Here is a 230686-nt window from a genome sequence, read left to right as displayed (position 1 = left end):
GGACGACGCCGGCCGCAGGGTACAAATGGTATGATCCGACGACGTACAAAGCCGGTTCCTATGGAGCCGGCGGTACGCCGCCGGTCGTTACCATACCCGATTTGACGACCATCGCGGAAGCGCGTAAAGCGGCGGACAACGATAACGTTACGGTGCAGGGCGTCGTCACGTCGGAGCCCGGGATTTTCGGCGGCTCGGGATTTTACATGCAGGACGGCACCGGCGGTGTCTATGTGTATCCGAGCAAAGCGACAGGCTACCATGTGGGGGATAAGGTCAAGCTGACCGCCCAAAAGCTGACCTATAACACCGAGGTCGAGCTGGCCAACGAGGTCCAGGTGGCCAAGCTTGACGCCCAGGCCGATATTCCGGCTCCGGTTCCGCAGGCTGCGGCCGCGGTCAATGACAGCAATCAGGGGCAGCTGATCACGATTAAAAACGCGGCGGTGCAAAACTACGCCACCGTCACGGGCTCCCTGGAATTCGATCTCGTCAGCGGCGGCACGACGAACCATGTCCGTGTCGACAGCCGGACGGGCATCAGCGCAGATGCGCTGAAGCAGGCCTATCCGGCAGGAACGGCCGTCGATATTACCGGGATCTCTTCGATCTTTAAAGGCGCTTACCAGTTGAAGCTTCTGAAAGAAAGCGACATCCGTCCGGCTGGGGCTGCCGGAGGCAATCACGCTCCGGCGTTTGCCGACGTGCCTGCCCAGACCGTGAAAGCCGGGCAGCAAGTGACGTTCTCGGTGTACGCCAACGATGAGGACGGAGACGCGTTAAGTTATGAGGCGGTGTCCCTGCCGGAGGGAGCGGCATTTGATGCGACTTCCGGCAAGTTCACATGGACGCCGGCAGCGGAAGGCAGCTACACGGCTTCCTTCCAAGTTCAGGACGGAAATGGTGGCAGCGATACGCTCCAGGTCAGCATTACGGTGGAAGCGGCAGGGACGCAGGCGCCGAACTCCGCCGTGCTGACCGGTCCGGCAGCGGCTTCTGCGGGAGCGCAGGTTGATTTGGGCGTAGGCATCACCAAGCCGGCGTTTGCCTTTACGGCACTGGACCTGATCGTCAAATACGATCCGGCCAAGCTGGAATTTGCGACCGTGGCGAATACGGAAGGTACGCTGGCCCTGGCCGAAGGCGCGGTGAGCTCTTCGCGCACCGGCTTTGGCGTGCTGGCCACCGGGGTGAAGCCGGAATCAGGCGAGATCCGCATCATTATGGCCAGCACCGGCCAGGAGAACGCCGTCTCGGAAGATGGGGAGCTGCTGAAGCTCCGCGGCACGCTGAAAGCCGGCGTCTCCGGAAGCGCAGCCGTGTCGGTGTCCGCCTTTAACATTTCGGCGGACGGCAATTCGAGCCCGGTGAACACGGACTCCGCTGCGCTGCAGATCCAGATCGCCACGGCTGACCGGGCGGCGCTGCTTGCCGCCATCGGCGATGCGCAGAAGCTGGCGGATCAGGCCGTCACGGGCACGGAGCCGGGGCAGTACCCGGCATCGGCGAAGACCGCGCTGCTGTCAGCGATCAGCGACGCGAAACGCGTGGCGGACGATGCCGCTGCAACGCAGAAGGCGATCGACGATGCGCTGACCGCTCTGAAAGCGGCGGTCAGCACGTTCAAGAACGCCGTCATCCCGGTTCCTTCGGTTCCGGTGGACAAGTCGGCGCTCACTTCGGCGATTGTCTCCGCGCAGAGCATCTACGACCGGGCCGTCACAGGGGATAAGGTCGGCCAATATCCGGCATTGGCCAAAGTCCAGCTGAAGGCGGCCATTACAACCGCGAATGTGGTCTACTTGGACACTGCCGCGACGCAAAACCAGGTGGATTCGGCTGCGGCTGCACTCGGCAGCGCCGTAACCACCTTCCAGAAAAAGCTGATCACGCTAGTACCGGGTGCGGTGCAGATTACGGTGCAGGATTTGTCCATCCTCGCGAAGTACTACGGCATCCAGTCGACGGACCCGAACTGGAGCCGCGTAGCTCCGGCGGACCTGTTCAGCGAAGGCGAAATTTCGATCCGTTCGCTGGCTGCGGTAGCGCAGATGATCATCGGCAGCTGGTACGCGAAGTAATGGGATAGAGAACCGGATGGTCCTCAAGCCCGGCTCATACGCAGTACCATGTCCCGCATGATTCATGCGGGGATTGTGGCCGTATCGGGATGGATATCATCCAATGGATATGGTCGTATGGAACATTAGAAATTGACTGCTTAGAAAAGGATATAATCGCAGGAGCGGTGCAGGCTGCTCCTGCGATTTTCAATTCATGGAAAGAGGGCTGGACGTATGCCACGAAAACAATCTACCCGCTATGCCGCATGGGCCGTAGCCATTTGTGTCGGACTCATCGGATCAGGAACCCCCGCAAACGCTGCGGTTTCAGAAGTACGAGCCTCTGGCAGCTCCCCGGTTATCACCGTCTCCTCGGCTGCTGCGGGAACCACCGCCGCTGCGGAAGCACCTTCCTTGTCACTGGGGGTAACCTCCAATGGCTCCAAGGTGACAGTCACGGTGACCGGCGAGCAGCTGAAGGACTTGTATGCGTATGAGCTGACGCTCAGCTTTGACCCGGCGAAGCTGGCTTACCGCACCGCTTCCTCGGGGACATCCGGCTTTTCGGTCGAACCGATTGTCCAAAACAACGAAATCCGCCTGGCTCACACCAAAGTAGGAAAAACAGCCGGAGACAGCGGCAAGCTTCAGCTCGCCGTCATTGAGTTTACGGCGCTGCAGGCGGCATCGTCTCGGGTGGCCGTGGAAAGTGCCAAATTGGTGGATTCCGCTCTCCGCTCATCCGAGATGTCCGTCAAGCCGGAAATCACGGTGCAGCCGGGCAAAGCGGAAGGAACGCCGGGCTCTTTCCGAGATATCCGCGGCCACTGGGCGGAGCAGCCAATTTTGAATGCGGTCCAGCAGGGTTGGGTCAGCGGATATCCCGACGGCACGTTTCAGCCGGGCAAGGAAGTGACCCGGGCGGAGTTCGCCAGCATGATGATGCGTGCGGTCTCCATGGGGCAGGCGGCCGGCTCGCAGGCGCTGACTTTTTCCGATGCGAAGAAGATTCCAGCCTGGGCGCTGTCTTCGGTCCAGGATGCGGTGTCGCACGGCATCATGAACGGTTATGCCGACGGAACGTTTGGGCCGAGCCGGCTCATTACCCGGGCCGAAATGGCGGCGATGACCGTCAGGGCGCTCGGTACCGGAACACCGGGCGGTGCGGGAAGTTTGAAATTTGCCGACCGCGGTCAAATTCCGGCCTGGGCCAAGCCGTATATTGCATCAGCGATAGATAAAGGAATCATGCATGGAAGAGCGGGCAGCCTGTTCGCCCCGAACGCGCATGCAACGCGGGCTGAAGCGGTGGCCGTGATCCTGTCGGTGCTTGAGCAGCGATAAGTGCTGCCGCGAGTCCGTTCAGTGCTTGCTCAGGCTCATCAATGCCAAATGTCTGTCATTTTAAATGGCTGCGGATATCCCGAAAATTGTCCATCTCCAGCCCCATATCCAAATTTTTAATCCATGGAAATAAAAAGCTATTAAAAAACTGAAACACTTTTGGATACATTTATGCTATAATGATGAAAACAATGTAAGTTGCATGAAAAAAATAAAAATAAATGAATATGGATCTTCGGGGTAAGGTGAAATTCCTGACCGGCGGTGAGCGTCCTCTTCTTATAATGAAGACGGCGTCAAGCCCGCGACTCGCAGCTTTAGCAATAAGGCGGCGACTGACCTGGTGGAAATCCAGGGCCGACGGTAAAGTCCGGATGGGAGAAGATCAAAGAATAGGCGTGTGCGAAATTTTGACATTTCCGCAAGCTTATTTGATCAACCCCCGATGTGTCGATTGATGTCGATCTCGGGGGTTTTCCAATGTTGACTCCGTATTCAGGGATAGGGGAACTGGAGTATGGAAAATGTAAGCAGCAATATCAAGGTCCGGCCCGCGGCAAGCGGGAAGGCCGAACGCAGCAAATCCGGCTTTTGGCTGGTCGTGCTGGGCGCAGCATTGTGGGGAGCGGATCCGCTGTTCCGGATCATTTTGCTCAAAGAACATATGACGGCAACGCAGATCGTGCTCATCGAGCATATTTTGCTGGTGCTGTTCGTCGCACCAATGCTGTGGAAACATCGGGGCGAGTTGAAAGGCCTGAAACTGCGCCATATCGGCGCGCTGCTCTTCCTGTCGTGGGGCGGCTCGGCGATTGCAACCATACTGTTTACGCAGGGTCTGTCTTCCGGGAACTTGAACGCGGTCGTTCTGCTGCAGAAGCTGCAGCCGATCTTCGCCATTCTTATGGCCAAACTGCTGCTGCGTGAGAAGCTTCCGAAGCATTTCACCTGGCTGTTCATCGTGGCGCTGGCCGGAACGTATTTGCTGACCTTCGGCTTCACGTTTCCGTTCGGGCATGTAAATGATTTCGTCAAGGTCGGCAGCTTGTTCTCGCTGGGTGCCGCAGCACTGTGGGGCGGTTCCACAGTCATGGGTCGTCTGATGGTCGGAAAAATGGAGTATGAGACGGTGACTTCGCTGCGTTTCATCCTGGCGCTGCCTTTGCTGATCGGGATTACCATCAATCAGGGAGATCCTTGGCAGGTGCATACCGACGGGGGAACGCTGGCTGCGGTGTCGATCAACATGTTGGGGCAGGCGCTTCTGCCGGGGCTGTTCAGCTTGATGGTGTACTATAAAGGGCTGACGACGACGAAAGCATCGGTGGCGACACTGGCGGAACTGAGCTTCCCGATGGTGAGCGTGCTGATCAACTGGATCGTATTTCATCAGGCTGTGACGCTGACGCAGGCACTTGGATTTATCCTGATCTGGGCGGCGCTGTTCGCGATTTCCCGCAAGAGCGCGGCTTAAAGCTTACAAGCAGCCAGTCCAGGATTTGAAGACGCAATTTGATATAGGTTTGAAAAGCGGTTCCTGCTGATGGCAGGGACCGTTTTTTATTTGGAAGGGAAGGGCAAACGTGCGAAGGATTTCAGTAACTTTTTTTTAGCACATTTAAAAAATAAATCAGTCATCATTTCCAAGCGATCCCTCATACATTTTACGGAAAGCGCTTGCAGAACACGTTTTAGCCGCATGCGTCCGTCAGCCCCTCCGTACTTTTTCGTGAAGGGGTATGCGGTTTCCTCGGAATGAAGAGGTTTGGTTTCTTCGGATCCATGGGGCACGAACCTTCCGATCTGAAGACGTGAAATCTGCATCACGCTTGCATGTATATAAAATGAGCTAAAGGCGAACTGCTGTCCCTGTCTTTAGTTCAATTTATGTAGATGTGAATTGGAGGAAATGGGGGAGTTTACATGAAGCTGAAATTAGCTTCCAAGCCGCTCATGGCCCTTTTCGTGGCGGCGACCGTGATGATCGCGGGCTGCCAGACCGTGCAGCCGCCTTCCGCAACGGGAACGACAACGCCGCCGGCGCAAGGGGAAAACAAGCCGGCCGATCAGGGAGAAAAAGCAACGGAGCCCGCGACGACCGAGCCCGCGGCGAACCAGCCGGCAACGAGCGGAGACGCCAAAGAAACGCCGAGAAATGAAACCCTCTACATTAACGGAATTCAATGGGGGCCGCCATCCAACTTCAACCTGCTAAGCGGCAATCCGGCCTTCCCGATCAACTATGGTAACTCGAGAGAGCTGGTCTACGAGACACTGTTTATGATCAATCAGCTGGACGGCAAGCTGGAGCCGCTGCTCGGCACCAAATACGAGTGGACCGACGACATGACATTGCATATCGAGCTGAATAAGGACGCCAAATGGAGCGACGGCAAGCCGTTTACGTCCGATGACGTCGTGTACACCTACCAGCTCGGCAAAAAATATGACATCAACTGGAGCAACTACTGGGCGTACATTGCGGATGTCACAGCGGACGGTCCGAATGCGGTCAAGATCACGCTGAACAAAGACAATCCGAACCGTCTGACGGTGCTTGACAGCATCGAGCTGATCCCGATGATGCCCAAGCATATCTGGGAAGAAATCGAGAAGAAATCGAACAACGACCTGGCGACGATCCGCAAGGAAGTCAACGCCAATCCGGTAGCCACCGGCCCTTACAAAATCTACTTCTACAACGACCAGAAAATCACGATCGTGCGCGACGACAATTACTGGGGCAAGTCGCTCTTCGGCAAGCTGCCTGCTCCGAAATATATTACGCACGTCATCTACAAGGATAACGCCGCCGGCGATTTGGCCTTCAAGAGCGGACAGGTGGACGTCTCCCAGCAGTTCATCCCGCAGGTATGGAACATGTGGAAGAACGGCGCTCCGATCAAGACCTATCTGAAAGACGCGCCTTATTATGTGCCGGGCTCTATGCCGTCGATCTTCTTTAATTTCTCGAAAAAAGGGCTGGATAACCCGGACGTCCGCCGCGCGATCGCGATGAGCATCGATTACAAGAAAATTTCCGACCTCGCGATGAGCGGCTACTCCGCCGCGATGCAGCCGTCCCTGACGCTGAACACAGACGCGGAGTCCAAATACGTCGATCAGGCAGCGATCAAATCGCTGCAGTGGACGACCGACGTCAAGGCGGCCAACGAGCTGCTCGACAGCATCGGCGCCAAAAAAGGCAAGGATGGCATTCGCGTGCTGAACGGTACCCGCCTCGGACCATTTGAAGTGGAATGCCCGTACGGCTGGTCCGACTGGAATGCGGCGCTGGAGATCGTGGCCCAGAGCGCCAAAGCGATCGGCATCGAAATCCGCACGAAGTTCCCGGAAGCGCCGGTATGGACTAACGACCTGCAAACCGGCAAGTTCGACATCATCATGAACACGCCTGCGGGCGGCGTCAATCCGAGCCAGCCGTGGAGCAGAGCGCATGACATCATGTATTCCAAGGAAGTGGCTCCGCTCGGCGAAATGGCGTTCTGGAACTGGGGCCGTTACAAAAACGATAAAGCCGACCAAATTATCGACAAAATTCCGAGCGTCACCGATCAGGCCGAACTCAAAACCTTGTACACGGATTTGACGAAAATCTGGCTGACCGACATTCCGTCCATTCCGCTCATGTACCGTCCGTGGGTGTTCCATACGGTCAATGAATCGGTATGGAAAGGCTTCCCCGTCGACGGAGACGGAAGCAACATTCCTCCGCAAATCGCCATGGACGGGGCGGGCATCCGGGCGCTGTACCAGATCCACAACTAAGCCCAAGGAAGCGGCCTGCATGGGAGGCTCCCGGCACTGCCGGAGCGCCATGCGGGCCCTCTTTTCCAAGACGCATCCACCGCCGATCCAAAGATCAAGGGAGGGACCTTCTTGAATGCCTATGCCAAATATTTCGTAAAAAAGTTGTTCTGGTACCTGGTGACGCTCGTCATTGCCGTTTCCCTGAATTTTTTTCTTCCGCGCATGATCGAGGGGAACCCCGTCGCCATGATCGTCTCACAGATGACCAAAGGGATGACGGACAGCGATACGATCAAACGGGTCTATGAGACGTTCATACAGGAGTTTGGTGTTGACAAGCCGCTCTGGCAGCAGTTTCTGATCTATGTCCAAAACCTGTTTACCGGCAATCTTGGCACCTCGTTCGGCCTGTATCCGAAAAAGGTGACGGACATCCTCGCTTCGGCGGTGCCGTGGACGATCGGCCTGCAGCTGCCGGCGATTCTGGTAGGCTGGATTCTGGGCAACGTGCTCGGAGCCGTGGCCGCTTATAAAAAAGGTGTGTTCGACAAGGTGATCTTTCCGGTAGCCCTGTTCGTGAACTCGATCCCCTTTTTTACGCTGGCCATCATCATGCTGTACGTATTCGCCCTGACGCTGGGATGGTTCCCGCTGTCCGGAGGGTATGACTTTCAAATGATTCCGCAGCTCAGCTTCGAGTTTATCGGCTCGGTCATCCGCCACCATACGCTGCCGTTCCTCTCGATCGTGCTTGTCACTATCGGCGGCCAGGCGATCGGAATGCGGGAGATGTCCATTTACGAGCTGAATGCCGACTATATGCTGTACAGCAAGCTGCTCGGGATCCGCGATTCGCGCATCTCCAGATACGTGTTCCGGAATGCCATGCTTCCCCAAATCACCGGACTGGCCTTGTCCATTGGCACGATGGTGGGCGGTTCGCTCATCTGCGAAATTGTGTTCAGCTACCCGGGCATCGGCACCTGGCTGTTTACGGCCATCCGTCAGCTCGATTACCCGCTTATTTCCGGCTGTACGCTGCTGATCGCGCTCTCTGTTCTGCTGGCTAACTTTACGATTGATATTATTTACGGTTTTATCGATCCGCGGATCAAAGCCTCGCAAATGGAGGACCAGTAATATGAAAAACTCCTTCAACATTCTCATCAAGTCCCCCAAATTCATGCTGGGGGCGGGAATATTCATCGTTATGCTGGCGCTGGTGCTCATCTTCCCGATGATCAACAAAAAGGATCCGCTGGAGATGATCGCCCTGGCGTTTCAGCCGCCGAGTTCGCAGCTGTGGCTCGGTTCGGACAATTTCGGACGGGATCTGTTCCTTGAGCTGATGTACGGCATTCAGACCTCGATCCGGGTCGGTCTCATCGCAGGCGTGTTCGCGACGGCCATCGGACTCATTATCGGCCTTGCGTCCGGCTACATCGGCGGTATCGTGGATAACTTGCTGACGTCGATCACGAACATTTTTATCGTCATTCCGTCGTTTATTATCCTGATCCTCATCTCGGTCAGCATCAATTCGCGCAGCTCGCTCGTGACGGCGATCATTATCGGCATCACCAGCTGGCCGTGGACGGCCCGGGCCGTCCGGGCGCAGACCAGCTCGCTCCGCAACCGGGACCATGTCCATATCGCCAAAATTTCCGGACACAGCACGCCCCGGATCATCGTCTTTGAAATTTTGCCCTACATCGCGTCTTATGTCGTCATGGCGTTCGTGCTGCAGACCGCGTCCGGCATCCTGTCGGAGGCCTCCATCTCGATGCTGGGGCTCGGGCCGTACAACACGATCTCCCTCGGCATCATCATGAACTGGGCGCTCGTCTTCGAGGCGCCGGTGGCGGGTGCATGGTGGGCGTTTATCCCCGCGGCGCTGTCCATCGCGCTGATCACGTTCTCGCTGTATATGATGAACACGGGCATGGACGAAATTTTTAATCCGAAAATAAGGAGCTAGGCCGATGACCACAAACATTCTGGAAGTTAGCGGACTGAAAACCTATTATAAAACCCGGCTTAAGGAAAAAGTGTTTGCCGTCGACGGCGTCGATTTCGTGCTGGAAGAAGGGAAGACGCTCGGCATCGCCGGCGAATCCGGCTGCGGCAAGTCAACGCTGGCGCTGAGCCTGATGGGATTTTATTTTCCGCCGCTCCATTACGGCAGCGGTTCGATTCAAATCCACGGCCGCGACATTATGAAGCTGAGCAAGGAGCAGCTGCGCACGCAAATTTCCGGGCGGGAAATCGCGTATATTCCCCAGGCGGCCATGAATGCCCTCAATCCGACGCTGCGGATCATCCGCTTTATTGAGGATATCATGAAGGAGCACCGGCCAGAGCTGACCAAGAAACAGGTGTGGGACATGGCTGTCGAGCGGTTTGAAACGCTGAATCTTTCGCCGAAGGTGCTGCGCTCGTATCCGAATGAGCTCTCCGGGGGCATGAAACAACGGACGGTCATTGCGATTTCCACCATTCTGAATCCGAAGGTGCTGATCGCCGACGAACCGACATCCGCGCTGGACGTGACGTCGCAGAAGGCCGTCATCAAGCTGATGAAGGACCTGCTCGACAAGCAGTTCATCCGCTCGCTGGTATTCATCACGCATGAGCTGCCGCTCTTGTACCACGTCACCGACGACATTATGGTCATGTACGCGGGAGAAATCGTGGAGCGCGGCACGGCCGAGCAGATGATCTTTGATCCGCTTCATCCATATACGAAGAAGCTGATGGGCTCCATCATCGTTCCGGAGGAGGGAATGAAGGGGCACAAGCTGGCGGCCATTCCGGGCACACCGCCGAATTTGAAGCATGTGCCGGCCGGCTGCCGGTTTGCCGAGCGGTGCTCTTACGCCCAGGATATTTGCAGGCAAAACAATGTGGCGGTGCAGGAAGTGGAGGGCCGCCAGTACCGGTGCCATTTTGACACAGGAACGCTGAAGGAGTGGTATGCGAATGAGCAGTCGTGACCTGTTGATCCGCGGCAGAGGCATTACGAAAGTATTCGGGTACGGGGCGGCCAAAACGATCGCGGTCGATACGGTGGACTTCGATTTTCATAAAGGCGAAATCATTTCCATCGTGGGCGAGAGCGGCAGCGGCAAAACCACCCTTGCCAAAATCATCATGGGCCTTTTAAAGGAGTCGGGGGGCAGCATCGATTACAAAGGACAACCGAGAGTGCTGCGCCGCCATGCTGACCGGAAAAAGTACTGGAAAGACATACAGGCGATTTTTCAGGACCCGTTCTCGTCCTTTAATCTGTTCCAGCGGGTGGAGAAGCTGCTGCTCAGCTGCATCCGGCTGCAGGGGCTGAAGCTTACCAAAGATGAGCAGTTCAATAAAATGAAAGAGGCCTGCTCTTTCGTCAACCTGAAGTTCGAGGAGCTGTACAACAAGTATCCGTTTGAGCTGTCCGGCGGGCAGATGCAGCGGCTCATGATCGCCCGGATCTTTATGCTTCACCCAAAGGTGCTGATCGCGGATGAGCCCACCTCGATGGTCGACGCCTGCTCCCGGTCCACCATTCTCGACATGCTGCTGAAGCTGAGGGATGAGAACGAGATGACGATTATTTTCATCACGCACGACGTTGGGCTCGCCTATTACGTGAGCGACACGATCTACATCATGGAGAAGGGCCAAATCGTCGAGAGGGGACCGGCCGAAGACATTATTCTGAACCCGCAGCATGCCTACACGAGGCAGCTCATCAGCGACGTGCCGAAAATCCATACGGCCTGGGACTTGGGCTAGGTTACATCGGCGCCGTGTAGCGGCCGCCTTCCTGCACGACGCGAAATGCGCCGCCGTCCTGCTGCAGCACCGCCAGGTTCGATCCTTCCGCGCCCCACCATTCATAACCAAGCGTATAGCCAGGCCCGGAACGGGTGACAAATAAGACGTGGAACAGCTGCGGCTCCATCTGCCCGCCGTCGTCGACGCGCCAGGTGGAGCCCGGGTCATCCGTTCCTTCAAAATCGCGAAACAGCAGCTTATCCGGGGTGATCAGCACGAGGCTGGCCAGCGGCTTGCCGCCGTCCTTGTCGTACTGGACGATACCCAGCTGCACGTCAGGGGCAATTTGTCCGATAAGCCCCTGGCTGTGGATGTTCCGGCCTTTGGCTTGCTTGATCCGGGCCGCCGCCTCCTTGGGCAGGCTTCCATCCGCATGCTCCACCTGCAGAAATTCATGCCCGGCAAAAGCGTCTTTTTGCGCAAGGACGACGCCTGCGTCCGGATCCGCTGGAACTACCGGGGAAGAGAGGCGGAACAAATCGCCTTCATCATGGTCGAAATTATACCGGCTCTGCCTGCCGCTATCCTGATCCGACCGGGCCTGATGCTTCGTGAAGCGGATGTCGGCCAGCTCGCCCGGCGCGATGATCGCTTGTGTAAACTGCTCCCGCGGTGTTTGCTGCTTGCCTTCCGGGTCGGCTGCAAGAATCCGGCTGCCGGCGGCGTCCAAATAGCCGAACATCAGCTGGGAAGACTGCAGCCGCCCTGGAGTTTCTGTTTCGGCTTCGCCGTCGTGGCTGCTGGAAGGCTGCGGGCTCCCGGCATCAGGGGTGGAAGCAGGGGGATCCGCTGCCGTGGCGGGAGGTTTTTCGTTGATTCCTTCCGTGGAATTCACGGTTCCGGAAGGCATTGGGTCAGCCGGTGGTGTGTTATCCGCCGAAGGCTTGTGGCTTTCGCAGCCCGTGGCGATACAGATGGACAGCAGCAGGATGCCGGCGATTTTTTTCAAATTCAATCACTCCCTTTCCGAAGCTTGGTGTGCTGGATGTTTCATCCACGCGGTTTACAGATCGCACGGATTGTTTTAAAATAAAGACGATTACAAGTTGTATACAAGTATACTTGGAGGCAGAGGCAGGTTAGAGCAAAGCACAATCAAACTGGAAGCGTTTCTTTTTCGAAGACCATAGGTCTTCGTGGTAAAAGACGCATTCCGGTTCTTCGTTGTTGCATGGTTCTTTTGAAAAAAGGAAAAAAGCGGATTGCGGCACACGGCTGCCTGTCAAACGGTTGAGCGTTGAGGTCTGCGGCTGAGGCAGGCTTCCGGAGAGCAGGTCCCTCACCATGGATGCGGCGGTCGGTTGTATGATAAAATCGGTAGCGTACGTCATTGTACATACATTGATTTAGGAGAGTTGTCTCATGCTGCGTTATCCTTCATCCTGGCTGCAGGGTGTTTCCTTGGGAGAGTCGATTGCGTCCGAGCTGAGGCTGCAGATTATCAGCGGCCGGATCAAGCCGGGTGAAATTATTTCAGAGAACCGGGTGGCCGCCGATTTCGGGACAAGCCGTTCCCCCGTCAGAGAAGCCTTGAAATCGCTCTCGAGCGAAGGGCTGATCCGGCTCGAACGGATGGGTGCCGTCGTCGTCGGACTGAGCCTGACCGATATTGTTGAATTGTACGATGTCCGCTTCCTGATCGAGAGCTTCGTTCAGCAGCGGCTGGCCAAGATGGACCGGGATCAGCTGCTGGTTACGCTGCGCCGGATCGTTGACCGGATGGAGCTTGCGGTAAAGCATCAGGACGCCGTCGAATTTTCGTATCAGGACTTGTCCTTTCACGAGGCGATTATTGCGGCAGCGGACCATAAGCGCATTTTGCATTTATGGAACAGCATCCGGCCGATCGTGATGACCGTCATGCTGATTACGACGGAAGAGATTTTTTCCAAAGGGGAAGCGAAGCTCGGGTCCGTGATCGGCAAGCATCAGAAAATTATGGACGGTCTGGCCTCCGGCGACGAGGACGAAATCCAGAAGCTTGTACAGGAGTATTTCGCCGATTCGCGCCAGACGCTGCACCGCAGCCTGACGGATTTTTAACGCGCTTCGTCCGGCCTTTCATTCCGTTGTATGAACCAAAAGGGGCTGCTTGCGGGCAGCTTCCGCCTCATGTTGTCGACAAGTATGCAAGTATTTAAAATCAAAGCTTGGAATAATGGGTATCATATGTGAAAAACATCATGTACGAACAAAAGGAGGACAACCCATGTCCAGTATATTCGGTATGAGCCATAATTGGACGCTCATTGTGTGGACACTGATCGCCATTGCATTTCTTATTGTGTTTATTGCCAAATTCAAGTGGAATCCGTTTGTGACCTTGCTGTTGTCCGCCCTGCTGCTCGGATTCCTGACCGGCATGAAATCGATGGATATTATCGATTCCGTGACCAAGGGGCTTGGCGGCACGCTCGGAACGATCGCGATCGTCATCGGTCTCGGCACGATGCTGGGCAAAATGATGGCCGAATCCGGCGGCGCCGAGCAGATCGCCACAACCCTCGTGAACCGGTTCGGGGAGAAACGCGTTCACTGGGCGATGATGATCGTCGGCTTTATCGTAGGGATTCCGGTATTTTTTGAGGTCGGCGTCATTCTGCTGATCCCGATTATTTTTACTGTCGCCCGTAAAACGAAAATGTCACTGCTGCAAATCGGTATTCCGATTCTGGCCGGTCTGTCCACCGTACACGGACTTGTGCCGCCTCACCCGGCCCCGATGATCGCGATTGATGCCTATCAGGCGAATTTGGGGAAAACGATTTTATACTCCCTGATTGTCGGCATTCCGACAGCGATCGTGGCCGGACCGCTCTTTGGCAAATGGATCGGCAGACGCATCCAGGTCGAGCCGCCTGCTGAGCTTGCGGAGCAGTTTTCCAGCAGCAGCACGCGCAAACTTCCGGGCTTCGGCATTACGCTGCTGACGATTCTGATGCCGGTTATCCTGATGCTGATCGGTTCGATCGCTTCGATCGTTGACCCGGATGCTTCGAGCGGCTTTACGCTGTTCTGCGAATTTATCGGTAACGAAATTATTGCGCTTCTGATTTCGGTCGTGTTTTCTTTCTTCTCCCTTGGCTTCGCCAGAGGATTTACGAAAGAACAAATATCAAAGTTTACGAGCGAATGTCTGGCACCGACAGCCACGATCATTCTGATCATCGGCGGCGGCGGGGCGTTCAAGCAGGTGCTCATTAACAGCGGCGTAGGTGACGCCATTGCCCAAATCGCAACTTCGGCCCACATCAACATTATTTTGTTTGCATGGTTCGTTGCCGCACTCATCCGTGTTGCAACCGGTTCCGCCACCGTGGCCATGACCACGACTGCGGGGATCGTTGCACCGGTGCTTGCCTTGAGCCCGGCAGCCAATGTCGAGCTCGTCGTGCTGGCGACCGGAGCAGGCTCGCTCGTCCTGTCGCATGTTAACGACGCCGGCTTCTGGATGGTCAAGGAATTCTTTAACATGTCCGTCCCGCAGACGCTGAAATCCTGGACCGTCATGGAAACGCTGTTGTCGGTCGTAGCATTGATTATCATCCTGGTGCTCAGTCTGGTAGTATAAGGATATGTCTAGTGAAGAAGAAAGAAGGTTGAAACATGAGCAGTAATATGATGATCGGAATCGATATTGGAACGACGAGCACCAAGGCCGTTCTGTTCGAAGAAAACGGAAAGGTTGTGGCCAAGGGAAGTGAAGGCTATCCGCTGCTGACACCGACATCGTCCATCGCCGAGCAGGATCCGGATCTGATATTTACGGCCGTGATCCATTCGGTCAAGCAGGTGATGGATACAAGCGGAATCCGCCCGGAGCAGGTGATGTTCGTCTCGTTCAGCTCGGCCATGCACAGCGTCATTCCGGTCGGCCAGGACGGGAAGCCGCTGATGAACTGCATTACGTGGGCGGATAACCGAAGCGCGAAATGGTCCGAAGTGTTGAAGAACGACATGAATGGGCATGAAATTTATCTGCGCACAGGTACGCCGATCCATCCGATGTCCCCGCTGACCAAATTGATGTGGCTGCGTCATGACAATCCGGACATTTTCGAAAAGACGTCCAAGTTTATCTCGATTAAGGAGTACGTATTCGCCAAGCTGTTCAACCGGTACGTCGTCGATCATTCGATAGCCTCCTGTACGGGCCTTATGAACCTGAACAAGCTGGATTGGGATGAGGAGGCGCTGCAGGTTGCCGGCATTACGCCAAGCCAGCTGTCCGAGCTTGTTCCGACCACCTACCGTATGGATGGGCTGGATAAGACGTTTGCCGCCGAGATGGGGCTCGATCCTTCCACGCCGTTTATCGTAGGAGCGAGCGACGGCGTGCTGTCCAATCTGGGCGTGAATGCGATCGAGCCTGGTGTCGTTGCCGCCACCATCGGTACCAGCGGAGCGATCCGCACCGTGGTCGATCATCCGGCGACCGATCCGAAGGGCCGCATTTTCTGCTACGCCCTGACGGAGAAGCTGTGGGTGATCGGCGGTCCCGTCAACAATGGCGGCATGCTGTTCCAATGGGTACACGACGAGCTTGCCGCATCCGAGATCGAGACTGCCAAGCGTCTCGGTATCGATTCGTACGACCTGCTGACACGGATTGCGGAACAGGTGAATCCGGGATCCGACGGTCTGCTGTTCCACCCTTATTTGACCGGGGAGCGCGCCCCGCTCTGGAATCCCGACGCCCGCGGATCGTTCTTCGGACTGACGATGCACCACCGGAAGGAGCATATGATCCGCGCCGTCCTTGAAGGCGTCATTTTCAACTTATATACCGTACTGCTGGCGATGGAGGAACGCATCGGGCGTCCGGCCAAAATCCACGCGACCGGCGGATTTTCCCGTTCCCCACTGTGGCGCCAAATGATGGCCGACATCTTCGATCAGGAAGTTGTCGTGCCGGAGAGCTTCGAGAGCTCCTGCCTGGGCGCCGTCGTGCTCGGCCTGTATGCCATGGGCAAAGCCGATTCGCTGAGTGTCGTCTCCGGCATGGTCGGATCAACGCATCAGCATACGCCGGTGAAGGAGAACGCACAAATTTACCATCAGCTGCTGCCGATCTTTATTAAAATTTCACGCAATCTGGAAGAGGAATATAAGGCGATCGCCGATTTTCAGCGCAGCCTGTTCTAATCCAAAAGAATGCCTGTACAGCGTTTGAAACTGCTGTGCAGGCTTTTTTTTCGTTAAAAATGGATTACACTCGAACACCTCATGCATACTGGCGAAGGATCTCCCGCGCCTGCTCACGAATCCCGTCTACAAGCTCGCGCGGCTCAATGACTTTAACGGCAGTACCCAATTGAAAAAAGTAGCCGGTCACGAATTCCAGCTCGCGCTGATCGATGACACTTTCGATGTAACCTTCATCCGGGCTAACCTCCACGATATAAGGCTCCAGCCATGGCTGGCTGCGGCACTGTCTCAGGCCTTCACGGGTCAGCTCTGCATATAAACGGACGGGCGACTCCAGCGTCAGTGCCGTGCTGCGGTTGAGCCAGTCCGACAGTTCCATCTGTGGCACAAACGCTTGCTCCGTTTGCTCCATGGACACGATCCGGTCTGTACGAAACAGCCGGATTTCGCCATGAGCTTGATCGAACGCGGGCATGTACCAGAAGCCCTCGCTGGCGTAAATACCGATCGGAGCCACTTCCCTCACTGTATTTTCCAGCTTCGACACATATTCGATTTTAAGCAGCCGGTGCGCGGCGGCCGCCTCGATGATTTCCTTTAGAAATGGAGATGGGACGGTCCTTTTTTGATTCCAAAAGGTGATAACCGAATCCAAGCCGTCTATTTTTCTTTTCGTATCGTCAGGCAGGCTTGTGTACAGCTTGCGGGAGACGGAATCGATATGAATATCAAAAGGAAGCGATTGATAGTACTTCAATGCCTGAAAAGCAAAAAAGATAGCAAACGCTTCTTCCTCATTAAACATGATCGGCGGCAGTGTCCGGTTGGGGAGTACCCGGTAACCACCGCTTCTTCCTGGTTCCGTATAAAGCGGGACGCCCATATCGGCAATATCCGTAAGATAGCGGTGCGACGTTCGGACAGAAATGCCAAATTCATTCGCGACATCCTGTGCGGTAAAACTGCGTTTGGCATTGACATACAGGATTAAATCAAACAGTAATTTGGCTTTGCTCACAAAAGCTCCTCCTCTTCACTTAACCATGACAGTTTATGGCATGGTTTTAGCATATACTATTTTATACAAATCGCAAGAGGAGGAATCCACATGATCAAAGAAGATGACATTCGCGTCGTCGGCGGAAGAGAAAAAAATCTGAAGGGAGTTCATGTGACGATCCCCAAAAAGCAGATTACGGTATTTGTAGGCGTATCCGGCTCCGGCAAATCGGCGCTTGTTTTTGATACGATCGCAGCGGAGTCGCAGCGGCAATTCAACGAATCGTACTCCAGCTTCATCCGCAACCGGCTCCCTCATTATGGGCAACCGGAGGTGGATGCCATTGAGCATTTGCCGGCGGTGATCGTCATGAATCAAAAAAGGATCGGCGGGAATGCGAGATCTACCGTCGGCACGGTCACGGATATTTATGCGCTGCTGAGGCTGTTGTTTTCCCGGATCGGTACTCCTTTTGTTGGATATTCCGACGTGTTTTCCTTTAACAACCCTCAGGGCATGTGCCCGGACTGCGAAGGCTTGGGGAAAGTGAAAGACATCAACGTCGACCGGTTGATCGATAGGGAAAAATCGCTTAACGAGGGGGCTATTCTTTTCCCGACCTTCATGCCCGGCGACGTCAGGTGGAAAAGGTACGTGTGCACCGGCCTGTTCGATAACGACAAAAAGCTGAAGGATTATACGGATGAGGAGATGGATACGCTGCTCCATAAAAGCGGGTTCAAGCCGCCAAATCCAACGGAGGGGTGGCCGCCGACGTCTCTCTATGAAGGGGTCATCCCGCGCATTAAACGTACTTATCTATATAAGGATTCGAGAGATGCTAAAAGATATCAGGAGGCGATTGACCGCATCGTGAGCGAGAAGCTGTGCGCTACATGCCGCGGCGGCCGCCTGAACCCACGCGTGTTGTCCTGTAAAATTAACGGAAAAAGCATTGCCGATTGTGCGGGTATGCAGGTTAGCGAGCTTATCAGGTTTATACGTTCCATCCGCGAGCCTGACGTACAGACGGTGACGGACGAAATCGTCAAGCGCCTTGGCAATTTACTGGCGGTAGGCCTTGGCTATTTAAGCATGAATCGCGAAACGCCCAGCCTGTCGGGCGGTGAATCGCAGCGGATCAAGATGGTGCGTCAGCTCGGCAGCAGCTTATCCGATTTGCTGTATATTTTTGACGAGCCCAGCATTGGACTCCATCCGCATGATGTCAACACCATCAACCGATTGCTTAAGCAGCTGCGGGATAAAGGCAACACCGTTCTGATTGTCGAGCATGATCCGGATGTGATCCAGATTGCCGATTATATTGTTGAAATGGGGCCGCGCGCCGGAACCTACGGTGGAGAGGTCGTATTTCAGGGGAGCTTTCATGAGCTGTTGTCATCCCCGACATTAACTGCCGGGTACTTAAACCGTAACCTCGACTTCAAAAGGGAGGTCAGAAAGCCTGGCGGTTGGCTCGCCATTGAGCATGCGACTATGAATAATCTCAAAGATATTAGCGTTCGAATTCCGACCGGCGTGATGACCGCTGTTACCGGAGTAGCGGGATCCGGAAAAAGCACGCTGATCCGTCAGGTTCTTCCGAGGTACTACCCCGAGGCGATTTTCATTGACCAAGGCGCGATCCACGCCTCCAACCGGTCCAATCTGGCTACCTATACGGACATCTTCGACACGATCAGAACTTTGTTCGCCAAGGAAAACCACGTCAGCGCTTCGCTGTTCAGCTTCAACTCCGAAGGGGCTTGCCCCCACTGTAAGGGCTTGGGGATCATATCTACCGATCTCGCCTTTATGGATACGGTCTCCAGCATCTGCGAAGCATGCGAAGGAAAGCGTTATACAGAACAGGTCCTGTCCTATCGGTTCCGCGGGAAAAGCATCAGCGACGTTCTGGCCATGACCGTGGAGGATGCGCTCAACGTGTTTCATGAAAAAGAAATTGAGACGCCGCTCAGACGACTAAAGGAAGTAGGCCTCGGTTATTTGACGTTAGGACAACCTCTGAGTACGTTATCAGGGGGCGAACTGCAGCGGGCCAAGCTGGCCGCGGAGCTGGAGGGAGAAGGGATCCTGTATGTCCTGGACGAGCCGACCACCGGACTGCATATGTCTGATGTCGAGCTCCTGATTGGTCTCATGAACCGCCTCGTGGAGCGGGGAAGCACCTTAATCGTGATCGAGCACAATTTGCAGGTGATCCGTCAGGCTGACTGGATGATCGATCTGGGCCCTGGGGCCGGAGAAGAAGGCGGCCAGGTGATGTTTGAAGGCATACCGAAAGATAGTATCGATTGCAGCGCCTCGATTACTGGAAGGTATTTAGGGCTTTAGCGAGGATGCTTGGTTCAAAGGACGTTTGTTTCAAATGTACCGGAGAAAATTTACGGTGTAAGGGGATCCCGACGATTCTACGAATTGTCGGGATTTTTTTGGTTTAAGAAAGTGTCAGCTTCAGAAGATACGGGCTTCCTCCTGACGTAAAAGAATTTTCGATAAAACGGTATCGGGCTTCTTCTCTAAGTACGTCGGTGGTCTTTTTTTCTCTGGGTCTGTTTCTCCTGCAACAGCTGCACCCGGAGGAAAAGGGGATTGAGGCGTAAAGTTTACGTGCCGCCTTTGAATTCGTGTTGTGACCACCCAATAAAATCCCAAACAACACGAATTCAACAGCGGCTGAAGCCCAATGCCCGTTCCTCCCACGCGCTAAAAGTTGAAGTCACGGCCTGTTCCACGCGCCAAAAGTCGAAGTCCAGGCATCTCCACATCTCAGGTCAACCCGAACCGAATTCAACAGCGGCTGAAGCCCAATGCCCGTTCCTCCCAAGCGCTAAAAGTTGAAGTCACATCCTGTTCCACGCGCCAAAAGTCGAAGTCATGGCCCGTTCCCACGCATCAAGAGTCGAAGTCCGGGTATATTCATCCCCGCATCGTCCATCCTAAGCCCATGCGTTCCCCCTCAAAATTGGGTATATACATTCCAAGAGATTATTCATCCGTTGAACATAAAGGAGGTGCTCCTTATCCTGGCCGCTCACCGCCGCCCAAGGCGCAGGGTAAGGAAATGCTGTGGAAATTGTGAAAATCATATTCGTTGTTCTGCTCATCGCGCTAACCGCGTTCTTCGTCGCCTCCGAATATTCGGTGATCCGGGTCAGAGTGTCCCGCATTAACCAATTGGTGACCGAAGGCAATAAAAATGCCCGCGCGGTCAAACATATCATTTCCCGCCTGGACGAGTTTCTGTCCGCCTGCCAGCTCGGAACGACGCTGACCTCGATGGCTCTCGGCTGGCTGGGGGAATCCACCGTGGAGCGAATGATCCATCCGCTGTTTGAGCTCATGCATACACCCGAGTCGGTGGAGAGCATCGTGTCGTTCATTATCGCCTTTTTGATCCTGACCTACTTTGAAGTCGTGATCGGGGAACTCGTGCCGAAAAGCTTTGCGATCCAGATCGCTGAACCGATGGCATTGTTTTTCGCCCGTCCGCTGATTATTTTTTACAAAATCACGTATCCCTTCAACTGGATTCTGAGCCGGTCATCGCGGGTCATTACCGGGATCTTCGGGGTTAAGCCCATATCGGAGGAAGACGCTGCGTTAAGCGAAGCAGAGCTACGTTTTGCGCTCACTGAAGGGTACCGCAGCGGCGAAATTACGCCGACCGAGTACCGCTACCTCAACAACGTCTTTGATTTCGACGAACGGGACGCGCGGGAAATCATGGTGCCGCGGACTTCCATCCGTTACGTCTCCCACGATGCGACGGTCCGGGATGTCTTGGATGTCATCGAGAGCAAAACGTTCAATTACCTGCCGGTTGCGGTAGATGGCGATAAGGACCGCGTAACCGGGATTATCCACGTCAAGGAAATGCTGCATCAAGTCGTCCGGCGCGTTACCGGCGAAGACGAGAAGATCACGCCTTTTATCCGTCCGGTTCTGCAGGTGATAGAAACCGTTCAGGCGAGAGATTTGCTGGCTCAGATGCAGAAGGCGGGCATCAATATGGCGGTGCTGATGGACGAGTACGGGGGAACGTCGGGTCTGGTCACGATGGAGGATATTCTGGAGGAGATTGTGGGAGATATTCCTTCGGGTTCCGGCGGCCCGCAGCCAGCGGGATCTCTGCTGATCACGAAGCTGGAGGACAACCGCTACCGCTTTCAGCCGCAAGCGCTCATCCATGATGTGAACAAAAAGCTGGGAACCAATATCCCGGCGGGGGATGAAGTGTACACGATCGGCGGCTGGCTGCTGTCGCAAAAGTTCGATCTTGCCGAAGGGGACGTCATCCGGCAGGACGACTGCGAATTTGCCATTCGGCGGATGGAAGGACCGATGATCCGGGAGATCGAGGTCGTTAAGCACGAACCGGAGCCAGAGCTGCCGGAAGCAGGGGAGGACTAACTTTTCCTTTTACTGCATGGTAAACTGTCCCGCACCTCAATCTGGGTGTTGGGACAGTTTACTATGCCCCCCTTCCGCCATCCCCTCGGCTTGCAATCCTCTTTTTTTGCCTATACAATAAAATTGTATTGTTGTTGGAGAAATTAACCTCCATTATTTATGATTTGGGAATTTATCTCCTAAAATGAATGCAGGTTAATAACCGCGAACCGGCTTAAAAGAGGAAGGGGAAGATACAAGTGTCCATGGTGCAGGAAATGGGAAAGACCCTGCTGAGCATCCGCAGCCATCTGAACGGACTGACGAAAACCGAGCAGAAGGTGGCCCAGTACATTTTGGAGCATGCCCAGGATATTATCTACGAATCGGTGACAGAGCTCGCCGAGAAGGCGGATGTCGGGGAAACGACGGTGCTCCGCTTCTGCCGCAAGCTGAAGTTTCAAGGCTTTCAGGACTTCAAGCTGTCTTTGGCGCAGGATCTAGTGAAGCCGACGGACCATATTCATAAAGAGATTTCCGAGGATGACGACGCGGTCACGCTCAGCCAGAAAATTATCGGTACGCACATCCAGACCCTCGACCAGACGCGCGAGCTGATCAATGGAGAGCAGCTGAGCAAGGCGATTGAGTGCCTGCTAAGCGCATCGTCCATCCACTTTTTTGGAGTGGGGTCTTCGGGGCTGACGGCGATGCAGGGGGCTCACAGCTTTGCCCGGATCGGCAAGCGGAGTACGGCGGTCGCGGATACCCATTTTCAGGCGATGGGCGCTTCGCTTATGACGAGCAGCGACGTAGCCGTAGGCTTGTCCATCTCGGGCAGCACCAAGGATACGATCGACAATCTGAATTTGGCGAAAAAGGCGGGTGCCCGCATTATTGCGATTACGAGCAACGCCCGTTCCCCGATTACGAAGGTGGCGGACATCGTGCTGATTATGGTAGGCCGGGAGAATCCGCTTCAGGGAAGCTCTTTGTCGGCGAAAATGTCCCAGCTGGCCGTCATCGACATGCTGAATGTCGCCGTATCTTTGCGGATGAAGGATGAAGCGCTGAAGTACCGGGAGATCACGGCCAAAGCGACATCGGATAAATTGTACTAACCGGAAATAAAGGAGGGGATGAGGATGCCCGAGGTACCAGATCATCTCGATGATGGCTTGTCCATCCTGTTTATCGGCTTTAATCCCAGCCTGCAGTCCGGAGAAACCGGGCACCATTATGCTAACCCGCGGAACAATTTTTACCGTATTTTGCACCGCTCGGGGCTGACGCCGAGACTGTACGATGCTTCGGAGGACCAGGACCTTCTGAAGCTCGGCTACGGGTTCACGAATATTGTGGCAAGACCGACCCGGGGCGTAGACGATATCGAACGGCAGGAGTACGCGGAGGGAAGGGAGATTCTCCGGAGAAAACTGCGGCAGTACCTGCCGCGGATCGCCTGTTTTGTCGGCAAAGGCGTATACACGGAATACAGCCGGCGCTCCAAAGTGGATTGGGGATTTCAGCCGGACCCCGTCATCCCGGAAATCCATGAGTTCGTGGCCCCCAGCTCAAGCGGGCTCGTGCGGATGCCGATGGAGGAGATCGTCGGAATCTACCGCCGGCTGGCGGAGTTTATAGAGAAGCAGGGATCCTGACTTGCACCGGCCCATCGAAGCAGGCGAAGCTCATTGGAAGCCCTGCTTTTTTGCGTTCAAAACCTGCGGGTAACGAGAAAAATGATCATGAGAGGACACGGATAGTTCCCATTGTCCTTTCATCTACATATAAGTAGAATAAGGTGCTGAGCGTGAAGACCGCCGGCACAGCCTTTACAGCGTGACACCTCAGATAATGGAGGATTTCCAATATGTCCAAAAGGAACCTCACCACAAGGAGACACACCAAAAGAAATGACGCCAAAAGAAATGACGCCAAAAGAAAGCTTCGTCCGAAAAAGAGGCGCCGGCAGTCCGCAGAAGATCAAAAACTGAACCAACTCGCGTATACCTCGTCATTTCTTGTCGTCATTGCTTTAATTATAAAATTGATCAATATCGCGTTCTACAGTTAAAGGTCGTTTGTCCTCCGTACTTAAATTCACTAATTTACTAAACGAATTGAATCGATGCCGAATTAATGATACTCTCGAAATGGGTAATTGTGGAGCAGCTCTGTGATGAAGCTTTTTTGCGGGGCTGCTTGCGGTATTGTCGTACATGATCTGACTCCAGCACATAATCGCATCATTAGAAGACGGCATGTTCGAAATGGCCTGAAAGGAGAACGCATAGACCTTGAAGATTATTCTTGTTGATGACGAATATCTCGCTCTGAAGAAAATGGAACGGCTCCTGCAGTCGCTGGAAGGCGTAAATCTGGAGCCGCTGACTGTCCGAGCCTTCCAAAGCCCTCTTCAAGCGCTGGATGCAGCGGCGGAGGACGCCCCGGACCTTGCCTTCCTGGATATCGACATGCCGGAAATGACGGGTTTTGAGCTGGCTGACCGCTTGCTCGCCATGTATCCGGGTCTGGAGGTTGTGTTTGTAACGGCCTATCAGGAGTTTGCTATAAAAGCTTTTGAGATTAACGCACTGGACTATTTACTCAAACCGATTCATCCCGATAGACTGGCTGTCACGATGAAACGGGTGGCTTCCTCACCGCCGGCGGGTGCCCCTACGGAAGAGGGCCGATCCGCAAACCATATGATGCTTTGCTGCCTGAAAAACCTGCACTTTCGATCCGCGGACGGCAAGCCCCATTCTTTTTCCTGGAGAACCCTGAAAGCACCGGAGCTGTTTGCGTACCTGATCTATTACCGGAATAAAACCGTAAGCAAGCAAACCCTGATCGACCTGTTATGGCCGGATTTCAACCTGAAGAGAGCGACAACCCAGCTTCACACGGCCATCTATCAAATTAGGAAAACGATTAAGACGAGCGGCATGGATCTACATATCAAGTTTCAGGATGAAGGGTACCGGCTTGAATTCGGAAATGTGACACTGGATATCGAGGAATGGGAAAAAGATCTGCGCAGCGCCCCGCCAGTGGCGCCTGAAAGCCTTCCGGAGCATATCGCCATCATGGATAAGTACCCTGGGGATTTTTTGGATGAACACGGGTACGGGTGGGCAGAGCCCGAACAGGAGCGGACCCGGCTGCTTTGGTTTGACCATGCGAAGAGAATCGCCGAATGCTGTGCTGGTCTCGAACAGCATGCGGAAGCTATCGGATTGTATCAGGAAATGATCCGAAAAATGCCTTACAGGGAAGAGGGATATGAAGGATTAATGAAGCTGTATGCCTCCCTCAATCAACGGGTCGGAGTCCGCCGGCTGTACCAGCAGATGACATCGGTTTTCTTGGAAGACTACGATATGGCTCCCAGTAAAGAGATCTCGGCCTGGTTCGAGGCGTGGGAGAAGGAACGCGTGCATGAGAAGGAAGAAGCAGACGTCCAATAAAGAGCGTTTAAGCGTGAACTTCCGCTGTTAAGGGAAATGCTTTGCAGGCTCTTGTTTTTTGGAAGCTATGTCTACGGTCTTGTATAATACTTGTTCTTTTATGAGAATCTCCTTGATTTCTGCGTCGGACATTGTACTATATTTGAGCAACGTTTCCTTGAGAATGCGCGTAACTTCCATGGATCCTCCTCAAAGATCTTTATCTCTGACATATCGGTCCCAAATCTCGGGTTCCACGATATGAAGTATATGTTTGTATTATACAAAGTAGAAATGAACTTTATCTGAATATAGCATGGGAATGAAGAAGAAAACGGGTGCTGGAATAAGCATCCGTTTGTTTTTTTAGAAAAGCCTAAGTGTGTTAAAGGTCAGTTTTTTGTCCATATTCAGAATTTATCCAGTCCGTTATGGTTTAATCGGGGTATGTTGGGTATCAGTATATTAATGCCTGATCCGCCGTCTCTGCGGCGAGAAGACAAATAAAAGGTTATGTGGTGATCATATGAAACTATCCGACAAACAAATGGAAGCCCTAAGCATGGCGCAACAACATGGCGGGCGGCTGCAACGCTGGAAGCATGGCGGGTATTGGACTTATGAGAGGGAGCCGGATGACTCCCGGAACCTATCGAAGCCGGGTTGGTATTGTACGACCAATACCGTTTTTGCGCTCGTTCGGCGGGGGCTTGTGAAGATGGACCACTGGGAGAGCTGCACGCTTACACCGGAACCGAAACGCGTCTTATTTGCAGGGATGGTCTGGGAAGAGAAATCCGGGAAGAAAAGCGGGTGATCACCGATTAAGATCAAACTATGGGCAGGCATCATGATTGCACGGGGCGAAGCCCTGTTCGGGTTCAAGAAGAAACAAGCAGCCCCAAAGCAGTTGTAGAATGAGTGAGTAGGGCAAAGCAAGTAAGATAAAAGCTGGGTAAATCAAGTAGTATAAAGCAAGCAGCCTGCCGCATAAACGGCAGGCTGCTTTTTTCATCCTAGACTCCAGCGGAGCGGACGGATCGATTCCGGAGAAACGGAGTGGTCGCCTTTGTCAGCCCATGTTAACCTCAGAGTGGTCTATATCATCCAAAACATGGGCTGGCAACAGCGATCGGAGGAATGAGCCGTTTGCGCAGCGGGCTTACCGAGGTTGCAGTTCTTTAGTGAACTTGAGTTCGACATTGGACTTGATCTTATCGATACTGATCTTCACGACCTTCCTGCTCTTTCTGGGCCAACAGGCTGCGCAGCTTCATTCCCAAGCTCACATCGTTCCGCTCTGAGACGCGCCGCGTTTGTTCCGGGCCTTCCATTTGGATTCCCCGACAAGATAGACGCCGAGCGGCGTATGCATGAGGAGCCAAGTGATCAGCCAGGAAGCGGCCAGCGCAGCAGCCCCGCCTGCCCAGGTGAGCAGGTGATAGGCGATCGGGCCGCTCGTCATGACAAAATGCCGCCACAAGATCAAAAAGTAGGGATGAATAAAGTAAATGCCGAAGGCGCAGGATCCGAGGGAAAACAGTACTTTTTGAAGTCGTGGTTTCCCTTCGAGAATTCGAACGAACAGCACCAAAAATACACACGCAATGCTGCAGTAGGCGTAATCCGTTATAAAGTTGATGTTGGATAGAAAAGGCTGGCGAATCCAATGGGGGTTAGCCAGCTGCAGCCATTTTTGCACGATAAAGAGGATTGCGGATCCCAGAAACAGAGCCGTCCACCGGTAGTTCCATTTCGGGGTTTCATCAGAAGACACCCCCTTTAACCGTTCGGCCATATAAGCACCCAAAAAGAAATAAACGACGTAGGTCATCACGAAGGTCCCGGTTTTATGCATATGAAGCACGTAATAATTCAGCAGATAGAAGGCGATTTGCAGCAGGGCCCCCACGAGTATGGGATGCCGCCGGACCTTCCCTATCTTCTGAAACAACAGCGATAGGAGAGGAAACAGCACATAAAACTGGGCGATGATGATCATGAAATACAAATGGTCATAGCTGCCGCCAAGCGGCAAGCCTTTAAGAAACTTGCGGAGACCGTCTGAGAATGAAATATGCTGGATATACGACAGATAAGTGGAGTAATACACGGACCAGAACAAGTAAGGCAGCAGAATCCGCTTTAAGCGTTTCCAATAAAAAAGAAGCCAGTTGCCCTGAACGCCGCCGTCATAACGGTAGAACAGGACGAGCGAGCTCAAAAACAGAAACGCCGGTACGGCAAATTGTGAAGCCGCATTCAGGATAAAATAGAGCGGATACACGGTGGAATCCATGGACAGAAAGGCTACCGGATAGGATGTCACATGGATGGTGACTACAGCCAAAATAGCAATGCCGCGCAAGAGATCCAAATAGGTGATCCTCTGTTTTTGGGCCAATACTTTGTTCGCCTCCATTGGAACGTTATCGTATGGCAACATTGACGAGCCAATGGTTAGATTCGATTTTGCATAAAAACATTCCTTTTTTACCAGAAAAATAATCCAACAAAAAAAGGCTTTCCTGACCCTTAGGATCAGAAAAGCCTTTGATATATCTGAGTCAAGCTGAGCTTCTTACCATCCCCACAGCATCGTGAAGAGCGTACCGAAGATCGTAACCAGTCCGACGAACAACGCATAAGCAATGTTGAAGTACAGCGACTTTTTGTTGTCGGTCTCGCCGATGTGCATGAACAGTACGAGCTGCAGCGACGCCTGGATGAGCGCACATACGATCAGGATCCATAGTCCGGCGGTCGGGTTCAAATCCCAGAACACCACGCCCAGTCCAACCACTGAAAGGATCAGCGAGAAGATGTATCCGATCACGTGCCGTATTGGAAATAAACGTGCCATATTACATCAGTCCTTTCATGTAGACAAAGCTGAAGATGAAGATCCAGACAACGTCAAGGAAGTGCCAGTACAGCGAGAAGATGAACGATTTGTTCGCCGTCTCATCCGTAAAGCCTTGACGGCCGACCTGAATCAGAATGCCGGCGCCCCAGAGAATACCCATCGTCACGTGAAGACCGTGGGTACCGAGCAAGACGAACAAGCTGGACAGGAACGCGCTCGTTTGCAGCGTAGCCCCTTCGTGAACGTAGTTGACGAACTCGGTGATCTCAATGCCCAGGAAGCCGAGGCCCATGAGCAGTGTAATGACGAAGAAGACGATCATCGGCTTCTTCAGGTTGAGGCGCATGGCGTGAATGCCAAGACCACAGGTGAAACTACTGGTCAGGAGCAGGAACGTCTCCCAAATGACGCCGTTCAGTTCGAACAGCTCTTTCCCCGTCGGGCCGCTCCCCGTCCGGTTCCACAGCGTGAAATAGACGGCGAACAGCGTGGAGAAGAGGGCGATCTCTGCCCCGAGGAAGAGCCAGAACCCGAAGATCTTGTTGCTGTTCTCTTCCGTTCTATACTCAAGTGGCAGTGAATCATTTATTTTCATACGGAATCACCCCGCAATTTCTGTTCAGTAGCGGCAATTTCCTCCGGTGAGATGTGGTAGCCGTGGTCGCGTTCGAAGGAACGGAGGGCCAGCATGACCACGACAGCAATACCTGCGATAATCGCCGGAATGAACCAGCTGAATACCAGGAAAAAGCCAAGGAAAAACATAATGAGACCGAGAATAAACGGTTGACCGCTGTTGTTAGGCATATGAATCGGTTCGTAAGGGCCTTCCTCGTAGAGAGGTACCCCGTTGACTTTGGCCTCCCACAGTGCATCCATGGATTTGACGTTAGGTACCTTGGCGAAGTTGTACACCGGCACAGGGCTTGGCGTACTCCATTCCAGCGTACGTGCATCCCATGGATCTCCGTTTTCGTCGCGAGGGCTGTAACGGAAGCTCCAGTAGAAGTTGTAGCACAGAACTACAAAGCCGATGGCCAGGATAAAGGCACCGATCGTAGCCACCATGTTCAGCGGGCCAAAGCCGGTGTCGGCCGAATACGTGTACATCCGGCGCGTCATGCCGCTCAGTCCAAGGAAGAACAGTGGCAGGAAGGCCGTATTGAAGCCGACGACGATGAGCCAGAAGGCGGTCTTGCCGAGCTTCTCGTTCAGACGGAAACCGAAAATTTTCGGGAACCAGAAGTACATGCCTGCCAGAACCCCGAAGACGGTACCCGGAATCAATACATAGTGGAAGTGGGCAACCAGGAACATCGTGTTATGGTACTGGTAATCCGCGCTGGCCATCGCCAGCATGACGCCGGTTACGCCGCCGATCGTAAAGATCGGAATAAAGGCCATCGCGTACAGCATCGGTGTCGTGAACGAGATTTTACCTTTCTGCAAGGTAAAGAGCCAGTTGAATATTTTGACGCCGGTCGGTACGGCAATCGCCATCGTCGTGATGGAGAAGAAGCCGTTGACCATAACGCCTGCGCCCATCGTATAGAAGTGGTGAGCCCATACGATAAAGGACAGGAGCGAGATGACTACCATACTGGCAACCATCGATTTATAACCGTACAAGTTCTTTTTCGAGAACGTGGAAATAATATCACTGAATATACCGAAGGCCGGCAAAATAACGATATATACTTCAGGGTGTCCCCATACCCAGAACAGGTTGGCCCAGAGCATATCCATACCGCCGTTCGCCATCGTAAAGAACTGGCTGCCGAAGATGCGGTCGAACATCATCAGGGCAAGGGCAACGGTCAGAACCGGGAATGCGAACAGGATGATAACGTTCGTAATCAGGACGGACCAGGTAAACATCGGCATGCGCATCAGTTTCATGCCTGGCGCACGCATTTTCAGAATCGTTACGATAAAGTTGACGCCGGTCATCAGCGTACCGATACCGGAAATCTGAAGGGCCAGAGAGTAGAAGTTGTTACCTACGGTCGGGCTGAACTCCAGGCTCGCCAGCGGGAAGTATGCGGTCCAGCCGGCATCCGGCGATCCCCCGATGACGAAGGAAATGTTGAACAGCATCGCTCCGAAGAAGAACATCCAGAAGCTGACGGCGTTCAGTCTAGGGAAAGCTACGTCGCGCGCCCCGATTTGCAGCGGAACGACAACGTTCATAAGTCCGATAACGAACGGCATCGCCATGAACAGGATCATGATAACGCCGTGCGTTGTAAAGATTTCGTTATAGTGCTGCGCATCCAGAAACTTCATTTCCGGAGCCGCGAGCTGCGTACGCATCAGCAGGGCGTCGACCCCGCCGCGGAACAGCATGATGAGTGCGGACAGGATGTACATGACCCCGATCCGCTTATGGTCAACCGTTGTGAGCCATTCGCGCCACAGATAGCCCCACTTTTTAAAATAGGTCAGGCCGATCAGGATGGCGAGGGAAACGACGACGATACTGACCATGGCAGCATAGATCATCGGCTCACCGGTAACAAAAAATTCGTCCCATTTCATGCAGGTAGGTCTCCTTTCCAGTAGATGTTAGTTTCCATGTTCCATGGACCCCATATCTTCCATATTGCTCATATCCGAATGATCCATCGTTTCCGAGCCGGAATCTTTGTCACTGCTGCCGCTGCCGTGATGTCCTTCGGACATATCCATTTCAGGCGGCGGGTTGAACCCGAGGTGCGTGGAAGAGAAGGATTCCCGTCCAACGTAGGAGGTTTTCAGCAGCGCGTTAAATTTGGCCTCAGTCAATTTAGGTGCAGTTTTCTTCACGTCGTCGACCCATTTGCTGAAGTCTCCGGCGCTCATGGACTGTACCTCAAACTCCATCTGCGCATAGCCTTTACCGGAGAAGTTGGAGTTACGTCCCATGAAGGAACCCGGTGTGTCGGCCAGCAGGTGAAGCGTGTTGACCATGTCGCTCATGGCGTACTTCTGTCCGCCAAGCTGCGGCACCCAGAAGCTCGTAATCGGTCCGTAAGAATACAGGCGGAACTCGATCGGCCGGTTTGTAGGAATATTCACATAGTTCACCGTTTCAACGCCTTCTTCAGGATAACTGAAGTGCCATTTCCAGTTGGACGATGCGGCATAGATAACAAGCGGCTTCTGATTCTCGTAACCGGCAGGAACACTTTCCACCGCACTGGTCGTTTTGACCGTGACAACCGATAGAATGGCCACAATGATAACCGGAATCGCAATCCAGGTGAACTCGAGCCATTTGTTACCTTCTATATGAGGCGGGATATAATCGTCACTGGTTTTGCTTGCCCGGTATTTGGTCAGCATGATGATGTACAAGATGTAAACCACAATCAGGACGAAAGCCATCATCAGGATGGAGAAAATAATCGTGCTGGATTGAGTTTTTGCCTGCGGACCTTTCGGATCTAGCACGATGAGTGACGACGAGTCGCATCCGCTAAGCAGCAACATGATGGATACAAATAAACCAAAAAATAACCATCTTTTTTTCTTCACAGTGAGCTCCTTTCTAGCGTTACATGTAGCTGAATTTGTCTTTAAATAATGAACCTTATAGCCATAGCTTAGTAATCCGGGGAAGTGAAAACAAATGCAACAAAAGTAATAAATGTAAATCATTTACAATAATTCTGTGAACATCTTCACATGATTTTTAAAAAAACCTCAAATTGTGCGAAAAATCACTGTAATCGCTGAAAATCGGGGATTTTCATTTTTGTTCAAAATTGCACAAGGCTTTGTCAATGTTGCCAGTTTCGTCACAATTGAAAGGGCTTATCATAAGCCGATAGCCGGATTTTTTCCTGCTGAAACAGCGGCTGAGGCGTCCCAAAAGCCCGCTGTATGGTACAATATGAGGGCTAATGCGGGCAGCAGCCGGCATGTGATCGCGGACAGGCAGATGGGGGAGAACAAGAAAATGGATGAACAAAGAGCGGTATTTTTTGACGTGGACGATACGCTGTATGACCATCTGGAACCGCTGCGGCAGGCGCTCGATCGCTTGATATCGCCGCCGGACGGCTTTCCTTATGAACAAGTATACCACCGGTTCCGGCATTACAGCGACTTGCTGTCGGCCCGGCATGGACATGTGAATGATCCGGCGAATGCGGATGATCTGGAGGACATGCGCGAGCAGCGGATTCAGCTGGCCCTTGCGGAGTTCGGCATCGATGTGGACCGGGAGCAGGCGGCTGCGATTCAGGCAGCTTATTTGGAGGGGCAGTTCGACATTCGCCTGTTTCCGGGGGCGCAGGAGCTGATCCGGGAACTCCAGGAGCGAGGCGATGTGGTCGGCGTGATCACCAATGGCCCAAAGGAACACCAAATGAACAAAGTCCGTGCGCTTGGGCTGGACAAGCTGGTGGGCTTGGAGCGGGTATTCGTGTCCGGAGCGGTGGGCATGGACAAGCCGGATCCCCGGCTGTTCAGGCATGTGAACGAGGTGACGGAAACGGAGCCTAGGGCAAGCTGGTACATCGGCGACTCCTGGAACAACGACGTCATCGGCGCGCTGGAGGCGGGGTGGACATCAGTTTGGTTTAACCATCGGAAGGTCGAGCCGTTTGCGACCGGACATCAGCCCCATCATATTCTGGGGGGCTACGGGGAGCTGAGATCCGTTCTGATGGGTGGCTAGCGGGTGGTTGGCTGTTTTCATGAAAAAAAGGGTGCCTGCATCCATCGGGGATGTGCAGGCACCCTTTTTTTTGGAAATCGATAAGCATGGCTCCCGTGCCATCGCTTTTTGAGTCAAGTAGACGCGGTCATTTCGTATTTATTCCGGCGGGAGCGACGGAGGGCCCGGCGGAGGTCCCGAAGGTGCTTCGGGATCGGCCCCTTTGCGTTTGTACAAAATTCGGGAAACAGCGATGCCGGCGACGCCCAGACCGATGAACAGGATCGCCCTCACGGCCAGCGACACGCCCGGCAGGTCGAAGAAGATGACCTTGAGCAGCGTGATCAGCAGGACGATCAGTCCGGCCAGGCGGACCATCGATTTACCCACCATGACGCCGTAAATAATAACGATGATCGCATAGAGCGCGTATTCGGCCGACAGGATCAAATGCTGCAGGTCGAACGACAGATTCCGCGTCAGGACCGAGGTCACTTCCGTCAGGAAGACGATAGACAGCAGCGCGGCGGACCACATCAGAATATCCGGTACTTTACGCTGCCATTCTTCGGCCATATGTCTGCGGAGGACCGCCGACAAGCCTGCCAGGCTGGCCAGGAGCGCGATCCAGGACAGCGTTTCGATCGACAGGATCTCGTGAATGATCAGCTGCAGAATGCTCAGTCCCCCAAACAAATACAGGATGGCGGACGTGATCTGCTGCATCCGGCTTCTCAGCAGGATGCCGAGGCCTAGCCCCAGGGACGCCTCGATCAGAACAGACAGCGGCAGTGCCTCCCGGCTGACGATTTCAACCAGCCAAACGAGCCAGGCGCAGGTCGCGATCGCCATGTATTCGTGGGGAACGCGGCCGCTCATCACCCGCCAGAGGGCGATCAGGCTGTAAATGACGGCCCAGATGATCATCATCATCGATTCGGGACCGGGGCCGCCCGCCTGATTGTACAAAGCGTAAATCCACAGCACGACCAGCCCGAAGCCGGTCATGAGCGATACCGTCTCGTCTACGCGGTGGCGGTACGGACGGACCAGCGAGAGGACGAGCAGCAGGGCGTGCTGCAGGAATACCGCGCCGAGGAAGACATGCCGGCTGCCTTCGAAATCGCCTGCCATGTATAGAATCATCAGCGGCAGATGCAGCACGCCGATGGACACGAAGTAAGCGGCGCGGTAAGCATAGCGGATCGACAGCGCCGTCATCGCCAGGGAAAAGACGAGCTCGAAACCTGCGGCGATCCAGGCGTTCGGCTCCGTGGATTTCACCAGGAACGGAATGAGATAACCGCCGACGGTCATAATGATCACGAGCGTCTGGGAGCGGCGTCTTACGGCGGTCCACACCCCCAGAACGATGGACAAGATATATAATAGGAAAGCTAACCAGGACGGAATCAATTCATATAGATGATGCGCCGCAAAAAAGGTCAGCATGAGCACAGCGACGGAGCCGCCGAGCAGCACCTGCGCCAGTCCTTCCCGCTGCGCCCGGACCTGCCGCTCCCCGAAGAAGTACATGGCGCCGGCGGCAACGAGGCCGAGAAGGCAGCGTACCGGCTGCGTCAGATACCCCGCCGACACGGCAGCGATAAAGCCCCACAGGACGCCGAGCAGCAGCACGACGATAAACACGCGCGGCAGCCACACCCGAGCGATGGCATGCTCCCAGTCCACGGGCGGCTTCGACGGCTTGGGCGGCCGCTGGGCCTGCGGCCCGGCGGGACGGGGCTGGCCATAATACCGCCCTTGGCCCGGCTGGCCTTGGTGCGGGCCTGCCTGCGCCGGGTAACCTGCGGTTCCCGGCTGGCCCGGATACGGCCCCACGCCGGGACCTCCAGGGTACCCCGGCACGCCCGGCCGCCCAGGCATCGGCTGCGGGCCTGGATGCCCCTGGTAAGGCTGTGCCCCAGGCGGGTTCGGGTATGCAGCGCCCGGTGCCTGCGGCGACGCATAGGGAGCCTGAGGCGGAACCTGCGGCTGCACCGGCCGCTGGGCCTGGGCTCCCGGATTCGCCGGCTGCTGACGAGGATCGCCCATCCCCGGCCTCTCCCGTCTAAGTTCGTTCAGCTCCAGCTCCATCGCTTTCATTTTCGCTTCGAGCTGCTCAATCCTTCTTTCCAAATCCAATAGCTGTTCACCCCTAAAAATTCCATAATTATGTATTTAACCGAGATGGTACTAATATAACACATCTCGGCTGGAACAAGAGCCATAATATGGGTGGACATGGGTAAACAGAACGGCATTCCACCAGCTTAAGGCTTGGTGGCTTGGATGACAGCCGAAACAATGTAATCCTCAATATTTGATCCTTGAACCCAATCCTTAATAAAAGCTTTGGACTCATCCTTAGGTTCAACGCTAATGTTTGTAAACCCGCTTTGTCTAAGCATCGCTTCAATTTCGCTGACGGAAGAAGCCCCTGAAATGCAGCCTGAATACAATGCATCCAGGTCGTTTTTGATCTCAGGAGGTAAATCTGCTGTAGTAACGATATCCGAAATGGCCAGCCGGCCTCCGCTTTTTAGCACCCGAAAAGAATCGTGAAACACCTGCTGCTTATCTGGAGATAAATTAACCACGCAGTTCGAAATAATAGCATCAACCGTGTGATCGGCTACGGGAAGATGCTCAATTTCTCCCAGACGGAAATCGGTGTTCTTGAAATGGCCTTTCACTGCATTGCTGCGAGCACGGCTGACCATTTCGGGGGTCATGTCAACGCCGATGACTTTACCCGTATCTCCCACCTGGCGCGATGCCAGAAAACAGTCAAATCCGCCGCCACTTCCCAAATCCAGCACGACTTCACCAGGCTTTAAAGAAGCAATCGCCTGCGGGTTACCGCATCCCAATCCAAGATTTGCGCCTTCAGGCGCCGCGTTTAATTCGTCGTCAGAGTAACCTAATCGGCTCGAGATCGAATTAAAATCGGAAGGCGTGCTGCAGCAGCTGGCTTGGCTGTTGTCCGGTTGGCAGCAAGATCCGGCATTCATCTCGGCAACGGCAATCTGCTTATATCGGCTGCGCACGTTTTGGCGGATTTCATCATTCGTTAACTTTGACATGGATAACACTCCTTAGAATAGGTTTGGATTCGATTCAATGGTCAGCAGCACTTTAGCAGCAAGCCTGAATGGGTGGAGAGCAGCAAGGAACTGTCTTCGCTTTACGGACAGAGTCCAGGAACTTATACCGGCCCATTTTTGGTTTTTCCGCGGACCATTTCCATGCCTGCCGAGCCGTTTTTTGCACTTGCTGTTCGTTCATTTTCATCAGGTACTCGGCGGTGTAAAAGTGATCGTACATCGAAGGACCTCCTTAAAGGGTTGTGTATGTTGAATGACCCGCTGCTGGAAGCAGCAAAGCCATTTGACATCAGATCAAAGGATTGCACACGATGAAAATTAATTGCAAATTGCAAGTATTGAAAGGTAAAAAAAATTACCCTAGCATCGGTTTGCAGCAATAATCGGATTTGGCCATCGCTTCATTCATCAATTTAATGGACCGGAGAACGGTCTCTTTCTCAAACTCGGTCATAAAAGAAAATACATCATCCAAATAAGCGTTCATTTGATGGTCGATGGTGGCGGCGACGTATTTCCCTTCAACCGTTAGAGCGAGCGTCGAAACCCGGCGATCTGTAGGATCAGGCGTCTTTTTGATCAGGTTCATTTTGATCAGTGATTGTACCTGGCGGCTGAATGTTGTGATATCGGTGCCTAATGTTTCCGCGATCTGTTGGATCGAAGGATGATGCTGGCGGTCGACCTCAAACAAAATGTGGCTTTGAACCGGTGTGAGATCGTGCCCACCCACGGTACAGCAATTTTTATTGAGTAAGCCAAAGCGGCGGGTCATGATTTGGAATAGTTCGCGAGTGCTTTCCATGGCGTTTTTTCACCTCGTGATTCATTTATACTGTATTTATTTGCAATATGCAAATGTTTTCTTGGGGTAAGGATGCATTTTTATGGATTTGATATTTATTTCTCATCATCATATCATATAATCATCCGCTTATATATCACGAAAAGGAGGGACCCTGATGGAACAAATTCGCGAAATGTCGGATAAGCTAAAGCTGCTAAGCGATTACACCCGCCTTACCATATTATCCTTACTTAAGGACCGGGAATTTTGCGTTTGTGAGCTTGTTGAGATCCTGGAGGTTTCCCAGCCTGCGGTAAGCCAGCATTTAAGAAAGCTGAAATCTCAGGGACTGGTGAAGGAAAGTAAGCGTGGACAATGGGTGTACTACTCCTTAAATGCAGATGATAAACCGTATATCAAGGCTGTATTGGATCACACGCCCGATTCCCAAAAGATATTATCCGCATTAAACAAACAACATTTAACTTCCGCGTGCAAGTAAGTTTATCTGTTGATCATATAAGTACATAGTTATATAATGATTCGCGAATGTTTACAAACAAGATCAGCGACAGTTCGCACGGAGGTTGAAATGGTAACCGTTGTATTGGCTTGCGTCATATTTTTGATCACATTAGTTCTCGTCATCTGGCAGCCCAAAAACCTGTCGATCGGGTGGTCAGCCTGCGGAGGCGCAGTTCTTGCTCTGCTCCTTGGGGTGGTCCGGTTCCAGGACGTTTGGGATGTCACGCAAATCGTATGGAATGCTACGCTCGCTTTTGTAGCCATTATCCTTATTTCGCTTATTCTGGACAGCATCGGATTTTTCGAGTGGGCTGCGCTCCATATGGCAAGGGCCGCCCGCGGCAGCGGTCTGCGGATGTTTATTTATGTCTCGTTCCTCGGTGCTGTTGTGGCTGCATTTTTTGCAAATGACGGTGCTGCGCTGATCTTAACGCCGATCGTTCTCGCGATGATGCGGGCGCTCAGATTTGATGAAAAGAAGGTGTTCCCGTTCATTATCGCCAGCGGGTTTATTGCAGATACGACCTCACTGCCGCTGGTTGTCAGCAACCTCGTAAATATCGTGTCTGCTGACTTCTTCGGTATTTCCTTCATGGAATACGCCGGCCATATGATCATCCCGGATTTATTTGCTCTAGGAGCCAGCATCATCGTTCTCTACCTGTTCTTCCGAAAGAGCATCCCCGCGAAGTTTGATGCCGCCGATCTAAGGAACCCGGAGGATGCGATCAAGGATCCTGCAATGTTCAGATTGTCCTGGGTTGTGCTTGCCATTCTGCTGGCTGGATACTTTGCGAGCGAATTTTTAAATATACCGGTATCCATCGTCGCTGGTGTCATCGCGATCTTCTTTTTGCTTATGGCAAGAAAAAGTCCAATCGTTCCGGTCAAGGATGTGGTTAAGGGGGCCCCGTGGGCCATCGTCTTTTTCTCCATTGGCATGTATGTGGTGGTGTATGGCTTGCGGAATGCCGGGCTGACGGACTTATTAGCTCAAGTCATTCAGTCGGCTGCTGATCAGGGATTGTTTGCGGCGACGATCTCAATGGGCTTTATATCTGCCGTGCTGTCATCTGTAATGAACAATTTGCCTACCGTCATGATTGATGCCCTGGCCATACAATCCACCCACACCACCGATGCCATCAAAGAGGCTCTGGCGTATGCCAATGTCATCGGTTCCGACTTAGGGCCGAAGATGACTCCCATTGGATCACTGGCGACACTCCTATGGCTTCATGTGCTGTCCGCGAAAGGGGTCAAAATCTCCTGGGGGACGTATTTTAGAACCGGCATTATCCTGACGATTCCTACCCTTTTGATTACGCTGCTGGGCCTGTATTTGTGGTTGGCGATTTTATAATTTTTATATCCAAGGAGACAGCTCATATGAACAAGAAAACAATTTACTTTTTGTGCACAGGCAACTCCTGCCGGAGTCAAATGGCTGAAGGCTGGGCGAAAAAATACCTGGGTGACGACTGGAATGTGCACAGTGCGGGCATTGAAGCTCACGGGCTCAATCCCAATGCCGTCAAAGCCATGGAAGAAGCAGGGATTGATATTTCCGGTCAAACCTCTGATATCATTGATCCCACACTCCTTAACGAGGCTGATTTCGTGGTGACCCTCTGCGGCGATGCGGCTGACAAATGCCCCGTCACACCGCCGCAAGTCAGACGTGAGCATTGGGGATTTGACGATCCGGCGAAAGCCCAGGGTACAGAGGAAGAGAAGTGGGCCGTATTTCAACGTGTACGCGATCAGATTGGCGAAAGAATCGAGCGATTTGCCAAAACGGGGGAATAGAAACAGCGGATAGCTGGAAATGAAATAGCGACAGTCCGGGGAGATTTTTGATCCCAAGACTGTCGCTATTTATTTTGGATTGCCATGTATGGCTAGAGAAGCGTTCAGCCACATTTATAAGTTTAGAACTACGGCCAGCCGGCTCAGCTGTGTCCCGACTCGGCCGCCGCTTCCTTGCTGGTGAGCACTCCCTTTTTCAAAAACCAGGTGATCACAAAGGAGACCAGGATAAACACGAACGCGATGCCGAACAAGTTTTGGAACGCGTCCACAAAGACGGTCTGCACCTTCAGCACCAAGTCCGGCGCCAGGTTTGCCGGGATGCCTCCCGTAGCCAGGTGCTCTGCGCTTCCTTCAGGAAGCTGTCCGGCAATGGAGGAGACGCCATCCTTGATATGCTTGGCAAGCAGGCTGCCGAAGACGCTGAGGCCGATCGTCGTGCCGAGCGATTGGATCAGCTGCACGGTGCCGAGCGCAATGCCGCTGTTTTCCTTGGACACCGATTCCTGCACGATCAGATTGTCGCCACCGAACAGGGCGCCGAGGCCGAGGCCCAGAATAAAGAACGAAGCGACGATATACACCACGGACGTGTGAATGCCGAGCTGCGTCAGCAGATAGATGCCGATGACCGGCAGGATAAAGCAAATGATAAACAGATTGCGGTATGGAACCCGGGTGATTAAAAATCCGTTAACGATGCTCGACGGAATGGCGCCGGCCATAAACGCCAGCATCAGATAACCAGACTGCGTCGGTGTCAGCCCCATCACATTTTGGGCAAAGTACGGGAAGGTGGCGATGCCGCCCATCAGACCAAGCATGAGAATAAAGACCAGCAGCGACAGCACGACCACATTGCGGTTACGGAACAAATGCAGCGGGATAATCGGCTCCCTGACCTTCGTCTCGATCCAGATAAACAGACCGAGCAGCAAGGCACCGATAACCAGCAGCCCGATAATCGTTGGCGAAGACCAGGCCAGACCCTGGTTATCGATCAGAACCGGTGACATAAGCAGGGACAGCAGGCTTAAGGTAAGCACCGATGAACCAAGCCAGTCGATCGGCTTTTTCTCGTCTCCGCGCGATTCCCGCATGCCGATTCCGAGCACCAGGGCGGCGATCAGGCCAACCGGAATGTTGATCAGGAACACCCAGTGCCAGTTGACGTGACCGACCAAATATCCGCCCACCGTAGGACCCAGCAGCTGGGGAATGATCATCATGGGGCCGAACAGGCTCTGGATTTTGGCGCGTTTCTCCAGCGGGTACGAATCTCCGATGATGGCTAAGGCGATCGGCATGAGCCCCCCGGCTCCAATGCCCTGAATGCCCCGGCCGATGAGCAGCAACGTCATCGATGGGGCGAGGCCGCACACGATCGATCCTGCGATAAAGAGCGCCATGCAGCTTAAATAAACGACTTTCCGGCCGTAAATGTCGGCCAGCTTGCCGAGGATCGGCATAAAAATGGTCGCAGCCAGCATGTAAATGCCGGCGACCCAGCCGTACAGCGCCAGGCCGTGCAAATCGCGGATGATGGTAGGCATCGCCGTGGACACGACGGTTTCGTCCAGCTCCGCAAAAATCAGACCGATCATCAGTCCGATCAAAATCAGCGTGTTTCGATTTGATTTCACTCCAAACTCCCTCATTTCTCTATTGCTTTTTTGGAATGAAACCAAAATACACGATGTTTATGAACTGAATATGAACGAACCGGAAAACAAGTGAAAATAAAATACGCAACGTCGGGTCTTCATTATCCGCCGTATTTTTACGTTACCCCAGCGCTTTAATGTGCTCTGCATCCAGCATCGAGTCGGCAAACCAATTCGGGTAGAGCGGGCGCGGCTGTGTGGCTTGATCCAGCAGCAGCATCTCCTCAGCCGTCAGCTCCAGGTCGATGGCTTTCAAATTGTCCTCCAGCTGGCTCATTTTGCTGGCGCCCACTAAGACGCTGCTGACGCCGGCTTTGGACAGCAGCCAGGCAAGCGATACCTGTGCAGCCGTCACGCCATGCGCATCGGCGATGCTGTGAACGTGGTCCAGCACGGCAAAACCCCATTCCTTGTCGAACGGAATGATGTCAAAGCCGCTCAGCCGTCCGTCCGGATCCTGCAAATTGCTGCGGGAATACTTGCCGCTTAGAAATCCGCCGGCCAGCGGGCTCCATACCGTCAGCCCGACGCCAGCGTCCTTCATGAACGGCAGGATATCGTACTCGACGTCCCTGCCGACCAGGGAATAATACATCTGTCCGCTAATGAAGGTGGCCCAGCCCCGTTCGCGCTGGATTTGCACCGCCTTGGCCGCCAGCCAGGCCGGCCAGTTGGAGAAGCCGATATAGCGGACTTTTCCCTGCCGGACCAAGTCGTTCAGCGCTTCGAGCGTTTCTTCCAGCGGCGTGAAAGGATCCGTCTTGTGAACGATGTACAAATCGATGTAATCGGTGCCGAGGCGTTTCAGGCTTGCCTCTGCGGCGGCAAGCAAATGCTTGCGGGACAAGCCCGATTGAACAAGCGCAGGGCCCGCACGGAAGCCGCCTTTGGTGGCAATGACCACTTCCTGCCTCCGGGAGCCGAGCAGCTGCCCCAGCATTTCCTCACTTTGCCCGTCGGCATAACCATCTGCGGTATCGAAGAAATTGATGCCTGCCGCCAGCGCTTCGTCCACCAGCTGCCGGGCAGCTGATGGGCCTACCTTATAGACGCTAGGGAGGTTTCCCGTGCCAAAAGTCATTGCTCCGAATGCCAGTTTGGACACGATCAGTCCTGAGTTTCCGAGTCTTGCATATTTCATGCTTTAACGCCTCCATTCATGTTATAGGGTTGATGCCCTTCTTGAACCCAGTATACAGGGAATCCGGGGACGGTTTCTTGAACCGGTTGATCATCTTTTTTGAACAAAATGCTCATTTGGGCCGAAGTACCCTTTGTCAGGGAAGGAAGCAGCGTTTAGAATGGAAAAAAAAGCGTTTCATTGCATCCAAGCGGCAGGGAGGAGAACGCATTGCCGATACGGCCAGCAGTGGGAAAGGGTGAAAACAGGAGCGTGGAGAAGCCGGAGTATACGTTGTCCAGCATGGAGCAAGTCCCCCCGCAGGAAGCCTTTGAGCCGGTATTAACGGGGCATCTCATGGTCATTCACCGTACCAAGGAGCCGGTCCGCGTGTTTGAGCGGTCCGACGGATACAGCGGGGAAGGGGTGGCCTGGCCTGGACATATCAACGTATTCTCTGCAGGCGACATGTCATTGTGCCGGTGGGACAGGGAGCTCGACTTCTACCGTCTCGACCTGAGCCCTGACCTCATCCAAAAGGTAGCCGGTGAGCTTGAGCTCCCCGGAGGAGCCAGGCAGATCGATTTCGCGACACAGATCCGGCTGCAGGATGAACGGATCGTCCAGCTGGTCCGCTGGCTCCACGAAGAGCAGCAGAGTGGAGGGCTGGGCGGCAGGCTCTACTCGGATTCCTTGATGCGCATGCTCACCGTCCATATGCTCGACCGCTACGGTTCAGGCACCAAAGCCGGGAGCCGGGCTGCCCCGCATAAGCTGGACAAAAATCAGCTGGATCAAGCGCTGCAGTACATCGATGCGTTTCTGGACCAGGATATCTCTCTCGAAGATCTGGCTGCAGCCGCCCATATCAGCTCGTCCCATCTGGTGAGGCTGTTTAAGCAGACCACAGGCCTGCCGCCGCACCAGTATATTATCCGGGAGCGGATCCGGAGGTCACAGCAGCTGCTGCTGTCCGGTCTTCCCGTTCACGAAGTGGCGGCAGTGCTTAACTTCAGCGACCAAAGCCATTTTCACCGGCATTTCAAGCGGGTGCTCGGCGTTACGCCGCGCCAATTCGTCCTTGGTTCCCGCTAGGGCAGGAGCAGACTTGGCCGATATATACAAAAAAATAGAGGCATTTCGCCTCTATTTCAGAACATTTTCGCCAGTGTAATTAATCCCGTAATCGTAATAATGTTAAACAGCGTGGAAATCAGGACGGTTTGCGCCGCAAAATCCGGCTCGTTGTTGTACTCTTCCGCCAAAATCGACGTGTTGACCCCGGTCGGCATGCCGGATGCGATGAGCAGCGCCTGGGCCGGAATCCCCTTCATTCCGAGCGCAAACACGAGTGTTACGCCGATGACCGGGCCGATGATGAGGCGGAGGAACAGGCTGATATATACGTCCACACGGTACAGTTTGAGCGGATACTTGACGATCTGGGCCCCCAGCGTCAGCAGGGCGACGGCCACCATCGACTGCTGGGCATAGGTGAGCGGCTGCGATACGAACAGGGGCAGCGGGGCATGCACGGCATGCAGCACGATTCCGAGCACAAGCGCATACGGGACCGGCATTTTCAGAAAACCGATAATCATGCTGCGGTAATTGCCTTTCAGCTTGGCGCCCTGGATCGATATGACTCCATAAGTGAACGTCAGGAGGCTCTGTAGCGACATGATCAGCGCCTGCATGGAGCTGGCGAGGGGGTCCCCCTTGAACACCAGGGCATTGATCGGCATCCCGTAGTTGCCCGAGTTGTCCAGCATGATGCTGTTGTTGAACGCAGCGCGCATGCTTTGGGTGAATTTCAGCGGGCGGGCGACCAAGGTCCCTATCACGTATAGAATGAATACATATAATGCGTAAAAGAGTGTCACATTCCCGAGCAGCTCGCCCGACATATCCGAATGATACATGCTCATAAAGACGGCGGCAGGGGTTATGCAGTAAAAATTGATTTTGGCCAGTGTGTACAAGTCCAGGCGGAACACGCGCTGCATCCATGAACCGATTCCAATCAGCACAAAGACGGGCAGCACCACTTCCAGAAGTATGTCTCCAATCATAGCTCAGCTTCCTTTTTCGAGATCATTGTCATGATGTATTTGAAACCAACCTCTTCATTATAGCACCGTACCTGGAGCCGTGATGAAAAAAATAGGGAGGAAGCAGGAAGCGGGAGGGCCACTTGCCATGGCGAATCCCCAATACTACACAAATGTTGGAGAAAGCTTTTTAATATGGAAAACCCTTCATTTTGATGCAGAAAAAACCGAAATATACAACAAGGAGTACCAGCAGTTATCATGCCTAAAGCCCGCAACGGTCAAGATGGGAACGTTCCCGTCTTGGATGACCGATACAGGAAGCCGCAGGCGGCAAGCACTTTCGGCAGCCTATATGCCGACACTCAAGATGAGTATGCACCCCCTTACTTCGCGCCGGCAAGCCATACCGGCTTCAGTTCCTGCAGAAGTGCTGCTCCAAGGGAGGTATGATTGGGAATGAGTCCATACACAACAAACTCGAGCCTGGTTAAAGAAAGGGAACTTAACGCGGATGGGGATTCCCTCCAGTCCGCCAAGACCCGAATTTGGAGTGAATTATCCAGGAGTCATATGAATCTGGCGATCCTGCTCAAAGACGAGGGACAGCTGCAGCCGGCACTGATTCTCGCCCATATGGCGGCGAAAACCAAGCTGAAGGAGATCGCTCTGCATCTTAGGCTCGATATCCCTCCGGATTGCATGCCCTACGAGGATTTAATTGGCCGGGCGCGGGAAATCGCGTTAATCGATTTGGAGACGGAGCTGTTCCTGAACACGCTCAGCTATATTGCCGAGCCGGAAAATATGTCGCTCCTCAAAGATATGCATGCCGAGCATGTGGACATGATGTTGGAACGGGTTCGCACCCTTTTGGAGGAGATGAGCTGGAAGGCTGCTCCTTCGATGCTGGAATCGAAATAAGCGTGAAACTGCCTTTTCCGGGTAAATTAAAGAGACGGTCCCAAGAAAGGGGATCGTCTCTTTTGTCAATACATCTAATTATTTGGCTTCGCCCACAACGGTGAACCGTTCGTTCCGATGCTGCGGATGCTCGATTTCATCAAGGACGGCAATGGCGTAATCCGCGTAGCTGATATAGCTGCTGCCGGCTGAGTTGACGAGAAGCTGGTCCTTTCCGGCCTGGTAGGAGCCGGTTCTTGCCCCTTCGGGATCAAAAAAGGCCGACGGACTGATAAAGGTCCACTGAATCCCGCTGGACTGCTGCAGATCCTCGAGGTTTTTGCCCTGATTGGATGCCGTAGCGAAGTATTCCTTCGGAAAATCTGGCGTATCCATGACGCGGGTGGTCTGTGCTTCGTCGACAAACAGGCTGCCTGCGCCTCCCACGACGATCAGCCGGGTCGACGGTGCTTCCTTCAGGGCGGAAATCAGTGATCTTCCGGCTTCGACGTGAAGATGCTCGTCCCCGGGCTTGGCGCCGAAGGCGTTGACGACAACATCAAACGGCTTCACATCTTCAGCCGTCAGGTCAAACACATCTTTTTCCAACACACTGACGTTCCCCGTAACGCGGCCTGCATCACGAACGATCGCCGTCACCTGGTGTCCGCGGTTCACCGCTTCCTCTACAATAAGGCGTCCAGCTTTACCGCTGGCTCCAATAACTCCAATATTCATAAAAAGTTCCCTCCTGATTAACATGTTCGTTCCTGTAACTATTGTAGTTACATGCTGGGCGAATGTCAAATCAAAAAGGACGGCAGACCTTCAACACGCAAAAAACACGCCCCTCTTCCGGGTCGGGAGTCGGGGCGTGCGTTACATTTCATGCGCTTCGATGTCCTGGATGATGTCCTGGAGCTTAACGGCAGCGAGCACGTTCTCCATCGCTTTCTGGGCGCTGGTGAACAGCGGGACGATCACCCCCTGGATATTGCGGCCCACCGTGCAATCCGGGTTGGGAGAATCATGGACGCCGAACAGGCCGTTCTCCTCCACGACGTTAACCGCATTATAAATGTCCAGCAGCGTTATATCGCCGGGATCCTTGGCCAGCTTGGCACCGGGAACCCCCGGCTTCACTTCGACCAATCCTGCCTTGCTGAGCATGCCTGTAATTCTCCGGATCACGACCGGGTTCGTATTGACGCTTGAAGCTATAAAATCAGACGTATTGGTACCCGTCTTGTTGATTTCCAGAATCGAAAGGATATGAATAGCCACGGAAAACCGGCTGCTGATATTCATGGATTATGCCTCCTTGCCGCCGCCCTGTACTGGGAGTAATAAGATTATTTTATCATAAAAGGCGTTCTGCTGCGCAGCATGACCCGAAGGGGCCAGAAAGTTTTCAGAAGGGACGGAGCAATCCGCGAATCCTTGGCCAAGGGGCTGGAATATAATGTATTGAAAAGGGAGGAATGCTCGGCTACACTATGGTTGCATCATTCAATGATAACGCTTCAGGACAGATCCGGCAGACGCACGAAAGGCTCTAACCTTCCAAGGTTCCAGCTACTTTAGAGAGATGGGGTTGTTGGCAATGGGGCTTTACCTGTTTCTTTACCTGTTATTTGTTATCGGCATCCTTTCCGGGATTGTTTTGTTCCGCAAAAATCGGGTCCCTCGCAGCGATGGGCGGCAGGCGGGGGCTAAGCTCTCCGTGATCATTCCGGCGCGGAATGAGGAGAAGAATCTGGCTTTTCTCCTGGAATCGCTCCGGACTCAAAGCTTGCAGCCGCATGAGATCATTGTCGTCGACGACGGCTCGCAGGACCGGACCCGGGACGTCGCCGCGGGCTTCGGGGTGACCATCGTGCAGAATCCGCCGCTTCCTCCCGGATGGACGGGAAAAACATGGGCCGTATGGAACGGCTATCTTCATGCTTCCGGGGATACGTTCGTTTTTCTGGATGCCGACATCCGCTTGTCACCACATGCGCTGGATTCGCTTCTGCAGCTTCGCTCCCGTACCGGTGGCGTCATTTCCGTCGTCCCCTTTCACCACACCGAGAAATTTTACGAACGCCTTGCACTCATTCCGAATATTTTGGGCGTATTTGCGTTTACCTCCCCTTTTGAACGCCGCAATCTCCGGAAAGGACTTTACGGCTCCTGCATTTTGACAACAAGGCAAGATTATGAGCAGGTCGGCGGCCATAGCAGCATCCGGTCGGAAATATTGGACGATTTAAACCTGGGCGCCAAGTACATGGAAGCCGGGATCGACGTAACGAATTTTATCGGCCGGGGGATGGTATCGTTCCGCATGTACCCGCACGGTATTAAAAGCGAGCTGCAGGGATTCGGCAAAGGAGCGGTGCTGAGCACGGCCAAGCTGAGTCCATGGACGATCGTCCTGATTGCGATCTGGTTTATCGGATTGGTCTGCTCCGCAGGGGCGTTCTTTCTATGGAACACGCCATGGGGAATCCCCTTGCTCGCGGGCTACTTGCTGTACATGGCACACATCGGCTATCTGATTAAAAATGTCGGCAAATTCGGCTTCGTAATGCCTGTTCTTCATATTTTATCCACGATCTTTTTCCTGGTGGTGATGCTGTATTCCGCTTACCAGGTCATGTTTCTGGGGCATGTCATGTGGAAGGACAGGGCCGTGGATGTTGGGGGTCATAGGGAACCATGATGATCCTGCTGCTGACGGCTGTGGAATTTCTGTGCGGCTCGCTGATGTTCTCGTATTGGCTGGGCCGGGCGGCGCACAAGGATTTGAAGGCGGTGGGAGACGGGAATCCGGGTGCGTTCAACCTCTGGAGCGCTGCGGGGTATAAGCTGGGTCTGGCGGGGGTGGCGCTGGACTTTTTGAAGGGATATGTGCCCCTGGTATGGATCGCCGGCAGCGGCACCGTGCACGGGTATGGCATGGTGGCTGTCGCCGCGGCCCCGGTTGCGGGGCATGCCTTCTCGCCGTTTCTGAAGTTCAAGGGAGGCAAGGCGATCGCCGTCACCTTCGGGGTATGGAGCGCCTTGACCCGGTTTGAGGTATCGCTGGCGCTTGCCGTCATTCTGGCGCTGCTGTTGATTGCCTCCAAGCTGATGAGCCGGCGGCCCTTATCCACGGAAGCGAGCGGCTTCCAGGTGGTGGCCGGCTTCATGCTCGTCTCTGTCTATCTGATCGCCCGGGGCTTCCCGGGGCCATATTTGTGCATATGGCTCGTAAATCTGCTGATTCTCGTCTATACGAATAAAAGGAAGCTGGAAGTATTTTTAAAAAGGTACAGCGGGCGGCGAGGAGGTTAACATTGTGTGCTGCCTATGCCGGGTAAATTGAAACGCGGGTGGGCAGGAGGCAAGGGCGGACGCTAAATGCGGGCTTGCCTCTTAGGCAGCGGCATCGAGCTTTCGCATCTGCGGCTCATGATTAAGCCTGGAGGTCAAAGCGGCTGGTCGCCCGCGCCTTTTTCGCTTAGCACCTGCTCCACTTTGGTGATATGGGCCTCCATCCGGGCCAGGGCCTCCTTGGCATCCTGAGTCCGGATCGCCTCGTAGATGGACGCATGCTCCTGCAGCAGCCGCTCGGCAGAGGAGCGCTCGGCATAGAACCACAAGGCGCGCATATCCTTCATGTTTTCATGCAGCTTGTTCGATAACGATTCCATCAAATCCAGCAGCAGCGGATTATGCGTGGCCGCGGCGATTTGCTGATGGAATTTCACGTCCGCCTGCTCGCTGACCTGCTCATCGGCGGCGTTCTCCATTTCGCGCAGTATTTCCTCAAAAGCCGCCAGATCCGCTTCGCTGCGGTTCGATGCGGCAACGGAGGCGCAGCCGGTCTCCAGCACGCGCCGGACCTCAAGCAGATGGCGCAGCGAAGCCGCGCGTCCCTCCCACAGGTCCGCGTAGAGCTGTCCGGGATGGACCGGCAGCGGATCGGCGGGCGGTGTACGCACAAACGTGCCTCCGCCCTGGCGGATATCCAGCAGCCCCATCGCTTTCAGAGCGCTGAGCGCCTCGCGGATGGTCGATCTGCCCACATTGTACTGAAGCGCCAGGTCCACGACCGAGGAGAGGCGGTCCCCCGGCTGAAGCGAGCCCTCGTCCATCTGCCGCTTCAAATCATTCATTACCCACTCATATTGTTTCAACGGCCGCTGCGAATTCATCGTTCAAGCGTCCCTCCGTTTAAAGTTTTTACTAGTCATTCCTTGATCTACGAGGAATAATTGTGTCTAAAATGTGACTTTCTTAAATTCAATCTATATAGATTCATTTATTTTAGTGTATACTTGATCACAATAAAAGTCATCAGATGACCTGACTAATTTATTTTGCACTGATATCGATTATGGAATGTAAAGGAGTGTTTTCCTTGCTGCAGGAAGACGTAAAACGCGAGCTTGTCGCCATTTTGGGCAGCTCTTATGTAAAGGATGATCCCCAGTCGCTGGTCACGCATTCGTATGACGGCACGCCGATGCTGCAGTCGCTGCCGGATGCAGTCGTATATCCGGAAAATACCGGCCAGGTCTCCGAAGTGATGAAGGTGCTGAGCCGGCATAAAATCCCTGTTGTCGGCCGGGGTTCGGGAACGAACCTGTGCGGCGGCACGGTGCCCGTTCAAGGCGGCGTCGTCATGGTCATGCACCGGATGAACCGGATCCTCGAGATCGATATGGAAAATTTAACGGCGATCGTTCAGCCGGGGCTAAATACGAAACAGTTTATTACGCATGTAGAGGAGCTGGGCCTGTTCTACCCGCCGGACCCGAGCAGCATGTCGATCTCGACCCTCGGCGGCAATATCGCCGAATGCTCGGGCGGCCTGCGCGGGCTGAAATACGGAACGACCAAGGATTACGTGATCGGGCTGGAGGCCGTCCTGGCGAGCGGCGACATCATTCGAACCGGCGGCAAGCTGATGAAGGATGTGGCCGGTTACGATCTGACGAAGCTGCTGGTCGGTTCGGAGGGAACACTGGCCATCATCACGGAGGCGACGCTGAAGCTGATTCCGCCGCCAAAGTACAAGAAGACGATGCTGGCGATGTACAAGGATTTGTACGGCGCGGCCCGTACGGTATCCAAAATCATCGAGAACCGGATCATTCCGGCTACCCTGGAAATTCTCGACCGCTCCACGATCCGGGTCGTGGACGATTATGCGAAGCTGGGGCTGCCGCTCGACATGGAAGCGATCCTGCTGATCGAACAGGACGGCGACATGGAAACCGTGGAGCGGGATATTGCGCTTATCACGGACATCTGCCGCAGTGAGCAGGCCGATCAGGTGAGCATCGCGGCGAGCGCGGAGGAAGCCGAGAAGCTGCTGACCGCCCGGCGCAGCGCGTTTACCGCGCTGGCAAGACTGAAGCCGACGACGATTCTCGAGGACGCGACGGTGCCGCGCTCCAAGATTGCGGATATGGTGCTTGAGATCAACCGCATCGCGAAGAAATATGACGTCCAGATCTGCACCTTCGGCCATGCCGGAGACGGCAACCTTCATCCGACGGCAACGACCGATGCGCGCAATCAGGAGGAAATTCACCGGGTGGACGAAGCGTTCGAGGAAATCTTCGAAGCAGCGATCCGGCTCGGGGGAACGATTACCGGCGAGCATGGGGTCGGATTGGTCAAATCGCCGTTCCTCGAATGGAAAGTCGGGGCAGCGGGGATGGAGGTCATGAAGGCGATCAAGCAGTCCTTTGATCCGCATAACCTGCTGAATCCGGGGAAAATGTTCGCTAAAGAAACGAGAAAACGGGTGGTGATCGATCGTGGGTAACGCGGTGAACGTGAAGGAGCGGTTGAATCCGCTCGCCGAGACGCTCCGGCTGCGCCTCGATGAGGACCAGCTGACCAACTGCATGCGCTGCGGCTTCTGCCTTCCGGCGTGTCCAACCTTTGCCGAGACAGGCATCGAGGCCGAGTCGCCGCGGGGCCGGATCGCCCTGATGAAGGCCGTCGCGGACGGCATTATGGAGCCGGATGGGGCGTTCGAGGAGCAGATGAACCACTGCCTCGGCTGCCGCGCCTGCGAGCCGGCCTGTCCAGCTGGCGTCAAATACGGGCAGCTTATTGAACAGGCAAGGGACGCGATCGAGGATCACAAGCGGCATAAACCGCTGGTGAAGGCTGCCCGTCATGCGGCGTTCAAAACGGTATTTCCGCATCAGAAGCGGATGAAGCTCGTGGGCCGAGGCCTCGAGCTGTACCAGAAGTCGGGGCTGCGGAAGGTAGCGCGGTCCACCGGGATCATGAGGCTGTTTCCGAAGCATATCAGCGATATGGAGAAAATATTGCCCGAAGCTTCGGGCAAGGGCGTGCTGGAGAAGATCGGCGCGTATCACCCGGCAAAAGGCGAGAAAATCGCGACCGCAGCGCTCTTCAGAGGCTGCATTATGGATGTGCTGTTCACAGACACGAACATTCATACCGTGGATCTGCTTACCGCAGCCGGCTTCGATGTAGTGATTCCGGCGGCACAGAACTGCTGCGGCGCCCTGCATGCACACAGCGGCGAGGCGGAAGGAGCGCGGGAGCTCGCCCGCGGCAACATCCGCGCCTTCAAGGAGGCGAATGTAGACTATATCGTCTCCAATGCGGGCGGCTGCGGGGCGATCCTGACCGAATACGACCATCTGCTGCATGAAGATCCGCAGTGGCGGGAGGATGCAGCCTGGTTCGCCGGGCGTGTCGTCGACGTGAGCGAGCTGCTTGTCCGCGCGGGTCGAAGCTTAAACTTCGGCGTCCCTTCGGCAGGATCTGATCCAGAAGGGGACCCGAAGGTGAGAATCACCTACCAGGATTCCTGCCATCTGCGCAACGTGATGAAATCGTCTGACGCCCCACGCGTTTTGATGCGCCAAGTGGAGGGCGCCGAGTTTATCGAAATGAAAAACGCCGATCGCTGCTGCGGCTCAGCCGGCATCTACAACGTGACGCAGCCGGAAATGGCCGGCAGCATTCTGGATCACAAGATGGAGCATGTGGAAGCAACGCAGGCCCAGTATCTGCTGACCAGCAATCCCGGCTGCCAGCTCCAGATGAAGCACGGCATCGAGAAGGAAGGCCTCAGCGGCAGCATGAAGGCCGTCCATATCGTCGATTTTCTGCATGAGCGGCTGCAGGAGCGGACGGAATAGGCAGAAGGAATCGCAAGGGGAACCGGGTCCGGTATATCGAAATTGAAATCAGAGTAATGGATCATTGAAGATTCGAATCCTATCAGAATCGATATTTAAATCATGCTGTAATGGATTTGGGAGCGATGATGGTATTTCGCAGATATTGGAATCAGATTGGAATCAGCAGCGCAATTGATACAGCATATGGGCTAGGGGGATATCACGATGAATCAGGAACGGAAGATCGATCAGCTGATCAAGAGCATGAGCCTGCGGCAAAAAATCGGGCAGATGTTCGTTTGCGGCTTTTGGGGGACGGAAATCAGCGAGGAGCTGCGGCAGTTCATCCGCACGAATCAGATCGGCGGCGTCATTTATTTCGCCCGCAACGTGAAGACGACGGAGCAGGTGGGCAGGCTGAGCCGGGATCTGCAGCAGGTGGCCGCTGCGTCGGGGACGCTGCCGTTGTGGATTTCCATTGATCAGGAAGGCGGAATGGTCGCCCGGATCACGGAAGGCGTCGCTCTGATGCCGGGAAATATGGCGCTGGCCGCCGCGGGCTCGGCGGACTGGGTGTACGAGTCCGCGCGCGTCAGCGGGGAGGAACTGCGTTCCCTCGGCATCAACCTGAACTTTGCGCCGGTGCTCGACGTGAACAACAATCCGCTGAATCCGGTCATCGGCGTCCGTTCCTACGGGGAGTCCCCGGAAGCGGTGGCGGAGTACGGGGCGCTTGCTTTCCGCGGCCTGCAGGACGCGGGCGTCGCGGCCACGGCGAAGCATTTTCCGGGGCACGGGGATACCGCCGTGGACTCCCATCTGGACCTGCCGACGATTACACACGACCGGGAGCGGATGGATGAGGTGGAGCTCGTTCCGTTCAAAAAGGCGTTCGCCGAAGGCATCGACGCGGTCATGTCGGCGCATATTTATTTCCCGGCGCTAGAGCCGTCCAAGCTGCCGGTAACGCTGTCGCATGCCGTGCTGACCGGCCTGCTGCGCGAGGAGCTCGGCTACGATGGTGTGGTCATGACCGACTGCATGGAAATGAAAGCGATCGCCGAGCATTACGGCACCGTCAAGGCTGCGGTGATGGCGGTCGAAGCGGGAGCGGACACCGTCCTGATCAGCCAGACCCCGCAGCTGCAGGTGGAGGCGATGGAGGCACTGGAGCAGGCGGTCCGCTCCGGCCGGATCGTGGAGAGCCGGATCGACGCTTCCGTGCGGAGGCTGCTTGCGCTGAAGGCGAAGCGCGGACTGCTCGGGAGCCCGGCGGAGCCAGGGACGCTGCGGCCGGAGCTGGACGGGCAGGTTGTCGAAGACCTGCATGGGCTGCAGGACGAGCTGGCCCAGAATGGCAAACAGGCAGCGCTCGGACTGCGGGACAAGCGCCCCGGGAGCGAAGCCCACATGGATCTGGCCCGCCGGATCAGCGAGGCAAGCATTACGCTGGTGCAAGCAAGGGATGGCATCCTGCCGCTGAAACGGCAGCGCACGCTGGTCATCTCGGTCGCGGCTGCCGCGCTGACGATCGCCGACGAAGCGATCGCGAGGACGGAAAGCCTGGGCAGTGCCCTGGCCGCACAGGGAATCGATGTGAGCGACCGTCAGGTGCTGCTGGCCGAAGTGGCGGAGCAGGCGGGCCGCCTTATGGAGGAAGCCGGAGGCGGGGAGGTGCGGCAGATCGTCGTGGGCACGTACAATGCGCAGTTTGACCCGGCGCAGATCAAGCTGGTCCAGGATTTGCTCGCGCTTGGCAAACCGGTCGTGGTGGCCGCGCTTCGCAATCCGTACGACCTGATGTGTTTTCCGGAAGCGTCTGCACTGGTTGCGGCCTACGAGAGCCGTCCGCTGGCGCTTGTGAGCACCGCCAAGGCGATCGCCGGCGCTATCCCTTTCAAAGGGCGCCTGCCGGTATCGCTCGGCGCATCGTACCCCGCCGGTTGGGGATTGCAGACGGAAGCGTGAGAAGCAGGGACAAAGGCTTTTTAAGACGGCGTCAGCCGTCTTTTTTGTGTTCATGCAAGCCCAGTAGGGTAAAGCCCGGAAAGTCAGATAACACGGGTGAAAACTTTACTTTCAAGTCAAATCATTACTATAATGATCCTGTTACGCTTATAAGCGTGAGTAGCATGAGGCATGAATCACAATGGAGGGAACACCGATATGGAACTGTTTAGCGCAATGGAACAGTACGATTATGAGCAGCTGCTTTTTTGTCAGGACAAGTCGTCCGGACTCAAAGCGATCATTGCGATTCACGATACGACGCTCGGGCCGGCACTGGGCGGGACCCGGATGTGGACTTACGCTTCCGAGGAAGCCGCAATCGAAGACGCATTGCGCCTGGCTAAGGGCATGACCTATAAGAACGCCATTTCAGGCCTGAACCTGGGCGGAGGCAAGACCGTCATCATCGGCGATCCGAAAAAGGACAAGAACGAAGCGATGTTCCGAGCCTTCGGAAGATACATACAAGGATTGAACGGCCGCTACATTACGGCAGAGGATGTCGGCACAACGGTGGCCGACATGGATATCATTCATCAGGAGACGGATTTTGTGACCGGGATCTCCCCGACCTACGGCTCGTCCGGCAATCCGTCGCCGGCGACGGCCTACGGCGTATATCAAGGTATGAAGGCCGCCGCTAAAGAAGCCTTCGGTTCCGATTCGCTGGAAGGCCGGACGATTGCGGTGCAGGGCGTCGGCAGCGTGGCGTTCCACCTGTGCGAGTATTTGCATCAGGAGGGCGCCCGGCTGATCGTGACGGATATCAACGAGGAGGCAGTCAGCCGCGCGGTGGAGAAGTATAACGCCACTGCGGTGGCGCCGGGGGATATTATCGGCGTTGATTGCGATATTTTCTCCCCATGTGCGCTGGGCGCCATCATCAATGATGAGAGCATTCCGAAGCTGAAGGCAAAGGTTATTGCCGGCTCGGCCAACAACCAGCTGAAGGAAGCCCGGCACGGAGACCTGATTCACGAGCTGGGCATCGTCTACGCGCCGGATTACGTCATTAACGCCGGCGGCGTCATCAATATTGCCGACGAGCTGAACGGCTATAACAAGGACCGCGCCTGGAAGCAGATCAGCGGGATCTATAACAGCATCTCCCGCGTCTTCGACATCTCCCGGGAAGCCGGCATCCCGACGTATGCCGCCGCGGACCGGCTTGCGCTTGAGCGCATCGAAACGCTTAAAAATACGCGCAGCCCGTTCCTGCAAAATCCGCATCATGTGCTGAGCCGACGCTTTGGGCATTAAGCGAGAGGGCCCGCTGGAAACTAAGCAGGGAATCGCTCCAGGGAACCGCTCAGGTTAGTGGGAAAACACATCAACCTGCAAGCATTAAAAGGCATACCGACAGGGACACACCCGTAATAAACACCAAAAAGCGTACCGCACGGACTTAAACCGTACGGTACGCTTTTTAACATTTCATAAACCTCCGGTGGCCGGGAAATCAAGCGGGCTGCTACCCGCCCCAATCAGCCCTCCAGCTTGAAGCGGTCGATTTTCTCCTGCATGTCCACCGCCATCTTCGACAGGCTGTTCGCCGAAGATGAGATTTCTTCCATGGACGCCAGCTGCTCCTGGTTCGCGGCGCTCACGCGCTCGAACGACGCGACCGTGTTGCGCGAAATGCTGGCCACTTCCTGCACGGAGGCGGACACTTCTTCGCTGCTCGCGGACATCTGCTCGGTGACGGCGGAAATGTCCTGGATCTGGTCGGTAATCTGCTTGGCGGATTTCTCGATATTGGCAAAAGCTTCAAGCGCCTCTGCCGTAACTTCCATCCCCTGATCCACATCGGACTGCACTTTATGACGCATCACGTTATACGCGTCAGTGATCAGCATCGTCATCTCCTGGATCGTGTGCTGGATTTCCTCCGCCGTGAGGTTCGACTGATCCGCCAGCTTGCGGACTTCCTCGGCGACGACGGCGAAGCCGCGTCCATGCTCGCCGGCCCGCGCCGCTTCGATCGCGGCGTTCAGGGAGAGCAGGTTGGTCTGCTTAGCCACTTCGGAGATCGCCGTGCTCATTGCGGCGATGCTTGCGCTGTGGTCGTTCAGCTTCTCGATCAGCGCAGCAGACTCGTGCGTGGACTTCTTGATCGTGTCCATTTGCGTGCTGACCAGCTGAACCTTCCGGCTGCCGGCATGCACGTCTTCTTCCGTACGGTTCGACGAATCGACGATGGTGCTGGCCGATTCGGCAATACGCTGGATACCGCTGGCCATTTCCTCCATCGTGCGCGCGCTTTCCTGCGCGGCGATGGCCTGGTTGTTGGCCTCCTGGGCTGAATCCGTCATCAGATTGGAGACGAATTCGACGCTCTGCGCGTTCTGCTCCGTACTGGCGGTCAGCTCTTCGCTCGAGGCCGCCAGCTGACTGGAGGTTTCGGACATGTCCAGTACCATCCGGCGCAGCGAGTCGACCATGGCGTTGTAGTTATGCGCCAGGTCTCCGATTTCGTCTCGCCGCTTCGTCACGACGCGGTCGTTCAGATACCCTTCGCTCACGCGCTTTGCCGAACGGTTCAGCTGCTCGATCGGACGCGTCATGCTGCGGATGATGAAGAACATCACGATCAGCGCGGCAATGACGGAGATCACAAGAACGATGGCCGATGTCCAGAAGATCGGCGTCGTCGCCTTTGTATATTCGCTCTCCGGAAGGATGCCGACGATTTTGAAGCCGGTCAGCTCGTTGGTCACGAAATATCCGCGCTGGTCAACGCCATTGAGCGGGTTCGTATAGTTGAGCAGTCCTTCATTTTTACCCTGCATCGTTTTGAGCTGGTCGCCGACAAACTTGGCACCCACCTTCTCGGTCGGGTGCGACATCAAGAGGCCGTTGCGGTCCACTAAGTAGATGAAGCCCTCGTTGCCAAGGTGAACCTGCTTCACGATGTTGTTGATGTTCCCGATGCTCAGGCTGATGTTGATAACCCCTTTGCCGTCGGGCAGCGTTTTGGAAATGGCGACCGCATAGTTTTTCGTCGTAGCCGAAATCGCCGGATCGTCGACAACGGCCTGTCCCTTGTTGTTCATGGCCAGCTTGTACCAGTTGCGGGTCCGGGGATCGAACTTCTGCTGGCCGGGGTCAGGAGATTTCATCCAGGACCCGTTGTCGGTGCCGATCGAGACGATTTCAATTTCCGGATGCTGCGCTTTAAAATCGTCAATCAGGATTCGGGTCTCCACCGAATGACTTTCGATGTCGGCATACGTGATCTGGTTGCTGAGCTGCTTGATGTTGGACAGCTGCATTTCAACCATCGTGTTGATCAGTTTGTCGAGCAGCATGACGCTTGATTTCGTAGTGTCCTCCATTTTGTCCTGAAGCTGTGCTTTGGCGCTGTTCACGGCGAAGACGGCAAGCACAACGGTCGGGATAATGAGCATGAGACAGATGAAGAGCATCAGTCTGCTTCTGAGCTTTTTAATGTTGAAAAGCCCGGATATTTGCTTGAGTAGCTTGTTCAAACGAGATTCCCCCTGCAGTCGATATAGGTCTAAAGTTCCGGCAGCACCTGTGTGAACAGGTGCAGCGCTTAAAAGAGCAGCTCCGGGCGGGCCGTATGTGCCGATCCGTGAGAATCCGTCAATAGGTATGTAATATATTTGAATGGATTCATGTGTTTCGGCGGACGGCATGCCTGAGCGGAAAGGATTCCGACCGGTTTTAGTTCCTATTCTATATTTCGACAAGTATCCCCGATATTTTCATATCTTTATTTCATAAACCGGCATTTTTTCTGAAAAAATGAAAGGAAGAACCATTCATTTCCTGTTTTTTTCCTAGATAGGTAAGACGAACTATGCGGATTACACCGAAAATAGGGTGTATGTCGTTGGTACTTATTGGATAACATTCGATTGTCCGATTGGCGGATAGGGCTTGCGGCGGGAAGTGGCAGGGATGGAAGCCCCTCGAAAACAACTTGTCGATATACGCGAAAAGATCATAAAAAATCAAACCCTTTTCGTCAAAATTCTCCGTTGTCAGAAGGCATCTGGCCCCCATATAATGATGGAAACAAATTATCGATAATCGATAATAGCGGGAGGGATGATGGAACGTAAGTCAGCGAAACTATCGACCGACCGTTTTGAAAACGGTTACCTGACTGCCGTTACGTACGTGTTGGTCAAATCTGCGGTCTTGGATGATCGGCGAATGGAGACTGAGAGTCATGTCAAACAGCAGTTACATCCCTTTGGGGAATTCCATCAGCGAACAGATTTATTTGACGCTTAAGCGGGAAATTATCGCAGGCGAGCTGCAGCCGGGAACGCGGCTCATCGTGCTGGACATCGCGGGTAAATTTCAGGTCAGTCAGGCGCCTGTGCGCGAAGCGCTGGAGAGGATGAAGCAGGAAGGATTAATCAACGGCATTCCGAATAAAGGGTCGGTCGTTTCCAATATTACGTCGAAGGAGATCCGAGATATTTTCGTGCTCCGCGAAATTATTGAGGGTTACGCCGTGCGAACGTCTATGCCAACTTTATCGGAGGATGATTACGAGCAATTGGAAATGATTATCCGGTCGATGGAGGAAGCCGTCGAGCGCGATGACACGCTGGGCATCCTCGAGCTGGATATGGATTTTCACGGATTTTTCTACAAACGCTGCGACAATCAGGCTATTCTGGAGCTCTGGAACCAGATGAGGACGAAGGTGATGCGCTTTATGGCCATCTCCAATCGTCACCACACGACGGATTTGTTGGCCGAGTGGCACCGGCGGCTGATCACCGTCCTCCAGACAGGGGACGGGGACGCGGTTGAGGAGGCTTTTATCGAGCATATGCATGCCTATAAGTTCATCCATATGGACTAGAACCATGCCTCTCGTTCGTTATCCTTTCACAAAGGGGAAATGAAGCATGTTAAATGAACGTTTCTTGTTCGATGACCAGGATGTTATGACTTGGATGAGGGACCGTCTGCTAAGGCACCTCATTTCCGGCAAAGCGAATATGAAGGGGGAACTGAAGGAAAGCCTGTCCCGGCTTCGCCTGAACCCGTACTATACGTTTCCCGCCATTGCGTTATTGGAGCCGACCGCTCCTTATGACCATGAGCATGACCGCTTGGCATATCTTGAGAACATGCGCGCCGATCTTCAGGAGCGTGTGCCGGAAGGGAGCGTCGTCTTTCTGGACGAGGAAGGGAGGATCGGACTGCTGTTCTCCTGGGTTTCCAAAGAGGTGTTGGTCCGGGTGCAAGCGATGCTTCAACAGCGGTTCCCCCATCCGGTGAACATTGGAGTAGGTAAGCCATGCAGCCACTTGAGCGACATCCATCTCTCTTACCGGCAGGCTTCGGCTGCACTGAATAACAAGTTTTACCGCGGGACGGGCCAGATCATCCATTACAGCGAAATCCGCCGGATGGAGCCGGTCGGGCGCTACCCGGCTGAGAAGGAGAGAAAGCTGTACGCCAGCTTCCGCTCGGCCGCTACGGAGGCGGAGATCGCAGAAGCGGTGGACCAGTTTTATGCCGCGCTGCTGGAGAAGGGCCCGATCGACGTGACGAGCATGTATGAGCTGACGATCCGGATGCTGGTCGGTATCGAAAAAAGGGTGATTGCCGACGAAGGGAATGGAGGCGCTTACAAGCCGTTTGAAGCGACGTCGCTGGTGAAGATCGGCACGCTGGATGAACTGAAGCGCTATGTCACCCGGTTTCTGACCGGCCTGTGGGAGGTCTTTTCGCCCACGCTCAAAGAGAGCCATCGCAGCCTTATTAAAAAGACCATCCATTACATGGAGCAGGAATGCCAGTATGCTTCGCTGCAGAGCGTCGCGCAGAAGGTGTTCATTACGCCGACTTATTTGAGCCTGCTCTTCAAGACGAACACCGGCAAGACGTTCATTGAGCACCTGACCGAAATCCGGATCGACAAGGCCAAGGATATGCTGCGGACAACCCATTACAAAAACTATGAGGTTGCCGAAAAGGTCGGATACCAGGATTCCCGCTACTTCAGCCAAATTTTCAAAAAGAAGGTCGGTGTCTCCCCCAGCGAGTACCGGGAGTCGATCTGCAAATAGGCAGCGAAAAAAGGAAGCAGGCCATTCAGCCTGCCTCCTTTTTTCTTGTTGTGAGCCCGCTACAGCCGCACGTCGTTCCGCGGACCGTCGAGCTCATTTTTTCGGGCTTCCTCAAGCTCGGCCTCCCAGGTCAGATGCCGATACTCGGCGGCAGCCTCGTCGCTCTCAAACCACTGGGTGAAATCCTCCCACAGCGCCGTGGTCCAGGAGGCGTCGATCTGCGCAGTGGAATAGACGCCTTCCTTGAGCCGGACGAAGCCGAAGATGTCCCGCACCTGCGATTTCTCCGCCTGCACGGCCGTCAGCTCGGCCAGATGGGGAGGGATGAAGATGACGCCGGCCGGCGTGCCCAGCACCACGTCGCCCGGCAGGCAGATCGCCTTGCCGATCCGGGTCGGCACGTTCATGCCTACCATGGTGACTTCACCGATGGCCGTCGGGTCGCTTCCGCGGTAATAGACGTTGATGTTCTTGATTTCGGACACCTGCTGATTGTCGCGGATGCCGCCCCAGATCACGGCTCCGCCGCGCTTGGTGCGGGTGGAGATGGCCGTCGAGAGGTTGCCGCCGACATAGGTGCCGAGGTGGACCTTGTCGAACATATCGACCACGACGACGTCATCTTCAACCAGGGAATCGATCACCCACTGGTTGAAGAAGCCGCTGCGGCCTTCCTGTTCATGACCGTAGTTCAGCAGCGTCTCGTGCAGATCCGGCCGCTGAGGTACCATGACCGCGGTGACCGCGCGTCCCACCATGACCTGGTCGGGATGCACGATTTTGAAGGCGCCTTCAAACTGGAATTTGTAACCCCGGTGCCAGAGCGGCCCCCACGCTTCCTCCAGCGTAATTTTGCGGATTCTTCTCAGCACGTCTTCGGGCACCTTCGGCCGTCCGTTCTCGAACCGCTCGCCCTTCCACTGTGGCGTCAACTGAATGATATCTTCCGGATTGTCAAATTTCATTCCAAAATCCCTCCTCGATCAATGGATGCTTTCGAACCTAGTGCTTGATTCCATTGTTAAGGACGGATTCCGTTTTGTCGATGCGACTTTCTTTAGATGATCGAATTTATAAATTTTCAGCAGAGCTGATCCATCTGATCATCACACTGCTTCTCTATGACACACTCCAGATCTTACGCCATATGACACTCTCCAGATCTCAAACCAATCAACTGCTCCCTGGCACTCCGCAAATCTCAAATCATTCTGTCTTTTCTATAACACTCTCCAGAACATAAACCAAACGGGCTTTCTATGGCACTCTCCAGATCTTAAACCAATCAACTGCTCCCCGGCACTCCGCAAACCTCAAATCAATCGGTCTTTTCTCCCCACTGTCCATTTTCGATTAAGCTCTCGTACATTCTCTGTCCTTATCCAATAGACATATTCTTGTTTTGTTTTATAAAAGATGGACACGACACTATATACTTCTACGGGCGGCTAAAACGCAGATATCTCTACATCTTGTATTAACATCTAGATTCTAACCGATATGTGGGACGAGAACGGAGAGCAAAGATAGGGTGCGTTTGTCCACCTTTTGAAAGACAAAATCGCAATCTGTTCGTTGTCAGTGAACAATCTCCTGGAACGATACAAATCTAAGTTTTGTTCGTTATAAGTGAACCAACGCCATTGGAATTTACATCTAAAGTTACGTTTTTCTTTTGGCGTTTTCGGAGCACATCTCATTTTTACCACCTGAAGTTGAAGGAGCAGGGTGAGGCGCAGACGGATTTTAAAAAAACAAACATTATCGTAAAATCGTCGCCTTTAATCATGAAACCGCTTTCGAATAAAGTAGTACTACAATCATTTTTATGATGATGGAATGCAAGAGGGGAGGAAATGAAAAGGATGGTTGCAGAAACGAAAACGACAGCCGAAGCGGAAAAGACCCGACGCGCCGTCCGAAAGCGCGCAAAGACCGGGGATACCCATTTGGCGGGTTACATCTTTATTTCCCCGTGGCTCATCGGCTTTTTGCTGCTTACGCTGTGGCCTATCGCCCAATCGTTTTATTTGTCCTTTACCGACTACTCACTGCTGGAAGACCCCGTCTGGGTCGGAACCGAAAACTACGTCAACATTTTTACGAATGATTCGACCTTTACCAAATCGCTTAGCGTCACCTTTTTGTTCGTCCTGTTCTCCGTGCCGCTGAAGCTGTTCTTCTCGCTCCTCGTGGCTATGGCGCTGAACCAGAAGTTAAAAGGCATGAACCTGTACCGGACGGCCATCTATTTTCCTTCGCTGATCGGCGGAAGCATTGCGGTGGCAGCCCTGTGGCGCAACATGTTCGGCCTCGACGGCTATATCAACCAGGTGCTCGCCTGGTTCGGCATTCAGGGCGTAGGCTGGATTTCCAATCCCGACACTTCGCTTGGCACGCTCATTCTCCTGAACACCTGGCAATTCGGCTCGACGATGGTCATCTTCCTGGCCGGACTGAAGCAGATCCCGCAGGAGCTGTACGAATCCGCAGCCGTGGACGGCGCCGCGAAGATCCGCCGGTTCATCAGCATTACGCTGCCGATGCTGTCTCCCGTCATGTTTTTTAACCTGATCCTCGGTGTCATCGGCTCCTTCCAGACCTTTACCTCCGCGTTTATCATTACGAAGGGCGGTCCGGTCAACTCCACTTACGTGTACGCCTTGTATTTATACGAGAAGGCGTTCAAGCATTACCAGATGGGATATGCCTCGGCGCTGGCCTGGATCCTGCTCGCCATTGTCGCACTCCTGACCATCGTGAACTTCGCCGCATCCCGCTACTGGGTATTCTACGAATCGGAAGGAGGGGGAACGAAGTGAAGCTGAAGTCCAAGGTAACGAATCATCTGTTTCTCTCCTTGTTCTCGCTTCTTATGCTGTACCCGGTCATCTGGTGGGTCGGCGCTTCCCTGAAAAAGACCGAAGAGCTCAGCCTGCCGACGATCTGGCCCAAGACGCCGATATGGGAAAATTACAGCAAAGGCTGGCATTTCTCCAGCGAGTACACGTTCGCCCACTTCTTCGGCAATTCGCTCCTGATGGAGGTCGGCAACGTCTTCGGCGGGGTGCTGACCGCCGCCATCGTCGCTTACGGCTTCGGCCGGCTGAGCTTCAAGCTGCGGGGCTTCTGGTTTTCCATCCTGCTGCTGACGATGATGCTGCCCGGACAGGTAACGATCGTTCCGCAGTACATCCTCTTTAACAAGCTGGGCCTTGTGGACAGCTACGTGCCGCTGGTGCTGCCGCATTTTTTCGGCGGCGGGGCGTTCTTCATCTTCCTGCTGGTCCAGTTTATCCGGGGCATTCCCCGGGACCTCGACGAGGCAGCAAAAATCGACGGCGCGTCGGTGTACGGCATCTTCCTCCGGATCATTTTCCCGCTGATCAAGCCGGCGCTCATGACGGTCGCGATCTTCACCTTTATCTGGAGCTGGGACGATTTCTTCGCGCAGGTGCTGTACATCAGCTCGGTCGAAAAGTTTACGGTCGGCCTGGCGCTGCGGATGTTCATCGACCAGTTCGATATCCAATGGGGACAGCTGCTCGCCATGTCGCTGTTGTCTGTCCTCCCGTCCATGCTTATCTTTTTGTTTGCGCAAAAGCATTTTGTCGAGGGGATTGCGACGACCGGCCTCAAAGGGTAGCTTGGCTGCGTAATAAGATTCCACGAAAAAAATAGCTGATATAAAACGAAAGGGGAAACGGAAGATGATGAACATGAGACGAATGAGCCTGGTCTCGCTCCTGCTGGCGCTGCTCTTCGCGATCACGGCCTGCAGCGGCGGCGGAAAAGGAAGCGGCAGCGGAAAGACGCTGAGCATCATGTGGTGGGGACCAGACGAACGGCACGAAGCGACCAAAAAAGCGTTGGACTTGTACACGCAGCAGCATCCGGACGTAAAATTCAAGCCGGAATACATGGCTTGGGACGCCTACTGGCAAAAGCTGCCGACACTGGCGGCATCGAAATCGATTACCGATGTCCTTCAGATGGACGCCGCCTATTTGCAGGAGTACGTTAGCCGGGGGCAGCTGGAGGATTTGTCCGATATCGACCTGACCGGCATCGTGGATCCCGGCGTCCTCGAGAATTTGAAGATCGGCGGCAAGCTGTACGGCATTCCGCTCAGCCAGAACGCGCAGGGGATCGCCTTCAACAAGGAGGATTTGGCGAAATACGGCATCCCGCTGCCGCATAAAGACTGGACGTACGACGAGTATTTCCAATGGGCAAAGGACGCCCGCGCCAAGCTGCCGGAGGGCAAGTATCCGATCGGCGACACGACGACATGGGACGGCTTCAACTACTACCAGACGGCGATGGGCAAGCCGCCGATCATGGCTGACGGAGGCAAGACGTTCACGATGGATAAAGACCTGTTCATGAAGTTCTACCAAACCTATGAACAGTTCCGCAAGGACAAAATCGTGCCTCCGGCGGACCAGGCGGCCTCGTTCCTGGAGAACGACCCGCAGGCGGATCCGATGGCTTCCGGCGTCGTCATGACCCGGGGAGCGACAACCGGCTCGGTCAGCGCGCTGGAGCAGCTGATGCCGGGTAAAGTAGGTGTCGTCAATATGCCGACCGGTCCGGCCGGCGGGGGCTGGGCACAGTCGACTATTTTCCTCAGCGTCAGCGCCAATTCGAAGAACAAGGAAGAGGCAAAAAATTTCGTCAAATGGTTCGTGACGGATAAGGATGCGGGAAAAACACTCGGACTGACCCGCGGCATTCCGATCAACCCGGAAATTTACAAGGAGCTCGAGCCGAATTTGGAAGCGAAGGATAAGCTCGGCAAGGAAATTTACGATCAGTCCGTCGACAAAGCGCTGCCGTTCTACTCGCCGGCTCCCGGATTCACGGAATGGGTGGATGCCTACAAGAAAGAGATGGACGCAGTCACGTTCGGCCAGCAGAGCCTGGAGCAGGCCTTCGACAAAATCGACAAGCTCGGCAAAGAGCTGGCAGCCAAAGCAGGAAGCTGAGCCGGGGAAGCATCGCCTTTCGGGAAATGGAGCTCCCGAAAGGCGACCCCTGTGACGAATCTTCCTAATGTACCGTTAAACCGGGAGCAGCACGGGGCGGTGGCAATATCAATCGGCGGGGACACCGTATGAAAAAGCTTCTCTGTTCGTGAGACGGTGCTGCTGTTATCCTGAATTGATATTCTAATTTTTATGAGTAAGCTAATGAGAAAGAGGTGTTCATTCCATGCAATTGGCGGAATTTTTCTCTTCGCAGCCGAACCGGCTGTGGCATTTGGCGAAGCAGATGAACGTGAACTATGCGGTTGGCGGCCTGCCGTGGGAAGAGAAGTCGGAGAAGCCGTGGGATCTGATGCCGCTGATCCGAATGAAGCAGCGGTACGCCGACTTCGGACTGACGCTGTCCGTCATCGAATCGATGCCGCCGAGCAACAACATCAAGCTCGGGACGCCCGGGCGCGACGAGGAGATCGAGATTTTTCAGCAGTTCATCGTCAACATGGGTGCCGCCGGCATTCCTGTGCTCTGCTACAACTTCATGGCGCAGTTTAACTGGTTCCGCACCTCGACGACAACCCGCACGCGCGGCGGGGCGCTCGTATCAAGCTACGACCACAGCCTGATGGCGGATGCCCCGCTGACGGAGGCCGGCATCGTCACTGAGGCGCAGCTGTGGGAGAACTTGCACTATTTCCTGGAAAAAATCGTGCCTGTTGCCGAATCCGCGCAGGTGAAGCTGGCGCTCCATCCAGATGATCCGCCGATCTCGCCGATCCGCGGCGTGTCGCGGATTCTGACGAGCGCGGCCGCGCTGCAGCGGGCGATCGATCTGGTGCCGAGCGCATACAGCGGCATGACGATGTGCCAAGGAACGCTGGCGACGGCGGGCGAGGACATTCCGGCGGTCATCCGCCAGTTCGCCGGCCAGAAGAAGCTGTTCTTCGTCCACTTCCGCGACGTGAAGGGTACGCCGGAGAAGTTCGAGGAGACCTTCCACGACGACGGCAAGACGGATATGCTCGAAGCGATGAAGACCTATTACGAGGTCGGCTTCGACGGGCCGGCTAGACCGGACCATGTCCCGACGATGGAAGGCGAGGACAATACGAACCCGGGATATGAGCTGCTAGGCCGCCTGTACGGCGTCGGCTATATCACCGGACTGATGGAAGCGGCGGCCAAGATGAGCCGGGCTTCGGTGACGCTTTTAAACGGTAAAAGTTAGAGAGGAAGCACTTTATGCGAAGGTATCAACCATCAGGCACGGATCTGCCGGTCCCTGCCTGATGGGCTTCGCGTGATGGATCTGACTACAAAATACACGTTGGTTAAAGAAGCATTGAAATAGAATCAAGGCATATCTTTTCCGCCATTCACAGGAACATAGGAGCCGGTGATAAAGCCGGATCTCTCACTCGCATATAATGCGATCGCCTTCGCAATATCTTCCGGCTGGCCGATCCTTCTTAACGGCGTTTGTGTAATCATAGCATTTCGAAAGGATTCAATTTGTTCCCTCGACGCTTCAGTTTCAACAGCACCCGGCGAAATAACGTTTGCTGTAATACCAAACTCGCCGAATTCCTGAGCGATGAATTTCGCAAATTGGACCAGGGCGGCTTTTGCCGTGCCGTGCGCTATAAAGCCCATTCCGGGAGTTTTCGCCACACTGCTGGCAACGTAGATGATTCGCCCGTATCGATTGTGCCGCATGAATGGGATAACCGATTGCGTCAAATGAAAGGCGGCTTGAATTTCGCCATTCAGCTTCTCGGACATTTCGTCCCATTTCATGTCAAGGAAAGGTTTGACGGCAAAGGAAATATGAGCATTGCTGACCAGTACATCCAGCGTTCCCCACCGATCAATAATCTGCTTCGTCATAGAATCCACATGCTCACGATCACGGACATCGCCCTGCAGCTTGATGGCTTCCCCGCCAAGCTGCTCAATTTCATGTACGGTTCTGTCTGCTGCAGCATGGTCCGAATAGTAGTTGACGGCAACCTTCATGCCCATACCGGCCAATTCCTTTGCCGTGGCTGCTCCGATCCCTTTCCCGGCTCCTGTAACCCATGCCACCCCTCGTTCTTGCACCATATCCAACAACTCCTCACATTGGTTCTGTAAATTGATGGATCAACTTGTTAAGCAATTGCGAGAATTGCTTCAGCTCTTCTTCCGTAAATGCATTCACAACCTGGTTATCCAGTTCGGTCAGCGCGACTTCCAGCTCCTGCAATTTCTCGTTTCCCAATGGGGTCAGCTCTACATAAACATAACGTTTATCCGCTGGTCCCTGATATGTTCTGACAAGACCTGAACCCTTCATGCGTTCAACCATTTTAGTAATGTTCTGTTTGGTCACCATAGTCCTTGCGCACAAATCGCCTAGCGACGTTTTGTCCGTTTTCGCAATAGCGCTGAGGATCAGCCATTGCTGTACGCTCGTCAGCTTACATTTGGATACGATCTCACCTCCTCGCCGGGATAAAAGATTCGTGGCTTTAAATGTGTTTGAAATCAAGTCCATACCTTGGTGGTTCATTATTCATGGCTCCTATTGAAATAGTCAACTAGTTGACAGTATAGTTTTATTGTAAAAACATTAGCTTGGAAATGTCAAACATGATTCCATCCGGATGGATGTCCCGTGTACTGTTCGCCAGGCTATGGGGGGGGGCACGGCAATTCGGTACCGTTTTGCTCCCGCGCCTTGCCTTGGTCATCCATACGAGAAAAAACCACCCGCACAGCGTTCCTCCGTGCGGGTGGTTCGTATTGCCGCCAGTCGTCAGCTCCACAGCCGGTCGTTGGAATAAAACTTGTTCCACTGGTCGGTCGACTCCCAGATTCCGCCGATCTCCGGGTGAACATGTTCTTCCAGCACCTCGTCGTTCAGATCGTCGATGCCGAGACCGGGCGCATCCGTCAGCGTGATGTACCCGTTCTGGACGAGTTTATCCGGCAGCCTGCTGCCGATGACGATGTCATCCCACCAATCCACTTCGCAGGAATGGTATTCGAGCGCAAGGAAGTTTTCGGTCGCGGCGGCGACATGGGCGGCCGCAAGGCAGGCGATCGGACTCTCCGCCATATGGATCGCCATGGCGACGCCGTAGTCCTGGGCCATGTCGCCGATTTTCTTCGTTTCCAGAATGCCGCCGGTAGTCAGGACGTCGGGATGGATGACGGAGACGCCGCCCGCTTCAAGCAGCGGCTTGAAATTCTCCTTCAGATAGATGTCCTCGCCCGTGCAGATCGGAGTGGTGACGGCCCGGGACAGCTGGGCGTACTGCTGTGTGTACTGCCAAGGAATCATGTCTTCCATCCAGGCCAGGTTGAATTTGTCGATGCGCCGGCCCAGCTTGATGCAGTCCTGAAGCCCGATATGGCCGAAATGGTCGATGGCGAGGGGCACCTGGTAGCCGATGACGGAGCGGACGTCCGCAACGTACTGCTCGAGCATGTCGAGTCCTTTTTCCGTGACATGAATGCCGGTTAAGGGATGGGGAATGTTGTAGATATCGTAGTGACGGTTCGTAATTTCCCGCAGCTCGTCTTCCGACAAACCGTCGAAGTTCTGATTGTAGCGGCGCTTCGACTTTTCCCTCATCTCCTCCAGGAAACCAAGCGGAGCGCTCAGCGTGCCCGGCTCATTAATGATCTGTCCGATGCCGAGGTCCATTTTCAGGAAGGTGAAGCCGGCGTCCATCCGTTTCTTCAGCGCTTCACCCATCGCCTTGCCGGTATCCTTGCCGACGACCTCCGTATCGCAGTACATGCGGATTTTATCGCGGAATTTGCCGCCAAGCATTTGATAGACCGGCACCCCGTAGGCTTTGCCGGCCAAGTCCCACAGCGCGAGCTCGATTCCGCTGACGCCGCCGCCCTGGCGGGCATGGCCGCCGAACTGCTTGATCCGCCGGAACAGCTTGTCGATGTTGCAAGGATTTTCGCCGAGCAGCCGGCTCTTCAGCATGAGGGCGTATACTTTGTCCGCGCCGTCGCGGACCTCCCCGAAGCCGACGAGCCCCTGGTTGGTATACACCTTGATCAGGCTGCTGTGAAAAGGCCCCCCGACGATATCGGTGAAGCGGATGTCCGTAATCTTCAGCTCCGAGGGTCTCGAAGCGGTGCTTACATGGGCCAAAGTTTGCTCGTAGGACTCTTTGTTAATCATGAAATCACTCCCCCTATTGGATGGTTCGTTACAGCAGCATGCTCCCGCCGTCCAGACGAATGGCCGAGCCCGTCAAATATTCGCTTTCGTCCGAGGCGATGAAGGCGGCGAGCTTGGCGACATCGAGCGGGACGCCAACGCGCCCCATCGGGAATTTGGCCAGTTGGCGCTTGCGCCGCTCCTCCAGCTTCTTCTGCGCATCGGGATCGTCCGCTAATATGCGCTCATATTTGCCGACGTCGACGGCTCCCGGCTCGATCATGTTCACCGTGATGCCGTACGGGGCCAGCTCGATAGCGCTTTCCCTTCCCAGCATCCGGATCGCGCCTTTCGTCATCGCGTAGACGGGATCGAAGTCGGTCGGCCGCTTCGCATGCACCGAAGAGATGAGAATGATGCGGCCTGCGCCTTTCTGCTTCATGGCCGGAACGACGGCCTGAATGCACTGCCAGTAGCCCTTCACGTTCGTATTCATCATGCGGCTGAACGTCTCTTCATCGTGCTTGAACAGGTCGTAGTTCAGCTGCACGGCGGCATTGTTCACCAGGATGTCGATGCTCCCGCCGCGCTGCTCGACCTCCCTTACCATCGCGATAATCTCGTCCTGCCTGGCGACGTCCGCCTGAACGATGAAACAGTCACCGCCGGCCTCGTCGATCCGCCGCTTCGTTTCAAGGGCGCCGGCTTCGCTGCGGTTATAGTGGACTGCGACCCTTGCGCCTCTGCGTGCGAACTCCAGCGCAATTCCCTGGCCGATGCCGGTTCCCGCTCCCGTCACAAGGGCGACTTTGCCTGCTATGCTCATGGCGAATCGCCTCCCTTTGGCCGTTTCATTTTATGGTCCATATAGTGCAGCAGGAAACCGCCGTCCAGCCGGAGATCCGCGCCGTTCAAGTAGCGGGCTTCCGCGGAGGCGAGAAAGCCTGCGGCATGGGCGATATCCTCAGCGCTTCCCAGCTGCCCGCTCGGCACCTTGGTTTCGTAGCTGTGATACAGCGTCGTAAGCCTGCTGTGGAAGCGTTCATCATCGCCTTCTACTGGCCCCGCCTCAATCGTATTGACGCGGATGCCGTGCCGGCCGAGCTCCAGAGCCGCTTCCTTCGCCAGCATTTTGACGGCTCCCTTGGACGCGCTGTAGACAAAGGAAGATCCGGTCGGCTTCTCGGCATGGATTGACGAAACAAAGACGATGCAGCCCGACTGCCGGGATGCCATCGCCTTTCCTGCGGCTTGTGCGCACAGAAAGGCGGACTTCGCATTCGCATGCATCACTTCTTGAAACAGCGCCTCCGAACAAGTCTCGACGGAAGCGGGGGCGAGCAGATCGTTATTGTGGACCAGGACGTCCAGTCCGCCGAGCTCCCGCTCCGCGGTCTCGACCAGCTGGTTCGCGCATGCTCCGACGCTCAGGTCGAGGCTCGCCACGATGACATTCGAGCCTGCGGCCCGGGCTGCAGTGATATCAGCTGCCGCCTCGGCGCCGCCGGATGCGCTGTTCAGCACGAGATGGGCGCCGCCGGCCGAAAAACGCCGGATCATGGCTCTGCCAACAGGAGTGTCTGCGTCCGTGATCAGGACAACTTGTGCAGAATGATTCATAAATCACCTCCGGATAGAGCGGTACTTATGGCTGTCGGTACGTTCAACTTCATCATAAAAGGTTGGCGCTGCCGGCTTCGAGATGTGAATCTTACGATTTTGTTTGATTTCTTTCAAAAGGGGAGGGAAGAGGGAATTGCGAAGCAGCCTGAGCGGCGGATCTAAACCGGAAGCATGAAAAAAGCGGCTCCCGGAGCGAAAGCTGCCCTGTACGGGAAGCCTACGCAAGCCGGATGCCGCTTGTTCGGACCATGCTTTTAGCCTAGTCCTAGTCTAATGCCTATTGGGAAAGCGTCACGCTTCTATTACACCGGTTGCTTATACCGGCTGCTGCTGTTGTTGCTGCTGCTCCTTGCGCCATTCCTGGACCGCCTGGTCAAGACGCTTCATCGCTTCCTCGACCAGGGAGCGGGAGCAGGCAATGTTCAGGCGCATGAAGCCTTCGCCTTCCTTGCCAAAAGCAGAACCCTTGTTCAGGGCAAGCTTGGCTTTGTTCAGCAGAAATTGTTCCAGGTCGTCGGGTGACATCTGCAGCGCGCGGAAATCGAGCCACATCAAGTACGTCGCTTCAGGTACCCGGGTTTTGATTTCCGGAATATGTTCACCCAAATATTGACTCACATACTCCATGTTCGCTTTCATGTACACCAGCGCTTCGTCCAGCCAAGCCTTGCCGTCATTGTAGGCGGCTTGGGTGGCTGCGCTGCCGAGCGTGCTGATCGAATTGACATGATAGAGCTCAAGCGTCTTTTTGAACCGGCGCCGGATGGAATCGTTCGGAATGATGATATTCGAAGTATTCAGCCCGGCAATATTAAACGTTTTGCTCGGCGCAGTACAAATGATGCAGTTCTCCTGAATCTCCTCGGACAAGCTGGCGAACGGAATATGGGTCCCTTCTTCATAAACCAGGTCCGCATGGATTTCGTCGGACACCATCAGAATACCGCGCTCCATGCAGAGCTTCGCAACCGCCTCCAGCTCTTCGCGCCGCCATACTCTGCCGACCGGATTGTGCGGGCTGCACAGGATGAACAGCTTGACCTGATCGTCAAGGCTCTGCTCGAGCGCTTCGAGGTCCATCGTATAATACCCGTCCTGCTCCTTCAGCGGGTTCTGCACCAGCTCCCGGCCGTGATCGGTGACGACGCTGTAAAAAGGAGGGTACACCGGCGTCTGGATGGCAACCTTGTCTCCCGGCTCGGTAAAAGCCTGCACGATGAAGCTGAGGGCGGGCACGACGCCTGGGCAGAAGACGATCCATTCCTTGTCGATGGACCACCGATGGCGGCTCTTCATCCAGTCCGCGACGGCCTGATTATACGCATCAGACTGCATCGTATAGCCGAATACTCCGTGTTCTACGCGGCTGTTCAGCGCGGAAATGACCGAGTCGGGTGCGGCAAAATCCATGTCGGCTACCCACATCGGAAGGACGTCGGACACGCCGAAGATCCGCTTCAGGTCGTCCCATTTAAAACTATCTGTATTTATACGTTCGATTGGTTGATGAAAGTTCAAGCTGTTCTCCTCCTTGGAAGGTCATTCAAAAGTACGTCTATCCACGAATATAATCATAACAGATACAGGCAAGTTTTTGGGTACACATCAGCTTTGAAAACCATCCTGCATCTCAAGTACAATGAACGCATGAGGAATGACGCCTACGGGTTATCCGAAAGGAGGAAGGACATGCAGCTGATCGCCATGCTGACCATGCTGATCGATCATGCAGGGATCGTGTTTTTTCCGGATCAAATTTGGCTGAGGGTGATCGGAAGGATCGCATTTCCGATTTACGCCTATGCACTCGTACAGGGACATTATTTTACCCGAAGCCGGACCAAATATTTATTCAGGCTGTTTATACTGGCGCTGCTCTCCCAAATTCCATACCAGCTGGCTCTGGACCCGGACGGGCTGAACGTGGTCGTCACGCTGTTCGTGGCAGCCGCCGTCCTGCAAATTCTGGAGCGCAATCTGTCCATGGCGGCCAAAGCCGGGATTGTTCTGGCCTTTTGCGTTCTGATGGAAGGGTTCCCGTTTGATTACGGAGCATACGGCCTGCTGCTGGTGATTGCCTTCCGGTATGCTTCCTCCGAGAAACTGCTGGGTGCCCATCTGCTGCTGAACATACTGTATTTGATAGCATTCGGAGCAGGGGCTGTTCTGCAGATGCTGAGCATCGTACCGACCCTGGTGATTGTATACGGGCCTTATTTATGGAAAAAGATCGAGCAGGCCAGAGTTAGGGCATGGGTGTGGCGGTCGTTTTATCCGCTGCATCTGACCGTGCTGGCTGTGCTGCAGCGGCTGGATGCTTAATGCACCAGCCTTTTTTCGTTGGAAATATTTAGAGTTACCCTATTTACAAACCGATGGTCGGTATTTATAATGGTGCTAACAAACCAAGGGAAAAGGTGATGAAATGGCTCCTTTGATTGGATTGATCGTTTCGCTGTTAGGGTTTCGCTTGATGGGATGGCTGGGCTGGGAGTATATGAATGACTGGATCATCAGTCTGCGCTTTGCGGTAGCCGTCATGTTTTTGCTGACCGCATCGGCCCATTGGGGCAAACGCCGCGCGGAGCTGGTCGCCATGGTACCGCCGCGGTTCGCGCAGCCGGGCGCGTTGGTTACGCTGACGGGTTGGCTGGAAATCGCCGGCGCCGTCGGCATGATGATTCCGATCATGGCCGAGGCGGCTTCCACCGGGCTCGCGCTGATGCTGCTGGCCATGTTTCCGGCCAACGTATACGCGGCGAATAACCGTCTGACTCTGGACGGCAGAGCGGTGATGCCGCTTGTCCCGCGAACCGTGCTGCAGGTCGTTTTTTTGGCTGCCGTACTCGCTGCGGGCTGGCTCCCGCCGGGAGCATGGGCATGACGGATTGGAACTAAATCAGGAGGAGGATGGAGATGAAACAGGAAGAAAGACGCGAGCAGACGATGAAACTGCTGCTGGATACAACCGAGGAGCTCATTTTGGAGAAGGGCTGCACCAAGACGACGCTCAGCGATATTATGGCAAGAACCGGCTTGTCCAAGGGTGCCATATTCCACTATGTATCCGGCAAGGATGAACTGTTCGTAAAGGTCCTAGAGGCTAAGCTGGAGGAGACGAATACGAGCTTCATGGACGCGGTAGATACCCCTGCAGTAAAGGAATTCGACGGGCCGATGAATGCGATCGCGCAGAGCCTGCCCAAGCTGGAGAGCCGGGAAGATGTGAGCAACCTCATCATGATGTATTTGATCGGGAAAAGCGATCAGCCGGAAGCGGCCGGCATCGTCGCGGACTTTTACCGGCAGGCGGTCGCCACGTCCAAGAAGTGGATCGTCATGGGCCAGGAGTCCGGGGTCATCCCTTCATCGGTCAATGCCGACCAGGCGGCGGAGCTGTTTGAACTGCTCTCCTTTGGGCTGCGGATGCGCAGCCTGATCGGAGTTCGCAGCACAGGGTTCGGCATTCAGGACTTCTCGGAGCTGATTATGCGGACGCTGCGGCCGGACCGTCAAGGAGGTGCTCCGACGTCATGACGCTGCTCCTGTTTCTGCATATTGCCGGAAGCTTGCTTTTCTTGGGCAATATCATTACGGCTGCCTTTTGGAAAGTCCGCGCCGACGTCCGGGGCGATGCCGCGGAGATTCACCGCACCGTGAACAACGTGATGCTCGCCGATTATGCGTTTACGCTGCCTGGGCTGCTGCTCTTGATCGTCACCGGGAGCCTGATGGCCGCCAAAGGAGGCTATTCGCTGGCAGGTCTGAACTGGCTCACGGCCTCGCTAATCCTGTTCGGGATCACCGGCGTGCTGTGGCTGGCCGTACTGATCCCGTTGCAGCGGGGTATGATTCGGCTCAGCCGGCAGGCGCTCGAAAACGGGACGATCTCCGCAGCTTACAAGAAGTTATCGGCGTATTGGGCGGTTTTCGGCATTCTTGCCACCTTGCTGCCGCTTTTTATATTGTACTTCATGGTCAGCAAGCCTTTTTAAAATGAGGCGCAAACGACCGGCCGTTATGTATAACGGCCGGTTTTTGGTTTGCCGATAAGGGGAGACAAGAGGCCGTCGCCAGCAGCTGCAGGGTCCGCAAAAATGAGGGTATAGGTGCGGTTTTTATGGAAAGAAATAGAGCATACCTTAAATAAAACGCCAAAATGGCTGGCAGACCCCGAAAAGCGCAGTGTCTGGGCATTTTCCGGTTCAAAGATGTACAATAAGGGAAGTGCGGATCAGACCGGAAAGATTCCTTCGACTTGATTCAGGGGAAATAAAATTCGGGATGGCGATTTCCCTTTGGCCTGCACCTCGATGAAGTCGGAACCGATGAGCACCAGCTTCATGTTGGAAAAGGCTTTGCCGGACTGGAATACCGTCCGGATTCCGACGCGGCGGAACACCGCCGGCGGCTTGACGTCAAAGACGCGGATGGTCTGCAGGCTGAGCGGAACGAACAGCTCTCCCTGAACGCGGATAAAGCTGCTTTTATACACATGCTGCAGCCGCCCCGGCTCCAGACCCAGGCCTGCGCCGTTGATTTCCACCAGATGCCCGGTAAATTTGGCAAGACGCTCCTGCAGGGTTATATTTCTTTTAAACTTCGTGAGCAGCACTTGGATCCCTCCGATGAACGTTTACTGCATTGTATGCCCTGAACTGGGCGGGTGCTTCGACTTTTTGAAGAGAATCACAAGCCGTTTTACGCAGGTACAGCAAAGACGGCTTTAGATTTGCGAAAGGAGGAACTATGAACGAGAGCAGGGTGATATCAAGACCATGGGCGCTGGAAGGGCCCAGCATTCAAATCGACCCGCTGTTTCCTTATTATGCGGACCGCTCCGCTGAGAGCATCGCCGAAGAGATCGAGCTGTCCGGCTATCGGACGGTGCATTATTTTGTCGTGAACGAGAGCAGGGTCCGAACGGACATCATTGAGGCTTTTCACGCCCGGGATATTGCCGTATGGGCGCTTGTAATCGGGAACGGAACGTTCGCTACCGATCATCTCCCCCGGGACTGGCGTTCCTGGAGGATGGGGCTGCTGAAGGAGCAGAATGACGGCTTTGAGCGGTTTTCCCCGTTCTCGGCATCTTACGTGGAATGGAAAAAGGAGGCGGTTGCCCGGGTCGTCAGGGATCATCCGTTTGACGGGATCGAGATCGCCGAGCCTTATTTTCCCGAATGGGACGGCATCCGCAGAGGGGTATACGGCGACGTCGGCCCCCATGCGAAGCGAGCGTTCCGGGACAAGTACGGCCATGATATTCCCGAATTTCTGAACAAACGGGCGGCTAACTATTATAAAAAGATACCTGACATCTACGGCAAATGGATTACTTTTCGCGTGGACGCCGTGAATGGACTCATCGATGAAATTATTAATGGCAGCGGAGGCGCAAGAAGTGTCCGCCCGGATATTGCCGTGGCGACCTGGTCGCTGGCGGTTGACGGCGGAGCGGTATCCACCCTCCGGTTGAAGGAATGGCAGGGGCTGGATGCGATTTCGATGATCGGGAAGGTCCGGCCGGATATGCACGTGCTTCAGACCCACTGGCCGGACTGGATGAAGCGCCATTTGCCGCCGCAGTACGCGGGCGGATACGAGAGCTTCGCCGCACCGATCCGGGCCGCTTATCCCGGACTTCCCCTTGGCATTCAGGCTGACATCGGCTCCCGGAGCAGCATGGTGAAGAACCGGCGCTGGCTCAATGACTTCCAGAACACGGTTTACGAGCTCGGCTACGATACGTGGACGGCGTACGAATACCATCTCGGCGGGTATATGTATGACGAACCGCCTGTCCCTGTGAAAGCCGTCATGCGCGGAGAACAAGAACTGACGGTTTCGTTCAACAAACGGATTGATCCGGATACGCTTGGAACGGTGCTGTTCTTTGCGGAGGAGAACACGGAGGCCGGGCCTCTTGCCGGCATCACCATCGAGCAGAGGGCTGTCGACGGCAACCGTTTATGGCTGCGGGTGAACGGGCTTCCTCGGCGGCCTGTACTGGTCGAAGTCAGCGGGATGCGGGATACGCCGGGACTATGGCATGTGAAAGGCAAAAAGTCGGGCGAAACCCCGATCGGCCACAGGCTAAAAGTAGAGCAGGATCGTGGGTAATAGAGGAAGCTGAGCATGAAAAAAGCGTCCCGGCGGCAGCGATGCCGCCAGGGCGCTTCTTTTATACATGCTGTAGTCATTATTGGGCGGTATATCCGCCGTCTACCATCAGGCTCGTTCCGACCACGAACGAAGAGTCGTCGCTGGCCAGGAACAGGACGGATTTGGCCACCTCTTCCGCAGTGCCGAGCCGGCCGATCGGATGCAGCTCCACGAGCTGCTGCTTGGCTTCCGGCGGAAGCGCTTTTAGCAGCGGCGTATCGATATAACCCGGGCAGACGGCATTCACCCGGATGCCGTGTTTGGCGTATTCAATGCCGAGCGTCTGGGTGAGCAGGACGACGCCGCCTTTGGCGGAGCCGTAAGCGGTAACTCCCGCCTTGGCCGCATGGCCGTGGATCGAAGCGGAATTGATGATCGCACCCCCGGTGCCTTGTCTCAGCATTTGGACCACGGCGTGTTTATCCGACAGGAAGACGCCTGTCAGATTGACGTCGATCGTGCGCTGCCATTTGTCCAGCGACAGCTGATCGGCCGGCTCATCGTTGGCCACGCCCGCATTGGCAAACATAATGTCCAGTTTTCCGTATTCCTGCACGGTCCGTTCCACCAGCGCCTGGACTTCCTCTTCCTTGGTCACATCCACCCGGACGTAAATCGAGTCGTACCCTTTTTCTTTCAAATGGTCGGATACTTCCTGGCCCGCTTCCGAGCGGTCGGCCACGACGACCTTGGCGCCTTCCTGGGCAAACAGACGTGCGGTGGCTTGTCCGATCCCGCTGGCACCGCCCGTAATGATCGCTACTTTACCGGAAAGTTTCATACCTCGCGTCACTCCTTCTCACAGCAATTGTCCGTATCCGTCACCGGAATCGGGTTCATCTTTGTTAATTTACCCATTTTTCTGAAAATATTAGCCGACGCTTTGGAGATACCCTGAGAATAAAATGCCGCGAACGGAGCAAAAAGAGCTTGCTTTCCGGAAAAGATGGTGGTACATTCGATATATAAATTGTGTACAATTTAATTTTATAAAATACAATTGAGATGGAGGATGGAACCATGAGTATTTATTCTTTTACAGCAAACAGCATTCGCGGCGCGGAAAAGGAACTTTCGGAATATAAGGGGGACGTGCTCCTCATTGTGAACACGGCGAGCAAATGCGGGTTCACCCCGCAGTATGCCGACCTGCAGAAGCTGTATGAGAAATACGGTGACAAGGGATTCAAGGTGCTCGGATTTCCAAGCAACCAGTTCGCCGAACAGGAGCCTGGAAGCAATGAGGAAGTCGATACGTTCTGTCAAATTAACTATGGCGTGAGCTTCCCGATGTTTGAGAAGGTGGACGTGCGCGGAGAAGACAAGCATCCGCTGTTTGCTTACTTGACGGAGCAGGCTCCGTTTAAGGGGATTAGCACGGACAATTCCGAAGGGAAAATGCTGCAATCGTTTCTGGAGAAGGAACAGCCTGAACTGCTGGAAGGCGACGATATCAAGTGGAACTTCACCAAGTTCCTGATTGACCGGGAAGGACGGGTAGTGGAGCGGTTTGAGACACCGGTCGGTCCGCTGGAGCTGGAATCGGCCATTGATGCGCTGATCTAAAACACTAAGGATTGCTAGCGGCTATCCATTCCAGTGGGGGCGCGAAACGGCCATTTGGATAGAATTGCCTTGAATTTTAATGTATTCTGAAGGTAATTTTCAGGTGTTTTTAAGAAAACTCTCATATAATGCACTCATACCCCTTTTATATATGAATTGACCCTAGGCACGGGACTAGGGTCTATTTTTTTGTCCATTTTTCGTAAAAGGCTTCGTCCGGGGCGGATGAACGCCGTTTGTACGCCCGTCCCCGCACAAACGCCCGGAAGGCCGGCCCCGGACTTAAGGTTTCTGGCGCCGCCTGCGCAGCTGAAGCTGCTGCAGATTGCGCCAGGAGAACTGCCGGATGCGCTGGCTTCGCATCACTTCGCGGATCCAGGGATCGCGGAAAACCTGCAGCTCCATGCCGCGCTTCAGCCACTCGTGATGGATGGCCATCAGCTCATCCGTAATAACGGCCGGATGGATATACAGCTCGCTGACTCCGGCCTGGAGCGAGCACAGCGCATCCGCCACGCTCTTCCTGAAGGCTTCGTATGTTTCCCCCGGGCGAAGAGAAAAGGGCAGCTGGATTAAGTGATCCGGAATGACGACCCCGAGTGAGTCCGCTTCACGGACCCGGGCCTTATGGATGCGCCGGTCCGCGGAAGGCAGCTGAAGCGAAGCGGGAATATGCCTTGGCAGCCGAAACGGAAGGCCGTTTTCCGCGCAGACGCCAAGGACGAGGGAGAGGAAATCCCGCCCCGTTTCCAGCCCGTACAGACTCCCCATATGATTATCAAGATGTGTCGGGTTCAGCCCCATGCGCCGGGCGAGTCGGATTTGGCCGATGATTTCGGCGTGCACGTCGGTTGCCTGGGCTCTGGTCTCCAACGTGCGGCAGTCGCGGGGAAAGTACCCCTCCTCCGTAATGAGGGAGGGCGCCGTCTGCCGGCGGGTGACCGGTCCCCAGCGGTAGGTGTCCCACTCGCTGGTAAAGGTCAAGTGGATGCCGACGTCCACGTCCGGACGCGCGGCCGCCCACTTGGCAGCCTCCTTGGCCCACGGGCACGGCATCATGATCGTTGCCGAGGAAATGGCCCCTTCGGCAAGCAGCAGCTGGATGCCCGCATTGGCCGAGTGGCACATGCCGTAGTCATCCGCATTGATGATCAGCAGCCGCTCATCCGGCGGGAAGCCCAAAGCTTGAGCAAGGTTCAAGGGACGTCACCTCCTGACGAACAGAATCGGGATGGTTGAGATATTGTTATACATACGTCGGGAGCCCGAGCAAATTGTCACCCAACTTTATAAAGAGTCTAACAGCCTGTGTAGGAGTTTTTAGCTGAGTTTTCTCGACATAATAAGTTGTTCCCAAGCCAAGAATACAAGATTAGCAAACAAACAATAATGTGGAACCGTTAGCTTATTCTAGTGGTATCATATTATTGGTTGTGGAGGTGTTTTCATTGATCCTTAATGCAGTTATAAGTATCATTGTGTATTCGAAAAGGGAAAAACAACAAGTCGAAGACATTATTCTTAAGTATGAGGCAATAGCCGAATTTGAAGATTTAAGCGTTGGGGAACGTGAACATTTTGCTTATACAATAAAGGTAGGGTATAGTCCAGAGGTTGTACAAAGCTGTCTAAGCGATCTCAATAAGTTAGACAACCATATCCAGGACACTGCAGATTATTTTGGATTCTCTTTCGACTACGAAGAAAAAGACTACACTTCTTCGCCACTTTTCTTTATTCAATCTATTGGTAATAAGGCAGGACTGTATATTAAATCACAAAAACTAAAACTTGAGGTCTTCTGCCATCATTGTAACCGAAAAAAAATAGAAGACGGCCAAAAGCCGGTAATCGATGCTAACAAGTTAATCAAAAATCCAATCCTCTATGTTGATCATTCATTGGTTATTTCTGAAATATTAGCTGAAAAGTTGCATAACTCTGGACTTAGCGGGTACGATCTTGTGGAAGTTGAACATAATGGGAAAAAGGAAGCTGCAGTAAAGGGTTATCAGATCAGACCGACAAATAAATTAGCTCCACAATGTATACCTTATAAATATCTCGACGACCCGTACATTAATAATCAATCAAATAGGTGCCCTATTTGTAAATTAGGAGGCCATCTTTTTGCGCCTTATTATTATAATCCAGAAGATTTGAAGGAGATCAAGGATTTCAACTATACCTATGAGTATAAAGACTACAATTTTGTCCATAGGAAGATATTAATAAGTAAACGAGTTGTGGACCTCTTTAAAGACCAAAATTATATAAATAATATAGTCAAAAGATTCGAACCAGGCGGAGATAAGCATTGGGTATTGGAACCAATATTGATCAATTCCGATTGCTGACCGTTGATATCATCAACGCAGTTGGCGCACCCGAGGGTCGACCTGATGCCAGGCGATCCGGAATATGAGAAGCTTCGTCGGAGCACCAATCCTTCGGACAGCTAGTTATTAAAGAAAACAGACCCTTTGCGGCACTTCCCGCAAAGGGTCTGTTTCATCAGCTTATTTCCATCTGTTTACTATCATGTTCTTGTTCTCACTCGGACTTATTCCCCCAGGCCTTTGCCCATGCCTTTCAGAAACCGCAACCCGAAGCCGATCGCCCGGTTCACGTCAGGATCCTTCAGCGCATTCATGAGGGAGAAGACCGTCACTTTTTTATCCTGCGGCTGATTGGCTTCCTCCAGGCCCTTGGCCACGCTGCCGAGCAGCTTCGCCGTCTGCTCCGGATCGATAGCGGCGAGGGCGCCGGCGGCGGCCATGCCGTTGTTGATCATGTTCGTCACTTCCGGCCGGGTGGCCTGGCCCAGGACGATTTCGGCCACTTTGGCTTTGGCCTTCAGCAGCGACTCAGCCGCTTCCAGAATGCCGCTATCGTGCAGCTCGCTGAGCACCCCGATGGCTTTTTCCAGCGCCTGCTCATGCTCGGCGATCGAATCCGTCAGCTGCTCCAGGGACTGCTGCTTCAGCTCTTCTTCCGTCAGCTCGCGTTTTTTGATGTATGAAATCGGTTGTGCCATATAGACTCCACCTTTCCTTTAATCGACGAGCGATACATAATCCGGCCGGCTCCATTTCCGGTGCACCTCGACGCCTTCTTGCGGATAGCGTTTCTTGTTGCGCGGATTGGTCAGCGGCAGCGGGTTGGTACCCTTCACGTTCAGAATCTGCATCCGCACGCGTGTCTGCTTATAGGCCGGCGTGTGCGTGCGGACATCGACCGCATTGCCGGTGAGCAGGTTGACCGCGTTTTCGTGGCTGACCGAGTGCATCGGCACGTACAGCTCGTTGCGGTGGACGCGGTCGGTAATGACCGCCTTCAGCTTGATCGCGCCATAAGGCGATTCGAGCCGCACCAGGGACCCGTTCTCGACGCCCCGTTCGGCGGCCAGCTCAGGCGATACTTCCACGAACACTTCCGGCAGCTTCAGATTGATTCCGTGCGATTTGTTGGTCAGGTTGCCTTCATGGAACTGCTCCAGCAGGCGCCCGTTGTTCAGAACGAGATCGAATTCGGCCGGGTATTCCACCGGCGGAACGTAGCCGACCAGCGAGAAGCGCGCCTTTTTGTCGGGGAAGAAGAAGCCGTCCGTATAAAGCAGCGGTGTGTGTTCCCCGCTCGCCGAACCCCAGATGAAGCTTCCCCAGCCTTCCAGCACGTCATAGCTGCACTGGGAGAAGAACGGGGTCAGGCTGGCCATTTCGTCGAAAATTTCGCTCGGATGGGTATAGCCCCAGTCATACCCGAGACGCTTGGCGATCTGGGTCGTGATCCACCAGTCCGGCTTAGAGTCGCCGAGCGGTTCCAGCACCTGATACAGGCGCTGAACGCGCCGCTCCGTATTCGTGAAGGTGCCCTCCTTCTCCAGTGACGGCGCGGCAGGCAGAATGACGTCGGCGAACTGGGCCGTCTGCGACAGAAATACGTCCTGCACGACGAAGAAGTCGAGCTTCGCCAGCACCTCGTGCACGTGGTTGGCGTTGGAGTCGACCCAGGCCATATCCTCGCCGACGAGGTACATTGCCTTCATGTCGCCGCGGTCGATCGCATCGATCATCTGGATGTTGTCCATACCCGGCTGCGGCGAAATCGCCACGCCGTAAGCTTTTTCGAACCGCGTCCGCGCTTCGTCGTTCGAGACATGCTGGTATCCCGGCAGCCAAGGCGGCAGCGTGCCCATGTCGCAAGCTCCTTGCACGTTGTTATGTCCGCGCAGCGGGTAAGCTCCGGCGCCGGGACGCATGTAGTTGCCCGTAGCGAGCAGCAGGTTGGAAATGGCCGCCGACGTGTGCGATCCGGCGATGTTTTGGGTGACGCCCATGCCCCAGCAGATGACGGTGCCGTCGGCGTCGCGGATCATCTCGGCGATCGAGATGAGCGTCTCCTTGGCAATGCCGGTTTCCTGCTCGGCGTACTCGAGCGTGAAGGTGTCGAGCAGCTGCTGGTATTCGGCAAACTGGTTGACATACTGGTCGATAAACGCCTGCTGGTGCCATCCCTGGTCAATCATGTATTTCGTGACCGCCGTCAGCCATACGAAGTCCGTACCCTGCTTCGGACGGATGAACAGGTCCGAGCGCTCGGCCATCTCATGCTTGCGCAGGTCGGCGACGATCAGCTTCTGGCCGTGCAGCTTGTGCGCCCGCTTGATCCGGGTCGCCAGGACCGGGTGGCCTTCGGCCGGCGCGCAGCCGATCAAGATGACGAGGCCGGCTGCCGCGATGTCCTGGATCGTGCCGGCGTCGCCGCCGATGCCGACCGTCGACATCAGTCCGTCCGACGCCGGAGACTGGCAGTAGCGGGAGCAGTTGTCCACGTCATTCGTTTCAAACACCTGGCGGGCCAGCTTTTGGATCACGTAGTTCTCTTCGTTCGTAATTTTCGAGGAAGAAATAAAGCCGACCGAATGGTTGCCGTACTCCTTACGGATGCCTCCGAGGCGTTCGGCGACCAGGCTCAGCGCCTCATCCCAGGTAGCTTCGACGAAGGCGTCTCCCTGCCGGATCAGCGGGGTCGTAATCCGCTCTTCGCTGTTGACGAAATCCCAGCCGAATTTGCCTTTGACGCAGGTGGAGATCGCGTTGACCGGCGCATCGTGGGATGGCTGTATCTTCAAAATTTTCCGGCCTTTGGTCCACACCTCGAAGGAGCAGCCGACGCCGCAGAACGTGCATACCGTTTTGGTCTTGCGCGTGCGTGTGTCCCGCATCGCCGCTTCGATTTCCGAAACGGCGAAGATGCCGCTGTATCCCGGCTCCACTTCCTTGACGAGGTCGATCATCGGATTCAGCACTTCCTCGTTGATGCCTGTCATGAAGCCGGCCTCGCCCAGCATCGATTTTTCCATGAGGGCGTTGCACGGGCAGATGGTGACGCATTGGCCGCAGCTGACGCAGGAAGAGTCGTTGATATCGACCCCGTTGTCCCACTTGACCCGCGGGATGTCTGCTTCCCAATCGATGGAAAGGGTTTCATTCACCTGCAGATTTTGGCAGACCTCGACACACTGTCCGCAGGCAATGCATTGATTCGGGTCATAACGGTAGAACGGATGGGACATATCGACTTCCGAAGGTTCGACCTTCGGCCGGTACGGGTACTTCTGGTGCTCGATTTCCATCATTTCGGCGGTATTGTGCAGCTTGCAGTTGCCGTTGTTGTTGTCGCATACGGTGCAGTAGAGCAGATGGTTTTCGAGGATCCGGTCCATCGCTTCCGTCTGTGCAGCCTTGGCGGATGCGGAAGACAGCTTGACTTTCATTCCCGAAACGGCAATGGTCGAGCAGGCGCGCGCAAGCTTCCCGTCGATTTCCACAATACATGTGTCGCACGTCTGGATCGGGTCTACCTCAGGGACATAACAAATTTGCGGATGCGACAGGCCGGCAAGATTGATCGCCTCGAGCACGGTCATGCCCGATGTGACTTCCACCGCCTGTCCGTCGAGCGTAATGTTAACAAGATTTTGGTTCACGAACATAAAACCCCTTTTCACCCCAATGTTAAATGGAGCCGCCAAGCGTCCCGGTGTTTGCAGCGCTTCGGCGGGTGTCCATAAGCTAAAGAGCAGGCCATAAAAACAAAAAAACTCCACTAAACCCGTCTCCGCTAATCATTGTGCGCGGCAGGTTGTAGTGGAGTAACCGATTAGCATTGGCCTACTAATGGATCATTCCGGCGCCTGTATGGCATAAATGTTTTCTCGTCATGATTATACTACGCCCCGGCAGAAAAACAAGGTTGAATTATTCTGTACAATCCTACTAAGATTTAGTATAGTGTTAAACTTGTGATGAGGTGAGAATGGGATGAAGAAGGAAGTTGCGTTTAACGATATCATTCGCAAAGTGAGGAAAGATACGTTCGGAAAAGGTCCGGAACGCATTCATACCACGTTTGTCGAGAACATGGCGATCACCCGGATGCACGGCAATTTCACACCTACGGAAAAGTTTATCGCACAGTCCGAAGACGGCAAGAAGATGGTGCACAGCGCGAGAACACACATGATCAAGGAGCTGTACAAATCCCAGGTCCCGGAAGGGCTGGAGGAGCTGTGCGGATCGAAGCTGATCCATCTGTTTACGGATATCAAGGTGGAAGAAGACATGGCCGTTTCGGTCTTTATGTTCGAGAAAAATATAGAGCAGGGATGAAGCCGATGATGGAGGCTGTGACGAGCAGGCCGGGCATGATCCGGTACGAACAGGGAAAGATGGCGGAAAAGACCGACTTGGTCGTGAACGAGCATCCGGTAACGATCAAAATCAACGGCGAGGAATTTGCGACCCTCGTCTGTACGCCCGAATACATTGAAGATATGGCTGTCGGTTATCTCGCATCGGAAGGCGTCATTTCAAGCATTGAGGAAATCAAGGACTTATGGGTTCAGGAAGAGGAGGGGTTCGTTCACGCGTCTGTGAGCAAGTGGAGTCCACTCCATCGCCAGCTATACAGCAAAAGGTACGTCACGTCCTGCTGCGGCGCCAGCCGGCAGGGCTTTGTGTTTTTCAATGATGCGAAAACGGCCAAGGTGCTGGACCAGGCTCCGGTGGAGCTGTCCTTTGACGATTGCTTCCGGCTCGTGCGGGAGATGCAGGAGGGAGCCGAGACGTTTAACCGTACGGGCGGTGTGCATAACGCCGCTTTGTGCGACCGAAACGGGATCCTTCTGTCGAGAATGGATATCGGGCGGCATAACGCGCTGGATAAAATTTATGGTTACTGCCTGAAAAACGACATCGCGGTGGATGATAAAATTATCGTGTTCAGCGGCAGAATTTCCTCGGAAATATTGCTGAAGGTGGCGAAAATCGGCTGTGCCGTCATCCTTTCCAAATCGGCGCCAACGGAGCTTGCGCTTGAGCTGGCGGACAATTTGGGCATTACGGCCGTCGGCTTTATCCGCGGCCAATCCTGCAACGTGTATACCCACCCGCACCGCATTGTGGAGTGCAGGCCGCAATCCTGAGCGGCCCCAGGCGTACCTGCTGCAGCAGCACGAATTGTTTCGGGCACCAGCCCACATCAAGGGAATTTGCAGCTTCAAATGAAGGAGGGATCATCATGGAAACCCATGATCAATACAACCGTATACTCAGAGATTTGAGGCTTTCCGTGACGGACCGCTGCAATTTCCGCTGCCGGTATTGCATGCCCGAGGAAATCTTCGGCAAGGATTACGCTTTTTTGTCCAGGGAACATATTCTCAGCGTCGAGGAAACGGTGCGGATTACGCGGATTTTCACCCGCCTCGGGGCCCGCAAAATCCGCATCACCGGCGGCGAACCGCTGCTGCGCAAGGAGCTTCCGGATATGATTCGGGAGGTGTCCCGGATCCCTGGCGTGGAGGACGTTGCCTTGACGACGAACGGCAGCCTGCTCGCCCGGCACGCCCGGACGCTGCGTGAGGCGGGCTTGATGCGCGTCGCCGTCAGCCTGGATGCGCTCGATGACGACACTTTTTTGGCGATGAACGGCGGAAAGGCCAAGGTGGCACAGGTGCTGGAGGGCATTGACGCCGCCGCCGAAGCAGGCCTGGCCGTGAAGGTTAACATGGTGGTGCAGAAGGGCGTCAACGAGCATGCCCTGCTGCCTATGGTCCGCTATTTCCGCGAGCGGGGCCATATTTTGCGCATGATCGAATATATGGATGTCGGCAATACGAACGGTTGGAACTGGGATCAGGTCGTCAGCAAGCGAGAAATGCTGGAGCGGATTCACGCCGAGTTTCCGCTGGCGCCTGCCGATCCCAATTATGAGGGAGAGGTGGCTTCCCGCTTCCGGTTTCTTGACGGCCAAGGCGAAATTGGCGTCATTTCATCCGTCAGCGACGCCTTCTGCTCCACCTGTACGCGGGGCCGATTATCGGCGGACGGCATGTTCTACACCTGCCTGTTCGCGACGAAGGGGCATGATCTGAGGGAATGGCTGCGTTCAGGCGCGACCGACGACGAGATCGCGGAGCATATCACAGCCATTTGGGAAGGACGGCATGACCGGTATTCGCTGGACCGCGGTAAAGCCGGCACCGGTACGGGCCGGGAAGCCAAGGTGGAAATGTCCAGGATCGGCGGATGACGGCTTGTTCCGGTCTGGCTTCCTAGAATGGTCGTTGGTCATCGTTTTTTTAAAATTGTTGACAAATTTATGAACCGGTGTTTATCATATGTATGAAATGTCATAGACAAATGGGGTGGATGTAGGGACTGCACCTGCCCTATTCGTTACGTGTCATGTGTGTTTGATCTCCCTATAGGAATCGGGTAGGGGAATTAACCGCTGTCAATCAACTTTCGGCTGCAGGGCCGGGGTTTGATTTGTGGCGGTTTTTTTGTTGTTGGAAAGAACAAGTGAAAATGGATTTTTTTGTGAAACACAGGCTTTTATCGAACAAAGTTACGAAGGAAAATGGAAGGAATGGTACGATGTCGTCTTTTTATTCACCGCAGCAAATTCGTGATATTGCCATTGAAACAGGGGAGAAGAAAGCCAAACTGCCGCTGCCCGCGGTCCTCATTCTCGGCTTCCTGGCGGGCGCGTTTATTGCGCTTGGTTTTCTGCTGGATATCCGTGTCATCGGAACGGCTCCGAAGGAATGGGGCTCGGTCGCCGGATTTCTGGGTGCAGCTGTCTTCCCAGTAGGGCTGATCCTGACCGTCTTGGCCGGAGGGGAACTATTAACGGGTAACATGATGACGCTTCCAATGGCGTGGTTTTCCCGTAAAATCGGCTTTGGCGCCGTCCTCAAAAACTGGATTCTCGTCACGGTCGCCAACTTTATCGGGGCGGTGTTCGTCGCCTATTTCTTCGGGCATGTTGCCGGGCTGACGGAAGGGGCTTTTCTGGCCAAAACGGTTGCTGTGGCCGAAGCAAAGGTGCATGATTCGTTCCTGCAGGCTTTTGTATCGGCCATCGGCTGCAATTGGCTCGTCTGCCTGGCGGTCTGGCTCGGTTACGGCGCGAAGGATGTTACCGGAAAAATCGTCGGGATCTGGTTTCCGGTCATGGCGTTTGTCGCCATCGGCTTTCAGCACGTGGTCGCGAACATGTTCGTCATTCCGGCTGCGATCTTTGCCGGACAGATGAGCTGGAGTCAATACTTCCCGAACTTCGCGGCGGTGTTCCTGGGCAACCTGATCGGCGGAGCGGTCTTTGTGGCCCTTGCGTATTTCGCCGCTTACCGCCAGCCCGCCGGCTCCATGCTGCCTCTGGCCGAGAAGGCGAATCATAAATCGGCGTAATGCCGCTTGGCGTACTGCTCCAAAATATGCACGAATTTGAGCAGCGCCATGCCGGCCGGCTGATCTTTGCCTTGAACCATCAGCAGGTTCCGGCCGAGCTTCATTCCTTTCAGCTTGACCTCGCACAGCTCGCCGCTGCCAAGCTCCTTGCGGACGACCCAGCGAGAGAGGACAGCGATGCCGAGGCCCGCGGCGGCCGCTTCCTTGACACCCTGGCTGCTGCTGAAGACGAAGCTCCGCTTGACCGCAAGTCCTCCCTCCTCAATCAGCCGGTCGCTGTAGGCCCGCGTGCCCGAACCGCTTTCGCGCAAGACCCACACCTGGTCCTGCAGCATGCCGGGATCAATCGATTTGTAGGCGGCGAGGGGATGGTCGGGCGACATCACGAGCACCATTTCGTCCTCCATGAACGTGGTCAGCTGCACGTCCCTGGCGGTCGTGCTGCCTTCAACCAGACCGATGTGAAACCGCCCTTCGCGGATATCGTGCACGATGTTGTCGGTGTTGCTGATGTGAACCTGCACATCGACGTCGGGGTACTGGTGCGCATATTCGGCGAGAACGGCCGGAAGGATGTATTCGCCGATCGTAAAGCTTGCACCGATGCTCAAGGAGCCGGTCACGACATCCCGCAGCAGATGGATCTCCTGCTGGGCCTCCTCGTACAGCGCCAGCATCTGCTTGGCCTTCCGGAACAAGATTTCGCCGGCCTCGGTCAGTCTGACCTGCTTCGGGGACCGGAGCATCAGCTTCGCGCCCAGCTCATCTTCCAAGTTCCGGATGTGCAAACTAACCCCCGGCTGGGACAGATGGAGCAGCTTGGCGGCGCGGGAGAAATTGCGCTCTTCGGCGACGGTGACGAAGACCTTTAGTGTGTCTGTGATCATGGCGTTGACTCCTGTTCATCATTTCTTCAGCGGCAAGCGAGGCTAAGGCGGCGCTGAAGATTACACTCAGTGTAACGTGGGGGAGGGCTGCAATCAATCATAAGTTATCCTGATGATCGGGATAGCAAATCGGTATTTCCCTTCCGGAGCCGGACATTCTATAGTGAGCGTATTGATAGCCGCATGAATGATCAGGCTACGGACGGGAGGAATGAATCATGATTGCATCTCAGGGATCGGCCCTGCCGCGCAAAAAGCGCAATTTGAACGCTTATATGCTGGGGCTCTGCCTCACGTTTGTATTATCACTGCTGGCCAAGGGGCTGGCGCTGCTGCCTTTTCTCGGCATCATGGGGCAGCTGGTGCTGGCCATCCTGCTTGGCATGGTTTACCGCGCATTCGCCGGCGTGCCGGAGTACGCGATGCCCGGCATCGCCTTTTCCAATAAAAAGCTGCTCAGGCTGGGCATTATTTTGCTCGGCATGCGGCTGAACCTGGCGGACATCGTTCATGCCGGGCCGAAGGTTCTGCTGCTGGCCGCGGTCAATATCAGCGTGACGCTGCTCGCGGTATACGGCATCGCCCGGCTGATGAAGGTCGATCCGGTCATGTCGCTGCTGGCCGCCTGCGGTTCGGCCATTTGCGGGGCGGCGGCTGTGGCCGCCATCGCGCCGCAGGTTCGGGCGAACGAGCAGGAGACGGCGGTCAGCGCCGCGGTAGTTGCCCTGCTCGGCACCTTGTTTACGCTGCTGTACGTCGGCCTGTATCCGCTGCTCGGCCTGTCGCCGGCCGGTTACGGCGTGTTTGCGGGCGGCACGCTCCATGAAGTCGCCCATGCCATCGCGGCAGCAGCGCCAGGGGGCAAGGAGGCCGAAGATATGGCCGTCATCGTCAAGCTGACTCGCGTGGCACTGCTTGTGCCCGTCGCCGTTCTCGTCGGCCTCTGGAGCAGCCGCAAGGGCGGGCGCACCGCACCGGGGGAAAGAACCCGTATTCCCATCCCATGGTTTGTGCTTGGCTTCCTGGTGATGAGCGGTATCCATACGCTGGGCATCCTGCCGGAATCGGCTGCCTCGCAGATCGTCACGGCAGCTTATATGCTGATGGCCATGGCCATGGCCGGTCTTGGCCTGAACGTCGACTTTGCCGTGTTCGGGCGCAAAGGGGGCCGGCCGTTCGCCGCAGCGCTGCTCGGCTCCTGCCTGCTTGCCGGCGTCGGATATGTGCTGGTCAAGGCGCTGGGATTAGCATAAACGCCGGAACGTACCGGCCAGCACTTAAAGAAGGACTCCGGCCGGGAACGGCGGAGTCCTCTTTTTTACAATCTTAAATGAAAGTACCGGCTACAGTTCTTCGGAATCGTCGCCGTCATATCCATTGATCAGGTCCGTTCCGTGCATATCCTCCACCATGGCGATCGCGGAAGGATCGACCGGACTGTTCGCCGAAATGTCGTCCGCATCCGGAACGTCCGGCAGCTCTTCGTCCTCCGTCAGTTCGTTTACGGCCGAGGATTCACCTGCATACGCGCCGGACGTCCCGCCAGAGGCTGGAACCGAGTCCCGGCCCCCAAGCTCGGAACTCATGTCGGACCGAACATAGAATTCCACGTCCTCCGCTTCCGGCTCACGGCTGATGCTTTGCTTGGTGTATGTTCCCGTATCCTTGAAGTCATCCCGGGGCAGCTCAAACTCGGGCGGAAGCTCGCGCTGCTGGTCGTAGCGTTCATAGGTCAAATCGGCATCGCTTTTGATATTCTTATTATACTCATCAGCCATGTCATCCATCTCCTTTGGCGTATTTTCTTTCCTTACCGTTACCCGAATTGAGCCCGTATATCCGCTCCCGAATTAAAACTTAGGAAATACGTATCGGATCAAGAAGTAGAGGAAACCGAAAAAAATGATAATGTACGCGGCATATTTGATAAAAGTGGCTGCTACAAGACTGGAATCGGACTTCTGCTGAACTTCCTTATGCTCAACCTCAACGTTGTTCCGGCGGAATTCACTCATGGGTAATCCTCCTTTCAGCGCAGATCGGGAAGTCTCTGTTGTTTGCTACTTTAATAAACGTACCCGTTGAAGGTGAAACATCGTTACCATACTTAGGAAAAAGTGGTATGATTAAATAAATCTCGGCTTGTGTAACTCCGAAGGCAGTTGCGCTCAGGTTGAAGTCAATCCGGGGATTGTTATGTTTTCAAATGCATAAATATAATAATGTCGCCAGTATTCTCCAAGTTATATGTATATTTATGCAAATGATATATTTTTTGACGACGACCGAAAGAACAGGAAGGAGTGGACGATGATGATAGCGAATCTACATAACAGTTGAAAATTTACAAATATTAACTTTTGAGGTGTTTTATGAAGGGTTTCCCCAAATCCGTAATCACGAAGCTCGCTCTGATCGCTTGCCTGACGCTGCTGTTTGTGACGGTACCGGTATTTGCTGGGGCGATGCAGACGGGTGGAGAGCGTTGGATTACCGAGTGGGAGGTCAAATGGGCGGACAGCCCGGATCTTGCGGCAGTTCCCGGATCCGTAACGGCAAGCGAAGGCTGGAGCCCGAATCAATCCGGTATGGCTTTGCCGAAGAGGCCCGGAACATCATCGACATTATGGATCAGAACGAAGCTCCCTGCCTTGAACTGGGACATCCCCTCCATGCTAATCCCTAAGATATACGGACAGAACATTGCGATTTTTATCGGCACGACCCCCATCTACGAATCAAACCGCGACTATATTTACGATAACAACAAAGTGTTAACTCCCCTTCAGAGAAATGATTCCGATAAAATACTTTACATAGGCGTTCAATCTGCCAAGGACCGCATTGGACTGCGCCACGGCATTGAACTCGGGAACTATCCGGAATTGCTGGACAACTACGTCAAGAGAGACCTGATCGATATCATACTGGGCTGCGCGTTTGTCTTTATTGCGCTCGTCATGCTCATTTGCTCGGTTTTTTTGAAAAAGGAGCAGAACGCCTCCTGGATTTCACTGAGTCTGGTGATCGCCTCCGCCGGAGTGCTGGTCATCACGTATTCCCCGTTTCTTTATACCTTTTACAAGGATTACGGCAAGCTCTACACCCGCCTATGGGATGTCGCGCTGTTTGTGCTGCTTCCGTCACTAACCTATTTTATCGAACGGATCTTCGGCAGCGGGTACCGGTCGGTGATCCAGAAGCTGTTGTATTTTCAAATCGGATATTCGGCATTCTGCCTGCTCTTCATGCTGGCGAACATCGTGCTGAACGACAAACTGTTCGGTATCCATTATTTTCTGTCGGTCCGTGTTCTGGGAATCGTTATGATCGTACAAGCCGTGCTGCTCGTCAGCAATTCGATCATCCATGCCGTGAAAGGGAACCGGAGCGCCGAGATTCTTACCGTCGGTTTTGCGGTGTTCGGCCTGACGGTCATTGGCGAAATGGTCTGGTTCTATTTGAAGGACGGCAACTATGACCTGTTTCTGTGGAAGTGGGGGGCGGCTGTATTTATCATTTCCCTGATGCTGATCCTCGGCCGGAACTATACCATCAATCACGAACAGATTGTAAAATATTCAAGGGAGCTGGAAATGTTCAACAACGAGCTGCAGCGCTCCGAGAAAATGGCCATCATCAGCGAATTGGCGGCATCCGTCGCCCATGAGGTCCGGAACCCGCTTCAGGTGACGCGCGGTTTCCTGCAGGTGCTGACCAAGAAGTACAGAAACCAGGATAAAATCTATATGACGATGGCCCTGGAGGAGCTGGACCGGGCCGCAGGCATCATCACCGACTTCCTGACCTTTGCCAAGCCGCAGTTTGAACGGATTTCCGTCCTGAACGTCAAAGAGGAGCTGGGGCATGTGGAGGGCGTCATCGTACCGCTTGCGAACCTCCAGGGCGCCCAGATCGACATGCGTATTCCGGACCATCTGCAGGTGAAAGGGAACTCTTCGAAATTTAAGCAGGCTTTTATCAATATGGTGAAGAACAGCATCGAGGCGCTTAGCGGAGACGGTCAGATTAACGTATGGGCTTACGAAATGGACGAGCGGGTTGTCATCCATATTCAGGACAATGGGGAAGGGATGAGCAAGGAGGAGCTTGCCCGGCTGGGTGAGCCGTATTTCTCCAACAAGACGAAAGGGACCGGGCTTGGTCTTATGGTTACGTTCCGCATCGTGGAAGCCATGGGGGGAAGTCTTGAATTCAAAAGCGAAAAAGGGGTGGGAACCGAAGCGGTCGTCTCCTTTCCATCAGCGGCTGTATAAGCCGCTTGACGGTAAGGTGGCGAACTTCGCTGTTCCCAACCCTTTCATCATTTATGTATATTCAAGATGAGGTGTGTAGTCTCAATTACCAGGAGTATTTCGGCGCCGCGGCCGCTCTGACCGTTTCTGTTGGACTTGGGGGAAGCACGAGATAAAACTCGTTGGATGATTCCTCCACTGTCTTTACTTTGATGTGTTCAGGTAAAATAATACCGAGCACTTCTTTGATTGCGGCCTTAGGGTCGGCCAGGAGTCTTTCCTTGAAACTTGGGTCTTCCCAGGCTTTTTGAATAACTTGGTTGTGAAGGATAGCTTCTGCTGTCATTAGAATCACCCTTTCAACAAAATGGTTAATATTACCTTTATAAGTATACCATGGAATAAATTATAAATCTATCATTATTTGATATTATTTAACATCCATAAACTTAATCCGCCTTTTTTCAAGGCGTTTCTCTCATCTTCGATCCGGTTTGCGTCGTCCTGAATCGACATCAGAATATGCTCGTGAAAAGAAAGCAGCTGGGGAATGTTCAATGGGGTCTGCTTGATGTGCTCATGGTTGGCTTCCGCCACGGCGGTGTATGAACGCAGAATGCCGTGAACGGCAATATAATGCTCGACACGATCGGCAGTGAGCGGTTCGTCGGGGGCAAACTGCGACCGGATCAGCGAGAGCAGGCTGTTATAGCTGCCTTCCTCAAGATCTTCCCGCCAGTCGGCCCAATCGTCCGCCATTTGCAGTGTAGCCAGTACGTGTTCGAGCAAGTCGGTCACGGCCGGAATTTGTTCCTCCCCGCCCGACAGGAGCAGCGCTCCGGTGCTCGACAGCTTCAGCGGCGCAGCCTTGCGCGCGATGAACAGCGGATTCACGCGGAAATAGTCGGCCGTGTGCTCATTGGTAACGGCTTCCGCCCATTCATGCAGGTACTGCCTGAAATAGGACCAGAACCGGGACGCTGAGGGGAAGTAGCCGCGGTAGATGTCGAGAAACTGTAGGTACAGCAAATTTCCCAGCGGCAGCTGCTCCTTGTCCTGGGGCGAGGAGGAATCCATGCAATCGTCCTGAATGAAAAAATAGAGCATGGCGCAAACGTTGCCGATCGACAGCTTCCGGGCGTCTTCGGCGGAAAGTCCTGCCGTTTCCATCAGCCAGAAGGGCAGCAAATAGCAGATATAGTTTTTGGCGCTGTTTTCTTCGAGCGGGTTAAAATGGCTTAAATAGGAAAGGCCTTTCGTGTTCAACGGAGAGGGGAACGCGGCAATGATGCACTCGGTTTCGCGGAATACATACGACAAATCGGCTTCATAACGCTCTAACCATTCCATATAATCACCTTTTTTAGATAGAATTGTTGTTCCAAGCGGCGGTATCCGATGCTGAAGACATCATTGAGCCGTTGACTGGTTATGAGTATGAGGTTGTGTGTATGTTGTTATATGAAGTTTAGTTGAGGTTTTGATTAGTTTAGCATATATTTCCAATTTATGAAATCCGAAATTGAAAGAACCGGATGCGAGGCTGCAGACCGCTGGTTCCGGTACACTAACATTCGGTAGAGGTGCACATATGAAAGCTTCGAGAAAATACGGCATCATCGCGGCGGCGATATGTATAGTCATCCAGCTTGTGCTTGCCGCCTCCTGTTACGGCAGTTCCGAACCGGCTCTAAAGCCGCTGACGGACTGGCGGTTCACATGGGAGGGCGTAGGTACAGGCAGCCGCAGCACGGACGGCATCGGGCCGGCTTCCGGGTGGGAGCCGTACCGGATGAAGCAGCCGCTGCAGCTCAGCACCGGGGAAGAGAAGGCGGGATGGTTCGAAACGAAGCTGCCGGCGCTCATCTGGAATACGCCTGCCATTTTGCTCAAACCGGTTTATGGAATCAAAATCGACATCTACGTCGGTCAAGAGAAACGATACGAAATCGATCGGGATTACCGGTACGATGTTCATCATATCCTGCTTCCGCTCAGCCGTGAAGACGCCGGTCAAACGCTGCTCATGAAAATTCAGGGGGGAAGCGGCCGGATCGGCATGGACGGTCCCGTGTGGGCCGGCGATTACCAGACGCTGTTGACCAAGCTGATCAAGGCTAATCTGGGTGATATCGTTTTGGGAAGCTCGTTTATATTCATTGCGCTGATTATGCTGATTTCGGCTGTACTCCTGAACCGGAGTGAGCGGAACAGCTGGCTGTCACTGACGGTAGTCATTTTGTCGATCGGGCTCATGATCCTGACTTATTCTCCTTTTGTGTACAGTCTGTTCAGAAGCTATGGAGAATGGTTTCAGGTCGTTTTTGACCTTGGCCTGCTGTCGCTCTTACCGGCGATAACCTATTATTTTGAAAGAACCATTGGTCCCGGCTACATGCTGATCATTCGGATTTGCCGTAAATTCCAGACAGGGTACTCGCTCTTTTGCCTCGGGTTTATGGTCATCAACCTGCTTAGCGGCAGCCGTTTCTCCGATATTTATTATTTATTTTCCGTCAAGGTGCTCGGCTGCATTATGATCGTTCTGCTGATGATTTTGGCGGCCAGCGCCATATCCTACGCCTCCAAAGGAAACAGGGACGCGGCTGTGTTTGCTTCGGGATTTGCCTTGTTTGCCATCCCGGCGCTGGGTGAACTTGTCTGGTTCTATGTACGTCAGGGGGACTACGTGCTGTTCTGGTGGAAATGGGGAGTCCTTGGCTTCGTGATCAGCCTCATCATGATCCTTGGCCGGAAGTTTGCCCATAATCATCGGCAGATTGTCGTGTATTCCCGGGAGCTTGAAATGTTTAACAGCGAGCTGCAGCGGTCGGAGAAAATGGAAATCATCAGCGAGCTGGCCGCCTCGGTTGCACACGAGGTGAGAAACCCGCTTCAGGTCACCCGCGGCTTTCTGCAGCTGCTGCAGGAGAAGTCGAGGGACCGGGAGAAAGAGTATCTCCGGCTGGCGCTTGAGGAATTGGACCGGGCATCGGGGATTATTACGGATTTTCTTACGTTTGCCAAGCCGGAGGCGGAGAAGGTATCCCTGCTCAATGTAGGGTATGAATTCCGGCATATCGAGGGCATCTTGATCCCCCTGGCTAACCTTCAAGGCGGCCGGATGACGACGGATATTCCCCAAGACTTGTACGTTTACGGCAATTCGTCGAAGTTCAAGCAGGCTTTTATCAATATGATTAAGAACAGCATTGAAGCGCTGAGGGAGGAAGGCCACATTCAAATCCGGGCTTACCGGGAGGACGGCCAGGTCGTCATTCGCGTCGCCGACAATGGAGAGGGGATGGAGCCGTCAGAGGTGGCGAGGCTCGGCGAGCCATATTACTCCAACAAATCGAAAGGAACCGGGCTCGGACTGATGGTCACGTTCCGCATCATTGAGGTGATGCAGGGAAAGATCGAGATTGAGAGCAAGAAAGGCGCCGGTACGGTGATGACCGTCCGTTTCCCGGCCGCCGCATCCGGCGAACAGGGAGCGGAATAATCCCGTGATCCGCATACACTGGAACAAAAAAATGACGCCTGCATCGGCGTCATTTTTTTTGCGTTTAAAATAGCTCTTCAGGAGCGTTCCCTCCATGGAGGTCTATCCAGGCCAGATATAAGCTGATCGTTGCGGCAATAAGGAACAGAAAAGCGGAAATAAAGGCAAGCTGCTTTCCGGTGCTCATCGCACCGATACTCCCGCCTGCTCCCATTCCCGGGGTTGCGGAGGGGACCAAACCGCTGATTCGAACGGGTTTCTCCGGTTTTGATCTTGATTTAACCCGCTTCCTTGGCTTTGCCGATTTCACTGGTTTCACGTTAAGACACTCCTTTGCGTGAGAATCCTTCTTTAAAAAACGATGACAGGGTGCTTTAACGAACTCACAGTAAGTTATGTTACTGCCGTTCGGGTCGTTCCGAGGCCAAGAGAAAATAGACTGGGGAAAGAAACCGATGTATGTTTGATCATCTGAAATCGATTTATACAGCTTGTCGCCGCAGCTGAAGCCAGAGGGCTTATTGCAGTGTATGATGGGGCGGCCGAGATGTTATCTACAGGAGCAAAAAAATAGGGGCCCGGTTGGCCCTCGTGCCGTCCCTTCCCGGTGATCCGAAGATGTTGAAAACATCCGGCTGGTGGGGAAAATGATCATTTACTAGATTGTTAGTTTTGTTATAATAAATTATGCTAACTTTCTTTGGACAATACGAGCAATGGCAGGAGGATATCATGGACAAAACGCAATGGAACATCAGCAGCTGGAGCTTTAAGGCTTGCAAGGACCAGGAATGGATGGAGGCGAAGGTACCGGGCTGCGTACATACGGATCTGCTTGCCAACGGCAAAATTCCGGATCCGTTCTACGGAACGAATGAGAAGGAAGTGCAGTGGATCGATAAGCAGGATTGGGAGTACGAAAGCCGGTTCGATTTGCCGGAGGAGCTGTTGTCCCTTCCGCATCTGGAGCTCGTCTTTAAAGGGCTTGACACCTATGCGGACGTCGCCGTGAACGGCAAACCTGTTCTTCAGGCGGATAATATGTTCCGCACATGGAAGGCCGATGTCAAGGATGTGCTGCAGCCGAAGGACAATACGGTCCATGTGCGTTTCCGCTCGCCGGTCCAGGAGGATCTTCCCAAACTGGAGCGCCTCGGCTACGATTTGCCGGCAACAAATGACCAGTCGGATGTCGGAGGACTTGGAGACCGGAAAATCAGCGTATTCGCCCGCAAGGCGCCGTATCATTACGGATGGGACTGGGGGCCTCGTTTCGTGACCAGCGGCATTTGGCGGGATGTCTATATTGAAGGATGGGATCACAGCCGAATTCAGGATGTGTACATCGATCAGACGGAGGTTACGGCAGCGTCCGCAAAGATAACGGCCGTGATCGAGCTGGAATCAGACCTGGAAGGGGAAGCGCTGGTTCGCCTGAGCGCGGACGGTCAGACTTGGGACCAGCAGGTCCAGCTGTCACAAGGCGCCCAAACGGTGGAACTCCCGCTGGTGATCGACAATCCGAAGCTGTGGTGGTGCCGTGGACTCGGTGAGGCGAATTTGTATGAGTTCCGTGCGGAGCTGATCGTTGACGGCGGCGTGACAGCCGAGAAAAGCGTCAAAACGGGCCTGCGCTCGGTCAGGCTGGTCCGCGATAAGGACGAGGCCGGCTCCACCTTTTATATCGAGTTGAACGGAGTACCGGTGTTCGCTAAGGGGGCCAACCATATCCCGAACGACAGCTTTATTACCGAAGTAACCTACGAACGCTACCGTCATGAGATTGCCAGTGCAGCAGCCTCCAACATGAGTATGCTGCGCGTCTGGGGCGGGGGAATTTACGAGCAGGACGCTTTCTATGAGCTGTGTGACGAATACGGCCTGATGGTATGGCAGGATTTCATGTTTGCCTGCAGCATGTACCCCGGCGACGAAGCCTTTTTGGAAAATGTTCGGCTGGAAGCGGAGGAGAACGTCAGACGTCTGAGAAATCATCCTTCGATTGTGTTATGGTGCGGAAATAACGAAATCGATACGGCCTGGTCCCACTATTCCGAAAATACCGGCTGGGGCTGGAAGCAGCAGTATACTCCGGAACTCCGCGAGCGCCTGTGGCAGGATTATGAGGCGATCTTCCACCGGATTTTGCCGGAAGCGATTTCCCGATATGCGCCGCAGGCCGATTACTGGCCATCTTCGCCGATGATCGAGCTGACCGGGGACATTCGTCAGCATGCGACGAACAGCTCCACCGGCGGGGACATACATTACTGGGGCGTATGGCACAATGTGGAGCCGTTTGAAAATTATAACGTGTACATCGGGCGTTTCATGAGCGAATACGGTTTTCAGTCGTTCCCGGAATACAAATCGGTTCGCCGTTATGCCGAAGAGCATGATTTGGCTCTGGAATCCGAAGTGATGCTGGCCCACCAGAAGAACGGGCAGGGCAACCGTCTAATCAAGCAGTATATGGATATGTACATGAACGAGCCGAAGGATTTTCCATCCTTCCTGTATATGAGCCAGGTGCTGCAGGCGGAGGCCATGAAGATGGCGATTGAGGCGCATCGCCGCAAGAAGCCTTACTGCATGGGGACGCTGTATTGGCAGATGAACGATTGCTGGCCGGTGGCTTCCTGGGCGGGAATGGATTATTTCGGCCGCTGGAAGGCGCTCCAGTATTACGCCAAACGCAGCTTCCAAGACATCGCCGTTTCCATTGACGGTACGCGCGGCGGTGAATTGGACATTTACGTCCTTTCCGATGTGCTTCAGCCGCTGTCCGGAAATCTTCGCCTGCAGGTCATGGACCTGAAAGGAAACGTCCTGCAGGAAACGGCGGAGAGCTTCAGCATAAGCCCGAACACATCGGAAAAGGTGCATACCTGCTCCGTGGAGCAGCTGCTGGGCGGAAGCCGCCCTCAGGAAACGTTTCTGCTCGTCCGGCTTGAAGTGTCCGGTCAGGTGGTGGACAGCAAGGAGCATTATTTTGTGCCGGCTAAGGAGTTTGCGTTTACCAAAGCGAATATCACGGTACGGGAAGAAGAGGGCAGCGAGGGTCATACGCTGATTCTTACAACGGATACGCTGGCCAAACAAGTATGGATTTCCAGCGAGGCGGAGGGCAGCTTCAGCGACAATTTCTTCGATTTGATCCCGGGCAGGGAGCAGCGCGTACAGTTTTACGCCCGTTCGGAAGGGGAAGAGCCGTTCATCCCGGCCAGACCGGGCCGGATCGAAGTGAAATCGATGGCAGACTTTATCGTAAAATAGGATGTTGGCATACAAAGGAGCCGACCGGATATCCCGGGACGGCTCCTTTTCTTTGGGTTGGACGCGTATGCATCAGCGCTGTAGTCGCTGCTGTTAAATATAATGCAGTCCGGATAAATAAGGCAGAGGTATCGTACAGAAATCCTCCGGAGCCCCGGCCAGGTGGGGAGACTCGGGATCAAACAGCAGCGACAGCAAACCGCTGTCATCCAGCACGAGTTCCTGTCCCTTGTTTGTGACCGTGTATGATCTGCCGCCGGCTTCATCGATGCGGATAAAGGATTTCCAGTCCACCTTGAGCAGCGGGGAACACTGCCTGAGCAGGCTGTGGGCGTCCGCGATCCATACGGTGCCGCTGTTCGGGCCGGATTGGACCGCGGCGCCGGCCTGCTGCAGCAGTTTCAGCAGGGCTTGCTCCTGCCAAGGCACTGGAACCTCCAAGCGCTGAATCTGGTGGCGCTGGAGCATTTCGGCCAGCAGCCGGGCGACGGCATGCGGATGGCCTCCCCACTCGACGGCCTTGGCCGGTTCGCCGGACGTCGAGGATTCAGGAGCCGTTGGCACGGCAGCGGCCAGAAAGGCTGTGATCGCGCCGTCTTTGCGAGCGGTAAGCGTCTCTTGGCGCATCATGGTGATGTCCGCGATGGCGCTGCTGCCCAGCAGCGTGAGCAGCTGTGCGGGGCCCTGCTCATAGGCCGGGGATGCGCCGGAGAGGATCGCAGAGATGCCGAACGTATCCTCCGGCCGCATAGGGCTAATGCTCCATTCTTCTGTATCCGCTTGCAAAAGGGCTGCCGCGCTGCCGCTATCCAGCATGGCATAATGGACTCTGCCAAAATCGTAGCAGCCTGCTCGGCGGTACAGGGAACGGCCGCCGGATACGAATACGAGGGAAGCTCCGGAGCGGCGTGCATGGTCCATGCATTCCGCCAGAAGCGTGCTGGCCAGATTTTGCCCGCGGAAGTCAGGGTGTGTGCATACCGAACCGATGCTGAACACGTTCAGCCTGGCTTCCCCGATCTGCACCACGTCCGGCGCCAGTCCCATGAACGCCACCAGCTCGCCCTCATCGGTGAACGCGCCGTATGAATGGCTGACGCCCGGATGAAACAGGGCCGGAAACGATTTGCCCATAGAGGGCTGGCCGGGTTTGCCAAATACAAGGTCTGACAGGTCTGCGGCCTGTTGTAATTCATTTGAATAAAGCAGCCGAATCTCCAAGTTATATATGCCTCCTCATCCGTCTTGCTTGTTGTCTAATAGGTCGAGAATAAGTATAGCCCTCTAACGGGATAAAGTGAAGACAGGTGAACCATTTCCTCTATTGAAAAAAACAGATGCCCGGAAAGCCGTTGTCTGCTCCAACGTTACAAAAAAGTGCTTAAATGACTTTGAAGTGCGTACTTCCCGAGGGCGCAATCCGGGTGCACAATAGAGCCATCACCAAGCACAATATACAAAGGAGCTGACATTCCATGAATGATCATAAATCGGTTAAGGAAGAACGGAAAGTGGCATTGGTCGTCGGGGCCAATGGGGTGATTGGACGCAATCTCATCGACTATCTACTGACGCTGCCGGAGTGGGAAGTGATCGGGGTATCCCGGAGGGGAGGGGAGGACCGGGAGCGGGTCCGCTATATCGCGGCGGATCTGCTGGACCCGGAAGATGCCCGGCGCCGCCTGGGCGCGCTTCCCGAGGTGACGCATCTTTTCTACGCCGCTTATCAGGACCGTCCGACCTGGGCCGAGCTGGTGGCGCCGAATTTGGCCATGCTGGTCAACAGCGTCGAGGCAGTCGAAGCGGGATCGCCGGGGCTGCGGCATGTCAGCCTGATGCAGGGGTACAAAGTGTACGGTGCGCATCTCGGCCCGTTCAAAACCCCGGCCAAGGAATCGGATGCCGGTCATATGCCGCCCGAGTTTAATGTGGATCAGCAGCAGTTTTTGGAGAAACGGCAGCAGGGAAAAGCTTGGACGTGGTCGGCCATTCGTCCTTCGGTGGTAGCGGGTTTTGCATTGGGCAATCCGATGAATCTGGCCATGGTTATCGCCGTATACGCGTCTATCTCCAAGGAACTGGGCATTCCGCTCCGTTTTCCGGGGAAACCGGGGGCCTATCATACGCTGATGGAGGTTACTGATGCCGGGCTTCTTGCCAAAGCTACCGTGTGGGCCGCAACCGATCCGCGATGCGCGAATCAGGCGTTCAATATCAACAACGGGGATCTGTTCCGCTGGAACGAGATGTGGCCGAAGATCGCCGCTTACTTTGGAATGGAGACGGCGCCGCCCCTTCAGATGTCCCTGGACGTCGTTATGGCCGACAAGGAGCCGTTGTGGAATGACATGGTCCAAAAGCACGGGCTGGCCCCGCATTCTTATCAAGAGGTTTCTTCCTGGGGCTTCGGCGACTTTGTCTTCTCCTGGGATTACGATTTTTTCGCCGACGGGACCAAAGCCCGCCGCTTTGGCTTCCATGAGTACGTGGATACAGAAGAGATGTTTATGAACATTTTCGATGATTTGCGCCGGCGTAAGGTCATTCCGTAACGTGTAGGTTTGGCCGTCATGCCTATGATATCCCCAACGTATAAAAAAGAGAGGCTGCCCCTGATTTTGCAGGGATGCAGCCTCTTTGCTTATATATGCTTCGGATCCTTCCGAGTTAAGCCGCAGGATCCCTCTTGGCGCCGCCGGTGCCTTTTAAACGACCGATCTGCCGATGGCCGCCTGCCCTTGCAGCCGGTCAACCTGCTTGTTTACGGCGCAGACTTCAAGCGGGAGTTTTCTCTGATGGCCGCCGTTCCCTGGTACTTTTTATCGACATGCATTTCTCCCCATCGGCACATCATGTGCAGCAGCTCCTTCATGCTCCAGCCATACTCGGTCAGTTCATACTCAACCTTGGGAGGAACTTCATTGTAGATAATGCGCTGAATGATGCCCTCGTCTTCCAGTTCGCGCAAATGCTGGGTCAGCATTTTCTGGGTGATGGAAGGAATGAGATGCAGGAGCTCGTTGTTCCGCTTTTTGCCGAAGGTCAGATGAAACAGGATGACCGGCTTCCACTTGCCACCGATCACCTCCAGGGTTACTTCCACCGCTGTATTATATACTTTCACCGGTTGATCCATACGTTCGCACCTCCGTAAGTAAGGGTCTGTTCGCCGCCGTCTTCAAGTCATCTTTAAGGTATATGATAACCTGGGGCCGCAGGGAGCGATAATCCGTCTGATTATTTCCAATATAGCATGACTGGTTGCGATCCGCATAACAGGCGACGGGAAAATGGAGGGCATTTTATTTTTATCCTTGAATTTAATATATGTATGCGATATATTGCATACATAAGATAAAGGAGTGAGCGATCATGCCGATCCCTAAAAGTTATTCCTCGCCTGTGCGTATGACCGCTAAGGAGCGGGCCTTCAGCCAAATTCAGAGATGGATTATCGACGGCACCCTTCAACCGGGAGAAAAACTGGTGGATGCCGAGTTGGCAGAGGCGCTGGGGGTTTCCCGCACCCCCGTACGCGAGGCGCTGCAGCTGCTGGAAGTTCAAGGGCTGGTAGAAATGCATCCGGGAAGGGATACGCGCGTTCAGACGGTCGAGAAGGATGACATTCTGAAAATGTACGCTACCCTGGCTGCTTTGCATTCCCTGGCGGCTGAAACGGCTGCGACTCATATTTCGGCGGAGCAGATCGAACAGCTGAAGGGGCTTAACGCCGATTTCGCCGCCGCGATCAAGCAGGGACAGCCGTACCAGGCGATGGAGCTTGACGAGCAGTTTCATAACCTGATCGTGGACGCCTCTGATAATGCCTACGTTGCATCCTTCAGCGCCTCGCTGCAAATCCATATTCGGAGGTTCAAGTATGTTTTTCTGGCTCAGCCGGTGTCGGCAACCGCTGCCTCGGCAGAAGAGCATGCCCGCATCATTGAGGCGTTCGAGAAGAAGGATGCGGCGCTGGCCGCCTCGGTGATGAAGAAGAATTTGCTGAGACCGATGAATGAGCTTTATGCATTCATTCAAAACCACTCGGAAGGAGACGATTCGAAATGACGAGTCAAGATCGACCTGATCTGCGGATTCGCAGCAAAGTCATCAGTGAGGGCGTAAACCGGGTCCCGAACCGGGCCATGCTCCGTGCGGTCGGATTTAAGGATGAGGATTTCAAGAAGCCGATGATCGGCGTGGCCAGCACCTGGAGCGAAGTGACACCCTGCAATATGCATATTGATGAATTGGCCAGGGAAGCCAAGAAAGGCGCTCAGGCCGGCGGCGGGGCTCCGCTCATATTCAATACGATCACCGTTTCCGACGGGATATCTATGGGGCATGAAGGCATGCTGTTTTCGCTGCCAAGCCGGGAAATTATTGCCGATTCGATCGAAACCGTCGTGAACGCCGAGCGTTTTGACGGCCTGGTAGCGATCGGCGGGTGCGACAAGAATACGCCGGCCTGCCTGATGGCGATCGGACGCATGAATCTTCCGGCTGTATACGTTTACGGAGGCACAATTCAGCCTGGATCGCTGAACGGCCGGGACGTAAATATCGTGACGGCCTTCGAAGCTGTCGGGCAGTATCATGACGGCAAAATGACTCCCGAGGAGCTCCATCAAATCGAGTGCCACGTTTGTCCGGGTGCCGGAGCCTGCGGGGGAATGTATACGGCCAACACCATGGCTGCGGCCGCGGAAGCGATGGGCATGAGCCTGCCTGGTTCCTCATCGACGGCGGCCATCGCAAGCGGAAAAGCCGATGAATGTGCGAGGGCGGGAGAAACGGTGATCCAGCTTCTCGAAAAAGGGATTTATCCAAGAGACATTATGACGAAAAAGGCATTCGAGAACGCCATTACCGTCGTCATGGCTCTGGGGGGATCGACCAACGCCTTTCTGCATCTGCTGGCCATCGCCCATTCCGTTCAGGTCGATCTGACCATCGACGACTTCGAGCGGATTCGCAAGAAGGTGCCGCATCTTGCCGATTTGAAGCCGAGCGGCCGGTATATGATGCAGGATCTGAGCGATGCCGGGGGTGTCCCTGCGGTCATGAAGCTGCTGCTTGAAGCGGGCCTGCTTCACGGCGATTGCATCACCGTAACCGGGCATACGATCGCGGAAAATTTGGCAGCGGTGCCGCCGCTGCGGAGCGGGCAGAATGTCGTCAGACCGCTGGATCAGCCGCTGAAGCCTACAGGGCCGCTCGTGCTGCTGAAGGGCAATTTAGCGCCGGATGGGGCCGTGGCCAAAATGTCCGGCCTGAGCAGGCTGTCCTTTACCGGGCCTGCCCGCGTATTTGACAGTGAAGAAGAAGCCACAGAAGCGATCGTGGGCGACCGGATCCGGAAGGGAGATGTCGTCGTCATCCGCTACTGCGGACCGAAAGGCGGTCCCGGCATGCCGGAAATGCTGTCCGTCACCGCCATGATTGTGGGCAAAGGACTTGGCGGCGACGTGGCGCTTCTGACCGACGGCCGGTTCTCCGGCGGCTCGCACGGTTTTGTGGTGGGACACGTGGCTCCGGAAGCTCAGGTCGGTGGTCCGATTGCCCTCCTTCGGGAAGGGGATATCATTACCATCGACAGCGAAACCCAGGAAATCAATATGCAGGTCAGTTCCGAGGAGCTGGAGGAGAGAGCAAAGCAGTGGTTCCCGCCGCAGCTGAAGCATTCCGCCGCCGTGCTGCGGAAGTATGCGCGGCTCGTATCCTCGGCATCCAAGGGAGCCGTCACGGATGGGGACGTTTAAATTGTAAACAGGGGGCACCGCGACAGATGCGGTGTTCCCTTTTTATTTCCATGATCCGTCCATGTCCAATAACCCCGCATAATCCCGCCTTTATTTGGAAAATGTAGACCCATGATTCCCCTTTTCAGAGGGCTGTTCTCACCGCCAATTGACGGCCCTAAAGGGGGAGGGACATACCGCTTCTGTTTGTATTGTTAGTTGCTTGGTTTATATATAACTAGGGCAATTTTCTTGTTCGCAACCGAAATCTAGGCGTGTTTACATTCCATTTTAAAGAGGCGAGGCTGTTTGGATTCCACAACATTGGTTAATTCACTTGTTCTATTAATGGCCGGCCTGCTGCTCGTCGGCGTGCTGACCACCAAATTTTCCTCGAGATTCGGCATGCCGGCCCTTGTGCTGTTTATCATCGTCGGCATGCTGATTACGCGGTTCGTGTATTTCGATAACGTCCTCATCACCCAGATCGTCGGGATTTTGGCGCTGATTGTCATTTTGTTCGAAGGGGGCATGCAGACGAAGTTTGACGATATCAAGCCGGTCATCAAGCCTGCTCTGTCGCTGGCGACGGTGGGGGTGCTGCTGACGACCTTTATCGTTGGCGTCTGCGCCAAGTATATTTTGGGCGTGTCCTGGGTGGAAGGCTTTCTCTTCGGTGCCATCGTCGGATCGACGGATGCGGCCGCGGTATTCTCGGTGCTTGGAGGGAAAAATATCAAAAAGCGTCTGACCTCCACCCTGGAAGCCGAGTCCGGCAGCAATGACCCGATGGCCGTCTTTCTTACCGTCTCCCTGATCGAATATGATCAGCATCCCGAGGCGGAAATCTTCCAAATGATCCTGTCGTTTTTCTGGGAAATGGGCATCGGTCTGGTCATGGGGCTGCTCATCGGCAGGCTGGCGGTTTACGTCATCAACAAGATCAATTTCGATTCGTCCGGACTGTATCCCGTGATGGCGCTGGGGTTCGCCATTCTTGCGTACAGCGCCACCTCGGTGATCCATGGCAGCGGGCTCCTCGCCGTCTACGTGACAGCCATCGTCATGGGCAATTCCGATTTGGCCTATGGGCGCTCGATCATGCATTTTAACCAGGGGTTCGGCTGGATGATGCAGATCGTCATGTTCGTGCTGCTGGGCCTGCTTGTCTTTCCATCCGAGCTGCCGGGCATCGTCGGGGAAGGTCTGCTGCTTTCCCTGATTCTGATGCTGATAGCAAGGCCCGTGGGCGTCTTCCTCAGCACGCTCGGGATGAAGTATTCTTTCCGGGAAAAGCTGCTCATTTCCTGGGCCGGCCTGCGCGGAGCCGTACCGATCGTGCTGGCGACTTATCCGATGCTGGCGGAAATGGAACACGGGCGGCTATTTTTTAACGTGGTGTTTTTCGTCGTTCTGACCTCGGCCATTATCCAGGGGGCAACGATTTCCCCGTTTGCCGGGAAGCTGGGGCTGGCGGGGGAAATCAAACCGTCCAACCCTTCGCTCCTGGAGCTGACGGCTTTGGGCAAGGCGAAGTCGGAAATCAACCACGTGGACGTCAACGAGACGATGGCGATCGCCGGCAAGGAAATTTCCGAGCTCGACCTGCCGGAGGACATTTTGTTTACGGCGATCATCCGCCACGAACAGATCATCGCTCCGCGCGGAAACACGAGGATCGAGTCCGGAGATACGGTGTATGTGCTGAGCCCGAAGGCGAAGCGGAAGCAGGTGAAGGCGATTCTGACTTCCCCGGCACTTCCGGTGGTTCATCTCAACGAGGTGAAGCAGAAGCCGGAAGAAGCCACCAACATCATACCGCCTAAAGAACCGGACGACCCTCCGGAAAAGGAGACTTAACTTAACACAAAAGCCCTGCCTTCTTTGCGAAGAAGCAGGGCTTTTTGGAATGCCTAGGTTCAGGCTTTTCCCAGGATAAAGCTGATGATCAGAATCAGGAGCACCAGGGTGGTAATCCCCGTATACAGCTTGTCGCCTTCGCGCACAAATACCCAGATGGAGATCGCGACGCGCAGTACAGGGGTCAGAATGAGAAGGATCAATCCGGCCGTGATGACGGCGTAAGGCTTGAATGACGCGATTCCGCTCACAATATCGGGGAGGCTGTGCGGGTAAGAGCTGCCAGGGTAACCGCTGCTTCCCTCCATAAAAAAGAGCACCAATCCGACGATGATGACGGCTGCGCTCAGCACGACGCCGACCCGGAGCCAGCGGCTGACGGCCAGCTCCACCTCCAAAATATCTTTCTGTTGCCGCTCTTGGCGTTGCTCGTTCGGTTCGCTCATTTCGTCAGTCCCACTCCTTCCAAAATCATCTGCACGGCCACGTACGCCAGCACCGGAATGAACAGCAGGCGGATCGTTTTGCTCTTGAGGCGCTGCATAATTTGCGCACCGACGGTCGCTCCGGCCAGAACGCCGAGAGCCACCGGTCCGGCGATATGCGGATCGATATCCCCGCGCAGCAGGTAGACTCCCGCGCTGGCCGCCCCGGTCACGCCCATCATGAAGTTGCTGGTAGCGGTCGAGACCTTCAAAGGAAGCTTCATGAACACGTCCATGGCCAGCACTTTGAAGCTGCCGCTGCCGATGCCGAGCAGGCCGGATACAATTCCCGCGCCGTACATGACGGAGAAGCCTCCGTAGACGTTTCCGGCATGGTAAGGGACGTCCTGCTTGATGGCTTTATCATAATAGCTTCCTTCAAGCCGGAGCTTCTTGGCAGCCGGGCTCATGCTGACCTCACCGGCGGCACCTTCGCTCTTCTTCTTGATCATATTAAACGCGGAGTAGATGAGCAGCAGCCCGAAGATGATATAGAGCAGATTAGGGGCGATGATGCCGCCGATAAATGCGCCGGTGATCGCCCCGATGGTTGTGGCGATTTCCAGAAACATCCCGACCCTCATATTGGTGATCCGGTCGCGGATGTATGCGATGGCGGAGCCGCTTGAAGTGGCGATGACAGATATGATGCTGGCGCCAATGGCATGCTCGATACTGACCCCGAATAGAAGCGTCAGCGCCGGCGTGATGATGATGCCGCCTCCGAGCCCCAGCACCGATCCGACGATGCCGGCCAGAACGGAGATGAGCAGAATTTCCAAAGATAACGTAATCACATGAGTACACCTGCCTGTGTCAGAAAATAAGAGTCCGGATTGCGTTCTTCCGCCGTGTCCCTGTACACTAAAAACACGGGGCTTATCGCATCCGGATGCCGTAGAACGGATTCATTATACACCGTTTGTATAATTTTAACCATACAAACGGACGATATATATGCATTATATTTTTACAATGTAAAATACAACGAAGCAATGAAGCTTATGCCGGGAGAGGAAGAAAGCCATGAAATTCAAACACTTGGACGAAAAAGACAATATGATTCTGGATCATCTGCTCGATAACGGCAGGCTCAGCCATGCCGAGCTCGGCCGTTTTGTGAACCTGACGCGGGCTGCCGTTCGGGAACGGGTCAATGGCCTTATGGAGCAGGGAATCATCGATAAATTTACGGTGATTGTCAACCCGCTGAAGGCCGGAAAAAGCATGTCGGTGTACTTCTTGATTGAAGTGGAGTGGAACCTGCTTGAGACCGTTGCCGAAACGCTGCTTGCGGATGATGAAATCACGAGCGTCTACCAGATGAGCGGCGGCCCGCACCTGCATGTTCATGCGTTGATGGATGACCAGGAGCATGTGGAAAAATATTTGCGGAAGCTCCAGACGGTGGAGGGCATCACGAACGTGCACAGCGAGTTTCTGATCCGCCGGTTCAAAGAGCGGGAAGGCATACAGATTTAAGATGTCCTTCATGCAGCTGCATCCATGCGGTCTTTCTCGTTTATCATGCCTATCTATGTATGTGGGTAACCGGATCGCGGGGAAGGCGTATCGGAGCCGTGTTAGATGAACAACCAATTTTGGGAGGTGTCTGGACAGATGGAGACCAAAGATCAGCTAGAGCAGGAATTAAGGCGGATTGAAAAATGGGAGAAGGATCAGAAAAGCGCGTGGTTTTGGGAAAAATGGAGTCGGCTGCCGTTTATGCTGCTGGACCGGCTGACGCCGAAAGTGATTCAGGACAAGCTGGCCGAAGGGCTTGGCGAGGTCGGACGGTTTCTGCAGACCGGCGGGCAGTATTTGGTGCAGCGCAGATCCATTCTTAAGCGGCTTGAGCGGACGCATTCGCTTATGGGAAGCGGTCTGGAGGGAAGGGGGGCGCCGGAACCGGCCGATGGGCATGACGGCGGGGATGGAGCCGGACTGACGCTCGCCGAGGCGGCGAATCTGCCGCTTGCGGTCATGGACAGCGTGGCGGATGAGCTCACCGCGAGCCGCGCCAAGCTTGCTGCTGCCCAAGGGGCGACAACGGGCATCGGCGGCGTATTGACGCTGGCCATCGACATCCCTGCGGTGCTAGGCCTTTCTTTGAAGGTGCTGCAGGAGATCGCCGTTTGCTACGGCTACGATCCAAGGGATGAGAAAGAGCGCCTGTTTATCGTCAAGTGCCTTCAGTTCGCATCGGCCGACATTGTCGGCAAAAAGGCGGTGCTGGACGAGCTTGGGCAGTTTGACGGAGACCACGCGCCGGCCCAAGTCATGTCGCAGATTCAGGGCTGGCGGGAAGTGGTGCAGACGTACCGTGACAGCTTCGGATGGAAAAAGCTGTTCCAGCTCGTACCGATTGCCGGGATTTTCTTCGGCTCCATCAGCAACAAGGGCACGATTGAGGATGTGGCCGAAGCCGGAAAAATGCTGTACAGGAAGCGGCGGATTGTGACCAAGCTGCGCTCGGAGCAGCCGGACGATGAGGCATAAGGGCCGGCAACTTAAAAGGACCGCCACCAGGCTTTATTATAAAGCCCAGGGCGGTCCTTTTTTTCAGATGAATTGCTTGGACGCGCAACAACTCTGATCAGGCTTCCGTTCCCTCGGACCACCGGTTCAGCAGCTTGTCGGACGGAAGCAGATAAGTCAGAATGCCAAGCAGCGGCAGGAAGCTGCATATCTGCATGACGGTCGTAATGTCCACGATATCGGTCCATTTACCCAGCACGAGTGCGCCAAGGCCCCCCATCCCGAAAGCCAGGCCGGTAATAAGGCCGGAGACGGTTCCGATTTTGCCGGGGAACAGCATTTGCGCATACACGACCGTCACCGAGAAGCTGGAGAAGACGATCAGGCCGATGAGCGCCAGCAGCACGCCTGACCAGAACAGATTCGCATAAGGCAGAAGGATGGCCAGCGGAGCAGCAAGGATCATCGAACAGAAGATCATGTTCCGTTTGCCGAACCGGTCGGCCAGCGGACCGCCAAAGAACGTGCCGACGGCGCCGGCTGCTAGGAACAGGAAAATGTAAACCTGCGCGTCGCTCACGGAAAGGTGGAAATTCTCCATGAGATAGAATGAAAAGAACGTGCTGATGGACGAGCTGTACCAAGAACGGACGAACACGAGCAGCACCAGCAGCACGATCGCGAAACGGACGCGGGAGCGCACTTCCGGCCGCAGCTGGCGCGCCTGCGTTTTCTTCTTCTGGTACGCCCCGGTGCGCAGGCGGTTGCCGTACCATCTGGCGATAAAGATTTGGACCGCAATGCCGGCCGCGGCGACGATGGTAAACCAGATCGAGCCGAACAGGCCGAGCGGGATGAAAATCCACATCGTCAGCACGGGAGCCAGGGACTGCCCGGCGTTGCCGCCGACCTGGAAGATCGACTGGGCCAGCCCGCGGCGCGTTCCGGAGGCCATGTGGGATACCCTCGAGCCTTCCGGATGAAAGGCGGCCGAGCCCAGGCCCACGAACACGACGGCCAGCAGCAAGGCCGGATAGGTGGTGGCGAAGGCCATCAGCAGCATCCCAGTGAAGGTGAAGCCCATCCCGATCGGGAGCAGCGCGGGCGTCGGCTTGCGGTCGGCGAACCATCCGACCACCGGCTGCATAATGGAGGACGTAAAGTTGATCGCAAAAGAAATGATCCCGATCTGCGTATAGGTCAGGTGCATGGACGACTTCAGAATCGGGAAGATCGCCGGGATGACCGATTGGATCGAGTCATTAAACAGATGCACGAGGCTGATGGCGATGAGGATCCGGTAGACCGTGGCCGACATATCCGGCTGCGTCAGCGGCTGCTGTCCACTTGGCGGCGAAGTCTTGGTCATCGTTTGAACGGACATGTTACCTCCTGGTGTTTGAACTCAAGAAGGATCGGCTATGTACATGTCAGGTCCTCTATTGTTCGGAATGTTTAAGGAGATTATATGTCAGATTCAGGCAAACCGTATACCCCTTACTTGATAAAAACTCCCCCGAACGGAATGATCTCCCGCAGTACCCGCTTGATCAGCCCGTCGTTATTCAGGTCCTTCTCCAGGTGGCTGCTCCGGTGTCCGGCCTGAAACAGCACCGTTCCCACACCCGTCATTTTAAAATGATAATTCATGTGCTGGCTGGCCAGCGTATTGCCGTAAACCGTCAGGTCGAGTTTGGCATTCTCGGGGTAAGCGATCACGCTTCCCGCGTCAACGTACAGCGGCTCGTCCGGATGAAGCTCCGCTTCCAGGACCATGCCTTCGGTCAGGACGCCGATCGTGCCCGTCCCGGCAAATTTCACCTTGATGGCGTCACGGGTAATCAGCATATTCTTCGCGCTCAGAATCCGCGTTTTCATGGTGATGCCGGAGCTGTAAAAAAACAAATGACGCAGGTCGTACAGCAAATCGCTGCCGCCGGCAAGCTCAATCGGCTTGACGCTGTAGCCGGGAGGCAGCGCTGCGGTAAAACTGCAGCTCCCCCGCATATCCGCCTGAATCAGTTTTTTCTTCCGGTACATCCCCTTAATATTCATCAGCCGGTCGCTCCGCCCGTCGGACGGTCCCCTGTAGGCGATGATCTGCTCCGGATGCAAAAAGTGCATCTCTTCCCCTTGTTCCAGCAGGAAGGTCACGGCTTGTCCGCTGTCCGGGCTTGCATGTTCCTGTATCGACAGATTCAATGGCAATTCCTCCTACTTCGGGTTCCAGGATTGTCGCTAAATCCGATTGGCTCTGCGCATGAAGTACCGCATAATGCGGATAAAAACAAAATACCCGGCGGCCAGAGCGACCACTGTGATCAGCATGACTTTCAGCTTATGCTCCCTGGCTGCCCTGGCCTGATTGGTTTCCTGCAGCGCCTGAACGGTTTCGGACAGCTCCTTGTTCTGAGCCATCAGCTCGGCGTTCTGCTCTTGGTACTGCTTCGCGTCAGCTTGAGCCCGGTCGAGATCGTCCAAGGTTTCCCGGTAGCTCTCCTTCAGCCGGTTGACTTCGCTGGGGAGGCCGGAGAACGTCTCCACCCCTTTATAAAAATCGTCGAAATAATTCGCTTTGGCGGAAGTCTTGAACAGCATCGTGCCGCTTATGACAATCATAACCGCGCATAATAGGCGGATCAGCGATAAGTTCCGGTTCATAAAGCAACAACCTCCTGCATAGAGTTATAGAAAGTGAGGGTTGTCCATCACGCAGGACAGGCCGGAGCCGTCCATAGAATATACTCGAAAACCGGCGAATAAGTTCCACTTTCGTCCATTTTTGCCGGACCGGTTTCAAATGGCGCCCAAAGCGGGTAAATGAAAAAGGAAGCCGGATGACGCACCAAAAGGCGGACAGAAGAGCCAGTCCCAGGAATAGAAGAAGCCCTCTCAAATATACGAATATATAGGACATGAAAAGGAGCAATGAATGATGCGTGAAACAGAACAACAATATAAAAAGATTAGGATTACCGTTAACGGCGAGCCTTTGGGCAAGGAGCTGTGGATTGACAAAGTTACGTATGCACCGGTCCAAATCCTCGAAACGGCCGGTCCAACCGAAACCAAAATGAATGCAATTGTCAGTTAATGTCTAAATAATACCATATTTCAAAGCGCAAAAGACCTGGAATCCTTCGAGATTCTGGGTCTTTTTTCGCATGGGCGAAATTTATGCCGATAAAAAAAGTTTGCCGCTTCGAATCTATACTACACGTTTCGACATTTATTTCAATTTCGTTCTTTTATACTAGTTTAGGACAAATCGTAGGACTTTTTACATAAAGATGCATTGAAGTGAAAAGGCCGCGATGAAGGGAGTGGTTTACTCGAAAAAAAGGAAGAATCAGGTAGAAAATAGTGGAATGTTGTGATATTATTTACAAATATATGTATACGAACATATGTTCCGTGACAAGATGCTGTCAGCCAATATTGGTACGATATAAAGACGATGAATTGAGATAGGGGTGAACATCCATGCAGTCAGGTATACAGGATCAATTTACATGGAACCGCAATCATATTTTTGCCAGCGGAATGAATAAGGCTATTCTACTAGTCGAGTGGTACGGAGGAACGCTGCGTCCTGCCCGGAGGCGAACCTCCCCTAAGCTTATCGCCCGGGATGTGGAGCTGCACTTGTGGCTGGAACCACATGTGACCTTGCTGCGTATTTACGGGGCAAAGGCAAGAAGAGGTCTGAATCATTCATTGATCATGCCGCTGGGGCATCTGCAGGACGGAGTCAAGCAGTTCTTTGCGATCGAGCTTGCCCTTGAGCCGCAAAGTCCAGGTCTTCATGGCGTTATCTCGGTCCAGTGGCGTTACAAGGAGCGGAACAAGGAGCGGATCAAGGAGCTCCCCGTCAAAGAACTTTATATGAATTACACGTATCACATGGGGCTTTTGCGACAGCCGGAGGATTTTCACGTCCATAAGCATGTGAAACTTCTGGAAACACCGGGAGTAGTCAAGGAAGCCATCAGGCTGTTTGAATTCGGCGATATTGAGCATGGGGAATGGGTGCTCCGCCGCAAGGGGGACGAGCTGCTGATCAGCGCGGCCCGGAACGCGGACGGCCGTTTGCTGGCCGAGGCCGACATGCTGTACCAGCTCAGCGAGCATTATGTAGGAACTTACATGAATAGGAATACTTCTTTGGTCAGAAACGGGTAAGGAGTCGCATGTATACCCTTCCATATCAAGTACATATTTTTCAAGAAAAAATAGCAAAAACGAAGGGGATGGTCTTTGGAACATGAAAGCAGGATTCGCTTTGCTACAAGTCGAATGGACTACTTCGGAAGTTGAGATATGAGTCTAATTTACTATACGAGCTAGGAGAATCCACATGACAGACAGACTGATCCGACTAATGCGCATTATCACCCTGGTTCAGGCCAAGCCCGGCATTCTGGCGAGGGAGCTTGCGGAGCGCTGCGGCACCAGCGAGCGGACGATATATCGCGATATGGATGCCCTGAGCGCCATGCACATTCCGATTACCCATCAGGGGCATGGCAAGGGGTACAGGTTCATCGGGGATTTTGCCTTGTATCCGCTGGATTGGACGGAAGAGGAAACGTCCGCTTTCGCGGCGCTTCCTTCCATTATGAATCAGATTAAACCGATCCTGCCCGCGGCGTTTGAAAGTGCATATGAGAAAGTCATGGCGGCGAACCATAAGCGAAGAGCAGATTCCGCGGTAACAGAGCAGCAAGAAGCAGTGACATCGGCGGACAAGTCTGCGGCAGCGATACGGGATCAGCCGCCGTTTCTCATCCCGATTCTCATGGCCACCTTGTCCCAGCATACGATCCAGGCGGAATACTTTCTTTCTGAACGCCGGGAGCGAAAGTCCGGAAGAATCGATCCTTACTGGCTCGTACCTTGGAAGCATCGTTTTTATCTGGTCGGCCGGAGCCATTCGGAAGGGAATATCCAAATTTACCCTCTCAGCAATTTTCAGCAGGTAGAAGTTTTAGATGACGTATTCGTCAAAGTACATATGCATGTTCAGCAAGAGTTGTTGGATCCTTATCATGAGCAGCACGAGCAAGACCAAATACAGTTTAAAATCAGGATCTCCCCCCGGATGGCGAATATGTTCAGAACTGAGGCGTTTATTCCCCCGATGCGCATGGCGGAGAGCCGGGACGGCAGTCTGATTGTGGAGTTATGTGTGACCAACGTGGTTGAATTTATAAGCTGGCTGTCCCAGTACGGGGCGGAAGCCGAAATTATGGAGCCCGTATTTTACAGGGAGATGATGAAACGGAATTTGCGCAAATGGCTTGCTTTATACAAATGATACAGGATCCCCGCACTTTATTGCTCACCCTGCAACAGGGAAATGCCAGCAGTTGACATCCCGCCTTCCCGATGGATGCTGGCCCTGTCTTTTCAAATTCCTCTTCATGCATGGCAGCGACTTCAGGTATGTTTTCCCGCCCCATTCGAGAATCCGAACGACGAACGGCCGACTTCACTTGAGTCATTACGATACAGCCCAGGAAATCGTATGTTTATCATTTTCCTATCATTCTCCTCACTGTCAAGATATGTTAAAATTATAAGGAATGTTTTCCAGTTTGAGATGAGTGCAAGGAAGTGGGGAGATCGGTGAACAATTTTTTGGGAAGGAACGTGAAAGGCGACAAGGACAATGAGCCCAAGTCCGGGCTTAACTTACGGTTGAATTTGTTTTTTTTCAGCACCTTCGTCATCTTTTGCGTCATTATTATCCGGCTGGCCGTCATACAATTCGTCGAAGCAGATACCCTGACGGAGAAAGAAACAGGGCAAAACACGAAAAATATTCCGCTTCCGCCTGCCCGTGGAGATATTTTGGATGCGACCGGCACCAAACTGGCTTTTTCTACGCCGGTACAGTCGTTGTACATAACCCTTCAGAAGGATTACAGCAACGCGACGGAAAAAAGCAGGAAGAACCGCGCGGAAGCGTTGCAGTTGGCTCAGAAAATAGCGGATGTCTTTAACGGATTGGGGGACCCGATCAAGAAGGAAGACATCATTGAAGCGATGGACCTGGATTCCAAGAAAGAGCACGGGTATTATCCGCGCCGGATCAAGATGGATTTATCGCAGCGGGAGATCGCCTATTTCATGGAGCGGAAATCCGAATTTCCGGGCATCGAAATTATTGAGGAATCGAAGCGGACGTATAACCCGAATACGATCGCGGTGCAAACGGTCGGATACATTAAGAGCTTCAAGCATACGGAGTCGTTAAAAGAGTATGACGAGGCGCGCAAGGACCAGAAGGATCCCGGACTCGTCTATACGCCGGATGAGCTGGTCGGTGTCGACGGTGTCGAGATGTCCTTTCAAAAAGAGTTGCGGGGCAAAAACGGGTATAAAGTAGTCTCGGTAACGCCGGGCAACATCGTTGACGGTGTCGAGGAGATCGTCCCGCCCGAGAAGGGGAACGACGTCTGGCTGACGATCAACAAGCAGGTACAGCAGACGGCGGAGCAGGCGATCATGGACCAGCTGGACTGGGTGCATCACAATCCCGTGTCTGGTCAGACACATAAAGATGCGCTGACGGGTTACGCCGTTGCCATGGAGGTGGATACCGGCAAAATTGTGGCCATGGCCAGCATGCCTGACTATGACACGAATGTATGGGGGAATGGAGGGATTTCTCCAAAAGATTTTGATAAGATCCAGACCAACTATCAGAACGGAACAATTACTCCTTATTCCTCCGGTAAATCAGGCCACAACATGGAATCTACGCTGCTGCTCGGTTCCACGATGAAGCCGCTCAGCGTGCTGGTCGGCCTGCAGGAGCATTTGTTCTCGACGACGACGCCTTATAACGATGTCGGCATTGCGTATTTCGGTAAAGAGAAGAAGCCTGTACGGAACTCGCAGAACCATGCCTATGGATACCTCCGCACCCCTGCTGAGGCCATCGAGCATTCATCGAACGCCTTTATGGTGGATATGGTCGGCGACAGGTTGTTTAAGAAATATATTAACGCGGGCGGCGCATACAACAAGGGTGTCGACGTCTGGGATAGATATATGAAGCAATTTGGTTTAGGTGTATCGACGGGAATCGATCTCCCCAATGAATTCCTTGGCAAACGGGAATATATGCCCGACAAAAACGGAAAGTTCCCGCAAACAGGCAGCGCCCAAGGGTCTCTCGTCTATGCATCCTTCGGCCAGGAAGGGAGGTATACAACCCTTCAGCTCGCCCAATATGCCACCACGCTGGCGAATGAGGGGGAACGGATCAAGCCGCAGATCGTCAGCAAGATTACCGACCAGAACGGCAAGGTCGTCAAAACGTTCAAGCGCGAGGTGCTGAACAAGACGGACGACTTTGACAAGTCTTACTGGAGCCTTGTGCGGAGGGGGATGAACACTGACGTAAAATCCGCGTTCGCCGGCTTCCCATATGATTTTGCCAGAAAGACAGGGACATCCCAGCAGGAGTCGTCGGATGGGGTCAAACGGGATAACGGCGTCTTTATCGCCTATGCCCCGCGGAACAATCCGAAATTGGCCGTCGCCGTCGTCATTCCGGAAGGAGGCTTCGGCGCATACAGCGCAGCTCCGATCGCCCGCAAAATCTTCGATGCGTATGACCAGGAATACGGACTCGACGGGGTGCCGAAGAAAAACAAGCAGGCTGTGAACCCCTAAGACCGTTCGAAAACAACGGCCATTCGGCTTGGCAGCTTCACGGATGTCCGCCCCGATAGAACCATGCTTTCATATGTATATATTGGATGAAGACCGACCCGATTTTCCGGGCGGTCTTTTTCTGTTGTTCTTAAAAAAGTAACAGCATCCTTATGTCCTAACCAAGGGGAAGAGCGAAAGATGTCGAATGCATGCCTTTTATGCTAGAATAATAAAGGTCGTTTTACATAGGTCAGACAGGAAGGAGGAATGCTGGTGAGCGACTATACGACGGACCATGCGCAGGAAGGTCCGAAGAAAGGGAAAAACAGCTTTAACCTGCGGATTAACCTGTTCTTTTTCAGTACGTTTATTATTTTCTGTGTCATCATTATCCGGCTCGCCATTCTGCAGTTTGTGGAGGGGCCCACGCTGACGGAGAAGGAGTCCAGCAACATCGTCAAGGATGTGCCGCTGCCTCCGGTCCGGGGAACAATTTATGACGCTTCGGGCGTGAAGCTGGCCTATTCCACGCCGACCCAGTCGCTGTATCTTACCTTGATGAAGGATTACAGCGAGAAGAACGGGAAGAAGAACCGTCCGGAAGCCGAAAAAATGGCGGAGGATCTGCTGGAAGTGTTCAATAAATACGGCAACCCGAACGGCGAGAAAATGACCAAGCAGGATATCATAGATGCAATGGATCTGGATTACAAGAAATATTCGGGTTATTCACCGCGCCGGATCAAGATGGATTTGTCAAACAAGGAAATCGCCTACTTCTCGGAGCATAAGTCCGATTTCCCGGGTATCGCGATCGAAGAGGAAAGCATCCGGCATTATGACCCCGACACCGTGGCGGTGCAGACGATCGGGTATATCCGAACCTTTAAAGGATCGAAAAGTTTGACCAAATACAAGACGATCGACGAGAAGCAGCGCAGCGGCGATGCGCAGACCGATCCGGGCCTGATCTACACCGAGCCCGAGTTTGTCGGTTACGATGGCCTGGAGCTGATGTACCAGGACGATCTGCGCGGCAAGAACGGATACAAGAAGGTGCCGATCGATCCCCGCAACATGCCGGAGGGCGTGGAGGAGATCGTGCCACCGGAGAAAGGGCATAACGTCTACAGCACGATCAACAAGGAGATTCAGCTGCAGACGGAGCAGGCCATTACCGACCAGCTGAGCTGGCTCCATACGCATCCGGTTTCGGGCAAGCTGCATCCGAACGCCACGACGGGATTCGCCGTCGCGATGGAAGTGAAGACGGGCAACATCGTCGCCATGGCCAGCATGCCGGACTACGATACGAACGTGTGGCAGTCGGGCAGCATCTCGCCGGAAAACTGGGATAAAATTCAGAACATTTACCAGAACGGCACGATCCGTTCCTTTAACCCGGGGAAATCCGGCAGCCATCCGGAATCGGTCGTGCTGCTCGGTTCCACGATGAAGCCGCTTAGCGTTCTGATCGGACTGAAAGAAGGCTTGATTCGAACAAACACCTACTATAACGATACGGGTGCGGCATACTTCGGTAAAGAAGGCCACCAGACCCGCGTACAGAACTCCCAAGGCCACGTGTACGGCGGGATGGACCCGGCGCGTGCGATCGAGAAATCGTCCAACGCGTTTATGGTCGACGAGATTGGGAAAAAGCTGTATGAAAAATACGGCTCCAAAGCCATCCAAGTATGGGACAGCTACATGACTTCGTTTGGTCTCGGGGTCAGCACGGGCAGTGGTCTGCCAGGTGAATGGGAGGGCCGCAAGGAGTATATGGATGTTAAAGCAGCCGGTTCAGCCCAGGCGGCCATGGCCTATGCTTCCTTCGGGCAGCAGGGGAAATACACGACGCTGCAGCTCGCCCAATACGCCGCCATGCTGGCTAACGAAGGCAAGCGGCTGAAGCCGCAGCTCGTCAGCAAGATCACCGACGACAAAGGCAACATCCTTAAGACGTTCAAGCCGGAAGTGCTGAACACCGTCAATTTCAGCCAGTCGTACTGGGATGAAATCAAGCGCGGGATGAAGAGTGACGTCTCCTCCTTTGAAGGCTTCCCTTACAGCTTTGCCCGGAAGACGGGGACATCGACCCAGAGCGTCGGCGGCAAGCTGATCGATAACGGGGTGTTTATCGCTTTTGCTCCGAAGGAAAATCCAGTTCTGGCCATTGCGGTTATGATCCCGGAAGGGGGCTTCGGCTCGCAGAGCGCCGCGCCGATCGCGCGTAAAATTTTCGACGCGTACGACGAGGTGTACGGACTGGACGGCGTTCCGAAAGGCAAGAAGGAAACGACTGATGGTCAAAGCAACCCATAATAAATTCAGGCAGTGCCTGCAAGGCCGTGGATTCCATCGGTGCTTGCGGTAAACTGGCTGATCTAGCAGGCAGTGACACGGGACTTTCCCCGGCTGCCTGCTTTTTTAATGGTAGGCCTGTCCAGCAATGTAAGTGCCGCTGTAAATCCTTTTTGTGAGGTCCCGGTCCTTGTGGTAAAATGTCCGTATGTCTGTGTCAAAACGGAAAGAAAAGCGCTGGAACAAGGACAGGGGGAAACGGCATGACTACGAAATACAAGTTACTCGCACTGGATATGGACGGAACGCTGCTGACCGATGAGCAGAACATTTCGAAGGAAACGGCGCAGTGGATCCGCAAGGCATCGAAGCACGGCGTGCATGTGTGCCTGTCGACAGGACGGGCATTTATGAGCGCCCTGCCTTATGGGGAAGAGCTCGGGCTGACCACGCCCATGATTACGGTAAACGGCAGCGAAGTATGGCGTGCCCCGCATGAGCTTCACCTCCGCTCATTGATGGATGTGGAGCTGGTGAAGGCGATGCACGACATCGCGGTGGAAGAGGACTGCTGGTACTGGGCCTATTCCGTTGAGCAGCTGTACAATAAGGATCATTGGACGGATGACGTCGAAGGCAAGGAATGGCTCAAATTCGGCTACCATACAGAGGATGACGAAGCGAGACACCGTATACTCATGAAGCTGCAGGATATGGGCGGCCTTGAAATCACCAACTCCTCGCCGTTTAATCTGGAGATCAACCCGGAAGGCGTGAACAAGGCTGCGGGCATTGCGGAAGTGTGCAAGCTGCTGGGCCTGACGATGTCTGAAGTCATTGCGGTCGGAGACAGCATGAACGATCTTGCGGCGATCCAGCAGGCCGGGCTCGGCGTAGCTATGGGCAACGCGCAGCAGGTCGTGAAAGATACAGCCGATTATATTACGTCAAGCAACAACGATGACGGAATCGCTGAGGTTATCCAAAAATTCATTTTTAACGAGGAGTGAGCATAGGCGATGGCTGTGCTTGGCTGGATTTTGGTCATTGCGCTGTTCGCAATCGGCTTGGCCGGCGCCGTGTACCCGATACTGCCGGGGGCGCTGGCTATCTTTTTTGCCTTTTTTGTGTATGGCTGGTTTTTTACGTTTTCCCATTTCAACACCTGGTTCTGGATCATCCAGGGCCTCATCATCGTGGTGCTGTTCGTAGCCGATTATGCCGTCGGCGCCTGGGGAACGAAGAAATTCGGCGGCTCCAGGCTGTCGGTCATACTAAGCACCATCGGGGCTATCATCGGGCCGTTCGTCATTCCGGCCTTCGGACTTGTCATCGGACCGTTTGTAGGCGCGTTTGTGGGAGAGCTCATCAACGGATCGTCCCCGTCAAAAGCGGTGAAAGTGGGCTTCGGGACGCTTGTCGGCCTGTTCAGCAGCATGGTGATGAAAGTGATCCTGCAAATCGTCATGATCATCGTATTTTTCGTATGGATCGTGTTTTTCTAATGAGAAGATAACGCATGGGCGGTCACCCGTCCGGGGTTGTGCTTGCTGGGGAAAGAAGGGGAATAGGGTTTGGCGAAGAAAGAATCATTTATTAGAGGCACGCTCATTCTGGCTGCCGCTGCGCTGGTGGCGCGCGTGCTCGGACTGGTGCAGCGGGTTCCGCTGGATCACCTGTTTAATGACATAGGCAAGGCCTCGTTTACGATTTCGAACAACGTCTATTTGCTGCTGCTGACCGTGGCAACAGCAGGCATTCCGAGTACGCTGAGCAAAATGGTATCCGAGCGTTATGCGCTGAAGAAGCCGGCGGAAGCGCAGCGCGTGTACCACGCAGCGCTCATTTTCGCCGCGGCGGCAGGCGTCATCATCACCATTCTGCTGTACGTGCTCGCACCGTATTATGCGACCTACGTTTCCAAGGTGCCGGAAGCATCGCTCGCCATCCGCGCGCTGGCGCCGGCGCTGCTGCTGTTTCCGGCGATCGCGATGATGCGCGGATACTTCCAAGGCCGCGGCAACATGACCGCGGGCGGCATTTCGCAAATCGTCGAGCAGTTCGCCCGGGTCGGCACTGCGATCCTGCTGGCTTATATTCTGCTGAAGAGCGGATATGAGGACAGCTGGGTGGCGGCCGGCGCTTCTTTCGGGGGCGTGCTCGGGAGCATCGGCGCATTTGCCGTCATGCTGTATTACACCGTCAAGATTCGCAAGCAGGACCGGGCGCTGATGCTGGAAGCCGGCCCGAATTCGCATCTGCCGATGGGACAGATTTACAAGGATATCTTTACGATTTCCATTCCGATCGTCCTGTCATCGATGACCGTGCCGGTGGTCAACTTTATCGACTCGTCGATCGTCAATCCGCTGCTGATCGGCCGGATCGGCGAAGCGAAAGCTACGCAGCTGCTCGGGATTCTCGGACAGCGAGCGCAGAGCGTGGCCGGCATCCCGCCGATTCTGGCCATAGCGCTCAGCACCTCGCTGATTCCGGTCATTTCGGCCGCCTTCGCCCGGAAGGACGAAGCGCATTTGAAGCAGCAGATCACACTTGCGCTGCGCATCTCGATCCTGACCGGCATGCCGATCGTCATCGCCCTCTGCGTGGCGTCGTATTCCATCAACGGCCTGCTGTTCAGCAGCCTGGACGGCAGCGGACTGATTATGCTGCTGACGTTCGGCACGATCTTCCAGATTACGATGATGACGACCAACTCGATCCTGCTGGGTGTCGGCAAAGCGTACCTGACGGTCATCAGCGTGATGATGGGCATTATCATCAAGCTCCTTGGAAGCCTTATTCTCGCTCCATGGCTTGGCATTTACGGCATCATCGCCGCGACGGGACTTTGCTTCCTCGTCATTACGTGGCTGAACCTGCGCGTCATGAAAAAAATCGTGCCGTTCTCTATTCTGGGGAAACGCTGGCGTGGCTTTCTCATTACCGTGATCGTCACCGGTGCCGTTGGATACGGGCTTAACGCCGCGGGCGACCAGCTCGTCCGCATTTTGCCGGACAGGCTGGCGTTCCTGATCACCTGCCTGGTGGTTGGCGTCGTGGTCGTGGTGCTGTATCTGGCACTGCTGGTCATGCTCGGCGTGCTGCGCCAGCAGGAGCTGTCCAGCTATCCACGTATCCTGCAGAAGGCGCTGCGTCCGCTGATGCGCCTGCAGCCGTCCCGGTTGAAATCGCAGGAACGGGGTTAATACGGTCCATGCCGCATCAGTTTATAGACAAGCTAATACGTTGAAGTCACAGCCCTCCCGACATCGTGCGTGAGGGCTGTTTTTTGCAGCGCGTACCGGTGGGCATGCGTCATTTCGATCATAAAGGGCCGTCTCGGCCGGCTTACGTAATGAATCGCATCCTCATTTTTGAACCAGTCATAACGCGGGATCGGTTCGCTGTACAGGTCATGCCACACGTCGTGCAGGAGCGGGCTGTACAGGCGCCGGCCTCCGGGGAGCCATTCCTGCTTCATCAGCTCGACACTTTCCAGAGGGGAGTTCAGCGTGTTTTTCTTGTCATGGGTAAACAGCTGCGGCCAATATTCGCTCCGTGAACCGCGATGCTCGACGACTGAGGCGAACGAGTGCACGCCGGACAATACATCCTCGTAACCGAACAGAGTGGCGTAAAGCGCTTTGCCGAAGGCAATCCTCTCGTTCAAGCTGGAGAACTGTTCCAGAATGAGTCCGACCATAGAATCGGCGGCGTAGCCGGCTGACTCGCGGATCCGGGACTTTTCTTCGGGGGTATGGAACACGTCGGCTTCGAGCTCCGGGATATGCGGCAGCATCGGGAAGACGACTTGATTCATCTGAAATTTGCTGTGCATGGAAAATGCCTTTTTACGGAGGACCCGGCTTTGATAATAACCGTTCTGCACGACGCGGCCCTCAATATAGTTTTGTTCATTGATGATCAGCCCGACGGCAAGCAGGGCGCTGTCCCGTTCAATCCAGAAGCGGTCCCAGAACGGGCTCATGAACGCCGACACGCCAAAGCTCGGGAGCAGGTGAAACAAGCTCCGTCCAAGGCGTCGGCTGTGACTGTACAACAGAAGCTGGGGGTAGGCGTCCTGAAAAATGAGCGCGTTGCACCGCTCCAGCATCCGGTACAGGTCCTCCCGGGCGGAAGGCTCCATCAGATCGGACATGAGTCCGCCCTTCAGGTCGCTCATATTCCAGCCGGCGTTCCGCGACACCATGTGGGCCAAAAAGGACCAATGGAGCTCGGGATACTCCCGGTAGCAATCGTAATAGGCCTTCGTCCGCGTAATGTTGCTGCGGTTGGCCTCCCGGGTGCGGGTCCGGATCGTATGAAGAATGTCCTGCTCTTCCTGGGAGCGGGCATTCGTATCGCGGGGATAAGCCAGATGGTGGCGCATTTCCCGCATCCGGCCGATGTCGCTGGCCATCCGGTCCAGCTGGTCGCGGATACTCTGGGCGGACGTCTCCTTCCAGTTGAGCGGCCGGCGGCGCCGGGTCAGCTGCCGCGAGGCCTTCCAGCCGGCGGCTTTGCCGCGGGCGACCTCGGCGGCCGTCTTCGGCAGGGCCGACATGATCCGGATCCAGGCGGGTACAAGGGTGCGCTGCGCAGATGTTACCGGCATGACCGCATCCTCCTTTCTTGTAAACCTCACATTACTTTCAGTATGGCTAAAAAATTTGACTTCCACTCGGTATTTTGATTCACTAAGAGAAGAAATGGACAAGAATTGGACAAGATATGGGATAGAAAGGGCGGATATCCATGCAAAAAATTACTTCTCAAGCCGAATTTCAAGTCGCAATCCAGTCTCCGAGACTGACCGTAGCCGTATTTAAAGCGGACTGGTGCTCGGACTGCAAATTTATGGACCCGTTTATGCCGGACGTGGAAACGAAATTTTCGAACGATCTGACGCTTGTCGAAGTGGACGTGGATCAAGTCGGTGACCTCAGCCAGGAGCTGAACATTTTGGGCATACCGAGCTTTGTGGCCTTTTCGGACGGCCGGGAGCTGGTGCGGCTGGTAAACAAGCTTCGCAAATCGCGCGAAGAAATCGAGGGATTCCTGAATACGGCGCTGGACGTATACAGAACGATTCATAAATAAGCTAATTCGCACCGCTCTTGCCGCACAGAGGCATTTGAGGCGGTGCTTTTCTCTTTAAAGAGCAGCTTCATGGCATGGCTGTACGGAACCGAAGGTATTCGGGTTTCACTACCATTTGGCCGAACCGGCAGCGAAGCAAAGCCCCACTTCGTGGGGCTGTTTCATTTCTCCGACATTTCTCCGACATTTTGTCACAAAGTGGCCGTGATGTATGTCAAGGAATCAGGTATAATAGATGAGATTGGTAAAATATTGAGGTACCTGTCTTCAGTGGTAAAGTTTTTATTATGAGCAGCAGGTGAGAGAATTTTGAATACCAGACAATTGAAATGGCTCAGTTATTTAACGTTTGTCGTGATGTTTTTTGCGACGTTCGGCGGAACCGTGGTCACCAAGACCGATTCCGGACTCGGATGCGGGCATGAATGGCCGCTGTGTCACGGTGAGTTCGTTCCGGCGCATACCATCGCCTCATTAATTGAATATTCGCACCGGCTGGTCAGCGGGCTGGCAGGACTTACAGCAGTCGCGGTGGTGATCGCCTTCCATCTGTTCGCCAAGAACCGGCGCGACCTGCGCACGTATTCGGTGTTGACCCTAATTTTCGTATTGGTTCAGGCTGTCATGGGGGCAATGGCCGTCGTGTACGACCAGTCCTCGGCCGTGCTTGCCTTCCACTTCGGTTTCTCGCTGATCGCGTTTGCCAGCTCGCTGATGCTGGCCTTAGGCGCCCGCAGGATGGACAAACTGGGCGAGGCTTCGTACCCGTCCGGCGGTACGTCGCGCGTCAACGCGACCTTCCGCGGTTATACATGGGCCGTAACCATCTACTCCTATATCGTCGTTTATATCGGAGCATATGTCAGCCATACCAACTCGGCGGGAGGCTGCCTGGGATGGCCGCTGTGCAACGGGAAGTTCATTCCCGAGCTGTCCGGAGGGGTGACTATCGCGTTTGTCCACCGGATCGCGGCACTGCTGCTGCTGATCGCGATCGCCGTACTGGCCGTCTGCGGCTACCGGCTGAACCGTGGGAACCGGGAGCTCCAGGGCCTCGGCATCGCCGCGGTAACGTTGTGCCTGATGCAGGTGTTCAGCGGGGCGGCGATCGTGTCGACGCTGAACAAGCCGGAGGTTTACATCTTTTCCGCGCTGCTGCACAATCTGCTGATTTCGTCTCTGTTCGGCGTGCTCTGTTATTTGAGCGTACGTGTCTGGCAGACCGGAAGGGCGACGCTTCAGCAGCCGAAGTCCGCTTCGGCCGCCCGGGGAATCGGCTTTGAGCCGCAGGGCGGCAAACGATGAACTGAATACCGCTGCACATCCAAAGTCCGCGAAGTGATTCGAGGGCTTTGTTTGTAAGTTTATTTATTATTTTTTGGCTTATTCTGGAGAGGAATGATCGTGTGAGCTATCAAAATTTACGCCAATGGCTCGAAGCCTTGCGCAAGGAAAATGACCTGAAAGTGATCGAGGCTCCCGTGGATCCGTACCTGGAGCTGGCGGAGATCCACCGCCGGGTCATCGACGAACAGGGGCCGGCGCTGCTGTTTACGAATGTACAGGGGACTCCGTTTCCCGTGGCTACGAATCTGTTCGGTACCAGCCGGCGCGTAGATATGGCGTTCGGACCGCGTCCGGAGGAGCTGATGAAGTCCCTGGTGGGTGCGCTCGATACGATGCTCCCGCCGACGCTGTCGGCGCTGTGGAATGAACGCGGCCTGATCAAGGACATTCTAAAGGTAGGCATGAAAACCGTTCCGATGGGCGATGCACCTGTGCTCGGCGTCTCCCGCAGCGACCAGCCGCTGAAAGACCTGCCGCGGGTCACAAGCTGGCAGGAAGACGGCGGCCCGTTCATTACGCTGCCCCTCGTTTATACGGAGAGCCCATCGCGGCCCAAGGACCACAATCTGGGCATGTACCGCATGCAGATTTATGACAACCAGACGACCGGTATTCACTGGCAGATCCATAAGGGCGGCGGCTTCCATTACCACGAAGCCGAGCAGCGCGGGGAAGCGCTGCGCATGACGACGTTCCTTGGCGGACCGCCGGCCCTGATCGCGTCGGCGATTGCGCCGGGCCCGGAAATGCTGCCCGAGCTGCTGCTCACGTCTATGATTCTTGGCGAAAAGCTGCCGATGGTGGAAAATCCGCTCGGCGGGCACCGGATTCCGGCGGAAGCCGAGTTTGCGATCAGCGGCCTCGTCCCGCCGTTCGAACGGCGTCCGGAAGGCCCGTTCGGGGACCATTACGGCTATTACTCCCTGATGCATGACTTTCCGGTCTTTCACGTCAACCATATGTGGCACCGCAAGGACGCCATTTATCCGGCGACGATCGTAGGCAAGCCGCGGCAGGAGGACTATTTCATGGGCGAATTTCTGCAGCGTCTGCTGTCGCCGGCGTTCCCGCTCGTCATGCCTTCGATCAAATCGCTGTGGACGTATGCCGAGACGGGATTCCATGCCCTTGCTTCGGCTATTGTCCGCGTCAGTTACTCCCGCGAAGCGCTCGTATCCGCCTTCCGGATGCTGGGCGAAGGTCAGTTGTCCCTGACCAAATTTCTGATCCTGACCGACCAGCCGGTCGATCTCGAGAACGCCAGCGAGCTGCTGGAAACGGTGCTTGCGCGGTTTAACCCGGCCGTCGATCTGTTTATATTTAATAAGACATCCCACGATACGCTCGATTACACCGGACGCAAGCTGAACCACGGCAGCAAGGCCGTGCTGATGGGGATCGGGGAGCCGGTTCGCGAGCTGCCGCGTGCTTATGAGGAGGGGCCGATCGCGGAGATCGAACAGATTGTTCCTTACTGCGGAGGATGCCTCCTTGTCTCAGGCGCAGGGTACGAGGACGAGCCGGAGCTGCCGGAGCGCCTGCTGCAGCGGCAGCAGGAGAAGGGAACCGAATGGCCGCTCGTCCTTCTGGTGGACGATGCCCGCCAGACGGCAGCCGACCAGACGTCCTTCCTGTGGACGGTGTTTACGCGCTTCAACCCGGCCACGGACATCTATGCGGGTGCCGAAGTGCGGAATCACCATCTGTCGTACCGACTGCCGATTGTAGTGGATGCACGCATGAAAACCGGGTATCCGGACGAACTGATTCCGCGGGAGGATATCGTCAAGAAGGTCGATGAACGCTGGAACAGTTATTTTGCGTAAATACTGATCAGGGAGAGAATGCCGATGCTGCGAACGCTGCTTGGAGAGATGCCCCGCCAAAATAACGGGCTGCTCGAAGATGCCATCGAAACGATGGTGGAGACGATCCATTTGCTCCAGGACGAGATCGAAAAGAATGAGGATCCCAGCCATGATTATCGCAAACTGGAGATATGGACACGCGGTTTGGTGTCTTCCCTGGACGAATTGGAGCAGAGCTGGTATGCCGCTTCCTTTTTCCGTCAATCGGTCAAGGCCGGTTATGTGGATGACATGACGATTGAGGAGCAGGCCGAGTACGCCAGGTACGTATACTTCTATAAAAACGGGTTTATCCGCGTGTTTTCCGTTCTGGACAAGCTCGGTACGGTGCTCAATGATCTGTTTGATCTGAACACGCAGAAGACCAAACCGCATTTTTCCTATTTTACGGTGCTCCGGCAGTTTCACTACATGAAAACCCATGAAGGCCTGGCCGGACAGCTGTCAAAGATCAAGGACGAATACAAGAGCGCCCTGAACGTGCTGCGCAAACGGCGCAATGCGGAGGTTCATTACATGAACTCCGAGATGCAGGATGACTTGTGGCAGCGGCACCAAGGTCTTAAGGATAAGGTCGAGCTGGAGGATCTGGACCAGCATTTGAGCGAGCTGAAGCAGGGGCTGGACATGGTATGCAAGTCGCTCTCGGCATCCTTTCATTACGCCAACAAGCTGTGGAAAAAGGAAGGTATGCATCCATAAAGGGATACAACAAATTTCCTTTTGACAAAGTGGGCAAATATATCTATACTGTAAAAATGAAAACACGTCATCATTAATTTCATAATCTTTTCTTATCGAGAGAGGCGGAGGGACAGGCCCGATGAAGCCCGGCAACCGATTTGAGCACGGCATCCGCCGTTACTCGAATGTCATGGTGCTAATTCCTACAAGCTGCAGCTTGAGCTGCAGGTTGGCAGATGAGAAGGCAGCGACTTTTACAAATAAGGGAGCCCCTTTTCTGATTCTGTCAGAGGGGCTTTTTATTTTGCCTGGATTCGATAGAATAGACTGGTCATTTAGATAGATTATGCGAACCCTATTCGGGTAGGATAGGGGGAAGAGAGGGGGCCCTTCGGTTGATCGAACTGAAGCAGCTGACGAAAAGGTACGGCCAAGGGGCAAAGGCGACGGAGGCTTTGTCCGGGCTGAACCTCAGCATTAATAAAGGAGAAATTTTCGGCGTGATTGGCCACTCGGGCGCAGGGAAGAGCACCTTGATTCGGTGCATGAACCTGCTGGAACGCCCGACCTCTGGAGAGGTGTGGGTAGGCGGCGTTAACCTGACGGGCCTGAGCAAGCAGCGGCTGCAGAACGAACGGCGGAAGATCGGGATGATTTTTCAGCATTTCAATCTGCTGAGCTCGGCAACGGTCTATGACAACATCGCCTTTCCGCTCCGGTTGGCCCGTAAGGGCAAGGCGGAGGTGGAGGCCAAGGTTAACGAGCTGATCGCGCTGGTCGGGCTGGAAGCCCATCGCAATAAATATCCGGCCCAGTTGTCTGGAGGCCAGAAGCAGAGAGTGGGCATCGCCCGCGCGCTGGCCAGCGATCCGCAGGTGCTGCTGTGCGACGAAGCCACTTCGGCGCTCGATCCGCAGACGACGGATTCAATCCTGAAGCTTCTGCTGGACATTAACAAGAGGTTCAATCTGACGATCGTCCTGATCACCCATGAGATGCACGTCATCCAGAGCATCTGCGACCGGGTGGCCGTGATCCATCAAGGCGGCATCGTTGAAGAGGGAGCGGTCACGGACGTATTCCTGAAGCCGCAGCACCCCGTGACCAAAGATTTTATCCGCGGGGAGCAGAGCCAGGGCGAACCGCTTGAGCTGGCTGCCCAGGCTTCCGGAACGGGTTCGGCGCAGGCTGTGAAAATTACGTTTCTCGGCAGCAAAACGTACGAGTCCATCCTGTCCCGGACCGTACGCGAGACGGGGGCGGATTTCGCCATCCTGCAGGGCACCATTTCCACCATTAAAGATACCCCGTACGGGCAGCTGATCGTCCGCTTTGAGGGCGGACGGGAGCAGATCGATGCGACGCTCGCGAAGCTGAGCGAGCAAGGGCTTGACGTGGAGGTGATGAACTGATGTGGGGTTTGGATTTTTCCTCGGTTGACTGGAACGAGATCGGCGTAGCCACCCTGGATACGCTGAAAATGCTCGGGGCTTCCGCGGTGTTCACCTTTATCCTCGGCCTTCCGATCGGCATCGTGCTGTTTATGGCATCACGCTCGACGACGGGCTGGGTGCGTGCCGTCTATGCGGTCATTTCCTTTATCGTGAACATCCTTCGTTCGGTCCCGTTTATCATCCTGATCGTCGCCCTGATCCCGGTCACGAAAGCGATCGTCGGCGTCACCTTCGGGGTGCTGGGGACGATTCCGCCGCTGGTGATCGCCGCTGCGCCGTTCTTCGCCAGACTGGTGGAAACATCGCTGCGCGAAGTGGACCGCGGCGTAATCGAGGCGGCGCATTCGATGGGCGCTTCGACCTGGCAGGTCATCACGCGGGTGCTGCTGCCCGAAGCAAGACCGGGCCTGCTGGCCGGAATTACGATTACGGTCGTGACACTCGTATCCTATACGGCGATGTCGGGGATGGTTGGCGGAGGAGGTCTCGGCGATTTGGCCATCCGCTACGGTTATTACCGCTATGAAACAACCGTCATGATTATTTCCGTCATCTTCATGATCGTGCTGGTGCAGCTGCTGCAAATGGCGGGCGACCGCCTGGTGCGTCACTTTACCAGAAAGTAAGGCGTACAACGTGTTTGGCTCACAGTCATGCATCCGGACCACCGGATTTGACCTGGAAAGGTAAGGCAGGTAACATCAAAGCACTGCCTTTCTAATATAAATCATATTATTCTTATGAATTTAAGGGGGATTTATCCAATGAAAAAATGGCTCGTTTCTTTTCTGACCTTGGCCCTGGTTGTCGTGCTCGCCGCTTGCGGCAGCAAGCCGAATAACAGCAGCAGCGATGCTGCGGGCGAATCGACGGACAAACCGGCTGCAGCCGAAACGGTTACATTGACGGTTGGCGCGACGGCGAAGCCTCATGCCGAAATTTTGAAGCATATCCAACCTGCGCTTGAAAAAGAGGGCGTGAAGCTCGTTATCAAAGAGTTCTCCGATTATGTGCAGCCGAACGTGCAGACGTTCCAGAAACAGCTCGACGCTAACTTTTTCCAGCATCAGCCTTACCTCGACAATGAAAACAAACAGCGCAAGATGGACCTTGTTCCGGTCGTAGGCGTTCACCTGGAGCCGCTTGGAGCTTATTCCAAGAAGTTGAAAAGCGCTGACGAAATTCCGGACGGCGCAACTGTCGGCATTCCGAACGATGCGACAAACGGCGGACGCGCGCTCAGCCTGCTGGCCAAACAAGGCTTGATTACTTTGAAGGATCCGAATAAAGTGGAATCTACGGTGAAGGACATTACCGCCAATCCGAAAAACCTGAAAATCAAGGAAAACGATGCAGCAATGCTGCCGCGTCAGCTGAGCGAATTCGACCTGGCCGTCATCAACACCAACTACGCGCTGGAAGCCAGCCTTGATCCAACGAAGGACGCACTCTTCATCGAAGGCAAAGACAGCCCTTATGTTAACATCCTGGTGGCCCGTCCGGACAACAAAGACTCCGACGCCATCAAGAAGCTGGCTGCTGCCCTGACTTCCGACGACGTGAAGAAGTTCATCGAAGACACGTATAAAGGTGCCGTTATCCCGGCATTCTAAAGCCTGCGCAATGGCGCAGCACAGCCGCAAGGGGTTCATCCCCTGCGGCTTTTTTATTTGCATCTGCGTCGGGCGGACATTTTTTATTTGGTTCGCTTTTCCTCGCGGCCCGGCTGTACTGGGTTTCCAAGTTGCGGCGGTGCAATGAAATCTTTTATACTATACAGGATCAATGATCTTGCGTGAGGTTTGTACATACATACACCATTATATTTTTAATAGGAATGATGTGTCATCGAATGGATCAAAGGATGGGAAGTTCGGATAGCAGAAAGGAGGGTGGCATTTTGAGGGGAAAGGTTGCCCTGATCACAGGCAGTGCCAAGGGACTTGGCAAAATGACGGCGCTCACGCTGGCACGTTCCGGCTGCGACGTTGCGCTTAATTATGTCCATAGCCGCCGCGAAGCGGAGGAACTGCGGGCGGTCATCGAGGGACTGGGCGTGCGCAGCATCGCCGTGCAAGCCGATGTCTCCGACACGGGCCAGCTGGAGCATTTGGTGGCTCGCGTCGAGTCCGAGCTTGGCAGTCCGGACATCGTCGTGAACAACGCGGGACCTTTTATCCGCGAGCGTAAACGGTTCTCCGATTATACCCAGGCGGAAATTTTGTCGCTCATCCAAGGCAATCTGGTCGGCACGATGCTGCTGGACCATTTGGTGCTGCCTGGGATGCGGACTAAGCGCTGGGGAAGAATCGTCCACTTCGGCTTCGGCCATGCGGCGGAATCGAGAGCGTGGCCGCACCGGGCGGTGTACGCCGCCGCCAAGACCGGACTGGTTTCTTTTACGAAGACGCTGGCGGTCGAGGAGGCCCCGTACGGCATTACGGTGAATATGGTGTGTCCCGGGGACATCCGCGGGGATAACAAAGAGAAGACCATTGCCGAGGTCGCCGGGTTGCAGGACGGAGAGACGCCGCGGGGGAGACCCGGCAGCGGCGAGGATATCGCGCGCGTGATCGAGTACTTGTGCCGCGACGCTTCCGATTTTATCACCGGCAACATTATGGACATCTCCGGCGGGCTGGATCCGATCCGTCCCTGGATTGGTCCGGCAGATCACGGGATGTGAGACCTCATTTGTTCACGTTGCAGCATGTAGAAGGCTATTCCGAGAGCTAATGCGCAATAGAAGCAGAGCACGGCAAAACCTGCCCAAGGCAAGAGCGGATAATATCCTAACTGTGGCGTGTACAAACTGATGACCTGCGGATATTCCGGAATACTCTGCTGGACCGCGAATCCGGCCGCTGGAGTGAGCCGTAGAAGCCACTGGGCCGCGTTAATGGGTATAACGTTTGCTAAAATGTAGGGAAGGACGAGTACCGTAAGGCTTGCAGTGATCGCCACAAATCTTCGCCGGAATATGGCAGCAAATGCGGCAGCTAAAATTGCACCCAAGGCGAGAACGGCCGCCGTACCTAACATGACCCGCAGCTCCGTGAGCAAAGGAACAGGAAGGATATGGTTACCTTTTGAAAGCAAAATTTGCTTGCTGAGTGGGATCGTGATCGTGGCGGCAACAATGCCGGCCACGAAAGCGGCCATACCGATGGTCATCCCTTTCGCTGCCAGCAGCCGCTCCAGCCGATGCAACGCGATTTGCGGATTTCGTACGAGTTTCCGCCTGTAGTCCGCGGTGACGTACAGTACGGACACAACGATCACTGCGACCAACCCCGTCAGCATGCCGATCAGGGGGCGCTCAATGGTCCAGCTGCCCTCAACTCCGAGTGGCGCGATATCTCCGGATCCGGTTACCGTGATCGTATCGCCGGACTCCTTAACCCCCCCATAATGGTGAGCCGGTTCGCCGGTTCCTATTCCAATATCGTCATGGCTCCATTTCTCGTCAAAGGCATCACCCTGCAGCTTAAGATGATCAAACACAGCGGTTGCATTGGCAAAGCGAATTTTGGCTTCGGAGACCGATACATCCCCGGGGGACGTGACGAAGAGTCCGACCTGCACGGAAGCAGGCGAATCTGCTAGGTCAGCCGCGCCAATCTTGGTCCACTGCTGGCCATCCACAGATTCATAGCCAATGATCGTTTGATCGGAGCGAGTAAGCCGCAACCAGCGCGGGACGCTGCCCGGGTGACCCGGAATGTCCTCGAAAAAGTTGGATTGCATGCGAACCCCATGGCTGCCCGTAACCATTATCGCTGCGTATGGGGATCCCTGTTTCGTACTGTCTTTGATCATGATCCCGGCCTTCGCCCATGGCACAACGCCTGGTACAATGAGGTCATTGTCCGGCGGGGGATAAGTAATTTTGCCAGTCAGTGAAGTTACGCGAGCGGTAATGCTGCCGTCTCCGGTTAACGTTTTGTGTACGAAGTAGAACTTATCGGTTACAGCTTTGCCGTCCGGCCCTAATAGAGTAGGGGGGCCTTCGTTCGAACTCGCAGCGAGGAACAGCCCAGGCAGGATGGTAAGCAGTGCCGTGACCGCGATCCCGATGATCCAGCCGCGGACGGAGTGGAATTTGGCCCACTCTGCCAGCAGTAATTTCGTGAAGCCCTCAGCCTCTCTGTGTATGCTCGGTTTTATCGTCATCTCCCTGGCCTCCTATAATATCTTATATCAATGTACCTCGATACTCACTATAAGATAGGCAAGGTTAAATGACGGTTAATTTTTCGGCAGCATGACGGTTACTTCTGAAAAACTTCCGATTTCACTCTGGATAAATACGTTGCCGTTGTGCTTTTCTATGATCGTCTTGACGATCGAAAGCCCCAGCCCACTGCCTCCCAGTTCTCTGGAACGAGAGGTATCCACTCTATAAAGCGGTTCAAAAATATTTTCCAATTCATCCTCCGGGATGCCTATGCCCGTATCCCTGACTATAATGACATCAAAATCGTCATGCTGGGCTGAGGACACCACGACTTCTCCATTGCTCTTATTGTATTTTACGGCATTCTCAACCAGATTAAAGAAGGCCCTTTGCAAAAGCGCCTGTTCACCGAAGGCCATGATGTCAGGGATGTTGTTAACTATACGGATGTTATGTACTGTACAGCTTTCCGACAAAGCCGAGATCAGGCTATTAAACATTTCTTTTACATTAAAGTGAATACAACGATCGGCGTGAAACACGCTGTTCAGCTTGAGCAGATCATTAACTAAGGTAATCATTCGTTGGGCGTTTGCATATGCATCTTCCAAAACTTCTTTATATTCTTGCACGGTAGGCTTTTCATCCAGCTGCAAAACCTCAATATTCGCAATCATACCGGATAGCGGTGTTCGCAGCTCGTGGGCGGCATTGGCCGCAAATCGCTTTTGATGATTGAATGACTTCTCCAATTTTACAATCATCTGGTTGAAGGAAGCGGCGAGCCTGGCAACTTCATCATTCGTATCAAATCCTTCAATCTGCTGAAACAATTTATTTTCGTCAATCGATTCTATGCGTTTGCTCAGATCGGCGACTGGCCGTAACGCTTTCCCGGCAACGATGTAGGAGCTGACCGTACCTAATACGATCATTATGAACATGTAAACCATGCTGGTGAAGGTGAAATCATTACTTGGAGTTTCTGAATGGAATGGGCCGATCGAATGGGCATCAGGCGGGGTGCTTATAGCCGGATTCAATGGGGAAGGGGTTAAATGCCCTTCAGCAGGGACCGCATAAATGTGATGTGCGTTAAAGATAGAAGAGATCGTCAACAGCACGCAGATACCCGTAAGGACAAGGGCCGTCAGAAAGGTCAACCTCAGTCGCAGCGGTATTTTATTCAGCGGTTTCATCAGCAACCTCCTTTGAGATGAAATATCCAAGCCCTCTGGTATTTTGAATGAGTCCCTTATCTCCGGTATGTTTGGCAAGCTTCTTTTTTAAAGAATTGATATGTACTTTGAAAGAGTTGGAGAACAGGTTCGCCTCGCTGTCCCAAACGTGCTCGATTAGCTCCTCGGCACTCATGATCCGGCCTTTGTTCAAAAAAAGGCATTCCAGGATAGAATATTCCTTTTTGGTTAACTCGATCTTTTGATCGTTAACACTAACACACTTGAGGGCGGTATCCACGGTGATATTGCCATGCGTATGGACGGAATCCTGTTCAATAAATTGCCTGCGGAGCAAGGCGCGGATTCGGGCTTCAAGCTCTTTGAAATGAAAGGGTTTTGACAGATAGTCATTCGCCCCGGCATCAAGGCCGGAAATTTTGTCTTCGACTTCCGTTCTTGCCGATAAAATCAAGACCCGAAGCTGCTTATTCGTCTTCCGAACTTTTCTGAGAACATCCATCCCGTTCATTTTAGGCAGATTCAGATCGAGTATAACCAGATCGTAGGCATAAATTTCGATAAGCTCTAAAGCAAGCTCGCCATCATTGGCCGGATCAACGCCATAGCCGTATTTTTTCAAGCCATTGCACAGAGCTTTTCGCAAAGACATTTCATCTTCAACCACTAAAATCCTCATGACCCACCTCCGTTATGACATCTACTTGAATTAACCTTCGTTACCTGCTGTACCTATGCAAAAAAAGAGACCCGTCTTCGATGAAGTCAGGTCTCTTCTTGCTATTGAATGGGATTAGAATACTTGAATAACGTCGTTGATTCCTTCAACTTCCTCAACGAGGGCGCGTTCGATCCCGGCTTTCAATGTAATGGTGGAGCTTGGGCAGCTGCCGCAGGCACCCATCAGTTTCAACTTCACGATGCCGTCTTCCACGTCAACCAATTCCACGTCGCCGCCATCGCGTTGAAGGAACGGGCGAAGCTTATCAAGCACTTCCGCTACTTCATCATACATGGTGCTCTGTGCGTTTTCGCTCATTGATTTCAACTCCTTTCCTGTAATCCTTATTATATTACAAACCGAGACAAAATAAAATGGCTATATATGCTGCATCGGACAAGACCGTTGATATTATCTGCTTCACCCGGTAAACTAAGATAAGGCCTACCTAAGAATCAATACCTAAAGCAGGTGATATCATTGAGACCCATCATCGAGTTTTGCACCAACAACATGCATTTCGGAACCGATGAAGTCATGGAGAAGCTGGAGGAGAATCCGGATTACGACGTTATCGAATACGGATGCCTGAGCAATTGCGGCCAATGCGCCATGATGCCCTTCGCCATGGTGAACGGTGAGATTATAGATGCTGACAGCGCCGATGAGCTGTATGAGGCCATTATGGCCAAAATAAAAGAACTCGAGGCTTGGGACAGCCTCGAGCTGGATTAGCCGAAATGGCGTCTGGACTTCCAGAGTACCCCGCTTTTCAACAGGCGGGGTACTCTTCCTTTTACCGAAGTTTTCCCCATCAGGCCAAAGCCCGCCTTGCTGCCAAGCGATCCAAGGGTTCCACGAAGGTGGATCTTGTGGATCTTCGGCGTTTCGCCTTTCCAGAGCGCATGGATCACATCAGCCACTTGTCTGGCCTGAGCTCCTGCCGCCTGGGCGCTGGGAGCGAACGGAATGCTGGCGCAGTCCCCCACGACATACACTTCCGGGTAATCCGGAATTTGGGAATACGTGTTGACCACGACCCGGCCTCCTGGATCCTTCGGCACGTTCAAATCCTGAACGACCTTCACCGGCTGAATGCCGCCCGTCCAAACCGCGGCGTCAGTGTAGATTGCTTCATCCCCGTTATAGACGATACCGTCTTCCAACCGGCACACGGATATGTGGGAGCGCGTATTCACTTCATGATCCATGAACCACTGCTCCACGTACAAGGAAACCGTCTGCGGGAAGGAGGAGAGCACCCGGCTGCCCCGGTCCAGAATCGTGATGTTAAGATCCGGACGGCTCTCCCGCAGCTCCGCAGCCGTTTCAACGCCGCTGAGGCCGCCGCCGATAATATGTACGTTTCCGTACGGCTTGACATCATTCAAGCGCTGATAGGTTTGGCGAGTGCTTGAGAACGTCTGGATGCTGTTCGTGAATTGATCCGCGCCAGGTATGCCGTGATAACGGTCGGTACAGCCCAAGGCGATCGTCAGGTAGTCGTATTCGATCGGGTCGTCGCCTTCGAGGTGTACCCGCTTGCCTTCCAGATCGATGGATGTGACTTCGCCGTATTTTTTCGTGAGCTGGGGATGGTTCGGAAACTGGATGCGCAGATCATAGTCGCTTGCCGTCCCTGCCGCAAGCGCGTAATACTCGGTTTTAATGCCTTGGAAAGGCATGCGGTCAATCAAAATCAGCTCCATATCTTGGGGGAAGTGGTTGTTCAGGAGACCTTGAATCAATGCAAGGCCTCCGTAACCTCCACCCAGGATGACGAATTTTCTCATATGTCCGTCTTTCCTTTCTCATACGTCGGCTTTGAGGAAAGGTATAAAATTCCTCTTACTTATTCATAAACTTTTATTTCATTATAAAACGTGTCGCGTTCCACTGGAATGCGTCCGGCGCCTTTGACTAGCCAGATCAGCTCATCGCGGGTGAGGCCTTCCGGAGTGAGCGCGCCTGCGGCGTGGCTGATGCGTTCCTTAAGGATGGTGCCATGGACGTCGGATGCCCCGAAGCTCAGCGCAACCTGGGTCAGCTGCGGCCCGATATTAATGAAGTAAGCCTTCACGTGGTCGATGTTGTCCAGCATCAGACGGCTGATGGCAATGGTCTTCAGATCCTCGTAGGCGGAGTTACGGCGCATGATGCCGGCATTTTTATTTCTTGGCTGCATGGAAAGAGGAATAAATACCATAAATCCGTTCGTTTCGTCCTGAAGGTCGCGAATCTGCATCATGTGGCGGATCCGGTCTTCATGGGACTCAATCGATCCGTACAGCATGGTAGTATGCGTCTTCATGCCCAGGTTATGCGCCGTCCGGTGCACCTCGAGGTATTGCTCGACGTTAGCCTTTTCCACCCGCATTTTTTTGCGGTATTGGTCGGACAAAATTTCCGCACCGCCGCCGGTCAGCGATTTCAGTCCCGCTTTTTGCAGCTCCTGCAGCACTTCCTTGATGCTGAGGCCGCTGATGCGGGTGAAAAAGTCGATTTCGGCCGCTGTATAGGCTTTAAGCGTTACGTCCGGGAAGCGGTCGGTCAGCGCCTGCAGGGAATCCACATAGTATTGGAAAGGCACGTGCGGGTTATGTCCGCCAACGATATGGAATTCCCGGACGCCCGGATGAATGTGCTGCTCAATGTATTCAACCATTTCAGGACCGGAATACGTATAGGAGCCTTCATCACCAAGGTCTTTGCGGAAGTTGCAGAACGCGCAGTGCGCCTCGCAGACATTGGTAAAGTACAGGCTCATGTTTTCGATGAAATATACTTTTTTACCGTTCTTGCGCAGGTTGGCTTCGTTCGCCAGCTGCCCCAGCGTCAGCAGATCATCGGTTTCATACAGAAATACTCCATCCTCGAGGTTCAGCCGCTCACCCTGGCGGACCTTCTCGATGATTTCCTGCATGCGTCTTTCGGTGTTCGATGTTACAATAGTGGACATTTCCATTCCTCCTGTTCGCATTTTGGTCGTGCGGAAGACACGCCCTTTGCAGGACGCAAGAGTCAACCCGCAGCGCCTGGAAGGAGTCCGGCGTTCAACCCGTCCAGTCGATTTGCCAATTTTATCGGTCAGCGTCTTCCATGTACCGCAGAGGATATGTATTCAGCGGATCATCCAAGCCGTAAGGCCAGACGCTTTGGTAAGCACTCCGGAGAGGCTTTTGGCCGGTAAAGAAAAAGTAGGGGCCCGCCTTTTTAGATTATAGGATGTATACATTTTTCAACGAAGCCGAAGAATTCTATAATCCCAAGACAAACATCCGCCAAGCGCGGCCTGTCTTCTGTGAATGAATCGATAGACTTTTTTATGTGAAAAAAGTTACAACCCAGAGTGACAGACCGTTGTCTTTTCCATGACAAATTACCGACACTTGCTCCCTCATTACCCACCTATTATAAACCGCCTATCCGGGGTCCGCAATACAGTTATAAAGAATCGGCATGCGGAGATCCGGAAATCATACCATCTTTAAGGATCCTGCGAAGGGGGCAAATGTCGTATAAATCCTCCGGATTAAGCCTGATTATAGCTTTTGGAGGTGCGAATACGGCCTTCCGAAGGCCTTTCTGGTACATCATGGGAACGGAGTGGCTGCTGCCGGGCGGAACCTCTCTTGAGGCGAACAACGTTGTGGAGTATACTAAAGGTAAGTGCAATGTACTCACAGAGCGGGACTTTTGCTCGGCCGCCTTTCAGGTGCGCTGCTGAAGCCCTGCAATGAATAAATTCACATCAGTTAACCAAGGAGGGTTACCTATGATCAACATTAGCGATTCCGCTTCCGATAAGCTGAAAGAAATGCTCGCCGAACAGGAAATTCCAGGGATGTTCCTCCGTCTTGGGGTACAGGCCGGCGGATGCAGCGGATTTTCTTACGCTATGGGCTTCGACGATGCCGAAACCGAAGATGATGTATACATGGACGTTAACGACCTGAAGGTGGTCGTGGATAAAGAAAGCCTCCGCCTGATTGACGGGCTGGAAATCGACTTTGAGGAGTCCGGCATGAGCGGCGGATTCACCATGAACAATCCGAACGCTACGGCGACCTGCGGATGCGGTGCTTCGTTCCGTACAGCGCTCGATGCAGGCAAACCGGCTCCGGAGGAGTGCTAACGGGCACGCACTGCGGATGAATAAGACAAAAGGCTCACACCTTCTTCGTCCAGAAGCAGGTTGTGAGCCTTTTTTGTTCGTTAGGAGAGCCCGGGAACGATAAACGTTTTGTTCACCATCATGACGAGCATGGCCGCTGCCACGATTGAAAAGGCGATGCAGCAGGTGCCGAGCCCTTTGCGTCTGTCTTTCAGAAATTTAAAGCCCAAAGCAAAGATCAAAACGGTTGTCACGACCAGAGCAAGGGACATGCCGATCATGCCGACCCAGTATAATACCCCGAAAAATTGAGCCACAGCTGTTATCCTCCTTCGCAGGATATTCCAATTTTACACACTTCATTTCATTATATCCGATTTAGACAGGCACGCCAAGGCTCCGCTATCCCCCGTTTTTATGCGTTTATCCTTTTCTATGCACAAACATACAGGAGGGAACCCGTAGATACGAGTATGTTAATAACATAGGAGCATAGAAAGGAGGCGACAACATGGGGGGAAGACAGCTGGCAAGCAAATGGCTGAAGACCGAAGCGCTGCTGACGGATCCGGATGTTGCCCCATATATTCCGCAGACCCGGTCTATGAGCCGGGAGAACCTCCAGCAAATGCTGGGGATGTATGACTTTGTCGTCGTAAAACCGGTCGTCGGCGGAGGCGGTTACGGTGTCATGAAAATATCCCGTACCGGCAGCGGTTATAGTATAACCAGATTCTCTCAAACCTATTATTTTGACAGCTTCTCCGGCATGTACAGCGGTTTTCGGAAGCTGAAGGTGAGAAGGACCTATTTAATTCAGCAGGGAATTAAATTGGCCCAGGTCGATGGGCGTCCGATCGATTACCGTGTCAAATACGTCAAAGTGGACGATCGTTGGGTCATTACCGCAATGGTGGGACGAGTCGCGCGCAGCGGACTATTCGTAACCAATCTGTGCAAGGGCGGTTTTTTGCTGAAAGGCCGCGTTGGCCTGAGCCGTTCCCTGCCGCAGATTTCTTCCAAAGCAAAGCTTAAAGAGATGCGTTCCCTTACTCGGCGCTGTACAGCAATTCTGGAGCGGCGTTTTCCCGGCATCGGCGAGCTCGGCTTTGACTACGGCCTGGACAACAGCGGGAGAATTTGGATTTTTGAAGTAAATACGCGCCCTCAATAAATCAAACTGGCAATGTTTAGGAGATTATAGGCGGGGTAATATCATTTATATAAGACTATGAAAATGGAAAAAAATTTTTGAAGCCGGGTGGTATGCACAGCACCTGTGTATAACATTTATCCCCAAAATCCACTGCAATTTTGTTGGTATTCCGACACTTGCTAACAAATTATACACAGGATTTCCACAACAGGTTGTGGATAAAGCGAACGCTTGTTCTCTTATGCGATGTTTGATATGATAGTTTTGAGGAAAATTAAGGAAAGGATGTGAAGATAATGGCTATGTTGTCGGATGAATTGCTGCTCGATTCTTATCATATGGCCGTGGAACTCATGCTGGATCATGATTTCATCGCTTTACTCCTGGCCGAAATCCACAAGAGGAATCTAGAGACTTCATCAGAGAGTTTAGTTCATTAGGACACATCCCGGTACACATCCACAAATGCTGTTGTACTATAAGCCGCATATGACGTGGAAGTTATGGAAGGTGTGGAGGTGTAACATCTATTTTCCAGATTGGCAGCATCGCATCAAAATGAGGGTATCCTATCTGAATCATGATTTCATGACGATCAGATCAGGATACCCTCTTTTTTTGTGGCCCAATTTGCGCGTTACTTCGGGCTAGAGTTTCATATTGCTGCTGTGGCCGGGAGACAGCTTAGCTTCCGGATCAATGTATACCTTCGCGTTGTTGACCGCAGTCGGCGCCTCGCCGAATCCTACGGCGATAAGCTTCAGCTTGCCCGGATACGTGGTGATGTCTCCGGCGGCGAATACGCCGGGAATGTTCGTTTCCATGCGGGAATCCACCACGATGGAGTTGCTCTCGATCTGAATGCCCCAATCGGAGATCGGGCCAAGGGAGGATACGAAGCCAAAGTTCACGATGACGTCGTCGACTTCGATCTCCTGCGTTTCTTTGGTCTTCACATGGGACAAAGTCACCTTGGTAATCGTGTCTTCCCCGTGCAGAGCGGTGATTTCCGTCGGCGTCACGACCTGAACCTTGGACGCCATCAAATTTTCGACGCTGTGCTCATGCGCACGGAATTTGTCGCGGCGGTGGATCAGCGTGACCTGCTCGGCGATCGGCTCCAGCATGAGCGCCCAGTCTACCGCGGAGTCTCCGCCGCCGCTGATCAGCACCTTTTTCCCCTTGAAGCGGTTTAAGTCATTCACAAAGTAGTGCAGATTCGTTTTCTCAAATTTCCTAGCGTCTTCAAGCTCCAGTCTGCGGGGTTCAAAGGCTCCGACCCCAGCCGTAATAATGACGGCTTTGGAGTGGTATTCGCCTTTATCGGTCGTCACCACAAAATGGCGCTCGTCCTGCTTAACGAGGGAAGTAACCTTTTCCTCCAGTCGTACGTTCGGCTGGAACAGGTCCATCTGCTTTTGCAGATTGTCGACCAGCTCCTGTGCCGTTACTTTAGGGAATCCGGCCACGTCATAAATGTATTTCTCGGGATATAAGGCTGCAAGCTGCCCGCCAAGCTGGGGCATACTTTCAATGAGTGTGACTGATGCCTGACGCATCCCGCAATAGAAAGAAGCGAACATGCCTGCAGGACCTCCTCCGATAATGAGCAGGTCGGTTATGTCAGCCGGCTGCGATGTCATTAGTGTAAGCACCTCCAACAAATATAAATAAGAACGCTAGCGAAATTAAGCACGCTGTATATTCTTCAAATTCCATCTCATTATAATACATCCGGGCTTCGGCTGAAAAGTTTACATCCTATTTTGCAAATTTTCCGTTTGGATCAGAGAATAAACTTGCCTGAAAACTGGAATGAAAAGGAAAATGAAAGCAGCATGGCTGCTCACTTGGAAGGCCAAATAATACTTGATCTTTTATGGGAAAGTGGCTATCATTTTAGTTATGTGCGGGCAGGTTTTGGTAGTATTCCCGCTGTTTTTTTTCTCACACAGGCTGCCTGTGATAAAAAGATTCATTGAAGTTCAAACTAATGTGTAATATTTCACAATAACATTTGTAATGGTTCACAAATATATATAGAGACCGACATTTTGGAAGGAGCAAGATGATGAGCAACATTCCCAAGATAGTAATCCTTGGTGCGGGTTACGGCGGCATCCTGACAGCACAGCGCCTTCAAAAGGAATTGAATTATAATGAAGCGGACGTAACGCTTGTTAACCGTCACGATTACCACTATATTACGACCCATTTGCATATGCCCGCTGCCGGTACGGACAGCGTCGAGAATACACGGGTACCGATTTCGAAGCTGATTGACGAATTCAAGATCGATCTGGTCAAATCCTCCGTTCAGGAAATCCGTCCGCATGAGAAGAAGGTCATCCTGGAGGACGGGACGCTCTCCTATGATTTCCTGGTTATTGCCCTCGGCGGGGAATCCGAAACCTTCGGCATTCCGGGGATGGCTGAATATGCGATGACGATCCGCAGCATCAACTCGGTGCGGCTGATCCGCAAGCATATCGAGTACCAGTTCGCGCTGTATAAAAATGAACGCAGTCCGCAGGAAAGAATCAATTTTGTCGTCGGGGGAGCGGGCTTCAGCGGCATTGAGTTTGTTGCCGAGCTGGCCGACCGCATTCCGGCACTGTGCAAGGAATATGATGTCGATCCGAATCTTGTGAATGTCTACAATGTGGAAGCGGCGCCGACGGCGCTGCCGGGTTTTGCTCCGGAGCTCGTGGAATATGCCATGGAGGTGCTCCGCAAGAAAGGCGTAACCTTCAAAATCGGCGTGGCCATCAAAGAATGCAAGCCGGACGGCGTAGTGCTTGCGACCGGTGAAGAGATCAAGGCGGCTACGGTGGTGTGGACCGGAGGAATCCGCGGCAACCATATGATTGAAGCGGCCGGCTTTGAGACGGCAAGAGGCCGGGTGAAGGTTGACGAGTACTTGCGGGCGCCTGGCAGCGACCACATCTATGTCATCGGGGACAACGCCCTGATTATGAATCCGGAAGGGCGTCCATATCCGCCGACGGCGCAGATCGCGATGCAGCAGGGCGTGTGCTGCGCTCATAACATCGTCACGGCAATCCGCGGCCAGCAGCCGAAAAAGTTCGAATACAGCAACAAGGGCACCGTCGCTTCCCTGGGTAAAGGTGAAGGTATCGCAGTAGTAGGCGACAAGCATATCAAGGGCTGGCGGGCAGCTCAATTGAAGAAGATCGTGGATATGCGCTACCTATTTATTATCGGCGGCATTCCGCTGGTATTGAAGAAAGGAAAATTCCTGTAATGAGGCACTGCAGTGTTCAAGTCCGCGCGTTGTTGACCCGGGACGAACTGGACCGTTATAACGCCTTGATGGAAGTGGGATCGTTCCTCGAGGATCAGAACCGGTACGATCTGTCGTACACGGTCCAAAAGGAAGTGGACATCCTCATCCTGCCGGCCATTGAAAGGCTGAAGGAAAAGGGAAGGGACCGCGACCGGGCGACCGCCGAATTTTTGGAGTCGATGAAATCGCAGCAGGATGAACAACAGGAAGAGGACTAAGGAAACAGCAAAAAGGTTTGCCCTGAATTTACTCGGGGCAAACCTTTTTTAAAACTTCCTTTAGACGCGGTCTGTCTTCTTTGAAGGTACGTCGATAGACGTTCTTAATATATGAAAGTAAGTATTCTAAATTTTCAGCATGTCTTCAAAAGATTCCGGCGTCAGAATCGCTCCTACGAAGAAGCCGCCGAATTCGGCATAGCGGGCGCTGACTTCATCAAAGCGCATTTCATAGACCAGCTTCTTGAATTGAAGCGCGTCCTCGGCGAACAGGGTAACTCCCCATTCCCAATCGTCGAATCCGATGGAGCCGGTAATGATCTGCTTCACTTTGCCTGCATAGCTGCGGCCGATCAGCCCGTGGCTGCGCATCATGTTGCGGCGATCGTCCATGTCAAGCATGTACCAGTTGTCGGCCTGATCGCGCTTTTTGTTCATCGGATAGAAGCAGATGTACTTCGTCTTCGGCAGAATCGGCTTCAGACGGGCAACGACATGCGGATTTTCCATCGGGTCGCCTTCGCCGGAACCGGCGAGATAGTTGCTGAGCTCGACGACGCTGACGTAGGAATAGGACTTCGTCGTATATTGCGCAAACAGCGTTTTGTTAAACGCAGTCTCGATAGCGTTCAGGTCTTCAAGCGTTTCGCGCAGGTGCATGAACACAAAATCAGCCTTCTGCCCGATGATGCTGTACACCGCTGTGCTGCCCTGCTTGCTGGACTCCACCTCGGACCATTCGTTCAGGAACGCCTGGAGCTCGTCCAGCGCCATGGCGCGGTCTTCGTCGTCGGCGGCCTTCCATGCCGCCCAGTTCATGGAACGGAAATCGTGGAGAGCGTACCAGCCCTCCAGAGTTGATGCTGCTTCATTCATCTATGAATCACTCCTATAAATAGTTGCCTGTAAGCGGATCCCAAGGCTACTTGCTGGACCCGAGTATCAGGGTCGTTGACATTTTTCTTCATTGTAGCTCAACCGCAAGCGCAAGAGCAAATGAAGTCACAATCTATTCACCGATTGTTCGTTGATTCGTGACCGTTTTTTTAGTAAACTAACTACTAGTCCACAAAACGTGGCAAGACTGTGAACGGCCTGTTTGTATCCGTTTTAGCGGGGCGAAACAAAAGAAGAGGTGACTTGGCTGAGATGCAATTTATACCCGTTCTCGTGCTGATGGTGTTATTTTTTGTCATGATGTTCGGCATCGGCTTTATTTTGAATATGTTAATGAAAACGACCTGGTTCCCTTGCTATTTGTTTGTCATCGTTATTTTACCGGTGGTCGTATACTCTTTATGGGACCGCAGCCAAATGTCGCTGCTCAGTCACTTGGAGTCTTTTCGCGTAGTCGACTATTTAACGGGGGTAGCCGGACTGGCAGGTGCGGTCATCAGCGGCTGGTCCATCCAGAAGCTTCGCAGAAGCGGATTTAAAATGTTCTAGGCCGGCAACCGGCCGATTTCGAAACAGCTCTCCACCCGGGGGGCTGTTTTGCGCTATCCCGGCGCTGAAGGGTTGAATGATGGGGGGACGGATGGATGTGGAGAAAAGCATTGGGTCTGGTGCTTGCCGCCGGGCTGATGGGGGGAGCTTCGTTACCAAACGCGATGGCGGCGTCCGCGGGAGAGCAGATGATGATTCCGCTCCGGACAGCGGCTGAGGCGCTGGGCGCCAAGGTGCTGTGGGACGGGACGGACAAGCGGGTTCAGGTCTCGCTCGGCAAAACCCGCTGGAAAATCACGCCCGGCAGCAAGCAGTCCTTGTTGGACCAAGCGCCGTATGAACTTGCGCGTACCGCGGTGACGGACGGCGGAGGAGCGCTGCTCGTGCCGCTCCAATCGTTTACCGGGGCTTTGGGCATCCGGGGAACTTGGGCGGACCATCGCTGGTCCCTCGATCCGGATGACTGGAAGGGGCGAGCGATCTACTGGATGACCCTGCTGCGCCATGGGAAATGGGAAGAGGCGGGACGGATGATGGATGCATCCTTATCGGATGCTTATCCGCCTTCGTCGCTTCCAAAGTACGAAGAACGGCTGGAAAAGCTGTACGGCCTCGACTGGAGCCTGCTGCATGCCGAAGCCTATACGGATTCCGTACGCAGCAACGCCCGCCTGGTCTACCAGACGCCAAAAGGAGAGACGTTCGGCATGGAGCTCCGGTTCAGCCCGGAGGGGTTGCTGGACGATATCGCCTGGATCGAAAATGTGACCAGCAGCTATCGGGCACCCGCCTATGACTACCCGGAAAAGTACACGGAGGAAGAAGTGCAGGTCGGCCAGAGCCCTCTGCTCCTTCCAGGCACGCTGACGCTCCCCCGGAACGTTCAGGAGAAGGTTCCCGCGCTTGTGCTCGTTCACGGCTCCGGACCCAATGACCGGGACGAGTCTTCCGGGGGAGGCAAGCTGTTCAGGGACCTGGCGGTGGGGTTGGCCGGCGAAGGGATTGCGGTGCTCCGCTACGAAAAGCGGACGCGGGAATACCCGCTTCGTTCCGCCACCCCGTCCTTTACCGTTCAGGAGGAGACGGTTGACGATGCCGTCAGCGCCGCTGCCCTGCTGGCCGCCGATCCAAGGATCGATCCGCGGCAGATTTATGTGCTCGGCCACAGCCAAGGCGGGATGCTTGTCCCGCGCATCATCGCTTCGGATGCGGGCAAGCATATCGCCGGCGCGGTCGTGATGTCCGCCCCATCCGGACCGCTGGAGGACCTGATGCTGATGCAGTACCGGGGAATATTGGAGCGGGCGGAAGAAGAGGGAGCTTCGGATGAGAAGCTGGCCCGTCTGCAAAAGCAGGTGGATACATGGGAAAAAGCCGTCGCGCTGCTGAAGGACCCCGGTTATTCGAAGGAGCATCTGCCGGAACATTTTCCGCTGCCGAACGCGTATTGGTGGTTCGATTTCAGAAACTACAGCGGGCCGCTGCTCGCCAGAAATCAGAACGTCCCGATGTACATCCTCCAGGGGGAGAATGACGTGCAGGTCCCTCCGCCGAGCCTCAAGGTGTGGAGAAGTGCGCTGAGCCAACGAAAAGACGTAGCCTTTAAGTCATATCCGGGACTTAATCATATGTATATATATTATAGTAAGAACTCGACCGGTGAGGAGTACAAGCTGCCCGGCAATGTGCCTGAGGAGGTCATCACCGATGTCGCAAACTGGATTCATTTGGGGATGAAAGACTTGTCGAAAAACGGAGAAGAAGCGGACCCTTTTGTGATAGAATAGAGAAAGTCTACGAATCGATGGGAGGGAGCATAGATTATGCATATGAAGAGCCTGCTGCATTTTACCGAAAACCACCGGTACTGCGTGTTCCGTGATTTTGGTTTAAGCAGCCTCGACAACCGAATGCTCAGCTCCGTATACCAGCCCATGGTCGGGGCATTTGCCATCAGCTTATACCACCTGCTGTTTCAGCATATCCCGGCAGAGAAGCTGGGCTACTCCCGGGTTGAACAGCAGCGGCGCATTTTCCTGTCGCTTGGGCTTGAGCCGAGCGAGAAGGGACGCAAATATCTGATTGAGCAGGCTTCCCGTCTGGAAGCGGTGGGGCTGCTGCAATCCTGCCGGATTTACGTGCCCGAGCAGGAAGATTACATGTACGAATACGAGCTCCAGGCACCACTCTCGCCGTCGGAGTTCTTTAATACACAGCATTTGACGCTGCTGCTGCGCGATAAGATCGGCAAATTTGCCGTCCTGTCGCTGCGCGAGGAGCTGTGGTCGAAGGAACCGGAAGAGTATGCCGGATCATCGTCCGTCCATAAAGAAAATATTTCATTGGCCTTTTACGATATTTTTGAACTGAACACCCATGTGATCGATTACGAGCTGGAACAGGCGCTGTCTGAGGTATCCACGTCAAGACAGCCTGGACTTCGGGTTCTCGATGAGGAAGGGGCGCTGAATTATTCCGATATCATCCTGCGCTTCCCGCGGGATTCCGCCAACCGCCGGCATGTGGAGGGGCTGCGCTTCAACCATGAGCAGATGGGCGTCATCAATTTTGTCGGACGCAAATACGATCTCAGCGTCCAGGACATTTGCCGCCTGCTCGATGAGGACGGCATCTTTGGGCCCGACGGCGACATTCTGCTCGACGAGTTCCAGCATAAGGCCAGCCTGCAGTTCCGTCAGGACAAGCGGCGCCAGGAACAGCGGGACGTGTACGCGGGGAAGGTCATTTCCTTCCGGCAGGCGGAAACGGAAGAAGAGCAGGCTCCGCTGGAGCATGCCGTGCAGATGGAATATTACGTCGACGTTCCGGTTCAGTTCCAATCCAAATGCGACATTCACCAGTATAATATGATGCTTCGGAATGAGCCGTATACGAAGCTGCTCAGAACTTATTTTCCGGGCTCGGTGCCGGACAATTTTATCGATATATTCGAGAAGATCGACCTCAGCTACAAGCTGCCGGGTGAAGTCATCAATGTGCTGATCCACTACTTGATGTCCCTGTTGACCGAAGGCGGGAACGACCAGCGGATCAACCGCAATTTTGTCGAGGCCATCGCCTCCAACATGCTGCTGAAGCAGGTCAACTCCTATGAGAAAGCCGTGGAGTACATCCGCGACCAGTCCAAGGTCAAGGGAAAGCAGGCCGCAGCAGCCGGCGGTGCAAGAACCCGTACATACGGCGGCAAAACGGTGAAGATGAAGCCGGATATCCCGCTGGCCCAGGAAGACGGGCAGGGCGGCGATGTCAGCGAGGAAGAGTTTGAGGAAATGCTGCGTATGGCAGCTGAAATGCAGGCAAGCAAGAAAAAGGGCGGCATATAGAACCGCCTGAAGAGAGGGGAGGACAACCGGCATGGATTCTTTGGGGCAGCTGCTGAAGCAGATGAGAGGGCCATCTTTTATACAGCGGTCGCAGGAGATCGCGGACGAACTGCTAAGGGATCCGGCGGTACAGGAGCTGCGGCAGGAGCATCCGGAGCTGGAAGAATCGCTGCTGCGGATGAACGTGACCCGGCTGTACCAGTTTGCAACCGACCGGCGGCACTGTGACCGCTGCCCGGGGCTCGAGCGGTGCCCGAACGATTTTCAGGGTCATTACAGCAAGCTGGAGGTGGAGGTCGTCAACGGGATTACGGAGCTGGTGGAACGCAAGGTTCCCTGCACCCTGCAGACGGCCAAGCAGCAAGAGGACCAGATCAAGAAGCGGATCCGCAGCTTTTACGTGGACGAGCGTGCATTGAGCGAAGGATATAACGAGGTCGAGATTATGGGCAAGGACCGGAACCGGGCTCCGGCGGTGAACCAGGTATTCCGGTATATCCGGGACGTACGCGAGAACGGTCTGCCGAACAAGGGACTGTATCTGTACGGATCGTTCGGGACCGGCAAAACGTTCCTGATGAGCTATCTCCTCCATGAGCTGGCGATTACCGGTCATACCGGGGTTATCGTGTACATGCCTGATTTTGTGGAGGATCTGAAGGGGATGCTTAGCGATAACGTGAAACTGAAGGAGACCGTGGAGTTGATGAAGGCGTGCGATCTGCTCATTTTTGACGATATCGGCGCCGAAAATTTGAGTCCCTGGGTACGCGACCACGTGCTGGGCTCCATCCTGAATTACCGGATGAACCGCAAGCCGACCTTCTATACGTCAAATTATGCTCTGGACGGCCTGGAAAGGCATCTGAGCTTCACGAACAAAGACGGCGAAGAAGGGCATAAGGGGCAGCGGCTGATGGACCGTATCGCGCCGTTCGTCGATGTCGTGCATTTGCACGGGGAGAATCAGCGCCGCAGACAGTGATAATGGGCCGTTTCAACAGGACCCGGGCCAAGCGGCACTTTGCATCATTACCAAACTCACTGTTTATAAGCCAAAAAAACCTGGCCAACCTGTCCAAAAGACAGGTAAAGCCAGGTTTTCTTGTAAGCCCTATGGGGCTAATTAGCCGGAAATAACAAATTTAATGATCACCATGACTGCAAACAGAACGGTCATAAACAGCGCCATTCCGCCAAAGCCATTCATCAGATCCATTAAATCATTGCGCGGCTCTTCGTTCACGTGTTTCCGCGGATCGTTAGCGTGCACGTTTGCATCCATTTGAACAAATGCCTCCTCATCATGGTTTCAGCCTGATGTCAATGAGCCTTCTCATGAACAGAGAAACCCGAGTTAACATTAGTATACCCAAACTTCAAAGAATTTGTAAAGAATATATGGTGAATACTTATAGGGGCAGGGAAGGGTGGCTGAACGGTTAAGGGGCCCGAATTTCGTTTAATCTGTAATTAAGGGTTTCACATTTCTTGACGGAATGTGTTATACTTAAACTGTCCACAAAGACATATCAGTTTAGACGTCCATTTGCGCTCTTGCGATTACGGGGGATACCAAGCGGCATGGCCGTTTTTTCGTCCCCTGCGTACAGCCGCTAAACATGGTCTGTCTTCTGTGAAGCAGAATACACCGAATTTTTTTCTTATAAGGAGGAAACCTATTATGGCAATTGTGAATGTATCCGACCAATCCTTTAACGCTGAAATCGAAGGTCAAGGTACGGTTCTGGTAGATTTTTGGGCACCGTGGTGCGGTCCTTGCAAAATGATCGCTCCGATTCTGGAAGACCTGGCTAACGAGCTCGGAGACTCCGTGAAAATTGCCAAACTGAACGTGGATGACAATCCGGAAACGGCGTCCCGTTTCGGCGTGATGAGCATCCCGACTTTGATTTTCTTCAAGGACGGTCAACCGGTTGATAAAGTGGTCGGCCTGAACTCCAAAGAAAACCTGAAAAACATCATCGCTAAACACCAATAATTGGTGCATGGCCGATGACAGGCGCCTCCGGATGATTCCGGGGGCGCTTTATTTCGTGATCGGGGCGGGAATTTCCCCCGCGGGGACTATTAAAAACAGGATCACAGTGGCGGGTTGCCCCGAAGGTAACCGAATAGGCTATCTTGACGAAACCCCGACTTTTGCCGGGTCATATTGCTGTATTCAGCCGTTTTCTCCTATAATATAAGTACCGGGAGGTGAGCCGATACGGCATGGACGATTTTGCAAAGCAATTACAGGAACAGGAAAAAGCACTGGAGAAGATCCGCAACAAGCTGGCTTTGCTGCCCGATCTGCCCGGTTGTTATTTAATGAAGAATGCCGATGGCAAGATTATTTATGTAGGTAAAGCCAAGGTGCTGAAGAACCGGGTCCGCTCCTATTTTACCGGCAGCCATGACGGCAAGACGCAGCGCCTGGTGGCGGATATCCGGGATTTTGAATATATCGTGACCGGAAGCAACATTGAAGCACTCATTCTTGAATGTAATCTGATCAAAACGCATCAGCCGCGATATAACGTCCTGCTGAAGGACGATAAGACGTTTCCTTATATTAAAATTACCAATGAGCCGCATCCCCGTCTTGAGGTGACCCGCCGCGTGCTCAAGGACAAAGCCAAGTATTTCGGCCCTTATCCGAATGCTTACGCCGCGCAGCAGACGAAAAAACTGCTGGACCGGATGTACCCGCTGCGCAAATGCGGAGTCATGCCGAAGGAGGTATGCCTGTACTACCATATGGGCCAATGCCTGGCACCTTGCGAGAAGGAAGTCCCTCAGGAGGAGTATGACCGTATTACCCAGGAAATTAATTCTTTTCTGAGCGGCGGACACGAAGAGATTAAGAAGGAGCTCCAGCGCAAGATGCAGGAGGCGGCGGAGGAGCTGTATTTTGAACGGGCGAAGGAGCTGCGCGACCAGATCCTCAATATTGAAGCGATCATGGAGAAGCAGAAGATTACGACGACGGACACGAAAGACCGCGACGTATTGGGCTTTGCCGTGGATAAAGGCTGGATGTGCGTGCAGATTCTGTATATGCGCCAAGGGAAAATGATTCAGCGCCATGCGTCTGTTTTTCCGTTCTATGGCGAGGCGTACAGCGATTTTATGTCCTTCGTGACGCAGTATTACAGCGACAATCCGGCGCTGCCGAAAGAAATTTTGCTGCCTGACATGCCAAAAGGGGAAGAGGCGGAAGACAGCAGCCGGCCAGAGGATGCCGGGGAATCGATCGATGCCGGCGGCGGCGCTGCATCCCTGCAGGAATGGCTCGGCATCAAGGTGCTGGTGCCCCAGCGGGGAACGAAGCGCCAGCTCGTGGCCATGGCGGAAGAGAATGCCAAGGTCTCACTGGACGAGAAGTTCCGCCTGATTGAACGGGATGAGGAGCGGACGTCTAAGGCTGCCGCGAACCTCGGCCAGTATATTGGCATTGAGTCGCTGCACCGGATCGAGGCGTTTGACAACTCCAACATCCAGGGAACGAATCCGGTATCGGCGATGGTCGTGTTTATCGACGGTAAGCCCGACAAAAAGGAATACCGGAAGTACAAAATCCGTTCGGTTCAGGGACCGGACGATTACGATACGATGCGGGAGGTCGTCCGCAGACGCTACGAGCGCGTGCTCAAGGAAAATTTGGAGCTGCCTGACCTGATTGTCGTGGACGGCGGCAAAGGCCAAATTTCCGCCGCAATCGACGTGCTGCAGAACGAGCTGGGCCTGTTCATCCCGGTATGCGGTCTGGTCAAGGACGTCAAGCACCGGACCGCGCAGCTGATGGTGGGCGATCCGCCCGAGCCGATTTCGCTGCCGCGCGACAGCCAGGAGTTCTACCTGCTCCAGCGCATCCAGGATGAGGTGCACCGGTTCGCCATCACCTTCCACCGCGAGCAGCGCGGCAAGTCGATGGTGGCATCCAAGCTCGACGCCATCCCAGGCATCGGCGAGAAGCGGCGCAAGCTGCTGCTGAAGCATTTTGGCTCGCTCAAAAAAATAAAAGAGGCCCGGATTGAAGACTTCCGGCCTCTCTCGATCGGCGATAAGCTCGCCGGACAAATTATAGCAGCCCTTCAGGAGGAGGAGTCGTAGCATACGGCTTCTCCTTCTTTTTGCCGTAAAACAGGTAAATGACCCAGGCGACGATAAACGGCATGACGCAGGTGACCACGCCCGCCAAAATGTTCGTCAGATCCCCCATGCTGAACAAGCTGAAGCTCATCAGGATGCTGTCGAACACGACGTGGGCGAACATGACCGCGATGTAGCCGTGACGCAGGAAGATCAAGCAGAACAGGAGACCGATGAACAGGAGCTCGATCGGCCGGGTGTATATCGGGTAGATCGGGTACAGCGTATGGCCGAAGGCCCAAATCAGCGTCGGAATGACGCAGGCGACAAATGTGTTCCTTACGATTTTCTTCAGCATCGGAATGCCGAACAGGCGGTACACGGCCTCTTCGGAGATGCCGGCCATCCAGGCCATGATCGGCAGCATCCACGGGTACAGCATGTTATACGGGGACTGCGAGGCGTCCGTCGTGGACCAGCTGTGGATCGTCCGGTCCAGGACGAGATAGATCACCGACTGCGCCCCCATTAGGATAAATGCCCACAAATACCCGGTGAACATGCTGTGGAGCACGTAACGCCCGTATCCTGGCTCTTTGGCGCGGGCCCAGGCGTTGTAACCGGCTTTGCGCCATAGTCCGTCCCCGCCGACCAGGGAGAAATACAGGAGCACCGTCATCGCTATGCTCAGGATCACCTGAACGACCATGGCCACGATCAGCCCGAACTGGGAGAAGCCTTCCGCTTCCAGCACCGGCAGCATGTTATAAGTCGTCAGCAATGAGACAACAAAATAAAACAAGGATAAAAACAGCCCGCGGGCAAAGGATGTGTACCGCCGCGTCAGCGCACTGTAAATGATGGCGAGAATGCCGAGCACGATCGTAAACAGTCCATATCCCAGCATGGTCAGCATTGTGGCGCTATTGGTCTGCTTCTCTACATAAGCCGTATGAGCGGATGGGACCGAAAATCCAGGGAGAAAGGAGTGAAGCTCCCCATCCTCAAAAGCAAACTTGAATTCCAGCTGCGATTCTCCAATTTGCGAGGAGGAGTCGGTATAGATCAATCCGGGCTCATCCTTGCCGCTCGATACTTTCAAGGAGCTTGTGTTGTAGCCCAGCTTCTGCAGCCAGGACGAGGCGATTTCCTCTTTATCCTCCAGCGTCATGTTTCCTTCGACAATTCTCAGTTTCTGCTTGCGCATCGTTTCGTTCGTTTCGGCCATCGCGGCCGCATACTTGGAATACGGAGGCGTGATGGAGAACCCGACGACCTTGCCCGTGTTCATATGTACGTCTACATTGACATATCCCTGATCGCTCGACTCGGGCAGCCGGACCCGGAACACGTCATAAGGATACTTCGGTTCGTATTTCTTGTTATATTCGGTAAGAAGCTTCTCTCTGGATAAATAACCATAAAGGTCCGATTCCGACTGGTACGTGACAAGCGGCTTATCTGCAATGCCTGTTTGAATATTCAACCGGTCCGAGGCAAACGCTTTGGCGGCTGCTTCCGCCTCCGATTTGCTGATGACCTTGGTCGTTTGCCCCTCCAGCGTCTCCGAGCTCGTCTGCGGAAACACTTGTACGAAAAAGAATAAAATAAGGCCGATGACTCCCAAAATGCCCAGCCATTTATAATTGGCCCTGATTTCCAGCGGCTGGTTTAACCGGTCCATGAAATCCCCCCTTGAATGTGATAAAGATACCATTCCCCCCAATACAGTACGGTAAACATAACATAGAAGATTCGCCCAAAACCAGTATACCCTGAAAATAGTGGTGAAAAAACGATGAAAATCAAGGAAAGCCATCGAAAAGAGAAGATAACCGCAGGCCGTGTCCACTTGCATTGCGAATCAGGCTGTTTTCCAACCAATTCATCAGAAAAAGGCCTTTGTGATGTCCCACAATAAAGATTATAATTTTGATGCAAATGAATAAGAACGCCGAATTTCTCATTGAAAACGGGGGAACCATTTTTTTGGGGTGAATTTCGTTGGGCGGTTTTGTCGTCCGCGAATAGGGCAACCTGTGCATGCCCGAATCCGTCAGCTAACCTCGTAGGCGTCGTGCATGCAGGAGCCAAACCGAAAGGCATTGGATTTCCGATGCTTTTTTTCTTTTGACTTTTTTAAAGAGGTGAATGTATTGATTGGTAAATGGAAGTGGTTCCGGCTGGCCCCTCCGCAAATATTAACTCTGGGTTTTGCGGCCATTATTTTGATCGGAGCCATACTGCTCACCTTGCCGATTTCGAACACGACGGGAAAGCCGCTGAGTTTTATTGATGCCTTGTTTACGGCAACCTCGGCGACCTGCGTGACCGGTTTGGTTGTCAAAGATACGGGGCTATACTTCAGCACGTTCGGCCAGGTGGTCATCATGCTGCTGATTCAAGTCGGGGGACTCGGCTTTATGACGATGGCCACCCTGGTCGCCCTGGCTTTCAAGCGCCGGATTTCACTTCGGGACCGGCTCCTGCTGCAGGAAGCGATGAATCAGAATACGATGGAAGGCATCGTCCGTCTGATCCGGAAAGTCATATTTTTTTCGTTGGCGATCGAAGGCTGCGGAGCGCTGCTGCTGGCCATCCGGTGGTCGTTCGATATGCCTCTTGGAAAAGCAATCTATTTTGGAATATTTCATGGTGTGTCCATGTTCAATAATGCGGGATTCGACCTGTTCGGCCATTTTAACAGCCTGACGGGATTTGTATACGACCCGCTCGTCAATTTTGTCGTGATGTTTCTGATCGTATCCGGCGGTATCGGTTTTATCGTCATGTCCGACCTGGTAGATTACCGGGTAAACCGGAAGCTGTCACTTCATACGAAAGTGGTATTGTCCATGACCGGCGCCCTGATCGTGATCGGAGCGGTCGTCATCTTTATCTTTGAATTCACGAATCCCAAAACGCTCGGTTCCCTGAACTGGGGCGGCAAAATTCTCGCCTCACTGTTCCAGTCGGTTACGCCGCGGACGGCCGGGGCGAATACGCTGGACCTGGCAAGTATGCGCCAGGCGTCGCAATTTTTTACGATCATCCTGATGTTTATCGGCGCTTCGCCGGGCTCCACGGGGGGCGGAATCAAGACTACGACGTTCACCATTCTCGTCGGTGCGGTGATTGCGATGATCCGCGGCCGCGACGATATCGTCCTGTACCGTTACCGTTTGGCCCAGGAGCGGATTTTCAAAGCGCTGACCATTACCTTCCTGGCCTTGTTCCTGGTGGTCGGCGTATCCATGGTTCTGTCTACGACGGAAGACAGCAGCTTCTTGATGATCCTGTACGAGACGACTTCGGCTTTCGGCACCGTAGGATTATCGCTCGGGCTGACGCCGCATTTGTCCTTGATCGGGAAAATCCTGATCTGTGTGACGATGTTTGCCGGGCGCCTTGGACCCCTGACCTTTGCCTATGCGCTCGGTCCGAAGAAGGGCAAGGAGCTGTACCGCCATCCCGAAGGCAAAATCATTATCGGGTAACCGTGGCTTGGATGAATCAACGTTTCCATTTTGTCAAAGTCATCATATATAAAATCAACATTAAGGGATAAGGAGCATCTGGAGAGAAATGAAAACACAGCAGTTTGTCGTCATCGGTTTGGGGCGGTTCGGCTCAAGCCTGGCCATGGAGCTTATGGATTTGGGTTACGAGGTGCTTGGGGTGGATATTAATGAAGAAGTGGTCAATGACATGAGCGAGCATTTGACTCACGCCGTAGTGGCGGATGCAACCGATGAGGAGGTTCTTAAATCGCTGGGAATCCGTAACTTTGACTGCGGGATCGTGGCGATCGGGGACGATATCCAGATGAGCATCCTTGCCGCAATCCTGCTGAAGGAGCTCGGCGTTCAGACCGTGGTGGCGAAGGCCATCTCCATGCTGCACGGCAAAGCCTTGTCCAAACTGGGCGTGGACCGGGTGATCTTCCCGGAGCGGGATATGGGCATCCGGGTGGCGCATCAGCTCGTGACGCCGAATTTGCTGGATTACATTGAGCTGTCCAAAGAATACAGCATCGTGGAGATGACCGTACCGCAATGCCTGAACGGAAAGACGCTCAGCGAAGTCAATACGAGAGCCCGGTACGGTTGCAGCATCGTCGCACTTCATCGTCCTGAGGGAATCATCGTTGCGCCGACGGCGATGGACCAGCTGCATGCGGGGGATATCATGGTCATTATCGGCTCTAACAGCAATATCGACCGCTTCGAGAGCGAAGCGGTGAACGTCAAATCGTAAATCTGGAAGTGAGACAGACATGGAATCCCCGACGACCGAAATCATTCATCACATTTTAATACTGCTGCTGTTTATCATTGCCGTCGGCATGCTGTCCGGAAGACTGGCCTCCTGGCTCAGGCTTCCCGACGTTGCTGTGTTTATCGTGGCAGGCATGCTGCTTGGGCAGGGGCTGCATCTGATCAACGAGGCAAGCAGCTCGCTGATCAACCAGCTGATCCTCTCCGTCGGCTCGGCGCTCATTCTGTTTGACGGCGGCCGGAACCTGAAGCTGAGCGGGCTGCGGAAGGTATGGATCACACTCTCCATGCTGAGCGTTCCCGGCGTCGTCGTCACGACCTTGATCGTCGGAACGGCCGTGCATTACCTGTTCGAGCTGGACTGGCTTTTTGCCTTCCTGGCCGCCGCCGTCATTGCCTCGACCGACCCCGCTTCGATCATTCCTGTGTTCAAGCAGGTAAAGATCAAGGAAAGGGTCCGGGAGACGGTGGAGAGCGAGTCTGCCTTCAACGACGCGACCGGCTCGATTCTGACCTTTGCGCTGCTGGCCGCGGTGACGGGCAGCGGTTCCTTACATATCGGGACGATGACCTGGGATTTCTTAAAAACCGCCGTCGGCGGCATTCTCGTCGGCGCTGTCGTATCTATGATTCTTACGTATCTCGTTGCCCATTTCCGGCTTGGCGTTCTGAAAGACTACACGACGATCACGATGATCGTCGTCGCACTTTCTTCTTATTTAATAGGGGACCTGATTCATGTCAGCGGATTTATGGCGACCTTCGTGGCCGGGCTGATCTGGGGGAACGCGGATACGTTCGGGCTGTCGATGGACGATAAGCTGGAGGAGACCGCAGCGTTTGCGGACAATACGAGCATCATGATGCGGATGCTGATTTTCATCCTGCTCGGCAGCCAGGTCAACTTCCGGGTGCTTGGCGATTACTTCTGGCCAAGCCTGGCGGCGGTCCTGGTGCTGATGGTCATCGCACGGCCCATCACGATTCTGCTCTGCGCCCTGCCCGACCGCAAGGTCAAATGGTCCTGGCGCGAGCTGCTGTTCATGATGTGGGTCCGGGAGACCGGGGTCATTCCCGCCGCCCTTTCGGGCATGATCGCCGGCATGGGCGTAGCCCACGCCGATGTCATCTCGGCCGTGACGTTCATGGCGATCATGCTCACGATTCTGCTGCAGGCCAGCACCACGGGACTTGTCGCCCGCAAGCTGGGCCTTGAGGTCAAGGCGGAGCCGGCGGCTTCCAGGCCCATGGGGAAGAAATAGCCTGTAACATGATACGAGCCGTCAGGAGCGGGGAACCCGGTCTTGACGGCTCGTCATTTGCCGGCACCGCGTCATTCATCCCGGGTGCGGCCGAAAATCTTTTTCGTTTCTTCGATCCAGCGGCGTGCTCCGGCGCTCAGTCCCCCGTTTTCGGAGTAGACAAGCGAGGTGGTGCGCCGTGTTTCCTGCAGATCGGGAATATGAAGAATCGCCAGGTCGTTGTCGTCCAGCAGCTGACTGCGCAAATACGACTTGGGCAGCAGTGCCGCCGCCCTGCAGGCGGGCAGAAGCCGGACGATCGCTTCAAATGAATCCATTTCCATCCGGATGTCCGGCACGACGCCGGCCCGGTGGAACAATTCGTCGGTCAATTTCCGGTACCACGTTCCGGTTGAGAAAATAATCATCGGCAGGCCGTGAAGCATGTCCATGCTCACGTTATCCTGTCCGCACAGCCTGTGATTGCGGGGGAGCACCAGCTCCAGGTGGTCGTCGAACAGCGGCGTGCAGCGCAGGCCGGGCTCTTCGATGGAAGAGGCGACGATGCCTGCGTCCAGCTTCTTGTCGCGGACGGCCGACACGATTTCATGCGTTTTCCCGGTGACCAGCTTCAGCTCAGCGGAAGGGTGCTTCTCCATAAACGCGTTCACCAAAGGCGGCAGCGTCGTCTGAAGCGTGGTCAGGCTGGCTCCGAGCGTCACCGAAATTTGATCGTCCCCTTTGTACTTGGCGATCATCTGCATGAACTTCTGCTGCTGCTGCCGCTGCTCCAGGGCAAAGGTATAGGCCGACTGGCCGAAGGCCGTCAGCTCAAGGCGCTTGCCGCGGCGGTTGAACAGCTGCACGCCGAGCTCGTCCTCCAGCTTGGTAATTTTGCGCGAGAGGGCGGGCTGGGACAAATTCAGCAGCTTCGAGGCCTTGTTCAGGCTCGACTGCTCCACCACCGTGGCGAATACATCCAGATCTTCAAACATGTCATTCATCTCCATGAAACTTTTGGACTGGGGCTGCTTGGGGTAAGATGGTTATAGGCGCGGTCTGTCTTCATCGACAATTGATTTGCTTTAGATAAAAGAACGATAAGCATCGAAGGCCGGGCTTCCTTATATCGCAAGAGAAACTTCCACTAAACGCGGTCTATCTTCTTTGAAAGTACATCGATAAACGTTTCTCTTATGCATTTACATTATAACGTTTAATAATTATATTGCAATTCCATTATAAGAAAAAAAAGAGTAACATGAAAAGTGCCACAAGTTGTTCACAGGTTAGAAAAAGGGTGGCAGAATGATGTCGAATAATGAATTATGAAAACGTTGTACTATGAAGAAAGGGGCACGTCAATTTATGAAAGGTTACTATGCCAGAAAGCTTCATTCGCTTCTTGGGGTCATTCCGCTCGCCTTGTTTTTCATCGAGCATGCCCTGACGAATTTTGGCGCATTTGAAGGAGGTCCTGAGCGGTTTAACGCTGGTGTCAAATTGCTGAACGACCTTCCGCTCATTTTCGTGCTGGAGTGGGTGCTGATTTATCTCCCGCTGATCTACCACGGCGTGTATGGGCTGTATATTGCGTATCAGGCGAAACCGAATAACGGACATTTCAATTATGAGCGCAACTGGCGTTATTTGCTGCAGCGGATTACCGGTGTCATTACGTTCGTATACATCATCTGGCACGTATTCGAAACCCGGTTCCAGATCACTCTCGGCAACGTGACCCACGAAGGGCTAGGCTCCCTTATGCATGATATCGTGACACAGCCGGTATTTTTCATCCTCTATCTGATCGGCGTCGTATCCGCGTCCTTCCACTTTGCGAACGGACTCTGGTCGTTCCTGGTCGCATGGGGAATCACGGTCGGGCCGCGCGCACAGCGGGTATCCTCGTATGTGTGCATGACGCTGTTCGTCTTGGTAGCATTGCTGTTTATTTTGTCCCTGGTCGCCTTCCGCAGAGCGGAATTCCAGGAAGCTTCGGTATGGATTGATACCGTGAAGTCAGTTTTAAGTTAAGGAGAGTGAGCAGGCATGGCAACATCTAATATTATTATCGTGGGCGGCGGTCTGGCAGGTCTGATGGCCACCATCAAGGCAGCGGAAGCAGGCGTCCATGTTCACTTGTTTTCTTTGGTTCCGGTCAAAAGATCGCACTCCGTGTGCGCACAGGGCGGCATCAACGGTGCCGTCAATACGAAGGGCGAGGGCGACTCGCCATGGGTTCACTTCGACGATACCGTGTACGGCGGGGACTTCCTGGCCAACCAGCCGCCGGTCAAAGCGATGTGCGAGGCGGCGCCTGGCATCATCCACTTGATGGACCGGATGGGCGTTATGTTCAACCGTACGCCGGAAGGACTGCTCGATTTCCGCCGTTTCGGGGGAACGAAGCATCACCGTACGGCGTTTGCCGGCGCAACGACCGGACAGCAGCTGCTGTACGCGCTCGACGAGCAGGTGCGCCGCCACGAAACGGAAGGCCTCGTCACGAAGCATGAACACTGGGAATTCCTGCAGGCCGTCATCGACGACGAAGGCATCTGCCGCGGCATCTGCGCGCAGGATTTGCGCACGATGGAGATTCATACGTTCCAGGCTGACGCGGTTATTCTCGCCAGCGGCGGACCGGGGATCATTTTCGGCAAAACGACCAACTCGGTCATCAATACCGGCACCGCGGCCAGCGCCGTGTACCAGCAGGGCGTTCATTACGCCAACGGTGAATTCATCCAGATTCACCCGACAGCGATTCCGGGCGACGACAAGCTGCGCCTGATGTCCGAATCGGCCCGCGGTGAAGGCGGACGGATCTGGACGTACAAAGACGGCAAGCCTTGGTACTTCCTTGAAGAGAAGTATCCGGCCTACGGCAACCTGGTGCCGCGTGACATTGCGACCCGCGAAATTTTCGACGTGTGCGTCAATCAGGGGCTTGGCGTCAACGGGGAGAACATGGTTTACCTCGACCTGTCCCATAAAGATCCGAAAGAGCTGGACGTCAAGCTTGGCGGCATTATCGAAATCTATGAAAAATTCGTCGGCGACGATCCACGCAAGCTTCCGATGAAGATCTTCCCGGCGGTTCACTATTCCATGGGCGGCATGTGGGTCGATTACAACCAAATGACCAACATTCCAGGCCTGTTCGCAGCCGGCGAATGCGATTACCAATACCATGGGGCCAACCGTCTTGGAGCCAACTCGCTCGTATCAGCGATCTTCGGCGGCATGGTGGCCGGACCGAAAGCCGTGGAATACATTAAGGGAATGAAAAAATCCTCAGCTGATGTACCTTCAAGCGTATACGAACGCTATAAGAAGCAGCAGACGGACAAATACGAAGGCATCCTGAAAATGAACGGCACTGAAAATGCGTACGGGCTGCATAAGGAGCTCGGCGATATCATGACCGCCAATATGACCGTGGTCCGTTACAATAAAAAGCTGGAAGAAACGATCGCCAAAATCAAGGAACTGAAGCAGCGCTACAAAAACATCAACGTCAACGACACGTCGCGCTGGAACAATCCGGGCGCTTCGTTTACCCGCCAGCTGTGGAACATGCTGGAGCTGGCCGAAGCGATGACGCTGGGAGCACTGCTCCGCAACGAGAGCCGCGGGGCCCACTACAAGCCGGAATTCCCGGAGCGCAACGACGAGGAGTTCCTCAAGACGACCAAAGCGACGTGGACACCGGATGGCCCGCAAATTTCTTATGAAGCAGTGGATGTATCGCTGATCCCTCCACGGATCCGCGACTACTCCAAAGACAAGTAAAGAAGGGGGATTTGACATGGCGGAAGCAACTGCATCTTCCAAAAAAGTGAAGTTTATCATAACCCGTCAGGACGGCCCGGACGCTGCTGCCTATACCGAGGAGTTCGAGCTTCCGTACCGCCCGGGAATGAACGTGATCAGCGCGCTGATGGAAATTCAGCGCAACCCGGTCAACGCCAAAGGTGAAAAGATCGCCCCGGTATGTTGGGAATCCAACTGTCTGGAAGAGGTGTGCGGCGCGTGCTCGATGGTGATCAACGGCAAGCCGCGCCAAGCGTGTGCGGCGCTGATCGATAAGCTGGAACAGCCGATCCGGATTCAACCGATGAAGACGTTCCCGGTCGTGCGCGACCTCGTCATCGACCGCAGCCGGATGTTCACCGCGCTTAAGCGGGTGAAAGCCTGGATTCCGATCGACGGCACGTACGATCTCGGCCCTGGACCACGGATGCCGGAGAAGAAGCGTCAGTGGGCTTATGAGCTGTCCAAGTGCATGACCTGCGGCGTCTGCCTGGAGTCCTGCCCGAACGTAAACGACAAGACCGACTTTATCGGTCCGGCGGCGATTTCCCAGGTTCGCCTGTTCAACTCCCACCCAACGGGTGAAATGAACAAGGAAGAACGCCTGGAAGCGCTGATGCAGGACGGCGGCATCGAAGGCTGCGGCAACTCGCAGAACTGCGTGCGCTCCTGTCCGAAAGGCATTCCGTTGACCACGTCGATCGCAGAAATGAACAAGCAAACCACCAAGCACATGTTCAAGCAGTGGCTGGGTGTATAAATCATCGTTAACCATCATCCCCTTGTCAGCGGACAGCTTTTCGCCGGCAAGGGGATTTTTGGTATACCTCGGGATGCGTCCAACCCTTGTGGCGGGGGTAATCTAACCATAAAGACTTCTAAAACTTTACAGGCAGAAGACGTGCAGGAGAATGGAGGAGGATGGCTCATGTCTTGGTGGATGTGGGTGCTTAATATTTCCGGTTTGATTGTCCTGATTGCGGTGTTTTACGGGTTGGAGAAAAAATGGACGAGCAAGGCGATCCTGCTTGGGCCCATTCTCATTTATGTTCTGGTCTCCCTGGAAGACCTGATCGGCTGGATCGATCTTTCCCGGGTTGTCCCGGGAACTGGCGGGATGCGGGCCTTGATTCTGATCTTCTGCCTGAGCTCGGTTATCTTCTACGTGCTGTATATTTTCAACCGGATTGCCGAGTCGGCCCTGAAAAAAGAAGTGCAGCTCAAAACCGTCATTACGCGCATCAGCATGGCAACGTTAACGTGCATCCTCTTTTTTACCGTTATCTACACGTCGATTTACAAGCTCTTCGGCCATAACAGCTTCGACGGCAAAAATATCGGCAACGATTTGCTGAGCCAGCTGATTTCCTTCCTGTATTTTAGCGTCGCGACTTTTGCGACCGTCGGTTACGGGGATATCACGCCTGTCGATAACACCTCCAGAGGTGCTGTCGTGATGGAGATCGCCTTCAGTTTTATTACGGTTGCCTACGCAATGTCGTTGCTCAGCGTGTTCCGTAAAATTTTCAAAGAAGGCCCGGAGGGCGCAGATCAGGAGGAGGGGTAAACTTTCCCGCATTATGCCCGGACTTCGCGCATAACGGTTCATCGTATCCCTTTGAACAGCAGCATTTGTCCGGAGAGAGCGCACCGCCTCCGACGGAGTGATCCGCACTGCTGGAAGAGCGGCGGCCTGAAGGATATAATAGGGGAAAGTCCTATTCTATTCCAATACAGGAGGCCGCCTGCATGAAAAATACGCCGCATCCGGGAACGGGAAATCGGCAGGATGCAGCCCAGCCGGAGCTGCCCGGCAGCCGGCTCACCCGCAGGCAATTTTTGAAGCGCGGCGTCGCCCTAGCGGCCGGAGCGGGATTGCTGACAGGCGCCTATGCGTGGTTGTGGGAGCCGCAGCAGCTGGATACCGTGTACCGGACGCTGGTATGTCCGCGGCTGCCGGCGGCTTTTTACAACTTGAAAGTCGTCCATTTCAGCGATGCGCATCTCGGGTTTCACACCCGGAGGAAGCACATCGAGCATCTGATCGCGGCCATTCGCAGGGAAGCTCCGGAGCTGATCTGCTTTACCGGAGATATCATTGATTCGAGTGCGGAGGCGATAAACGAGTATATTCCGCTGCTCGCTTCGATCGAAGCCCCTCTTGGTAAATTTGCGGTGCTGGGCAACCACGACTTTTGGGGAGGGAGCGGCAAGGATGTAAGCCAGAAGCTGCAGGTGGCCGGCTTTCGGGTCCTGCAGAACAGCAGCCAGCTCCTGAACCGCGGCGGACAGTCCATCGCGGTGGTCGGCTTGGATGACTGGCTGCATGGATTTCCCGATCCGCATAAGGGAAGATCCGGCATTCCGGACGACATGTTCACCTTACTCTTGATGCATGAGCCGGATTACGCCGGTAACGCCGCCCTGTTTCCTTTCGATCTGCAGCTGTCCGGTCACAGCCATGGCGGACAGGTGCGTCTACCTCTGCTCGGTGCGCTGATGACGCCTCCGGGATCCAAACGGTACGTCATGGGCATGTACGAAGTGGGAGAACGCCGAATGCCGCTGTATGTCAACCGGGGGATCGGGGAGACCCACCTTCCCGTCCGCTTGTTATGCAAGCCGGAGCTTACCGTCTTCACCCTGCAGTCTGGCGCTCGTTAGACAAGCTGGTAACGATTCGAATCAAACGAAGGGAATCAAGCGAAGGAAGGGGAGAAGAGCGTGCTGAATGAGGACACACAAACGCCGATGCCCTTGCTTACGGGCAGCCGTTTGATGATGAAACCGATCGAACCGCAGGACGCGCCGAGGCTGCTGGATATCCTGGCAGACCCCCAGGTGATCAAATACGTGACCCAGAGCTCCTTCTTCAGCTTTGCCCGCTCGCGGCGCATCGCCTCGGAGCTGCTGAGCACCGGCCGCAGGGACTCGCTGCACATGGGCATCTGGCTTCATGGCGAGCGCGAGCTGGCCGGCGTGGTGTCGATGCAGCATTGGCGTGAGGAGAAGCGGGATGCCATGATTGGCTATATGCTCGCCCAAGCGTACTGGGGCAGGGGAATCGCCACCGAAGCGCTCGGCTTGATGCTGAACTATGCCTTCACCAAGCTGAAACTGCTGCACATCGAGGGCAGATGCCATGCGGTCAACACGGCGTCGGCCAGGGTTATGCAAAAAAACGGGATGCAGCTCAGCCGTACCTTTCAGCATAGACGCATGTTTTTCGCTGCGCCGGTCGAGATGATGGTGTACGCTCATACCGACCGTACCTATGATGAATACCGGAAGGGGCTGCAGCTTCCGGCTAACCAGGCGGATGCGCCGACTCTGCAATCATATGAAATCAGGTAAGATTTGTAACATAAATGAAATATTGCTGTTATGGGACTCTAACAGAGACCGGGTAAACTTATTCACATGACCCCCTTTTTGAAAATATAAATGATGTTCTGGGACCCGGATCGTGCGGGTTCATTTTTTTTGCCCAAAAAAAGAGGCTCCCTCAGAGGGGAACCACCTTTTTGTCTTTACCTTTGAAATACACCCATTCCCGGAATCCGATGTCCTTCAGGCGCCGGGCTACTTCGTCCCGCTCGTCTCCCACCCTTCCAGGAACATGAGCGTCCGAGCCGAAAGTGACGTCCACGCCGAAGTGGAGCGCCCGCTCAAGGATGGCGTCCGCCGGGTACCAGCCGCCGCTGAGCTTCGTTTTGCCCGATGTATTGATTTCGATCGCGATTCCACACTCGGCAATGGTCTGCAGCGTTTCGTCAATGATCTCATCGGCGGGAATGTCGGAGAAGGCCGGGAAGTTGCCTTTCATCGCGTCAATGTGCCCAAGGATTTGGAACATGCCGCTCCGGGCGGAGTCCTGGATCAGCCGGTAATATTCCTCCTTAACGCGAATGCGCTCCTGTTCGGACAGCCCCTTCCAGCGGTTTTTGTTAAAGATGCTGACGCCGCCCACGCTATGTACCGAGCCGATGATGTAGTCAAACGGAACATCGGCAAGAACCTTCCTGTATGTTTCGGCATGCTCCGGAAAAAAGTCGGATTCGATGCCGAGCAGCACGTCAATGCGCCCCTCGTATTCCTTTTTCAAATCAAGCACTTCCTGCACATAATGCTGAAGCTCCGATTTGCCCATAGCGATGCGTGGAAACGCCCGGTCCTCTTTCTCACCAAAATAAGGGGTGTGGTCCGAAATGCCGATGACTTGAAGCCCGGCCTCCAGCGCCGCTTCCACGTAATCCCGGATATTGCCGTCGGCGTGCCCGCAGCGGAAGTGATGGGTATGCAGATCGAATTTCATATCGTACTCCTCCTTGTCAATAATCGTTGGAATCAAAGGTCTGCGGCAGGTTTACTCCGAGCTGATGAAGTTCGTTTCCGGCATGCCTTTCAGATCGCTCAGAAATTGCTGCATGGCCGAGTTCAGGTATTTGCCGGACTTGTAAATGACGCCGACGGGATGGCTCACTTCCAGTTCGGTCAGCGGTATGATCTTCAGTGTTCCGAGGCGGAGCTCGCTCGCGACCGACTGTTTGGACATGATCGCCGCGCCGAGGTCGATTTCGACCATCCGCTTGATTTCTTCACTGCTGGACAATTCCATGACGACATTGGGCTCGATTCCGTGCTTTTTTAAAATATCATCGGCAAACCGTCTGCCCACCGTATCGGGAGACAGCAGGATGAGGGGCGTTTCCCGGAGGACATCGATCGTGACGCCCGTCTTCCGGGCAAGCGGATGGCGCGGGGAGACGATCAGCTCGAACGTGTCATAGTACAGAACCGACGTCATCAAATTGGGGTTGCGCTCGATCAGATAACCCAGGCCCACATCGATCTGTCCGTTCTCCACGCTGGTGTAAATCTGGGAAGAAGCCATGGACATGATAGAGGTTTTGATGAGTGGAAACTGGTTCTGGAAGTAAGAAAGGACTCTGGGTAAAATTTGTATGGCTATCGAAGTGGTCGTTCCGAGCACGATGTGTCCCTGCGGGGTTTGATCCAGGTCGTACAGGCGCTCCTTCAGCTCTTCCACAATCGCTAGAATCCGTTCAGCATGGCTGAGAAACACTTCTCCGCGGTCGGTCAGCGTGACGGGCTGATTCCGGTCCACAAGCACCGTCTTGAACTCGTCCTCCAGACTTTTGATCTGGGCAGACACAGCCGGCTGGGTCAAGTTGAGCAGCTCTCCGGCTTTGCGGAAGCTCATCGTTTTCGAGATGGTAATCAGGGTCTCCAATTGGCTAATGTTCATGCATTTCCTCCTTCGGCGTTGATGGCTGCCGTCAAGCAGATCAGTTCGAACAAGTGTATCCTTTCATTATATGGGATTCCGGAAGTCAGGGCAACGCAGATGGATGCAGCCGGTGATTCGTTTATTTTTAGAAAAAGCAATCTACAAAATTCGCCACGGTCTTCAAAATTGCTCCGGAAGTACCGATATAGATAAAGGGAATCATCCCGGTTTTCTTTCTTAAATAGGAAAGCCGGCGGATATATAAGGGTATTTATACCCTGGATTGAAGACGTTTCATGAATTTTTCGTGATTTATTCCAGGGTTTAAAGTATAATTATTCCAATGGTAATGGGACTTTTGGGACATGTCCCAACCCGTTGTGAAAGGGGCAGTAATTACATATGAAGGCTGAAGTCATTAATCCTTTTCTGGAGTCCGCCCGGACCGTCATTGAACAAGTGATTCAGGTTACCCCTTCTACAGGCAGCCTCGGGGTGAAGAATATGGAGATCATCGAGGATCACATCTGGATTCAAATCGGGATGACAGGACAGCTTACCGGCAATATCGTGTTCGGAATTCAAGAGCATGTAGCGCTGCGGATGGTGTCCGTGATGATGGGCGGTTACATTCTGACGGAAATGGACGAAATGGGCCAGAGCGCCATCTCCGAACTTGGTAATATGATCAGCGGCAATGCCAGCACGATTTTGTCCAACCAAGGGGTCACGGTCGACATTACGCCTCCGAGAGTGATGAAGAGCGAGCACATCGAGTCGTTCCTTCCGCAAAAGGCGCTCAGCATTCCGCTGCTCATGGACGGAATCGGCGAACTGGATATTCAGGTCATGATATCTTAAAATATCAGCAAGGAATAACGGCAGGAAGCACAAGCGTTACGTTTGCTGATCCCTGGGCATGATGCTGGTCCGCTGTGAGCATGCGGGCGACGTTATCCTACAGAAGTGGGAAATGGCGGGAACAAGCTCTGGACGGCGCTGCTGCGCTGATTCGGGGTGTTCCGGCTTGTTTGCCTATAGGAGGACGAGAAGCCATGTTAAAGGACAAAGTCGTCGTGATCACCGGGGCGTCGAGCGGGATCGGGGCCTTGACGGCGAAGCTGGCCGCAGCGGAAGGCGCGGTGACGGTGCTGACCGCCAGGTCGGAGCAGCGCCTGCAGGAAGCAGCTGAGGGCATGACGGGATCCTTCGAACTGCGGGCCATGGATGTGACCCGGGAGGACCAGGTGAGCACCACGATGCAAGACATTATACATAAGTACGGCCATATTGACATTTTGCTGAACAATGCGGGCTACGGCAAGTTTGAGACAATTACGGACATGCCTGCCCGGGAGTTCGGACAGATGATGGACGTCAACTATATGGGCACGGTCCGGTGCACCAAGGCGGTGCTGCCGTCAATGCTTCAGCGCAAAGCGGGACATATCATTAATGTGGCGTCGATGGCGGGGAAAATCGGAACGGCCAAATCCACGGCGTACACGGCCACGAAGCATGCCGTTCTCGGCTTCAGCAACGCTCTCCGGCAGGAGCTGCGGGAATCGGGCATTCGGGTGTCGACGATCAATCCAGGTCCGATCGATACGCCGTTTTTTGACATTGCAGACCCGTCGGGTGGATATGTCAGCAACGTGAAGTGGCTGATGATGACGCCGGAACATGTAGCCCGCAAAATCGTCAAGGTGATGCATACCGGGAAGGAAGAAATGAACCTGCCGGGGAAAGCGGCGGTCGCCATGCGCCTGTATCAGATGTTTCCTAGACTGGCGGACCGGCTGACCTACCGGATCATGAACCGGAAGTGATACACCTTCTGATCTCTATATATAGGCTGGCTCCCATAAGGGGCCGGCTTATTTTTTACGCCCGCAGAATTTTGCGGTGAGTCCGATACTTGCATTTGGTGGGATGGCGCTTTTGGCATATAATGATAAAGAATGACTTAAAACATAAAGGATGAACGATTTCATGAACCCGACTTCTTTTGAAGCAACAGGTATTGACCGAGTATGGATAGACAAGCTGGCCGAGTACGGCATAACGGAGCCTTCGCCGGTCCAGGCGCAGGCCATTCCTGCGGTGCTGCGCGGAGCGGATGTGCTCGCCCGCTCGCAGACGGGAACCGGCAAAACGCTGGCCTACCTTCTGCCGGTACTGCAGACCATCGATCCGGAGCTGAAGGCGACCCAGAAGCTAATTCTTGCGCCGACCCAGGAACTGGCGATGCAGATTGTACGCGAAGGCGAAAAATACGGGGAAGCTCGCGAGATCGGCGTGCTTGGGCTGATCGGCGGGGCCGCGGTCAAGCGCCAGGTGGAGAAGCTGCGGCTGCATCCCCAGCTTGTGGTCGGAACTCCCGGCAGAGTCCGCGAGCTGATCGAGATGCGCAAGCTGAAGATGCATCACGTCTCGACCATCGTGGTGGACGAGGTCGACCAGGTATTTCAGCTCGGCGGCGCCGGCGACGTCGACCGGATATTGAGCAGCGCACTGCGTGACCGGCAGCTGGTATTCCTGTCGGCCACGGTCAGCGAGAGCACAGCGGCGCTGGTCAAACGGGAGATGCGCAGCCCGGTCGAAATCGGCATCGACCCGGAGCAGACGACCGCGCCGGGGCTGGAGCATTTGTATGTGGTGGCCGAGGAACGCGACCGGGTCGACATGCTGCGGCGCCTTATCCGCCAGTACAACCCGCAGCGGGCGATCGTCTTCGTCAATCAGACCGAATCGATCGCCGAGGTGGAGGCGAAGCTGACCCATCTGGGCATCGCGGCGGAGGGATTGTACGGAGACGCGGACAAACTGGCGCGCAGCCGGGTGCTGGGCGGCTTCCGCCACGGCAGGTTCAAAGTGCTCGTGGCAAGCGATGTGGCGGCGCGCGGACTTGATATCGAAGGGCTTGAGCTCGTCATCAACTTCGACCCGGCGCCTGACGCCGAGCACTATGTGCACCGTGCCGGACGGACGGGCCGGATGGGGCGCAGCGGGCGTGTCATCACGATTGTGACGGACCGCCAGACCTTTATTATGCGGAAGTTTGCAGGAGAGCTCGGCATCTCTCTCGAGCCGCGCGTGCTGTACGCCGGCAAAGTGCTGTCGCCGGAGCAGTTTGCGGCCCGGAAGGGGGAGCCGTCAGGCCAGTCCCATCAGCGCCAGGTTCGGCCATCCGGTAGCCAAGCCGGCATGGCGGAAGTGCGCGGCAGCCGGCAAGGCGATTCGAAGCCGGCCAAGGGGAGCGTCCGCGGCTCATCCAGCCCGGGCGAACCGCGGGAAGGCGGCGGACGCCGCGACGGCCGGGAAACGACCCGGCAGGGCGGTGAGCCATTCAAGGGCGGCAAACCGGCGGCCCGCCAGAGCCAAAGCGAACGGGAGCGTATCCGCAAGAACAAGGGCGCCCCGAAATGGTTGAAAAATAAACCTCCCCGGCCTTAATCGGCGAGCGGGGAGGCAAAGTACGGATGGATTCTCCCGTGCGGCACGCGCCCCTGGCTGTTCCGCCCGGGAATTGAATGAGGTGAAATGTTGATGAGTGATACGGCTGTGCTGGATATTCAAGGCCTCATCGGTGGTTACAGCCTGAACCGCCCGGTGCTGCACGATATTTCGTTTCAGGTCGGGTCCGGTGAGATGGTCGGCTTGATCGGATTGAACGGGGCCGGCAAAAGCACGACAATGAAGCATATTCTCGGATTAATGCATCCGCAAAAGGGTGACATCCGCGTGAAGGGCAAGAAGCGGGAGGAAGACGCCGGGACCTACCACGGGGCGCTTGCCTTCGTTCCGGAATCTCCGCTGCTCTATGACGAGATGACGGTCAGGGAGCATTTGGAGTTTACCGCAAGAGCGTACGGCGTTGACCGCCAGGACTACGAAGAGCGGGCGGACCGGTTGTCACGCATCTTCCGGATGCAGGACAAGATGGACAGCTTGTCCACGCACTTATCCAAGGGGATGCGGCAGAAGGTCATGATCATGTGCGCGTTCGTGGCCCGCCCTTCCCTGTACATCATCGACGAGCCGTTCCTTGGCCTGGATCCGCTCGGCATCCGCTCCCTTCTTGATTTTATGGTCGAGCTCAAAGAAGGCGGGTCGTCGATCCTGCTGAGTTCCCATATTTTATCGACGATCGAGAATTACTGCGACCGCTTTATCGTTCTCCACCAGGGACGCGTGATCGCGCAGGGGACGCTGGAGGACATCGCCGCGCAGGCCGGCAGACCGGGACTGCCGCTGGAGGAGCTGTTCTATACTCTCGTGCAGGGCAGGGATTGAATGATGGACTTGAAAAAACTTCGGATGGAGCGGCGCGGCCGCTTCTGGGGGGAAGTCACCCCTTATCTCGGCTACGTGATCCAAAGCGGTGTGGCCGTGCTGCTGCTGTTTATGCTGATTGCTTTTGCGGCGTGGTACACGTCGCTCGTTCAGCATATTCCAGCCGGGCTGCCGATTCGCTGGATTATGCTGATCCTGTTCGTGCCGCTGACGGTAAACAGCAGCTTCCGGACGTACCTGCAGCCGGCGGACACGGTGTTTCTGCTGCCTCAGGAGTCAAGGATGAACGACTATTTCAAGGCAGGCTGGACCAGCGGCGTCGTTTATAAACTTATCGGCCTTGCCCTGGTCTTCATCCTGTCCTGGCCGCTGTATGTACGCAGTGATGCGGATCCCAAGTCCTTCTGGCCGTTCCTGCTCCTCCTGTTTGCCTTGAAGATTCTGGCTTCCTACGGCTGCTGGAAGGAGCTGCGGATGGTTTCCCGTCGGGCATCGGCAGGTTACCGTCTGCTGCGTTACGTCGTGCTGATTCTTGCGGTTGCCGCCTGGCAGTGGCAGCCGGAGTGGCGGAGCCTTCTGTTTATCGTGCTGCTGGCGCTGACCTATATCGCCGCCCTGCGCATTCCGGCCAAGCACTTGGTGGCCTGGGAGCGGCTGATTGCCGTGGAGAAAACGCACAGCGCCCGCGTAATGCAGATCCTCGGCTGGTTCGTTAACGTTCCAGGCAGGCAGCAGCGCGTCTATCCGCGCAGGTGGATGTCCTGGGCGGGGAACCGGGTTCCCTGGAAGCCGGAGGCAGCGTACCGCTATTTAATTACGAAGAGCTTTGTCCGCAGTGATGTATTCAGCATCGTGATCCGGGCAGGCATCCTCGCAGCGCTCCTCGTATGGTGGACCCGGCAAGGGCTGCTCGGCAGCGGGATTTACCTGTTTTTCGTATTCGTGATCGGCGTTCAGCTGTCCTCGCTGCTGCGCTACCACCAGGAATCCTTCTGGCTGCACATTTATCCGGTGCCGCCTGCATCACGCAAGCAGAACGCCGTTAACCTTGCGTTTCAAATTCAGTTGGTTGTAGCTGTATTGATCTGGCTGCCCATGCTGGGTGCGGGGAGCGGCCGAATCGGACCGATGCTGCTGACGCTGCTTGGCGGGGTCGTGATCAGCGTGCTGTTCCGTTATTTTCAGTCCCGGAAGGGCAAGAGTGACGACGATGACGATGAATAGACAAGCGAAAAAAGACCGGGAATAGGCTCCCGGTCTTTTTGTGCATCCGTCCAAACTGCCGAGAGCTCAGCAGTCTGCTTGAATGCGGTTTGCCTGTTTACTTTTTCGATTATAACCAGAAAGAACGAGTGATGATAACCAAGAGGATGAAGAGAACCAGGATGGCGCCTGTGTTGCCAAACAATCCGTGGCAATGTCCGTATCCGTATCCATATCCGCCTCTTACTTCTTCGCTCATTGTGCATTCCCCTTTACAGTGGTTTGTTTTTCGTTACACCGTATCCTATGTCTAGGGGGGCTGCTGTGCTTGGGCAATCACCCGTTCTTTCCCAAAAAAATAGGTTGTTGATGGTTGCCCGATAATCGGTACTTCCGTGCTTATTTCCGCTGCAAGTCCTGGACGCCCTGATAGATCAAATCGAACAGATCTTCGAGATATTCCTCGTCGATGCAGGAGAACGCGATGCGCAGGTCATGCTCGCCGAGGGCGATGGTGCCGACTCCGTATTGGTGGATCAAGTGGCTGCGCAGCTCCTCGGCCGACACGCCTTTCAGCTTCAGGCACATGAAATATCCGGAATTAAACGGATAGTACTCCCACACATCACCGTACTTGCCGCTGTCCAGCAGCGATTTCACTTTGTTGGCGCGGCCTTTCATGATGTGGAACTTCTCTTCCTTCTGAGCCGCGAAATCAGGCGACTTCAACGCGTCCAGCACGAAGGTCTGGGAAGGATGGGGGCCGCTGGAAATCGTCGCGCGAATGATGCCAAGTGTCTTTTGCTCGAGGGCGGCGAGCACGTTGGTATCTTGGGATGCGTAGGTGATGAAGCCGACCCGGAATCCCCAGACGAACTCCTCTTTGGTGGCACCGTCGACTTTAACGGCAAGCACGCGCGGATGGATATCCGCCAATTTGCCGAACAGCGACTCTTTGAGGGAGTCCTCAAAGAAAAGGCCGAAATAAGCGTCGTCCGTAACCGCCACGACATTGATGCCGGCTTCGGCAGCTTCCTTGATGGCGGCGACGATCGCTTCGCCTTCCGCCGGACCCGGAGTATATCCCGTCGGATTGTTCGGGAAGTTGAGCAGCACGACGGCTTTGCCTTTGTCCTTCTGGGCCAGCAGGGCTTCGCGAAGTCCGTCACTGTTGAAGGTCATGTCCCCGGTGAACAGCGGATAATTGACCAGTTCGCCATGGCGGCGGATCCCGAAGGTCAGCTCGTAGTTCTCCCAGTTTTTGTCCGGATAAATCACGGCGTCCCCTTCGTCCACGAACAGATCGGCCACGATACTAAGCCCGTGGGTCAGGGCGTTCGTCACAATCGGGCTGCTGACCGTTTTGCCCGCGAGCGACGGGTTTTCTTCGATCATTTTCGCCAGCCAGGCAGCGCGCAAATCGGGTTTGCCTGCGGGCGGTGCGTATGGGTACAGGTCCTTCGGCGCGAATGCGGACAGCTTCTCCTGGATAGCAGCCAGATGCATCGGGATGCCCTGTTCGGTCGCAATGCCGATCGTTGCGTTATATTTTTTGGCATGGCTGGTCGCTTCCGCAGATTGGCTCAGGATGCCTTCCTTCGGAAAATAGATTTCCTGGCCGAGCTTGGACAACATTTCATACACATGCGCGTTGCCGGCTTTCAAACTTTCGTTCAACTGTGCAGCGAGTGGGTTTAACATGGTTTCCATCCTTCCAAATCGGTGTAATGATAGGCTTTTGCAAGGTATATGCCATTTTAACTGCCTAACATTATATCACCTGTGATGAGAGCCGTCACGGAAAAAGGAAAAGGATGGTTGCGCTGTGAAAAAGGCTCTCTAAGGCGCTTTGTGAGCCATGCTGCTTTACTCTTCTTCGGAATAGGGATCCGAGGCCAAGGTTTGCTGCATATGAGGGCAAGCGCTGCTGCGAATCAGCACCATCGTCTCCCGATCCTTGCTGCGGCCTCTGGCGTCCAGACCCTGCAGCACCTGTTCCCTTTTGTCCTCCGTCAAGTTTTGCCCAAACTTGAACTTCGCAGTGATTCGGTCGGGTACGATCCGCAGAACGGCGACCCCGCGCAGTCTGGAAGCGTATTTGGGGTTGGCGGCGTCAATGGGGGCGTATCCGCCCTCGGGCTGGAGCTTGTTCATAAACAGGGTAAAGGCGGCTGCTTTCTCTTCCAGGTCCTGTACGATTTCGACCCGTCCCGATGCGGTCACGCTCTTGAAATACGAAGTGGCGGGGCAGGCCATCAGCGGGTCGGTAAAGTAGGAAGGAATGATCGCATATTCCTCCGCGACACTGAAGCTCACCGCGGGATTGGCGGCGAGGTGGTCCATTTTTTCGCCGAAACGGCTGCCATGCATGTAGAACATGCCTTGATGATACACATAGTTAATCGGAGTCACCCGCGGATGTCCGTCTTCTCCGATGGTTCCCAGGAAGCCGAAGCTCATCTCCGACAAAAACGCCTCGATTTCTTCCTGACGCGTCACTTCAAATTCATTTCTTCTCATTGGTTTTCTCCTCCTTGATGCATCGCTTGCCGATCGGCGGTTATCGCTGCGGTGACAACAGCATAACGGGAATATTGACAAGGAAAAAGGTCCAATTTAGAGTATTTTTTATAGTCCATTTTGCTGGCGGTTAAGACGATAAGCGTTCACGGGAGGAAAAATAGTTTGTTGAATCTGGTTTTTCCACAGCAATGGAGGGGAGGACGGCATGGAGATATCCCTGCATCTGGAAACTTATATTGAGAAACACCGCTACAAATACCTTGCGCTGTATCACGCTTTGAGGGACGCCATCATGGAGGGGAGGCTGCCTGGAGGAACGAAGCTGCCTTCGACCCGCGAGCTGGCGGATCAATACGGCCTGTCGAGAGGATCGGCCGCCTTAGGCTACGATATGCTGGTGTCGGAAGGCTATGTCCACAGCGAAGTGGGCCGGGGGACCTTCGTGGCTCAAGCGGGACCTGCGCCAACCGCAGGGGGGGATCTGGCAGCCGCACCGCTTGCCCTTTCCCGCTGGGGAGAGCGGCTGCTAGAGCTCCCGCCAATCCCGGGATCCGGCGGCTGCAAGGGTCCGGCCGGCATCGACCTGGGGGGAGGCGGGATGAGCATGGAGCTGTTTCCCTATGCGGAGTGGCGCAGCGCCATGACCTATGCAGGAGGCCGGGGCGGAGAGGATATGCAACGCGGGGCTGATCCCGCCGGGGACCTTGGCCTGCGGCAGGCGCTCGCCGCCCACCTGCGCGTCACGCGGGGAATTCATACCGATCCGGAGCAAATCGTGCTCTTCAGCGGATCGATGCAGGGCATTACCCTGCTTTTTCAGCTGCTGCTGAATGAAGGCGAGGCGGCCGTGCTTGAAGATCCGTGCTATTCGGGCATCATCCGGGCGGCGGCTGCCTGCGGAGCGGAAGTGATTCCGGCTGAGGTCGATGTCCACGGCATCCGTTTGTCCGACTGGGACGCCCGCCTTGTACTGGTGACGCCGAGCCGCCAGTACCCGACCGGCGCCGTCCTGACGCTGGAGCGGCGCCGGCAGCTGCTGGATTGGGCGGAACGGCATCAGGCGGTCATCCTGGAAGACGATTACGACAGCGAGTTCCGCTTCGGCGGCAGGCCGATCGAGCCGCTGAAGACGTTGGATACGCGGGATCGGGTTATTTATATCGGCTCCTTCTCGAAGACGATGTTTGCCGGGCTGCGCCTGGGTTACGCCATCGTCCCCCAATCGCTCGTGGATGCGGTGCTGCGGGCCAAAACGCTGTACGAGCCGCTGACGACAGGGCTGCTTGAACAGCGGGCGCTTGCCCGGTTCATGGCCCGTGGCGATTATGGCCGGCATCTCCGCCGGCTTACGCGGATCTATGGTGCCCGCCACCGCCATTTCTGCGCCCGGATGCGGGAGAAAGCGGGGCATCTGTTCTCGCTGATGCCTGGGGATTCCGGCCTGCATGTGTATGCTTATTGGCTGCAGCCGCCGGAGGCTTTTGCAGCTTTTACAGCCGCAGCAGCGGCTCGTGGCGTAACGTTCAGGGACGCGTCCGGCTACAGAATCCAGCCGGGCCCGCCGGCCGCCTTTTTCAGCTATGCCCGATGGGATGAGCGGCAGCTGGAGGAGGGGGTTGACCGGCTGGCCGCGGCATGGGAGGATATCCGTCATGGTATGAACGGGTAGGCGAAGCAAGCATCCCGTAACCGCTTGCGGTTATTGACTGTGCTGGGAGCATTAGGAGAAGGCGCGATTTTGGACAGGCCTACAGGGGCGGTAAAACCTGCGGAAGCTCAGGGGATATGGGCCGGATGTGCAAAAACCGCGCCGAAATAGTATCATAGGGAGGAAAGATATGAGTCTATGATATAGGGGGGAATGACGACATGCTGCACGCATCGCCGTCATCTTTTGAAATATTGCCGTCCCTCGCCAAAATTGTGTGCGAGCCCGGCTGGAAATGGCAGAAGCGCGAGAAGGCGCTGGAAAATTACGATTTATTTTATGTGTGGAGCGGGGAAGGGACTGTCATCCGGAATGACGAACCGTATGAGGTCGGCAAGGGGAGCTGCTTCCTGTTCAGGCCCGGCGACCACACGAGCGCCACGCACAACCCGCAGAAGCCGCTCGTTCTGACTTACAGCCACTTTCGGGTGTCCGAGCCTGTGACGGATATTCCGCTGCCGTACCGGAAGCTGACGGAAACCGTTGACTTTGAATACATGCTTGCCCGTTACGTCAGGCTGTTTCTTGTGAACACCTTCGCCGCCCAGGAAGAGGGGCAGCTGATCCTGAAGCAGCTGATGATCCATCTGCTCCGGCACGACCGGCAGCAGCCGGAGGAGAAGAAGGTCAGCAACCAGCTGACCGAGGTGATCCACGAGATCGCCAATTACATTCAGCAGCACCCCGGCTTACCGCACCGGGTCGAGGATCTGGCCGCCCGCGCCGGGTTGTCGCCGCGGTATTTCTCGATCAAATTCAAGGAGCTGATCGGCTCACCCGTTCAATCCTACATTATCCGGACGCGGATCGACCGGGCGCAGCATCTGCTCCTGCATGCCGGCATGAACGTCACGGAGGTGGCCGATGCGCTCGGATACCGCGACATTTTTTTCTTCAGCCGGCAATTCAAGCAGTATACGGGCAAGAATCCGTCCGAAATCCGGTAATTGTTTCCTGCTGTTTCGCGGTCTTCCCCTTTCGGGTAATAAGCTTCAAGCTTGCAAATGCACCGAATAAACGAAGGGAGGAAAGCATCGGATGAGCAGACGGCGGATTCGCAGGCGTGACGGGTATGCCGCAGCTGCGGCGGCGCGGGGGAAAGGCCGTAACCGGATGCGCCGGTTCAGACCGGTCAGCATCATGAGCGACGTATGGTTTTAACCCCACTCGTTAACCTTTTTTATGAACTTCATCACACATGATATAAATGATGTCTAAGAGCAGCGCGGGATGCCAGCCCGCCGCTGCTTTTTTGTGCGCGCATCATCAGATTGGAATGGTCTATAGTACCGGTTACGCGGAGAATGCAGTTCGCGGTTGCGCTCTCCCCCGGCCTGCCGGCTTATGGTATGCTGTGGGAGCAAGGTGTTAAGCAGAGGATGGAGGATAGCGAAATGAATGAAGCATTCGGAGCAAATTCGGAGGACAGCCTGCGCCTCCTGCTGGTTCAGGCAGAGCAGGTGCTGATGTCCGCCCTGGGGAAGTTTGGCATTAAGGAGGAACAAGCGGAATTTATTCAAATTTCAGACCATATTACGTACCGGGTGAGCGCGCGGTCCGGCGGTAAATTTTTGCTGCGGATCCATCCGGTGTCGGCCGACGTACCGGCCATCCGTTCGGAAATGATGTGGCTGAATTGGCTTTCATCCCAAGGCCTGCCGGTTCCGGGGGGCGTAGCGGACCAGGAAGGGAATACCGTGGCGATTTGCGAGGCGGACCGGAGCCAGGGCTGGCCGGTGACGCTGCTGCGCTGGATCGAAGGGGAGCAGGCGGATGGCGGCCTTGATGACAGGCAGGTGTACCGGATGGGCGTGCTTATGGCCAGGCTCCATCAGGCTGCGCAGAGCTTTGTTCCGCCGGAAGGGTTCGTCAGACCCGAATGGGGGGCTGCGAGCCTGACAGAAGATATGCAGCGGCTGGAACGGCGGCACCGCGCCTTTCTGAGTTCCGATGAATGGGCGCTTTATGTACAGGCGGCGGACCTAATCAAAGGTCGGATCGCCGCATGGCCTCCTGGCCCTTCCCGGTATGGCATGATCCATGCGGATCTCCACGAAGGGAACGTTGTATTCAAGGACGGGGAACCTTGCCCTATCGATTTTGGCCGCTGCGGGTTCGGTTATTATGCATACGACTTGGCACAGGCGCTCATCGGTCTGTACCCGGCACAGCGGAGCATGCTGCTGGACGGGTACGAAAGCATGCGACTTCTTCCGAAGGAGAGCGTGTCCATGCTGGAAACCTTTTTCCTGCAGGCGGTCCTGGAGAATCAGGCGTTTCACGCCGGCAATCCGCAGGAAATTCCGTCGCTGAAGGAACAGAAGGGGTATATTCTGTCCGCGATCCGCAGCTACTTGGCGGAAGAGCCGTTTCTGTTTCCGGCGAAATAACATCTGAACGGGAGTGGAGCGCAATTGGGAGAACATGATGAGCGGCCGGTCGTGCTGGTCACGGGCAGTTCCAGCGGCTTCGGGCTGCTGGCCAGCGTGGAGCTGGCTGCCTCCGGATACACGGTTTTTGCCGGCATGCGAAGGCCGGAAGCGAGCGGGGAACTGATGGATGCTGCGCAGACGGCGGGGGTCAGAGAGCATATTCACGTGGTTAGGCTAGATGTGACGGACGGGGGGCAGGTGCTTGAGGCGGTATCGGGCATCCTGAAATCCCACGGACGCATTGACGTGCTTGTGAACAATGCAGGCACCGCATACGGAGGAATGATCGAGGAGATTCCGATGGACGTGTGGAAGGCGCAGCTGGAAACGAATTTCTTCGGGATGGTTGCAGTCACCCAGGCCGTTCTTCCCGCGATGAGAGAGGCCCATCAGGGAACAATCATTCAGATCAGCAGCGTCAGCGGGGCTGTCGGATTTCCCGGCTTTGGCCCCTACGTCTCGTCGAAGTTTGCTGTAGAGGGCTTCAGCGAGTGCCTTGCCCTGGAAATGCGGCCATTCGGCGTCGATGTCGTGGTGGTGGAGCCGGGCTCGTACGGGACGGCCATATGGGACAAAGGATTTGGGCAGATGAGCGCCGCCGAACGGTCACCCTACGAGCGGATGCTGAACCAGGTGATGGCCTTTTCCCGTGACAACGCCGGCCAGCGCGGCGATCCGGCCGATGTGGCCCGGCTGATCGCGAGAATCGCGAGTATGAACAAGCCGGCATTCCGCTATGCGCTGCCTGCCGGCACGCGCTGGACGATGAAGGCCAAGCAGCTGCTTCCGGGCCGGTGGTTTCAGCGGATTATGCTCGCACTCCTGAGCAAAAAAGGCTGAGCCGGATTCGCTTCCGGTTCAGCCTTTATGCGGGTGCAGCTGACCGAGCAGCTGGCCCATGCGGACATGATCTCCGGTCCGGAGGTCTGTCCGCGGGGTGAATGCGCCGTCCTGGATCAGCAGCACGACGGTCGAACCGAACTCAAAATAGGCGAGCGGATCGCCGTTACGCCAGGAATTGGCGGTTTCGTCGTCGTAGCGGATGCTGCTGACATTCATGGCGCCGACTTTGACGACCGCGACTTCTCCCAGGGCTCCCTTGATATACGTAATCAGCCTCTCATTGCGGCACAGCACGGATTTCATCTGGGTCATGCCAAAATCATTAACCGGGTAGCATCGTCCCTTGATATGCTCGCTCTCCACCTTCACACCTGTGATTGGAGAGTGGATCCGGTGGTAGTCTGTAGGGCTGAGGTACAGCACAAAGACATAGCCATGTTTATATAACTCCAGGTGGGGAGAGAAATTAAGCAGCTCCGCCACCGAATAATCCTGCCCTTTCACGTTCAGAATCGTGCCTGAGGTGATTTCACCCATTGCGGTGATCTTGGCGTCGACGGGGCTCGTGAGTACGTGCTCGCCTTCGTGAATTGGACGCATGCCGGGCTTCAGCCGCCGCGAAAAAAATTCGTTGAGCGTGCGGTATTCATAGATTTCTTTCTCCGCTTCATGCGCAGGGATCTGATAGCTTTTGATAAAAGTAGGGATGACCCCTCTGCTGAGCCGGCTGTGCGAGAAGCGTCCCATCATGGAAGAGAGCCACTTTCGCGAGGAGAGCTCTGTCATGAGCCGCAGTAATTTCTTTGTCATGCCTAATCTCCCTTCCATACGTGCCTGTAGCACTCTGAATATATTGACATAGAACGGCTATCAAATCAATATGCAACAAAGGCTGGAAACCGCCCCGGAGAAAAATGGTATTGCCAATCCTTCGAGGATCATGTATTTTGGAATCAATACGGGCCCGATGCCGACTCATCGCGGCGAGGTGCCTGTTACACGGAATCGAACCCAAGCTTCTCATCGCTTTGGACGGCGATGGCTCCGGGACCAGGAGGCGGCGATGCCGCGCCTTGCGTTCATCTGTGTACATATGGGAATACGGGAGCTCGAGCGAATCGGGCTGAGAGTGCAGCTAATGAACCGCTGCTGACCGGGAATCTGATCTGGATAATGCCAGCGTAGAGAATTCAAGTCCTTTTATGGGCTTATTTGACGATCTCCCTCGCTTATCCAGGGGGTTTTTTTATTGCCCAATTTTGGAAAAAGAAAGGATGTTGTCAAATGAACAGCAGTACGATGCAGATGGATCGACCGAAGGGGCTGAAGCTCAGCGACCTGCTCGTGACGATTCTGCTCTCCCTCGTGATCGGGGTGGTGTACCATTTTTGGGGTTCGGTGAACGACTTGTTCAAGCCGCTGTTTTTCCAAGCGGATGAGCTGATGTACGGTATGTGGTTCCTCGCCTCGACGCTTGCCGCGCTGCTGATCCGCAAGCCCGGCGTAGCCCTCCTGGCCGAGGTTGCCGCGGCTCACGTGGAAATTCTGTTCGGCAGTGAATGGGGCCTTCAGCTGGCGATTTACGGCGTAGCGCAAGGTCTTGCCGCAGAGCTGATCTTCGCCCTGTTCCGTTACCGCAAATTCTCCATGGGGGTAGCGGCGCTGGCCGGTATGGCTTCGGGATTGGGATCATTCCTGGTGGATGTGTACTACGGCTACGTCACGGACTATACGACATGGATGATCGTGTTCAAGTACGTGATGCGGTTAATCAGCTCGGCGGTACTCGCAGGGTACCTGGCGTATGCCCTGACCAAAGCTTTGGAAGCAACCGGAGTAACCCAGCTGCTCCGGCCGGTGACAGCCAAGGATTATGAAGCGCTCGATCATGACTGAGGCTAACCGGGGAGCCGCGACGATGCAGCATCCGGCGGTGCATGAGACGGGTCAAGGAGCGGGTCAAAGGGCGGATCAAGGGAGCGGGCAAATTGCCGTTTCGGTAACGGACCTGCGCCTGAAGTTTCCGGGTGAGAGGGCGTTCGTGTTCAAGGATGTTTCCCTGTCCGTGCCGGCCGGGGAAAAGGTGCTTCTGCTCGGCCCAAGCGGATGCGGGAAATCGACGCTGCTGCAGGTGCTCGGCGGGTTGATTCCGGCGGTCATTGACGTTCCGCTCAAATATGCGGACATCCGGAAGCCCCGCTCGTGCGGGTATGTATTTCAGGACCCGGACACCCAGTTCTGCATGCCGTATGTCGATGAGGAACTGGCGTTTGTGCTGGAGAACCGCCAAGTAGCCAGGGAGGATATGGTGCCGCGGATGCGGGAGGCGCTCGGCCGGGTCGGACTGGACCTTGAAGAGCTGCACACTCCGATTGAACGGCTGTCCCTGGGGATGAAGCAGCGGCTCGCGCTCGCTTCGGTCCTTCTGCTGGAACCGGAAGTGCTTCTGCTGGATGAACCCTCGGCGCTGCTGGACCCCGAGGGGAGACAGCAAATTTGGGAGGCGGTTCGCGGTGTATCGGCCGGACGGACCGTGCTGATCGTCGAGCACCGGATCGAGGAAATCGTGAATTGGGTCGACCGGATCGTTCTGTTCGCGGCGGACGGAAGCATTCTGGCCGACGGCAAGCCGGCGGAAATCTTCACGGCGTACCGCAGAGCCCTTCAGGAAAATGGCATTTGGTATCCCGGCGTTTGGGAGGATTATATCCGTCACCGGGATACATGGAACAGCGGCCTGGTGCAATCCCCCCAGCAAGGCGCGGACTTGGCAACGCCGGTCCTCTCCTTGCGGGGGTTTGTCGGTCTCCGCGGAGATGCGCCGGCGATCATGGTGGAAGAGGCGGAGGTATATGCCGGCGATTTTGTTGCCGTTGTCGGTCCTAACGGGGCGGGGAAAAGCTCCTTGCTGCTGAGCCTGATGCAGCTTCTTCCGACAGCCGGCAGCTACGTGCTGGAAGGCAGACTGCTGCAGGGAAGGGGCAGGAAGCGGACCTGCCCTTCGGACCGGATCGGGTTCGTGTTTCAGAACCCGGAGTTTCAGTTTGTGGCCCAGACAGTACTGGAGGAGACGGCCTTTTCCCTTCACATGCAGGGCGGCATGTCGCGGGCTGAGGTGGAGCGTAAAGCTGAAGACTGCCTTAAGACGTTTCATTTGCACGGCTTGGAGAACCGGCACCCGTATCAGCTCTCGACTGGACAGAAACGCAGGCTGAGCGTTGCCACCGCGGCGGTGCGCCGTCAGGCGGTGCTGCTGCTGGATGAACCGACGTTCGGGCAGGATGCCCGCAACGCCTTTGCCATCCTGGAATACTGTGAAGCGCTTCGGCGCAGCGGCACGGCGATCATTATGGTGACGCATGAGCGAGAAATCGCTGAGCTGGCCGCTACCCAGGTATGGGAAATCCGCGGCGGAAGTTTGACGGCGATAAAGCCCGGGAGGCGGAGGCTTAAGGGAGACGGCGCAGCTTCGGATGCGCAGGAGGAGGTGAGCGGATGAACCGGTTTTTGACTCCGAGCCGTCATACCTGGCTGCACCGGGCGAATCCCTCGCTGAAGCTCGCTGTGCTGATCATGTTGTTTATCGTTACGATTCAGACGCGAAGCATTGATTTTGCCGTCTATCAGGCAGCGGTCTACATCGCCCTCCTGTTTCTGCTCAGCGGTTATCCGGCATGGAAGGTGGCGCTGCTCGTTCTCTCCTTCAGCCTCGTATTCGTCTCTTCATCCCTGACGATGATCCTATTCGGGAAAGGGGATCACGTCTGGTGGCAGTGGGGGCTGTTCCGCGTATCCGAGGAAAGCTTCTACCGCGGGCTGCACCTGGGATTCCGGGCGATTGCCTTTGCGGCAGAAGGACTGCTCTTCGTCATGACCACGCCGTCCGTCAAGCTGTTCTATTCGCTGATGCAAAATTTTCGCCTTCCCCCCAAATTCGCCTACAGCTTCATGGCGTCGATCCGGCTGCTGTCCATCGTATGGGAGGAGTTTCTCATCCGCAGGCAGGCGCTGCGGATCCGCGGCGTGCGGACAGGCCGAGGGCCGAGTGGCCTCCTTGAGCATGTCCGGCTGTATGCGGTGCCGCTGCTGTCGCAGAGCATCCGCCGGGCGCACCGCGTAGCTGTGGCGATGGAAGCGAAGCAGTTCAGCGGGTCGGGGCGCAGAACGTACTATTATCCGTCGGCTTTCAGCAGGTATGACGGGCTGGCGGTTCTCATGTTCGTCATTGCCCTGGCGGCTGCGTACTATGCGGCCGCTGCTCTTCCCTGGTTCGGCATCGAAGATGTCAGGTACCATGGACAAGGTTAAGCCGTATGATAGCTATTAGCCGATGTGTTAAAACACAGAGCCGGAAAGCCGCATGGGCGGACTTTCCGGTCTCTTGCTTTCTATCAGGTATTTGAATGTGAGATGGCAGCGGCCCGTATAAGGTTATAATGCCGCGCTGGCATGCTGCCGGTTCACCAGATACCGGGCATAGGCCATCGGCTCGCGATAGGTATTTTTCCATTGCTGATGCATCCCGGCTTTTTGAAATCCATACCGTTGGTCCCGTCCGTTGCATTCGATAAAATACGGCTTGCCGCTGGCGGTGACACCGATATCAAGTCCAAGATCCGCTATAAAGGGCAGGTGCTGCTCCAGCTGCTGGGCGACCCGGAAGGCGAGATGCTGCACGCTATCCACAACGCTGTTCACCGGCATTCCGGGAAGGCTTTTGGCCAGGATCGGTTCGGCTGGAAAGGCTTTGCCGCCTTGGGCCACATTGGAGACAAACATCCGGGACGCAGCGACTTTGGCATACATTCCCGTCAGACTCCAGCTGCCGTTGATGCCCCGTTGTATGGATACGCGGAGGTCGTAAGGCCGCTGCTTATATTCGGCCAGCGCAATCCGCTCCTGAACGAGAAAGGGCACCTGGGATATCCGACGGAGCAGGATGCCCGGAAGCCGGTGGTCGTGGAGCCGGACCGTCGTCCATCCTCTAGATCTGCCGGTTCTGGCGTATGTTAAATACCAGTGCGGACCGCTGGCATAGAGCCGCATGATTCCCCTGCCGACGCTGCCTGTGCAGGGTTTTAATATGAGATCTCGATACCGCCGCATCATATCCTGGATAGAGGAAGGTGCGGCGGCAGTCGTGTAGGGAAGATGCTGTGCCAGCAGCGGGTCAGCGGCAAGCAGGTGATGAATTTCGTCCTTCCCGTACCGGTTGTAGCCGTTAAAAATAATGTAGCCTTCATTCAAAAGCCGCTCTATTCTATTTTTTGATCGTGCGTCAAAGTAGATTGCCCGGTTATGAATGACTTTCGGCAGCGGTAGTCTGGTTTGAACGTATTTCCCGCCTCTCAGCACAAATGCGGTACATTCACGGTGATCGATGTCGATATCCTGCAGTCTCATATAGCACGCGTTCAAGCCGAACATCCGGGCCGCCTCATCAAAATTGGCGAGGGATTCCGCTCCCGTCTTTCCGCCGGGAATTCCCCGGTGCACCGCCGCATTCAGCAGAATTCCTACATCAGAAATCCACACGTTCATCCCTCCCTGGCATTCAGTCGTTCCACGTTTATATATCCTATGCCATAGATTGCTATAAGCGAGGGTCTTTGTCCGTGAGGCTCTGCCTATTTTCGCATAAACCGCCGGACGAACCGCTCGGAGCGTTTTATTGTGGCTGGTACCCCTGAGCGGTTGAGGGATATGTCCCCTCCAGCGTCTCCTAAACTTCACCGTTTTCACGTGGGCAATTCCAGCCAAACTGTCCACAGGAACGGTTTCGCCGGGCAAGTCGGTCCGTTTCTCTAGGCCAAAATCGTGCAAAAACCGCCAAGTCAGTGACATCGGCCTATTTGTTCGCATATGATGCCCAAGATGCATCCGGTCAGGAAGGAGCGAGGTCTTTTGAAGAAGAAGAATAAAAGCCGGACGGTTAAACAACCGAACAAGAACCTCTATTTTGTCGATAATCCTGATATGCAGGAACTGGAATTGATCCCTAAAAGCAAAGTAACAACGCCAAAGATAACCCAACAGGATTCGCATGCGCAAATCCGATCCGTAGTTCTTGAAGATGCCATCATAACGGAAGAGGTTACGCCCGAAGCGGCGTTGGAAGGATCCGAGCAGGAGCAGGAACAAGAGCCTGAAGCCGTGGAAACGGTGGAAACGGTGGAAATCCTGCCTGAGGCAGCAGAAGTGCCTGAGGAGGAAGCGGTTGTCGAGGAAGAAATACCTGAGGAAGTGGCACCGGTACTGGACCGTGAGGTGCTGGAAGAGATCATTGAAGAAAAAAGGATGCCGCAATCGCCGGAACCGATCATTTATACGGACGATCTGAGCGACAGCTCGGTGACGACTTCCAAAATTGCGCTGCGTGCCATTGACTCCGCCAGACTTCAGCCCGGCTCGGTTGGCAGCGAAGCTATTGCCGATTACGCCGTGACCCATATTCATCTCGCCGACGGTTCCGTGGTCGCTTCAAAAATTGCCGCCGAATCCATTTTGGAGGAGCATCTGATTGACGGCGCGGTCAGCGGCAGCAAAATCCGCGACCGCTCCATCAGCGGCGAAAAAATCCGCGACGGCAGCATCACATCCGCCAAGCTGGGCGACCAGGTGATCGACTCCGCGAAAATCGCCGACGGTTCCATTTCGTCGCGTCATTTGAGCAATCTGCTGGTGACCACCGATTTGCTGCAGGACCAAGCCGTGACGTCAAGCAAAATCGCCGGGTCCAGCATTCAGACCATGCATCTGACGAATGAAGTGATCGACACGTCGAAATTGGCCGAAGGCGCGGTTACCGGCTCCAAGATCCGTGCTGGCGAAATTACGGGCGACAAGCTGAAGGAGCGCTCCATCGAAAGCGTTCATTTACGGGAAGGCTCGCTGGGAGGGGAAGTGCTGCAGGACGGTTCCGTCGGCGGTAAGCAAATCGCGGGAGGAGGCGTGTCGAGCGAGCATATTGCCGAAAACGCGGTCGGGACCCGTCATCTGCAGGACGGAGCTGTAACCACACCGATTTTGGCACCCTTTGCGGTGACGTCCGCTCATTTGGCGGATGCAACCATCCGCGGCAAGCATATCGCTCCGGGTGAAATCACTACGGCGCATTTGGCCGATCACAGCGTCGGGGCGACCAAATTGGCGGAGCAGTCGGTCGGGACGGTTCATATCGTCGAGCAGACCGTCACCTCCTCCAAAATCGCCGACCAGAGCATCCTGCCCCAGAAGATTGCCGATGAGGCGGTTCAGACCCGCCATCTCGCACAGGGCTCCGTCCAGAAAGGGCAAATCGCACCGAATTCGATCCAGACCTCCCACATTCAGCAGGGGGCGGTTAATGGCAGCCATATCGCAGCCAACGTGGTGGAGGGTTCTCATGTCAGACACGGGTCCATCAGTTCGGGGCACATCACCCGAAGCGCCATTGTCGAACAGCATATCTCCGACAGTGCGGTAGGTTCCCGTCATCTTCAAAACAAATCCGTCACCTTTGATAAGCTCGCCGGGGGAAGCGTGACGAGCGGGATTTTGGCTGACGGCGCGGTGGGCGGCCGCAATATCAGCGAAGGCGGCGTCGGCGGTGAACATATCCGCCAGTCCTCGATCCAGGACCGCCATTTGGCCGACAAAAGCGTGCGGTCATCTGCAATCCAGGATCAGGCCGTCACATCCCAGCATATTGCTCAAGGGTCGGTAAACGCCGAACATTTGACTCCCGGCATTGTGCACAACTCCATTATCAAGAACGAAGCCGTAACCTCGGAGAAGCTTGCTTCCGGAAGCGTTCAAACCGTACATCTCAATCACGGCATTATTTATCCGGCCCACTTATCGGATCATGCGGTAACCTCTCCGAAGCTGTCTCCCGAAAGCGTTGCGACTGACAAAATCCAGGATCTGGCGGTGACGTCAGGTAAACTGGCGGACGGCAGCGTGAGCGGCCCCAAGCTTGCTGCGGCTTCCGTAAGCAGTGAGCATCTGGCCGACAATGCCGTCACTTCCCGCTCGATCAACCTGGGTGCGGTAACCCAGCGGCATCTGTCCGAAGAATCGGTCGGCGGAATACAGCTTCAGGTCGGTTCCGTTGCGGGCGTGCACCTGCAGAAACTGGCGGTGGAAGAAAAGCATCTGAACGAAGGCATCGTCAGTGAGCGCCACCTTACTGCCGGTTCAGTCGGCGGGACGCAGCTTCAAGCAGAGTCTGTATCCAGCATCCATCTGCAGAATCAAGCGGTGGAAGAGCAGCATTTGTCCGAAGGCATCGTCAGCGAACGCCATCTCATGGCCGGCTCGGTCGGCGGGACGCAGCTTCAAGCAGAGTCTGTATCCAGTGTCCACCTGCAGAATCAAGCGGTGGGAGAGGAGCATCTGGCCGAAGGCATCGTCGGCGAGAGTCACCTCAAGGCCGGCTCAGTCGGCGGAAACCAGCTTCAGGCCGAGTCTGTATCCAGTGTCCACCTGCAGAACCAAGCGGTTGAAGAGAAGCACCTCTCTGACCAAATCGTCAGTGAGCGCCACCTTGCATTCGGCTCGGTCGGGGGGAACCAGCTTCAGGACGGCTCCGTTTCCGGAGTGCACCTACAGAACGGAGTAGTGGAAGGGAAGCATCTGGCAGACCATATCATCGGCGAGCGTCACCTTGAGGAAGATTCGGTCGGAGGCGGTCAACTGCAAGCTGGTTCCGTTGCGGGCGAGCATCTGCAGGACCATGCCGTAGAAGCAAGGCATCTGTCTGAAGGCATCGTAGGCGAGCGCCACCTCACGGCCGGCTCGGTCGGCGGGGATCAGCTCCAGGCCGGCGCCGTATCCGCCACGCATCTGCAGGAGCATGCGGTCGAGGAAAGGCATCTGTCTGAAGGCATCGTAGGCGAGCGCCATCTCACTGCCGGCTCGGTCAGCGAAGGACATCTGCAGTCCGGATTGATCCAGGAACGCCATTTAAGCCCGGTTTCGGTAAACACTGAAGCGATCAAGGATGGTGCTATCACAGCTTCGAAGCTCGGACCGGAATCTGTCGGCAGCGTCAACATCAAACAGGATGCGGTCCGTTCCATCCATTTGCATGAAAAAAGCGTACAGCAGCGTCATCTTGCTCCGGGATCGGTTGCCTTCCGGCATCTTTCTCCAGATTCCGTTGGAGAAGAGCAGCTGCAGTCGGGCAGCATCAAGGCCCAGCATTTGGCTGAGGGTGCCGTATATTCGGAAGCACTGCAGGATGGGGCTGTTGTTGCCTCCAAGCTGGCCCCTGAATCTGTGGGGAGCGACCATCTGAAACCGGCGTCCATCGGCTTCGAGCATCTGCAGGAGGGCATCATTCGAAACGGCCACTTGGGTGAAGAAGCCGTAGGCTCCAAGCAGCTGGCGCCGTCATCCGTAACAACCATCCATCTGGCGGCGAGCAGTATACAGTCCGGCCACCTGGCCCCTGATGCGGTATCCAGGGATTCTCTGCAGGACGAATCGGTAACCGGTGAGAAGGTCGCGCCGGATTCGATCCAAACCCGCCATATCCAAGCGAAATCGATTGGCTCAGCCCAGCTGCAAGAGAAGAGCGTGCAAAAACAGCATATTTCCCCGGGTGCCGTTGATTTCAGACATTTAGCCCCCGAATCGGTCGGGGAGGAGCAGCTGCAGGCAGGCGTTGTCGGCATGCAGCATCTGGCCACAGGTTCGGTGCATGCCGAAGCGCTGCATCCAGGTGCGGTCACAGCCGAGAAATTGGCGGACGCAGCGGTTGGAAGCAGCCATATCCAGACAGGCGCGGTTGCAGGAGAGCACCTGGCCGCAGGAGCCGTTCACGAGCATGCACTGAAGGATGGTTCCGTAAGCTCGGCAAAATTGGCCACGGGTGCGATAGGAAGTGTCCACATTCAGCCGGAATCGATCCTCCCGCTTCACCTTCAGGCTGAGAGCATTCAAGATTGGCATCTGCAGCCTGGACTTATTAAGGGCCAGCATTTGGCCGATGGAGCCGTCGGCCCAGATCATCTGGCTCCCGAATCGATCTCCTCGGATCATCTGCAGCCGGGCAGCATTCAGCCGCAACACTTGAGCCCAGATTCTATCACTAATGAAGTGCTGGAAAACGGGGCTGTTACGGGAGACAAAATTGCCTCCAACGCGGTCGGCAGCCGGCATATTGAGCCGAAATCGATCCAGCCGCATCATCTGCAGCCAGGCATTGTGCAGGAATGGCACCTGCAGCCGGGTCTCATCCAAGAGCATCATCTTGGCGAAGGGGTTGTCGGTTCGGATCATCTGGCTCAAGAATCCATTACCTCGAATCATCTGCAGGCGGGCAGCATTCAGCCGCATCACCTGGCGCTGGATTCTGTAACCAGCGACGCGCTCGAGAACGAAGCCGTCACAGGGGATAAAATTGCTTCCCACGCGATTGACGGCAGCCACATCCAGCCGGAATCAATCCAGCCGCACCATCTGCAGCCCGGGCTGATTCAGGGAGAATATATTGCCGAAGGAGCGGTCGGCCCAGATCATCTGGCTCCCGAATCGGTCACCTCGGATCATCTGCAGCCAGGCAGCATTCAGCCGCAACACTTGGGATCGGATTCCATTACTAATGAGGCGCTGGAAAACGAGGTCGTTACAGGAAACAAAATTGCTCCTCACGCGGTCGGGAGCGGGCATATTCAGCCGAAAGCGATCCAGTCGCATCATTTGCAGTCAGGTATTTTGCAGGAAAGGCACCTTCAGCAAGGGCTCATCCAAGGCCAGCACATTGCGGAGGGGAGTATCGGATCGGGTCATCTGATCTCTGGATCGGTTACGTCGGATCATCTGCAGGCAGGCAGCATCCAGCCGCATCACCTGGCGCTGGATTCCGTCACCAACGATGCGCTCGAGAGCGAAGCCGTTACAGGAGATAAAATCGCCTCCAAAGCGATCGACAGCAGTCATATCATGCCGGCATCCATCTATGCGTACCATCTGCAGCCGGGCCTGATCCAAGGAGAATATATTGCCGAAGGATCAGTCGGCCCGGATCATCTGGCACCCGAATCGGTTACGTCGGATCATCTGCAGCCGGGCAGCATCCAGCCGCATCACCTGGCGCTGGATTCCGTCACCAACGATGCGCTCGAGAACGAGGCCGTTACAGGAGATAAAATCGCCCCCCACGCGGTCGACAGCAGCCATATTCAACCAAAGTCGATCCAGACACATCATCTGCAGTCCGGTATTGTGCAGCAATGGCACCTTCAACCGGGTCTCATCCAAGAACATCATCTCAGCGAAGGGGTTGTCGGTTCGGATCATCTGGCTCATGAATCCATCACCTCGGATCATTTGCAGGCGGGCAGCGTCCAACTGCATCACTTGGCGCCCGAGTCCGTCACCACTGACTCGCTGCAGGATGAAGCCATAACGGGCGACAAAATCGCTCCGAACACGATTGACGGCAGCCATATTCAGCCGGAATCGATCGAGCCGCATCATCTGCAGTCCGGCATTGTGCAGGAATGGCACCTGCAGCCTGGCCTTATCAAGGGAGAACATCTGGCAGAGGGGGCAGTCGGTTCGAAGCATTTGGGATCCGAGTCCATTACTTCCGCTCATTTGCAGCCGGGCAGCATCCGGCCGGATCATTTGGGGCCGGAGTCTATCTCCACCGACTCGCTGCAGGATGAGGCCGTTACGGGCGACAAAATCGCTTTAAACACGATTGACGGTAGCCATATTCACGTGGAATCGATTGAGCCGCATCACCTGCAGTCGGGTATTGTGCAGGAAAGGCACCTGCAGCCTGGCCTCATCAAGGGAGAACATCTGGCAGAGGGGGCTGTCGGTCCAAGACATTTGTCCTCTGAGTCCATTACTTCCGCGCATTTGCAGCCAGGCAGTATCGAGCCGGATCATCTCGGACCGGGATCCGTCACCACTGAATCGCTGCAGGATGAGGCTGTAACGGGTGACAAAATCGCCCCGAACACGGTGGACGGCAGCCATATTCAGCCGGAATCGATTCTTCCGCTCCACCTGCAGGCGAAGAGCATACAGGATTGGCATCTTCAACCGGGGGCGGTTCACTCGGAGCATCTCCAGAACGGATCGATTCAGAACAAACACATCGCCGCCAAATCGGTTACCAGTGAGCAGCTTGCTTTTGCACCTGTACAGAGCGCCTCGGGACAGCCGGCCGTGCAGCAATACGGGATCACTTCCTTCCGGATCGGTGAAGGCCAGGTTCAGGTGGAAGTGCCGGTTACGCTGCAGGAACCTTACCCGAACACCCATTATGTGATCGTGGCGATGTGTAACCATCCGGATTTCTATGCGGTCCTGAACACACAGCGGGAGGATATCGCCTTTATCGAAGTGGTGCGGAGACGGGGCGGCCCGGAAACTTTCGGATTTCTGTCCTGGATCGCGATCGGCGCAGCTTCCCCTTCGGGGAAAGGAGCCGCCGGTTACACGCAGCGGAGCATGAGACAGCGAAGCGCGTATCGGGTTGAAGCCGAACCGGGTGAAACTACAGATCATGATTGAGGCTAACTGATTGAAGCTAACTGATTGAAGCTTACAGGCGCGGGGGCGTTCCCCGCGCTTGTTTTGTTGTGCCGCCGGGCTAGAGAAGGGGAGGAAATGCCGTGAACCTGACCCCTAATACATGCACAAGAGCCGCTTCCCTTGCACCATTGCCGGCATAGGATGTGATGAGATACGAGCCGATATGACAGGGAGGGATGTGCCGAATGCAGCGGCGGATGAAAAGGCGGATAACATACAGGCGATCCTATCGAACCATGCGCCGAAGGTACCGACATGCAGCGAAGTCGGCAGCAAGGCCTAAGATGCGGTTCAACACCAAACTGCAGACAAGGCGGGCGCCGCGTTCCGACGCTGTCCCTGCCGTATCGGTGATTATCCCTGCGATGAATGAGCAGAAGACGATTGCCGCCGTAGTCCGGGAGGCACTGCGGGTGCATCCTTCCTGCGAGGTTATCGTCGTGGCGAATGGCTGCCGCGACCGGACGGCAGAGGCGGCCGAGTCCGCGGGAGCCCGTGTGCTAAGGTATGAGCAGCCGCTGGGACATGATGTAGGTAGAAGCGTGGGCACGCAAGCGGCACGGGGCCAGGTCATGCTGTACCTGGACGGAGATATGCCGATCAAGGCCCCGGAGCTCCGCCCCTTTGCCTTGGCTGTCCTCGGCGGGGTAGACGTCGCCCTGAACCGTTATAACGGCCCGGTCCGGCTCCGTCAGGCGCATCCGGTCGTTCAAGCCAAGCATGCCTTGAACACGCTGCTGCGCCGTCCCGATCTGCAGGGAGCCTCTCTGACCGCCGTGCCGCATGCGCTAAGCCGCCGCGTGGTCGATCTGCTCGGAACGGAATGCCTGTCGGTCCCTCCCCTCGCCTTGGCACAAGCGGTCACCGCCGGGCTCAGGGTCGAAGCGGTTCATGAGGTGCCGGTCGGGCGGTTGAACCGGCGGAGGGCCAAAGTGGACGGGATAGATCCCCTGCAGCAGGTCGTCCTCACGGATCATATCCAGGCGGTCAATTGGTACTTGTCCGAAACCGGTCCAAGAGGCGGCCGAACCGATCTGGGCCGGGAACGAAAGCGGGTGAGAAGGTGAGCCTAATGAGAAAAAGATCAAGAAAAAGCTTATTGGCGCCGGTACGCAGGAAGCGGGGTGGACGGAGGGCCAGGCCCCGTGGCCGGGCCATTGCGGTGCGGAGCAGCGCGGCGATGGTGCCTGTGAACCGGGCGGAGGAAGGTCCCTTGTTGGAAGCAGCCTATCAGGCAGGGCTTCTCGCCGGGGCTGGCGCTATGTCAGAGGAAGCCGAGGCTCTCCTTCATGAATCGCAGCTTCAACGGACGTTTGCCGACTGGTGTGCGGCCCATGTGAAGAAGCGTCCGGATATCCAGGCGATGCTCCGGCTGTCCAGAAGCTACACCAGCGGTTATGCCAAAGGCAGCGGCCGGAAGGATAACCGCATTCCGCTGCCGCTGGCCGGATCAGCCGCAGCGGTCGTGTGTGCCAGCAATGAAGAAGACACGCTGGGCAAGGTGCTTCAGCAGTTGGAACGGCTGCCGCTTCGCGAAGTCATCGTCGTACTGAATGGCTGCCGGGACCAGAGCTACCCGGTCGCACGCGAGCACCGGATCGCCAGCCTGCTCCATTTTCCGGATCGGCTCGGACATGACGTGGGCCGCAGCGTGGGGGCCGCCATGACTTCGGCGGACATCGTGCTGTTTACGGACGGGGATGTCGCGATCACTGCCGAGGAGCTTGCCCCTTTTATATATAAGGTGGATGAAGGCGCAGATGCTGCACTGAATGATCTGAATCCGTATCTGCCGCTGTTTGGGCAGCAGGACGAAGTAACCCGGTGCAAGAGCTTTTTGAATACGGTGCTTGGACACCAGGAGCTTGGGGCGAATTCGCTCACCGCCGTGCCCCATGCGCTGGCTGGACGCCTGATCGCTGATATCGGCGTCGGGCAGTTGATGGTTCCTCCCAAGGCCCAAGCGTTAGCTCTGGCAAAGGGCTACCGCTTCGCCTTGGTGAAGCCGGTAGACGTGATCACCGCGAACCGGAAACGCCCAGGCAACACGGGGGCCGGCAATGCGGTAGCCGACCTGATCATCGGGGACCATGCGGAAGCGCTCCATTCGCTGCTCAGTGCCGGCTGGACGCCTCCAGCATCGGCAGGCACCCGCGTGGAAGTCGCCTTGCGGAGGAATGCACGATGAGTACGGACACGCGTATGACAAGCATCATTATTCCCACTTTTAACGGCCTGCCGATGCTGGCAACCTGTATCGGGGCGATCCGCCAATACACCGATACCCCCTATGAAATCATCGTCGTGGACAACGCCTCGACGGACGGTACCGACCGCTACTGCATCAATGAAGGGATCCCTTTTATCTCCCTCCCGGAGAACCGGGGGTTTCCGGTCGCGTGCAACATGGGGCTGGCGGCAGCCGGAGGGGACGATCTGCTCTTGCTCAACAACGATGTCACGGTGTCGGCCAACTGGCTGACCAATATGCTTGCGGCTCTCCACAGCAGGGAGGATGTCGGTCTGGTCGGTCCTGTAACGAATGCGGCCTCGGGCAGGCAGAAAGTGGAGGTCGCTTTTCGAAATATCGAGGAATTCCAGCAGGTGGCTGCCCGGAACAATCAGTCAGACCCGTCCCGTTGGGTGGAAGTCAGCCGGATTATCGGTATGTGCCTGCTCATGAAGCGGGATGTGCTGAGCAAGATTGGATTCCTGGACGAAGCGTTCTCGCCGGGTCATTATGAGGATGACGATTACTGCTACAGGGCCCGGCTGGCCGGGTACCGTCTGCTGATGTGCGGGGACGCGCTTGTATACCATCAGGGCAGCGCCAGCTTTATGCGGTCAGCCTCAGACCAGATTCAACAGCTGATTGACCGGAACCATCGCTTGTTTATGGATAAGTGGCATATCGATCCCCGCCAGTTTATTGAAAAAGCAGGCAGCATATCTGAAGGAGGAGAGGTGCAGTGAGAGGTATCATCTTGGCAGGCGGGACAGGTACCCGGTTGTATCCGCTGACCCGGCTGATCAACAAGCATTTGCTTCCTGTCGGAAAGTATCCGATGATCGTCTATGGCATCGACAGACTGCGCCAGGCAGGCATCACGGAAATTCTCATTGTCATGGGTAAACAGTCCGCAGGCCTGTATACGGACTTCTTGGGAAGCGGACAGGACTTTGGAGTACAGCTGACCTACCGGATTCAGGAGTCTGCGGGAGGAATCGCCGAAGCGCTGGACCAGGCAAGAAGCTTTATTGTCAAGGATGAAAAATTTGTCGTTCTGCTTGGAGACAATCTGTTTTTGGACGACTTGGGCCCGTATGTGAACAAATTCATGCGGCAGCCCGCCGGCACGGCTCGGGTGCTCCTGAAGCAGGTACAGGATGCCCGGAGGTACGGCGTTCCGGTGTTTGACCGGGCACATCCCGAACTCATCAGCCTGATTGAGGAGAAGCCGGCGAAGCCCAAGTCCTCATACTGTGTCACAGGCTTTTATATGTACGATACCGCTGTGTTCGATATTATTTCCGGGATTCGCCCATCGGACCGGGGTGAACTGGAAATTACCGACGTCAACAACGTCTATGCCGCAGACGGGCGGCTGGAATACGATATCCTTCAGCAATGGTGGAGCGACGCGGGCACGTTTGAATCCCTCCAGGAGGCCGGCAAGAAGATGAAGGGAATTCTCCCATGAGCCGCCGCCCTCCTATCCGTAAGAGAGCCTTCATTCCTTCTTGGAAGAGGGCTCTTCGTTTCAAGGGGTCCAAGCGCCGCCATTCTTCCCGCAGGCGCCAGGCTCCGCTCGGCAGAATGGTCAGAAATACCAAGCCGCGTTACGGCAAGGTGCGTCCGAAACCGCCGTTATTCGTCCCTGCGCCCGATACGCTTCAACTTCCTCCGGAGGACTTGAAGGAAGCAGCCCGTCCGATGCCCGAAATCGATATCCAAGCCATGCGCGAGGAAGCCTACCGTGCCGGATACGCAGAGGGAGTGGAGGAGACGGTCGCCTCCCGTCTTCCACCGTATACAGTGCTGCCAGAGATCGGCGCCGGGGAGGTTATCGCTGCCGGGCTGCAGGTATACAGGGAGCATTGGCTGCCTTTGCTGCGTCCCGAGGAAGTCTACGGACGAATGGAGCATGCCTTGGCCTTCGGCCAGCCGTTATCGGTCGTCCGTCTGGGAGACGGTGAACTGCTGGCCTTGGCACATGATACCGTGCTCCATGTGGAGGAAGTGCGGCAAAAGGGCCGCTTTCTCTCGAACGCCGGGATGACGCTGCCTGATCCGCAGGCCCGCGACATGCTGGCCGAATCGCTCCGCACGGCGGGGATCATCGGCATTCCGCATTCCCGCCTGCCGACGTTCCAGGGCCTGCTGTTTCCCGTGCTCCGGCATTACGGAATATCTTACCGCAGCCTGACATTAACGACGTCCACGATCAATTATGCGCTGCATGAGCATGGCCTGCTGCAGCTGCTGCTCTATGGAAGACGGCTGCTCCTGATCGGAGACCGCGCTCCCGAGCTTGCAGACGTACTCAGGGCTTCGGCTGCTCTGAATATTGCCGCCGTGATCAGCCCGGTACGCGGGTTTCGCGACATTCCGAGAGTCATGGCCGAGGCGGCCGGATGCGAGTTTGACCTGGCTGTGGTGGCAAGCGGCATTCCCGCTGTCGTGATCTGCGAGCGAATCGCCAACCAGCTGGGCAAGGTCGCGCTGGACTTCGGGCATCTGGCCGACAAGCTGGCATCCGGCGAGACGCCATACGCGGGAAGATAGGAATGCACCACCGACAAGAACACCATTCGTACAAATGGGGAGGGATCAAGATGAAGAGGCGGAACAGGATCGATGAAGAACGACAGCGGGCTTGGCTGTCCAGCTTGGCGCCACCTCGAAGCAGCCGGTACAACGAAGGTTACGAGCGCGGGTATACGGAAGGACTGCAAAGGGGAAAAGATACGTTTCATATTCCGTTCCAGGGCACCAGTATTATCATTCCGACCTTTAATCAAGCCGAATTTCTGATCCAATGCATTGCAAGCATCGAAGCTCATACGCCGGAGCCGCATGAAATTATCGTCGTCGACAATGCATCGACGGATGATACGGCCGCCTGCCTGCAGCGGCAGAGCAGGCCCATCCGGTATGCCCGACTGGAAGTGAACCGCGGATTTGCCGGCGGCGTAAATTACGGCATGATGATGGCGAAGGGAGAGACCGTCGTCATTCTGAATAATGATACGCTCGTCACCCCGGGCTGGCTGAGCCATATGCTCCGCTGCCTGGACAGCGACCCCCGAATCGGCGCCGTGGGGCCCGTGACGAACTATATCAGCGGAGAGCAGCAGATTCCGGTTCCTTATGAAAACGTGGAGGAGATGTGGGCGTTCGCCGCCCGTCATAACGTCCCGAACGAAGGGTTATGGCGTGAAACCGACCGCCTGGTCGGCTTCTGCCTGCTGCTCCGCCGGGATGTTCTGCACCGCATCGGATATTTGGATGAAGGGTACCGGATCGGCAACTATGAGGACGATGACTGGATCATCCGGCTTCGGCTCACCGGACGGAAGCTGCTCATTGCGGGGGACTCTTTTATTCACCATTTCGGAAGCGTGAGCATGAAGCAGCTGGGCCAGCAGTTTGAGCCGGTTCACCAGCGTAATGAGACATACTACATCAATAAGTGGGATAACCCTTACGCCTGGGTGACGAACATGAAGGAAGGTGCGCTTGCGAGGTTCCCCGGACTCCGAAGCGGGTATGATCTGTACCCGTCACACGTACTTGTCCGGGACCAGGCAGGGCGCCTGTATTTTTTGCTGAACGGACAGAAATATCCTGTCAGCGGCGGGACGGTCCAGGATGTGGCTGAAGCCACACTGCTGTCCATGATGGATATTCGGCAAATCCCGGACGGCGTGCAGCCGCTGTCCAGCGACCAGATCCGGACGATGTTGGATACCGCATCCCAGTCCGAATCCGCGGGACCAGGCGAAGCGGCTGACGGTCTGCTGGTGGCAGGCGCCGGCGGACGCGTGTACCAGTGGTCCCGCGGAACGCTAAGGCCCTTTGCGTCCATGCATGCTCTGAACCGCTGGCATATGGACCACAGAAAACTATCGGCATGGCCAATGGATCTGGTGAGTTCCGTGCCGGAAGGGGATCTGATCATCGCGCCTCCGCATCTTGACAACCCTGTGCTCTGATCTTTACAAAAAATGATAAGAAAAAAAACGGATCACGCCTCCATTCGCGTAACTGTCTTCAGGGCGGCGGCATAGGATATAGCAGGCAGATGCGGATCAGGCGGACCGCCTATTCGCAGACGGCGTGACCTAACATCAGGGAGGAACCGGAATGCAGAGCAAAATTGACGAAATGCTCACCCATATGTCACATTCCAAGCAACAGATGGCCAGGGTTCTGGATGCCGAGCGTCAAGTGGCGGTCCGGATGGCCCAGATTATTCATGATTTGCCCGATGAACATCCGGAGTTTGACGGTGTGAGCGGGTTGATTGAAAATTCCAGCCAGATCAACAAGAGCATCATTTCTTACCTTAGCAGCATTGCTGACCTGCAGGAAGCACTGGCGGAAACGTTGAATCACGTGGTGAAAGAGATGGGCAGCAATGAAGAGGAATAACTTCGGGAGAAACGTAAGGGAGTGCTGGATATGAGCAGAGAACAGGCCTTATTGCATATGCTGGACGCCGCCTCCAAAATCCAGTGGAACATCGCCATGATTCTGGAAGCCAAAGCAGTCGAAGCGGAGAAAATGCGGAACTGGACGCTGAATCATTTGAACTCGGACGCGTTTGCAAGCCATGAAAATCAACTGAGCGAGCCTCTACAGATTCACGGTCAGATCGTGGAGCTGCTGGAGGGGCTTACGAAGATGGAGAATGGATTGTGCAGCAACTTGAAAGCATTGCTTGTACAGGAAGAAGAAGAGTACGGCGGTGGCGGTGGCGGGGAAGGCATGTTCGGCGGCGGCGGTGATTACGGCCTCGGAGACATGGGCAAATGAGTTTGCTCCTTCGTGAGCAGGAAACGAAGCTGGAGCTCATTCGATCCATCGCGCTCAGCCAAAAGGCGCTGGCCCGGATTCTCGGGAGCATCGCCGACATTTCTTCCGAGTCGGACCTCTCTGCCCGGGCACTTCTTGAAAATATCCGGCTTCTGACGCAGCATCAGGATGCATTGTGCCGGATGCTCACGGGCATCAGCCTGTGCCAGCCCCGTAGCGGGAATGCCGCACCGCCCTGGTTAAACGCATCTCTATCCGCCCATTCCGCAGCCACCCGAGAATTACAGGAGGATTAACGGATGATAACGAAGAAAAAACGTCCTCGGAGGTCAAAATCCGGGAAGCGCCTGCTGCTTGCCCGTAAAGCACGGGCCACCAAGACCAAAAAACGGCGGAACAGCCTGCTTCTGAAGAAAAGAAGACACCGGATCAAAAGCATCCGCAGAAAACGGAAACGGGTCGCGAAACCGGTGCTGCCGGTTCCTGTGGCTCAAGGCGTAGAGCCTCATACCAGTCCGGACTCGGCGTACAGCCAAGGATTTGACGAAGCATACAATGAAGGGTTCAATGCGGGTTTTGCCAAAGGCTATGAAGATGGTCATTTGTTAGCCTATCAATCCAAGTAATAACGTGAGGGAATGGGACACAGTCAGGCCTTTCGCTCCATGGAGACAGCCATGGGGCGAAAGGCTTTTTGACGTTTTTTTGGCAGGGCATCCGCCAATTTAGCCGTGCGAAGGCAGTCGTCCATGATGCAATTGCCTCTTCCGCATATATTTATATTGTTCTTTCACAATTCATGACAGATAGGGTGAAGACTGTGGATAATGTAGCTGAAACGGCGGCAAGCACCAGTTACCGGCAGGGCTACGAGGACGGCCTGCGCCTTGGTGTCTGTCAGGCTGTCATGGAACGGATACCCGCTACGGAGCCTTATTACCGGGACATGAAAGTGTTTTATATTCCGCAGGGCTTTCATGCCATTGATCAGGGAATATCCGCCGCTCTGAGCAGCCTGGTCAGAGAATGTATCGTCGTAGAGGCTCCGAAGATGCTGGAGCTTGCTCAAAAGGAACGTCCCGATCTCATCCTCGTATTGAACGGACTGCATGTATTTCCCGAGAATCATTTGGAGGATATCCGGCGGGTTCGCGCGATGGGGATCAAGACGGCCGTCTGGTTTGTCGATGATCCCTATTTTAGTGAGGATACCGCAGCCGCATGCACCGCGTACGACGTCGTGTTTACCCACGAGCTGGGATGCGTGCCTTTTTACAGTGCTCTCGGGGTCAGAAGAGTCCACTATTTACCGCTGGCTGTGAACGTTGACATGTTCAAGCCCTTGCGCTGCGGACCGGAGCATCTGTACGACATTTGCTTTATCGGCAATGCCTTTTGGAACCGTGTCGCCATCTTCGATGAACTGGCGCCGTTTCTGAGGGATAAAAACGTGCTGATTGCCGGGGGATTTTGGGAGCGTTTGTCCCAGCAAGACCTGCTCGGGCGTTCGGTAAGGCTTGGATTTATTCCGCCGGAGGAGACGGTCCGTTATTACAACGGATCGAAAGTGGTCATTAATATCCATCGTCCCGATGAATGGGGGCAGGACAACCGCAACAGCCACCGGATCAGCGGGAAATCGATCAACCCGAGGACCTATGAAATCAACGCTTGCGGGGCAATGCAGATTACAGACATCCGTGAAGATCTCACCAATTATTACAGACCGGGCTATGACATCGAAACCTTTACATCCCCAGAGGAGCTTAAAAACAAGATTAACTATTATCTGGAGCATGAAGAAGAGCGGAGAATCATGGCGGCCCGCGGGCTGTACACGACCCGGCAGGAGCATACGTTTATTTCCCGGATGAGAACGTTTCTGGAACAGTTCTGACACCGGACAATATCAAACGAGGGAGTGTCGATATGTCGAAGGTTAAATGGCCCGAAAGGGTTCCCGATCTGACTCTGAGCTACGATTCGGCCCAGGCGAGAGCCAGGGGACGTGAAGACGGCTACCGGAGCGGATATCATGAAGGTTATTTGCGGGGACGTGCGGATGTGATTGCCAGCCGGCCAGCGGAACCTGTCCCGTTCCGTCAAATCCGGGTGCTGTATATCGCTTCCGGCAAAGGGTACCCGTATTCTCCGCTGGACGAGGCCATCTCTTCCACGCTCCGGACGATGGTCGCCGAAGTGATCATTATCGAGCCGGGGCAGCTTACCGTCGAAGCAGTACTGCAGGCAGCTCCCGATCTGGTGCTTGTTCTGGACGGTATGTTCGTGAATAACGAAATGATGGATACCGTCCGGCAGCTCGGAATTCGGAGCGCGGTCTGGCTTACAGACGATCCTTACTATACCGACATGACGATGGAGAACGTCAAGCATTATGACTACATTTTTACGTTGGAGTCGAACTGCATTCCTTATTACCAGCAGCTGGGCTGCACGCATGTCTACCATTTGCCGTTTGCCGCCCACACCGAATATTACCGTCCGTCCCGGAATATATCCCCGCTTCGCCGGGATGTCAGCTTTATCGGCTCGGCCTACTGGAACCGCATCGCCTTTTTTGACCCGATCATTGACCGGCTCATGCAGCATAAAACGGTGATCAACGGGATCTGGTGGGACCGTCTGCCTAAGTATACGGCCTATCAGGACCGGATCGAGCTCAATAAATGGATGGGGCCCGCCGAGACTGCGGAGGCGTATAACGGCTCCAAGATCGTCATCAATCTGCACCGCTCCCATGAGGACGATTCCGTGAACAACAACGCCGTCAAAATTCCCGCAGCTTCCCCCAATCCCCGCACCTTTGAAATCTCCGCCTGCGCCACGCTCCAAATCAGCGATAACCGGAGCGACCTGGCTAAATATTACACACCGGGCGTGGAGATCGAAACGTACAGCTCCCCGGAGGAATTGCTGGGCAAAATCGAATATTACCTTGCACATGAGGAAGAACGCAGACAGATCGCTTTGAATGCATTGGAGAGAACGTTCAGGGACCATACGTACAGCAAGCGCCTGAACGAGATGCTGTCGATCATTTACGCGTAGGCCCTATACGTTTGAACGCATTTTTGGACGGATGGCGGGCACCATGTGTCGGTTCCGGCGTATATGCGCCTCTCATATCTTGTATTACCTGGGTGAAAGGAGGTGTGATTCGTACCCCTGTACGATTTTACAGTGGTCCTAAAGCATGGATATGACAAAACCTAAATTAATGCTGTTCTCACATGTCAGCAATACCAAAAGCATTACAGGAGCCGAGAAACTGCTGCTCCTGTTCTGCCGGTATATGTCACCTTATTTCAATTGCATCTTAGTGGCTCCGGGCGAAGGTAAGCTGACCGATCATGCCCGTAAACAGGGAATACAGGTCATGATTCAGACCTTCCCGTTGTTGTACGGCATGTATAACCCGGATTCCCGGCTGCCGCAGAATGCCGAGGAGCTGCGCAGCCATCCCGATTACGCCTCCGTCGTCCGGCTCATTGGAGAGACTGCACCGGATTTGGTGCTGACGAACACCATCGTCAACGCGCTGCCGGCAATCGCCGCCAAATCGCTCGGAATCCCTGTTGTCTGGAAAGTGACGGAGGTCATTCAGGAGAACGAGTTCACGACGGACGTGCTGAACATTGCTGACTTTTACAGCGATTGGATTATCTCGATTTCGGAATCTGCCGCCAGGGTGTTCCTGGGACGAATCAGCAGCCCGATCAGCCTGCTGCCTCCGTCTACGGACAGCGAACGGCTGCATTCCTTCAGCGAGATGGTAAGGCAGAGCGAGCGGAAAGGGCTGCGGCTGAAAGAGGAGCATAAGTGCATCGGCTACATTTCCGCTTTCATTCATCCGGAAAAAGGCTTAAACGAGTTTATTCGTATGGCGATATCTCTATGCCCCAGACGACCCGAATGCCGGTTTGTGATCGTCGGCAGGGCTGCGGATCATCGCTATTACGATGCCTGTTTGACGGATGTCAGATTTTCCGGATATAAATCAAGGTTCCAGTTTATCCCTTTCGTGGAATCGGTACAGTCAGTTTACAGTGCGATGGACATTCTTGTCGTCCCGAGCATGGTGTCGGAGGGCTTCGGAATGACCGCGCTGGAAGGCATGCTGTGCGGGAAACCGGTGGTTGCTTTTGCGTCTGGGGGGCTCGGCGAGCTGATGGTTAGTACAGGCAATGGGCACCTGGCCGTACCTGCCGGAGATGTGCAAGGGCTGGCCGACAAGGTTGCCGGTCTGCTCGACGATCCGGCTGCGCTGGCGAACACCGGATTCCACAATGAAGCGACGGCAAGGGCGATGTACGGAATTGAGACCTATCAGCGGAGGCTGGATGAAATCATGAATCAGTGGCGCACATTGTATCCGCACTGGCTGATGCCCGGAAACCGCTCGCCGCTGATCTTTGCGGAGCCCGAGGTACCGGCTCAGCCTCCGGCTGTACAGGCACAGGCCCCCCGAAAAGGGCGGAGATCCAGTCGCCGAAAAACCTTCCGCATCCGGATCTTCCGTAAAAGGAGGCTGAACAATTTTGCGAGGAAGTCGCGAAAATTTCCAATCAAAAAGGCTCTTCGAAAGCTGAAAATCAAGAGGGCCAAATCCGCCAAAAGGCGGAAGGGAAGGAAACGATAGAATAGGAGACGGAAGTTATGAGAATTATGACGATTTTGGGTACAAGACCCGAAATAATCCGCCTCAGTCTCATTCTTCCGAAGCTGGACCGGTATGCAGAGCGCCACGTGCTCGTGCACACCGGACAGAATTTTGTGGAAAGGCTGAGCGGCATCTTTTTCCGCCAACTTGGATTGCGTAATCCCGATTATGTGCTGCAGGACTCGGCAGCATCTCTGGGAATGCAGCTGTCTTCAATGTTTTCCCAAATAGAGGTGATCCTGAAGAAGGAGAAGCCCGATAAGATTTTGCTCCTCGGGGACACCAACAGCGCCCTCTGCGCGATTCTGGCCGAACGGCTCGGGTATACTGTAGTGCACATGGAAGCCGGAAACCGCTGCTTTGACCTGAACGTTCCGGAGGAGAAGAACCGGCGTGTCATCGATGCCATTTCAACCATTAATATGCCGTATACCGAACAGAGCAAGAAGCATTTGATTGCCGAAGGATTTCCCAGCTCGCGGATCGTTCTCACGGGAAATCCCATCTATGAGGTGATGAAGCATTACGAGCTCCAGATTCAAAGCAGCCGCATTCTCGATACCTTGGGGCTGAAGCCAAAGGAGTATTTCCTGATCACGGCGCACCGTGCGGAGAATGTGGACCGACCCGACCATCTGGAGCAGATTATGCAGGGCTTGAACCTGATTGCAGAACAGCACGGACGCCGAATTATTTGCAGTATTCATCCCCGGACGGCTTTACGGATTGCCGAGCATTCTGGATTTTCCATGAACCCTCTGGTTGAATTCCATGAACCCTTTGGATTTTTCGACTTTGTCCAATTGGAGCGATTTGCCTGCTGTGCATTAACGGACAGCGGAACGGTGCAGGAGGAGTGCTGCATTATGCAGGTACCGACGGTCACGATGAGGCAAACGACGGAGCGTCCGGAAACGGTGGATTGCGGAAGTAACATCGTATCCGGCGTCGATGCGAAACGAATTGCCGAGTCGGCATCCCTGATGCTCGAGCTGAATGCGAAGTGGCAGTGTCCGCAGGGATATCTGGCGGAAGATGTATCGGATAAGGTTGTCAAATATCTGCTTGGAGGGAACGTGCATGTTTGAAAATCAGCGTATTTTGGTGACCGGCGGCACCGGTTCCTGGGGGTACGAGTTGATTGCCCAGCTGCTGCCGCTGGGTCCGAAGGAAGTGGTGGTGTTTTCCCGGAACGAGTCTTCCCAAGTGGCGATGAGCCGGGAGTTCGAGAACGAACGGCTTCATTTCCGGATCGGGGACATTCGCGACAAAGAAGCTCTGACGGCAGCATGTCATAACATCGATTACGTGTTCCATCTGGCCGCGCTCAAGCATGTGCCGGTATGCGAGGATCAGCCATATGAAGCGTTAAAAACGAATGTGATTGGCACGCAAAATGTGATTGAGGCGGCAATTGAAAATAAAGTAAAAAAAGTGTTTTATATTTCGACCGACAAGGCGGCGAACCCCTCCAACTTCTACGGGATGACCAAGGCCATCGGCGAGAAGTTAATCGTGTATGCGAATTTGCTTCACACCGATACTCGATTCGTCACCGTTCGGGGAGGTAACGTACTTGGAACAAACGGCAGCGTCGTGCACGTCTTTAAGGACCAAATCCGGAGCAAGGGCCAGGTATCGATCACAGATATGAAAATGACCCGTTTCTTCCTGACCCTTCGGGATGCGATCGCCCTGCTGTTCAAGGCGGCAGAAGAAAGCATCGGCGGTGAGATCTTTGTAATGACGATGCCGGCATGCCGGATCGTTGATTTAGCGGAGGTTTTGATTGAGGCTTCGGGACGGGATGGAGTGAAAATCGTTGAAACAGGTACTCGCCCTGGCGAGAAAATTCATGAAATTTTGATGAGTGACTTTGAAAGCATGACGACCGTCGTCTATGACGAGGAATATCTGGTCATTTTGCCTACACTCAACATGCCTGAGCTTAAGGAACGGTACAGCCACTGCGAGCCGGTTTCGTTCAGCAGCTTCTCTTCGAACTACCATTTGATGAGCAAAGAGGACATTCGCAATATCTTGGAGCGCGGGGGGTTCTTATAATGAAACTGTTGATCCTGGGCGCAAGCGGAATGGCAGGCCATATGCTGGTCGATTATTTCAAGCTGCAAAGCAAGCACCAGGTCTTCTACACGACCCGTGACCCCCGGAACAATGGCGGATTGATCGTGGATGCTGCTGATATCGCGACGGTAGATAAACTGATCGAAATCGTAAGACCCGATTGCATTATCAATGCAATCGGCGTCCTCAATCATTTTGCGGAAGAAGATAAAATCAATGCTTACCATATTAACGGGTTTCTGCCCCATCGTCTACGCCGTGCAGCAGATGCGATCGGAGCCAGATTGATTCATATCAGCACCGACTGCGTTTTTGAAGGAACACGCGGAGGTTACCAGGAAAACGACGTACCCGATGGAACGAGCGTCTACGCTTTGACGAAGGCGTTAGGGGAGGTCTGTGCTCCTGGACATTTAACGATTCGTACTTCCATTATCGGCCCGGAAATCCGCTCCCGCGGAATCGGGCTCATGCACTGGTTTATGCATCAACGGGGAACCGTAACGGGGTACTGCAACGTGTTCTGGAACGGGGTTACGACGCTGGAACTGGCAAAAGCGATCGATACTGCATTGTTGATGCCATCATTGTCTGGGCTGATTCATCTGGCTCATCCGGAACCGATCAGCAAACACGATCTGCTCCTCTTGTTTCAGGAAATTTGGAACCTGGTGGATGTGACTGTGGTTCCGGCAAATACCCCCGTGCAGGACAGAACGCTCGTTTCGACACGAAGTGACTGGAATTACGAAGTTCCGCATTACCGAGACATGCTGAAGGAGTTGGAGAAATGGATGCGAGAAACGACCTCCACCAGCGTGTCATACTAATTACCGGGGCTTCGGGATTTACCGGCAGCCATGCCTGCCGGTATTTTGCAGGGCAGGGTTTGCAGGTTGCCGCGATAGTACGCCATATCAGAGAAGAGGATAAGGTCGAAGGAGTCCGATACTATTCGTGCGATCTCCTTGACAAAAAGTGCATTGAAGAGCTCGTCGGAACCATTGCTCCGGATTATGTACTTCACCTTGCCGGTAAAAACTCGGTGCCTGAGTCCTGGGAGGAACCACTGCTATATATGGAAACCAATGTGCTTCCCACGCTCTATCTGCTGAACGCTCTCCGCCCTTTGCCTTCCTGCCGGGTGCTGATCGCCGGCACGATGGCGGTATTCAAGCTTACACCGCCGTTTCGCCCGCCGCATCCGTACAGTCTCAGCAAAAGTTTGCAAAAGGCTGCCGTGTTGTCATGGAGGGAACTATTTGGTCAGGCCGTGATGCTGGCAGAACCGTCAAACCTCATTGGCCCCGGCCCCTCTACAGGCTTTTGTGCTTTATTGGGGCGTCATATCACGGCGTGGGAGCGGGGTGAAGCAACGGAGCCATTCCGCATTTCCTCCCGCAACGCCAGCAGGGATTTTCTGGATGTGCGGGATGCAGTCAAAGCCTACGGCATTCTGCTCGAGAAGGGAAAGCCCGGTAAGAATTATGCTGTTCGGTCCGGTAAGGAATACACGCTGGCCGAGATTACGGGACTCTTTATGGAGCTTGCCGGAAAAACCGCTCCAGTGGAATGGGGAGAAGGGGAGGATACCACCAAGGGAAAAACGGCGCATAAAGCGGCCAGTATGAAGCTGCTGCGCTGGGAACCCTCCATTCCAATCCGCGACTCGCTAACCGATGTTCTTGAATATTTCCGCATCCGGGGGGGAGGTTCCAAATGAGACCTTTGGTTACGATCGTCATTCCTTTCTTCAACGATCCTTACGTGGAGCAAGCGGTTGAAAGCGCCTTGTCGCAATCCTACAAACCCATAGAGATCATTGTAGTCGATGACGGGTCGACACAACATGCCGAGCGATTGGCGCCATACAAGTCCCACATTCATTACCTGGGAAAGGCCAACGGGGGTACTGCCAGCGCCCTCAACCACGGGATCCGTCATGCCTCGGGAGAATATATAGCGTGGCTGAGCTCAGACGACTTGTTTTACCGGGACAAGATCAACAACCAGGTGCTGTTCATGCTGGAGCGGAACGCTTGGATTTCTCACACCAATTTCAACTATATCGATATGCACAACCAGATTACACAGTTTCGTGCCGGAGTGGTCTTTCAGCGGCCGGTGGAATTCTATCGCTGCTTCTTAAATGCCAATCCGGTCAACGGGTGCACGGTTATGATGAGAAAGGAGCTTTTCTGCCACGTCGGCTTGTTCAATGAAGCCCTGCCATATACGCACGATTTGGATTTTTGGGGCAAAGTGATTCAAGCCGGTTTTCCCTTCCCGTATCTGGATGAGCCGCTGGTCGGATACCGCTGGCACCCGGGTATGGGAACCTTACGCCACCGCGAAGCTATTAACCACGAGTATGCCGCGACGCAAGAACGCGTTAGAAGCGCCATCCGACCGATCGTTGCGGCAATGGAGTAAAATCCGAGGATCATCCGGCATATATTTCCCTCCTGAAATTGGATGAACAGACAGGATAGTTCGTCCATGCGAGAGGCAGAACCCTCGCATAATCTATGGATGAAAGGAGGGAAAATCTTATGCCAAATCGTTTAATTGACAGCCAGATTTCACAAAACGTTTCTACCGCCGGGGCTGTTGCTATTCCGGCAAGCACGACGCCTGCCTTGTTCGGAACGCTGGGTCTGAACACATCTACGGCAGGTGCGAACCTTTCCGTCCATTTTACGGCAACCGTAACGCTCAGTGCCGTCGTCGCCGTACTCGTACCGGTAACGGTAACGATCTTCCGGGTGGTCGGCGGGGTGTCTACGCTGATCTACTCCGCAACGGAGACGCTTCCGGTCGGTACGCTGCTCTTAACGACGGACGTACTGACAGTCACGGGAATTGACCTACTCACCACCAATCCGGGCTTCGTCATTTATCAGGCGTTTGTCAGCATCCCTGCTGGATTGGCGGTCATTCCGAACCGTACAGGCCCTGAGAGCTTTGAAGCTGTGGCCTACTCCGACTAATCTACTATACGCAAAGAGGTTTGCTGAAAGCGCCGGAACCAAGTGGTTCCGGCGCTTTCTTGCCTTCATCTTCACTAACGCCGGCCGTTTTTTCTCGCTTTGCTGCAATTTATCTGAAAAAAGGGCTAAAGAGTCGTGTCCCGGCCTTTTTGTTTTCAATATAGTATAGTGTCTGCTATCAATACGATCATCAGTGAGTCCGGCTTCTCGCCGGTCCCATGGGAAGGAGAAGGCATGAAAATATTACTTGCTACATTCTGGCTGATTCCCCATGTCGGCGGCGTATGGAAGTATATGACGCAGCTTCAGCAGAGGCTGGAAGCGATGGGACACCAGGTCGATCTGCTCGGAAACAGCCCGGACTATTCCAAGTATCATATTATCAACCGCGGCAGGGAGCTCCATAAGGAAAAGATTCGGCCGTTTCTGACAGCCAAGCTAGCCAAGGAGCAGTCGCCTTTACTGCATACCGATCCGCTGATTTATTTTTACGAAGAGGATCGCTATAATATGGAAATTTCCGCCGCCTGTTTTGGTCTTGACCAGTACGATTTGATACACACCCAGGATATTTTTGCTGCGCGGGCGATCAGCCGAGTCAAGCCTGCTCATGTGCCGCTGGTGGTTCAAGTACACGGTTCGGTTTCACAGGAACTTCACAACCATTTTCGTTTAAATCCTCATCTAGGCATTACAGAAGGGTCCCCGGCATGGAAGTATTTTGAGTCCATTGAGTATTACGGAGCCTCTTCGGGAAGCGTAACGATTACTTCGACACAGTGGCAGAAAAACGAGCTTGTCTACGATTTCGGCATCCCGGAGAACCGCGTCAGCGTTTTCCAATACGGTCTGGATACCCAGGATTTTTGGCGGAAGGCCGAGGCGGGAACCGATGTCCAGCGCCCTTCGGATAAAAAGGTTATCATATTTCCGGCACGGCTGTCCTTTGTCAAAGGAATCGATGTGCTCATCTCGGCCCTCGGCATGCTTAAATTTATACGCCAGGATTGGGTATGTTGGATCGTCGGTAACGGTGAGAAAAGAGAGGAACTGCAGCGACAGGTAGAGGGACTGTCCCTGCAAAACGACGTGCTGTTTTTGGGTGAGCGCCATGACGTCCCGGCACTATTGACGAAATCGGATATATTTGTGCATTCCTGCATTCAGGATAATCAGCCGTTCTCGGTCATGGAGGCGCAGATTGCCGGGCTTCCTGCTTGTGTATCCAATGCCGGCGGCCTGCCGGAGATGGTCGAGCATGGCGTGACGGGGCTGGTCTCACCGGTGAAGGATCCAGTCACCTTGACCCAGCATCTGAATATGCTTCTGCAGGACGATCCGTTTCGCCTCCAGCTTGGACGAAATGCCGCCGCTTGGGGGGCTCAGCACTGGTCATTGGATCTCATGATGGATCGGCTAATGAATCTGTATCAACAGGTAACCGGCCGCGTCTGAAACGCCATTTCAATAGGAAGGGGGGGGAGTCTGTTGCCGGGAGAACCCTTTATGGTCATCGGGGATCTGTATAACCGTATTTTTGTGAGTCAGTCATCCCATTTGGAATTGAAGGTCGACTATTCGATTTGGAACCAGATTTTTGCCAATCTTCCTAAAGATTATCGGCTGCCGGACATCGAAGTGCTGCTTCTGGATAAACCTTTGTAATCGGGGTAACTGATGGGTGCGGCAGTTCACATAAAAAGGGGCTTTCTGGTGCTGGCGCACGGAAAGCCCCTTTTTATAATTGGAGAATTTGCAAGCTTCTTTGCTAGGATTCGTCAAGTACTATGCCGCTTAAGATATCGGCCCACAGCGGATCGTTGCCATCCCATTTCCCGACTTCTGGCATTTGAAGAGAACATACCCGCTTCAGGGGGCAATCGTTTTCGACTATAGTCTGAACGGCAGTCGTGTGATTGAGAAGTAGGATATTGAAGTCGTTGACAACGAGGCCTGAGAGTACTTGTTCAAGTTCGGCAGTCTGCTCATGCGTTCCTTCGGTGCGGATAAACAGGATTCTTCGAGCCGTCGCGCATTTGTGCAGGAAGCGCTGTACCCGCCGGTCGTACTTGGCTTTGATCGCTGGATAATCTGCGAGATTATCAGGTGTGTTTTTATACGTCAAAAAGTCATGATTGGACAAAAAGTTGTATTCCTTCTCAACGACAAGGTATAGCGCATCGCTGATCTGTTTTTCAACCTCGAGGTTGGCTAGATCCATAAACCGGGCAAAGCGGTTGGTGAGGAGCCGGTTTACGTCCGAAAGGTTGTATGAGGCCATCCAATCTAGGGGGCCAGCATAGGGACGGAGGTTATTTTTCTCCAGTTGCATCGAGATTAAACACAAGTCACCAAGGCTGAAAATTGCATCGTAGCTGCCTTTGATATCGGCTAGTTTCAAGCGAAACACTCCTTTCTTTGATTCTTCAAAAATATGAATACGACTACATATTATTAAATGCGCCGGGAGGGAAGTTGCTTGGATGTACGTTTACTGGGAATAAACAAATAGGTGCTCTTCTCCCTAGCATCAGCCCGTACCCTTGTTGGTTAAATCCATAACATGATATAAAAGACTTCTGCTCTGGAGGAATGGTCATGTCGATACTACGTCTGGAATCAGCCGCTAATACACCAATTGACTGCCGGTATATTCAATCCCTTGACTTGGAGATCAGCAATCAAGGGATAGAGCCCTTTGAAATGCTCATTCACGGATATGGAGAAAAGGGATTGTTCCATTTGGGCCTGATTCATGTCGGGGCGGGCCAGACCGTAGCCGTTCCGGACATCGTTACGAATCATTCGCCTTTTCAGATTGTGCTGGTCACCAACATCAATTCGTTCGCGCATACAGGTGTTATTTTCAGAGTTAAGTACCAAGGGATGCTTATCGCGGTGTATACGCAGGAAGACACCGTACGGACCCCATGAGGGGCAGAACGGGGGGATTTCAACGTGAAAGTATTATTTGTGTTTTATGTGCCCAGTGGAGGAATGGATTCGATTAACCGTCTACGGTGCCAACAGCTGAGAAATTACGGGATTGAGGCTTCATGCTTGTACTATTACTGGGGGGCAGGCATGCAGAATAAGGCCGATTTTCCGATCTTTATAACGAATGATGATTTGGAAATTAAGCGAATTTTGGATACCGGGGGTTATGACGTGATCGTTGTTACGACGGACCATATGAGCTTTCCCCGTTTTCGTAACCTCGGTTATACCGGTAAGATGGTGCTTGAAATTCAAGGGTATGGGCCTAAGGAAGTCGCAAGGAAAAAACTAATCGAAGCCGTACCCTATGTCAATGCGTTCGCATCCGCGCTGCTCAACCCCTGCACGCCGCATATTGCGGCATTGTTCCAGGAATTGTTCCCGCATATACCACAGTATCATATTCCCAACTGCTTTGATGCCGAGGCATTTACTTACCGTAAGACGATCCCGCTAACTTACCCTGTGATCGCCTGGCTCGGTCGAATGGAGGATAACAAAAACTGGAAGGAATTTTTATATATCGGTCACCAGCTTTCCTACTATGTGCCTGATTTGCAGATGTGGATGTTCGAAGATTCCAATTTGTCCGATCCTGACCAGCGCGAGCAGTTTGTTCAGACGATCAAAGCGCTGGACCTTGAGCCTCGGTTATCTTTGTTCTCCAACATTCCGAATGAGGAGATGCAGTATTATTATTCGGCCATCGGGGATTCCGGGGGATTTATGTGCTCGACCTCTAAGGTAGAAGGAGGGCCGGTATCGGTACTGGAAGCAATGAGCTGCCGATGCCCCGTACTGGCAACGAATTCGGATGGGGTGGCCCTGACAATCAAACACAACGTTACAGGCAAAAATTACACGCTCGGCAACGTTTCGCAGGCAGTGTTGGAGGGACTTAGCCTGATAAAGGATCATCAGTTGCGCGAAACCATTCGGAATGCTGCGCAGACTAGGCTCAGAGCGGAATTTAATCCTCATGTATATTGCGTGAGCATCATCGAGATGCTGTACAACATTTGAGAAAAGAAGGGATCCTGTGATGAAATATCATGCTAAATTAGGTGCCTCTGAAGGTTCCTATACACCCTTTACGGTCGGAAAACAGGAAATCGTGCTGACCTCGGTGTCGCTTCAGCAGGTCTCGCCGGGGGATCTCATCGAGCTTGAAATCGATGTTACCTGGGTGAAATCCATTTACTGGGACATGGGAGAAATGGAATTCATACTGCGTAAAGACACTCCGGACGGACCGGTCATTTATTGGACGCTAGAAACCTGCTTTGAAAAAGGGCGTACCCGGGAAAGCTGCTCGTTCTATGCCGATCCAGGCATGTCCGTCTTTTATCTGAGCGTTCGGTCAGCGGATGAACGGGGCGTGATATCGGGAGACTACTGGCTAAAAGGAACGGTTAAATCTGTAACTTAACATAGCCGTCCGGTTTGATCCCGGACGGTGTTTTTTATACTTTGCATAACTCAAGTACTTATTCTTCGAAACGGATCAATTAACCTGTATGGGTTTTATTGAGAACCAACAATGAAACTTCGATACGTCTCTTGAAGCCCCTGTTCCAGCGAATAGACGGGTTTCCAAAGCAGCTTTCGCTGAATCGCTTGATTCGATAAGCAGCTGTGACGGATATCTCCAGACTTGTCTGGGCCGTGCTGCACATGAATTTGACGGGAATGAAACTTACGGAGGAACGACACCAAATCGTTAACCGTAGCCGCTTTTCCGGTGCTGACATGCAGCGTCAAATCCTCCGGATGGCTGCTTGCCGCGATGAGTGCTTCGACGACATCCTTGACATAAATAAAGTCCCGCGTCTGATTTCCGTCGCCGTTGACAACCAGCTGCCGGTCATGGTGGATCCGGTCCATAAAGATGGCCACGACGCCGCCTTCTCCCTTCGCGGTCTGACCCGGTCCGTACACGTTGGCGAAGCGGAGAATGGCATGGGACAACCCGAATAAGGATGTGTATAAACGAATGTACTGCTCGCCGGTCAGCTTGGAAAGGCCATAGAAGGAGATCGGGAGCGTGGGGTCACTTTCCGTCATGATGTCCTTCTGCAGGTTACCGTATACACCTGATGTGGAAGCAAAGATGAACTTGCGGACCTTTGCTTCCCTGCAGGCGTTCAGTATGTTAAGCGTGCCCCCAATGTTAATGTCCATATCCAGGAATGGATCCCGTATCGATTGCTGAACATCCGCCTGCGCAGCCAAATGGACAACGACATCCGGCTGAATGGAAACAATCATCTTATAGGCATCCGGGCTCCGAATATCAAGCGTATGAAGAACCGCCTCAGCGGGGACCTTTTCGGCTCGGCCCGTGGACAGATTATCAATCACATGCACCTGCGAACCAAGAGACGCAAGACGACGGACAAGATGTGAGCCGATAAATCCCGCGCCGCCTGTCACGACAACCGTATTCATGCATCTACCTCCTGTGTATTAGGTCATGATCTATCGTATGTGGAGGAGAAACGTTCGGTATTAGGCGATCCAACCATTTCCGCGGCTGATGCAAAGATCTCGGGCGAATGGGTAAAATGAAGGCAAGGAAGGGTGAAATCGAATGTCTTCAAGCAAATGGGGGATGAGCCATGCACGTTAAGAAGTGGTTAGGAGTGGCCGGGTGCCTGCTTTTGGTCGTTATTGTCGCAACACTCATAGCGGATCGTGAAGCGAACCCGCCGGATTCGGCCCGGGAAACAATAGCTGCAAATGGAGAGCAAATCCAGGAGTCGACGGGGATATTCCAATGGAATGATAAAGAGGTCCGGAGTGTGGAGTGGGAAGGGAAAAACCAATCCTGGATTTTGCAGCGGGAACCGGCTGTGGCGGAAGAGAGCATGTTAGGGGGCGGATGGCTGCTTAATGGAAGCGAGCTGCCTGTAAGTCAAGCGGAATCCAGGATTCGTAAGCTTCGCGAGTTGGGGCAAGACGGGGGTACCCGCCGCGCTTCGACTTTAAGCCATGAAGTGATCGTTGGTACCATTACGGTTACTTTAAGCGGATTAAAAAAGGAACCGGAAGTTTACCTCATCGCGGTCGAGCCGGATCACCCCGAACAGGTATGGATCCTGCGGAGCGGCGATCCTTTAGCTTATTTGGTACCCAAAGATGCATATCTGGAACTTGAGCAGCTGCAGTAGCACCGGCTCCCGCCATGCCAAAACCTTTCAGCATACCGGATCATGCGGGTGGTCATCCTAAATGGTGTTATTAATACACCTATTAGAGATGGAGGATGAACTCATGCTACGATCCAAAGCGATTAGTCTTTCGGTATCAGCAGCCCTGCTCGTGAGCATGGCCGGCGTTGCCGGCTGTACGACGAAGGAGCCTGCAAATACGAACATCCGCACCAAAAACGTCATTGACGGCAACGGCAGAACGGGCCGTATCGGCGTGAATTCCCTGCGGGAAAACGGCTTGATCAGTCCGAAAGGCTACACATACAATACAAACAGCACGAATAACGGCAACGCAGCGACCACCCATAACTTGACGAATGCCCAATTGTCGCAAAAGCTGTCCGATAAAGTGGCGGCCATGAAGGAAGTTAAATCCGCCAACGTTCTCGTGGCCGGTGATACGGCCTACGTTGCCGTTTCCCTTCGGGATACCGCAAGCAACACAGGCGGCAACATGGGAGCGAAAAGCTACGGCGGTACCCACAACATGATGAACGGAAGCAGCTTTAACAATGCCGGAACAGGCAATGGAAGCAGCTTCAATAACCGGTCGAAATCCGGAACGGTGCGTAACGGTGTACGCGGAACCGCTCCAAATCCCGCTGCAGCGCATCATAACATCCGCAACTATTCGTCTAAAGGGGCCAGCATTACGGGGAACAACGGCTATAATATGACGACGTACGGTACGGCAGGCACGACGGATAACGGGGTAGGCACCAACAACGGTATGGGTACCGGCAATGCCGTGGGTTCCACCGGTAACCGTACCGGCCTGATGGGTGCCGGAGGTTACAGCGATTACCGCAATGACACGATCACGTCCGATATCAAAGACCGTATCGCCAATACGATCAAGAGCACGGATAACACAATCAAGAACGTCTATGTATCTGCAAATCCGGGCTTTGTCCAAGGGTTGGCTAACTTATCGGCACAAACACAAGGAGGACATCCGATCAAAGGACTCATGTCCGACCTGTCGACGATGGTGGAGCGCATCTTCCCAATGAATGCCGGGAATGGCAACCGCACTACCAATTACAATGCCCCGGTTCACCATTTTGATACGACCAATCGGTAAAATTGCCGATAAAAAGGGGCTGCCATAAGCTTGTTATGGACAGCCCCTTATACATAATCCGTTTTTTAAAATACCTTACGTCCTTTAACCCAAACGCCTTGAATATCCAGCTGGTTATCCAGCAGCAGAACGTCTGCCTGCTTGCCGATTTCGATCGTGCCGGTGCGGTCTTCAATCCGCAGCCGTTTGGCCGGATTGAAGCTGGCGGCGAGGGACGCCTCTTCGATCGACAGGCCTACGTTGTTGATGAGGTAGCGGAAGCCTTTAATCATCGTCAAGGTACTTCCGGCAAGACTGTCCCGCTGACCCTTCAAGGTAGCGATTCCGTCATGCACTTCAACCGGAAGGTCGCCGATCATGTATTCCCCGTCCCCGAGTCCGGCTGCAGACATGGCGTCCGTAATCAGGAGCAGATTGTTATCCTGCTTCAACCGGGCCAGGATGGAGATGCAGGCCGGGTGCACATGGATGCCGTCGGCGATGATTTCCGCGTGAATGCGCGGGTCGCTCAGCACCGCCCCTGCGGTTCCGGGCTTGCGGTGGTGCAGCGGCGTCATCGCGTTAAAGGTATGCACGCCTTGGCGCAGACCGGCTTCCACGGCCGCTTCCACCTCGTCGTACGTCGCATCCGTATGGCCCAGCGCGGCGTTGATCCCGTGCTCGGTCATCCAGGCGATCGCGTTCAGCGCGCCTTCGCGCTCCGGCGCCAGCGTCACCTGGCGAACGAGACCCGGATACGCAGCTTCCCATTCTTCCAGCCATTCTACATTTGGCAGGACGATATGCTCCGGATTTTGCGCTCCCGGCCATTTCGGGCTGATAAAAGGCCCTTCCAAATGAACGCCCTCCACGGTTGCGTAAGGCATGTCATGCTGCGTATACTCGTGAACCTCCTTGAGGACGCGGTCGATCGCGGCCTTTGGCGCGGTCATGGTCGTCGGAAGAATCGAGGTGGTTCCCTGTGAGCAGTGGAAGGCGGTAATGGTATCCAGCACTTCCTTGTTTGAATCCATAAAATCCTGGCCGTTGCCTCCATGCACGTGGACATCAATAAAGCCGGGAACGATGTATCCGTCCGATTTGTATTGGCTTGCAGCAGAGTCTGTCCAGCGCTGCGGCAGATCGCGGGCAAGCCCCGCATAGACGATCTTGCCGTCCTGGATGGCGACGGCTCCTTCTTCCAATACCCCTGCCGGCGTTACGACCTTGCCGTACAAGAGCTGTACGTTTTCTTCACTCATCCTAACAACCTCCCTGCACCTTGATCCAGCAGCACCACGACGTTCGGATGGCATTGAAGCAGCGATGCCGGGCACTGCGTCGTAATCGGTCCTTTCAGCGCGCGCTTCACGATCTCAGCCTTGTCTTCGCCGCGAACGAGCAGCAGAATCTGCTTGGCCTTTAGAATGCTGCCGACCCCCATGGTAATCGCGTGCTTGGGCACATCGTCCAGCGATGGGAAGAAGCGTGCGTTTGCCGTGCGGGTTTTTTCCTGAAGCTCAGCCACGTGCGTTCCGCCGTCCAGGCTGTCATCGGGCTCATTGAACCCGATATGCCCGTTGTGGCCGATGCCGAGAATTTGCAGGTCCACCGGGCCGTTCTGCTCCAGCATGGCGTCGTACTTGACGCATTCTTCCTCCAGATCGGCGGCGTTGCCGTTTGGAACATGCGTATTTTCAAGCTGAATATCGATATGGTTGAACAGCTTCTCATTCATAAAGGTACGGTAGCTCTCCGAATGGCCGTCAGGCAGGCCGACGTACTCGTCCAGATTGTAGCTGGATGCTTTCGCAAAGCTGACCAGGCCCTGCTGGTACATTTCGATAAGCCGTCCATAAATTCCTACCGGGGTGCTGCCTGTGGCCAGGCCGAGTACCGCTCTCGGTTTGGTATGAAGCAGGCCGGCGATCAGGCTGGCCCCGGTGGCGTTAAAATCAGCTTCGTTTTTAAACGTATAAATGTTCATGCTTGAAAATGACCTCCTCTGGATTTTCGGTAATTCTGTACGTTATGGTAGGACTGCTCCAGCTTGGGAACATACTGTCCGAACTGCTCGCTGTTCATCCCCATAAACAGGATGTCGACGAGATGGAGCTGGGCGATGCGCGAAGCCATGTCTCCCCGGCGCATTCCTTTTTCCAGGGAAGAGGCAAACAAAGGAATATCGGCCATGGCAGCCAGCGTATTGCTGCTGTACGACGTCAGCGAAATGGTCGCTGCCCCGCTGTCTTTGGCGCAGGCCAGCGCATCGATCGTTTCGAGCGTTTCCCCGGAATAGGAGATGGCGACCGCCACATCCCGGCCCGACAGCGTCGAGGCGGAAGTAATCTGCATATGTGAATCAGCGAAGGCGGTACAGTTCTTACCGATCCGGATCAGCTTCTGGTAGAAATCCTGGGCGACGATGGACGAGGTGGCTACCCCGTACAAGTCGATCCGATCGGCGGCGCAGAGCAGGCGGATCGCCTGGGCCAGACGGTCCATGTCGAGCAGGGACGTCGTGTCGCGGATGGAGGCCAGATGGTTGGCTTCCATGGCCTCTACGATTTGGGATAACGGATTGTTGGCCACGATATCCTGATAGGAAGATATGCCGCTCCGCTCCTGCATTTCCGTATGGGCGATTTCGGCGGACAGCTTCACTTTTAGATCCGGGTAGCCCTTGAGATGGAACGCTTTGCAGAACCGGGTTACGGTTGCGGGACTGGTCCCGCACTGCTCGGCCAGCTCCTTGATCCCCATGTGAACGACTTCGGAAGGGGAGGAGAGGATAAAATCGGCGATCCGGCGCTCCTGCTGGGACAGCCGTTCCTGTTCCTGCGCCAAGGCGTGTAATATAGGTGCCAATCGCAAGCCTCCTTGGTTAAAACGATTGATGCTGAAGATCATGAAAATAATTTTAATGATTGATTCTGATTTTGAGAAAATAATTTTTGTTTCATCCCCATCATAGGCCATTTGTCTTACGTTTACAAGGGGCGGGAATGTTAAATTTCTGTAAAAGCGAAGCGCAAAAAACCGGACTCCTTAGAGTCCGGTTTTTATTAGAGATTTATGCGCGTGCCTTGGATCCCTGCGTATTCCGCAGTTCCACGCGAATCAGCTGCCATAGCACGAAAGCAAGCACGACCATCTGTGGAATGAACGTTTCCCAGGTCGGATACATGCCAAGCCAGGATACGGACGGCAGCCCGGGTTCCGAATGGGCGGGAATGCGACCCGAGACCTGGAGCGAATGGATGCTGTCGCCGAGGAAACGGAAAACCAGGTAGTAGATCAGCACCGTCGCCGCCAGGAAAAAGCCGCGCAGAGGCAGGCGGGCACTGAGCACGATAATCGCATAAGCGAGCACGGCCAGAACGGCAAAGGCGCCGGCGATTCCAAGGATCAGCTGCCCCATGTCAATGGAGGAGGCCATCCCGGCATAGAAAATGGTCGTTTCCGCGCCTTCACGCAGGACGGCCAGACCGGCCAGCACGAAAAGAGACCACAGGCTTCCTCGGGCCATCGCCTGATCCATCTGGCTGCCTACGTATTTGTTCCAGGCGGCCGTGTTTGACTTGCTGTGCAGCCATTGCCCGACGGTCAGCATCATCACCACGGCCACCAGACCGGTGATGCCTTCGATCAGCTCGCGGGCGCTGCCTGAAGCCGCTTTGGAGATGGAGAAGGTGAGCACGACTGCGAGCAGGAGGCTGAGGACGAGACCTGACCCGGCTCCGCCCCAAATCCATTTCTGGCCGCGCGTATTTCCGCTTCGCTTCAAATAAGACAGCAGGGCGGACAGCACGAGAATGGCCTCCAGGCCTTCACGGAGCAGAATCAGCGCGGCATCCCAAGCGGTATATTTGTGATCGACCGCAAGCGGGGTGAGGGAGGACTTCATCGCGTCCATGACCTTTACGGCTTCATCCAGTTTGGGCGGACTGGAGAGCAGGTAGCCGGAAACGGCCGACATTTTATTTTCAATATCCGTGTAAAGGTCCGGAGCGGATACCCGCACCTCGCCCTCGACCGCCGGCCAGATGGAAATGAACTTCGTCATCTGGTCCGCCGCTTCGCTGCTGCGGCCGGCCTGCGCATCCTGGCGTGCGGTTTCGAGGATGCCCAGCACGTCGGATAGCCGGTAATTTCCGTCACTACCGGCATCGGCGGCAGCGATTTTTCCTTCGGTATAACCGGTCATCAGCGTAGTCAGCTTCTGCATTTCCTGCACGGCCTGCTCTTCGCGTACCGGCTCAGCCTGAAGGGCGATCCGCACGAGGCTGATCCCGGTTTCAAGCTGTCCGTAGACCGTGAAGTTATCGCTGCGGATCGGAGTTTCTGCCGTCGGCCATGCATCTACGATTGACTGATAGCTGCGCTTGGCCGCGCCCCAGTCCCCCGCCTGCATGGCCTTCAAGCTGTCCTGCGCCAGAGGCAGCAGCTTCTTGGCCGATTCTACACCGCTTATGGCCGCGCCGGAAGATCCGGTCGAGCTCTCGGCTGCGGTGACGTATGCGTTGACCGCCTTGGCCAATGCGGACAGCGCGGTTTTTGCCTCCGGTCCGCCGCTTGCAAGCTTGCTCTGCGCGTCTTGAAGCGCAGCATCGACGGCTGCGGTTAAGCCGGCATGATCTGAGTCCCCGGCTTTGACCGGCTCCCAGAGCTGTTTGAATTGGTTCAGATCCTCGCTCGCTTTGGACCATTCCTGCTGGCCCGCTTCAACCAGGGCGCTGCCTACAGAAGGCAGGAGGGAGTCCAGAGCGGAATTTTCTTCCGCTTCGGCGTGCGGGGCCAAGATGCTCAGGAGGAGCATCGCAAGGGTCAGCAGGGCGCCGAGCAGCGGGCGGTTCCATCGTCCGGTACGAGGCGTAAGGTTGCTTCGCAGCATGGTGAAGTCTCCTTTATGTCAATTCTGCTAGAGTTTGATATCTACGGGCTAGAGCAGCGTCTCTCCGATATAACCTCCCGAAGAGGCGCCGGGGAAGCAGGCGAACACCGCGCTCCCGACATGCTGAATATATTCGTTCAGCCGGTCGCTCTTCGCAAGCTTCTCCTGAAGGGGGATGAACTGTTTCTGCAGGTCGCGCTGGAAGCAGATAAAGAGCAGTCCGGCATCCAGCTGGCCGGTCTTGGCGTCCATGCCCCCCGAATAAGAATAGGAGCGGCGGAGGATCTGTACGGAGCCGTCTCCGCGGGCGAGCGCCATATGCGAATTGGCCGGAATAGCCGGCGATCCGTCAGGCCCCTTGACGGACAGGTCGACCTTGTCGAACTCGTGCTGTCCGCCAAGCGGTGCGCCGCTGGCCCGGTACCGTCCGAACGTCTCCTCCTGATCCTTGAGGGAGGATCGGTCCCACACCTCGATCCGCATCCGGATCCGGCGCACCGCCATGTAGCTGCCGCCGGCCATCCAGGCTGCGCCGCCTTCGGCCCCGGCCCAAACGACCCGGTTCATCTGCTCGCTGCTTGTCGTATCCGGATTGGCCGTGCCGTCCTTGAAGCCGAGCAGATTCCGCGGGGTTCCGCCTGCGGGGTCGGCGCTGCCGGTGCGCTGGAAGCCCTCCTGGGTCCAGCGGAGCACGGCCGTGCCGCGGGCAATGCGCGCCAGATTGCGGATGGCGTGAAACGCCACCTGCAGGTCGTCCGCGCAGGCCTGGACGGCCAAATCGCCGCCGCACCAGCGGGCGTCCAGCTGATCCCCGTTAAAGGCCGGGAGATCGCTGAAATTCGCCGGCCTTTTTGAGGCGAGCCCGAAGCGCGAATCAAACAGGGACGGTCCCGCGCCGAACGTCAGGGTCAGCCGGGAAGGTGAAAGACCTGCCGACTCTCCGGTATCCACCGGCGGCAGGTTGTGATTGGCGCTCTCTTCCCCGAGCATGGAGCCTTCGGTCATGGCCGCAGCTGCGGCAGTCCAGGCTTGAAACAGCTTCTTCAGCTCCTTCGCATCGGTCGTGGTCACGTCGAAAGCGGCGAAGTATATGAAGTTTTGTGAGGGGGTGATAATGCCGGCCTGATGCTTCCCGTAGAACGGGATGCGGTCTTCGGTGACAGGATGGCCGGCAACGGCCGCCGCGGTCTTCCGCTCCTTCGCAGCGAAGAGGCTGCCGATACCGGCGCCCCCGATGACCAGTCCCAGGCCGCCAGTGCCCGCCAGCCGCAACAAGTCGCGGCGGGACAGCGGCTTTTTCAAAATCGACGAATCTTTGGTTTTCTCATGCTCATGGTTTGACATGCTTTACACTCCAAGCAGGGTGCCCATATTCGACAGCGGCTCCGCCAGGGCATCCAGGTTTTGGCTGAGCTTGCGGACTTCGTCCTCTTTCAGCTCGGTGTAGCTGACGTATCCGTCGCCTTTCTTATAGGCGTCCAGCTCTTTCTTGAGCGCATCAAATCGCTCCCCGATCTGCTTTTCTAGATCCGGGTCCTTTTTGGCCAGGTCGGGCTTCAGGATTTCGTAAATCTTGGCGGCGCCTTCCACATTGGCCGCAAAATCGTACAAGTCCGTATGGGAGTACAGCTCTTCCTCGCCGGTTACCTTGGAGGAAGACACTTCGTTCAGCAGCTCAACCGCTCCGGTTACCATCAGGCTGGCGTCAATATCGACCGTCTCCACCTTGGCCCGAAGCAGCTGCGCGTCCTGCAGAAGCCGGTCGGCAAAGGCTTCATGGCCTTTGGTTGTCTTATCCTCCCACAGTCCCTTCTCGATCCGGTGGAATCCGCGCCATTCGGCGGCATCCACATCGTTCACGCGGGCGTCAATGTCCGGATCCAGATTGCCAAGCGCCTCGGCAATCGGTTCGATCCGCTCGTAATAGGAACGGGCCGGGGCGTACAGGGCCTTCGCTTCCTCGAGCTTGCCGGCTTTCACCGCTTCGGTGAATTTTTCCGTTTGCTTCACGAATTGATCGCACTGCTCCACCGCGAAAGTGCGGTAGGATTCCACGGCTGCGCTGAAATCGGCCGTCTGCGCTGCAGCTGTATCGGTACCGGCGCTTTGCGCCGATGTGTTGGTATTAGCGGCTGACGTCTCAGTCTTCGTCTCGCCGGCAGCAGGATCCGCGCTTTCTTTCTCCGAGCAGCCTGCGAAGAGCAGGGAGGAGAGAATAATACCGGCGGGAATGATCGTATGTAACTTCAAGTTCAAAGCAGCTCCTTTTTTAAGATTATAGAATGTATACATTTTCAGCGGGGCTGAATGTTTCTGTAACCTCAAGAAAAACTTCCTCTATTTTCTTATAGAAGAAAGGGGATGGATCAATTTGATAATGATTCTCAATTTCATTGCTAGCAACATCATAATGAGTTACCGACCATGTGTCAACTGCCATTTTAAAATGCCGAAATCTTCCTTGTTGTAAGCCCTTTCGAGGCAGGTGCCTAATTTTTACGCATAACGACACCAAAGCCCGGTGCCTTACATAATATGAGTTGACTGTATCCCTTTACCTTGTTATACCATACAAACCCGAGCAAGGAGGGGTGACACCATTGAAGGGGAACGATCATAAGAGCAAATTTTTGTTGACTCATCGTGAGCGCGAAGTATTTGAACTGCTCGTTCAGGACAAAACGACACGCGATATCGCCGGTCAGTTATTTATCAGCGAGAAGACGGTCCGGAACCATATTTCCAATGTGATGCAGAAATTAAACGTCAAAGGCCGTTCTCAGGCCGTTGTCGAGCTGATCAAGCTTGGGGAATTAAAAATCTGATCGAAGCCTCTCTTGCGACCTTGGCCTTCTGCAGGATGTCTTCCTTGACGGGAAGGCATAGCGGGAGGTTCTTTATTTTGTTCACTTTCCATCCTATGCGGGGATTTCGTAACATGAGAAAGGGTACCCTGTCGGGCACCCTTTGCAGATGGTTACTGTCTGATGATAAGAATGTCTTGCGGCGGTCTGCCGGTGCTTTGGATTTGGGAAATTTCGGCGTTCGTCAGGTTGCGTCCAACGAGGATGAAAGAAGACGTGACGTTGTTAAAGTTGAAATTGCCCAGGTTGGCTACATTTTGGCTGCCACGGAACACGCGGAAAGATCCCTGGAAATTAATCCGTGAGAACAAAACAAGCGTCACTTGATTGCTCTGCACCGTATTTCTGAGACGGAAGCTGGAGAGAACATTGTCGAAGCGGAAAGCTCCAAGGTCGCGGACCGCAACTCCACCGCGTCTGAACAAGATTCTGCGGCCCGTAAAATTAATGCCGGACCAAAGGGCAAGACGTACATCGCTGTTTGCCAAATATATCACTCCTTTTCTTAAGATTGATATATTCTATGCCGGCTTCACAGATCGGTATCGGACAGATGATCGTGTGCAATAGTTTGATTTTCATAGATTTATATACGATGAGCACGCGGGGGAGCGAGAAGCGCCTCAGTTAAGGAAAAAAACGCTATACCCAAACTTTATCGCTTCATCCATGGGATTGCATGAGATAATGAGCGAGGCAACTCAATACCATTTTTTGGAGGAATACATATTGTCAAACTATACGATTCGCCGTTTTGGCAGGGAGGATTTTCAAGCAGCCGCGGCGCTGCTGAGCCTGATCTGGTCGGAACCCGTCACCGCCAAGCAGCTGCAGGACGAAGAGGAGAGCATTCCGCCGGGCCAGCTCTATTACGACGATGAGGGGCGGCTGATGGGCTGGGATCGCCCGAAATGGGTCGCTGTGAACGGGGACGGAGAGGTCATCGGTTACGCCATCGCCTGGCGTGCGCCATGGAACGAACCCGGCAGCCTTAACGTCACCCTTGTCGTCCATCCGGATGAACGCGGCCGCGGAGCCGGCAGGGCTCTGTCCCGGGAAGTGCGCGAGTGGGCGTGCCTGGTTAAGGCTTCCCGTCTCGTTTGTTTTATGAGGGAGAATGACGGGGCCTCGCTGGCGTTTGCGGAGCGCCGGGGCTACCTGATGGAACGCCACACCTTTGAATCTGTGCTGGACCTGTCGTCTTTTACCGACCAAGCTTTGCTGCCAAGCGTTCGCAGCGCCGAGTCATCCGGCATTATGTTCGTGACGCTGAAGGATGAGCCTGGAGAGGCACAGGAGCGGAAGCTTCATGAGCTGTACAGGATCGCCCATCAGGACATTCCGGGATACAACGAGGATTTCCCCTGGTTTGAGGAATGGAAGAAATGGAACATTAACATGGCCGGCGTGCGGCCGGAGTATGTACATATCGCCAAGGACGGAGACCGCTATGTCGGCGTCGTGACCCTGCAGCAGAACGAACAAACCCAGGCGATGTACCATCAGTTTACCGGTGTGCTTCCGGAGTATAGGGGCCGGCGGATCGGGCTGGCACTGAAGCTGTTGGCCATACAAACCGCACGCGCTGCCGGGGTGCCTTATTTGCGAACCCACAACGATTCGCTGAACGGTCCGATGCTTCGCATCAACCGCGATCTGCTGGGGTTTCAGGCGGTACCCGGAAACTTCAAAATGGTCTGTTCTCTGGAGAAGGGGCGGTCATAAAAACAGCAGCATAAACAACCCGATCACGATAAAAATCGAGCCAAGCACGATCGCAAGGAAGCCGCGGATCTTTTGGAGTTCCAGGTAGGACTCGCTGGGCTCCGCTTCTTCTTCTGTCTTCCAGCTCTCACTGCTCCGCCATCCCCTCTCCGGGTTCCGGCGATTCATGATGCCGCCTCCAATCAAGATCAGCCCAAAGATGATCAGATACACGTTCATATCCATCAGCTCCTTTCTATATAGAACGTCTGAATGGAGCAGGATGTTCCCGGACACAAGTAATATGCAGCTTCATATCATTTTCCGCAATTCATAAGAAATCCCGGGAAATGAAACATGCTAGGATAATGGCAGAATCAACGAATCCTTTAAAACTTGGAGGAGGATACCCGTGGATACGAAAAACACAGCACTTCCGCAAATCGTTTCGGAAACAGAGTGGATGGACGCGCGTGACAAGCTGCTCGTCAAAGAGAAGGAGCTTACCCGCGCGCTGGACGCGCTGGCCGCAGAACGACGCAGGCTGCCGATGGTACGGATCGACAAAGATTATATGTTCGAGGGACCAGGTGGTCCAGCGCGACTGCTTGATCTTTTTGACGGACGCCGCCAGCTTGTGGTGTACCACTTCATGATGGCTCCAGGCGCCAGTCAAGGCTGCACAGGCTGCTCCTCTTTTGTCGACAACATCGGCCACCTTGCCCACCTGAATGCCCGTGATACGACCTTTATTCTCGTCTCCCCCGCGCCCCTGTCTCAGATCCAGCCGTTCAAAGACCGAATGGGCTGGAATGTACCTTGGTTCTCTTCGAACGGGAACGAATTCAACAATGACATGGGTGCTGGGGACGGATTCGGCTTAAGCGTCTTTCTTCGCGATGGAGATGAGGTGTTCCGCACCTATTTCACGGCCTCCCGCGGCGTCGACCGGATCCGCGCGGACTTCAATTTGCTCGACCTGACACCCTTTGGCCGCCAGGAAACGTGGGAGGATTCGCCTGAAGGATGGCCGCAAACCCAGCCTTACATCTGGTGGCGTCTGCATGACGACTATCGTTAATCCGTTTTGACGACACGCGATGCCGCTCAGGTTCTTTCCAAAAATAAAGGCAGCCTCTTTCTCCGACACGGAGAGAAGGGCTGCCTTGTGCTGTCTGCTGATCCGATATCAGGCCAGTTTCTTCAGCATGGCGTTGATCATGCCGGCATGCGATGCTTCATGACTAATGTTCATGACCAGCAGCTCGTCGATCGTCTCGGCTTTGGCAAAGTTGTCCGCTTTGGCGACTGGCTGATTTAGGTCGTCACCGAGCTGCTCTTGGAACACGCGAATCTGCTCGGTGAGCTGCGAAATCAGGGTATCCCACGCCGGTGCCTCGCCCTGCCAATCCGCCGGTTTCGTCCCGGAAGCAAAATAAGGGCGGTATTCGGCCGGAATGACGCCATCTTTGCCGCTGTACTGGAGCACGAGCATGTCGGATATGACCAGCAAATGCCCGAGGTGCCAGTGGATATTGTTGTTGAATCCGTCGGGGACGATATCCCGCTTGGATTCAGGCAGCGCGGACACCTTGTTGATGATGCCCGTGCGCACGCGCTCGATTTGGCCGAACAAATAAGCATTTCTCATTATTGTACCTCCGTCGTTCTCCGATTATGATGTAACAGTAGTTATTGTAAATCTGCCCGGCCAGGGAGGCAACCCGGGCGAACGTCCCGGAGTCTACCCCAGCGGGAACCTCTGCAGAGCATAAGCATGTGTTGGGAAGAGCTGAGGGTACGCAAACAGTAGATCGCAAGGGACGGCAGCTCACCCGCAGCCTGTATGCAAAATGATTGGAATGAAAAGAAAAAGTTTAAAAAATGCTTATCGGTTACAAGCTATACCGGTAGTTTGTTACGAGTAAGGCAGTAAAGGAGTGTGGCACCATGTACAAGGTGGTTCTGGTCAGACATGGGGAAAGTGAGTGGAACCGCGAGAACCGGTTCACCGGCTGGACGGACGTCGATCTGACGGACAAAGGGGTCCAGGAAGCGATCAAGGCCGGGCATCTGCTGCAGGATATTCCCTATGAAATTGATATCGCATATACGTCCGTATTAAAGCGGGCGATCAAAACGCTGAATTATATTTTGGACGTCAACGACCTGCTGTGGATCCCGATCCGCAAATCGTGGAAGCTGAACGAACGGCATTACGGCGCGCTTCAGGGACTTAACAAAGAGGAGACGGCGAAGAAATACGGGGCGGAGCAGGTCATGCTGTGGCGCCGGAGCTATGACGTGCCCCCGCTGCAGATTACGGCCGACGATGACCGCTACCCGCCCAAGGATA

At 54.7% G+C, this 230686-nt stretch carries 212 protein-coding genes and 4 riboswitches (2 of these 216 cut by a window edge); of the genes, 139 read left to right on the top strand and 73 right to left on the bottom strand.

Going from position 1 to position 230686, the window contains the following annotated elements; all coding sequences use genetic code 11:
* From ABID47_RS27890 to ABID47_RS27855, 8 genes are all read left to right on the top strand, one after another.
* On the top strand, positions 1 to 2081 hold the 3' portion of the coding sequence (locus ABID47_RS27890) for a DUF6359 domain-containing protein (RefSeq protein ID WP_354501696.1). 1567 nt of this gene lie to the left of the window's left edge; the window shows 2081 of its 3648 coding nt (coding positions 1568–3648); the start codon falls outside the window, past its left edge; its stop codon occupies positions 2079 to 2081.
* A 216-nt stretch (positions 2082 to 2297) separates the two neighbouring features.
* The gene (locus tag ABID47_RS27885; protein ID WP_354501693.1) at positions 2298 to 3407 is read left to right on the top strand and encodes an S-layer homology domain-containing protein; all 1110 of its coding nucleotides are present in this window, start codon (positions 2298 to 2300) and stop codon (positions 3405 to 3407) included.
* Positions 3408 to 3634: 227 nt separating this feature from the next.
* Positions 3635 to 3797, top strand: a riboswitch (FMN riboswitch).
* A 127-nt stretch (positions 3798 to 3924) separates the two neighbouring features.
* A complete protein-coding gene (locus ABID47_RS27880; protein WP_354501690.1) occupies positions 3925 to 4881 on the top strand; it encodes a DMT family transporter in 957 nt (318 codons plus the stop codon).
* A gap of 449 nt (positions 4882 to 5330) precedes the next feature.
* The gene (locus ABID47_RS27875; RefSeq protein ID WP_354501687.1) at positions 5331 to 7196 is read left to right on the top strand and encodes an ABC transporter substrate-binding protein; all 1866 of its coding nucleotides are present in this window, start codon (positions 5331 to 5333) and stop codon (positions 7194 to 7196) included.
* A gap of 111 nt (positions 7197 to 7307) precedes the next feature.
* Positions 7308 to 8318, top strand: a complete 1011-nt coding sequence (locus ABID47_RS27870) for an ABC transporter permease (protein ID WP_354501684.1) — start codon at positions 7308 to 7310, stop codon at positions 8316 to 8318.
* Between the two features lies 1 nt (position 8319).
* A complete protein-coding gene (locus ABID47_RS27865; RefSeq protein WP_089548533.1) occupies positions 8320 to 9156 on the top strand; it encodes an ABC transporter permease in 837 nt (278 codons plus the stop codon).
* Between the two features lie 4 nt (positions 9157 to 9160).
* On the top strand, positions 9161 to 10171 hold the full coding sequence (locus ABID47_RS27860; RefSeq protein ID WP_354501681.1) for an ABC transporter ATP-binding protein: 1011 nt from the start codon (positions 9161 to 9163) through the stop codon (positions 10169 to 10171).
* Entirely contained in the window at positions 10158 to 10958 is an 801-nt protein-coding gene (locus tag ABID47_RS27855; protein ID WP_354501678.1) for an ABC transporter ATP-binding protein, read from the top strand. Before ABID47_RS27860 ends, ABID47_RS27855 begins: the two co-directional genes overlap by 14 nt.
* A gap of 1 nt (position 10959) precedes the next feature.
* Here ABID47_RS27855 and ABID47_RS27850 read toward each other — a convergent pair whose 3' ends face one another.
* On the bottom strand, positions 10960 to 11949 hold the full coding sequence (locus tag ABID47_RS27850; RefSeq protein ID WP_354501675.1) for a hypothetical protein: 990 nt from the start codon (positions 11947 to 11949) through the stop codon (positions 10960 to 10962).
* Between the two features lie 416 nt (positions 11950 to 12365).
* Between ABID47_RS27850 and ABID47_RS27845 the strand changes: the two genes are divergently transcribed.
* The 3 genes from ABID47_RS27845 to gntK all read left to right on the top strand — a co-directional run bounded on the left by ABID47_RS27845 (position 12366) and on the right by gntK (position 16145).
* On the top strand, positions 12366 to 13043 hold the full coding sequence (locus ABID47_RS27845; protein WP_076173742.1) for a GntR family transcriptional regulator: 678 nt from the start codon (positions 12366 to 12368) through the stop codon (positions 13041 to 13043).
* Positions 13044 to 13209: 166 nt separating this feature from the next.
* Complete coding sequence (locus tag ABID47_RS27840) at positions 13210 to 14571, top strand: GntP family permease (RefSeq protein ID WP_145141668.1); 1362 nt, start codon at positions 13210 to 13212, stop codon at positions 14569 to 14571.
* A gap of 35 nt (positions 14572 to 14606) precedes the next feature.
* Positions 14607 to 16145: a gluconokinase gene (gene gntK, locus ABID47_RS27835; protein ID WP_105445012.1), complete on the top strand. Its 1539-nt coding sequence runs from the start codon at positions 14607 to 14609 to the stop codon at positions 16143 to 16145.
* Between the two features lie 79 nt (positions 16146 to 16224).
* Here the strand turns inward: gntK and ABID47_RS27830 are convergent, their stop codons facing one another.
* Positions 16225 to 17166 carry a helix-turn-helix transcriptional regulator gene (locus ABID47_RS27830; RefSeq protein WP_354501671.1) on the bottom strand — a complete coding sequence of 314 codons (942 nt, stop codon included), beginning with the start codon at positions 17164 to 17166 and terminating at the stop codon, positions 16225 to 16227.
* A 93-nt stretch (positions 17167 to 17259) separates the two neighbouring features.
* Here ABID47_RS27830 and ABID47_RS27825 point away from each other — a divergent pair, with 93 nt between their 5' ends.
* The 6 genes from ABID47_RS27825 (at position 17260) to ABID47_RS27800 (ending at position 25833) form a co-directional block, all read left to right on the top strand.
* Positions 17260 to 19506 carry an excinuclease ABC subunit UvrA gene (locus tag ABID47_RS27825; RefSeq protein WP_354501973.1) on the top strand — a complete coding sequence of 749 codons (2247 nt, stop codon included), beginning with the start codon at positions 17260 to 17262 and terminating at the stop codon, positions 19504 to 19506.
* 735 nt (positions 19507 to 20241) lie between these two features.
* The gene (locus ABID47_RS27820) at positions 20242 to 21585 is read left to right on the top strand and encodes a hemolysin family protein (protein ID WP_354501668.1); all 1344 of its coding nucleotides are present in this window, start codon (positions 20242 to 20244) and stop codon (positions 21583 to 21585) included.
* A 245-nt stretch (positions 21586 to 21830) separates the two neighbouring features.
* The gene (locus ABID47_RS27815) at positions 21831 to 22685 is read left to right on the top strand and encodes a MurR/RpiR family transcriptional regulator (RefSeq protein ID WP_089550357.1); all 855 of its coding nucleotides are present in this window, start codon (positions 21831 to 21833) and stop codon (positions 22683 to 22685) included.
* A gap of 24 nt (positions 22686 to 22709) precedes the next feature.
* Positions 22710 to 23225 carry a mismatch-specific DNA-glycosylase gene (locus ABID47_RS27810; protein ID WP_116234043.1) on the top strand — a complete coding sequence of 172 codons (516 nt, stop codon included), beginning with the start codon at positions 22710 to 22712 and terminating at the stop codon, positions 23223 to 23225.
* A 639-nt stretch (positions 23226 to 23864) separates the two neighbouring features.
* Positions 23865 to 25037 carry a response regulator gene (locus ABID47_RS27805; RefSeq protein ID WP_354501664.1) on the top strand — a complete coding sequence of 391 codons (1173 nt, stop codon included), beginning with the start codon at positions 23865 to 23867 and terminating at the stop codon, positions 25035 to 25037.
* A 541-nt stretch (positions 25038 to 25578) separates the two neighbouring features.
* A complete protein-coding gene (locus ABID47_RS27800; protein WP_076173614.1) occupies positions 25579 to 25833 on the top strand; it encodes a hypothetical protein in 255 nt (84 codons plus the stop codon).
* 468 nt (positions 25834 to 26301) lie between these two features.
* Here ABID47_RS27800 and ABID47_RS27795 read toward each other — a convergent pair whose 3' ends face one another.
* From ABID47_RS27795 to qoxA, 5 genes are all read right to left on the bottom strand, one after another.
* The gene (locus ABID47_RS27795) at positions 26302 to 27420 is read right to left on the bottom strand and encodes an acyltransferase (RefSeq protein WP_354501661.1); all 1119 of its coding nucleotides are present in this window, start codon (positions 27418 to 27420) and stop codon (positions 26302 to 26304) included.
* Between the two features lie 177 nt (positions 27421 to 27597).
* Positions 27598 to 27879: a cytochrome aa3 quinol oxidase subunit IV gene (gene qoxD, locus ABID47_RS27790; protein WP_076173618.1), complete on the bottom strand. Its 282-nt coding sequence runs from the start codon at positions 27877 to 27879 to the stop codon at positions 27598 to 27600.
* Position 27880: 1 nt separating this feature from the next.
* Positions 27881 to 28477, bottom strand: a complete 597-nt coding sequence (qoxC, locus tag ABID47_RS27785) for a cytochrome aa3 quinol oxidase subunit III (protein WP_076173619.1) — start codon at positions 28475 to 28477, stop codon at positions 27881 to 27883.
* On the bottom strand, positions 28474 to 30420 hold the full coding sequence (qoxB, locus tag ABID47_RS27780) for a cytochrome aa3 quinol oxidase subunit I (protein WP_354501657.1): 1947 nt from the start codon (positions 30418 to 30420) through the stop codon (positions 28474 to 28476). Before qoxB ends, qoxC begins: the two co-directional genes overlap by 4 nt.
* A 27-nt stretch (positions 30421 to 30447) precedes the next feature.
* Entirely contained in the window at positions 30448 to 31398 is a 951-nt protein-coding gene (gene qoxA / locus ABID47_RS27775; RefSeq protein WP_435530677.1) for a cytochrome aa3 quinol oxidase subunit II, read from the bottom strand.
* Between the two features lie 424 nt (positions 31399 to 31822).
* Between qoxA and ABID47_RS27770 the strand changes: the two genes are divergently transcribed.
* Complete coding sequence (locus tag ABID47_RS27770) at positions 31823 to 32545, top strand: HAD family hydrolase (protein WP_354501654.1); 723 nt, start codon at positions 31823 to 31825, stop codon at positions 32543 to 32545.
* Between the two features lie 138 nt (positions 32546 to 32683).
* Here ABID47_RS27770 and ABID47_RS27765 read toward each other — a convergent pair whose 3' ends face one another.
* The 4 genes from ABID47_RS27765 to ABID47_RS27750 all read right to left on the bottom strand — a co-directional run bounded on the left by ABID47_RS27765 (position 32684) and on the right by ABID47_RS27750 (position 36436).
* On the bottom strand, positions 32684 to 34669 hold the full coding sequence (locus tag ABID47_RS27765; RefSeq protein ID WP_354501651.1) for a DUF2339 domain-containing protein: 1986 nt from the start codon (positions 34667 to 34669) through the stop codon (positions 32684 to 32686).
* Between the two features lie 128 nt (positions 34670 to 34797).
* Positions 34798 to 35610 (bottom strand): arsenite methyltransferase, encoded by an 813-nt coding sequence (locus ABID47_RS27760; protein ID WP_354501648.1) that lies wholly within the window; start codon positions 35608 to 35610, stop codon positions 34798 to 34800.
* A 52-nt stretch (positions 35611 to 35662) separates the two neighbouring features.
* Positions 35663 to 35851, bottom strand: coding sequence for a hypothetical protein (locus ABID47_RS27755; protein ID WP_076173625.1), 189 nt, complete (start codon positions 35849 to 35851; stop codon positions 35663 to 35665).
* Positions 35852 to 35986: 135 nt separating this feature from the next.
* The gene (locus tag ABID47_RS27750; RefSeq protein WP_076173626.1) at positions 35987 to 36436 is read right to left on the bottom strand and encodes a MarR family winged helix-turn-helix transcriptional regulator; all 450 of its coding nucleotides are present in this window, start codon (positions 36434 to 36436) and stop codon (positions 35987 to 35989) included.
* Between the two features lie 157 nt (positions 36437 to 36593).
* Here ABID47_RS27750 and ABID47_RS27745 point away from each other — a divergent pair, with 157 nt between their 5' ends.
* The 3 genes from ABID47_RS27745 to arsC all read left to right on the top strand — a co-directional run bounded on the left by ABID47_RS27745 (position 36594) and on the right by arsC (position 38752).
* Positions 36594 to 36920, top strand: coding sequence for an ArsR/SmtB family transcription factor (locus ABID47_RS27745; protein WP_263882032.1), 327 nt, complete (start codon positions 36594 to 36596; stop codon positions 36918 to 36920).
* A 90-nt stretch (positions 36921 to 37010) separates the two neighbouring features.
* Entirely contained in the window at positions 37011 to 38306 is a 1296-nt protein-coding gene (locus tag ABID47_RS27740) for an arsenic transporter (RefSeq protein WP_089548514.1), read from the top strand.
* Positions 38307 to 38332: 26 nt separating this feature from the next.
* Positions 38333 to 38752: an arsenate reductase (thioredoxin) gene (gene arsC / locus ABID47_RS27735; RefSeq protein ID WP_089548513.1), complete on the top strand. Its 420-nt coding sequence runs from the start codon at positions 38333 to 38335 to the stop codon at positions 38750 to 38752.
* A gap of 143 nt (positions 38753 to 38895) precedes the next feature.
* Here the strand turns inward: arsC and ABID47_RS27730 are convergent, their stop codons facing one another.
* Both ABID47_RS27730 and ABID47_RS27725 read right to left on the bottom strand, forming a co-directional pair.
* Positions 38896 to 40395 carry an MDR family MFS transporter gene (locus ABID47_RS27730; RefSeq protein ID WP_354501641.1) on the bottom strand — a complete coding sequence of 500 codons (1500 nt, stop codon included), beginning with the start codon at positions 40393 to 40395 and terminating at the stop codon, positions 38896 to 38898.
* Positions 40396 to 40537: 142 nt separating this feature from the next.
* Positions 40538 to 41557: an aldo/keto reductase gene (locus ABID47_RS27725; protein ID WP_354501638.1), complete on the bottom strand. Its 1020-nt coding sequence runs from the start codon at positions 41555 to 41557 to the stop codon at positions 40538 to 40540.
* 252 nt (positions 41558 to 41809) lie between these two features.
* On the opposite strand from ABID47_RS27725, the gene ABID47_RS27720 reads away from it, so the two are divergent.
* A complete protein-coding gene (locus ABID47_RS27720; RefSeq protein ID WP_354501635.1) occupies positions 41810 to 42631 on the top strand; it encodes a helix-turn-helix transcriptional regulator in 822 nt (273 codons plus the stop codon).
* 56 nt (positions 42632 to 42687) lie between these two features.
* Here ABID47_RS27720 and ABID47_RS27715 read toward each other — a convergent pair whose 3' ends face one another.
* Complete coding sequence (locus tag ABID47_RS27715) at positions 42688 to 43608, bottom strand: AEC family transporter (protein ID WP_354501632.1); 921 nt, start codon at positions 43606 to 43608, stop codon at positions 42688 to 42690.
* Positions 43609 to 43735: 127 nt separating this feature from the next.
* On the opposite strand from ABID47_RS27715, the gene ABID47_RS27710 reads away from it, so the two are divergent.
* Positions 43736 to 44050 (top strand): hypothetical protein, encoded by a 315-nt coding sequence (locus tag ABID47_RS27710; RefSeq protein ID WP_354501630.1) that lies wholly within the window; start codon positions 43736 to 43738, stop codon positions 44048 to 44050.
* The gene (locus ABID47_RS27705) at positions 44047 to 44511 is read left to right on the top strand and encodes a hypothetical protein (protein ID WP_354501627.1); all 465 of its coding nucleotides are present in this window, start codon (positions 44047 to 44049) and stop codon (positions 44509 to 44511) included. Before ABID47_RS27710 ends, ABID47_RS27705 begins: the two co-directional genes overlap by 4 nt.
* 78 nt (positions 44512 to 44589) lie before the next feature.
* Here the strand turns inward: ABID47_RS27705 and ABID47_RS27700 are convergent, their stop codons facing one another.
* Positions 44590 to 45228, bottom strand: coding sequence for an NAD(P)-dependent oxidoreductase (locus tag ABID47_RS27700; RefSeq protein ID WP_354501624.1), 639 nt, complete (start codon positions 45226 to 45228; stop codon positions 44590 to 44592).
* 141 nt (positions 45229 to 45369) lie between these two features.
* A complete protein-coding gene (locus tag ABID47_RS27695) occupies positions 45370 to 45798 on the bottom strand; it encodes an Rrf2 family transcriptional regulator (RefSeq protein ID WP_145948725.1) in 429 nt (142 codons plus the stop codon).
* Positions 45799 to 46093: 295 nt separating this feature from the next.
* On the opposite strand from ABID47_RS27695, the gene ABID47_RS27690 reads away from it, so the two are divergent.
* The gene (locus ABID47_RS27690) at positions 46094 to 47197 is read left to right on the top strand and encodes a glycosyltransferase (protein ID WP_354501620.1); all 1104 of its coding nucleotides are present in this window, start codon (positions 46094 to 46096) and stop codon (positions 47195 to 47197) included.
* Positions 47194 to 47811, top strand: a complete 618-nt coding sequence (locus ABID47_RS27685; protein WP_306434135.1) for a glycerol-3-phosphate acyltransferase — start codon at positions 47194 to 47196, stop codon at positions 47809 to 47811. Before ABID47_RS27690 ends, ABID47_RS27685 begins: the two co-directional genes overlap by 4 nt.
* A 134-nt stretch (positions 47812 to 47945) precedes the next feature.
* Here ABID47_RS27685 and ABID47_RS27680 read toward each other — a convergent pair whose 3' ends face one another.
* Positions 47946 to 48674 (bottom strand): FadR/GntR family transcriptional regulator, encoded by a 729-nt coding sequence (locus tag ABID47_RS27680; protein ID WP_200633845.1) that lies wholly within the window; start codon positions 48672 to 48674, stop codon positions 47946 to 47948.
* A gap of 206 nt (positions 48675 to 48880) precedes the next feature.
* Here ABID47_RS27680 and ABID47_RS27675 point away from each other — a divergent pair, with 206 nt between their 5' ends.
* The 4 genes from ABID47_RS27675 to ABID47_RS27660 all read left to right on the top strand — a co-directional run bounded on the left by ABID47_RS27675 (position 48881) and on the right by ABID47_RS27660 (position 54908).
* Positions 48881 to 50296: an FAD-binding oxidoreductase gene (locus ABID47_RS27675; protein WP_116234065.1), complete on the top strand. Its 1416-nt coding sequence runs from the start codon at positions 48881 to 48883 to the stop codon at positions 50294 to 50296.
* Positions 50289 to 51656: a (Fe-S)-binding protein gene (locus tag ABID47_RS27670; protein WP_354501615.1), complete on the top strand. Its 1368-nt coding sequence runs from the start codon at positions 50289 to 50291 to the stop codon at positions 51654 to 51656. The genes ABID47_RS27675 and ABID47_RS27670 overlap by 8 nt, the downstream gene beginning before the upstream one ends.
* 207 nt (positions 51657 to 51863) lie before the next feature.
* On the top strand, positions 51864 to 53606 hold the full coding sequence (gene nagZ / locus ABID47_RS27665) for a beta-N-acetylhexosaminidase (RefSeq protein ID WP_354501612.1): 1743 nt from the start codon (positions 51864 to 51866) through the stop codon (positions 53604 to 53606).
* A gap of 198 nt (positions 53607 to 53804) precedes the next feature.
* Complete coding sequence (locus tag ABID47_RS27660) at positions 53805 to 54908, top strand: Leu/Phe/Val dehydrogenase (protein ID WP_354501609.1); 1104 nt, start codon at positions 53805 to 53807, stop codon at positions 54906 to 54908.
* Between the two features lie 224 nt (positions 54909 to 55132).
* Here ABID47_RS27660 and ABID47_RS27655 read toward each other — a convergent pair whose 3' ends face one another.
* Positions 55133 to 57136, bottom strand: coding sequence for a methyl-accepting chemotaxis protein (locus ABID47_RS27655; protein WP_354501606.1), 2004 nt, complete (start codon positions 57134 to 57136; stop codon positions 55133 to 55135).
* Positions 57137 to 57846: 710 nt separating this feature from the next.
* On the opposite strand from ABID47_RS27655, the gene ABID47_RS27650 reads away from it, so the two are divergent.
* Both ABID47_RS27650 and ABID47_RS27645 read left to right on the top strand, forming a co-directional pair.
* Positions 57847 to 58494 (top strand): GntR family transcriptional regulator, encoded by a 648-nt coding sequence (locus tag ABID47_RS27650; RefSeq protein WP_076173642.1) that lies wholly within the window; start codon positions 57847 to 57849, stop codon positions 58492 to 58494.
* A gap of 46 nt (positions 58495 to 58540) precedes the next feature.
* Positions 58541 to 59710, top strand: coding sequence for a helix-turn-helix domain-containing protein (locus tag ABID47_RS27645; protein WP_076173643.1), 1170 nt, complete (start codon positions 58541 to 58543; stop codon positions 59708 to 59710).
* 59 nt (positions 59711 to 59769) lie between these two features.
* Here the strand turns inward: ABID47_RS27645 and ABID47_RS27640 are convergent, their stop codons facing one another.
* Positions 59770 to 60675, bottom strand: coding sequence for an RraA family protein (locus tag ABID47_RS27640; protein WP_116234069.1), 906 nt, complete (start codon positions 60673 to 60675; stop codon positions 59770 to 59772).
* An 891-nt stretch (positions 60676 to 61566) separates the two neighbouring features.
* Here ABID47_RS27640 and ABID47_RS27635 point away from each other — a divergent pair.
* From ABID47_RS27635 to ABID47_RS27620, 4 genes are all read left to right on the top strand, one after another.
* Positions 61567 to 62532 carry a carbohydrate ABC transporter permease gene (locus ABID47_RS27635; protein WP_374954734.1) on the top strand — a complete coding sequence of 322 codons (966 nt, stop codon included), beginning with the start codon at positions 61567 to 61569 and terminating at the stop codon, positions 62530 to 62532.
* Positions 62533 to 62585: 53 nt separating this feature from the next.
* Positions 62586 to 63356, top strand: a complete 771-nt coding sequence (locus ABID47_RS27630; RefSeq protein ID WP_354501966.1) for a carbohydrate ABC transporter permease — start codon at positions 62586 to 62588, stop codon at positions 63354 to 63356.
* A gap of 64 nt (positions 63357 to 63420) precedes the next feature.
* Positions 63421 to 64698: an ABC transporter substrate-binding protein gene (locus ABID47_RS27625; protein WP_354501600.1), complete on the top strand. Its 1278-nt coding sequence runs from the start codon at positions 63421 to 63423 to the stop codon at positions 64696 to 64698.
* A 226-nt stretch (positions 64699 to 64924) separates the two neighbouring features.
* Positions 64925 to 65923: a mannonate dehydratase gene (locus ABID47_RS27620; RefSeq protein WP_354501597.1), complete on the top strand. Its 999-nt coding sequence runs from the start codon at positions 64925 to 64927 to the stop codon at positions 65921 to 65923.
* Between the two features lie 125 nt (positions 65924 to 66048).
* Here ABID47_RS27620 and ABID47_RS27615 read toward each other — a convergent pair whose 3' ends face one another.
* The 6 genes from ABID47_RS27615 to ABID47_RS27590 form a co-directional block, all read right to left on the bottom strand.
* The gene (locus ABID47_RS27615) at positions 66049 to 66798 is read right to left on the bottom strand and encodes an SDR family oxidoreductase (protein WP_145142059.1); all 750 of its coding nucleotides are present in this window, start codon (positions 66796 to 66798) and stop codon (positions 66049 to 66051) included.
* Positions 66799 to 66811: 13 nt separating this feature from the next.
* On the bottom strand, positions 66812 to 67246 hold the full coding sequence (locus ABID47_RS27610) for a MarR family winged helix-turn-helix transcriptional regulator (RefSeq protein WP_163881667.1): 435 nt from the start codon (positions 67244 to 67246) through the stop codon (positions 66812 to 66814).
* A 246-nt stretch (positions 67247 to 67492) separates the two neighbouring features.
* Positions 67493 to 68881 (bottom strand): mandelate racemase/muconate lactonizing enzyme family protein, encoded by a 1389-nt coding sequence (locus ABID47_RS27605; RefSeq protein ID WP_354501593.1) that lies wholly within the window; start codon positions 68879 to 68881, stop codon positions 67493 to 67495.
* A 28-nt stretch (positions 68882 to 68909) separates the two neighbouring features.
* Positions 68910 to 69686: an SDR family NAD(P)-dependent oxidoreductase gene (locus ABID47_RS27600; protein WP_354501590.1), complete on the bottom strand. Its 777-nt coding sequence runs from the start codon at positions 69684 to 69686 to the stop codon at positions 68910 to 68912.
* Positions 69683 to 70480 carry an SDR family NAD(P)-dependent oxidoreductase gene (locus tag ABID47_RS27595; protein WP_354501587.1) on the bottom strand — a complete coding sequence of 266 codons (798 nt, stop codon included), beginning with the start codon at positions 70478 to 70480 and terminating at the stop codon, positions 69683 to 69685. Before ABID47_RS27595 ends, ABID47_RS27600 begins: the two co-directional genes overlap by 4 nt.
* A gap of 318 nt (positions 70481 to 70798) precedes the next feature.
* Positions 70799 to 72001, bottom strand: coding sequence for a MalY/PatB family protein (locus tag ABID47_RS27590; RefSeq protein WP_145948712.1), 1203 nt, complete (start codon positions 71999 to 72001; stop codon positions 70799 to 70801).
* A 171-nt stretch (positions 72002 to 72172) separates the two neighbouring features.
* Between ABID47_RS27590 and ABID47_RS27585 the strand changes: the two genes are divergently transcribed.
* The 4 genes from ABID47_RS27585 to ABID47_RS27570 all read left to right on the top strand — a co-directional run bounded on the left by ABID47_RS27585 (position 72173) and on the right by ABID47_RS27570 (position 74478).
* Entirely contained in the window at positions 72173 to 72805 is a 633-nt protein-coding gene (locus tag ABID47_RS27585) for a TraX family protein (RefSeq protein ID WP_354501583.1), read from the top strand.
* 103 nt (positions 72806 to 72908) lie between these two features.
* Positions 72909 to 73367 (top strand): DoxX family protein, encoded by a 459-nt coding sequence (locus ABID47_RS27580; protein ID WP_145029420.1) that lies wholly within the window; start codon positions 72909 to 72911, stop codon positions 73365 to 73367.
* Positions 73368 to 73399: 32 nt separating this feature from the next.
* Positions 73400 to 74020 carry a TetR/AcrR family transcriptional regulator gene (locus tag ABID47_RS27575; RefSeq protein WP_354501580.1) on the top strand — a complete coding sequence of 207 codons (621 nt, stop codon included), beginning with the start codon at positions 73400 to 73402 and terminating at the stop codon, positions 74018 to 74020.
* On the top strand, positions 74017 to 74478 hold the full coding sequence (locus ABID47_RS27570) for a DUF2269 family protein (RefSeq protein WP_354501577.1): 462 nt from the start codon (positions 74017 to 74019) through the stop codon (positions 74476 to 74478). Before ABID47_RS27575 ends, ABID47_RS27570 begins: the two co-directional genes overlap by 4 nt.
* A gap of 239 nt (positions 74479 to 74717) precedes the next feature.
* Here the strand turns inward: ABID47_RS27570 and ABID47_RS27565 are convergent, their stop codons facing one another.
* Entirely contained in the window at positions 74718 to 75098 is a 381-nt protein-coding gene (locus ABID47_RS27565; protein ID WP_240913397.1) for a hypothetical protein, read from the bottom strand.
* 134 nt (positions 75099 to 75232) lie between these two features.
* On the opposite strand from ABID47_RS27565, the gene ABID47_RS27560 reads away from it, so the two are divergent.
* Complete coding sequence (locus ABID47_RS27560; RefSeq protein WP_354501574.1) at positions 75233 to 76606, top strand: N-acyl-D-glucosamine 2-epimerase; 1374 nt, start codon at positions 75233 to 75235, stop codon at positions 76604 to 76606.
* Positions 76607 to 76685: 79 nt separating this feature from the next.
* Here the strand turns inward: ABID47_RS27560 and ABID47_RS27555 are convergent, their stop codons facing one another.
* Positions 76686 to 77429 carry an SDR family NAD(P)-dependent oxidoreductase gene (locus ABID47_RS27555; RefSeq protein WP_354501571.1) on the bottom strand — a complete coding sequence of 248 codons (744 nt, stop codon included), beginning with the start codon at positions 77427 to 77429 and terminating at the stop codon, positions 76686 to 76688.
* 239 nt (positions 77430 to 77668) lie between these two features.
* Here ABID47_RS27555 and ABID47_RS27550 point away from each other — a divergent pair, with 239 nt between their 5' ends.
* Positions 77669 to 78214 (top strand): glutathione peroxidase, encoded by a 546-nt coding sequence (locus tag ABID47_RS27550; protein WP_354501569.1) that lies wholly within the window; start codon positions 77669 to 77671, stop codon positions 78212 to 78214.
* A 282-nt stretch (positions 78215 to 78496) separates the two neighbouring features.
* Here the strand turns inward: ABID47_RS27550 and ABID47_RS27545 are convergent, their stop codons facing one another.
* Positions 78497 to 79414 (bottom strand): polysaccharide deacetylase family protein, encoded by a 918-nt coding sequence (locus tag ABID47_RS27545; protein WP_354501566.1) that lies wholly within the window; start codon positions 79412 to 79414, stop codon positions 78497 to 78499.
* Positions 79415 to 79662: 248 nt separating this feature from the next.
* On the opposite strand from ABID47_RS27545, the gene ABID47_RS27540 reads away from it, so the two are divergent.
* Positions 79663 to 80571 (top strand): hypothetical protein, encoded by a 909-nt coding sequence (locus ABID47_RS27540; protein ID WP_354501563.1) that lies wholly within the window; start codon positions 79663 to 79665, stop codon positions 80569 to 80571.
* Positions 80572 to 80777: 206 nt separating this feature from the next.
* Here ABID47_RS27540 and ABID47_RS27535 read toward each other — a convergent pair whose 3' ends face one another.
* Both ABID47_RS27535 and fdhF read right to left on the bottom strand, forming a co-directional pair.
* Positions 80778 to 81251, bottom strand: coding sequence for a helical membrane plugin domain-containing protein (locus tag ABID47_RS27535; protein WP_105445051.1), 474 nt, complete (start codon positions 81249 to 81251; stop codon positions 80778 to 80780).
* An 18-nt stretch (positions 81252 to 81269) separates the two neighbouring features.
* Complete coding sequence (fdhF, locus tag ABID47_RS27530; RefSeq protein WP_354501560.1) at positions 81270 to 84206, bottom strand: formate dehydrogenase subunit alpha; 2937 nt, start codon at positions 84204 to 84206, stop codon at positions 81270 to 81272.
* A gap of 334 nt (positions 84207 to 84540) precedes the next feature.
* On the opposite strand from fdhF, the gene ABID47_RS27525 reads away from it, so the two are divergent.
* The 4 genes from ABID47_RS27525 to ABID47_RS27510 all read left to right on the top strand — a co-directional run bounded on the left by ABID47_RS27525 (position 84541) and on the right by ABID47_RS27510 (position 87975).
* Complete coding sequence (locus ABID47_RS27525) at positions 84541 to 84888, top strand: Na-translocating system protein MpsC family protein (RefSeq protein WP_076173660.1); 348 nt, start codon at positions 84541 to 84543, stop codon at positions 84886 to 84888.
* Positions 84889 to 84896: 8 nt separating this feature from the next.
* Positions 84897 to 85703, top strand: a complete 807-nt coding sequence (gene fdhD, locus ABID47_RS27520) for a formate dehydrogenase accessory sulfurtransferase FdhD (protein WP_435530680.1) — start codon at positions 84897 to 84899, stop codon at positions 85701 to 85703.
* A 95-nt stretch (positions 85704 to 85798) separates the two neighbouring features.
* Complete coding sequence (gene moaA / locus ABID47_RS27515; protein WP_354501557.1) at positions 85799 to 86812, top strand: GTP 3',8-cyclase MoaA; 1014 nt, start codon at positions 85799 to 85801, stop codon at positions 86810 to 86812.
* Between the two features lie 347 nt (positions 86813 to 87159).
* On the top strand, positions 87160 to 87975 hold the full coding sequence (locus ABID47_RS27510) for a formate/nitrite transporter family protein (RefSeq protein ID WP_116234255.1): 816 nt from the start codon (positions 87160 to 87162) through the stop codon (positions 87973 to 87975).
* Here the strand turns inward: ABID47_RS27510 and ABID47_RS27505 are convergent.
* On the bottom strand, positions 87960 to 88862 hold the full coding sequence (locus ABID47_RS27505; RefSeq protein ID WP_116234085.1) for a LysR family transcriptional regulator: 903 nt from the start codon (positions 88860 to 88862) through the stop codon (positions 87960 to 87962). The genes ABID47_RS27510 and ABID47_RS27505 overlap by 16 nt on opposite strands.
* A 218-nt stretch (positions 88863 to 89080) precedes the next feature.
* On the opposite strand from ABID47_RS27505, the gene ABID47_RS27500 reads away from it, so the two are divergent.
* The gene (locus tag ABID47_RS27500; protein WP_411829664.1) at positions 89081 to 90115 is read left to right on the top strand and encodes a YeiH family protein; all 1035 of its coding nucleotides are present in this window, start codon (positions 89081 to 89083) and stop codon (positions 90113 to 90115) included.
* Positions 90116 to 90205: 90 nt separating this feature from the next.
* On the opposite strand, the gene ABID47_RS27495 is transcribed toward ABID47_RS27500, so the two are convergent.
* The gene (locus ABID47_RS27495; protein WP_354501553.1) at positions 90206 to 90640 is read right to left on the bottom strand and encodes a hypothetical protein; all 435 of its coding nucleotides are present in this window, start codon (positions 90638 to 90640) and stop codon (positions 90206 to 90208) included.
* Positions 90641 to 90712: 72 nt separating this feature from the next.
* A complete protein-coding gene (locus ABID47_RS27490) occupies positions 90713 to 90877 on the bottom strand; it encodes a hypothetical protein (RefSeq protein ID WP_167372908.1) in 165 nt (54 codons plus the stop codon).
* A gap of 357 nt (positions 90878 to 91234) precedes the next feature.
* Here ABID47_RS27490 and ABID47_RS27485 point away from each other — a divergent pair, with 357 nt between their 5' ends.
* On the top strand, positions 91235 to 93139 hold the full coding sequence (locus tag ABID47_RS27485; RefSeq protein WP_354501550.1) for an ATP-binding protein: 1905 nt from the start codon (positions 91235 to 91237) through the stop codon (positions 93137 to 93139).
* An 85-nt stretch (positions 93140 to 93224) separates the two neighbouring features.
* On the opposite strand, the gene ABID47_RS27480 is transcribed toward ABID47_RS27485, so the two are convergent.
* Both ABID47_RS27480 and ABID47_RS27475 read right to left on the bottom strand, forming a co-directional pair.
* Positions 93225 to 93464 (bottom strand): NHLP leader peptide family RiPP precursor, encoded by a 240-nt coding sequence (locus ABID47_RS27480; RefSeq protein WP_076173667.1) that lies wholly within the window; start codon positions 93462 to 93464, stop codon positions 93225 to 93227.
* A 74-nt stretch (positions 93465 to 93538) separates the two neighbouring features.
* Complete coding sequence (locus ABID47_RS27475; RefSeq protein WP_354501547.1) at positions 93539 to 94468, bottom strand: hypothetical protein; 930 nt, start codon at positions 94466 to 94468, stop codon at positions 93539 to 93541.
* A gap of 241 nt (positions 94469 to 94709) precedes the next feature.
* Here ABID47_RS27475 and ABID47_RS27470 point away from each other — a divergent pair, with 241 nt between their 5' ends.
* Positions 94710 to 96623: an ATP-binding protein gene (locus tag ABID47_RS27470; RefSeq protein ID WP_354501545.1), complete on the top strand. Its 1914-nt coding sequence runs from the start codon at positions 94710 to 94712 to the stop codon at positions 96621 to 96623.
* Positions 96624 to 97355: 732 nt separating this feature from the next.
* Positions 97356 to 99899 (top strand): beta-mannosidase, encoded by a 2544-nt coding sequence (locus ABID47_RS27465; RefSeq protein ID WP_354501542.1) that lies wholly within the window; start codon positions 97356 to 97358, stop codon positions 99897 to 99899.
* A gap of 93 nt (positions 99900 to 99992) precedes the next feature.
* Here the strand turns inward: ABID47_RS27465 and ABID47_RS27460 are convergent, their stop codons facing one another.
* Complete coding sequence (locus ABID47_RS27460) at positions 99993 to 101120, bottom strand: GNAT family N-acetyltransferase (protein ID WP_354501539.1); 1128 nt, start codon at positions 101118 to 101120, stop codon at positions 99993 to 99995.
* A gap of 254 nt (positions 101121 to 101374) precedes the next feature.
* On the opposite strand from ABID47_RS27460, the gene ABID47_RS27455 reads away from it, so the two are divergent.
* Complete coding sequence (locus ABID47_RS27455) at positions 101375 to 102451, top strand: SDR family oxidoreductase (protein WP_089548479.1); 1077 nt, start codon at positions 101375 to 101377, stop codon at positions 102449 to 102451.
* Positions 102452 to 102660: 209 nt separating this feature from the next.
* On the opposite strand, the gene ABID47_RS27450 is transcribed toward ABID47_RS27455, so the two are convergent.
* Positions 102661 to 103035 (bottom strand): winged helix-turn-helix transcriptional regulator, encoded by a 375-nt coding sequence (locus tag ABID47_RS27450; protein WP_152398726.1) that lies wholly within the window; start codon positions 103033 to 103035, stop codon positions 102661 to 102663.
* Positions 103036 to 103271: 236 nt separating this feature from the next.
* Between ABID47_RS27450 and ABID47_RS27445 the strand changes: the two genes are divergently transcribed.
* The 3 genes from ABID47_RS27445 (at position 103272) to ABID47_RS27435 (ending at position 107500) form a co-directional block, all read left to right on the top strand.
* Positions 103272 to 103967, top strand: coding sequence for a GntR family transcriptional regulator (locus ABID47_RS27445; RefSeq protein WP_354501535.1), 696 nt, complete (start codon positions 103272 to 103274; stop codon positions 103965 to 103967).
* The gene (ilvD, locus tag ABID47_RS27440) at positions 103964 to 105661 is read left to right on the top strand and encodes a dihydroxy-acid dehydratase (protein WP_354501532.1); all 1698 of its coding nucleotides are present in this window, start codon (positions 103964 to 103966) and stop codon (positions 105659 to 105661) included. The genes ABID47_RS27445 and ilvD overlap by 4 nt, the downstream gene beginning before the upstream one ends.
* A 288-nt stretch (positions 105662 to 105949) precedes the next feature.
* The gene (locus tag ABID47_RS27435; protein ID WP_354501529.1) at positions 105950 to 107500 is read left to right on the top strand and encodes a potassium/proton antiporter; all 1551 of its coding nucleotides are present in this window, start codon (positions 105950 to 105952) and stop codon (positions 107498 to 107500) included.
* A gap of 59 nt (positions 107501 to 107559) precedes the next feature.
* Here ABID47_RS27435 and ABID47_RS27430 read toward each other — a convergent pair whose 3' ends face one another.
* The gene (locus ABID47_RS27430) at positions 107560 to 107946 is read right to left on the bottom strand and encodes a DUF1634 domain-containing protein (RefSeq protein WP_116234098.1); all 387 of its coding nucleotides are present in this window, start codon (positions 107944 to 107946) and stop codon (positions 107560 to 107562) included.
* Positions 107943 to 108782 (bottom strand): sulfite exporter TauE/SafE family protein, encoded by an 840-nt coding sequence (locus ABID47_RS27425; protein ID WP_354501526.1) that lies wholly within the window; start codon positions 108780 to 108782, stop codon positions 107943 to 107945. The genes ABID47_RS27430 and ABID47_RS27425 overlap by 4 nt, the downstream gene beginning before the upstream one ends.
* 229 nt (positions 108783 to 109011) lie before the next feature.
* On the opposite strand from ABID47_RS27425, the gene ABID47_RS27420 reads away from it, so the two are divergent.
* The gene (locus tag ABID47_RS27420) at positions 109012 to 109467 is read left to right on the top strand and encodes an Lrp/AsnC family transcriptional regulator (protein ID WP_089548473.1); all 456 of its coding nucleotides are present in this window, start codon (positions 109012 to 109014) and stop codon (positions 109465 to 109467) included.
* Between the two features lie 105 nt (positions 109468 to 109572).
* Complete coding sequence (locus ABID47_RS27415; protein WP_354501523.1) at positions 109573 to 110484, top strand: EcsC family protein; 912 nt, start codon at positions 109573 to 109575, stop codon at positions 110482 to 110484.
* A gap of 97 nt (positions 110485 to 110581) precedes the next feature.
* Here the strand turns inward: ABID47_RS27415 and ABID47_RS27410 are convergent, their stop codons facing one another.
* From ABID47_RS27410 to ABID47_RS27400, 3 genes are all read right to left on the bottom strand, one after another.
* Positions 110582 to 111847 carry an MFS transporter gene (locus ABID47_RS27410; protein ID WP_435530676.1) on the bottom strand — a complete coding sequence of 422 codons (1266 nt, stop codon included), beginning with the start codon at positions 111845 to 111847 and terminating at the stop codon, positions 110582 to 110584.
* Between the two features lie 113 nt (positions 111848 to 111960).
* Entirely contained in the window at positions 111961 to 112587 is a 627-nt protein-coding gene (locus ABID47_RS27405; RefSeq protein WP_435530679.1) for an AIM24 family protein, read from the bottom strand.
* A gap of 114 nt (positions 112588 to 112701) precedes the next feature.
* On the bottom strand, positions 112702 to 113124 hold the full coding sequence (locus ABID47_RS27400; protein ID WP_354501517.1) for a hypothetical protein: 423 nt from the start codon (positions 113122 to 113124) through the stop codon (positions 112702 to 112704).
* A 271-nt stretch (positions 113125 to 113395) separates the two neighbouring features.
* Between ABID47_RS27400 and ABID47_RS27395 the strand changes: the two genes are divergently transcribed.
* The 8 genes from ABID47_RS27395 to ABID47_RS27360 all read left to right on the top strand — a co-directional run bounded on the left by ABID47_RS27395 (position 113396) and on the right by ABID47_RS27360 (position 123644).
* Positions 113396 to 113557 carry a hypothetical protein gene (locus tag ABID47_RS27395; protein WP_354501980.1) on the top strand — a complete coding sequence of 54 codons (162 nt, stop codon included), beginning with the start codon at positions 113396 to 113398 and terminating at the stop codon, positions 113555 to 113557.
* A gap of 389 nt (positions 113558 to 113946) precedes the next feature.
* Positions 113947 to 114645: a hypothetical protein gene (locus tag ABID47_RS27390; protein WP_354501514.1), complete on the top strand. Its 699-nt coding sequence runs from the start codon at positions 113947 to 113949 to the stop codon at positions 114643 to 114645.
* Between the two features lie 175 nt (positions 114646 to 114820).
* Positions 114821 to 115780 carry a helix-turn-helix transcriptional regulator gene (locus ABID47_RS27385; protein WP_354501511.1) on the top strand — a complete coding sequence of 320 codons (960 nt, stop codon included), beginning with the start codon at positions 114821 to 114823 and terminating at the stop codon, positions 115778 to 115780.
* 311 nt (positions 115781 to 116091) lie between these two features.
* Complete coding sequence (locus tag ABID47_RS27380) at positions 116092 to 118149, top strand: peptidoglycan D,D-transpeptidase FtsI family protein (protein ID WP_435530675.1); 2058 nt, start codon at positions 116092 to 116094, stop codon at positions 118147 to 118149.
* 255 nt (positions 118150 to 118404) lie between these two features.
* Complete coding sequence (locus ABID47_RS27375) at positions 118405 to 120456, top strand: peptidoglycan D,D-transpeptidase FtsI family protein (RefSeq protein WP_354501508.1); 2052 nt, start codon at positions 118405 to 118407, stop codon at positions 120454 to 120456.
* A 242-nt stretch (positions 120457 to 120698) separates the two neighbouring features.
* Positions 120699 to 121445 (top strand): Cof-type HAD-IIB family hydrolase, encoded by a 747-nt coding sequence (locus ABID47_RS27370; protein ID WP_354501505.1) that lies wholly within the window; start codon positions 120699 to 120701, stop codon positions 121443 to 121445.
* Between the two features lie 9 nt (positions 121446 to 121454).
* Positions 121455 to 121940 (top strand): DUF456 domain-containing protein, encoded by a 486-nt coding sequence (locus ABID47_RS27365; RefSeq protein WP_076173695.1) that lies wholly within the window; start codon positions 121455 to 121457, stop codon positions 121938 to 121940.
* A gap of 69 nt (positions 121941 to 122009) precedes the next feature.
* Positions 122010 to 123644: a putative polysaccharide biosynthesis protein gene (locus ABID47_RS27360; protein WP_354501503.1), complete on the top strand. Its 1635-nt coding sequence runs from the start codon at positions 122010 to 122012 to the stop codon at positions 123642 to 123644.
* A 32-nt stretch (positions 123645 to 123676) separates the two neighbouring features.
* Here ABID47_RS27360 and ABID47_RS27355 read toward each other — a convergent pair whose 3' ends face one another.
* Entirely contained in the window at positions 123677 to 125053 is a 1377-nt protein-coding gene (locus ABID47_RS27355) for a DUF2515 family protein (RefSeq protein ID WP_354501501.1), read from the bottom strand.
* 140 nt (positions 125054 to 125193) lie between these two features.
* On the opposite strand from ABID47_RS27355, the gene ABID47_RS27350 reads away from it, so the two are divergent.
* From ABID47_RS27350 to ABID47_RS27315, 8 genes are all read left to right on the top strand, one after another.
* Positions 125194 to 125538, top strand: a complete 345-nt coding sequence (locus ABID47_RS27350; RefSeq protein WP_076173701.1) for a thioredoxin family protein — start codon at positions 125194 to 125196, stop codon at positions 125536 to 125538.
* A gap of 309 nt (positions 125539 to 125847) precedes the next feature.
* On the top strand, positions 125848 to 126843 hold the full coding sequence (locus tag ABID47_RS27345) for a COX15/CtaA family protein (protein ID WP_354501499.1): 996 nt from the start codon (positions 125848 to 125850) through the stop codon (positions 126841 to 126843).
* A 101-nt stretch (positions 126844 to 126944) separates the two neighbouring features.
* Positions 126945 to 128711 carry a UbiD family decarboxylase gene (locus ABID47_RS27340; protein WP_354501497.1) on the top strand — a complete coding sequence of 589 codons (1767 nt, stop codon included), beginning with the start codon at positions 126945 to 126947 and terminating at the stop codon, positions 128709 to 128711.
* A gap of 24 nt (positions 128712 to 128735) precedes the next feature.
* The gene (locus tag ABID47_RS27335) at positions 128736 to 129455 is read left to right on the top strand and encodes a Cthe_2314 family HEPN domain-containing protein (protein ID WP_354501495.1); all 720 of its coding nucleotides are present in this window, start codon (positions 128736 to 128738) and stop codon (positions 129453 to 129455) included.
* An 89-nt stretch (positions 129456 to 129544) separates the two neighbouring features.
* Positions 129545 to 129680, top strand: a riboswitch (SAM riboswitch).
* A 152-nt stretch (positions 129681 to 129832) separates the two neighbouring features.
* Entirely contained in the window at positions 129833 to 130849 is a 1017-nt protein-coding gene (locus ABID47_RS27330; protein WP_354501493.1) for a methionine ABC transporter ATP-binding protein, read from the top strand.
* Complete coding sequence (locus ABID47_RS27325; RefSeq protein WP_354501491.1) at positions 130849 to 131517, top strand: methionine ABC transporter permease; 669 nt, start codon at positions 130849 to 130851, stop codon at positions 131515 to 131517. Before ABID47_RS27330 ends, ABID47_RS27325 begins: the two co-directional genes overlap by 1 nt.
* Before the next feature lie 138 nt (positions 131518 to 131655).
* Positions 131656 to 132504, top strand: a complete 849-nt coding sequence (locus tag ABID47_RS27320) for a MetQ/NlpA family ABC transporter substrate-binding protein (protein WP_354501489.1) — start codon at positions 131656 to 131658, stop codon at positions 132502 to 132504.
* Positions 132505 to 132791: 287 nt separating this feature from the next.
* On the top strand, positions 132792 to 133577 hold the full coding sequence (locus tag ABID47_RS27315; protein WP_116234116.1) for an SDR family oxidoreductase: 786 nt from the start codon (positions 132792 to 132794) through the stop codon (positions 133575 to 133577).
* Here ABID47_RS27315 and ABID47_RS27310 read toward each other — a convergent pair.
* From ABID47_RS27310 to ABID47_RS27295, 4 genes are all read right to left on the bottom strand, one after another.
* Entirely contained in the window at positions 133565 to 135064 is a 1500-nt protein-coding gene (locus ABID47_RS27310; protein WP_354501487.1) for a DUF1349 domain-containing protein, read from the bottom strand. The genes ABID47_RS27315 and ABID47_RS27310 overlap by 13 nt on opposite strands.
* Before the next feature lie 75 nt (positions 135065 to 135139).
* The gene (locus tag ABID47_RS27305) at positions 135140 to 136267 is read right to left on the bottom strand and encodes a sensor histidine kinase (RefSeq protein ID WP_354501485.1); all 1128 of its coding nucleotides are present in this window, start codon (positions 136265 to 136267) and stop codon (positions 135140 to 135142) included.
* Positions 136251 to 136946, bottom strand: a complete 696-nt coding sequence (locus tag ABID47_RS27300; RefSeq protein WP_354501483.1) for a response regulator transcription factor — start codon at positions 136944 to 136946, stop codon at positions 136251 to 136253. Before ABID47_RS27300 ends, ABID47_RS27305 begins: the two co-directional genes overlap by 17 nt.
* A 114-nt stretch (positions 136947 to 137060) precedes the next feature.
* Positions 137061 to 137306 carry a NifU family protein gene (locus ABID47_RS27295; protein WP_076173718.1) on the bottom strand — a complete coding sequence of 82 codons (246 nt, stop codon included), beginning with the start codon at positions 137304 to 137306 and terminating at the stop codon, positions 137061 to 137063.
* A 162-nt stretch (positions 137307 to 137468) separates the two neighbouring features.
* Between ABID47_RS27295 and ABID47_RS27290 the strand changes: the two genes are divergently transcribed.
* Positions 137469 to 137723: a YuzB family protein gene (locus ABID47_RS27290; protein ID WP_076173719.1), complete on the top strand. Its 255-nt coding sequence runs from the start codon at positions 137469 to 137471 to the stop codon at positions 137721 to 137723.
* Here ABID47_RS27290 and ABID47_RS27285 read toward each other — a convergent pair.
* On the bottom strand, positions 137720 to 138781 hold the full coding sequence (locus ABID47_RS27285; protein ID WP_354501480.1) for an NAD(P)/FAD-dependent oxidoreductase: 1062 nt from the start codon (positions 138779 to 138781) through the stop codon (positions 137720 to 137722). The genes ABID47_RS27290 and ABID47_RS27285 overlap by 4 nt on opposite strands.
* A 59-nt stretch (positions 138782 to 138840) precedes the next feature.
* Positions 138841 to 139947, bottom strand: coding sequence for an aminofutalosine synthase MqnE (mqnE, locus tag ABID47_RS27280; protein ID WP_076173721.1), 1107 nt, complete (start codon positions 139945 to 139947; stop codon positions 138841 to 138843).
* Positions 139948 to 140763: 816 nt separating this feature from the next.
* Between mqnE and ABID47_RS27275 the strand changes: the two genes are divergently transcribed.
* A complete protein-coding gene (locus tag ABID47_RS27275; RefSeq protein WP_076173722.1) occupies positions 140764 to 141123 on the top strand; it encodes a HesB/IscA family protein in 360 nt (119 codons plus the stop codon).
* Positions 141124 to 141203: 80 nt separating this feature from the next.
* Here the strand turns inward: ABID47_RS27275 and ABID47_RS27270 are convergent, their stop codons facing one another.
* Entirely contained in the window at positions 141204 to 141419 is a 216-nt protein-coding gene (locus ABID47_RS27270) for a hypothetical protein (protein ID WP_076173723.1), read from the bottom strand.
* 194 nt (positions 141420 to 141613) lie between these two features.
* Here ABID47_RS27270 and ABID47_RS27265 point away from each other — a divergent pair, with 194 nt between their 5' ends.
* Both ABID47_RS27265 and sda read left to right on the top strand, forming a co-directional pair.
* Positions 141614 to 142276 carry a YheC/YheD family protein gene (locus tag ABID47_RS27265; RefSeq protein WP_354501477.1) on the top strand — a complete coding sequence of 221 codons (663 nt, stop codon included), beginning with the start codon at positions 141614 to 141616 and terminating at the stop codon, positions 142274 to 142276.
* 278 nt (positions 142277 to 142554) lie between these two features.
* Positions 142555 to 142698 carry a sporulation histidine kinase inhibitor Sda gene (sda, locus tag ABID47_RS27260; RefSeq protein WP_089548462.1) on the top strand — a complete coding sequence of 48 codons (144 nt, stop codon included), beginning with the start codon at positions 142555 to 142557 and terminating at the stop codon, positions 142696 to 142698.
* Between the two features lie 207 nt (positions 142699 to 142905).
* Here sda and ABID47_RS27255 read toward each other — a convergent pair whose 3' ends face one another.
* Positions 142906 to 143901, bottom strand: a complete 996-nt coding sequence (locus tag ABID47_RS27255; protein ID WP_076173725.1) for an NAD(P)/FAD-dependent oxidoreductase — start codon at positions 143899 to 143901, stop codon at positions 142906 to 142908.
* 156 nt (positions 143902 to 144057) lie between these two features.
* Here ABID47_RS27255 and ABID47_RS27250 point away from each other — a divergent pair, with 156 nt between their 5' ends.
* The 3 genes from ABID47_RS27250 (at position 144058) to ABID47_RS27240 (ending at position 145783) form a co-directional block, all read left to right on the top strand.
* The gene (locus ABID47_RS27250) at positions 144058 to 144240 is read left to right on the top strand and encodes a hypothetical protein (protein ID WP_354501474.1); all 183 of its coding nucleotides are present in this window, start codon (positions 144058 to 144060) and stop codon (positions 144238 to 144240) included.
* 89 nt (positions 144241 to 144329) lie between these two features.
* Positions 144330 to 145523, top strand: a complete 1194-nt coding sequence (locus ABID47_RS27245) for an NAD(P)/FAD-dependent oxidoreductase (protein ID WP_354501953.1) — start codon at positions 144330 to 144332, stop codon at positions 145521 to 145523.
* Positions 145523 to 145783 carry a hypothetical protein gene (locus tag ABID47_RS27240; RefSeq protein ID WP_116234121.1) on the top strand — a complete coding sequence of 87 codons (261 nt, stop codon included), beginning with the start codon at positions 145523 to 145525 and terminating at the stop codon, positions 145781 to 145783. The genes ABID47_RS27245 and ABID47_RS27240 overlap by 1 nt, the downstream gene beginning before the upstream one ends.
* Positions 145784 to 145909: 126 nt before the next feature.
* Here ABID47_RS27240 and hemQ read toward each other — a convergent pair whose 3' ends face one another.
* On the bottom strand, positions 145910 to 146659 hold the full coding sequence (hemQ, locus tag ABID47_RS27235) for a hydrogen peroxide-dependent heme synthase (RefSeq protein WP_076174040.1): 750 nt from the start codon (positions 146657 to 146659) through the stop codon (positions 145910 to 145912).
* 273 nt (positions 146660 to 146932) lie between these two features.
* Between hemQ and ABID47_RS27230 the strand changes: the two genes are divergently transcribed.
* From ABID47_RS27230 to dnaI, 4 genes are all read left to right on the top strand, one after another.
* Positions 146933 to 147229, top strand: a complete 297-nt coding sequence (locus tag ABID47_RS27230) for a YuiB family protein (protein WP_076174042.1) — start codon at positions 146933 to 146935, stop codon at positions 147227 to 147229.
* Positions 147230 to 147324: 95 nt separating this feature from the next.
* Positions 147325 to 149016: an alpha/beta hydrolase family protein gene (locus ABID47_RS27225; RefSeq protein WP_354501471.1), complete on the top strand. Its 1692-nt coding sequence runs from the start codon at positions 147325 to 147327 to the stop codon at positions 149014 to 149016.
* A 36-nt stretch (positions 149017 to 149052) separates the two neighbouring features.
* Entirely contained in the window at positions 149053 to 150573 is a 1521-nt protein-coding gene (locus ABID47_RS27220; protein ID WP_145029324.1) for a replication initiation and membrane attachment family protein, read from the top strand.
* 31 nt (positions 150574 to 150604) lie between these two features.
* Positions 150605 to 151558, top strand: a complete 954-nt coding sequence (dnaI, locus tag ABID47_RS27215) for a primosomal protein DnaI (protein WP_354501469.1) — start codon at positions 150605 to 150607, stop codon at positions 151556 to 151558.
* A 141-nt stretch (positions 151559 to 151699) separates the two neighbouring features.
* Here dnaI and ABID47_RS27210 read toward each other — a convergent pair whose 3' ends face one another.
* On the bottom strand, positions 151700 to 151858 hold the full coding sequence (locus tag ABID47_RS27210; RefSeq protein ID WP_089548459.1) for a YqzM family protein: 159 nt from the start codon (positions 151856 to 151858) through the stop codon (positions 151700 to 151702).
* A gap of 399 nt (positions 151859 to 152257) precedes the next feature.
* Here ABID47_RS27210 and trxA point away from each other — a divergent pair, with 399 nt between their 5' ends.
* Both trxA and uvrC read left to right on the top strand, forming a co-directional pair.
* Positions 152258 to 152575 carry a thioredoxin gene (gene trxA / locus ABID47_RS27205; RefSeq protein WP_076174051.1) on the top strand — a complete coding sequence of 106 codons (318 nt, stop codon included), beginning with the start codon at positions 152258 to 152260 and terminating at the stop codon, positions 152573 to 152575.
* A 233-nt stretch (positions 152576 to 152808) separates the two neighbouring features.
* Positions 152809 to 154692 (top strand): excinuclease ABC subunit UvrC, encoded by a 1884-nt coding sequence (gene uvrC / locus ABID47_RS27200; RefSeq protein ID WP_354501467.1) that lies wholly within the window; start codon positions 152809 to 152811, stop codon positions 154690 to 154692.
* Here uvrC and ABID47_RS27195 read toward each other — a convergent pair.
* Positions 154661 to 156355, bottom strand: a complete 1695-nt coding sequence (locus ABID47_RS27195) for a CPBP family intramembrane glutamic endopeptidase (RefSeq protein ID WP_354501465.1) — start codon at positions 156353 to 156355, stop codon at positions 154661 to 154663. The genes uvrC and ABID47_RS27195 overlap by 32 nt on opposite strands.
* A gap of 258 nt (positions 156356 to 156613) precedes the next feature.
* Positions 156614 to 156760, top strand: a riboswitch (cyclic di-AMP (ydaO/yuaA leader).
* A gap of 67 nt (positions 156761 to 156827) precedes the next feature.
* On the opposite strand from ABID47_RS27195, the gene ABID47_RS27190 reads away from it, so the two are divergent.
* The 3 genes from ABID47_RS27190 (at position 156828) to ABID47_RS27180 (ending at position 160210) form a co-directional block, all read left to right on the top strand.
* The gene (locus ABID47_RS27190; RefSeq protein ID WP_251679019.1) at positions 156828 to 158168 is read left to right on the top strand and encodes a TrkH family potassium uptake protein; all 1341 of its coding nucleotides are present in this window, start codon (positions 156828 to 156830) and stop codon (positions 158166 to 158168) included.
* An 88-nt stretch (positions 158169 to 158256) separates the two neighbouring features.
* Positions 158257 to 158928: a potassium channel family protein gene (locus tag ABID47_RS27185; protein ID WP_116234128.1), complete on the top strand. Its 672-nt coding sequence runs from the start codon at positions 158257 to 158259 to the stop codon at positions 158926 to 158928.
* 19 nt (positions 158929 to 158947) lie between these two features.
* Positions 158948 to 160210: a cation:proton antiporter gene (locus tag ABID47_RS27180; RefSeq protein ID WP_354501462.1), complete on the top strand. Its 1263-nt coding sequence runs from the start codon at positions 158948 to 158950 to the stop codon at positions 160208 to 160210.
* 71 nt (positions 160211 to 160281) lie between these two features.
* On the opposite strand, the gene ABID47_RS27175 is transcribed toward ABID47_RS27180, so the two are convergent.
* The gene (locus ABID47_RS27175) at positions 160282 to 161184 is read right to left on the bottom strand and encodes a LysR family transcriptional regulator (RefSeq protein ID WP_089548454.1); all 903 of its coding nucleotides are present in this window, start codon (positions 161182 to 161184) and stop codon (positions 160282 to 160284) included.
* A gap of 373 nt (positions 161185 to 161557) precedes the next feature.
* On the opposite strand from ABID47_RS27175, the gene ABID47_RS27170 reads away from it, so the two are divergent.
* The 6 genes from ABID47_RS27170 (at position 161558) to ABID47_RS27145 (ending at position 167362) form a co-directional block, all read left to right on the top strand.
* Positions 161558 to 162226, top strand: a complete 669-nt coding sequence (locus ABID47_RS27170; RefSeq protein WP_105446082.1) for a succinate dehydrogenase cytochrome b558 subunit — start codon at positions 161558 to 161560, stop codon at positions 162224 to 162226.
* Positions 162227 to 162241: 15 nt separating this feature from the next.
* Positions 162242 to 163987, top strand: a complete 1746-nt coding sequence (sdhA, locus tag ABID47_RS27165; RefSeq protein WP_354501459.1) for a succinate dehydrogenase flavoprotein subunit — start codon at positions 162242 to 162244, stop codon at positions 163985 to 163987.
* Between the two features lie 16 nt (positions 163988 to 164003).
* Entirely contained in the window at positions 164004 to 164768 is a 765-nt protein-coding gene (gene sdhB / locus ABID47_RS27160) for a succinate dehydrogenase iron-sulfur subunit (RefSeq protein WP_116234131.1), read from the top strand.
* Positions 164769 to 164936: 168 nt separating this feature from the next.
* Positions 164937 to 165575, top strand: a complete 639-nt coding sequence (locus ABID47_RS27155) for an ion channel (RefSeq protein ID WP_354501457.1) — start codon at positions 164937 to 164939, stop codon at positions 165573 to 165575.
* Positions 165576 to 165757: 182 nt separating this feature from the next.
* Positions 165758 to 166672: a metallophosphoesterase gene (locus ABID47_RS27150; RefSeq protein ID WP_354501455.1), complete on the top strand. Its 915-nt coding sequence runs from the start codon at positions 165758 to 165760 to the stop codon at positions 166670 to 166672.
* A 60-nt stretch (positions 166673 to 166732) separates the two neighbouring features.
* Positions 166733 to 167362: a GNAT family N-acetyltransferase gene (locus tag ABID47_RS27145; protein ID WP_354501453.1), complete on the top strand. Its 630-nt coding sequence runs from the start codon at positions 166733 to 166735 to the stop codon at positions 167360 to 167362.
* A gap of 151 nt (positions 167363 to 167513) precedes the next feature.
* On the opposite strand, the gene ABID47_RS27140 is transcribed toward ABID47_RS27145, so the two are convergent.
* Complete coding sequence (locus ABID47_RS27140; protein ID WP_354501451.1) at positions 167514 to 168323, bottom strand: histidinol-phosphatase; 810 nt, start codon at positions 168321 to 168323, stop codon at positions 167514 to 167516.
* 51 nt (positions 168324 to 168374) lie between these two features.
* Positions 168375 to 169277: a LysR family transcriptional regulator gene (locus tag ABID47_RS27135; protein WP_116234136.1), complete on the bottom strand. Its 903-nt coding sequence runs from the start codon at positions 169275 to 169277 to the stop codon at positions 168375 to 168377.
* A gap of 384 nt (positions 169278 to 169661) precedes the next feature.
* Between ABID47_RS27135 and ABID47_RS27130 the strand changes: the two genes are divergently transcribed.
* The 5 genes from ABID47_RS27130 (at position 169662) to ABID47_RS27110 (ending at position 174779) form a co-directional block, all read left to right on the top strand.
* Positions 169662 to 170120: a chemotaxis protein CheX gene (locus ABID47_RS27130; RefSeq protein ID WP_076174086.1), complete on the top strand. Its 459-nt coding sequence runs from the start codon at positions 169662 to 169664 to the stop codon at positions 170118 to 170120.
* 194 nt (positions 170121 to 170314) lie between these two features.
* Positions 170315 to 171088: an SDR family NAD(P)-dependent oxidoreductase gene (locus ABID47_RS27125; protein WP_116234137.1), complete on the top strand. Its 774-nt coding sequence runs from the start codon at positions 170315 to 170317 to the stop codon at positions 171086 to 171088.
* A gap of 163 nt (positions 171089 to 171251) precedes the next feature.
* Positions 171252 to 172715, top strand: coding sequence for a DEAD/DEAH box helicase (locus ABID47_RS27120; protein WP_354501448.1), 1464 nt, complete (start codon positions 171252 to 171254; stop codon positions 172713 to 172715).
* A 93-nt stretch (positions 172716 to 172808) separates the two neighbouring features.
* A complete protein-coding gene (locus ABID47_RS27115; RefSeq protein WP_076174092.1) occupies positions 172809 to 173555 on the top strand; it encodes an ABC transporter ATP-binding protein in 747 nt (248 codons plus the stop codon).
* Positions 173556 to 173558: 3 nt separating this feature from the next.
* Complete coding sequence (locus tag ABID47_RS27110; protein WP_354501950.1) at positions 173559 to 174779, top strand: ABC transporter permease; 1221 nt, start codon at positions 173559 to 173561, stop codon at positions 174777 to 174779.
* Between the two features lie 109 nt (positions 174780 to 174888).
* On the opposite strand, the gene ABID47_RS27105 is transcribed toward ABID47_RS27110, so the two are convergent.
* The 3 genes from ABID47_RS27105 to ABID47_RS27095 form a co-directional block, all read right to left on the bottom strand.
* Entirely contained in the window at positions 174889 to 175017 is a 129-nt protein-coding gene (locus ABID47_RS27105; protein WP_208629380.1) for a YjcZ family sporulation protein, read from the bottom strand.
* A gap of 140 nt (positions 175018 to 175157) precedes the next feature.
* The gene (locus tag ABID47_RS27100; RefSeq protein ID WP_076174093.1) at positions 175158 to 176459 is read right to left on the bottom strand and encodes an aminotransferase class I/II-fold pyridoxal phosphate-dependent enzyme; all 1302 of its coding nucleotides are present in this window, start codon (positions 176457 to 176459) and stop codon (positions 175158 to 175160) included.
* Between the two features lie 165 nt (positions 176460 to 176624).
* Positions 176625 to 177278, bottom strand: a complete 654-nt coding sequence (locus ABID47_RS27095) for a pyridoxamine 5'-phosphate oxidase family protein (RefSeq protein WP_354501445.1) — start codon at positions 177276 to 177278, stop codon at positions 176625 to 176627.
* 208 nt (positions 177279 to 177486) lie between these two features.
* Here ABID47_RS27095 and pdxR point away from each other — a divergent pair, with 208 nt between their 5' ends.
* The 5 genes from pdxR to ABID47_RS27070 all read left to right on the top strand — a co-directional run bounded on the left by pdxR (position 177487) and on the right by ABID47_RS27070 (position 182261).
* A complete protein-coding gene (pdxR, locus tag ABID47_RS27090; protein ID WP_354501443.1) occupies positions 177487 to 178950 on the top strand; it encodes a MocR-like pyridoxine biosynthesis transcription factor PdxR in 1464 nt (487 codons plus the stop codon).
* Positions 178951 to 179150: 200 nt separating this feature from the next.
* Positions 179151 to 179936 carry an AraC family transcriptional regulator gene (locus tag ABID47_RS27085; protein WP_076174099.1) on the top strand — a complete coding sequence of 262 codons (786 nt, stop codon included), beginning with the start codon at positions 179151 to 179153 and terminating at the stop codon, positions 179934 to 179936.
* 91 nt (positions 179937 to 180027) lie between these two features.
* On the top strand, positions 180028 to 180150 hold the full coding sequence (locus tag ABID47_RS27080) for a hypothetical protein (protein WP_258875576.1): 123 nt from the start codon (positions 180028 to 180030) through the stop codon (positions 180148 to 180150).
* Between the two features lie 233 nt (positions 180151 to 180383).
* Entirely contained in the window at positions 180384 to 181379 is a 996-nt protein-coding gene (locus ABID47_RS27075) for a phosphotransferase enzyme family protein (RefSeq protein ID WP_354501440.1), read from the top strand.
* A gap of 24 nt (positions 181380 to 181403) precedes the next feature.
* Positions 181404 to 182261: an SDR family oxidoreductase gene (locus ABID47_RS27070; RefSeq protein ID WP_354501438.1), complete on the top strand. Its 858-nt coding sequence runs from the start codon at positions 181404 to 181406 to the stop codon at positions 182259 to 182261.
* An 18-nt stretch (positions 182262 to 182279) separates the two neighbouring features.
* Here ABID47_RS27070 and asd read toward each other — a convergent pair whose 3' ends face one another.
* On the bottom strand, positions 182280 to 183074 hold the full coding sequence (gene asd, locus ABID47_RS27065; RefSeq protein WP_145029276.1) for an archaetidylserine decarboxylase: 795 nt from the start codon (positions 183072 to 183074) through the stop codon (positions 182280 to 182282).
* 281 nt (positions 183075 to 183355) lie between these two features.
* Positions 183356 to 183469, top strand: a riboswitch (TPP riboswitch).
* A 79-nt stretch (positions 183470 to 183548) separates the two neighbouring features.
* Between asd and ABID47_RS27060 the strand changes: the two genes are divergently transcribed.
* Genes ABID47_RS27060 through ABID47_RS27050 form a run of 3 tightly spaced genes read left to right on the top strand, consistent with a single transcriptional unit; the run spans position 183549 to position 186572 of the window.
* Positions 183549 to 184160, top strand: a complete 612-nt coding sequence (locus ABID47_RS27060; protein WP_116234145.1) for an ECF transporter S component — start codon at positions 183549 to 183551, stop codon at positions 184158 to 184160.
* Entirely contained in the window at positions 184153 to 185763 is a 1611-nt protein-coding gene (locus tag ABID47_RS27055; protein ID WP_354501436.1) for an ABC transporter ATP-binding protein, read from the top strand. The genes ABID47_RS27060 and ABID47_RS27055 overlap by 8 nt, the downstream gene beginning before the upstream one ends.
* Positions 185760 to 186572: an energy-coupling factor transporter transmembrane component T family protein gene (locus ABID47_RS27050; RefSeq protein ID WP_354501434.1), complete on the top strand. Its 813-nt coding sequence runs from the start codon at positions 185760 to 185762 to the stop codon at positions 186570 to 186572. The genes ABID47_RS27055 and ABID47_RS27050 overlap by 4 nt, the downstream gene beginning before the upstream one ends.
* A gap of 123 nt (positions 186573 to 186695) precedes the next feature.
* Here the strand turns inward: ABID47_RS27050 and ABID47_RS27045 are convergent, their stop codons facing one another.
* On the bottom strand, positions 186696 to 187799 hold the full coding sequence (locus ABID47_RS27045; RefSeq protein ID WP_354501432.1) for a YheC/YheD family endospore coat-associated protein: 1104 nt from the start codon (positions 187797 to 187799) through the stop codon (positions 186696 to 186698).
* Between the two features lie 369 nt (positions 187800 to 188168).
* On the opposite strand from ABID47_RS27045, the gene ABID47_RS27040 reads away from it, so the two are divergent.
* The 22 genes from ABID47_RS27040 to ABID47_RS26935 all read left to right on the top strand — a co-directional run bounded on the left by ABID47_RS27040 (position 188169) and on the right by ABID47_RS26935 (position 213261).
* On the top strand, positions 188169 to 194780 hold the full coding sequence (locus ABID47_RS27040; RefSeq protein ID WP_354501430.1) for a WIAG-tail domain: 6612 nt from the start codon (positions 188169 to 188171) through the stop codon (positions 194778 to 194780).
* 305 nt (positions 194781 to 195085) lie between these two features.
* A complete protein-coding gene (locus ABID47_RS27035; RefSeq protein WP_354501428.1) occupies positions 195086 to 195868 on the top strand; it encodes a glycosyltransferase family 2 protein in 783 nt (260 codons plus the stop codon).
* A 5-nt stretch (positions 195869 to 195873) separates the two neighbouring features.
* Positions 195874 to 196989: a glycosyltransferase family 2 protein gene (locus ABID47_RS27030; RefSeq protein ID WP_354501426.1), complete on the top strand. Its 1116-nt coding sequence runs from the start codon at positions 195874 to 195876 to the stop codon at positions 196987 to 196989.
* Complete coding sequence (locus ABID47_RS27025; protein ID WP_354501424.1) at positions 196986 to 197774, top strand: glycosyltransferase family 2 protein; 789 nt, start codon at positions 196986 to 196988, stop codon at positions 197772 to 197774. The genes ABID47_RS27030 and ABID47_RS27025 overlap by 4 nt, the downstream gene beginning before the upstream one ends.
* On the top strand, positions 197771 to 198502 hold the full coding sequence (locus ABID47_RS27020) for a sugar phosphate nucleotidyltransferase (RefSeq protein ID WP_116234151.1): 732 nt from the start codon (positions 197771 to 197773) through the stop codon (positions 198500 to 198502). Before ABID47_RS27025 ends, ABID47_RS27020 begins: the two co-directional genes overlap by 4 nt.
* A gap of 116 nt (positions 198503 to 198618) precedes the next feature.
* Positions 198619 to 199587 carry a GT-D fold domain-containing protein gene (locus tag ABID47_RS27015; protein ID WP_354501421.1) on the top strand — a complete coding sequence of 323 codons (969 nt, stop codon included), beginning with the start codon at positions 198619 to 198621 and terminating at the stop codon, positions 199585 to 199587.
* 50 nt (positions 199588 to 199637) lie between these two features.
* A complete protein-coding gene (locus ABID47_RS27010) occupies positions 199638 to 201017 on the top strand; it encodes a glycosyltransferase family 2 protein (RefSeq protein WP_354501419.1) in 1380 nt (459 codons plus the stop codon).
* A 151-nt stretch (positions 201018 to 201168) separates the two neighbouring features.
* Entirely contained in the window at positions 201169 to 201456 is a 288-nt protein-coding gene (locus ABID47_RS27005; protein WP_076174121.1) for a nucleoside-diphosphate sugar epimerase, read from the top strand.
* 30 nt (positions 201457 to 201486) lie between these two features.
* Complete coding sequence (locus ABID47_RS27000) at positions 201487 to 201840, top strand: restriction endonuclease subunit S (RefSeq protein WP_354501417.1); 354 nt, start codon at positions 201487 to 201489, stop codon at positions 201838 to 201840.
* Complete coding sequence (locus tag ABID47_RS26995; protein WP_116234154.1) at positions 201837 to 202136, top strand: hypothetical protein; 300 nt, start codon at positions 201837 to 201839, stop codon at positions 202134 to 202136. The genes ABID47_RS27000 and ABID47_RS26995 overlap by 4 nt, the downstream gene beginning before the upstream one ends.
* A gap of 3 nt (positions 202137 to 202139) precedes the next feature.
* Complete coding sequence (locus ABID47_RS26990) at positions 202140 to 202466, top strand: FliH/SctL family protein (RefSeq protein WP_116234155.1); 327 nt, start codon at positions 202140 to 202142, stop codon at positions 202464 to 202466.
* A 185-nt stretch (positions 202467 to 202651) separates the two neighbouring features.
* Complete coding sequence (locus ABID47_RS26985) at positions 202652 to 203737, top strand: CgeB family protein (protein ID WP_435530674.1); 1086 nt, start codon at positions 202652 to 202654, stop codon at positions 203735 to 203737.
* A 32-nt stretch (positions 203738 to 203769) separates the two neighbouring features.
* Complete coding sequence (locus ABID47_RS26980) at positions 203770 to 204909, top strand: glycosyltransferase family protein (RefSeq protein WP_354501412.1); 1140 nt, start codon at positions 203770 to 203772, stop codon at positions 204907 to 204909.
* 145 nt (positions 204910 to 205054) lie between these two features.
* Positions 205055 to 206500: a glycosyltransferase family 4 protein gene (locus ABID47_RS26975; RefSeq protein ID WP_354501410.1), complete on the top strand. Its 1446-nt coding sequence runs from the start codon at positions 205055 to 205057 to the stop codon at positions 206498 to 206500.
* A 17-nt stretch (positions 206501 to 206517) separates the two neighbouring features.
* The gene (gene wecB, locus ABID47_RS26970; RefSeq protein WP_354501408.1) at positions 206518 to 207609 is read left to right on the top strand and encodes a non-hydrolyzing UDP-N-acetylglucosamine 2-epimerase; all 1092 of its coding nucleotides are present in this window, start codon (positions 206518 to 206520) and stop codon (positions 207607 to 207609) included.
* Positions 207602 to 208585 carry a polysaccharide biosynthesis protein gene (locus tag ABID47_RS26965; RefSeq protein WP_354501406.1) on the top strand — a complete coding sequence of 328 codons (984 nt, stop codon included), beginning with the start codon at positions 207602 to 207604 and terminating at the stop codon, positions 208583 to 208585. The genes wecB and ABID47_RS26965 overlap by 8 nt, the downstream gene beginning before the upstream one ends.
* A complete protein-coding gene (locus ABID47_RS26960; protein WP_354501404.1) occupies positions 208585 to 209436 on the top strand; it encodes a dTDP-4-dehydrorhamnose reductase family protein in 852 nt (283 codons plus the stop codon). Before ABID47_RS26965 ends, ABID47_RS26960 begins: the two co-directional genes overlap by 1 nt.
* Positions 209397 to 210329 (top strand): NAD-dependent epimerase/dehydratase family protein, encoded by a 933-nt coding sequence (locus ABID47_RS26955; protein WP_354501402.1) that lies wholly within the window; start codon positions 209397 to 209399, stop codon positions 210327 to 210329. The genes ABID47_RS26960 and ABID47_RS26955 overlap by 40 nt, the downstream gene beginning before the upstream one ends.
* Entirely contained in the window at positions 210326 to 211039 is a 714-nt protein-coding gene (locus tag ABID47_RS26950; RefSeq protein ID WP_354501400.1) for a glycosyltransferase, read from the top strand. Before ABID47_RS26955 ends, ABID47_RS26950 begins: the two co-directional genes overlap by 4 nt.
* Before the next feature lie 119 nt (positions 211040 to 211158).
* Positions 211159 to 211596: a hypothetical protein gene (locus tag ABID47_RS26945; protein ID WP_354501398.1), complete on the top strand. Its 438-nt coding sequence runs from the start codon at positions 211159 to 211161 to the stop codon at positions 211594 to 211596.
* Positions 211597 to 211830: 234 nt separating this feature from the next.
* Positions 211831 to 213051 carry a glycosyltransferase family 4 protein gene (locus tag ABID47_RS26940; protein ID WP_354501396.1) on the top strand — a complete coding sequence of 407 codons (1221 nt, stop codon included), beginning with the start codon at positions 211831 to 211833 and terminating at the stop codon, positions 213049 to 213051.
* 33 nt (positions 213052 to 213084) lie between these two features.
* Positions 213085 to 213261 carry a hypothetical protein gene (locus ABID47_RS26935; protein WP_354501394.1) on the top strand — a complete coding sequence of 59 codons (177 nt, stop codon included), beginning with the start codon at positions 213085 to 213087 and terminating at the stop codon, positions 213259 to 213261.
* Positions 213262 to 213364: 103 nt separating this feature from the next.
* On the opposite strand, the gene ABID47_RS26930 is transcribed toward ABID47_RS26935, so the two are convergent.
* Positions 213365 to 213997 carry a DUF1796 family putative cysteine peptidase gene (locus ABID47_RS26930; protein ID WP_354501392.1) on the bottom strand — a complete coding sequence of 211 codons (633 nt, stop codon included), beginning with the start codon at positions 213995 to 213997 and terminating at the stop codon, positions 213365 to 213367.
* A 197-nt stretch (positions 213998 to 214194) separates the two neighbouring features.
* On the opposite strand from ABID47_RS26930, the gene ABID47_RS26925 reads away from it, so the two are divergent.
* Genes ABID47_RS26925 through ABID47_RS26915 form a run of 3 tightly spaced genes read left to right on the top strand, consistent with a single transcriptional unit; the run spans position 214195 to position 216022 of the window.
* Positions 214195 to 214530, top strand: a complete 336-nt coding sequence (locus tag ABID47_RS26925) for a hypothetical protein (protein ID WP_354501390.1) — start codon at positions 214195 to 214197, stop codon at positions 214528 to 214530.
* A 24-nt stretch (positions 214531 to 214554) separates the two neighbouring features.
* Positions 214555 to 215616 (top strand): glycosyltransferase family 4 protein, encoded by a 1062-nt coding sequence (locus ABID47_RS26920; protein ID WP_354501388.1) that lies wholly within the window; start codon positions 214555 to 214557, stop codon positions 215614 to 215616.
* Positions 215617 to 215635: 19 nt separating this feature from the next.
* Positions 215636 to 216022, top strand: coding sequence for a hypothetical protein (locus ABID47_RS26915; RefSeq protein ID WP_354501386.1), 387 nt, complete (start codon positions 215636 to 215638; stop codon positions 216020 to 216022).
* 95 nt (positions 216023 to 216117) lie between these two features.
* Here the strand turns inward: ABID47_RS26915 and ABID47_RS26910 are convergent, their stop codons facing one another.
* Positions 216118 to 217041 (bottom strand): NAD-dependent epimerase/dehydratase family protein, encoded by a 924-nt coding sequence (locus ABID47_RS26910; RefSeq protein WP_354501384.1) that lies wholly within the window; start codon positions 217039 to 217041, stop codon positions 216118 to 216120.
* A 170-nt stretch (positions 217042 to 217211) separates the two neighbouring features.
* Here ABID47_RS26910 and ABID47_RS26905 point away from each other — a divergent pair, with 170 nt between their 5' ends.
* Positions 217212 to 217763, top strand: coding sequence for a hypothetical protein (locus ABID47_RS26905; RefSeq protein WP_354501382.1), 552 nt, complete (start codon positions 217212 to 217214; stop codon positions 217761 to 217763).
* Between the two features lie 103 nt (positions 217764 to 217866).
* On the top strand, positions 217867 to 218889 hold the full coding sequence (locus tag ABID47_RS26900; RefSeq protein ID WP_354501380.1) for a YhcN/YlaJ family sporulation lipoprotein: 1023 nt from the start codon (positions 217867 to 217869) through the stop codon (positions 218887 to 218889).
* Between the two features lie 65 nt (positions 218890 to 218954).
* Here the strand turns inward: ABID47_RS26900 and nagA are convergent, their stop codons facing one another.
* From nagA to efeO, 6 genes are all read right to left on the bottom strand, one after another.
* Complete coding sequence (gene nagA / locus ABID47_RS26895; protein ID WP_354501378.1) at positions 218955 to 220130, bottom strand: N-acetylglucosamine-6-phosphate deacetylase; 1176 nt, start codon at positions 220128 to 220130, stop codon at positions 218955 to 218957.
* Positions 220127 to 220855, bottom strand: coding sequence for a glucosamine-6-phosphate deaminase (nagB, locus tag ABID47_RS26890; protein ID WP_354501376.1), 729 nt, complete (start codon positions 220853 to 220855; stop codon positions 220127 to 220129). The genes nagA and nagB overlap by 4 nt, the downstream gene beginning before the upstream one ends.
* Positions 220852 to 221736: a MurR/RpiR family transcriptional regulator gene (locus tag ABID47_RS26885; protein ID WP_354501374.1), complete on the bottom strand. Its 885-nt coding sequence runs from the start codon at positions 221734 to 221736 to the stop codon at positions 220852 to 220854. The genes nagB and ABID47_RS26885 overlap by 4 nt, the downstream gene beginning before the upstream one ends.
* A 205-nt stretch (positions 221737 to 221941) precedes the next feature.
* Complete coding sequence (locus ABID47_RS26880; protein ID WP_354501372.1) at positions 221942 to 223762, bottom strand: FTR1 family iron permease; 1821 nt, start codon at positions 223760 to 223762, stop codon at positions 221942 to 221944.
* A gap of 48 nt (positions 223763 to 223810) precedes the next feature.
* Complete coding sequence (gene efeB, locus ABID47_RS26875; protein WP_354501370.1) at positions 223811 to 225106, bottom strand: iron uptake transporter deferrochelatase/peroxidase subunit; 1296 nt, start codon at positions 225104 to 225106, stop codon at positions 223811 to 223813.
* Positions 225107 to 225109: 3 nt separating this feature from the next.
* On the bottom strand, positions 225110 to 226012 hold the full coding sequence (gene efeO, locus ABID47_RS26870) for an iron uptake system protein EfeO (protein ID WP_354501368.1): 903 nt from the start codon (positions 226010 to 226012) through the stop codon (positions 225110 to 225112).
* Positions 226013 to 226362: 350 nt separating this feature from the next.
* Between efeO and ABID47_RS26865 the strand changes: the two genes are divergently transcribed.
* Positions 226363 to 226587 carry a helix-turn-helix domain-containing protein gene (locus ABID47_RS26865; protein ID WP_036649309.1) on the top strand — a complete coding sequence of 75 codons (225 nt, stop codon included), beginning with the start codon at positions 226363 to 226365 and terminating at the stop codon, positions 226585 to 226587.
* A gap of 152 nt (positions 226588 to 226739) precedes the next feature.
* Here the strand turns inward: ABID47_RS26865 and ABID47_RS26860 are convergent, their stop codons facing one another.
* Complete coding sequence (locus tag ABID47_RS26860) at positions 226740 to 227114, bottom strand: hypothetical protein (protein WP_145029211.1); 375 nt, start codon at positions 227112 to 227114, stop codon at positions 226740 to 226742.
* A gap of 241 nt (positions 227115 to 227355) precedes the next feature.
* Here ABID47_RS26860 and ABID47_RS26855 point away from each other — a divergent pair, with 241 nt between their 5' ends.
* Entirely contained in the window at positions 227356 to 228351 is a 996-nt protein-coding gene (locus tag ABID47_RS26855; protein WP_354501365.1) for a GNAT family N-acetyltransferase, read from the top strand.
* Here the strand turns inward: ABID47_RS26855 and ABID47_RS26850 are convergent.
* A complete protein-coding gene (locus ABID47_RS26850; protein ID WP_354501363.1) occupies positions 228346 to 228570 on the bottom strand; it encodes a DUF6199 family natural product biosynthesis protein in 225 nt (74 codons plus the stop codon). The two genes, ABID47_RS26855 and ABID47_RS26850, sit on opposite strands and share 6 nt — an antisense overlap.
* A gap of 172 nt (positions 228571 to 228742) precedes the next feature.
* Here ABID47_RS26850 and ABID47_RS26845 point away from each other — a divergent pair, with 172 nt between their 5' ends.
* Positions 228743 to 229411: a DUF899 domain-containing protein gene (locus tag ABID47_RS26845; protein ID WP_354501361.1), complete on the top strand. Its 669-nt coding sequence runs from the start codon at positions 228743 to 228745 to the stop codon at positions 229409 to 229411.
* 108 nt (positions 229412 to 229519) lie between these two features.
* Here the strand turns inward: ABID47_RS26845 and ABID47_RS26840 are convergent, their stop codons facing one another.
* Positions 229520 to 229981 (bottom strand): DinB family protein, encoded by a 462-nt coding sequence (locus ABID47_RS26840; protein ID WP_145029204.1) that lies wholly within the window; start codon positions 229979 to 229981, stop codon positions 229520 to 229522.
* Between the two features lie 299 nt (positions 229982 to 230280).
* Between ABID47_RS26840 and gpmA the strand changes: the two genes are divergently transcribed.
* On the top strand, positions 230281 to 230686 hold the 5' portion of the coding sequence (gene gpmA, locus ABID47_RS26835) for a 2,3-diphosphoglycerate-dependent phosphoglycerate mutase (protein WP_263882113.1). Its footprint extends 344 nt past the window's final position; 406 of the gene's 750 nt are visible here — the first part of the coding sequence; the start codon lies at positions 230281 to 230283; its stop codon lies off the right edge, out of view.

Source organism: Paenibacillus favisporus (genome assembly GCF_040545415.1).
Lineage (GTDB): Bacteria > Bacillota > Bacilli > Paenibacillales > Paenibacillaceae > Paenibacillus_AQ > Paenibacillus_AQ favisporus.
The sequence above is the reverse complement of the archived record's forward strand: the minus strand, read 5'-3'. Positions and strand labels throughout refer to the sequence as shown.

Excerpts from the sequence above, each read along its gene's own strand:
- ABID47_RS27550 (WP_354501569.1), top strand. The coding sequence starts at position 77,669 with ATGAGTATTTATTCTTTTACAGCAAACAGCATTCGCGGCGCGGAAAAG.
- ABID47_RS27880 (WP_354501690.1), top strand. The coding sequence starts at position 3,925 with ATGGAAAATGTAAGCAGCAATATCAAGGTCCGGCCCGCGGCAAGCGGG.
- ABID47_RS27625 (WP_354501600.1), top strand. The coding sequence starts at position 63,421 with ATGATGAACATGAGACGAATGAGCCTGGTCTCGCTCCTGCTGGCGCTG.
- ABID47_RS27815 (WP_089550357.1), top strand. The coding sequence starts at position 21,831 with ATGGTGCAGGAAATGGGAAAGACCCTGCTGAGCATCCGCAGCCATCTG.
- ABID47_RS27860 (WP_354501681.1), top strand. The coding sequence starts at position 9,161 with ATGACCACAAACATTCTGGAAGTTAGCGGACTGAAAACCTATTATAAA.
- ABID47_RS26900 (WP_354501380.1), top strand. The coding sequence starts at position 217,867 with ATGCTACGATCCAAAGCGATTAGTCTTTCGGTATCAGCAGCCCTGCTC.
- ABID47_RS27570 (WP_354501577.1), top strand. The coding sequence starts at position 74,017 with ATGACGCTGCTCCTGTTTCTGCATATTGCCGGAAGCTTGCTTTTCTTG.
- ABID47_RS27450 (WP_152398726.1), bottom strand. The coding sequence starts at position 103,035 with ATGGATCAACCGGTGAAAGTATATAATACAGCGGTGGAAGTAACCCTG.
- ABID47_RS27030 (WP_354501426.1), top strand. The coding sequence starts at position 195,874 with ATGAGAAAAAGATCAAGAAAAAGCTTATTGGCGCCGGTACGCAGGAAG.
- ABID47_RS26965 (WP_354501406.1), top strand. The coding sequence starts at position 207,602 with ATGTTTGAAAATCAGCGTATTTTGGTGACCGGCGGCACCGGTTCCTGG.
- ABID47_RS27305 (WP_354501485.1), bottom strand. The coding sequence starts at position 136,267 with ATGAAACCGCTGAATAAAATACCGCTGCGACTGAGGTTGACCTTTCTG.
- ABID47_RS27690 (WP_354501620.1), top strand. The coding sequence starts at position 46,094 with ATGGGGCTTTACCTGTTTCTTTACCTGTTATTTGTTATCGGCATCCTT.
- ABID47_RS27255 (WP_076173725.1), bottom strand. The coding sequence starts at position 143,901 with ATGACATCGCAGCCGGCTGACATAACCGACCTGCTCATTATCGGAGGA.
- ABID47_RS27285 (WP_354501480.1), bottom strand. The coding sequence starts at position 138,781 with ATGAGAAAATTCGTCATCCTGGGTGGAGGTTACGGAGGCCTTGCATTG.
- ABID47_RS27615 (WP_145142059.1), bottom strand. The coding sequence starts at position 66,798 with ATGGTGCAAGAACGAGGGGTGGCATGGGTTACAGGAGCCGGGAAAGGG.
- ABID47_RS27700 (WP_354501624.1), bottom strand. The coding sequence starts at position 45,228 with ATGAATATTGGAGTTATTGGAGCCAGCGGTAAAGCTGGACGCCTTATT.
- ABID47_RS27395 (WP_354501980.1), top strand. The coding sequence starts at position 113,396 with ATGATGCGTGAAACAGAACAACAATATAAAAAGATTAGGATTACCGTT.
- sdhB (WP_116234131.1), top strand. The coding sequence starts at position 164,004 with ATGGCGGAAGCAACTGCATCTTCCAAAAAAGTGAAGTTTATCATAACC.
- ABID47_RS27365 (WP_076173695.1), top strand. The coding sequence starts at position 121,455 with ATGGCTGTGCTTGGCTGGATTTTGGTCATTGCGCTGTTCGCAATCGGC.
- ABID47_RS27705 (WP_354501627.1), top strand. The coding sequence starts at position 44,047 with ATGAGTCCATACACAACAAACTCGAGCCTGGTTAAAGAAAGGGAACTT.
- ABID47_RS27635 (WP_374954734.1), top strand. The coding sequence starts at position 61,567 with ATGAAAAGGATGGTTGCAGAAACGAAAACGACAGCCGAAGCGGAAAAG.
- ABID47_RS27400 (WP_354501517.1), bottom strand. The coding sequence starts at position 113,124 with ATGAACCGGAACTTATCGCTGATCCGCCTATTATGCGCGGTTATGATT.
- nagZ (WP_354501612.1), top strand. The coding sequence starts at position 51,864 with ATGAATCAGGAACGGAAGATCGATCAGCTGATCAAGAGCATGAGCCTG.
- ABID47_RS27740 (WP_089548514.1), top strand. The coding sequence starts at position 37,011 with ATGGTAACCGTTGTATTGGCTTGCGTCATATTTTTGATCACATTAGTT.
- ABID47_RS27620 (WP_354501597.1), top strand. The coding sequence starts at position 64,925 with ATGCAATTGGCGGAATTTTTCTCTTCGCAGCCGAACCGGCTGTGGCAT.
- ABID47_RS27475 (WP_354501547.1), bottom strand. The coding sequence starts at position 94,468 with ATGGAATGGTTAGAGCGTTATGAAGCCGATTTGTCGTATGTATTCCGC.
- ABID47_RS27245 (WP_354501953.1), top strand. The coding sequence starts at position 144,330 with ATGAGCAACATTCCCAAGATAGTAATCCTTGGTGCGGGTTACGGCGGC.
- ABID47_RS27080 (WP_258875576.1), top strand. The coding sequence starts at position 180,028 with ATGAGCAGACGGCGGATTCGCAGGCGTGACGGGTATGCCGCAGCTGCG.
- ABID47_RS27210 (WP_089548459.1), bottom strand. The coding sequence starts at position 151,858 with ATGGATGCAAACGTGCACGCTAACGATCCGCGGAAACACGTGAACGAA.
- ABID47_RS27605 (WP_354501593.1), bottom strand. The coding sequence starts at position 68,881 with ATGATTAACAAAGAGTCCTACGAGCAAACTTTGGCCCATGTAAGCACC.
- ABID47_RS27150 (WP_354501455.1), top strand. The coding sequence starts at position 165,758 with ATGAAAAATACGCCGCATCCGGGAACGGGAAATCGGCAGGATGCAGCC.
- ABID47_RS27130 (WP_076174086.1), top strand. The coding sequence starts at position 169,662 with ATGAAGGCTGAAGTCATTAATCCTTTTCTGGAGTCCGCCCGGACCGTC.
- ABID47_RS27745 (WP_263882032.1), top strand. The coding sequence starts at position 36,594 with ATGGAACAAATTCGCGAAATGTCGGATAAGCTAAAGCTGCTAAGCGAT.
- ABID47_RS27555 (WP_354501571.1), bottom strand. The coding sequence starts at position 77,429 with ATGAAACTTTCCGGTAAAGTAGCGATCATTACGGGCGGTGCCAGCGGG.
- ABID47_RS26980 (WP_354501412.1), top strand. The coding sequence starts at position 203,770 with ATGTCGAAGGTTAAATGGCCCGAAAGGGTTCCCGATCTGACTCTGAGC.
- ABID47_RS27125 (WP_116234137.1), top strand. The coding sequence starts at position 170,315 with ATGTTAAAGGACAAAGTCGTCGTGATCACCGGGGCGTCGAGCGGGATC.
- ABID47_RS27770 (WP_354501654.1), top strand. The coding sequence starts at position 31,823 with ATGGATGAACAAAGAGCGGTATTTTTTGACGTGGACGATACGCTGTAT.
- ABID47_RS27225 (WP_354501471.1), top strand. The coding sequence starts at position 147,325 with ATGTGGAGAAAAGCATTGGGTCTGGTGCTTGCCGCCGGGCTGATGGGG.
- wecB (WP_354501408.1), top strand. The coding sequence starts at position 206,518 with ATGAGAATTATGACGATTTTGGGTACAAGACCCGAAATAATCCGCCTC.
- ABID47_RS27175 (WP_089548454.1), bottom strand. The coding sequence starts at position 161,184 with ATGTTTGAAGATCTGGATGTATTCGCCACGGTGGTGGAGCAGTCGAGC.
- ABID47_RS26990 (WP_116234155.1), top strand. The coding sequence starts at position 202,140 with ATGATAACGAAGAAAAAACGTCCTCGGAGGTCAAAATCCGGGAAGCGC.
- sda (WP_089548462.1), top strand. The coding sequence starts at position 142,555 with ATGGCTATGTTGTCGGATGAATTGCTGCTCGATTCTTATCATATGGCC.
- ABID47_RS27750 (WP_076173626.1), bottom strand. The coding sequence starts at position 36,436 with ATGGAAAGCACTCGCGAACTATTCCAAATCATGACCCGCCGCTTTGGC.
- ABID47_RS27430 (WP_116234098.1), bottom strand. The coding sequence starts at position 107,946 with ATGAGCGAACCGAACGAGCAACGCCAAGAGCGGCAACAGAAAGATATT.
- ABID47_RS27725 (WP_354501638.1), bottom strand. The coding sequence starts at position 41,557 with ATGAAATATGCAAGACTCGGAAACTCAGGACTGATCGTGTCCAAACTG.
- ABID47_RS27155 (WP_354501457.1), top strand. The coding sequence starts at position 164,937 with ATGTCTTGGTGGATGTGGGTGCTTAATATTTCCGGTTTGATTGTCCTG.
- nagA (WP_354501378.1), bottom strand. The coding sequence starts at position 220,130 with ATGAGTGAAGAAAACGTACAGCTCTTGTACGGCAAGGTCGTAACGCCG.
- ABID47_RS27265 (WP_354501477.1), top strand. The coding sequence starts at position 141,614 with ATGGGGGGAAGACAGCTGGCAAGCAAATGGCTGAAGACCGAAGCGCTG.
- ABID47_RS27885 (WP_354501693.1), top strand. The coding sequence starts at position 2,298 with ATGCCACGAAAACAATCTACCCGCTATGCCGCATGGGCCGTAGCCATT.
- ABID47_RS27310 (WP_354501487.1), bottom strand. The coding sequence starts at position 135,064 with ATGACGATAAAACCGAGCATACACAGAGAGGCTGAGGGCTTCACGAAA.
- ABID47_RS27585 (WP_354501583.1), top strand. The coding sequence starts at position 72,173 with ATGCAGCTGATCGCCATGCTGACCATGCTGATCGATCATGCAGGGATC.
- ABID47_RS26915 (WP_354501386.1), top strand. The coding sequence starts at position 215,636 with ATGAAATATCATGCTAAATTAGGTGCCTCTGAAGGTTCCTATACACCC.
- ABID47_RS26880 (WP_354501372.1), bottom strand. The coding sequence starts at position 223,762 with ATGCTGCGAAGCAACCTTACGCCTCGTACCGGACGATGGAACCGCCCG.
- ABID47_RS27410 (WP_435530676.1), bottom strand. The coding sequence starts at position 111,847 with ATGTCCGTTCAAACGATGACCAAGACTTCGCCGCCAAGTGGACAGCAG.
- ABID47_RS27085 (WP_076174099.1), top strand. The coding sequence starts at position 179,151 with ATGCTGCACGCATCGCCGTCATCTTTTGAAATATTGCCGTCCCTCGCC.
- sdhA (WP_354501459.1), top strand. The coding sequence starts at position 162,242 with ATGGCAACATCTAATATTATTATCGTGGGCGGCGGTCTGGCAGGTCTG.
- ABID47_RS27650 (WP_076173642.1), top strand. The coding sequence starts at position 57,847 with ATGTCAAACAGCAGTTACATCCCTTTGGGGAATTCCATCAGCGAACAG.
- qoxC (WP_076173619.1), bottom strand. The coding sequence starts at position 28,477 with ATGAAAATAAATGATTCACTGCCACTTGAGTATAGAACGGAAGAGAAC.
- ABID47_RS26945 (WP_354501398.1), top strand. The coding sequence starts at position 211,159 with ATGCCAAATCGTTTAATTGACAGCCAGATTTCACAAAACGTTTCTACC.
- gntK (WP_105445012.1), top strand. The coding sequence starts at position 14,607 with ATGAGCAGTAATATGATGATCGGAATCGATATTGGAACGACGAGCACC.
- ABID47_RS27370 (WP_354501505.1), top strand. The coding sequence starts at position 120,699 with ATGACTACGAAATACAAGTTACTCGCACTGGATATGGACGGAACGCTG.
- ABID47_RS27120 (WP_354501448.1), top strand. The coding sequence starts at position 171,252 with ATGAACCCGACTTCTTTTGAAGCAACAGGTATTGACCGAGTATGGATA.
- ABID47_RS27455 (WP_089548479.1), top strand. The coding sequence starts at position 101,375 with ATGAATGATCATAAATCGGTTAAGGAAGAACGGAAAGTGGCATTGGTC.
- fdhD (WP_435530680.1), top strand. The coding sequence starts at position 84,897 with ATGGAGGCTGTGACGAGCAGGCCGGGCATGATCCGGTACGAACAGGGA.
- ABID47_RS27300 (WP_354501483.1), bottom strand. The coding sequence starts at position 136,946 with ATGAGGATTTTAGTGGTTGAAGATGAAATGTCTTTGCGAAAAGCTCTG.
- ABID47_RS27610 (WP_163881667.1), bottom strand. The coding sequence starts at position 67,246 with ATGAACCACCAAGGTATGGACTTGATTTCAAACACATTTAAAGCCACG.
- arsC (WP_089548513.1), top strand. The coding sequence starts at position 38,333 with ATGAACAAGAAAACAATTTACTTTTTGTGCACAGGCAACTCCTGCCGG.
- ABID47_RS27525 (WP_076173660.1), top strand. The coding sequence starts at position 84,541 with ATGAAGAAGGAAGTTGCGTTTAACGATATCATTCGCAAAGTGAGGAAA.
- ABID47_RS27295 (WP_076173718.1), bottom strand. The coding sequence starts at position 137,306 with ATGAGCGAAAACGCACAGAGCACCATGTATGATGAAGTAGCGGAAGTG.
- dnaI (WP_354501469.1), top strand. The coding sequence starts at position 150,605 with ATGGATTCTTTGGGGCAGCTGCTGAAGCAGATGAGAGGGCCATCTTTT.
- ABID47_RS27755 (WP_076173625.1), bottom strand. The coding sequence starts at position 35,851 with ATGTACGATCACTTTTACACCGCCGAGTACCTGATGAAAATGAACGAA.
- ABID47_RS27865 (WP_089548533.1), top strand. The coding sequence starts at position 8,320 with ATGAAAAACTCCTTCAACATTCTCATCAAGTCCCCCAAATTCATGCTG.
- trxA (WP_076174051.1), top strand. The coding sequence starts at position 152,258 with ATGGCAATTGTGAATGTATCCGACCAATCCTTTAACGCTGAAATCGAA.
- hemQ (WP_076174040.1), bottom strand. The coding sequence starts at position 146,659 with ATGAATGAAGCAGCATCAACTCTGGAGGGCTGGTACGCTCTCCACGAT.
- pdxR (WP_354501443.1), top strand. The coding sequence starts at position 177,487 with ATGGAGATATCCCTGCATCTGGAAACTTATATTGAGAAACACCGCTAC.
- ABID47_RS27760 (WP_354501648.1), bottom strand. The coding sequence starts at position 35,610 with ATGTCAAAGTTAACGAATGATGAAATCCGCCAAAACGTGCGCAGCCGA.
- nagB (WP_354501376.1), bottom strand. The coding sequence starts at position 220,855 with ATGAACATTTATACGTTTAAAAACGAAGCTGATTTTAACGCCACCGGG.
- ABID47_RS27685 (WP_306434135.1), top strand. The coding sequence starts at position 47,194 with ATGATGATCCTGCTGCTGACGGCTGTGGAATTTCTGTGCGGCTCGCTG.
- ABID47_RS27490 (WP_167372908.1), bottom strand. The coding sequence starts at position 90,877 with ATGAGTGAATTCCGCCGGAACAACGTTGAGGTTGAGCATAAGGAAGTT.
- ABID47_RS27140 (WP_354501451.1), bottom strand. The coding sequence starts at position 168,323 with ATGAAATTCGATCTGCATACCCATCACTTCCGCTGCGGGCACGCCGAC.
- ABID47_RS27415 (WP_354501523.1), top strand. The coding sequence starts at position 109,573 with ATGAACAACCAATTTTGGGAGGTGTCTGGACAGATGGAGACCAAAGAT.
- ABID47_RS27180 (WP_354501462.1), top strand. The coding sequence starts at position 158,948 with ATGGAATCCCCGACGACCGAAATCATTCATCACATTTTAATACTGCTG.
- ABID47_RS26975 (WP_354501410.1), top strand. The coding sequence starts at position 205,055 with ATGGATATGACAAAACCTAAATTAATGCTGTTCTCACATGTCAGCAAT.
- ABID47_RS27390 (WP_354501514.1), top strand. The coding sequence starts at position 113,947 with ATGCAGTCAGGTATACAGGATCAATTTACATGGAACCGCAATCATATT.
- moaA (WP_354501557.1), top strand. The coding sequence starts at position 85,799 with ATGGAAACCCATGATCAATACAACCGTATACTCAGAGATTTGAGGCTT.
- ilvD (WP_354501532.1), top strand. The coding sequence starts at position 103,964 with ATGACGAGTCAAGATCGACCTGATCTGCGGATTCGCAGCAAAGTCATC.
- ABID47_RS27875 (WP_354501687.1), top strand. The coding sequence starts at position 5,331 with ATGAAGCTGAAATTAGCTTCCAAGCCGCTCATGGCCCTTTTCGTGGCG.
- ABID47_RS27640 (WP_116234069.1), bottom strand. The coding sequence starts at position 60,675 with ATGAAATTTGACAATCCGGAAGATATCATTCAGTTGACGCCACAGTGG.
- ABID47_RS27075 (WP_354501440.1), top strand. The coding sequence starts at position 180,384 with ATGAATGAAGCATTCGGAGCAAATTCGGAGGACAGCCTGCGCCTCCTG.
- ABID47_RS27445 (WP_354501535.1), top strand. The coding sequence starts at position 103,272 with ATGCCGATCCCTAAAAGTTATTCCTCGCCTGTGCGTATGACCGCTAAG.
- ABID47_RS27485 (WP_354501550.1), top strand. The coding sequence starts at position 91,235 with ATGAAGGGTTTCCCCAAATCCGTAATCACGAAGCTCGCTCTGATCGCT.
- mqnE (WP_076173721.1), bottom strand. The coding sequence starts at position 139,947 with ATGTCCACTATTGTAACATCGAACACCGAAAGACGCATGCAGGAAATC.
- ABID47_RS27680 (WP_200633845.1), bottom strand. The coding sequence starts at position 48,674 with ATGAATTCGCAGCGGCCGTTGAAACAATATGAGTGGGTAATGAATGAT.
- ABID47_RS27275 (WP_076173722.1), top strand. The coding sequence starts at position 140,764 with ATGATCAACATTAGCGATTCCGCTTCCGATAAGCTGAAAGAAATGCTC.
- ABID47_RS27465 (WP_354501542.1), top strand. The coding sequence starts at position 97,356 with ATGGACAAAACGCAATGGAACATCAGCAGCTGGAGCTTTAAGGCTTGC.
- ABID47_RS27560 (WP_354501574.1), top strand. The coding sequence starts at position 75,233 with ATGAACGAGAGCAGGGTGATATCAAGACCATGGGCGCTGGAAGGGCCC.
- ABID47_RS26960 (WP_354501404.1), top strand. The coding sequence starts at position 208,585 with ATGAAACTGTTGATCCTGGGCGCAAGCGGAATGGCAGGCCATATGCTG.
- ABID47_RS27420 (WP_089548473.1), top strand. The coding sequence starts at position 109,012 with ATGAAATTCAAACACTTGGACGAAAAAGACAATATGATTCTGGATCAT.
- ABID47_RS27350 (WP_076173701.1), top strand. The coding sequence starts at position 125,194 with ATGCAAAAAATTACTTCTCAAGCCGAATTTCAAGTCGCAATCCAGTCT.
- ABID47_RS27710 (WP_354501630.1), top strand. The coding sequence starts at position 43,736 with ATGGCGAATCCCCAATACTACACAAATGTTGGAGAAAGCTTTTTAATA.
- ABID47_RS27355 (WP_354501501.1), bottom strand. The coding sequence starts at position 125,053 with ATGCCGGTAACATCTGCGCAGCGCACCCTTGTACCCGCCTGGATCCGG.
- ABID47_RS27115 (WP_076174092.1), top strand. The coding sequence starts at position 172,809 with ATGAGTGATACGGCTGTGCTGGATATTCAAGGCCTCATCGGTGGTTAC.
- ABID47_RS27135 (WP_116234136.1), bottom strand. The coding sequence starts at position 169,277 with ATGAACATTAGCCAATTGGAGACCCTGATTACCATCTCGAAAACGATG.
- ABID47_RS27240 (WP_116234121.1), top strand. The coding sequence starts at position 145,523 with ATGAGGCACTGCAGTGTTCAAGTCCGCGCGTTGTTGACCCGGGACGAA.
- ABID47_RS27715 (WP_354501632.1), bottom strand. The coding sequence starts at position 43,608 with ATGATTGGAGACATACTTCTGGAAGTGGTGCTGCCCGTCTTTGTGCTG.
- ABID47_RS27800 (WP_076173614.1), top strand. The coding sequence starts at position 25,579 with ATGGCGCAACAACATGGCGGGCGGCTGCAACGCTGGAAGCATGGCGGG.
- ABID47_RS27405 (WP_435530679.1), bottom strand. The coding sequence starts at position 112,587 with ATGCACTTTTTGCATCCGGAGCAGATCATCGCCTACAGGGGACCGTCC.
- ABID47_RS26925 (WP_354501390.1), top strand. The coding sequence starts at position 214,195 with ATGTCGATACTACGTCTGGAATCAGCCGCTAATACACCAATTGACTGC.
- ABID47_RS27325 (WP_354501491.1), top strand. The coding sequence starts at position 130,849 with ATGTGGGGTTTGGATTTTTCCTCGGTTGACTGGAACGAGATCGGCGTA.
- ABID47_RS27695 (WP_145948725.1), bottom strand. The coding sequence starts at position 45,798 with ATGAATATCAGCAGCCGGTTTTCCGTGGCTATTCATATCCTTTCGATT.
- ABID47_RS27535 (WP_105445051.1), bottom strand. The coding sequence starts at position 81,251 with ATGGCACAACCGATTTCATACATCAAAAAACGCGAGCTGACGGAAGAA.
- ABID47_RS26850 (WP_354501363.1), bottom strand. The coding sequence starts at position 228,570 with ATGAACGTGTATCTGATCATCTTTGGGCTGATCTTGATTGGAGGCGGC.
- ABID47_RS27335 (WP_354501495.1), top strand. The coding sequence starts at position 128,736 with ATGCTGCGAACGCTGCTTGGAGAGATGCCCCGCCAAAATAACGGGCTG.
- ABID47_RS26910 (WP_354501384.1), bottom strand. The coding sequence starts at position 217,041 with ATGAATACGGTTGTCGTGACAGGCGGCGCGGGATTTATCGGCTCACAT.
- ABID47_RS27470 (WP_354501545.1), top strand. The coding sequence starts at position 94,710 with ATGAAAGCTTCGAGAAAATACGGCATCATCGCGGCGGCGATATGTATA.
- ABID47_RS27025 (WP_354501424.1), top strand. The coding sequence starts at position 196,986 with ATGAGTACGGACACGCGTATGACAAGCATCATTATTCCCACTTTTAAC.
- ABID47_RS27320 (WP_354501489.1), top strand. The coding sequence starts at position 131,656 with ATGAAAAAATGGCTCGTTTCTTTTCTGACCTTGGCCCTGGTTGTCGTG.
- ABID47_RS27220 (WP_145029324.1), top strand. The coding sequence starts at position 149,053 with ATGCATATGAAGAGCCTGCTGCATTTTACCGAAAACCACCGGTACTGC.
- ABID47_RS27660 (WP_354501609.1), top strand. The coding sequence starts at position 53,805 with ATGGAACTGTTTAGCGCAATGGAACAGTACGATTATGAGCAGCTGCTT.
- ABID47_RS27035 (WP_354501428.1), top strand. The coding sequence starts at position 195,086 with ATGCGGTTCAACACCAAACTGCAGACAAGGCGGGCGCCGCGTTCCGAC.
- ABID47_RS27580 (WP_145029420.1), top strand. The coding sequence starts at position 72,909 with ATGGCTCCTTTGATTGGATTGATCGTTTCGCTGTTAGGGTTTCGCTTG.
- ABID47_RS27060 (WP_116234145.1), top strand. The coding sequence starts at position 183,549 with ATGAACAGCAGTACGATGCAGATGGATCGACCGAAGGGGCTGAAGCTC.
- ABID47_RS27170 (WP_105446082.1), top strand. The coding sequence starts at position 161,558 with ATGAAAGGTTACTATGCCAGAAAGCTTCATTCGCTTCTTGGGGTCATT.
- ABID47_RS27195 (WP_354501465.1), bottom strand. The coding sequence starts at position 156,355 with ATGGACCGGTTAAACCAGCCGCTGGAAATCAGGGCCAATTATAAATGG.
- ABID47_RS27840 (WP_145141668.1), top strand. The coding sequence starts at position 13,210 with ATGTCCAGTATATTCGGTATGAGCCATAATTGGACGCTCATTGTGTGG.
- ABID47_RS27505 (WP_116234085.1), bottom strand. The coding sequence starts at position 88,862 with ATGATCACAGACACACTAAAGGTCTTCGTCACCGTCGCCGAAGAGCGC.
- ABID47_RS26955 (WP_354501402.1), top strand. The coding sequence starts at position 209,397 with ATGGATGCGAGAAACGACCTCCACCAGCGTGTCATACTAATTACCGGG.
- ABID47_RS27010 (WP_354501419.1), top strand. The coding sequence starts at position 199,638 with ATGAAGAGGCGGAACAGGATCGATGAAGAACGACAGCGGGCTTGGCTG.
- ABID47_RS27000 (WP_354501417.1), top strand. The coding sequence starts at position 201,487 with ATGAGCAGAGAACAGGCCTTATTGCATATGCTGGACGCCGCCTCCAAA.
- ABID47_RS27595 (WP_354501587.1), bottom strand. The coding sequence starts at position 70,480 with ATGAATCATTCTGCACAAGTTGTCCTGATCACGGACGCAGACACTCCT.
- qoxB (WP_354501657.1), bottom strand. The coding sequence starts at position 30,420 with ATGAAATGGGACGAATTTTTTGTTACCGGTGAGCCGATGATCTATGCT.
- ABID47_RS26950 (WP_354501400.1), top strand. The coding sequence starts at position 210,326 with ATGAGACCTTTGGTTACGATCGTCATTCCTTTCTTCAACGATCCTTAC.
- asd (WP_145029276.1), bottom strand. The coding sequence starts at position 183,074 with ATGACAAAGAAATTACTGCGGCTCATGACAGAGCTCTCCTCGCGAAAG.
- ABID47_RS27630 (WP_354501966.1), top strand. The coding sequence starts at position 62,586 with ATGCTGTACCCGGTCATCTGGTGGGTCGGCGCTTCCCTGAAAAAGACC.
- qoxD (WP_076173618.1), bottom strand. The coding sequence starts at position 27,879 with ATGGCACGTTTATTTCCAATACGGCACGTGATCGGATACATCTTCTCG.
- ABID47_RS27385 (WP_354501511.1), top strand. The coding sequence starts at position 114,821 with ATGACAGACAGACTGATCCGACTAATGCGCATTATCACCCTGGTTCAG.
- ABID47_RS27855 (WP_354501678.1), top strand. The coding sequence starts at position 10,158 with ATGAGCAGTCGTGACCTGTTGATCCGCGGCAGAGGCATTACGAAAGTA.
- ABID47_RS27810 (WP_116234043.1), top strand. The coding sequence starts at position 22,710 with ATGCCCGAGGTACCAGATCATCTCGATGATGGCTTGTCCATCCTGTTT.
- ABID47_RS27015 (WP_354501421.1), top strand. The coding sequence starts at position 198,619 with ATGGTCAGAAATACCAAGCCGCGTTACGGCAAGGTGCGTCCGAAACCG.
- ABID47_RS26905 (WP_354501382.1), top strand. The coding sequence starts at position 217,212 with ATGCACGTTAAGAAGTGGTTAGGAGTGGCCGGGTGCCTGCTTTTGGTC.
- ABID47_RS27645 (WP_076173643.1), top strand. The coding sequence starts at position 58,541 with ATGTTAAATGAACGTTTCTTGTTCGATGACCAGGATGTTATGACTTGG.
- ABID47_RS27600 (WP_354501590.1), bottom strand. The coding sequence starts at position 69,686 with ATGAGCATAGCAGGCAAAGTCGCCCTTGTGACGGGAGCGGGAACCGGC.
- efeB (WP_354501370.1), bottom strand. The coding sequence starts at position 225,106 with ATGTCAAACCATGAGCATGAGAAAACCAAAGATTCGTCGATTTTGAAA.
- ABID47_RS27050 (WP_354501434.1), top strand. The coding sequence starts at position 185,760 with ATGAACCGGTTTTTGACTCCGAGCCGTCATACCTGGCTGCACCGGGCG.
- ABID47_RS27105 (WP_208629380.1), bottom strand. The coding sequence starts at position 175,017 with ATGAGCGAAGAAGTAAGAGGCGGATATGGATACGGATACGGACATTGC.
- ABID47_RS26940 (WP_354501396.1), top strand. The coding sequence starts at position 211,831 with ATGAAAATATTACTTGCTACATTCTGGCTGATTCCCCATGTCGGCGGC.
- ABID47_RS27055 (WP_354501436.1), top strand. The coding sequence starts at position 184,153 with ATGACTGAGGCTAACCGGGGAGCCGCGACGATGCAGCATCCGGCGGTG.
- ABID47_RS27095 (WP_354501445.1), bottom strand. The coding sequence starts at position 177,278 with ATGAGAAGAAATGAATTTGAAGTGACGCGTCAGGAAGAAATCGAGGCG.
- ABID47_RS27575 (WP_354501580.1), top strand. The coding sequence starts at position 73,400 with ATGAAACAGGAAGAAAGACGCGAGCAGACGATGAAACTGCTGCTGGAT.
- ABID47_RS27100 (WP_076174093.1), bottom strand. The coding sequence starts at position 176,459 with ATGTTAAACCCACTCGCTGCACAGTTGAACGAAAGTTTGAAAGCCGGC.
- ABID47_RS27005 (WP_076174121.1), top strand. The coding sequence starts at position 201,169 with ATGCAGAGCAAAATTGACGAAATGCTCACCCATATGTCACATTCCAAG.
- ABID47_RS27500 (WP_411829664.1), top strand. The coding sequence starts at position 89,081 with ATGATTGCATCTCAGGGATCGGCCCTGCCGCGCAAAAAGCGCAATTTG.
- ABID47_RS27110 (WP_354501950.1), top strand. The coding sequence starts at position 173,559 with ATGGACTTGAAAAAACTTCGGATGGAGCGGCGCGGCCGCTTCTGGGGG.
- ABID47_RS27185 (WP_116234128.1), top strand. The coding sequence starts at position 158,257 with ATGAAAACACAGCAGTTTGTCGTCATCGGTTTGGGGCGGTTCGGCTCA.
- ABID47_RS27495 (WP_354501553.1), bottom strand. The coding sequence starts at position 90,640 with ATGGCTGATGAGTATAATAAGAATATCAAAAGCGATGCCGATTTGACC.
- ABID47_RS27230 (WP_076174042.1), top strand. The coding sequence starts at position 146,933 with ATGCAATTTATACCCGTTCTCGTGCTGATGGTGTTATTTTTTGTCATG.
- ABID47_RS27480 (WP_076173667.1), bottom strand. The coding sequence starts at position 93,464 with ATGACAGCAGAAGCTATCCTTCACAACCAAGTTATTCAAAAAGCCTGG.
- ABID47_RS26995 (WP_116234154.1), top strand. The coding sequence starts at position 201,837 with ATGAGTTTGCTCCTTCGTGAGCAGGAAACGAAGCTGGAGCTCATTCGA.
- ABID47_RS26840 (WP_145029204.1), bottom strand. The coding sequence starts at position 229,981 with ATGAGAAATGCTTATTTGTTCGGCCAAATCGAGCGCGTGCGCACGGGC.
- uvrC (WP_354501467.1), top strand. The coding sequence starts at position 152,809 with ATGGACGATTTTGCAAAGCAATTACAGGAACAGGAAAAAGCACTGGAG.
- ABID47_RS27510 (WP_116234255.1), top strand. The coding sequence starts at position 87,160 with ATGTCGTCTTTTTATTCACCGCAGCAAATTCGTGATATTGCCATTGAA.